The sequence below is a fragment of the Hanamia caeni genome (assembly GCF_003721595.1).
Taxonomy (GTDB): Bacteria; Bacteroidota; Bacteroidia; order Chitinophagales; family Chitinophagaceae; genus Ginsengibacter; species Ginsengibacter caeni.
In genome coordinates this window covers 1-230,686 of record NZ_RJJR01000004.1, presented here as the reverse complement: position 1 = coordinate 230,686, position 230,686 = coordinate 1, and the positions used below count along the sequence as shown (strand labels likewise).

General features: G+C 40.0%; 184 protein-coding genes and 5 tRNA genes (1 of these 189 cut by a window edge). 73 read left to right on the top strand and 116 right to left on the bottom strand.

Annotated elements, in window-relative coordinates:
* From EFY79_RS07000 to EFY79_RS06965, 8 genes are all read left to right on the top strand, one after another.
* Window positions 1–2,697 carry the 3' portion of an ATP-dependent helicase gene (locus EFY79_RS07000; RefSeq protein WP_123119962.1) on the top strand. It extends 456 nt beyond the left edge of the window, so the window shows 2,697 of its 3,153 coding nt (coding positions 457–3,153); its start codon lies beyond the left edge, outside the window; its stop codon occupies window positions 2,695–2,697.
* A gap of 62 nt (window positions 2,698–2,759) precedes the next feature.
* On the top strand, window positions 2,760–4,157 hold the full coding sequence (locus EFY79_RS06995) for an Ig-like domain-containing domain (protein ID WP_123119961.1): 1,398 nt from the start codon (window positions 2,760–2,762) through the stop codon (window positions 4,155–4,157).
* 91 nt (window positions 4,158–4,248) lie between these two features.
* Complete coding sequence (recR, locus tag EFY79_RS06990; RefSeq protein WP_123119960.1) at window positions 4,249–4,875, top strand: recombination mediator RecR; 627 nt, start codon at window positions 4,249–4,251, stop codon at window positions 4,873–4,875.
* A 69-nt stretch (window positions 4,876–4,944) separates the two neighbouring features.
* Window positions 4,945–6,027, top strand: coding sequence for a 4-hydroxythreonine-4-phosphate dehydrogenase PdxA (pdxA, locus tag EFY79_RS06985; RefSeq protein ID WP_123119959.1), 1,083 nt, complete (start codon window positions 4,945–4,947; stop codon window positions 6,025–6,027).
* 111 nt (window positions 6,028–6,138) lie between these two features.
* Window positions 6,139–7,263, top strand: a complete 1,125-nt coding sequence (locus tag EFY79_RS06980; protein ID WP_123119958.1) for an MraY family glycosyltransferase — start codon at window positions 6,139–6,141, stop codon at window positions 7,261–7,263.
* A 96-nt stretch (window positions 7,264–7,359) separates the two neighbouring features.
* Window positions 7,360–7,923 carry a ribosome recycling factor gene (gene frr / locus EFY79_RS06975; protein WP_123119957.1) on the top strand — a complete coding sequence of 188 codons (564 nt, stop codon included), beginning with the start codon at window positions 7,360–7,362 and terminating at the stop codon, window positions 7,921–7,923.
* 108 nt (window positions 7,924–8,031) lie between these two features.
* The gene (gene mscL / locus EFY79_RS06970; protein ID WP_123119956.1) at window positions 8,032–8,412 is read left to right on the top strand and encodes a large conductance mechanosensitive channel protein MscL; all 381 of its coding nucleotides are present in this window, start codon (window positions 8,032–8,034) and stop codon (window positions 8,410–8,412) included.
* 80 nt (window positions 8,413–8,492) lie between these two features.
* On the top strand, window positions 8,493–9,278 hold the full coding sequence (locus EFY79_RS06965; protein WP_123119955.1) for a segregation and condensation protein A: 786 nt from the start codon (window positions 8,493–8,495) through the stop codon (window positions 9,276–9,278).
* A gap of 66 nt (window positions 9,279–9,344) precedes the next feature.
* On the opposite strand, the gene EFY79_RS06960 is transcribed toward EFY79_RS06965, so the two are convergent.
* Complete coding sequence (locus EFY79_RS06960; protein ID WP_123119954.1) at window positions 9,345–11,312, bottom strand: glycoside hydrolase family 97 protein; 1,968 nt, start codon at window positions 11,310–11,312, stop codon at window positions 9,345–9,347.
* Between the two features lie 317 nt (window positions 11,313–11,629).
* Between EFY79_RS06960 and EFY79_RS06955 the strand changes: the two genes are divergently transcribed.
* Both EFY79_RS06955 and EFY79_RS06950 read left to right on the top strand, forming a co-directional pair.
* Entirely contained in the window at window positions 11,630–11,869 is a 240-nt protein-coding gene (locus EFY79_RS06955; protein ID WP_123119953.1) for a hypothetical protein, read from the top strand.
* Between the two features lie 28 nt (window positions 11,870–11,897).
* Window positions 11,898–12,137, top strand: a complete 240-nt coding sequence (locus EFY79_RS06950; RefSeq protein ID WP_123119952.1) for a hypothetical protein — start codon at window positions 11,898–11,900, stop codon at window positions 12,135–12,137.
* On the opposite strand, the gene EFY79_RS06945 is transcribed toward EFY79_RS06950, so the two are convergent.
* Window positions 12,117–14,120, bottom strand: a complete 2,004-nt coding sequence (locus tag EFY79_RS06945; protein WP_123120062.1) for a T9SS type B sorting domain-containing protein — start codon at window positions 14,118–14,120, stop codon at window positions 12,117–12,119. The genes EFY79_RS06950 and EFY79_RS06945 overlap by 21 nt on opposite strands.
* Window positions 14,121–14,398: 278 nt before the next feature.
* Between EFY79_RS06945 and EFY79_RS06940 the strand changes: the two genes are divergently transcribed.
* Together EFY79_RS06940 and EFY79_RS06935 are read left to right on the top strand one after the other, a co-directional pair.
* Entirely contained in the window at window positions 14,399–15,655 is a 1,257-nt protein-coding gene (locus tag EFY79_RS06940) for a hydantoinase/carbamoylase family amidase (RefSeq protein WP_123119951.1), read from the top strand.
* A 170-nt stretch (window positions 15,656–15,825) separates the two neighbouring features.
* On the top strand, window positions 15,826–16,329 hold the full coding sequence (locus EFY79_RS06935; RefSeq protein WP_123119950.1) for a 2-oxo-4-hydroxy-4-carboxy-5-ureidoimidazoline decarboxylase: 504 nt from the start codon (window positions 15,826–15,828) through the stop codon (window positions 16,327–16,329).
* A gap of 47 nt (window positions 16,330–16,376) precedes the next feature.
* Here EFY79_RS06935 and bglX read toward each other — a convergent pair whose 3' ends face one another.
* The 10 genes from bglX to EFY79_RS06885 all read right to left on the bottom strand — a co-directional run bounded on the left by bglX (window position 16,377) and on the right by EFY79_RS06885 (window position 27,261).
* Window positions 16,377–18,659 (bottom strand): beta-glucosidase BglX, encoded by a 2,283-nt coding sequence (gene bglX / locus EFY79_RS06930; RefSeq protein ID WP_199727473.1) that lies wholly within the window; start codon window positions 18,657–18,659, stop codon window positions 16,377–16,379.
* A 4-nt stretch (window positions 18,660–18,663) separates the two neighbouring features.
* Complete coding sequence (locus tag EFY79_RS06925) at window positions 18,664–19,344, bottom strand: SGNH/GDSL hydrolase family protein (RefSeq protein ID WP_123119948.1); 681 nt, start codon at window positions 19,342–19,344, stop codon at window positions 18,664–18,666.
* Between the two features lie 157 nt (window positions 19,345–19,501).
* Entirely contained in the window at window positions 19,502–19,780 is a 279-nt protein-coding gene (locus EFY79_RS06920) for a hypothetical protein (RefSeq protein ID WP_123119947.1), read from the bottom strand.
* Window positions 19,781–20,011: 231 nt separating this feature from the next.
* Complete coding sequence (locus EFY79_RS06915) at window positions 20,012–20,839, bottom strand: energy transducer TonB (protein ID WP_123119946.1); 828 nt, start codon at window positions 20,837–20,839, stop codon at window positions 20,012–20,014.
* A gap of 33 nt (window positions 20,840–20,872) precedes the next feature.
* Entirely contained in the window at window positions 20,873–21,400 is a 528-nt protein-coding gene (locus tag EFY79_RS06910; RefSeq protein ID WP_123119945.1) for an ExbD/TolR family protein, read from the bottom strand.
* Between the two features lie 42 nt (window positions 21,401–21,442).
* On the bottom strand, window positions 21,443–22,102 hold the full coding sequence (locus EFY79_RS06905; RefSeq protein ID WP_123119944.1) for an ExbD/TolR family protein: 660 nt from the start codon (window positions 22,100–22,102) through the stop codon (window positions 21,443–21,445).
* Between the two features lie 52 nt (window positions 22,103–22,154).
* Window positions 22,155–23,018 carry a MotA/TolQ/ExbB proton channel family protein gene (locus tag EFY79_RS06900; RefSeq protein ID WP_123119943.1) on the bottom strand — a complete coding sequence of 288 codons (864 nt, stop codon included), beginning with the start codon at window positions 23,016–23,018 and terminating at the stop codon, window positions 22,155–22,157.
* Window positions 23,019–23,307: 289 nt separating this feature from the next.
* On the bottom strand, window positions 23,308–24,582 hold the full coding sequence (locus EFY79_RS06895; protein ID WP_123119942.1) for an ABC transporter permease: 1,275 nt from the start codon (window positions 24,580–24,582) through the stop codon (window positions 23,308–23,310).
* A gap of 153 nt (window positions 24,583–24,735) precedes the next feature.
* Entirely contained in the window at window positions 24,736–26,694 is a 1,959-nt protein-coding gene (locus tag EFY79_RS06890; RefSeq protein ID WP_123119941.1) for a M1 family metallopeptidase, read from the bottom strand.
* A 126-nt stretch (window positions 26,695–26,820) separates the two neighbouring features.
* On the bottom strand, window positions 26,821–27,261 hold the full coding sequence (locus EFY79_RS06885) for a hypothetical protein (RefSeq protein WP_123119940.1): 441 nt from the start codon (window positions 27,259–27,261) through the stop codon (window positions 26,821–26,823).
* Between the two features lie 333 nt (window positions 27,262–27,594).
* Here EFY79_RS06885 and EFY79_RS06880 point away from each other — a divergent pair, with 333 nt between their 5' ends.
* The 7 genes from EFY79_RS06880 (at window position 27,595) to EFY79_RS06850 (ending at window position 34,801) form a co-directional block, all read left to right on the top strand.
* Window positions 27,595–28,548: an ATP-grasp domain-containing protein gene (locus EFY79_RS06880; RefSeq protein ID WP_123119939.1), complete on the top strand. Its 954-nt coding sequence runs from the start codon at window positions 27,595–27,597 to the stop codon at window positions 28,546–28,548.
* A 153-nt stretch (window positions 28,549–28,701) separates the two neighbouring features.
* On the top strand, window positions 28,702–29,814 hold the full coding sequence (locus tag EFY79_RS06875) for a carboxylate-amine ligase (RefSeq protein WP_123119938.1): 1,113 nt from the start codon (window positions 28,702–28,704) through the stop codon (window positions 29,812–29,814).
* 97 nt (window positions 29,815–29,911) lie between these two features.
* Window positions 29,912–31,018 carry a lipid-A-disaccharide synthase gene (lpxB, locus tag EFY79_RS06870; protein ID WP_123120061.1) on the top strand — a complete coding sequence of 369 codons (1,107 nt, stop codon included), beginning with the start codon at window positions 29,912–29,914 and terminating at the stop codon, window positions 31,016–31,018.
* 145 nt (window positions 31,019–31,163) lie between these two features.
* The gene (locus EFY79_RS06865; RefSeq protein ID WP_123119937.1) at window positions 31,164–31,880 is read left to right on the top strand and encodes a pirin family protein; all 717 of its coding nucleotides are present in this window, start codon (window positions 31,164–31,166) and stop codon (window positions 31,878–31,880) included.
* Window positions 31,881–31,905: 25 nt separating this feature from the next.
* Entirely contained in the window at window positions 31,906–32,262 is a 357-nt protein-coding gene (locus tag EFY79_RS06860; protein ID WP_123119936.1) for a hypothetical protein, read from the top strand.
* 162 nt (window positions 32,263–32,424) lie between these two features.
* Window positions 32,425–32,498: transfer RNA gene (locus EFY79_RS06855), tRNA-His, on the top strand.
* A 170-nt stretch (window positions 32,499–32,668) separates the two neighbouring features.
* The gene (locus EFY79_RS06850; RefSeq protein WP_158605168.1) at window positions 32,669–34,801 is read left to right on the top strand and encodes a carboxy terminal-processing peptidase; all 2,133 of its coding nucleotides are present in this window, start codon (window positions 32,669–32,671) and stop codon (window positions 34,799–34,801) included.
* 104 nt (window positions 34,802–34,905) lie between these two features.
* On the opposite strand, the gene EFY79_RS06845 is transcribed toward EFY79_RS06850, so the two are convergent.
* The 5 genes from EFY79_RS06845 to EFY79_RS06825 form a co-directional block, all read right to left on the bottom strand.
* Window positions 34,906–34,978: transfer RNA gene (locus EFY79_RS06845), tRNA-Ala, on the bottom strand.
* Between the two features lie 74 nt (window positions 34,979–35,052).
* Window positions 35,053–36,378 carry a citrate (Si)-synthase, eukaryotic gene (locus EFY79_RS06840; protein WP_123119934.1) on the bottom strand — a complete coding sequence of 442 codons (1,326 nt, stop codon included), beginning with the start codon at window positions 36,376–36,378 and terminating at the stop codon, window positions 35,053–35,055.
* Window positions 36,379–36,489: 111 nt separating this feature from the next.
* Window positions 36,490–37,581, bottom strand: coding sequence for an LptF/LptG family permease (locus tag EFY79_RS06835; RefSeq protein ID WP_123119933.1), 1,092 nt, complete (start codon window positions 37,579–37,581; stop codon window positions 36,490–36,492).
* 153 nt (window positions 37,582–37,734) lie between these two features.
* A complete protein-coding gene (locus tag EFY79_RS06830) occupies window positions 37,735–38,073 on the bottom strand; it encodes an MmcQ/YjbR family DNA-binding protein (RefSeq protein ID WP_123120060.1) in 339 nt (112 codons plus the stop codon).
* Window positions 38,074–38,171: 98 nt separating this feature from the next.
* Window positions 38,172–40,976 (bottom strand): M16 family metallopeptidase, encoded by a 2,805-nt coding sequence (locus EFY79_RS06825; protein WP_123119932.1) that lies wholly within the window; start codon window positions 40,974–40,976, stop codon window positions 38,172–38,174.
* A gap of 167 nt (window positions 40,977–41,143) precedes the next feature.
* Here EFY79_RS06825 and gltX point away from each other — a divergent pair, with 167 nt between their 5' ends.
* From gltX to EFY79_RS06790, 7 genes are all read left to right on the top strand, one after another.
* Window positions 41,144–42,667 carry a glutamate--tRNA ligase gene (gltX, locus tag EFY79_RS06820; protein ID WP_123119931.1) on the top strand — a complete coding sequence of 508 codons (1,524 nt, stop codon included), beginning with the start codon at window positions 41,144–41,146 and terminating at the stop codon, window positions 42,665–42,667.
* A gap of 89 nt (window positions 42,668–42,756) precedes the next feature.
* Window positions 42,757–45,147 carry a glycoside hydrolase family 31 protein gene (locus EFY79_RS06815; RefSeq protein WP_199727472.1) on the top strand — a complete coding sequence of 797 codons (2,391 nt, stop codon included), beginning with the start codon at window positions 42,757–42,759 and terminating at the stop codon, window positions 45,145–45,147.
* 40 nt (window positions 45,148–45,187) lie between these two features.
* A complete protein-coding gene (locus EFY79_RS06810) occupies window positions 45,188–45,955 on the top strand; it encodes an enoyl-CoA hydratase-related protein (protein WP_123119929.1) in 768 nt (255 codons plus the stop codon).
* 73 nt (window positions 45,956–46,028) lie between these two features.
* Window positions 46,029–46,310 carry a type II toxin-antitoxin system RelE/ParE family toxin gene (locus tag EFY79_RS06805; protein WP_123119928.1) on the top strand — a complete coding sequence of 94 codons (282 nt, stop codon included), beginning with the start codon at window positions 46,029–46,031 and terminating at the stop codon, window positions 46,308–46,310.
* Between the two features lie 11 nt (window positions 46,311–46,321).
* Window positions 46,322–46,606 (top strand): HigA family addiction module antitoxin, encoded by a 285-nt coding sequence (locus tag EFY79_RS06800; RefSeq protein ID WP_199727471.1) that lies wholly within the window; start codon window positions 46,322–46,324, stop codon window positions 46,604–46,606.
* Between the two features lie 232 nt (window positions 46,607–46,838).
* The gene (fumC, locus tag EFY79_RS06795; RefSeq protein ID WP_123119926.1) at window positions 46,839–48,245 is read left to right on the top strand and encodes a class II fumarate hydratase; all 1,407 of its coding nucleotides are present in this window, start codon (window positions 46,839–46,841) and stop codon (window positions 48,243–48,245) included.
* A 463-nt stretch (window positions 48,246–48,708) separates the two neighbouring features.
* Window positions 48,709–50,988 (top strand): T9SS type A sorting domain-containing protein, encoded by a 2,280-nt coding sequence (locus EFY79_RS06790; protein WP_123119925.1) that lies wholly within the window; start codon window positions 48,709–48,711, stop codon window positions 50,986–50,988.
* 68 nt (window positions 50,989–51,056) lie between these two features.
* Here EFY79_RS06790 and EFY79_RS06785 read toward each other — a convergent pair whose 3' ends face one another.
* The 9 genes from EFY79_RS06785 to EFY79_RS06745 all read right to left on the bottom strand — a co-directional run bounded on the left by EFY79_RS06785 (window position 51,057) and on the right by EFY79_RS06745 (window position 60,910).
* Complete coding sequence (locus EFY79_RS06785; RefSeq protein ID WP_123119924.1) at window positions 51,057–51,527, bottom strand: hypothetical protein; 471 nt, start codon at window positions 51,525–51,527, stop codon at window positions 51,057–51,059.
* Window positions 51,528–51,554: 27 nt separating this feature from the next.
* Window positions 51,555–52,220, bottom strand: a complete 666-nt coding sequence (locus tag EFY79_RS06780; protein WP_123119923.1) for a lipoprotein signal peptidase — start codon at window positions 52,218–52,220, stop codon at window positions 51,555–51,557.
* Between the two features lie 57 nt (window positions 52,221–52,277).
* The gene (locus EFY79_RS06775) at window positions 52,278–52,940 is read right to left on the bottom strand and encodes a lipoprotein signal peptidase (RefSeq protein WP_123119922.1); all 663 of its coding nucleotides are present in this window, start codon (window positions 52,938–52,940) and stop codon (window positions 52,278–52,280) included.
* A gap of 23 nt (window positions 52,941–52,963) precedes the next feature.
* Entirely contained in the window at window positions 52,964–55,471 is a 2,508-nt protein-coding gene (locus EFY79_RS06770; protein ID WP_123119921.1) for a bifunctional UDP-N-acetylmuramoyl-tripeptide:D-alanyl-D-alanine ligase/alanine racemase, read from the bottom strand.
* Window positions 55,468–56,391 (bottom strand): TerC/Alx family metal homeostasis membrane protein, encoded by a 924-nt coding sequence (locus EFY79_RS06765; protein WP_123119920.1) that lies wholly within the window; start codon window positions 56,389–56,391, stop codon window positions 55,468–55,470. The genes EFY79_RS06770 and EFY79_RS06765 overlap by 4 nt, the downstream gene beginning before the upstream one ends.
* Before the next feature lie 191 nt (window positions 56,392–56,582).
* Window positions 56,583–58,277 carry a gliding motility-associated ABC transporter substrate-binding protein GldG gene (gene gldG, locus EFY79_RS06760; protein WP_123119919.1) on the bottom strand — a complete coding sequence of 565 codons (1,695 nt, stop codon included), beginning with the start codon at window positions 58,275–58,277 and terminating at the stop codon, window positions 56,583–56,585.
* A 10-nt stretch (window positions 58,278–58,287) separates the two neighbouring features.
* On the bottom strand, window positions 58,288–59,010 hold the full coding sequence (locus EFY79_RS06755; protein ID WP_123119918.1) for an ABC transporter permease subunit: 723 nt from the start codon (window positions 59,008–59,010) through the stop codon (window positions 58,288–58,290).
* Window positions 59,011–59,351: 341 nt separating this feature from the next.
* Entirely contained in the window at window positions 59,352–59,681 is a 330-nt protein-coding gene (locus EFY79_RS06750; RefSeq protein ID WP_123119917.1) for a HesB/IscA family protein, read from the bottom strand.
* Window positions 59,682–59,761: 80 nt separating this feature from the next.
* Window positions 59,762–60,910, bottom strand: coding sequence for a cysteine desulfurase family protein (locus EFY79_RS06745; RefSeq protein WP_123120059.1), 1,149 nt, complete (start codon window positions 60,908–60,910; stop codon window positions 59,762–59,764).
* A gap of 184 nt (window positions 60,911–61,094) precedes the next feature.
* Here EFY79_RS06745 and EFY79_RS06740 point away from each other — a divergent pair, with 184 nt between their 5' ends.
* Both EFY79_RS06740 and EFY79_RS06735 read left to right on the top strand, forming a co-directional pair.
* Window positions 61,095–61,574, top strand: a complete 480-nt coding sequence (locus tag EFY79_RS06740) for an NUDIX domain-containing protein (protein WP_123119916.1) — start codon at window positions 61,095–61,097, stop codon at window positions 61,572–61,574.
* Window positions 61,575–61,670: 96 nt separating this feature from the next.
* Window positions 61,671–62,390 carry an NUDIX hydrolase gene (locus EFY79_RS06735; RefSeq protein WP_123119915.1) on the top strand — a complete coding sequence of 240 codons (720 nt, stop codon included), beginning with the start codon at window positions 61,671–61,673 and terminating at the stop codon, window positions 62,388–62,390.
* Between the two features lie 18 nt (window positions 62,391–62,408).
* Here the strand turns inward: EFY79_RS06735 and EFY79_RS06730 are convergent, their stop codons facing one another.
* Window positions 62,409–62,891 (bottom strand): hypothetical protein, encoded by a 483-nt coding sequence (locus tag EFY79_RS06730; RefSeq protein WP_148041869.1) that lies wholly within the window; start codon window positions 62,889–62,891, stop codon window positions 62,409–62,411.
* Window positions 62,892–63,433: 542 nt separating this feature from the next.
* Between EFY79_RS06730 and EFY79_RS06725 the strand changes: the two genes are divergently transcribed.
* On the top strand, window positions 63,434–63,889 hold the full coding sequence (locus EFY79_RS06725; protein ID WP_158605167.1) for a nucleoside deaminase: 456 nt from the start codon (window positions 63,434–63,436) through the stop codon (window positions 63,887–63,889).
* Between the two features lie 84 nt (window positions 63,890–63,973).
* Here EFY79_RS06725 and EFY79_RS06720 read toward each other — a convergent pair whose 3' ends face one another.
* Window positions 63,974–65,059, bottom strand: a complete 1,086-nt coding sequence (locus EFY79_RS06720; RefSeq protein WP_148041868.1) for a ScyD/ScyE family protein — start codon at window positions 65,057–65,059, stop codon at window positions 63,974–63,976.
* A 343-nt stretch (window positions 65,060–65,402) separates the two neighbouring features.
* On the opposite strand from EFY79_RS06720, the gene EFY79_RS06715 reads away from it, so the two are divergent.
* On the top strand, window positions 65,403–65,873 hold the full coding sequence (locus EFY79_RS06715; protein WP_123119911.1) for a hypothetical protein: 471 nt from the start codon (window positions 65,403–65,405) through the stop codon (window positions 65,871–65,873).
* Between the two features lie 74 nt (window positions 65,874–65,947).
* Here the strand turns inward: EFY79_RS06715 and EFY79_RS06710 are convergent.
* Window positions 65,948–66,018: transfer RNA gene (locus EFY79_RS06710), tRNA-Gln, on the bottom strand.
* A 239-nt stretch (window positions 66,019–66,257) separates the two neighbouring features.
* On the opposite strand from EFY79_RS06710, the gene EFY79_RS06705 reads away from it, so the two are divergent.
* On the top strand, window positions 66,258–67,205 hold the full coding sequence (locus EFY79_RS06705; protein WP_123119910.1) for a sugar phosphate isomerase/epimerase family protein: 948 nt from the start codon (window positions 66,258–66,260) through the stop codon (window positions 67,203–67,205).
* Between the two features lie 91 nt (window positions 67,206–67,296).
* Here EFY79_RS06705 and tyrS read toward each other — a convergent pair whose 3' ends face one another.
* Window positions 67,297–68,580 carry a tyrosine--tRNA ligase gene (tyrS, locus tag EFY79_RS06700; protein ID WP_123119909.1) on the bottom strand — a complete coding sequence of 428 codons (1,284 nt, stop codon included), beginning with the start codon at window positions 68,578–68,580 and terminating at the stop codon, window positions 67,297–67,299.
* 200 nt (window positions 68,581–68,780) lie between these two features.
* Between tyrS and EFY79_RS06695 the strand changes: the two genes are divergently transcribed.
* The 3 genes from EFY79_RS06695 to EFY79_RS06685 all read left to right on the top strand — a co-directional run bounded on the left by EFY79_RS06695 (window position 68,781) and on the right by EFY79_RS06685 (window position 76,057).
* Complete coding sequence (locus EFY79_RS06695; protein ID WP_123119908.1) at window positions 68,781–69,884, top strand: putative type IX sorting system protein PorV2; 1,104 nt, start codon at window positions 68,781–68,783, stop codon at window positions 69,882–69,884.
* 18 nt (window positions 69,885–69,902) lie between these two features.
* On the top strand, window positions 69,903–74,969 hold the full coding sequence (porU2, locus tag EFY79_RS06690; protein WP_123119907.1) for a putative type IX secretion system sortase PorU2: 5,067 nt from the start codon (window positions 69,903–69,905) through the stop codon (window positions 74,967–74,969).
* Window positions 74,970–75,061: 92 nt separating this feature from the next.
* Window positions 75,062–76,057: a YpdA family putative bacillithiol disulfide reductase gene (locus EFY79_RS06685; protein WP_123119906.1), complete on the top strand. Its 996-nt coding sequence runs from the start codon at window positions 75,062–75,064 to the stop codon at window positions 76,055–76,057.
* Here the strand turns inward: EFY79_RS06685 and EFY79_RS06680 are convergent.
* On the bottom strand, window positions 76,054–76,347 hold the full coding sequence (locus tag EFY79_RS06680; RefSeq protein WP_148041867.1) for a hypothetical protein: 294 nt from the start codon (window positions 76,345–76,347) through the stop codon (window positions 76,054–76,056). The genes EFY79_RS06685 and EFY79_RS06680 overlap by 4 nt on opposite strands.
* Window positions 76,348–76,421: 74 nt before the next feature.
* Complete coding sequence (locus EFY79_RS06675; RefSeq protein ID WP_123119904.1) at window positions 76,422–78,812, bottom strand: alpha-ketoacid dehydrogenase subunit alpha/beta; 2,391 nt, start codon at window positions 78,810–78,812, stop codon at window positions 76,422–76,424.
* Window positions 78,813–78,925: 113 nt separating this feature from the next.
* Here EFY79_RS06675 and EFY79_RS06670 point away from each other — a divergent pair, with 113 nt between their 5' ends.
* Both EFY79_RS06670 and EFY79_RS06665 read left to right on the top strand, forming a co-directional pair.
* On the top strand, window positions 78,926–79,429 hold the full coding sequence (locus EFY79_RS06670) for a DUF1573 domain-containing protein (RefSeq protein ID WP_123119903.1): 504 nt from the start codon (window positions 78,926–78,928) through the stop codon (window positions 79,427–79,429).
* Between the two features lie 22 nt (window positions 79,430–79,451).
* A complete protein-coding gene (locus EFY79_RS06665) occupies window positions 79,452–79,901 on the top strand; it encodes a DUF1573 domain-containing protein (RefSeq protein WP_123119902.1) in 450 nt (149 codons plus the stop codon).
* Between the two features lie 946 nt (window positions 79,902–80,847).
* On the opposite strand, the gene EFY79_RS06660 is transcribed toward EFY79_RS06665, so the two are convergent.
* Entirely contained in the window at window positions 80,848–82,545 is a 1,698-nt protein-coding gene (locus EFY79_RS06660) for a chloride channel protein (protein ID WP_199727470.1), read from the bottom strand.
* A 211-nt stretch (window positions 82,546–82,756) separates the two neighbouring features.
* The gene (locus tag EFY79_RS06655; protein WP_123119900.1) at window positions 82,757–84,400 is read right to left on the bottom strand and encodes an ATP-binding protein; all 1,644 of its coding nucleotides are present in this window, start codon (window positions 84,398–84,400) and stop codon (window positions 82,757–82,759) included.
* Window positions 84,401–84,546: 146 nt separating this feature from the next.
* On the opposite strand from EFY79_RS06655, the gene EFY79_RS06650 reads away from it, so the two are divergent.
* Both EFY79_RS06650 and EFY79_RS06645 read left to right on the top strand, forming a co-directional pair.
* Window positions 84,547–85,794, top strand: a complete 1,248-nt coding sequence (locus EFY79_RS06650; protein ID WP_123119899.1) for an arsenic transporter — start codon at window positions 84,547–84,549, stop codon at window positions 85,792–85,794.
* A gap of 176 nt (window positions 85,795–85,970) precedes the next feature.
* Complete coding sequence (locus EFY79_RS06645; RefSeq protein WP_123119898.1) at window positions 85,971–87,599, top strand: N-6 DNA methylase; 1,629 nt, start codon at window positions 85,971–85,973, stop codon at window positions 87,597–87,599.
* Window positions 87,600–87,715: 116 nt separating this feature from the next.
* Here the strand turns inward: EFY79_RS06645 and EFY79_RS06640 are convergent, their stop codons facing one another.
* The gene (locus tag EFY79_RS06640) at window positions 87,716–88,354 is read right to left on the bottom strand and encodes a hypothetical protein (RefSeq protein WP_148041866.1); all 639 of its coding nucleotides are present in this window, start codon (window positions 88,352–88,354) and stop codon (window positions 87,716–87,718) included.
* Window positions 88,355–88,546: 192 nt separating this feature from the next.
* On the bottom strand, window positions 88,547–90,535 hold the full coding sequence (locus EFY79_RS06635) for an ATP-binding protein (protein ID WP_123119896.1): 1,989 nt from the start codon (window positions 90,533–90,535) through the stop codon (window positions 88,547–88,549).
* A 195-nt stretch (window positions 90,536–90,730) separates the two neighbouring features.
* Between EFY79_RS06635 and EFY79_RS06630 the strand changes: the two genes are divergently transcribed.
* Both EFY79_RS06630 and EFY79_RS06625 read left to right on the top strand, forming a co-directional pair.
* Window positions 90,731–91,297, top strand: coding sequence for a YeeE/YedE family protein (locus tag EFY79_RS06630; protein WP_199727469.1), 567 nt, complete (start codon window positions 90,731–90,733; stop codon window positions 91,295–91,297).
* 40 nt (window positions 91,298–91,337) lie between these two features.
* Window positions 91,338–91,751 carry a YeeE/YedE family protein gene (locus EFY79_RS06625; protein WP_123119895.1) on the top strand — a complete coding sequence of 138 codons (414 nt, stop codon included), beginning with the start codon at window positions 91,338–91,340 and terminating at the stop codon, window positions 91,749–91,751.
* 45 nt (window positions 91,752–91,796) lie between these two features.
* On the opposite strand, the gene der is transcribed toward EFY79_RS06625, so the two are convergent.
* The 8 genes from der to EFY79_RS06585 all read right to left on the bottom strand — a co-directional run bounded on the left by der (window position 91,797) and on the right by EFY79_RS06585 (window position 100,647).
* Window positions 91,797–93,101: a ribosome biogenesis GTPase Der gene (der, locus tag EFY79_RS06620; protein ID WP_123119894.1), complete on the bottom strand. Its 1,305-nt coding sequence runs from the start codon at window positions 93,099–93,101 to the stop codon at window positions 91,797–91,799.
* A gap of 189 nt (window positions 93,102–93,290) precedes the next feature.
* Entirely contained in the window at window positions 93,291–94,583 is a 1,293-nt protein-coding gene (gene aroA / locus EFY79_RS06615) for a 3-phosphoshikimate 1-carboxyvinyltransferase (protein ID WP_123119893.1), read from the bottom strand.
* 21 nt (window positions 94,584–94,604) lie between these two features.
* Window positions 94,605–95,633 (bottom strand): 3-dehydroquinate synthase, encoded by a 1,029-nt coding sequence (aroB, locus tag EFY79_RS06610; RefSeq protein ID WP_123119892.1) that lies wholly within the window; start codon window positions 95,631–95,633, stop codon window positions 94,605–94,607.
* A 3-nt stretch (window positions 95,634–95,636) separates the two neighbouring features.
* Window positions 95,637–96,728: a chorismate mutase gene (locus EFY79_RS06605; protein WP_233577940.1), complete on the bottom strand. Its 1,092-nt coding sequence runs from the start codon at window positions 96,726–96,728 to the stop codon at window positions 95,637–95,639.
* Between the two features lie 45 nt (window positions 96,729–96,773).
* Window positions 96,774–97,622: a prephenate dehydrogenase gene (locus tag EFY79_RS06600; RefSeq protein WP_123119891.1), complete on the bottom strand. Its 849-nt coding sequence runs from the start codon at window positions 97,620–97,622 to the stop codon at window positions 96,774–96,776.
* 13 nt (window positions 97,623–97,635) lie between these two features.
* Entirely contained in the window at window positions 97,636–98,817 is a 1,182-nt protein-coding gene (locus EFY79_RS06595) for a pyridoxal phosphate-dependent aminotransferase (RefSeq protein ID WP_123119890.1), read from the bottom strand.
* Complete coding sequence (locus EFY79_RS06590) at window positions 98,817–99,692, bottom strand: prephenate dehydratase (protein WP_233577939.1); 876 nt, start codon at window positions 99,690–99,692, stop codon at window positions 98,817–98,819. The genes EFY79_RS06595 and EFY79_RS06590 overlap by 1 nt, the downstream gene beginning before the upstream one ends.
* Window positions 99,693–100,041: 349 nt before the next feature.
* Complete coding sequence (locus EFY79_RS06585; RefSeq protein WP_123119888.1) at window positions 100,042–100,647, bottom strand: DNA-3-methyladenine glycosylase; 606 nt, start codon at window positions 100,645–100,647, stop codon at window positions 100,042–100,044.
* Window positions 100,648–100,715: 68 nt separating this feature from the next.
* Here EFY79_RS06585 and EFY79_RS06580 point away from each other — a divergent pair, with 68 nt between their 5' ends.
* Window positions 100,716–101,405, top strand: coding sequence for an SAM-dependent methyltransferase (locus EFY79_RS06580; protein WP_123119887.1), 690 nt, complete (start codon window positions 100,716–100,718; stop codon window positions 101,403–101,405).
* Between the two features lie 198 nt (window positions 101,406–101,603).
* On the opposite strand, the gene EFY79_RS06575 is transcribed toward EFY79_RS06580, so the two are convergent.
* A complete protein-coding gene (locus EFY79_RS06575; RefSeq protein ID WP_123119886.1) occupies window positions 101,604–102,254 on the bottom strand; it encodes a hypothetical protein in 651 nt (216 codons plus the stop codon).
* 305 nt (window positions 102,255–102,559) lie between these two features.
* Between EFY79_RS06575 and EFY79_RS06570 the strand changes: the two genes are divergently transcribed.
* Entirely contained in the window at window positions 102,560–103,456 is an 897-nt protein-coding gene (locus EFY79_RS06570) for an AraC family transcriptional regulator (RefSeq protein ID WP_123119885.1), read from the top strand.
* A gap of 9 nt (window positions 103,457–103,465) precedes the next feature.
* On the opposite strand, the gene EFY79_RS06565 is transcribed toward EFY79_RS06570, so the two are convergent.
* Window positions 103,466–104,773: a DUF3748 domain-containing protein gene (locus tag EFY79_RS06565; protein WP_123120056.1), complete on the bottom strand. Its 1,308-nt coding sequence runs from the start codon at window positions 104,771–104,773 to the stop codon at window positions 103,466–103,468.
* A 102-nt stretch (window positions 104,774–104,875) separates the two neighbouring features.
* Entirely contained in the window at window positions 104,876–105,817 is a 942-nt protein-coding gene (locus EFY79_RS06560) for a dihydrodipicolinate synthase family protein (RefSeq protein ID WP_123119884.1), read from the bottom strand.
* Between the two features lie 407 nt (window positions 105,818–106,224).
* Between EFY79_RS06560 and EFY79_RS06555 the strand changes: the two genes are divergently transcribed.
* Both EFY79_RS06555 and EFY79_RS06550 read left to right on the top strand, forming a co-directional pair.
* Window positions 106,225–107,259 (top strand): sialidase family protein, encoded by a 1,035-nt coding sequence (locus EFY79_RS06555; RefSeq protein WP_199727468.1) that lies wholly within the window; start codon window positions 106,225–106,227, stop codon window positions 107,257–107,259.
* Window positions 107,260–107,315: 56 nt separating this feature from the next.
* On the top strand, window positions 107,316–108,806 hold the full coding sequence (locus tag EFY79_RS06550; RefSeq protein WP_123119882.1) for a sodium:solute symporter: 1,491 nt from the start codon (window positions 107,316–107,318) through the stop codon (window positions 108,804–108,806).
* A gap of 225 nt (window positions 108,807–109,031) precedes the next feature.
* Here the strand turns inward: EFY79_RS06550 and EFY79_RS06545 are convergent, their stop codons facing one another.
* The 12 genes from EFY79_RS06545 to EFY79_RS06490 all read right to left on the bottom strand — a co-directional run bounded on the left by EFY79_RS06545 (window position 109,032) and on the right by EFY79_RS06490 (window position 133,842).
* Window positions 109,032–110,387: a PhoPQ-activated pathogenicity-related family protein gene (locus tag EFY79_RS06545; protein WP_123119881.1), complete on the bottom strand. Its 1,356-nt coding sequence runs from the start codon at window positions 110,385–110,387 to the stop codon at window positions 109,032–109,034.
* Between the two features lie 109 nt (window positions 110,388–110,496).
* Window positions 110,497–111,774, bottom strand: coding sequence for a hypothetical protein (locus EFY79_RS06540; RefSeq protein ID WP_199727467.1), 1,278 nt, complete (start codon window positions 111,772–111,774; stop codon window positions 110,497–110,499).
* A gap of 115 nt (window positions 111,775–111,889) precedes the next feature.
* Window positions 111,890–113,587 carry a SusD/RagB family nutrient-binding outer membrane lipoprotein gene (locus EFY79_RS06535; RefSeq protein WP_123120054.1) on the bottom strand — a complete coding sequence of 566 codons (1,698 nt, stop codon included), beginning with the start codon at window positions 113,585–113,587 and terminating at the stop codon, window positions 111,890–111,892.
* A 19-nt stretch (window positions 113,588–113,606) separates the two neighbouring features.
* Window positions 113,607–117,116: a SusC/RagA family TonB-linked outer membrane protein gene (locus tag EFY79_RS06530; protein ID WP_199727466.1), complete on the bottom strand. Its 3,510-nt coding sequence runs from the start codon at window positions 117,114–117,116 to the stop codon at window positions 113,607–113,609.
* A gap of 32 nt (window positions 117,117–117,148) precedes the next feature.
* Window positions 117,149–117,694, bottom strand: a complete 546-nt coding sequence (locus EFY79_RS06525) for a hypothetical protein (RefSeq protein WP_123119880.1) — start codon at window positions 117,692–117,694, stop codon at window positions 117,149–117,151.
* Between the two features lie 114 nt (window positions 117,695–117,808).
* Window positions 117,809–118,663, bottom strand: coding sequence for a glycerophosphodiester phosphodiesterase family protein (locus EFY79_RS06520; RefSeq protein WP_158605166.1), 855 nt, complete (start codon window positions 118,661–118,663; stop codon window positions 117,809–117,811).
* 314 nt (window positions 118,664–118,977) lie between these two features.
* Complete coding sequence (locus EFY79_RS06515; protein ID WP_123120052.1) at window positions 118,978–122,010, bottom strand: PVC-type heme-binding CxxCH protein; 3,033 nt, start codon at window positions 122,008–122,010, stop codon at window positions 118,978–118,980.
* Between the two features lie 13 nt (window positions 122,011–122,023).
* A complete protein-coding gene (locus EFY79_RS06510) occupies window positions 122,024–124,336 on the bottom strand; it encodes a hypothetical protein (protein WP_123119878.1) in 2,313 nt (770 codons plus the stop codon).
* 3 nt (window positions 124,337–124,339) lie between these two features.
* Window positions 124,340–126,133 (bottom strand): purple acid phosphatase family protein, encoded by a 1,794-nt coding sequence (locus tag EFY79_RS06505; RefSeq protein ID WP_123119877.1) that lies wholly within the window; start codon window positions 126,131–126,133, stop codon window positions 124,340–124,342.
* 72 nt (window positions 126,134–126,205) lie between these two features.
* On the bottom strand, window positions 126,206–128,416 hold the full coding sequence (locus EFY79_RS06500) for a ligand-binding sensor domain-containing protein (RefSeq protein ID WP_123119876.1): 2,211 nt from the start codon (window positions 128,414–128,416) through the stop codon (window positions 126,206–126,208).
* A gap of 276 nt (window positions 128,417–128,692) precedes the next feature.
* Window positions 128,693–130,327, bottom strand: a complete 1,635-nt coding sequence (locus EFY79_RS06495) for a SusD/RagB family nutrient-binding outer membrane lipoprotein (protein ID WP_123119875.1) — start codon at window positions 130,325–130,327, stop codon at window positions 128,693–128,695.
* 23 nt (window positions 130,328–130,350) lie between these two features.
* Entirely contained in the window at window positions 130,351–133,842 is a 3,492-nt protein-coding gene (locus EFY79_RS06490) for a SusC/RagA family TonB-linked outer membrane protein (RefSeq protein WP_123119874.1), read from the bottom strand.
* Between EFY79_RS06490 and EFY79_RS21395 the strand changes: the two genes are divergently transcribed.
* The gene (locus EFY79_RS21395) at window positions 133,841–134,011 is read left to right on the top strand and encodes a hypothetical protein (RefSeq protein ID WP_158605165.1); all 171 of its coding nucleotides are present in this window, start codon (window positions 133,841–133,843) and stop codon (window positions 134,009–134,011) included. The two genes, EFY79_RS06490 and EFY79_RS21395, sit on opposite strands and share 2 nt — an antisense overlap.
* Before the next feature lie 118 nt (window positions 134,012–134,129).
* On the opposite strand, the gene EFY79_RS06485 is transcribed toward EFY79_RS21395, so the two are convergent.
* Window positions 134,130–134,201, bottom strand: a tRNA-Arg gene (locus EFY79_RS06485).
* Between the two features lie 106 nt (window positions 134,202–134,307).
* Here EFY79_RS06485 and EFY79_RS06480 point away from each other — a divergent pair.
* A complete protein-coding gene (locus EFY79_RS06480; RefSeq protein WP_123119873.1) occupies window positions 134,308–135,372 on the top strand; it encodes an NADH:flavin oxidoreductase/NADH oxidase in 1,065 nt (354 codons plus the stop codon).
* A 45-nt stretch (window positions 135,373–135,417) separates the two neighbouring features.
* On the opposite strand, the gene EFY79_RS06475 is transcribed toward EFY79_RS06480, so the two are convergent.
* Window positions 135,418–135,897 carry a YMGG-like glycine zipper-containing protein gene (locus EFY79_RS06475; RefSeq protein ID WP_199727465.1) on the bottom strand — a complete coding sequence of 160 codons (480 nt, stop codon included), beginning with the start codon at window positions 135,895–135,897 and terminating at the stop codon, window positions 135,418–135,420.
* Between the two features lie 151 nt (window positions 135,898–136,048).
* Entirely contained in the window at window positions 136,049–136,651 is a 603-nt protein-coding gene (locus EFY79_RS06470) for a glycine zipper 2TM domain-containing protein (protein ID WP_123119871.1), read from the bottom strand.
* Window positions 136,652–136,966: 315 nt separating this feature from the next.
* Here EFY79_RS06470 and EFY79_RS06465 point away from each other — a divergent pair, with 315 nt between their 5' ends.
* On the top strand, window positions 136,967–137,515 hold the full coding sequence (locus EFY79_RS06465) for a Dps family protein (RefSeq protein WP_123119870.1): 549 nt from the start codon (window positions 136,967–136,969) through the stop codon (window positions 137,513–137,515).
* A gap of 200 nt (window positions 137,516–137,715) precedes the next feature.
* Here the strand turns inward: EFY79_RS06465 and EFY79_RS06455 are convergent, their stop codons facing one another.
* From EFY79_RS06455 to EFY79_RS06435, 5 genes are all read right to left on the bottom strand, one after another.
* Window positions 137,716–138,069, bottom strand: a complete 354-nt coding sequence (locus tag EFY79_RS06455) for a hypothetical protein (protein WP_123119868.1) — start codon at window positions 138,067–138,069, stop codon at window positions 137,716–137,718.
* 46 nt (window positions 138,070–138,115) lie between these two features.
* Entirely contained in the window at window positions 138,116–141,448 is a 3,333-nt protein-coding gene (gene secA, locus EFY79_RS06450) for a preprotein translocase subunit SecA (protein WP_123119867.1), read from the bottom strand.
* 139 nt (window positions 141,449–141,587) lie between these two features.
* Window positions 141,588–141,914 (bottom strand): Rieske (2Fe-2S) protein, encoded by a 327-nt coding sequence (locus EFY79_RS06445; protein WP_123119866.1) that lies wholly within the window; start codon window positions 141,912–141,914, stop codon window positions 141,588–141,590.
* Window positions 141,914–143,104 carry a GTPase HflX gene (hflX, locus tag EFY79_RS06440; protein WP_123119865.1) on the bottom strand — a complete coding sequence of 397 codons (1,191 nt, stop codon included), beginning with the start codon at window positions 143,102–143,104 and terminating at the stop codon, window positions 141,914–141,916. The genes EFY79_RS06445 and hflX overlap by 1 nt, the downstream gene beginning before the upstream one ends.
* A 113-nt stretch (window positions 143,105–143,217) precedes the next feature.
* Window positions 143,218–143,952 carry an outer membrane beta-barrel protein gene (locus EFY79_RS06435; protein WP_158605164.1) on the bottom strand — a complete coding sequence of 245 codons (735 nt, stop codon included), beginning with the start codon at window positions 143,950–143,952 and terminating at the stop codon, window positions 143,218–143,220.
* 99 nt (window positions 143,953–144,051) lie between these two features.
* On the opposite strand from EFY79_RS06435, the gene gldC reads away from it, so the two are divergent.
* From gldC to murI, 12 genes are all read left to right on the top strand, one after another.
* Window positions 144,052–144,393: a gliding motility protein GldC gene (gene gldC, locus EFY79_RS06430; protein ID WP_123119863.1), complete on the top strand. Its 342-nt coding sequence runs from the start codon at window positions 144,052–144,054 to the stop codon at window positions 144,391–144,393.
* Window positions 144,394–144,440: 47 nt separating this feature from the next.
* Entirely contained in the window at window positions 144,441–144,902 is a 462-nt protein-coding gene (locus tag EFY79_RS06425; protein ID WP_123119862.1) for a GatB/YqeY domain-containing protein, read from the top strand.
* Window positions 144,903–144,935: 33 nt separating this feature from the next.
* On the top strand, window positions 144,936–145,475 hold the full coding sequence (locus tag EFY79_RS06420; protein ID WP_123119861.1) for a CvpA family protein: 540 nt from the start codon (window positions 144,936–144,938) through the stop codon (window positions 145,473–145,475).
* Between the two features lie 91 nt (window positions 145,476–145,566).
* A complete protein-coding gene (locus tag EFY79_RS06415; protein ID WP_123119860.1) occupies window positions 145,567–146,346 on the top strand; it encodes an alpha/beta fold hydrolase in 780 nt (259 codons plus the stop codon).
* A gap of 53 nt (window positions 146,347–146,399) precedes the next feature.
* Window positions 146,400–147,062, top strand: a complete 663-nt coding sequence (locus tag EFY79_RS06410) for a CBS domain-containing protein (RefSeq protein ID WP_123119859.1) — start codon at window positions 146,400–146,402, stop codon at window positions 147,060–147,062.
* 143 nt (window positions 147,063–147,205) lie between these two features.
* Complete coding sequence (locus EFY79_RS06405; RefSeq protein ID WP_123119858.1) at window positions 147,206–148,081, top strand: NAD kinase; 876 nt, start codon at window positions 147,206–147,208, stop codon at window positions 148,079–148,081.
* Window positions 148,082–148,154: 73 nt separating this feature from the next.
* Window positions 148,155–148,997, top strand: coding sequence for a type IX secretion system protein PorG (porG, locus tag EFY79_RS06400; protein ID WP_123120051.1), 843 nt, complete (start codon window positions 148,155–148,157; stop codon window positions 148,995–148,997).
* 84 nt (window positions 148,998–149,081) lie between these two features.
* Window positions 149,082–149,819 (top strand): isoprenyl transferase, encoded by a 738-nt coding sequence (locus EFY79_RS06395; protein ID WP_123120050.1) that lies wholly within the window; start codon window positions 149,082–149,084, stop codon window positions 149,817–149,819.
* 102 nt (window positions 149,820–149,921) lie between these two features.
* A complete protein-coding gene (locus tag EFY79_RS06390; protein WP_123119857.1) occupies window positions 149,922–152,744 on the top strand; it encodes a BamA/OMP85 family outer membrane protein in 2,823 nt (940 codons plus the stop codon).
* A 108-nt stretch (window positions 152,745–152,852) separates the two neighbouring features.
* A complete protein-coding gene (locus EFY79_RS06385; protein ID WP_123120049.1) occupies window positions 152,853–153,365 on the top strand; it encodes an OmpH family outer membrane protein in 513 nt (170 codons plus the stop codon).
* Window positions 153,366–153,440: 75 nt separating this feature from the next.
* The gene (locus tag EFY79_RS06380; RefSeq protein ID WP_123119856.1) at window positions 153,441–153,977 is read left to right on the top strand and encodes an OmpH family outer membrane protein; all 537 of its coding nucleotides are present in this window, start codon (window positions 153,441–153,443) and stop codon (window positions 153,975–153,977) included.
* A gap of 63 nt (window positions 153,978–154,040) precedes the next feature.
* Entirely contained in the window at window positions 154,041–154,862 is an 822-nt protein-coding gene (murI, locus tag EFY79_RS06375) for a glutamate racemase (RefSeq protein WP_123119855.1), read from the top strand.
* A 15-nt stretch (window positions 154,863–154,877) separates the two neighbouring features.
* Here the strand turns inward: murI and EFY79_RS06370 are convergent, their stop codons facing one another.
* Together EFY79_RS06370 and EFY79_RS06365 are read right to left on the bottom strand one after the other, a co-directional pair.
* Entirely contained in the window at window positions 154,878–155,987 is a 1,110-nt protein-coding gene (locus EFY79_RS06370; protein ID WP_123119854.1) for a PA0069 family radical SAM protein, read from the bottom strand.
* Window positions 155,988–156,039: 52 nt separating this feature from the next.
* Window positions 156,040–156,678 (bottom strand): 2'-5' RNA ligase family protein, encoded by a 639-nt coding sequence (locus tag EFY79_RS06365; RefSeq protein WP_123120048.1) that lies wholly within the window; start codon window positions 156,676–156,678, stop codon window positions 156,040–156,042.
* A gap of 71 nt (window positions 156,679–156,749) precedes the next feature.
* On the opposite strand from EFY79_RS06365, the gene EFY79_RS06360 reads away from it, so the two are divergent.
* The 5 genes from EFY79_RS06360 to rnpA all read left to right on the top strand — a co-directional run bounded on the left by EFY79_RS06360 (window position 156,750) and on the right by rnpA (window position 161,321).
* Window positions 156,750–157,184 (top strand): LexA family protein, encoded by a 435-nt coding sequence (locus EFY79_RS06360; RefSeq protein ID WP_123119853.1) that lies wholly within the window; start codon window positions 156,750–156,752, stop codon window positions 157,182–157,184.
* 24 nt (window positions 157,185–157,208) lie between these two features.
* On the top strand, window positions 157,209–158,489 hold the full coding sequence (locus tag EFY79_RS06355; RefSeq protein WP_123119852.1) for a Y-family DNA polymerase: 1,281 nt from the start codon (window positions 157,209–157,211) through the stop codon (window positions 158,487–158,489).
* A 393-nt stretch (window positions 158,490–158,882) separates the two neighbouring features.
* Entirely contained in the window at window positions 158,883–160,436 is a 1,554-nt protein-coding gene (locus EFY79_RS06350) for a hypothetical protein (protein ID WP_123120047.1), read from the top strand.
* A 231-nt stretch (window positions 160,437–160,667) separates the two neighbouring features.
* The gene (rpmH, locus tag EFY79_RS06345; protein ID WP_123119851.1) at window positions 160,668–160,835 is read left to right on the top strand and encodes a 50S ribosomal protein L34; all 168 of its coding nucleotides are present in this window, start codon (window positions 160,668–160,670) and stop codon (window positions 160,833–160,835) included.
* A gap of 96 nt (window positions 160,836–160,931) precedes the next feature.
* A complete protein-coding gene (gene rnpA, locus EFY79_RS06340) occupies window positions 160,932–161,321 on the top strand; it encodes a ribonuclease P protein component (protein WP_123119850.1) in 390 nt (129 codons plus the stop codon).
* A 40-nt stretch (window positions 161,322–161,361) separates the two neighbouring features.
* On the opposite strand, the gene EFY79_RS06335 is transcribed toward rnpA, so the two are convergent.
* From EFY79_RS06335 to EFY79_RS06320, 4 genes are all read right to left on the bottom strand, one after another.
* On the bottom strand, window positions 161,362–162,126 hold the full coding sequence (locus EFY79_RS06335) for a YoaK family protein (protein ID WP_123119849.1): 765 nt from the start codon (window positions 162,124–162,126) through the stop codon (window positions 161,362–161,364).
* 27 nt (window positions 162,127–162,153) lie between these two features.
* Window positions 162,154–163,383: an MFS transporter gene (locus EFY79_RS06330; protein WP_123119848.1), complete on the bottom strand. Its 1,230-nt coding sequence runs from the start codon at window positions 163,381–163,383 to the stop codon at window positions 162,154–162,156.
* A 78-nt stretch (window positions 163,384–163,461) separates the two neighbouring features.
* Window positions 163,462–163,647, bottom strand: coding sequence for a hypothetical protein (locus EFY79_RS06325; protein ID WP_123119847.1), 186 nt, complete (start codon window positions 163,645–163,647; stop codon window positions 163,462–163,464).
* A gap of 51 nt (window positions 163,648–163,698) precedes the next feature.
* Window positions 163,699–164,544, bottom strand: coding sequence for an MBL fold metallo-hydrolase (locus tag EFY79_RS06320; RefSeq protein ID WP_123119846.1), 846 nt, complete (start codon window positions 164,542–164,544; stop codon window positions 163,699–163,701).
* A 115-nt stretch (window positions 164,545–164,659) separates the two neighbouring features.
* Between EFY79_RS06320 and EFY79_RS06315 the strand changes: the two genes are divergently transcribed.
* A complete protein-coding gene (locus EFY79_RS06315) occupies window positions 164,660–165,274 on the top strand; it encodes a hydrolase (RefSeq protein ID WP_123120046.1) in 615 nt (204 codons plus the stop codon).
* Window positions 165,275–165,349: 75 nt separating this feature from the next.
* Here EFY79_RS06315 and EFY79_RS22010 read toward each other — a convergent pair whose 3' ends face one another.
* The 4 genes from EFY79_RS22010 to trmB form a co-directional block, all read right to left on the bottom strand.
* Window positions 165,350–165,523, bottom strand: a complete 174-nt coding sequence (locus EFY79_RS22010) for a PIN domain-containing protein (protein ID WP_394338868.1) — start codon at window positions 165,521–165,523, stop codon at window positions 165,350–165,352.
* Entirely contained in the window at window positions 165,457–165,765 is a 309-nt protein-coding gene (locus tag EFY79_RS06305) for a PIN domain-containing protein (RefSeq protein ID WP_123119845.1), read from the bottom strand. Before EFY79_RS06305 ends, EFY79_RS22010 begins: the two co-directional genes overlap by 67 nt.
* 5 nt (window positions 165,766–165,770) lie before the next feature.
* On the bottom strand, window positions 165,771–166,004 hold the full coding sequence (locus EFY79_RS06300; RefSeq protein ID WP_123119844.1) for a hypothetical protein: 234 nt from the start codon (window positions 166,002–166,004) through the stop codon (window positions 165,771–165,773).
* 259 nt (window positions 166,005–166,263) lie between these two features.
* Window positions 166,264–166,968, bottom strand: a complete 705-nt coding sequence (gene trmB, locus EFY79_RS06295) for a tRNA (guanosine(46)-N7)-methyltransferase TrmB (protein WP_123119843.1) — start codon at window positions 166,966–166,968, stop codon at window positions 166,264–166,266.
* Between the two features lie 145 nt (window positions 166,969–167,113).
* On the opposite strand from trmB, the gene EFY79_RS06290 reads away from it, so the two are divergent.
* A complete protein-coding gene (locus EFY79_RS06290; protein WP_123119842.1) occupies window positions 167,114–167,779 on the top strand; it encodes a DsbA family protein in 666 nt (221 codons plus the stop codon).
* A gap of 78 nt (window positions 167,780–167,857) precedes the next feature.
* Here the strand turns inward: EFY79_RS06290 and EFY79_RS06285 are convergent, their stop codons facing one another.
* Window positions 167,858–168,529, bottom strand: a complete 672-nt coding sequence (locus tag EFY79_RS06285) for an MgtC/SapB family protein (RefSeq protein WP_123119841.1) — start codon at window positions 168,527–168,529, stop codon at window positions 167,858–167,860.
* A gap of 64 nt (window positions 168,530–168,593) precedes the next feature.
* Window positions 168,594–171,986 carry a transcription-repair coupling factor gene (gene mfd / locus EFY79_RS06280; RefSeq protein ID WP_123119840.1) on the bottom strand — a complete coding sequence of 1,131 codons (3,393 nt, stop codon included), beginning with the start codon at window positions 171,984–171,986 and terminating at the stop codon, window positions 168,594–168,596.
* Between the two features lie 263 nt (window positions 171,987–172,249).
* On the opposite strand from mfd, the gene EFY79_RS06275 reads away from it, so the two are divergent.
* The 5 genes from EFY79_RS06275 (at window position 172,250) to EFY79_RS06255 (ending at window position 175,468) form a co-directional block, all read left to right on the top strand.
* A complete protein-coding gene (locus EFY79_RS06275; RefSeq protein ID WP_123119839.1) occupies window positions 172,250–172,813 on the top strand; it encodes a hypothetical protein in 564 nt (187 codons plus the stop codon).
* 10 nt (window positions 172,814–172,823) lie between these two features.
* The gene (locus EFY79_RS06270) at window positions 172,824–173,762 is read left to right on the top strand and encodes an outer membrane beta-barrel protein (RefSeq protein ID WP_123119838.1); all 939 of its coding nucleotides are present in this window, start codon (window positions 172,824–172,826) and stop codon (window positions 173,760–173,762) included.
* Window positions 173,763–173,787: 25 nt separating this feature from the next.
* Window positions 173,788–174,417 (top strand): hypothetical protein, encoded by a 630-nt coding sequence (locus EFY79_RS06265; protein WP_123119837.1) that lies wholly within the window; start codon window positions 173,788–173,790, stop codon window positions 174,415–174,417.
* Between the two features lie 78 nt (window positions 174,418–174,495).
* Window positions 174,496–175,245 carry a ferredoxin--NADP reductase gene (locus EFY79_RS06260; protein WP_123119836.1) on the top strand — a complete coding sequence of 250 codons (750 nt, stop codon included), beginning with the start codon at window positions 174,496–174,498 and terminating at the stop codon, window positions 175,243–175,245.
* A gap of 22 nt (window positions 175,246–175,267) precedes the next feature.
* Window positions 175,268–175,468, top strand: a complete 201-nt coding sequence (locus EFY79_RS06255; protein WP_123119835.1) for a hypothetical protein — start codon at window positions 175,268–175,270, stop codon at window positions 175,466–175,468.
* A 26-nt stretch (window positions 175,469–175,494) separates the two neighbouring features.
* On the opposite strand, the gene EFY79_RS06250 is transcribed toward EFY79_RS06255, so the two are convergent.
* The 34 genes from EFY79_RS06250 to EFY79_RS06085 all read right to left on the bottom strand — a co-directional run bounded on the left by EFY79_RS06250 (window position 175,495) and on the right by EFY79_RS06085 (window position 224,334).
* The gene (locus EFY79_RS06250) at window positions 175,495–176,025 is read right to left on the bottom strand and encodes a hypothetical protein (protein WP_148041865.1); all 531 of its coding nucleotides are present in this window, start codon (window positions 176,023–176,025) and stop codon (window positions 175,495–175,497) included.
* Between the two features lie 47 nt (window positions 176,026–176,072).
* Window positions 176,073–177,536 carry a glycine--tRNA ligase gene (locus EFY79_RS06245; protein ID WP_123119833.1) on the bottom strand — a complete coding sequence of 488 codons (1,464 nt, stop codon included), beginning with the start codon at window positions 177,534–177,536 and terminating at the stop codon, window positions 176,073–176,075.
* 180 nt (window positions 177,537–177,716) lie between these two features.
* A complete protein-coding gene (locus EFY79_RS06240; protein WP_123119832.1) occupies window positions 177,717–179,471 on the bottom strand; it encodes an FAD-dependent oxidoreductase in 1,755 nt (584 codons plus the stop codon).
* 59 nt (window positions 179,472–179,530) lie between these two features.
* Window positions 179,531–180,325 (bottom strand): glycoside hydrolase family 16 protein, encoded by a 795-nt coding sequence (locus EFY79_RS06235; protein ID WP_123119831.1) that lies wholly within the window; start codon window positions 180,323–180,325, stop codon window positions 179,531–179,533.
* Between the two features lie 183 nt (window positions 180,326–180,508).
* Entirely contained in the window at window positions 180,509–180,961 is a 453-nt protein-coding gene (locus tag EFY79_RS06230; protein WP_123119830.1) for a YhcH/YjgK/YiaL family protein, read from the bottom strand.
* Between the two features lie 45 nt (window positions 180,962–181,006).
* The gene (locus EFY79_RS06225) at window positions 181,007–182,305 is read right to left on the bottom strand and encodes an MFS transporter (RefSeq protein ID WP_123119829.1); all 1,299 of its coding nucleotides are present in this window, start codon (window positions 182,303–182,305) and stop codon (window positions 181,007–181,009) included.
* 63 nt (window positions 182,306–182,368) lie between these two features.
* On the bottom strand, window positions 182,369–183,295 hold the full coding sequence (locus EFY79_RS06220; protein WP_123119828.1) for an RraA family protein: 927 nt from the start codon (window positions 183,293–183,295) through the stop codon (window positions 182,369–182,371).
* An 83-nt stretch (window positions 183,296–183,378) separates the two neighbouring features.
* The gene (locus tag EFY79_RS06215) at window positions 183,379–185,178 is read right to left on the bottom strand and encodes an amidohydrolase/deacetylase family metallohydrolase (RefSeq protein WP_158605163.1); all 1,800 of its coding nucleotides are present in this window, start codon (window positions 185,176–185,178) and stop codon (window positions 183,379–183,381) included.
* A 48-nt stretch (window positions 185,179–185,226) separates the two neighbouring features.
* The gene (locus EFY79_RS06210) at window positions 185,227–186,453 is read right to left on the bottom strand and encodes an aminotransferase class V-fold PLP-dependent enzyme (protein ID WP_123119827.1); all 1,227 of its coding nucleotides are present in this window, start codon (window positions 186,451–186,453) and stop codon (window positions 185,227–185,229) included.
* A gap of 168 nt (window positions 186,454–186,621) precedes the next feature.
* Window positions 186,622–187,830 carry a selenocysteine synthase gene (locus EFY79_RS06205; protein ID WP_123119826.1) on the bottom strand — a complete coding sequence of 403 codons (1,209 nt, stop codon included), beginning with the start codon at window positions 187,828–187,830 and terminating at the stop codon, window positions 186,622–186,624.
* Window positions 187,831–187,863: 33 nt separating this feature from the next.
* Window positions 187,864–188,328: a RidA family protein gene (locus EFY79_RS06200; protein ID WP_123119825.1), complete on the bottom strand. Its 465-nt coding sequence runs from the start codon at window positions 188,326–188,328 to the stop codon at window positions 187,864–187,866.
* 142 nt (window positions 188,329–188,470) lie between these two features.
* On the bottom strand, window positions 188,471–189,568 hold the full coding sequence (locus EFY79_RS06195) for a carbohydrate-binding family 9-like protein (protein WP_158605162.1): 1,098 nt from the start codon (window positions 189,566–189,568) through the stop codon (window positions 188,471–188,473).
* 45 nt (window positions 189,569–189,613) lie between these two features.
* The gene (locus EFY79_RS06190) at window positions 189,614–191,356 is read right to left on the bottom strand and encodes a PQQ-dependent sugar dehydrogenase (protein ID WP_233577938.1); all 1,743 of its coding nucleotides are present in this window, start codon (window positions 191,354–191,356) and stop codon (window positions 189,614–189,616) included.
* 30 nt (window positions 191,357–191,386) lie between these two features.
* On the bottom strand, window positions 191,387–192,649 hold the full coding sequence (locus EFY79_RS06185; protein WP_123119822.1) for an amidohydrolase/deacetylase family metallohydrolase: 1,263 nt from the start codon (window positions 192,647–192,649) through the stop codon (window positions 191,387–191,389).
* A gap of 49 nt (window positions 192,650–192,698) precedes the next feature.
* Window positions 192,699–193,934, bottom strand: a complete 1,236-nt coding sequence (locus EFY79_RS06180) for a selenocysteine synthase (RefSeq protein WP_199727464.1) — start codon at window positions 193,932–193,934, stop codon at window positions 192,699–192,701.
* Window positions 193,935–193,969: 35 nt separating this feature from the next.
* On the bottom strand, window positions 193,970–194,818 hold the full coding sequence (locus tag EFY79_RS06175) for an SMP-30/gluconolactonase/LRE family protein (protein WP_233577937.1): 849 nt from the start codon (window positions 194,816–194,818) through the stop codon (window positions 193,970–193,972).
* 314 nt (window positions 194,819–195,132) lie between these two features.
* Window positions 195,133–196,758 carry an aminotransferase class V-fold PLP-dependent enzyme gene (locus tag EFY79_RS06170; protein ID WP_123119819.1) on the bottom strand — a complete coding sequence of 542 codons (1,626 nt, stop codon included), beginning with the start codon at window positions 196,756–196,758 and terminating at the stop codon, window positions 195,133–195,135.
* Between the two features lie 182 nt (window positions 196,759–196,940).
* Window positions 196,941–198,476: a SusD/RagB family nutrient-binding outer membrane lipoprotein gene (locus EFY79_RS06165; RefSeq protein WP_123119818.1), complete on the bottom strand. Its 1,536-nt coding sequence runs from the start codon at window positions 198,474–198,476 to the stop codon at window positions 196,941–196,943.
* Between the two features lie 19 nt (window positions 198,477–198,495).
* Window positions 198,496–201,957: a SusC/RagA family TonB-linked outer membrane protein gene (locus tag EFY79_RS06160; protein ID WP_123119817.1), complete on the bottom strand. Its 3,462-nt coding sequence runs from the start codon at window positions 201,955–201,957 to the stop codon at window positions 198,496–198,498.
* Between the two features lie 569 nt (window positions 201,958–202,526).
* Window positions 202,527–203,456 (bottom strand): RraA family protein, encoded by a 930-nt coding sequence (locus EFY79_RS06155; RefSeq protein WP_123119816.1) that lies wholly within the window; start codon window positions 203,454–203,456, stop codon window positions 202,527–202,529.
* Window positions 203,457–203,700: 244 nt separating this feature from the next.
* A complete protein-coding gene (locus EFY79_RS06150; protein ID WP_123119815.1) occupies window positions 203,701–205,191 on the bottom strand; it encodes a mandelate racemase/muconate lactonizing enzyme family protein in 1,491 nt (496 codons plus the stop codon).
* A 76-nt stretch (window positions 205,192–205,267) separates the two neighbouring features.
* Window positions 205,268–206,104 (bottom strand): fumarylacetoacetate hydrolase family protein, encoded by an 837-nt coding sequence (locus tag EFY79_RS06145; protein ID WP_123119814.1) that lies wholly within the window; start codon window positions 206,102–206,104, stop codon window positions 205,268–205,270.
* A gap of 60 nt (window positions 206,105–206,164) precedes the next feature.
* Window positions 206,165–207,445, bottom strand: coding sequence for a mandelate racemase/muconate lactonizing enzyme family protein (locus EFY79_RS06140; protein WP_199727463.1), 1,281 nt, complete (start codon window positions 207,443–207,445; stop codon window positions 206,165–206,167).
* Window positions 207,446–207,478: 33 nt separating this feature from the next.
* Window positions 207,479–208,393, bottom strand: coding sequence for an RraA family protein (locus tag EFY79_RS06135; protein WP_233577936.1), 915 nt, complete (start codon window positions 208,391–208,393; stop codon window positions 207,479–207,481).
* Window positions 208,394–208,462: 69 nt separating this feature from the next.
* Window positions 208,463–209,599: a bile acid:sodium symporter family protein gene (locus EFY79_RS06130; RefSeq protein ID WP_123119812.1), complete on the bottom strand. Its 1,137-nt coding sequence runs from the start codon at window positions 209,597–209,599 to the stop codon at window positions 208,463–208,465.
* A gap of 109 nt (window positions 209,600–209,708) precedes the next feature.
* Window positions 209,709–211,232 carry a SusD/RagB family nutrient-binding outer membrane lipoprotein gene (locus EFY79_RS06125; RefSeq protein ID WP_123119811.1) on the bottom strand — a complete coding sequence of 508 codons (1,524 nt, stop codon included), beginning with the start codon at window positions 211,230–211,232 and terminating at the stop codon, window positions 209,709–209,711.
* 12 nt (window positions 211,233–211,244) lie between these two features.
* Complete coding sequence (locus EFY79_RS06120; protein ID WP_158605161.1) at window positions 211,245–214,682, bottom strand: SusC/RagA family TonB-linked outer membrane protein; 3,438 nt, start codon at window positions 214,680–214,682, stop codon at window positions 211,245–211,247.
* A gap of 192 nt (window positions 214,683–214,874) precedes the next feature.
* Window positions 214,875–216,068, bottom strand: coding sequence for a FecR family protein (locus tag EFY79_RS06115; protein WP_123119809.1), 1,194 nt, complete (start codon window positions 216,066–216,068; stop codon window positions 214,875–214,877).
* A 77-nt stretch (window positions 216,069–216,145) separates the two neighbouring features.
* Entirely contained in the window at window positions 216,146–216,727 is a 582-nt protein-coding gene (locus EFY79_RS06110; RefSeq protein ID WP_148041864.1) for an RNA polymerase sigma factor, read from the bottom strand.
* 515 nt (window positions 216,728–217,242) lie between these two features.
* Window positions 217,243–219,432 (bottom strand): c-type cytochrome, encoded by a 2,190-nt coding sequence (locus tag EFY79_RS06105; RefSeq protein WP_123119807.1) that lies wholly within the window; start codon window positions 219,430–219,432, stop codon window positions 217,243–217,245.
* 300 nt (window positions 219,433–219,732) lie between these two features.
* Window positions 219,733–220,914, bottom strand: coding sequence for a FecR family protein (locus EFY79_RS06100; protein ID WP_158605160.1), 1,182 nt, complete (start codon window positions 220,912–220,914; stop codon window positions 219,733–219,735).
* Window positions 220,915–221,044: 130 nt separating this feature from the next.
* Window positions 221,045–221,986 carry an RraA family protein gene (locus EFY79_RS06095; RefSeq protein WP_123119805.1) on the bottom strand — a complete coding sequence of 314 codons (942 nt, stop codon included), beginning with the start codon at window positions 221,984–221,986 and terminating at the stop codon, window positions 221,045–221,047.
* Window positions 221,987–222,077: 91 nt separating this feature from the next.
* A complete protein-coding gene (locus EFY79_RS06090; protein ID WP_233577935.1) occupies window positions 222,078–223,550 on the bottom strand; it encodes a mandelate racemase/muconate lactonizing enzyme family protein in 1,473 nt (490 codons plus the stop codon).
* 175 nt (window positions 223,551–223,725) lie between these two features.
* On the bottom strand, window positions 223,726–224,334 hold the full coding sequence (locus EFY79_RS06085) for an RNA polymerase sigma factor (RefSeq protein WP_123119804.1): 609 nt from the start codon (window positions 224,332–224,334) through the stop codon (window positions 223,726–223,728).
* A 345-nt stretch (window positions 224,335–224,679) separates the two neighbouring features.
* Between EFY79_RS06085 and EFY79_RS06080 the strand changes: the two genes are divergently transcribed.
* Window positions 224,680–224,753: transfer RNA gene (locus EFY79_RS06080), tRNA-Met, on the top strand.
* 139 nt (window positions 224,754–224,892) lie between these two features.
* Here the strand turns inward: EFY79_RS06080 and EFY79_RS06075 are convergent.
* Window positions 224,893–227,082 carry a S9 family peptidase gene (locus EFY79_RS06075; protein ID WP_123119803.1) on the bottom strand — a complete coding sequence of 730 codons (2,190 nt, stop codon included), beginning with the start codon at window positions 227,080–227,082 and terminating at the stop codon, window positions 224,893–224,895.
* Window positions 227,083–227,157: 75 nt separating this feature from the next.
* On the opposite strand from EFY79_RS06075, the gene EFY79_RS06070 reads away from it, so the two are divergent.
* Complete coding sequence (locus EFY79_RS06070) at window positions 227,158–227,541, top strand: RNA-binding S4 domain-containing protein (protein WP_123119802.1); 384 nt, start codon at window positions 227,158–227,160, stop codon at window positions 227,539–227,541.
* A 35-nt stretch (window positions 227,542–227,576) separates the two neighbouring features.
* Here EFY79_RS06070 and EFY79_RS06065 read toward each other — a convergent pair whose 3' ends face one another.
* Both EFY79_RS06065 and EFY79_RS06060 read right to left on the bottom strand, forming a co-directional pair.
* Window positions 227,577–228,890 carry a M16 family metallopeptidase gene (locus EFY79_RS06065; RefSeq protein ID WP_123119801.1) on the bottom strand — a complete coding sequence of 438 codons (1,314 nt, stop codon included), beginning with the start codon at window positions 228,888–228,890 and terminating at the stop codon, window positions 227,577–227,579.
* 21 nt (window positions 228,891–228,911) lie between these two features.
* Window positions 228,912–230,276, bottom strand: a complete 1,365-nt coding sequence (locus EFY79_RS06060) for a M16 family metallopeptidase (protein ID WP_123119800.1) — start codon at window positions 230,274–230,276, stop codon at window positions 228,912–228,914.
* Between the last annotated feature and the right edge of the window lie 410 nt (window positions 230,277–230,686).

Below are 230,686 nucleotides of genomic sequence, written 5' to 3'. Positions count from 1 at the left end.
TTTGAAATACACAATCTTCAGAATTTATTTTCAGCAATGAAAAGAGAAGGCTGGACGCCGGAATATATTGTTGAAAGAATTGATGTTTACCTGGAAAGAATTAAAGATGAAGATAAATTTAAATACAAAAGACCTTCTGTAAAATCGGGCGTTAAAGCAGGCGATTACAAGCCTGAATATTTTAATGAAGTAGAGAAAATGAAAAAGTTATGCTCGGCGGTAAATGAGTTCAATAATTTCCAAAACCTGATGAAGCAAAAAAATTTGTATGACTTTGATGATATGATTAATTGGGTTATCACGGCATTTAAAGAAAATAAAAACCTGTTGGCAGATTACCAGGAAAGATTTCAATATATTTTGGTGGATGAATACCAGGATACAAGCGGAACGCAGAATGAGATTGTACAATTGCTTATTGAATTTTGGGATGAGCCGAATGTTTTTGTAGTGGGCGATGATGATCAAAGCATTTATCGTTTCCAGGGAGCGAATGTGGAAAATATGGAAAACTTTGCGGGTAGCTATGAAGGGCTTTTAAAAATTGTGCTTACGAATAATTACCGGTCTACAAAGCCAATTCTTGATGTTTCAAAATCATTAATTGATAGGAATGTGGAAAGATTGATCCATAAATTTCCCGGCCTCACCAAAGAACTAAAATGTTCAAGAGAAGAATTGCAAAAATTGATTGATCGCCCGGCAATTATCGAATACAACACGGTTAAAGATGAGATGGCAGACGTGACCAATAGGGTTGAAAAGCTGATTAGCGGCGGAACAGAGCCAGGAAAAATCGCAGTGATTTACAAAGAAAATAGCTACGGCGAACTATTGATGAAATATTTCAGGTTGAAAAATATTCCCTATTATTCAAAAAAAAGCATCAATATTCTGGATGAGCCTTTTGCAAAAAAAATAATCCAGATAATGCAATATCTCGCTGCCGAGCATGACATTCCTTTTGGCGGCGGCGAGCTTCTTTTCGAAATTTTACATTTTGATTTTTATAAAATTCCACCAATAGAAATTGCTAAGCTAGCTGTGGAAGTAAACAAAAAAAATTACAGCGGCCAGCCTACTTCTCTGAGAAAATTATTGTATGAAAAAGCGAACACAATTGCCAAAGACCTTTTTGATACCGGCATCGATGAGAGATTAAAAAAGTTCAGCAAAACATTTGAGCAATTAATTGCAGACGTTTCTAATGTGCCCCTGCAAACGCTTTTTGAAAAAATAATTTCAGATGCAGGAATACTTTCTTACATCATGAAAAGCAAAGACAAGATCAGGCTTTTGCAAATCCTTACCGGCTTATTTGATTATATAAAAGATGAAACATCAAGAAATCAGGCTCTTGATTTGAAGGGGCTTCTCGAAGCAATTGAGCTGATGAAAAAAGAAAAGCTGCCGCTGCCGTTGATTCAATTTTCAGGCAACAGCTCGGGCGTAAATTTATTAACTGCGCATGGCTCAAAAGGACTGGAGTTTGAATATGTTTTTATCATAGGAATGAATGCGCATTTATGGGAGAAAAAAAGAACCGGCAATAATGGATATTCGCTGCCTGATACTTTGTTTTCTTCGCTTCCCTCTGGAAGTACGGAAGAAGAATTGAGAAGACTATTTTATGTAGCGATTACACGAGCTGAGAAAACTTTGACAATCTCTTTCACCAAATTAAAACCCGATGGGAAAGATGCGGAGCACTCTATGTTTGTGGCAGAAATTGTCGAAGGGAATGATTTGAAAATCGAAAATATAAAAATGCCTGAGGAAGAATTGATGGATTTTGAAATATTGAATTATGTTCAACAGGCGCCTGAACTTGATAAAAGCGAAGACGATTTTATTTCTTCTATCCTGGAAAAATATGTGATGAATGTAACTTCTTTAAATAATTACCTGGATTGCCCGCTTGGCTTTTATTATAAAAATCTTATCCGCATTCCGGCAGGAAAATCAGAGACGCTTGAATTTGGAAGCGCTATACATTTTGCATTGCAAAAATTATTTGAAGAAATGCAAAAAAGTGCCGAACAAAAATTTCCTCCGAAAGAAAGAATGTTTGAACATTTTAACTGGTATTTAAAAAGGCATCGTGAAAATTTTACACCAGAATCTTTTAAAAGAAGAATGGAGCAGGGCGAAATTGTTTTGGGCGATTATTATGATGAATATATTTCTTCGTGCAACAAAATTGTAGCGGTTGAAAGAAATATCAAAAATGTGGTAAACGGAATTCCCATCAAAGGAAAAATTGATAAAATGGAATTCAACGGAAAAGAAGTGAACGTGGTGGATTACAAAACCGGCGATGTGAACAGTGCTTATACAAAGAAAAAATTATTGGCGCCAAATCCTGATAATCCAATTGGTGGCGATTATTGGCGGCAAGCCGTTTTTTACAAAATACTCGTTGACAATATGGACGGAAAGGACTGGAAGGTGGTGAGCACCGAATTTGATTTTGTAGAACCTGACAAATCAAAAGGATTTCAGAAAAGAAAAATATTTATCGAACCTTCGGATATAACAACAGTAAAGCAACAATTAACCGATGTTTGGAATAAGATACAAGCCCGGGATTTTTATACAGGCTGCGGGAAAGAAGATTGCACGTGGTGCAATTTTGTAAAAGACAATGAAATCCATATCGCGCTTCATGATATCATTGAAGAAGAGCAGGAGATTTAATTTTAATTTAGGAAGTTGAAAAGTCTATATCCATTCAAAGCGTTTAAGTTTGCTTTTCCAAAATGAAGATTTATAATTCCATAATATTTTTAGCGGCTGCGGCATTTTGTTATTTTCTTTCTGTATTAAGCACCGGCTGTGCACAGATTGGAATGCCTACGGGCGGGCCAAGAGACAGCACTCCACCGGTATTATTGGATGCAACACCTCCGAATAATACTATCCATTTTAAAGGAAAAAATATTGTTTTAACCTTTGATGAATACGTGCATTTGCAGGATTTGCAAAAGAATTTATTGGTAGCGCCGGAGCCAAAAATTATCCCAAATATTACTTCCAAATTAAAAACGATTTCTATTAAAATACGGGATACGCTTCAGCCAAATACTACCTATAGTTTTCAGTTTGGCAATTCGATACAGGACATCAACGAAAATAATCCTTACCACGATTTTACGTATGTTCTTTCCACTGGCTCTTATATAGATTCGCTTACCTTAAACGGTAATGTAATTATTGCGCAAACAGGAAAACCTGACAGCACTTTAATTGCGATGCTGTATAATAATCTTGGTGATTCAGCGGTGTACAAAGAGAAACCGAGATATGTAGCAAGATTGGATTCATCAGGAAATTTTCATTTCAAAAATCTTGCGTCAGGCACCTATCATTTATTTGCTTTGAAAGATGAAAGCGGCCAAAAGATGTATAATAATCCATCTCAACTTTTTGCATTTGCAGACAGCGCTATTCATATTCCGGAAGATAAGGCCCCGGAAAAATTGTATGCTTATGCAGAAGAAATAAGCCAAAAACCGGTAAAAAGCACACCAGCTCCCTCAAAAAAAGGACAAGAGAAAGTTTTAAAATATACAATCTCCGCGGCAGGCGGCACGCAGGATCTGCTTTCGCCACTTACGATTACATTTCCCGTGCCCTTAAAAACATTTGATTCAACAAAAATCCGTTTAACGGATACATTGTTCCATCCTGTTGCTGCTACAATTTTTATCGACACCAATCTATCAAAAGTTTTTGTCGCAACCAACTGGCAGGAAGATACCCAGTACGATTTAATAATTGAAAAAGACTTTGCTACAGACACTTTAGGCGATGCACTGTCAAAAGCTGATACGCTTCGTTTTAAAACGAAACGCAGCAATGAATACGGAAGCATCAAATTAAATTTCAAAAATCTTGATAAATTTATTCACCCGGTATTGCAGGTAGTAAAAGATGCCAAAGTGGTGGATTCTTTTAAATTAACGGCGCCAACTTTCAGCAAAAAATTATTTGAGCCGGGTGAATACGACTTGAGGATATTGAATGATACGAATGACAACGGTACCTGGGATCCGGGAAACTATCAATTGAGAAAACAACCTGAAATTGTAACCCCAATCCCTAAAAAGCTTAATATCAGGGCAGATTGGGATAATGAAATGGACTTAATTCTTTAGGCCACAATCTTCAAAATAAAAATTCAATTTATTTATTGATTCACTGTCTTTTTCACAAGCTATTCAAAGTCGTAATTCTTAATTTTGCAGAATGATCTTTTCCTCCACTTTATTAGAAAACGCTGTAAATGAATTTGCAAAATTACCAGGAATAGGTAAAAAGACCGCTTTGCGTCTTGTTCTTCATCTTTTAAAAAAGGAAGTAAGTGATGTAAAAAGCTTTAGCGATGTCATTTTAAAAATGCGCGAAGAAATCCATTTTTGTTCCCGATGCAAAAATATTTCGGATAAGGAATATTGCAATATTTGCGACAATCGCGGAAGGCAGCAACAATTAATATGCGTGGTAGAAAGCATCCGTGATGTAATTGCTATCGAAAGCACCCAGCAATACAACGGGTTGTATCATGTGCTTGGCGGCATTATTTCTCCATTAGATGGCATTGGGCCGGATCAACTCGAAATTGAATCGCTGATAAGCCGGGTGGATACTGAAAAAACCGAAGAGCTGGTTTTTGCATTAAGCCCAAACATCCAGGGTGACACTACCATTTACTACATCAGTAAAAAATTAAAAGATTCCACCGTAAAAATCACCACGATTGCGCGGGGCATTTCTTTTGGCGGCGAATTAGAATATGCTGACGAGATGACCCTTGCAAGAAGCATTTCAAACCGCATGCCTGTTGATAGCTATGTCGGAAATAATAAATGGTAATCTGATCGCATTAATTCAGGTAATAAATTCAATATTTATTACCTTGCCTTTCCATCCAAAGCAAATAGATTGAGCAATAGTCAAACAGAAAACAAGCCGGTAATTGGATTTTCCACAGGAGACCTCAACGGTATCGGAATAGAATTAATAATCAAAACCCTTGCTGATAGCCGGATGCTGGAGTTTTTTACTCCCGTTATTTTTGCGAGCAATAAGGTCATCAATTTTTATCGCAAAAGTATTCCTGAAATCAATTTCAACTTCGCCTCCCTCAAGGATTTCAGCAAATTAAATCCAAAGCAAATCAATATTTATAATTGCTGGGAAGAAGAAGTTGCCATCAACCCCGGTGAATTAAATGAAGCCGGCGGACGATATGCAATAAAAAGCCTGAAGGCTTCCACCGATGCATTAAAAAACGGAATCATTGATGCGCTGGTAACGGCTCCCATTCATAAAAAAAACGTTCATTCTGCTGATTTTCCCTATACGGGGCATACGCCTTTCTTTAAAGATTTTTTTCAGCAACAGGATGTGGTGATGATTTTGGCAGCCGGAAATTTCAGGGTAGGTCTGGTCACCGAACATGTTGCATTGAAAGATGTAGCCTCGCTTATAACAAAAGAAAGTATTTTAAGTAAAATCAATATTCTACACGCTTCATTGAGACGGGATTTTAATATTGAAAAACCTAAAATAGGCGTTTTGGCTTTAAATCCACATGCTGGAGACGATGGTTTAATAGGATCAGAAGAGATGGAAATTATAAGGCCTGCAGTGTTGGATGCAAAACACTATAATATGATTGTGTCTGGCCCGTTTAGCGCGGATGCCTTTTTTGCACGCAATTATCAAAACAGGTTTGATGCTGTTTTAGCCATGTATCACGACCAGGGATTAATCCCATTGAAGTCGCTGGCTTTTGGAGAAGGAATTAATTTTACTGCGGGGTTGCCCTATATACGGACCAGCCCTGACCACGGAACTGCATTTGATATCGCAGGCAAAAACAAGGCAGACTGCTCCTCTTTCACTGCAGCTACCTTTGCCGCTTTAGACTTTATAAAAAGCAGGTCGTATTTTGATGAGATCCATAGCAATCCTCTAAAAAAACTAAGTAGCCAATTTGTAGCTGGCAGTCCTGATGAATAACTATAATCAAGTGGAATAAAATATCAATGATATTTTTTCGTTATGAAAAATAATGATATTTTGTTCTTCATTTGAACAAAATATAAATTTGTTTAGGATTAAAATCATTGCATGGAAAATATCATTTTTAGTTGTGCCCTCGCATTTTTAATTACCTTATTCTCCATACCGGTTATTATCGAGGTTGCAAAAGATAAAAAGTTATTTGATGTGCCTGGTGGTAGAAAAGTTCATAAAGTAGTCATTCCAACTTTAGGTGGTTTAGGCATTTTTGCAGGATTTATTATTGGTACTCTCCTGGGAGTTCCTGCCTCTGATAGTTCCGTTCTTCAATATTTTGCCGCAGCCATTATGATTATCTTTTTTATGGGTATAAAAGATGATATTTTAATTTTAACAGCTACTAAAAAGTTTGTGGGACAATTAATAGCTGCAGGCGTTATCATTAAATTTGGTGGCATCGAAATAAACAATTTTTATGGATTGTTAGGTGTTCATGAAATTCCTCACACGGCTTCATTTTTAATTTCTCTTTTTGCGATAGTGGTCATTACCAATTCTTTCAACCTCATTGACGGAGTGGATGGCCTGGCGGGAAGCCTGGGCCTTCTTACTTCAATTATATTTGGCCTTTATTTTTATTTATCTGGCGAACTTCTTTATGCGGTAATTGCCTGGTCACTCGCCGGAAGCCTTGCTGGCTTCTTAATCTATAATTTCAGCCCTGCTAAAATTTTTATGGGCGATACGGGCTCCCTGCTTATTGGCCTCGTCAATTCAATTTTGGTTATTAAATTTATAAATATTGCATCTAACCCTGGTGGTGCTATCCCGCTGCCATCCGCACCAGCGCTTGGCTTTTCAATTTTGGTAATTCCATTATTCGATACGTTGAGGGTAGTAAGCGTAAGAATCATTCATCGCCGTTCCCCATTCTGGCCCGACAGAAACCACATTCACCATTTTCTATTAGACATGGGACTAAGCCATAAAGCGATTGCGCTTCTTTTGCCAACTACTAACCTTTTGCTGGTGTTAATGGCTTATATACTGCGTTTTGAAGGCTCGTTGGTTGTATTTACTGCTTTAGCCGGCACTTCTATTGTATCGGTGGCTCTGATTAAATACAACAAACCCAGGCAAAAAATTATGGTTACCAATGGCCATCTTCATGAAGAGCCGGTTTTAGGCACTCACAAAATTCTTACTATCACTGAGCCGCTTGAACAGAATTAGAGGTTCACATTCCTTTTTCATTCCATTTACCTAAATTTGTAGCTTTTAAAAAAATAGCTGGTTTGGCTTTATATTTATCAAAACAAAATTTGGGAAATGTCAGAAGAGACTTTAAATATAATTAATGATGCTGTAGTTTCAATGAAAAAAGCGACTGAGCATTTTGAAAGTGAATTAACCAAAATAAGGGCGGGCAAAGCAAATCCCACCATGCTTGATGGTATCACAGTGGATTATTACGGCACACCTACTGCCATTAACCAGGTGGGCAATTTAAGCGCGATAGACGCACGCACGCTTACCATTCAACCCTGGGAAAAAAATATGTTGCAACCGATAGAGCGTGCTATTATTGCGGCCAACATTGGAATTAATCCGCAAAATGACGGCAATATCATACGGCTGTTTCTTCCACCACTGACTGAGGAAAGAAGAAAGGAATTTGTAAAAAGAAGTAATGCAGAAGGCGAGCAGGCCAAAATTGCGATCCGGAATATCCGCCGCGATGCAATTGAACAGGTGAAAAAGGCTCAGAAAGAAGGCCTTAGCGAAGACAAGGCAAAAGAAGCCGAAGCCGAAATACAGAACATAACCAATACTCATATCATTTTAATAGAAAAACATTTGGCTGCCAAAGAGAAAGAAATCATGTCTGTTTGATAACTTATTTTTTTGAACAAATAATACCTTTTACTAATAAATAAAGTATTACATTTAATCATGCAATCTTTTTGTGCTAATCAATTCTAAACCTAAAAATTTAATCATATGAGTTTTGTTAAGGATTTTAAAGCATTCGCCTTAAAAGGAAATGTGATGGATTTAGCCGTAGCAGTTATTATTGGAGCTGCCTTTAGCGCTATTGTTTCTTCATTAGTGAAGGATATTATCACGCCTCTTATTTTAACTCCGGCATTAAATGCTGTTGGAGCAAAAAACATCGCTGAGCTAAAGTGGGGAGAAGTAACCTACGGAAGCTTTCTGGCTGCGGTAATCAATTTTATCGTTATTGCTTTCGTGATATTTCTGTTGATTCGCTTTATCGCCAGTTTCCAGAAAAAAGCCGCTGATGAGCCAGCGCCTCCGCCGGTATCTACCACTGACAAATTGCTGGAAGAAATTAGAGATGAACTCAAAAAAAGACAATGATTATTCAATAAATTTGCAATCCCGGTGAGCTTTTCACCGGGATTTTTTTTATCTTGAAAAAAACCAGGTATTAATTAGTGATGAACACAGAAACTTACCAGATAAAATTACCGCAATTTGAGGGACCGTTTGATCTGCTCTTATTCTTTATTGAACGGGATGAATTGGATATTTATAATATTCCGATTTCAAAAATTACCAACGATTTCCTTAATTATATTCATGAAAGCGAAAGCTTAAATATTGAACTGAGCAGCGAATTTATTTTATTCATAAGTACGCTCATGCGCATTAAGGCTAAAATGCTGATTCCGCGTAAAGAGTTGGATGAACAGGGAAACGAAATTGACCCAAGGCAGGAATTAGTGGATAAAATACTGGAGTATAGAAAATTTAAAGAAGCCTCTCAAAAAATGAGCGAGATGGAGGCACTGAGGATGCTAATGGCCAGGCGCGGCAACATAAGAGAAGAACTTTCACTGATAGGCGAACAGGCTGGAGAGGGAACAGAGATACAAACTGTAACGCTGTTTAAATTAATGAAAGCTTTTGAAAAAGTAGCTCAAAGGTTGTTAGATAAAAGGAACCGGCCGGTACACACCGTGATCAGTTACAACTACACCATGGAAGGCACGCGCAAATACATGCTCGATTTAATTAAAACAGAAAAATCCATTTCCTTTGAAAAAATATTTGATGTCTGCGACGATCGTATCCACGCTATTTTTCTTTTTCTGAATATCCTTGAGCTGGTTCAGCAAAATTTTATGAATATTATTACAGGAAATGGCACAAATAATTTTATCATCGAATATAACGAGAACCATCCTGCTGAAAATCCGGAGGATTTAAAAAGCGAATTCTAATATCTACCTAAAGAATAAAAAATAATTATCCGCTTTTTGTTGCTTTACTGATTCTCGGATCCATCCTTACCTTTCTATCCGCGCAGCCCATCCTCCGCCCGGAGCTAAATGGATTTTTAATGAATCATTTTTAGTGATGGTAGTTTTAATTTCCTTATAATCCGCGCCGTTTCTATCGGCGTTTACTCCATCCCGGAAATAAGTGATGTGGAAAGATCCTTCAGGCAGAAATGAAAAGTTAACAACCACGTCGCGGGCATTCCAGTCCGTCATGGCTCCCACAAAATAAATTTCGCCTTTTCTTCTCCCTAAAACTACGTAATTACCGACTTTGCCATCAAGAGGAATTGTTTCATCCCAGGTGGTAGGCACACTTTTTATAAAATCCAATGACTCTTTTTCTTTTTCATAAGTTGTAGGATTATCGGCCAGCATTTGCAAAGGAGCGTCAAAAACAATATACATTGCTATCTGCTGGCAACGTGTGCCAAGGCTCATCGGATTATCGTTTATTGGAGCGAAGTCTCTTTTTTGCGCATTTCGCATGGCTCCAGGCGTATAATCCAGCGGGCCGGCAAACATCCGGATGAAAGGAATGGTAACTGCCATTTCTGGTGTAGTCATTGAATCTGTCCACTTATCCTGTTCCAGCCCGGGAACACCTTCATAGTTTATCACGTTAGGATAGGTCCGCATAAGGCCTGCGGGTTTATGAGCTCCATGGTAGTCGACCAACAAATGATGAGCGGCTGCGGCTTTAGCGCACCTCCAGTAAAAATTAACCACCGCCTGGTCATCGCGATTCATAAAATCTACCTTAATTCCCTTTATGCCCCATTGTTCAAATAAATTCATTGCTTCTTCCATCTGATTATCCAGCGTGCGCCATACACACCAAAGTATTACGCCTACATTTTTTTCCTTTCCATAGTCGGCAATTGCCTTAACATCCACATCAGGCACGCGTTCAGTCATATTGCCTAACTTATACCATCCTTCATCCATGATAATGTAGGGAATATGGTTTTCAGCCGCGAAATCAATATAGTATTTGTAAGTCTGCGTATTTACCCCTGCTCGAAAATCAACGCCGGTCACATTCCAGTGATTCCACCAGTCCCACGCCACCTGGCCTGGTTTTATCCAGTCTGTATTTTTAAGCTCATTGGGCTTGCCCAATTTATAAACGATATCATTATTCAGTAAATCGCGATCGTTGTTGGCTACGGCAAATATGCGCCACGGAAAGCTACGCCGCCCACTCGTCCTGGAAATGTAATCATAAGTGCTGGCCGGTACAAAAATACGGTCCCAACCTCCCCGGCCGGGCTTGTTTTCTTTCTCCGATTTAACAACCGGAGGAAATATTGAATGCAAATGATCATTGGTATTTCCTGCGAAATATAAACCGGGATAATCGTACAAATCACTCTCGGTAATAAGCAACTTTTGGGTATCGTCAATGGAAAGTAAAAAAGGCAACTGAGCCGTTTTTTCATTATCTATTTTATTAATGGCCGACTTTTCATACATGTGTTCGTAGCTGTTCATCCAGCGGTCCGCAAAGGCAAACCACCCCTCAGTATCTCCCGGAATGGAAATATCGCATATTTCATTGTTTACTGTAATACTATCTGGGATAGATGTTTCAAAGCGGTAAGCGAAAGCATCATCATAAAGCCTGAAAACCACTGAAAAATGATCTTTGTAAGTCAGAGTTAACTGGTTGTATTCATCTTTTATCGAAGAATTTTTTATCGCCACTACCGGCTTGATAAGCGTATTGAATTTCTGTTTTTGGGCTTTTAGCACTTTAGACTTTCTCCCCGGCAGCGTTTTATCCGACAGAACCAAGCCGGCATTAAGTGAATTGATTAAAGGCTTATTATTTTTTAAAACCGTAATATGTAGCAGGCTATCGGTTGTAACGTTAATTTTCAATATGTCTCCTGGCGAGCTTAAAGAATACTGCTGCGCTTTCAATGGAGAATTGAGTGATAAGAGGAATAACAAATAGAATATCAGTTTTTTCATCGCAATACATGTTTAAAATAAATGGTGCAATTATACACAACTTTTTTCTTTCATATAGAATATCAATTGTGGTAAGGCAAATAAGCCAAGAGCTCTGTTATATGAAATGCAGGCTATTGTGAACAGCAAAATGCCACTTTTCCGCTTCCAAAAAGGAAGTTATAGAGAAATTTTAAAGAAATCCGCAAACCAATCAATCGCAATTTAAACCGTTCATATATGAATTATGCATGTTAATGTACTATGTTTTGCATAGTACTTATCTTCAACTATATCTTTGTTATGTAATTAAATAAAAAAAAGTAAAACAAAATAAAATGAAAACAGAAATAAGCAACTACTCAGGAACAGTTCTTGAAATTGTAAATCAAATTGGATATTCCCTGAAAGTACTGATTATCGGTCTATTTATTCCTTTCGCCTTTGTATTTGGCATTACTTATAAAAGGCACGACAACACAGCCTTAAAAAGCACAAATATTACGAAGGAAAATCCCGAAAATCACCTTGTCAATACTGTGTATCTCAATAAAGATTACTCCATAAGAAACAGTTAAGCCCATTCAAACTTAAAAAAAAACAAAAATGAAAAAAATAGTAAAGAATTATTCCGCACAGATAACTGAATATTCAAAGCATTTCGTCTTTTCGCTCGGTGTTTTAATGACCGGATTGTTTATCCCTGCGTCGTTAGTTTTTGGAATCACTTATGACAGGCCAGTTCAGAACGAGGAGAGAAAAGCCACCATTTACCAACAGGATGATATTATTTCAGGGCAAACGATTAGCTGGCCATTGCAAAATTTATCTTACCAGGATAGTTGACCCCTTCATGAAAACTGGCTTGCCGGTGTCGCGAAGTACATATTTTAATGTCCAGACGAAAGCTCCGGCATCCTGGGGTTCGCCTTTGAAAGTGCCATCCCACTTCCTGGTCCAGTCATGCGTTTCAAACAGTAACTGGCCCGCCCGGTTGTACACTCTGAAGGTAAGTTTGCCTGCTTTATACGCATTTAAGGGATATAAATAGTCATTGAGGCCATCGCCATTTGGAGTGAAAGCACTTGGTACCGCTATATAGCAACTTTTAAGCGCGCGAATATTATTAACAGCGGTGTCATAACAGCCAAGGTCGTTTTGAACAATCAATGAAACCGGGTAATCATGTTCTGCCAGTAAGACCGGATATTTTTGAGGGCCAGGATTTTTATTTTCGCTGATGTTTCCATTCTGGAAATTCCAGTAATAAGAAACTATATTCCCGACGCTGGTGTTTTTAAAAATTGCAGAATCTTCAGGGCACAAAATATTATTGGTTTCAAACGAAGCTTTAAGCTCATTGTCCAATACAATTTCACTTCTTACCGTATCATTGCAAAATCCGTTTGAAACGCTTAAAATAATTTGTTTTTTTCCGAAGGAATCAAAATAGGAAACAGGATTTTGCAATGAGCTTGTTCCGTTATAATCGAATTGCCAAAACCATTGGTTGATTTGATTTTTTCCGGCATTTGTAAAATACACAGTATCATAATCGCAGCCTTTTTTTATTGAATAAGAAAAGGCCGCGGAAACCGTATCTTTTATTAAAAAACTTAATGAAGATCCGGGTGGAGTTTCCTGCGCACATTCATCTACCAGGGTGTTTCCATCATTTCCTTCTTTCAAAATAATTTTGTACAAACCTCCATTTACAATCGGGCCGGAAAGGTTTATGTTGATAATTTTTGTCATCCCATTCGTACAATTTCCACTTGCGCTTACCACATTAACCGGCGAAGGCCCCTGCACGATGAAATCGCTGCCATCTGTTGATATGGAATTACAGGAAATATTTTTTTTAAAAACCAATTGTAAACTTTGAGGTGCACAGGTAACAGGAGTCAGGCTGTCCATCTGTGTAGGAGCCAGTGGGATAATTTGTAAAGGCAGTGAATTTCCGACCGGTATATTGGTACCGCAGTTATCCAGCAGCGTATTGCCATCCGAACCTTTTTTTATACTGAGTGTATAATTTCCCGGAGGCAATGGTTTGTCTAATTTTATAACCAATGAATCCATATCAAATGCATCACAAAAAGATTGGGCGTTAACAACTTTTGCAACTGCAGGAATAATCTCAAAATCGCTTCCGTTACTGGCAAGACTGCTGCATTTCATCTTCTTATTTGTTTTAATAAAAATATTGGTAGCGTCGCATGAGCTGCTTAAGCTTTGCAATGCTGGTGCAATGGTATCCGTAATACTTGCGGTGCCTCCGCCAAAACTTAATTGATACCCGTCCTGGCCGGGTTTGTATTTGGTAAAATGACTTACCAATAAAAGATATTGATGATTTACATGCAAAGTGGGCATCGAACTGAAGGTTGGATATGTTGGACCGGCACAGTTGTTTAACTTTTGGCCTGCAGGTGAGGCGCCTGTGAGGCCGGTATTGCCAGACCAATTGCAGGATACAAACAACCTCGGATTTGTATAAATTTCATTTGGATCATGGCCAGTAACGTCGAACAACTGCCAGTCATAATCATCTGATAAATCAACGGGCGTTATTAAAAAACCCAATGTTCCCGCTTTAAAGCAGGTAAACTTATACCAAAAAGGATTTGTATCCGTCAGGCTGTCTGTCGTAGAACAAGGCCCAGGCACCGACCTTCCGCCACAGTAAGGAACTGTTGTTTGGGAAAAAATACTGGTTCCGCATACAGGAAAGGCCGTGGAGGGCGTTTGGCCGAGCGTTGTACACGTTTGCCCATTAGCAATTTGAATAAAATGAAAACAAAGAAAAAAGAAAAAAATAATTTTCACAGCAATACTTATAAAAAGCAAAAATATCCTTTCGTTTCAATGCTATTTAATTTTTAAAAAGAATATGATTTTTTTAAGAGTTTTTAGTACGAAGTCTACAGTAAACGAAAAAATATTGTGGATTTTAATTCTGCGGTTTTTACATACTCCTGCGAAGAGTCCAGAAACGAATGAGTTTAAAGCCGGGAAGATGCTGAGGTCTTATAAAAATTCGTTTACTTCGCGCAGAGAAAATTAAAGCAAGTTCACTTTATTTTAAAAATATTGCTTAATTAAATATGAAAAACTTTCAGGACCGGGCTTTTACTATCCAGCATAGAATAAATGAACTTTCGGGCGAAAACCAGGCCTCGCCACTGTTTGGCTCACAATCGTTTATAGAATACAGCCAGAAAATAGCAGGCTGGATGAGTGCTGCAGGCCTTAAAACCTCTGCAGACAATATCGGAAACATCCGGGGAAAACTAACAAACAACCAGGCTGATGCCAAAACCTTTCTGATAGGTTCCCATTTTGATAAAGACCCTTACGAAAATAAAAATGATGGCATGCTGGGAATTCTCATGGGTCTTGACATCATTGAAAATATAAAGCAAAAGAACATACAACTGCCTTTTAATATTGAACTGATTGCTTTTGCAGAAGAAGAAGGCACGAGATTTAATTACACCAACCTGGGCAGCAAGGTGGTAGCCGGCAATTTTGAAAATAAATTGCTGAGGCTTGAAGACAAAGAGAATCATCTTTTGTCTGAAGTATTAGGTTCTCTTCATCTTGATTATGAAAAAATTAAAGAGGATTTTATTCCTGCTGAAGAAATCCTGGGATATTTTGAAATCCATTCAGAACCCGGATTTACACTTTTTGAGGCGGATGTGCCGGTTGGCGTGGTAGATTCGATGTATGGACAAAAAAGAATTGAAATCATTTTCAGTGGAAAAGATGGCCATGCCGGCACATTAGCGATGCATGAAAGGAACGATGCACTGGCTGCCGCAGCAAAGTTTATCCTACAGGTAGAAAAATATGCAAAGCGCGAAAAGAAAAATCTGCGGGCAACCATTGGCAAAATAAATGTGACCCATCCCCTGTCTAATAAAATTGCCGGCAAAGTAAGCTGTTCATTGGATATCCGCAGCGACGATGACGAGGTACTGTCGACAGCCTACGAAAACATTTATTTTTTATGCGAAAAAACATGTGACAAAAGGAATATTTATTTTGAATGGAAGCTAATACAGGAGTCAGATCCGGTAGTATTGAATAAAAAGCTACGCAAGCTGTTGGAAGAATCTGTAAAAGAAAAAAATATACAATTGATTTCTTTTGAAAGCGGCGCCATTTATGACGCTGCCAATATAGCTAAGATAGCGCCCGCGGCTATGCTATTTGTAAAATCCATCAAGGATAGTAACCACCAACCTACAGAAGATTTAGAAAAAAACAATATTGCAAAAGCATTGGAAATAAGCGAACTTTTCATTCAAAAAGTAATTGCTTTTCCCGAAAAATCTTTCAGAAAAAAAGATAAGTAGTTTACCGAATTTTAAGGCTCATATTTCTTTTTGAAAGAGGTAAATTAAAAAAAACGAATTGGCGCTATGCGCTGTTAATCACTCAAAATTTCCTGCATAAGATTTATCGCAGTCAAGGGAATTATTTACTATTTTTATTTTGTAAAATCATTTAAAAGACAAAATATTCAATGACAATAGCTGATTTTGACCACCTTGACGTGGCTGGTAGGAGAAGGCTTCTTAAACAATGTTGTAATTCGGATGTGTGGGTAAAAAAAATGTTAGCAATTTTTCCTATACAGAATCTCGTGGACTTACTGGAGTATGCAGAAGAAGAATGGTACGAATGCAATCCTGCGGAATGGCTGGAAGCCTTTCAAAGCCATATCAGAATTGGTGACATTGGGTCTATTGAAAACAATATCACAATTAACGCTGACTGGGTTAAAAATGAACAGGCAGTTTTTTTCAAAGCTTCACCTGATATTTTAAGAGATCTTGAAAAGAAAAATAATGAGTATGAAGAGGTGTTCGGCTATAATTTCGTAGTATATACCAAAGGAAAATCAATAGAAAATATCTTATCAGAATTATCTGAAAGGATAAAAAACGATCCCCACGATGAATTAATTATTGCCGCAGGCGAACAGAATAAAATAACCCAGTCAAGGCTGCAGTTGTTATTTAGCTAAACAAAAATTTGCAATATTTCTTTGTTTACTATGATAATAAAGAGATTTTATTTTAGCTTAAAATCTGCTTCTTTTACATCTGCACTATTGGTACCGATAAATAATGTAAAGTCTCCCGGTTCTGCAACGTACTTTAAATCGCTGTTGTAAAATTTCAAATCGTTTACCGATAAAGTAAAAGACACTTTCTGCGTTTCTCCAGGCTCGAGCGTTATTTGCTTAAATCCCTTTAATTCCTTTACCGGACGGGCAATACTTCCGACCATCTGCCGGGTGTACATTTGAACAGTTTCTTTTCCTTTACGAGTACCGGTATTGGTTACATTGACCGAGGCAGTAATTTTTCCTCCACTTTGAAGAATGGAATTATCCAAAGAAATATTGCTATAAGAAAAAGTGGTATAGCTCAAGCCAAAACCGAATGGATACAAAGGTGAATTAAGCACATCAAGATAATCTGATTTAAATTTAGGACTATCACCCGGATGGTAAGGCCTGCCTGTGTTTAAATGGTTATAGTAGATGGGAATCTGCCCAACATTTCTCGGGAAAGTTGCTGTAATTTTTCCCGAAGGGTTATACTCTCCAAAAAGAACATCCGCCACCGCATTTCCAGCTTCTGTACCACCAAACCATGTATCAAGAATAGCTGGTACGTGTTCATCTTCCCATGTTAAAGTCATTGGCCTTCCATTCATTAACACCAACACAACCGGCTTGCCGGTTTTCACCAACGCCTTTAATAAATTTTGCTGGTCCGGCTGTAAGCCTATATGGCTCATACTGGAAGATTCACCCGTCATGTCAGCAGCTTCACCAAGCACAGCCACAACTACGTCAGCTTTATTAGCAGTTTCAACCGCTTCATTCAGCATCTCATCAGGAGATTTTGAGTCCACATCAATTTCAGTTCCAAAAACATTTACTCTTTCTATCAGCATCGTATCATCGCTGATGTTGGCGCCTTTTGCATATAAAATCTTTACCTCATTGCCAGCTACGTTTTTAATACCCTGCATGATGGTGACACTTTTTTCAGGATCGCCGGAAACGCTCCATGTACCCAGCATATTTCTTTTATTATCTGCCAGCGGTCCTATCAGCGCAATCGTTCCGCTCTTCTTTAGTGGCAATATCTTGTTTTCATTTTTTAATAATACAAAGCTTCGTTCTGCAATCTCTCTTGCGGCTTGTAAATTTGAATCACTCATCAACTCAGATTTAGCCTTTTCGTCATTGCAATAGCGGTAAGGGTCGTCAAATAAGCCGAGCTTGTATTTGGCTTCCAGCACTTTTCTGCAAGCGTCTTCTATTTTTTGAAGACTTACTTTTCCTTCCTGTAATGATTTTTTTAATGTGCTTAAAAATCCTTCACTAACCATATCCATATCCATCCCGGCGTTTAAAGATTTCGCGGAAACAGCCTGAAGATCGCCGAACCCATGATTAATCATTTCACTAATGGAGGTATAATCAGACACAATCAATCCCCTGAATCCCCACTGCTTGCGCAGCACATCGGTCAATAAAAACCGGTTGGCGCTTGCTGGAATTCCATCCACTGTATTAAAAGAAGTCATCACACTTCCGACGCCGGCATCAACGGCAGCTTTATAAGGGGGAAGATATTCATTATACATCCTCACTTTACTCATGTCTACGGTATTGTAATCGCGGCCTGCTTCAGCAGCACCATACAAAGCATAGTGTTTTACGCAGGCCATCACCGTTGAATCTTTTGACAGGTCATCTCCCTGGTAGCCTTCTACCATCGCTTTGGCAATTTGTGAGCCCAGGAAAGGATCTTCCCCCGAACCTTCTGCAATTCTGCCCCAGCGAGGGTCGCGCGCTATATCTACCATTGGCGAGTAAACCCAGTTCAGACCATCTGCCGTAGCTTCGTTTGCGGCAATACGCGCACTTCTTTTAATCAGGGAAGTATCCCAACTCGCAGATAAGCCTAATGGAATGGGGAAAATAGTTCGGTGGCCATGAATCACATCCAGACCAAAAATCAAAGGAATGTGCAGGCGTGAATTTTTCACTGCTATTTCCTGCGCCCGGCGAATCTTGTCCGGACCCGTAATTCCAAATAAGCCTCCTACTTGTCCATTACGGATTTTTGTATCTACATCTTCGCTCACAACCGCTCCCGTGACAGCACCTCCGGGTGTTACCAAATTGAGCTGTCCAATTTTTTCATCAAGCGTCATTTTTTTCATCAAAGCACTGATGAAATTGTCCATTTTTGTTTGACCGGAACTTTGGCCCTCCACAGTAAACGAACAAATAAGCAATATTCCTATTGCAAAAGATTGCAGGCTTCGCATAATGTCATTTATTTTTTAATAAATATGGTTCAATGATCTTTTGCCAAATGGCATATCCTTTTGGATTCATGTGCAAACCATCACTAAGAAAAATATCATTTCGCGGCTTTCCATTTGCGTCCAGCATGGGATGAAAAACATCTATGAATGACGCATTTTTTTGATCTTTCAGGAAATGCTCAATTAATGAGTTTGCTTTTGCCATTTCGGGGATTAATTTCTCCCTGCTCAGGCTTGGCTTTATCGAAACAAAAGCGATGTTAGTTTTGGGAAGATTTTTCCTGATCAAATAAAAGAGGCTTTTGAAGCGGTTCACAACCGAGTCCGGCGTTATTTTATTTGAAGAAGCTAAATCATTATCCCCTTCATAAATAAGTATTTGCCTTGGATGATATGGCAAAACAATTTTATCGAAATAATATATGGCGTCAGGAAAGGAAGAACCGCCAAATCCACGGTTTATAATTTGGTAACCAGGGAAATAATCCTGCACATCGGTCCATTTTCTAAAGGAAGAACTCCCGAGAAAAAGTATAGCGTTTTTAGGTGGAAAATTAACGATGTCATCTTTTTTGAATTGTTGAATCTCAGAATAGAACGGCGCTTGCTGCGCTTCAGCAATACTAAAAGATAAAAAAAAGAAAATAACCAAATTAAAAGTCCTGGGGAAAGTAAATATTTTCATTTATTTTTTTTTTAGTTTAGATTCCTTCAATCAATGAAAATTTTACTCTCAAATAGTTAGCTATTTTAGATTCAAATTTTACACATGAAGTTGCAAAAGCAAATAAAGATTTGAAATGAAAGGTAAAAAATAGCGCGGAATATCAGGCAACATCTTTTTATGAGGTTTTACTCTTCTCTTCTTTTTTAAGCACTTTTTTCTCTAAATCAGCAACAAATTGTTTACCGCTATCTGTTACGAATATGCACAAAACTTTTTTCTCATTAACTACGTCCATCCTTGTTCCAATGAGCCCCCGTTTGTATAAGCCGGCCAATGAAGACTTCATTTCTTCCGGCAAACATGGAATTTTCTCCCCATATACAGTTTCCTTTTCCAGGCATTCTTTTAATTTTTCAATCATTCTTTTTGTTGGAGGACGGGGGTTGATATGCATTTTTTGAAATTTAACTTTGATAACGATCCAATTTTTATATGCAACAATAAAAGAGTGTGCCGAAAATTGTACGCCTTCAAAAGTATTTTAGAGCAGGTTTGAGACAGATATTCCAACTGAAGCCCGAACCTATGAGTAATCTCTCCATCATATATGGATACATATATCAATAAAAAAAACCGCCTCAGATTTGAGGCGGTTGAAAAAAATTAAATATAAATATAAATTTGTTTACTGGTCGGGGTTCTGCAAAGTAACAGGTTGCAAACGATATGCATTTACCTGGCGTCCGTTTTGCTGAGCCGGAATCCATTTTGGACCATTCCGAATTGCGTTTACGGCTACTTCTGCAAGTTTAGTTCCTTTCATGGTGGTAGCCTGCACATCACTTACTGTGCCTGTTTTATCCACAATAAATCTAACTACGCAGGTTCCATAATCGCTTTCTGAGAACTCATCAACCCTGGCAGTGATAGCACGGCTTACATATCTGCTCCAGGCCTGAAGGCCACCTGGAAATTGAGCTTCAATTTCAACCTTTGTAAAGACTTTATCAGGATCTTCTTTCTTTTCAACCGGGGCGGCCACCACATTTGTTCCCTTAATATCAGTGGGTGGAGCAACTATACCCAAATCTTTTGTTCCCTCAACAGTCTTCACGTCCACTTTAGCTTCTTCAATCTGTTTCACTTCTGGTGGCGGCTTAATCACTTCCTCATCCTTTACCACTTTAGGCGGCGTAAATTTAATGGTAGCTACCGGTGGTGGTGGTGGTACTTTTGGAGGAGGTGGTGGTGGTGGAGGAGGTGGTTCGTCAGGTTTTATTTTCTGTAATGTTGCATCAGTGGTATGAACCTGGACAACATTTTCATCTGATTTTAGCTTATTCGCTATTGCAGATCCGATAAGGAAAAGCAAAATAATTACCACTGTTCCTACCAAAGCATAGGTAATTCTTTTGTTGTAGGTCTTTCGAAGATCGTAGGCCCCATATTCCTTATTCCTTCCATCAAAAATGATGTCGAGAATATCTGCTTTTAATATTTGATTACGTTCCATTTTTTAATAATTTATTTTATCTGTTGGTATTTGTCATTTAATACCACTTGCCGCTTCTGTTTGTTGAATTTTACTATACTCATCCGCCGTTGGATCTACCATCGCATACCTGGGGATATCATTTATATCCATTTCATCCAGTATATCAACAGCATTTTTGTAAGTAGCATCTTTGTCAGGCTTGATAATAATAAACAAGTCATTAGCCGGCGTAGATAGTTTCTTTTTTAAGATAATATCCCGTACATTTTTGTAACCTGTAGTCTGCATGGTGGCAGGATCATTACCATAATAATAATAAATCACATTTTGCTTTCCTAACAAGAGTGTCAAGGATCCGGATTCTTTAACCTTTGTATCCAGGTTAGGATCTTTGGTATCTTTAGGCATGTTTAGGTTCATGGAGGTTGGCTGTGATACCGTAGTTGTAAAGATAAAAAACGTTATCAGCAAAAATCCAAGGTCCACCATAGGAGTAAGGTCAACGCGGGTAGATTGTTTTTTACTCTTCTTGACGCCCGGTCCCTTCTTACTACTCTCTTTTACTTCCATTTCTGCCATAGTAATAAATTTTTATGTTTTAAAATATTTTTCCGGTTAAGTCTATTCTGATTTTTTGCCTGTTCTTTGTTCTTCAAGATTTTTCTTGTACAGTTCACTTCCCTCCGGAATAGACTCAGCGCTAGTCACCAGGTTATATTTATAAATATCATTCTTCTTAAACGCATTTAGCACGTTTTCAAAAGTTTCATATTTTGATGCGTCATCACCTTTAATAAGATAATTCAACGTTTCACCCATTCGCGCATTGACAGCCGCAGAAATCCAGGACGTCAATTCATTATTAGCGCTATCAACCGGAATTCCGGGCAAATTGGCCCCTTTAATTTGTTCAGGTTTTAACTGATCAAACTGGTTTAACTGGCTGATTGGTGTTGCTACGAACTGTGCGTTGAGAAAATTTGCTTTGTCCTGCGCAGAAAAACTGATATTCCTTTCTTTCCCTAATTCATCCAAAACATCGGCCTTAATTTTAGGATCGATCGCTAAGAAAACTTTATTGTCTTTGCTGATAGTCACAGTTAAAAAATCTTTCTGAGGTGCTACTTTGTTGGATACTGATGTAGGAGTGACCACTTCAATAACATCTGGTGGCTTAAACTTTGCGGCCAATATAAAGAAGGTTAATAATAAAAACGCAACGTCACACATTGGCGTCATATCCACGCTTGTACTGCCACGTTTTATTTTTGCTCTTGCCATGAGTTTTTGATTTAATAATTATAAGATTCAAACTTTCAAAAATTCCACAAAATTATTTGTATAATGAAGCGAAACTTTGTGTCAATGTAAAGCCTGATTCATCAATTCCATACGTGATGGCATCGATTTTTGTAGTAAAAATGTTATAAGTAACAATCGCAAATGCCGAAGTACCGATTCCCAAAGCCGTGTTATACAAAGCTTCTGCAATACCAATAGACAAAGTACGCGCAGCATCGCCACCTCCAGATTCACCCAGGGCACCGAACGCACGAATCATCCCAACAACCGTTCCCAACAATCCAATCAATGTAGACACAGATGCCAAAGTAGACAGGAATACAAGATTTTTTTCCAGCATTGGCAATTCCAGAGCAGTGGCTTCTTCAATTTCCTTTTGGATAGCCAACACTTTTTGATCAGTATCTAACTCCGTATCGGTAATCATTTGTTTGTATTTGCGAAGGCCGGCCTTCATTACATTACCAACTGAACCTTTTTGCTTATCGCATTCTGCAATAGCGGCATCTACTTTTTTATCAGCAAGGAAAAACTGCACTTTCCTGATGAACTCGGCATTTGAAATTTTACCGGAAGCTTTCGAAACGGTCAGGGATCTTTCAATAACAAATGTTAACACAATCAGGAAACAGCCGATAAGAATCGGTACAATAATTCCACCTTCATACATTCTTGGAAAATCGCCCTTAGGACCAAGTTGGTTAGGCCAGAAACCACCATTGGGATCAGGTTGTGTAAAGTTGCTATCCGCACCGATAACAAATCGCCAGATAACATATCCGGCTATAATACATATAATAGGAGCTAATAATGAAATAATATTATTTGATTTTTTAGCCTGCACCGAAGTGGTAGCGTTTACTGGTGCGTTTGCAGGAGTCTTTAAATCTGCCATGTTGGTTTAATTTTTAAATGTTTAAGTTTTATTGATTTTGTGAAAGTATTTGATTATGCAATTGTAAAGAAAAAAGGATTAGAAATCTCATTTACGTTAAAAAAATTTTGTAGAGGAGCACAAGTTAATAAAATATTTGAAAGTTACTTAACTGCTATTCGTTTTTTAAAAAATAAATGCAGACTTAGCTCACAGAGGAATTTTTGTAAAGCCAGGCGGCAACCTCATTTCGAATAAATAACTATACCTTTTTAATAAACAAGAAACTCAAAAAATATTTGCATTTGTATTATTCATACCGAAGAGCGACAATCGGATCCAGTCGTGCGGCCTTAAGCGCCGGATAAAGCCCTGCAAAAAGTCCTACTGCTGAACATACCACTATCCCTATAATTACCCAACCCCATGGAACTACAAATCCTGTATGCAGAAATAATCCAACCACGTTTCCTACTATCACCCCTAAAATAATTCCTAAAACAGCGCCAATAAGGCTGATAAAAATAGATTCAAATAAAAACTGTGCTTTTATATTTTTTCTTTTCCCCCCTACCGCTTTTATCAATCCTATTTCGCGGGTGCGCTCACTTACGGCTACCAGCATAATATTCATAAGGCCAATGGCGGCGCCAATCAGGGTTATCAATCCAATAAAAGCCGCGGCGGTAGTAATTGAACCCAAAGCACTTTTGAATACTTCAGCAATGCTGTCACTTTTATCTATGTAAAAATTATTTTCTTCATCAATTGCCAGTTTTCTTATTGGCCTGAAAGTTCCCTTGGCTTCAGCAATGGCGGCATCCATCTGGTTAATATTATTTACCATCACACCGATGTTATAAGACAATCCATCTGTTGGAAAAAGGCGCCTGATATTATTGTAAGATGTCAACACGATATTATCCGCGTTAAAAAATGCGCTTGAGCCTTTGTCTTTTAAAACCCCAATCACCCGGTATTTGATTCCATCTGACTTGATGGTTTGATCAAGCGCTTTTAAGGTGTTTTCCCCATACAATTTTTGAGCTACACTGTTTCCAAGAATACAAACACTTCTTCCACTTTCTACATCCAGCGTATTCAGATTTCTGCCTCCTGCTAGTGTGTAGCCATTTTGAAGAAGATAATTTTCATCACCTCCAATCATTGAATTATTAGGATTGGTTTTCACTTTTGTGTTCATTACAATAATACTTTGCGGTCCCGGCAATGAGATGCTCACTCTTGCCGGAAAGGAATACTGGCGCTTAAACATCCTTGCTTCCTGGTAGGTAATGATTTTCCGTTCATTGGATTTTTTGGTTTTCAGATTTCGGGTATTCGTTTTCTTTACTTCCCTGTTACCGCCCATTCGTATCTGAAAATCACGATACCTGATACTGAAAGAATTAGCGCCCATGGTTGCAAAATTTTCAGTAAGGCTTTGGTTCATTGAGGCAATGGCAGTGATAATCCCTATGAGCGCCATTATGCCAAAAGCTATGATAGCCACTGTGATGCCTGTACGAAGTTTGTTGCTTCGGATGGTGCGAAAAGCAAGCGATAAGGAATCTTTTAATTTCATGCAGGAATCAGGTTAAAAAAATTCTTAGATAAATAGACAGTGAAGTTACAATTTCAGCGCAAATTCAAATTACCACTCCTGTAGTAAAAAGCAAAACAAAAAACTGCTTATTTGTTGTTTTACTATTCTTTAAAGAAAATGAAAAACAATCCTTTATTGAGACTGCCATTTGTTATTTTTCCTGTCAATATCGGGAAGCACCTCCCCAGGATCCAATACTACGGATTTAATTTTTGAAGTAGTATTACACTTAAAAGTCCAGTCGGCGCCTCTTTGCCATACGTTTACGGGTAAATTCAACAATTGGGTATTGCCGTTCTCTTCTGTAATTTTCACCGTAACAGGAAGGGCCATTTTTTGGAGGTTGATAATCGTAATCAATGCGCCTTCGGCAGGTTTATCGTTTACATATTGAACATCTTTCACGGCCTGGTCCAGTTTCCATGTTTCATAAAACCATTCTTTCCAAAACCAGTTTAGGTTTTCGCCGGCAGCATCATTCATCGTCCGGAAAAAATCTATAGGTTGAGGATGTTTAAAAGCCCATCTGTTGATATAGGTTTTAAAAGCAAAATCAAACCTGTCAGCACCAATTACAGAATTCCTCAAAACATTCAAAGCTACTGCCGTCTTGGAATAATATTGGCCATAATCGCCGAGGCTCATAGATTCCGGCGGGGTCATCAGCGGATCTTTGGCAAGCTTCATAACTCTCGCCATTCTTAAAATGGTGGTATTAGTAGTATCGCCATATTCCCCCTTATTAAAAGCATTAGATGCATACCCGTTTATAAAAGTATTTAAACCTTCATCCATCCACATATAGCTTCTTTCATCTGAGCCTACAATCATAGGAAACCAATTGTGGCCAATTTCGTGAGTTACATCATGCCACAGGCTTGCCTTCCCGATTTTATAGCTGCAAAATACGATTCCGGGATATTCCATACCCAAAGCCACACCAGCTACTACAACCGCCGAATTCCACGGATATTCAAAATAATCTTTTGAGTAGAATTCAATACTTTGTTTCAGGTATTGCGTACTTCTCCCGTATTTATCATATCCCTCGCTCTCAACAGGATACACCGCCATTGCGATTCCTTTTCTTCCCGAAGGAAAATTAACCCGTGCAGCATCCCATATAAACGCCTTAGACGCCGTCCACGAAACATCGCGGGTATTATGCATTTTAAAATGCCAGGTAAGCATTCCTTTTTGGGTGGGCCTTGTGGAGCGCAACCCGACTTCATCTTCTTTCACAATTAAAACGGTGCTATCGCTGTGTCGGGCTTCATTTAATCTTTTTATTTGCACCGGCGTCAATACTTCGGCAGGATTTTGCAATTCGCCGGAACCAGCAACAATCATATCTGCCGGAACAGTAACATAATAATCGAAATCGCCATACTCGCAATAAAATTCTCCCAAACCCATATACGGCAAAGTGTTCCAGCCGCTCACCGCATCAAATACACACATTCGCGGATACCATTGCGCCAGTTGATAAATAGCCCCGTTTTTGGTATAAAGTCTCCCCATTCTGTCAGCCCCGTATTCAGGAATCGAAAACCAATAATTTATCTTGATATTAATTTTATCGCCATGGGGTTTAACCGCAAAAGGTAACCGAAGCTGCATCCGGGTATCGGTAATTACGGGTTCGATTTTATAAGACTTTCCTTTATAAATTATCGAAACTGTACCAATATGATAGCCCCCTTTTTTATACCCTTTTACATCAAACCTGTCGCCGGAAACCAAAGTGGTAGCCGCTCCGCGCGAATCCGGTTCAAATAAATTCTGATCGAGCTGTAACCATAAATATTTTAATTCATCGGGGCTGTTATTGGTGTAATTAATAGTAACATCGCCTTTTAAAACCGTATCTTTTTCATCCAGCGTAGCGTGAATATTATAACTCGCTACGTTTTGCCAGTACCTGGGACCCGGCGCGCCATTTGCACTGCGGAACTCAGTTCCGGGCTGCATTAAGAAGGTTGGATCAAAAACTTCATTTTTATTATATAGAGACGAATCCTGCGCAGCCAAGGACGGAGAAAGAATAATTCCTGCTGCGAGATAAAAAACCAAAGAAGTAAGCCTTTTCATGTATTTTTTTGAGATAAAAATAATGGTTTAAATTATTATGCGTCAAAACCAGCTATATAGCTTGTCCAATACACTTTGCGAATTATCGCAAATAAAAATCTACAAAATTTGTTCGTTTACTGTCGATTACCTTTCATTACCCTCCAATACTGACAATGCGGTAAGGGTGTAAATAATATGCGCAAGTACCAAATGCTGATAGAATTTATAAAAATGAATTTTTGGAGGATTTGGATGAAGTGAAAAGGCCAGTCTCCAGGCTATTAAACCCGCCACGCCATTAGCCGCGCCGATAAACACCTGGTTTGATAAATCGTATGGCGATTGCAACTTCCGAATCATTCTTTTAGATAGATAAGCAAATAAAATCCCGGTGCAGGCGTGCAACATCCAGCCAGCCGTTTTTGAAAATGACTTTTCAGTTTCAGGAAATGCCCTACTTATCATTTTGGTAAGCAAAACCGGCTCTCTGAAATCTTTACTTTTTTTGTCTGAAAGGAAATAACTGAAAGCCGTCATGGCGGCGGTTCCTGCTATTGCCCCGGTCAGAATATTTTTTGCTTCCATTCTGTTTTTTGTAAAAAGCGGTAAAAAGTATGCCAGATAAACGATGAGCCAGCACCATCGTACTCAGGCATTTTAGGATAAATTTAGATTCGCCGTAAAAAAAAGATAGGCCAGCTTCAAAAAGAGCAACAGAGCTTAATTTGTGGAAGCCCGGGACGGAAGCCCGGTAAGATCGCGACTTAATAGAATAAATTTTCGCTTAAAATAAGTGGACGCGCTCTTTTTTTTTGAGAGGCCTTTTTTGTGGCCCATTAGCGACGGTTATAAAATTCATTATATTAGCAATATAATCTTCCCCTCTTCATGAAATTAATTTCAAACTAAAAATATTGTATGAAAAAAATCGGGATCCTGTTTGGCCGCGAAAGAAGCTTTCCTGAAGCGTTTGTTAAGAGAGTTAATGAAAAAAATGTTGACGGCATTATCGCCGAACCGGTGCGCATCGATAAAATTGTGCAGGGTGAACCGAGTGGCTATGATGTAATAATCGACCGCATTTCCCAGGATGTTCCGTTCTACAGAGCTTATCTTAAGAATGCCGCTATATGCGGAACAGCAGTTATCAATAACCCTTTTTGGTGGAGCGCAGATGAAAAGTTTTTTAATAACAGCCTTGCCACAAAAATTGATGTGCCGGTTCCAAAAACGGTATTGATTCCGTCCAGTTCATTACCAGCCGAAACGGTTGACATTTCATTTTCAAACCTGGCTTATCCGCTCGATTGGGAATCGATTTTTAATTACATTGGTTTTCCGGCATACATGAAACCACATGCGGGCGGAGGATGGAAAAGCGTCTACAAAGTTACCAGTATTGATGATTTTTTTACGAAGCATGGAGAAACCGGCGAGCTCGTAATGATGTTGCAGGAAGAAATTGTTTTTGATGAATACTATCGTTGCTATTGTATTGGCGGCAAAGACGTACATATTATGTCGTATGAACCGCGGAATCCCCATCATCTTCGGTATACCGCCGATTTTAAGCCGGATGCCGAGAAGCTTGAACAGATGAAAGGAATTGTATTAAAGCTCTGCAAATATCTTGGATATGATTTTAATACGGTTGAGTTCGCATTAAGAGATGGCGTGCCTTACGCGATTGATTTTTGCAATCCCGCACCGGATGCCGAACTTACCAGTGTGGGTGAAGCCAACTTTAATTGGGTGGTTGAAGCTGCCGCCAATTTTGCCATTGAAAAAGCCCAATCGCACCGGGACGGAAAGGATAATCTTACCTGGGGCGAATATGTTGAAAGGGCAGTTAAAGGCAAAGATTTAATGTGAAAATGTGAAAATGTGAAAATGTGAAAATCTGAAATTTGAATAATTCAACTAACAAACGCAGTAAAGACCCTTTCATAACTCATAACTCATAACTCATAACTCATAATTCATAACTCATAACTCATAACTCACCAAGCAACTAATTACCAAAAAATGGCTTCTATTTCTTATAAACATTTTACAATCGGCATTGAAGAAGAATATATGGTGATAGACCCCGAAACAAGAGAATTAAAAAGCCATGAACAAAAAATTGTACAGGAAGGCGAAAAGATTATAAAAGATAAGGTTAAAGCCGAAATGCACCAGGCTGTAGTGGAAGTGGGCACTGATATTTGCCAAAATATCGACGAAGCATTTCTTGACGTTTCAAACCTGAGAAAAACGATTAGCATGATTGCGGGCGATTTGGGTTTGGCCGTTGGCGCGTCGGGTACCCATCCATTCAGCCATTGGGAAAGGCAGTTAATAACTGACCATGTACGTTACAGCGAAATCGTTAAAGAGTTGCAGGAGGCAGCAAGAAGTAATTTAATTTTTGGCTTGCACGTTCATATTGGAATGGAGAACCGTGAAATGGCAATACATATCGCCAATTCCGCCCGCTATTTTTTGCCCCACATTTTTGCCCTCAGCACCAACTCGCCTTTTTGGGAGGGAAGATCAACCGGCTACAAATCCTACAGAACAAAAATTTTCGACAAATTTCCCCGCACAGGCATCCCCGACTTTTTTGATACGATTGAGGCTTATGACAATTACGTAAAAATTTTAGTAAAAACCAATTGCATCGACAACGCTAAAAAAATCTGGTGGGATCTGAGAGTTCACCCGTTTTTTAATACTGTTGAATTCAGAATCTGCGACGTGCCGCTCACGGTTTACGAAACCATAACCATAGCCGCCTTATTCCAGGCCATTTGCGCAAAGCTCTACAAATTGCGCATGCAAAATCTTAATTTTATTTCTTATCCACGCATGCTTATCAATGAAAATAAATGGCGCGCCAGCCGCTATGGTATCGAAGGAAGCATGATTGATTTTGGTAAAGAAATCGAAGTAAATACACGCATACTTATTTATGAATTGCTGGATTTTATTGATGATGTCACTTCACCTTTAGGAATCAGAAATACCATTGGCTACGTTCACAAAATACTTGACGAAGGCACAGGCGCCGACCGTCAGTTAAAGGTTTTTGAAGAAACGCTGAGCACACCGGCAGTAGTAGATTATATCCAATCACAATTTTTGTCGGGGTTATAGTAAACAAAGAAATAAGCACAATTTTTATTTAGAGGAATGGCAAACCAGCAAGTTCGCCGGGTATTGGTTTTCAAATTGAATCGTACATTGCATGGGCATGAAATATTATATCATAGCCGGCGAAGCATCCGGCGATCTTCATGGAAGCAATCTCATCAAAGAAATTAAAAAGCTGGATGCCGGCGCCCGTGTTCGTGCATGGGGCGGAGATAAAATGAAAGCTGCCGGAGCTGAATTGGTAAAGCATTATAAAGACCTCGCTTTTATGGGATTTGCTGAAGTTTTAAAAAACCTTCCGGCCATCCTTAAAAACATTTCTTTTTGTAAAAATGATATTTCAAATTTCCAGCCGGAGGTAATTATTTTTATTGATTATCCTGGCTTTAATCTGCGCATAGCAAAATGGGCAAAGGCAAAAAAATATAAAACTGTTTTTTATATTTCGCCCCAGGTGTGGGCATGGAAAGAAAGCCGCGTAAAGGCCATCCGACGCGATATTGACAAGATGCTCGTCATTCTTCCCTTTGAAAAAGAGTTTTATCAAAAATGGAATTTTGAAGTGGAGTATGTGGGGCATCCATTAGCGAATGTGATAGATAATTTCAAAAAAAATCATCCCGAAATAAAGCCATCCGGCAAAACGATTGCCTTGCTGCCCGGAAGCCGCAAACAGGAAATACAAACCAAACTTCCATTGATGCTTAAAGCCTCTGAAAACTTTCAGGAATACGATTTTGTAATTGCAAAAGCCCCTTCAATTGAAGATGATTTTTACTTAAACTTTTTAAAAAATCATAACAATGTAAAAACGGCTTCCAACCAGACGTATTCTTTATTAATGAGCGCCACGGCTGCTCTTGTCACTTCAGGAACGGCCACTCTGGAAACTGCTTTATTTGGCGTACCGGAAATCGTTTGTTATAAAGCGAGCAACATTTCTTATCAAATTGCCAAACGGCTGATAAAACTGAAATTCATTTCCCTGGTTAACTTAATCATGGATAAGGAAGTGGTTAAAGAATTGATTCAACATGACCTGACCCCGGAAAATATTACTGCTGAATTAAGAAAAATTCTAACAGATAGCGCCACACTGCAAAGGATGAAACACGATTATTCTGTTCTCGCCGGGTTATTATCTGAAGGAGGAAATGCTTCCAAAAATGCCGCTGAAATCATATTTCATTTTGTAAGCGGGGAATAAAAAAAATACCCAAACGGTTACACTTCCGCGAAATCTCTTAATCAAAGTCAATGTTTATTCTTATCTTATATCATTGTAAAAAATGAAGAAGGGAGGCAACTTTGTGTTATCAAAAAAAATTAAATAACCAGTAAATCAATAAAAAATGGCAAAAACTATTCTTCACAAAGCCAATACCCGCGGCCATGCCGATCATGGATGGCTGAACAGTTATCATACTTTCAGTTTTGCGAATTATCACAATCCTGAAAGAATTCATTTTGGCGCTTTGCGGGTTTTAAATGATGATACCGTAAGTGCTGCAAAAGGGTTTGGCACTCATCCGCACGAGAATATGGAAATCATTTCTATTCCGCTGGAAGGCGATTTGGAACACAAAGACAGCATGGGCAACACTACAACAATTAAGCAAGGTGATATCCAGGTGATGAGCGCTGGCTCTGGCGTACAGCACAGCGAATACAATAAAAATAAAGATGTGCCCGTAAAATTTTTACAAATCTGGGTGTTCCCGAACAAAAAAAATGTAACGCCCCGGTATGGCCAGGTTTCGTTAAATGAAGAAGACAGGCACAATAAATTGCAGCAAATCATATCGCCCAACCAAAATGACGGAGGTTTGTGGATTTATCAAAATGCATGGTTTCATTTGGGTAAATTTGACAAAGGCTTCAGTACCGATTACCAGTTTAAAAATGAAAAAAATGGATTGTATATTTTTGTTTTGAAAGGGGGCATACTGGTAAATAACGAAATCCTGAACACACGCGATGGATATGGCATCTGGGAGACAGACAAAGTAAATATTAAAGCTGAAAGCGACGCGGAATTTTTATTAATGGAAGTTCCGATGATTTTTTAAACCTATAATTGAAAAAGAAAACAATATGGAAAAAATTCAGATTTTGACTGTAGGGCGCGACCCTGTATTGCTACAAAAACTGTCCAGATTCATAAATGAAAACGCCGGATGGGAAAGCACTGCCACCATTGATGACGAAACAGCTATCGAGCTATTTCACCTGCGCAGTTTTGATATAGTGATATTGCTGAAAGATGTAGCGGCTGAATCAGTTAAAAAGCTCACTTCCCTTTTTTCGCATCAAAAGCCTGAACTAATCGTTTTTGACAACATCGGCGATTCTACGCAAATCCTGGAAGATACGATTAACAAAGCCTTGCAGAACTCCAAACCGGCAGTGAATATAGTAGATGATGCTTTTAAAGACAGCAATAAAGAATAAGCAACAGTAAATAAATAAAAAGCGGGTTTTTTAATTTTGGATTCAATTAAAAACCCCGTTCTTTTTTTAAAAGAGTAAGAATAAAGGTTTTCATACGGCAATTTTAAAACCTTCTTTTTTTTAGATTGAATTTTTATTTTAATTTTGCTGTCCTTCAAAACGGTGGTTGTAGCTCAGTTGGTTAGAGCATCAGATTGTGATTCTGAGGGTCGTGGGTTCGAGCCCCATCATCCACCCAAAAAAAACCCGCTGCCAGGTGGGTTTTTTCGTTAGTATAATCGCAATAAATGTTTTCAAAATACCGTCTATACTTTTGCAAAAACCTTTGTTAATTCAAACATTTAAATTTAAAGTACAAATTTAATCTTTGTTACTTTTACGTATGAACCCAATAATCAGTTTTATTATGAGCAAAAAATTTATCCCGGTCCTTATTCTTCTAATCCTGGCCGGCTTATTTATAGGGTATGGTGTGAAAGGCAAAAGCGATGCAGATCCCAGAACAAAATATGAAAAGATTCTCCATAATGTAGGCATTGTGCTGGAACAAGGGCATTACAGCCCCAAAAAAATTGATGATAAATTTTCGCAGGAAGTTTTGAAAAAATTTGTAAGCGATCTTGATCCCGATAAATACATTTTTCTTCAGCAGGATATTGATGGGTTTAAAAAGTATGAAAACCGCATTGATGATGAAATTCATGGAGCGCCCTTGCAATCTTTCGATGCGATAAGCAAGGTTTACCTTAAAAGGATAGATGAAGTTTCAGCTTCATACCAGGAAATTTTAAAGCATCCGTTTGATTTTAAGAAAGACGAGTCATTACAAACCAACGCCGATAAAAGAACATTTCCAAAAACGGTGGAAGAACGCAGTGATTATGGAAGAAAGCGCCTGAAATATTTTGTATTGGTAAGATATGTTGATTTGCAGGAACAAAGGGATTCGGCCACTGATAAAAAAGAAGCTGCAAAGGCAGACTCCACCTTGCAGCGCGAGGCTGTGGAAGTTGTATCAAAGCAAATGAAAAGGTATTTTGAAACGCTCAAAAATCATAACTCTTCGGACGACCTATTCAGCAGTTTTGTAAATGCAATTACCAGCACAATGGATCCACACACCACTTATTTTGCGCCGGTAGATAAAAGAACATTTGATGAAATGTTAAGTGGCACTTTTTACGGAATAGGTGCCCAGCTCATGGAAAAAGATGGAAAGATTACCATTTCAAGTCTGATTACCGGAATGCCGGCATGGAAGACCAACGAAATCACACCCGGCGATGAAATAATAAAAGTTGGCGAAGGAGACGCAGCCCCTGTTGACGTGACAGGCTATGCGGTAACCGATGCGGTGAAGTTAATCCGTGGCGAAAAGGAAGGCTCCATAGTAAAGCTTACGCTTAAAAAAGCAGATGGTTCGGTTAAAGTGGTGCCTATAGCCAGGGGCAAAATTTCTTTGGACGATACATTTGCAAGAAGCGCGGTGATTAATAATAACGGCCATAAAATCGGTTACATCTATTTGCCGGAATTCTATGCAAATTTTGATGATCCTTCCGGAAGGCGCGCTGCCACAGATGTAGCAAAAGAAGTGCAAAAATTAAAGGATGCCCATGTTGAAGGAATTATTATGGACCTGAGGGGAAATGGGGGCGGTTCATTGCAGGATGTGGTAGACATGGTAGGATTATTTGTGAAAGGAGGCCCGGTAGTGCAGGTAAAAGGCAGGGATGGCGAGCCAAGCGTATTATCAGATAGAGCAAAAGAAGTGTTGTATTCAGGGCCGCTCGCTGTAATGGTAGATGAGCTTAGCGCTTCTGCTTCGGAAATATTTGCCGCCGCCATCCAGGATTATCATCGTGGCATTATTATAGGAAGTTCGACCTATGGAAAAGGTACGGTTCAACGAAACGTTTCGCTTGATCCCCAGGCAGAAAATCCTTTTTTTAGCCACCCTGCTGAAGGCTTGGGCGATGTGAAGCTAACCTTTAAAAAATTCTACCGCATAAACGGTGGCACCACACAACTAAAAGGCGTTACTCCTGACATTTTAATTCCTGACCGCCTTGAAAATGCAAAACTCCGTGAAAAAGACAACCCCGATGCGCTGGCATGGGATCAGATTCCGAAAGCGCAGTATACACTCTGGAATCCCGGATACAGCTACTCTTCAGTAATTGCAAGCGTAAATAATGACATCAGCAACAATATCGATTTTAAAGAAATTCAAAAGCAGGTAAACCTGCTTGATAGTTACCAGGATGAACCCACTCCTTTGAATATCGATAAATACAAGCAAATGCAACAGAATATCCGTGAGGCTGCAAAAAAATTAGACAAATATTCAAAATCGCCTACCCTTTTGAAGGTGACTACACTTGCTCCTGATTCTCTTGCGATGCAAGGCGATACTGCAAAGATTAGCAAGCAGGAAACTTTTCTTAAAACAATCAGCAATGACTTGTATATAGATGAAACAGTAAAAACCCTGGAAAAAGTGATAGGAGAAAAGCAGCTCGCAGAAGCAAGCAAATAACATTTTTAAAGATTATATAAAAAACCGGTGCTGGCCACCGGTTTTTTTATGTCTTCAAACTGCAATAAAAATGTTGCTTATTTATTGCTTTACTATTTAAAAGGTGGAGGATATCGGACTCGAACCGATCACCTCAAACATGCCATGCTTGCGCTCTACCAGATGAGCTAATCCCCCAAAAAAAAGAACTGTTTAAAAATTTTTATGGCCGCAAATATAATCAGCAAAACAATGAAATAAAATTCTTTTTATTAATCGCCCCAGATTTCTTCTTTGCCCTCGAGCCACGCTTTTACCAAACGGTTGGAAACCGATTTCGGCCTTTCGAGCGGATACCCTAATGCCCTGTCCCAGCAAAGACTTGCCAATACGCCGAGCGATCTTGCAACACCAAAGAGAACTGTATAAAATTCATATTCTACCATACCATAATGCACCAATAAAGCCCCGCTGTGTGCATCCACATTCGGCCATGGATTCTTTATTTTGGCGATGGATTGTAAAATAGGCGGCACTGTTTCATAAATATTCCAAACGGTTTGCACCAATTTATCATCCGGCATATGTTTCTTTCCAAATTGCATCTGTGCTTCAAACCGCGGATCCGTTTTTCTCAAAACTGCATGCCCGTAACCCGGAACCACCTTTCCCTCAGATAAGGTTTTTCTCACATAAGCTTCTATCTGCTCCTTATTGGGAAGATCACTGCCAATTTCTTTTTGCATTTCAAAAATCCATTTGATGACTTCCTGGTTGGCAAGGCCGTGCAGCGGGCCGGCTAAACCGTTCATTCCTGCGGCAAATGCAAGATATGGGTCGCTTAAAGCAGAACCCACAAGGTGAGTAGTATGAGCCGAAACATTTCCGCCCTCATGGTCGGAGTGAATCGTCATGTAAAGCCGCATCAATTCATGAAAACCTTCATCTTCGTAGCCAAGCATGTGCGCAAAGTTTCCTGCCCAATCCAATAAACCATTTGGCTGAATATGCTTTCCACCCTTATACTTACGACGATAAATATACGCAGCAATGCGGGGCAGCCGGGCAATTAAATCCATTGCATCATCAAATACGGGAAGCCAGTAATCCTGTTTGCTCATGCCCTCGGCATATTTTTTGGCAAAATGGCTTTCCGTTTGAAGGGCCATTATCCCAACAACAAATTGGGTCATGGGGTGCGCAGTTTCAGGCAATGCTTCAATTGTATCGAGTACGTAATTGGGAACATGGCTGCGGCGTTGCCACAAATTACTCATGTTCTGAACATCCTCTTCTGTTGGCAATTCACCTACCAGCATCAGATAAAATATACCTTCAGGCAAAGGTTCTGAGCCGCCTTCGGCCTTTGGAAGCTTTTCTTTAAGTTCCGGAATTGAATAGCCTCTAAACCGGATTCCATCATAGGAATCAAGCAACGATGTTTCGGTAACAAGCCCGGTAATGCCACGCATTCCCTGGTAAATCTGTGATAATTTCACCTCACCAATAATCCTGTCTCCGTGATTTTTTACAATGTCTTTTACTTCTGCAGAAACAATATCTGCCTTGTCTTTAAATTTATTTTGAATCGTAGGCATAAAAATTAATTGGAATTATTATTCTTTGAAAAAATTCAAGTGCGATAAAGTTAACGCCCGGATAGGTTTTTAACAAAAGAAAATGTTGAACGTCAAACGATTCTCATTCTTTTAACTGGATGCGCGCTTGTATAAATACCATGCAAGCCCGCCAAATACCACATTTGGCAACCATGCAGCCACTATCGGACTAAAATTTCCTTTTAGCGCAAAAACTGAAGCAAACCTTCCTACCAAAATATAAATGACGCATATCAAAAATCCAATGGCAAGATGGAATCCGCTTCCGCCCCTTATTTTTTTGGACGAAACACATGCGCCAATAATCGTTAAGATAAAAACTGACACAGGCACGGCATTCCGGTTATTTTTCTCAAGCAGCAGTTCGTTCACATCGCCTGAGCCGCGCATTTTTTCTAGTTGGATAAAGTGGTTTAATTCCGGCGTTGTCATTTTATCTTTCATGTAATCATCTCTGCGCAAATCCCGGGGCTTAAAATTAAAATTCATTTGCATGGTGGCCGAATCTATTATGGTCTGATGCAAACCATTTATCTTTCTGATCACCACATTGTTCAGCATCCATTTATTGGTTCCTGTATCCCACTTTATTGACAGCGCTCTCAGGTTGTATACAAGATTAGTTTTGTCAAACCGCTGGATAAAAAAATTACTTCCCGTTTTGCTGGTAGTATCGTAGTAACGGATACCCGCATACGAAAAAGAGTCCAGCTTAAAATATTTGTTGCTAAGGGTGGAGGTATTTACATAACCTCCATAATTGTAATCTATATATTTCGCATTAAAATTCGCCCATTTTTCATTAGCCGGCGGAAGCGCATATTGGTTGGCCCACCAAAGAAAGGCGGTAAAGATAGCACCTGCCAACATGTAAGGCCTGAGCAATCTTCCAAAACTGATGCCTGTGCTTAACATGGCGATTATCTCCGATTTATTAGCAAGGGAAGAAGTAAAAAATATAACTGAAATAAAGATGAACAGCGGGAAAAGCATAGCCTCGATATGAGGAAGAAAACCAAAATAATATTGTACGATAATTTCTTTATAAGAGAGGCCTGTCTTTGCAAAATCATCGGTTTTTTCACTTAAATCGACAATTACAACAATAAAAGTTAGCGCGATGAGACAAAAGAAAAAAGTGACAAAAAATTTTTTGATGATATACCAGTCTAATAATTTCATGCTGCGCTTAAAATAAAAACTTTAGTTGCCAAAAGTAAATTAAAAAAGCAGAGTAATCCGTATATCACAGGCCAGCAGCCTGATTTATGAAATTTTTAAAAAGATAGTAAACGAACTTTTAAAACGAATTTATATTTTGTTGAAGGCTGCAAATCATTTTTTCTTTTTTGAAGAAACGCCTGCCACAAGCTGGTGCGAATCTTTTATAAACTCACACAATGTTTTTCGCGGTATTTCGCCATCTACAATTATGGTGTTCCAATGTTTTTTATTCATGTGATAGCCCGGTAAAACGGATGAATATTGTTCGCGCAATTCAACAGCCCTGTCAGGATTGCATTTTACATTGAATTGCAAGGGCACTGAAGACAAAGAAACCAACAGGAAAATCTTATTCTTTGTTTTGAACACCAGCGTGTCTTCGCCAAAGGGAAAACTTTCTTCTACCTCCTGTAGCGACAATGCAAAGTTTCGCAGCTCTTCAATATTCATAAAAAAAATAAAGTCATAAGTTGTAAGTAATAAGTTATAAGTTGCAAAACACAAGCAGCAGCCTCGCAAATCATCTAAATAATTTAATAATTCAATAATCAATTTCCCTTTTCCGGCCTCAAAATTCCGGTTACGACATTCTTCGTAGTCAATAATAATTTTGCGGCTTCCTGTATATCTTTAGGCGTTAACGCATTCACATATTTATCGTAATGTATAAAATAATCAGGGTTACCGCCCGGAAAATAGAAATGCTGCAATTCTGAAAGCCAAATATTGTTTTCCTTAATGTTCACTTTGTGTTGTTCTTCCCACTGTTTCTTCACTTTGTCAAGGTTTTCCTTTGATGGGCCATTCTTTATAATATCCTGGATTTCCGCAGTTGCAGCCCGTAACAGAGTGTCTACTTTTTCCGGCCCTGTGGGCAATGTCAGGAAAAAAGAATAATTTGAATAAGGAATTTTTTCAAACTGCACCTGTGTACCTCCGCCATAAATTGCCTTGAGTTTTTCTCTCAACTCTTCATCAATGCGAATATTTAAAATTTCACTAATCGCTTCTGCTTTTAAATTGAGTTCATCAGAATAAGGAATTTCGCCGCTATACACCCGGAAAATCATCGCCTTGGGTTCTTTGCCTTTATACACATTCACATTCACTTCACCGCTGGCGATTCTTACTTTGTTATCCACGTAATTAAATGCCTTCTTCACGGAAGGCAGGCTGGCAATATATTTTTCGAGGAGTGGCTTTAGCGAATCTGCAGAAATGCTTCCCACAAAAGTAAAATGCATGCCATATTCATTTTGAAAATTCTCTTTATACATCTGCATAATTCTGTCAAGATTCAATGCATCAAAATATCCCGGTTTCGGAACCGCTATAGGCGCCAGCGGATTATCATTGTACATAGCTTTGAACAAAGTATCAATAAACACCGCTTGCGGATTAGCGCTAAGAAAAGCAAGCTGGGCCTTGTTTTTTTGAATAAATGACCGGAACAAGGCAGTATCGGTTCTGGGTGCGGTGGCATAGAGATACACCAATTGCATCATCGCTTCTGCATCTTTTATCGAGCTACTTCCACTAAAGCCGGTTGTTACCTGGGACATAGCCGGATGAACACTCACTGTTTTCCCGCTCAGCGCTTTTTTTAAATCAAGTGGAGAAAAATTTCCAACGCCCATGCTGCTTATTACCGACATCATGTATTCAGCATTGTATTTATCGGCAAGCCCATAATTGTTTTTGCCACCCGGCCTCACTGCACTCATCAGCAGTTGGTCATTTTTAAAATCAGTATGTTTAAAAGTGACTGTGATGCCGTTGCTCAATGTAAAATCTGTTGTTCCTAAAAGTGAATTCGCTTTTGTATTTACAATTTTTCCGGCTTTGGGAATTTCAGTTAATAAAGAAGATTGCACGGCTTTTTCTTCGTAGGGTTTTAAATCCATTTTTTGAACTTCATCAGCAACAGCAAGAATTTCAGCATCAGTCGGAAGGCTGCTGCTGTCTTTGGTTTGCGGCCCTGAAAGGGCAATAAATTTATTTGAGTTTTGGCTGAGTATGTTGATTACTGCATTTACATCATTCACCGTAATGCCCGGTAATAATTCTTTATAATATTTTAATTCGTTTGTAATGCCGGGAATGGGTTCTTTGGTTAAAAAGTTACGAATGTATTCTTCTGCATAATTCGCCGATTCAGTTTTGTTTTTTTCATTGAATGCTCTTTCAATATAATTGAGCATATCTGCTTTGGACCGTTTAAGCTCTTCTTCAGTGAAGCCAAATTTTTTCACTCTTGCAATTTCCTGCTCGAATGCTTTCAATCCTGTGAGGCTATCGCTGTTGCCTGTGCCGATATATCCTGTGAAAGATTCATAGCCCCGCGCTTCAGAGTTGAAGCCACAGGCAGCATACACGAAAGGAGGATTTTCTTTCTGGGTAAGTTCGCGCAATCTTTGATTGAGCAAATCAGAAAAAATATTCTTTATCAATTCATTCTTATAATCGCCTAATGTAACAACAGGTTTAATCTTGTATGGCGAATAATATACCCTGTACATGTAGCTTGTCGCTTCTTTATCGGTAATCACTTCAGCTACACTTTTTTTATAAGGCGGCACCTCGGGATGAATTCTTGCTCTTTCATTTTGAGGATTTGTATTCGGGCCAAAATATTTTTTAACCAGCGCTTCTGCCCTGGAAGGCTCAATATCACCCACAACAATCACTGCCATTAAATTTGGCCGGTACCAATCTTTATAAAAACTTCTGAGCGCCTCGTAAGGCGCATGCTCAACTATACTGTCAATGCCGATGGGAAGCCGCTTTGCATATAGTGAACCGGCAAATAGCAATGGAAAAATTTTTCGGTCAATCCTGTCCTGTGCGCCTTTTCCTAAACGGCTTTCTTCCAAAACAATCGGACGTTCGCCATCAATATCCGAATCGTTATCCGTAACATTATGCGCCCAGTCGTCTAATATCTGGAAACCCTTTTCAATATTGCCGGGCTTGTCAGTGGGTATGGGAAGAATATAAACTGTTTCATCAAAACTTGTGTACGCATTCAAATCACTTCCAAATCCCACCCCGATAGATTGAAGAAAAGAAATGATTTCATTCTTCCTGAAATTTTTGGTTCCGTTAAAAGCCATGTGTTCGCTCAAATGCGCGAGGCCTTGCTGATTATCGTTTTCAAGAATAGAGCCCGCATTTACCACAAGGCGCAATTCCACTTTCTGGTCAGGCTTTTCATTTTGGCGGATGTAATAGGTGAGTCCGTTACTCAGCTTCCCGATTTTCACGTGTGGGTCAACCGGTAGCGTATCATTGAGATTAGGCTGTGCTAAAACGGAAGAAGAAAGGAATAAAAATAAGAGCGTAAATAATTTCATATATCAACAATTGATAAGAACAAATATAATAAACAAAAATACGGGCATGCGATAAGCAACCTTGTTTGCGGTACAGTTTATAAAAACTTTAAGTCAGAATACAAATCCATGTGATTTGTCCTTTTACTGTCCGGAATGTGATTAAGCCAATCAATTATCTTTGCAGGATGAGTAAAATAAGAGTAAGATTTGCCCCAAGCCCTACCGGCGGATTGCACCTCGGAGGCGTACGCACAGCGTTATACAATTATTTATTCGCCAAACAGCACAATGGCGATTTTATCCTTCGCATAGAAGATACCGATCAAACGCGCTATGTTGAAGGAGCGGAACAATACATCATAAATTGCCTGAAGTGGTGCCATATTCTTCCCGATGAAGGGCCTCATCATCCCGGTGAATACGGGCCTTACCGCCAAAGCGAAAGAAAAAATATTTACAAAGAATATGCAGACCAGTTGGTAAAATCAGGGCATGCCTATTATGCTTTTGATACACCGGAAGAAGTAGAAAAGCTTCGTGAGAAATTAAAAGCGCAAGGCAAATTCAATGTGCAATATGATTATCAAAACCGGTTGAATATGCGCAATTCGCTGGTTTTGCCCAAGGAAGAAACTGAATCGCTTTTAAAAATAAATTTTCCGCATGTGGTAAGAATTAAAATGCCGCGAAATGAATACGTGCATTTTAAAGACATGATCAGGGGCGATATTGAGATGCCAACCGATGGCGTGGATGATAAAGTTTTATTGAAAGCAGATGGAATGCCAACGTACCATTTAGCCGTAGTGGTGGATGATTATTTAATGAAAATAACACACGCATTCCGCGGCGAAGAATGGCTGCCTAGCGCCCCGGTGCATGTGCTGTTATGGAAATACTTTGGGTGGGAAAAAGACATGCCACAATATGCGCATCTGCCCCTGATATTAAAACCTGATGGCAACGGCAAATTAAGTAAACGCGATGGTGAACGACTGGGCTTTCCTGTGTTTGCCATGGAATGGAACGACCCCAAAGCCGGTGTGGTGAAGGGCTTTAAGGAATTAGGATTTATGCACGAAGCATTTATCAATATGCTCGCGCTGTTAGGCTGGAACGACGGTACCGAGCAGGAAATATTTTCGTTGGAAGAAATGACAGAAAAGTTTTCAATGGACAGAGTGCATGAACACGGCGCAAAATTTGATTTTGAAAAAGCCAAATGGTTCAATCATGAATGGATAAAAAAATCCAGCGTTGCCAGGTTAAAAGAAGATGTAAAAAAAATATTTGAACAACATAACATCCCAATTGAAGACGAAAAAAAATTTGAAAAAATAATCGAACTCATCAAAGACCGTTGCACGTTGTTAAATGATTTCGTGGAGCAGGGAAGTTTCTTTTTTATTGCCCCGCAGAAAATTGACACAGCATCTATCCTTCAAAAGTGGAACGAAAATAAAAACCAGTTTTTTGTTGAATTGATAAGGTTGTTTTCATTATTACAAAGCTGGGAACCGGGCGAAGTAGAACATACTTTTAAAGAACTTGCGGCAGCGGCCAAATTAAAACCCGGAGAATTAATGGGCGCATTCAGGCTGATGCTTGTTGGCGGCAAATTCGGGCCGGGTGTTTTTGAAATCTCATCTGTACTTGGACAGCAGGAAACAATAAACAGGATTACGCATGCCTTATCTTCTTTACAATAAACCAGCAATCTAACCAGGCTGAAACTTCAATTGCTGTTGTATCTTTCAGGCTGAACATCTATTTTGATTTCTAATACAAAATTTTTATAGTGGCAAAATTTTTATTCAAAACTTTTTCATCCCTGTTATTTTTAATTGCAGTGGTAAACCAAGGTGCGGCTCAAACACACTCCAGCCAATTGGTTAATCAGCCGATAGACATCAGCCCTGATTTTCACAATTTTAAAAATGCGTATTTCCTCGCCGACAGCCTTACTTCATTCGACCCAAATACCATGAGTGGCAACGTTGAATGGCAACGGAACCATTATGTGCGCCGCATGGCATTTAACAATGAGCTGGCGGCTTTGCAACCTTATCAAAACAATATTTTTCCTGCGTCGGAATACCAGCAGGATCCGGTGCTTCCTTTCAGCATTCAGTTCGTTTCCCCGCGCACAATTCGTTTAAGAATGAACACCGGCCTTGTAGTAAAAGATGAGAAAGATACTTTGATGTTTGTAAAGGAACCTGCTACCGATAAATCATGGAAGTATACGAAAATTGAAGGCGGATATGTTTACACCAGCGCCTTCGGTTCTGTAACTATTCGTGAACATCCGTGGCACATAGAGATAAGAGATGCAAAAGGAAAGTTGCTTACAGAAACTTTTCACGCAAAAGATAACAGCGCCAGCTATACTCCTATCCTGCCCTTCTCTTTTGTGCAAAGGTTTGCAGATATGTCAAGAAGCATAGCCGCTTCATTTACCGCTGCTCCGGAAGAAAAAATCTTTGGCTGTGGAGAATCTTTTACCCAACTTAACAAGCATGGGCAAAAGGTTGTTTTATGCACTTTCGATGCAAACGGTGTGCAAACTCCCGAGATGTATAAGCCCATCCCATTTTTTATGAGCAGCAATGGTTATGGAATGTTTATGCATACCAGCACACCCATCACGTGCGACTTTGGCCAGGCCTATAATGGCGTAAACACTTTGATGATCGGCGACGACCAGTTAGACTTATTTATTTTCCTTGGTGATCCAAAAGAAATTTTAAATGAATACACTAACATCACCGGCAAATCGCCCATGCCGCCTTTGTGGAGCTTTGGTTTCTGGATGAGCCGCATTACTTATTCGTCTGAAGCAGAAGTGAGAGATGTAGCTGCCAAGCTGCGCGAAAATAAAGTGCCGGCTGATGTAATTCATTTGGATGTTGGTTGGTTTCAAACTGACTGGCGTTCGGATTTTCAGTTTTCAAAAGACCGGTTTAAAGACCCGAAGAAAATGATTAGTGATTTAGGAAAAGATGGGTTTCATATTTCATTGTGGCAGCTTCCTTATTTTGTTCCGAAAAACCGTTTGTTCCCTGAGATTGTGAAGAAAAGATTGTATGTAAAAGATGAGAAAGGCAATTTACCTTATGATGATGCTATCGTCGATTTTTCTAATCCGCAGGCAGTAAATTGGTACCAGATGCATATTGATTCTTTGCTAAAAATGGGCGTAGGAGCTATCAAAGTCGACTTTGGAGAAGCCGCACCCGAATTTGGAATGTATGCATCAGGAAGAACCGGCTTTTATGAACACAATTTGTATCCGTTGCGGTATAATAAAGCGATTGCGGACATTACCAAAAAAGTAACCGGTGAAAATATTATCTGGGCGCGTTCAGCATGGGCGGGAAGCCAGCGCTACCCAATCCATTGGGGCGGCGATGCAGAAAATACTTCTTCTGCTATGCTCGCAACTTTGCGTGGCGGATTGTCATTTGGTTTATCCGGATTTGCGTTCTGGAGCCACGACATCGGGGGATTTGTTTTGAAATCTCCTGAAGATTTATATCGTCGATGGACACCGTTTGGTTTTCTTACTTCTCACACAAGAGCGCACGGCGCACCGCCAAAAGAACCGTGGGCTTATGGAAAAACTTTTCTGGATGAATTTCGCCTGAGTGATAACATGAAATATGAACTGATGCCTTACGTGTATGCACAGGCCAAACAATGTACTGAACTTGGATTACCAATGGTTCGTGCTTTGTTTGTAGAATATCCGAAAGATGCCGGTTCATGGTTAATAGAAAATGAATATTTATTTGGTTCCGATATTTTGGTAGCGCCGTTTTTCCAGGACAGCACTTATGAAAGAGATGTTTATTTACCCAAAGGCAGCTGGATCAATTATCAAAGTGGTGAAGTGTATAACGGAGGATGGCATCACATAAAAGGTGGCAAAATCCCGGCGGTAATTTTGGTGCGGGATGGCGCTGTGATTCCGAAAGTGAAACTGGCACAATCCACCAAAGATATTGACTGGAAAAATATAGAGCTGTTAGTTTTTAATTCAGGAAAAACTCAATCCACAGGTTATGTCTGCCTTCCTTCGGATAACATTTTACGGGCACTTTCTGTAGCAGAAAAAAATGGAAAATATTTGTTGGAAGATGATCCTTTGCAAGGCATCGTAAACTGGAAGATTCACAGCTATAAATGAACGTAACGTCCTGGCGGATGTTCAAAAAAAAAAATTTGATATGAATTTTACAACCATAAAAACTGACCTGGAGGAAAACATCCTCACACTTACCATCAACCGGCCTGATAAGTTAAATGCATTAAATCAAACCGTGCTGGATGAGGTGGATGCTGCGATGGACCAGGCTTACAGTGATAAAAATATAAAAGCAGTTATCATTACGGGCGCCGGAGAAAAAGCTTTTGTTGCCGGCGCTGATATTTCTGAATTCGTTTCAGTTCCCGATTCAGAAGGCGCTATGTTATCAAAGAAAGGACAGGATATTTTTTTTAAAATAGAAAATTGCCCTAAGCCTGTAATTGCCGCAGTCAACGGTTTTGCGCTGGGTGGCGGCTGTGAATTAGCAATGTCATGCCATTTCAGGTTGGCAAGCCCTAATGCAAAATTCGGCCAGCCGGAAGTGAATCTAGGATTGATACCCGGCTATGGCGGCACACAGCGCCTTACTATGTTGGTAGGCAAGGGGAAAGCCATGGAACTGATGATGACCGGCAATATGATTACTGCGGATGAAGCAAAATCCTTAGGCCTTGTGAATTATGTGGAATCTGCTGAAAATTTAATTTCCAAAACAAGAGAAATATTAAAAACCATTCTTTCAAAATCGCCCATCGCCATTGCCAAAGTAATTGAAGCCGTAAATTTTTATTTCAAAAAAGAAGGTTTTCAAGAAGAAGCAAAATTGTTCGGAGAAGTGTTTATGAGTGAAGACAAAAAGGAAGGAACGACTGCTTTTTTAGAAAAAAGAAAACCGATTTTTAAATGAATAATTTGAAATTGATTTTACTCAAGTTTCAAAAATAACTTGTAACCTTACAGGTTACAATGTATATTTGCAAATGATAGTTTCAATTGTTCATAAAGGATTAAAACAACTTTGGCTTAAAAATGATCCTTCAAGGTTGCCCGCTGAACAAGTAGATAAAATAAGACGTATACTGGAAGCATTAGATTCCGCTTCAACACTGGCTCCTTTGAAGGCGATTCCAGGATATAAATTACATCAACTTACCGGTAAACTGAAGGGATATTGGTCAGTGTGGGTAACTGGAAATTATCGAATTACCTTCCGCTTTGAACATGAAAATGTTCATGTGGTAGACTATCAGGATTATCACTAAAAATTAATATAATGAATCGTCGAATGAAGCCTGTTCATCCCGGAGAAATTCTTCGGGAAGATATTTTAAAGGAAATGAATTTAACAATTACGGTTGCCGCCCAGGGACTTGGCGTTAGTCGAAAGCACCTTTCCGCAATACTAAATGAGCAAGTTTCTATAACAGCAGAAATGGCGGTAAGACTGGAACAGGCCTTCGGCGTAGAGGCTGGGTTCTGGCTTGACCTTCAAAAAAAATATGATATCTGGAAAGTGCAGAAAGAAGGTAAAATTCATGTAGCCCGAATCAGAGCGTAAGAAAATTTTTAAAAAAGAAGCTAAAGTATTTCAGAAGTTAAAAAAAGGAAGCCGGTTTTAAATAACAAGACTTTTTCAGGTAAAAAAATACATTGATTTATTGCTTTGCTGCCGCAATCATTTTAGTCAAAAGTATTTTTATTCTATTTCACCACTGATTTACTATTTCACATTTTCCTTCTTTCATTGGTACATTTGCATGAACCAATAAATCTTTTAATTGAAATAAACTATGGATTACAGAATAGAAAAAGATACGATGGGGGAAGTAAAGGTGCCCGTTGATGCCTATTACGGCGCTCAAACCGAAAGAAGCATTGAAAATTTTAAGATAGCGCAGGACATCAATAAAATGCCCAAAGAAATTATTCGTGCATTTGCTTATTTAAAAAAAGCCGCGGCCATCACAAATTTTGATGCCGGCGTTTTACCAAAAGAAAAATTGGATTTAATCAGTAAAGTTTGTGATGAAATTTTGACAGGCAAATTAGAAAAAGAATTCCCTCTTGTTGTATGGCAGACGGGAAGCGGCACGCAGAGTAATATGAACGTAAACGAAGTAATTGCCTATCGTGGCCATGTTCTGAATGGTGGCAGCCTTTCTGACAAACAAAAAGTGTTGCATCCAAATGATGATGTGAATAAATCGCAATCAAGCAACGACACTTTTCCTACGGCGATGCACATTGCGGCGTATAAAATTTTGCACGACCTTACCATACCTGCTTTGGAAAATCTGAAAGATACGCTCTCCCAAAAATCAAAGGATTTTATGCATATCGTCAAAATTGGTCGCACGCATTTTATGGATGCCACTCCCCTAACGCTCGGTCAGGAATTTTCAGGGTATGCTTCTCAACTTGATCATGGCATTAAGGCCATTAAAAACACCTTGCCGCATCTGAGCGAGTTGGCGCTGGGTGGCACGGCAGTAGGCACCGGTATCAATACACCGCCGGATTATGCAGTGAATGTAGCAGAAACAATTGCAGAACTTACAGGCCTTCCCTTTATCACCGCAACTAATAAATTCGAATCGCTGGCATCGCATGATGCTATTGTAGAAGCACATGGCGCGTTAAAAACCATTGCAGTGAGCCTCATGAAAATTGCCAACGATATCAGGATGCTTTCTTCAGGACCAAGAAGCGGCATCGGGGAGATCAGCATTCCTGAAAATGAGCCCGGTTCTTCCATTATGCCCGGAAAAGTAAATCCTACACAGTGTGAGGCCGTTACCATGATTGCTGCGCAGGTAATGGGCAATGATGTGGCAATCAGCGTAGGCGGCGCCAATGGCCAGTTTGAACTGAACGTGTTTAAACCCATGATCATCTATAATTTTCTTCACAGTGCCCGGCTGATTGGAGACGGTTGCAACAGCTTTAATGAAAATTGCGCTAAAGGAATTGAACCCATAAAAGAAAATATTAAAAAGCATGTAGACAATTCCTTAATGCTTGTTACCGCGCTGAACACCAAAATCGGGTATTATAAAGCTGCAGAAATCGCACAAAAGGCACATAAAGAAAATACTACCTTAAAAGAAATGGCCGTAAAGCTGGGATATGTTACCCCCGAACAATTTGATGAATGGGTAAATCCTGCAAATATGGTAGGAACTTTACCTTCCAAATAAAAAATTAAGAAGACTGCTACCAATGACTGATAGCAGTCTTCCTTTTTAGAAGACACCAATACCATCGGAAAAAAAAATTCGCTTTATTTCCTGCTTTACTACTAAAAAGTTTTTAACTAATCACCAATTTTTCTGAATAAATATTGACGAGGTAAGCTTGTATAGTTTGAAAATATATACACCCGGATTGGAGAAATGATGAAATCACGTTTTATATCCAACACCCCAATCTTCCCGAAAAATTAAATTCCAGGATTCTTCCTTTGCAAGCATTGTTTTGGGATGACATATCGCACGAAGCATACCTCTTTTTGCCATCGGATGAAAATGATTATTTAGAATTCATGTACTAAAAAAATATCTTCTTCTCATGCGTAGTTTACATGTCCAAAATAAAAGCAAGCTTAAAATCGTTATCCTTAATTGAGGCTTTAAAATTTCAATTGGACGAAAAAAATTCTGTATGGGAAATAATTTTACTCCTTCTCAAACGCATATTCAAGTTGTTCCCTCGGTGGCATGGTGGTTCAGAAATGCAGAAGCATTTCAGGCTTTTTGTTTGTTCACTGTTGCTTTAATGCTGTTTGCTTTGCCTGAATCAACAAAAGGCCAGGCAGTGACAATGAGCTATAGTTACGAAAACCTCACCCGGAATAACGGTGGCGGCACTTTGGAAAAAGGGGATATTATCGAGGTGCATGCGCTAATGCTGGTGAAGACCAAAACAGCGAACAACGTATATTATATTGATACCATTCGCGATGGAGCAAAGTTCGTAAGTGGTTCTTTAAAAATAGTAACCAACGAAGGCCTCACCTACTACGGTCCATATACTGATGGCTCCAATGATGATGAAGGCGTTTACGATGGTTCGTACGGTGGTGTTTCCAGGGTGCGTGTAAATATAGGCGCGAATCCAGGCAAAGCCAAAAGCGGATCAAACCTGACTTCAACTTCAGGTGGAGGAAGTATAGTACCGGGAACCTATAAGCCCAAATTTTATGGCGGAACATTATTAATGGTTGCGTACCAGCTTGAGGTGACCGCTAATTTTGGAGATACGCTTTATCTTACCGGTAATTATTATTTTGATACATCCGGTGCTCTAAGATCCTACCATTTTGCATATCCCGGAATTAAGGTCATTAAAAACTCAGGCCTTTGTGAAAATTTTTCAAGCGCCAGCTTTACAGCAGATAGTTCGTTTGGTAGCGGAAACATACAGGATAGAGCGACACCGGCAATAGTTCCCGGTTACAACAAAGTTACTTTTTCTGCCAATCAGCCCCAGGATGGCAATTATTCAATCGCTAATAATACAAGCCCTACTCAAAAAACGGTAAATACGGGGCCGCCTACAGGAAATTCTGACCGTGTTTTTGGCGTGTGGGATATCATCGGAGATCATACAGGCTCAACCAATCTGAATGCCGGAAACGCACCAACCGCCAAAAACGCAACAGGCGGCTACATGCTCGTTGTCAATGCTGCATTTTCAACAGGCGAAGCATTCAGGCAAACCATTTCAGGCCTTTGTCCGAATACGAATTACGAGTTCTCCGCCTGGGTACGTAATATTTGTGGCTATTGCGGCATTGACGCTGACAGCAAGTCCACGAATCAGCCGGGCGTTTTGCCCAACCTGACTTTTGCTGTGAACGATATAGATTATTATACTTCAGGCGATATTCCCTGGGATGGCAATTGGAAAAAACGGGGCTTCATGTATAAAACCGGCCCGAATGAAACCAGTTTTACCATTTCTATCAGGAATAATGCTGCCGGCGGTGGCGGTAATGACTGGGTATTGGACGATATTAAATTGGTGACTTGCTATCCCAATCTGATCATGAATCCGAGTGACACCGCATCAGCTTGTGCCGGATGGCCGATTACCTTAAGCGATACGGTAAAAAGCTACTTTAATAATTATACTCATTACCGGTGGGAAACCAGTAATGACGGCATAAATTGGATACCGGCCAACTCAGGAGGAACAAGAACACCAGCATTAATAAATGGTTTATTTGTGTATTATGTGGATACGGTGATCAAACCCGCTAAAGCGGATAGCGGCACGTATTTCAGGGTAAAAGTAGCTACCACGTCAGACAACTTAAATGATGACAAATGCGCCGTGGATAAGAGCCAGCGAATCTTCCTGAAGGTGTACAGCACGGCGTGCCCTTTGCTCGATGTAACTATCTTAAATTTCTACGGGTCACTTTCCAACAACAAAACCGCACTTCAATGGTCTGCTCAAAATGAAGGCGAGCTACAAAAATACATTGTTCAAAAAAGTTCAGATGGAATTCATTTTGCTGATATTGGCGAAGAGACAGCAAAGAATGGAACCGGCAACAAAAATTATAATTTTAATGACCCTGATGAAATTTTTAATACCGCTTATTACCGGTTAAAACTTCTAAGTTCCACCAACAATGAAATAAAATATTCAAAGATCATTTCATTGTTCAATAAGAATACTCCTTTCAAAATTTTTACCGTCAATCCTTTTAGCAATTCCGTAAAAATGGATGTTTTTGTTCCTTCCCAGGGGAATATTGAATTTAATCTTTGCGACATGTATGGTCACATTGTAAAAAAGAAAACCATGACATTGAACAAAGGAAATTCAAACATATCCATTGATGATGTAAGTAGCTTACCACCGGGATTATATATCCTCAGAGCTTTATTTAACGGCGTTGTGGTTCAATACAAACTGGTTAAAATCAATTAATGCAGTAAAAGAACAAATCTGAATGATTTATATTTTACAGGCAGGGGTTTTGAAAAAAAATCTCTTTATTAATAAGTTGAAAATTTTCCATTGGTAATTTGAACCGGGTTCGATGTGCTATCATAAACGAGCCCAGAGAATGTTCCCTGAATATGGGTAGAATCAGAAGCCATTAAATTCACAATAAACTCCCCGGTAGATTCATTGGCATAATAGATTGTTTTATTTGGCAATGAATAAGAGAAATTGCTTTCAAATTTTGAAGTAGAATAATTTCCGGGAGGAAAGGAACTGCCGAATAGCTTAATTTGGAACTGTTGGGTACCATTAGCAGAGGTGCCGAGGATGTACATCACATTCGAACCAATGCCCGAGGTGCTGTAGACATTATTAAGATAGCCGGAATAATTAACGCCACCCTTCGTAAATTGCCAGCCTCCCAACACGGGCCTTGTTTTTTCAGAACTATATTCTTTTGCGCAGGAAGAAACCGCCAGGCTAATTACGAACATCCAAAATAAATATTTAGCAAATTTCATGGTATAAAATTATAAGGAAATACGGAATTAAGAAACGGGTATTTCTTCATTGATTAATTTTTCTGTTTTCACGGCCGCATTGCGATTCGGGCTTCCAAAAAATTTCTTTTGAAATACAAAGATTGCAATGATGCCCGCAGAAATGGAAGCATCTGCTATATTAAAAATCGGGCTAAAAAAAGTAAATGGCTCGCCGCCCCAAAATGGAAACCATGAAGGGAAGCGCGAATCAATAATCGGAAAATACAACATATCCACCACCTTGCCGTGCAAAAACCCTGCATAGCCATGAGCCGGGAAAATATGAGCAATGTTAGAAGGAAAAGCAGTGCTGTCTTCGAATATTAAGCCATAAAACATACTGTCAATTAAATTGCCCAGCGCTCCTGCAAATACCAGGGCTACGCAAAATATAAAAGCCGGATGGAATTTCCTTTCAATAATTTTTCTGATATAAAAAATGCCGAAGATGACTGCCGCCAGGCGAAACAGCGTTAAGGCCATTTTTCCGAACTCGCCGCCAAATTTCCAGCCATAGGCCATTCCTTCATTTTCGATAAAATAAATCCTGAACCAGCGGCCCATTACCAAAGTAGATTCGCCAAGATGATAATGTGTTTTTACGTAAATTTTAAGAGCCTGGTCGGCGGCAACAATTAATAAGATTATCAGAAAAACAGTTCTCTTTTTCACTCAGAAATTTTAGTGGGCAAAGATAATAAAATTGAGCTTCAGGGCGGATCTGATACGTTAATTATTAGCCAATGGAAGCGGTTCTTCCTGCTCATTTTTTTTTGAATCATCGCCGAAAAAACGCCTGCGAAAAATGATAATTCCAATGACGCCCACGGATACTGAAGCATCAGCAATATTGAAAATGTAATTAAAAAATGAAAAGGGTTTGCCGCCCCATATTGGAAACCATGTAGGGAAATGTGTGTCGATAAGGGGGAAATAAAGCATGTCTACCACATTGCCATGCAAAAAAGTACCATAGCCTTTGCCGGTAAAAATTCCGGATATTTGATCTGATGTAAAACTGCTTTTATCAAAAATCATCCCGTAGAAAAGGCTATCTATTAAGTTTCCCAAAGCGCCTGCAAAAATCAGCGAAACCAATACGATATATCCCGGATGCAATTTTTGTTCAATAATTTTTTTCAAATAAAAAATACCAAATATCACCGCTCCTAATCTGAAAAGTGTGAGCGCTAATTTTCCTATTCCTCCACCAAATTGCCAGCCATAAGCCATTCCTTCATTTTCGATAAAATATAATTGAAACCAGTGGCCCAGCACCGTTCTTGATTCACCGGGATGAAAATGGGTTTTTATATAAATTTTTAATACCTGGTCTGCAATGAGAATTGCGCAGATGATAAAAACAATATGCCTTTTTTTCAGATGCAACATTTTATAGCGCTTTAATTTTTCTTTTATTCTTCATAATAAATCCTTTTAACCCGTTGCGAAATACTGGTCATGATTTCATATGGTATAGTTCCGGCCCAGTCAGCCAGCGTTTTTAATGAAAGCGATTCACCAAAAACCAGCACTTCTTCGCCCTCTTTTACTTCTTTTATTTCCGTAACATCCAGCATCGTCATATCCATACAAATATTTCCTATCGTTGAAACCGCCAAGTTATTAATCATCATTTTACCCACGCCATTTCCAAACCTTCGTGAATAGCCATCGGCGTAGCCAATTCCGGCCACTGCTATCACGCTGTCATTTTTTACTTTAACCTTATGTCCATAACCAACCGTTTCGCCTGCCCTGATTGTTTTTATCTGCGAAATTGTGGTTACCAGAGTAGAGACATTTTTAAGGCTACTTTGCATTTCCGGGCTTGAATCAAATCCATGAATGCCAATGCCGAGCCTAACCATATCCAACTGGAATTCAGGATGCCGGCTAATGCCCGCTGTATTGTCGATATGTGTCTCAAAACGATAATCCAAAGACTTTTCAAGCTCCCGGCAACACCTCGTAAACGTGTTAAACTGCTCAATCGTAAATGCATCTTCTGCCGGATCGTCGCTGGCAGCAAAATGCGAAAAGACGGTTTTTATTTTGATAAAATGATTATGTTTCAGGAAATCTGCAAGCGCCCCGATTTCATTTTCCAAAAACCCCAGGCGGTGCATTCCGGAATCAATTTTCAGATGAACAGGATATTTTTCGATGTCAGCCTTTTTTAAAAAATCTGAGAATTGATTCAGCAGACCAAACGAAAATATTTCAGGTTCTAAATTGAAATTTATCAACGCATCAAACGTGCTTTCATCAGTGTTCATCACCATTATTGGCAAAGTGATTCCGGCATTTCTTAATTCGATGCCTTCATCTGCATAGGCCACGGCCAGGTAATCCACTTTATTAAATTCAAGCACCGAAGCGATTTCATAACTACCGCTGCCATAGCCGAAAGCTTTTACCATTACCATCATTTTGGTGGTGGGTTTTAGCCTGTTCCTGTATTGTCTAAGATTATAAGCGATGGCCGTCAGGTTAATGGAGAGTATTGTCTGGTGCACCTTTTGCTCAAGAAGATGGCTGATTCTTTCAAACCCAAACTGGCGTGCGCCTTTAATGAGAATGGTTTCATCATGAAACGACGATAAAAAAATATTCTTTAAAAAATCACCGGTTGTTTTAAAAAAGCTTCTGCTTGCTATTACCGAAAACGCTTGCTGATGAGAAAAAATATCCCTTCCAATTCCTATAAATTTGTTTACATTTTTTTGCTGCAGCAGTGAAGCAACTTCCTGGTATAATTGGCCGGGCTTAATGCCAGATTGCATAATGTCAGAAAGAATTACCGTGCGGCCCGGATGTTGCTTTTGTTGTTCCAAAAAATCAAGCGCTATCCGGAGCGAGCTAAGATCGTTGCTATAGCTGTCATTAATTAAGTGACACCGGTTAATGCCTGATTTAAGTTCGAGCCTCATCTCAATCGGGTAAAGCGACCAAAAGCGCTCCCGAAGCGCCTTCGTGTTTTTATTCAGAATGAACAACATACACCAGCAATTAATTGCATTTTCGATGGAAGCATCGTCAGTAAAAGGAATTTTAATTCGAAATTTTGTTCCGTTATAATCAGCGACGATTTCCGAAAAAGAATTTGTTTTTTTTATTGAGATGATTTTTAAAATATCATCAGTGCTCGTTCCCCATGAAAATAACTGGATCTGATTATTTTTTTTCTGAAAAAAATGCATCTCCTTCAAAAGCCTCTGATCGCCCGATGGGAAAACCACGAATTCAGCATTTTTAAAAAGCAATAATTTTTCCCTGATCTTTTGTTGAATATTTTTAAATCCTTCATCGTGAGCATTGCCAATGTTGGTAAAAATCCCGATTTGCGGTTTAATGATTTCCTCAAGATTTTTCATTTCTCCGGGTTGGGAAATGCCCGCTTCAAAAATGGCAAGATTATCCGCCGTGCTGATGTTTAAAACACTCAGAGGGACGCCTATCTGAGAGTTAAAGCTTTTCGGGCTTCTTATAATAGTGTAGTCTTTTTCCAACAGTTGATTGAGCCATTCTTTTACGATTGTTTTTCCGTTACTTCCCGTCAATCCAATCACAGCCAGGTTTTCGTTTGAAAATTGCCTGCGGTGGAAGGCAGCCAAATGTTGTAGCGCACTCACCGCGTTCTTTACCAGGAGAATATTGGCACCAGCAAAGTTAGCTGGATCAATATTTTCGTTATCCGTTACGAGGTTGCGCACGCCTTTTTGGAAAACATTTTCTAAAAATAAATTTGCGTCACCCGACTTGCTTTTGACCGCAAAAAAAACTGTTTCGGAAGGATAGGAAATTTTTCGCGAATCAAGCGAAACATACGAAAGCACAGAAAACAAATCATTTTTGCTTATCCATTTTGCCTTACAAACTTTTGCAATTTCCTGGATGGTATAATGAATTGAAGCTGTCAATGTTTTTGTCTGTTTTTATAAATAGAAAATAAAACGGATCCGCCAAGGCAAAGGATAATGACAGCAAGAGAAACAGCAATATGCAATTTGATTCCGAAATATTCTATCAGCATTTTTGTTCCGATAAAAATAAGAATGATTGCGATGCCTTCTTTTAAATATTTAAACTTATCGAAAGAATTTTTTAAAAGAAAAAACAGTGATCGCAATCCCAAAACTGCAAAAATATTTGAAGTATAAATCACCATTTTGTTTTGAGTTATTGCAAACACCGCCGGAATAGAATCGAAAGCAAAAACAAGATCCGTAGCGGCGAGCATTACCATTACCACAAAAAGAAGCGTGTAATATTTTTTGCCATTTATTCTTTGTGTAAATTTTCCACTCGTGTGATCATGTGAAATCGGCAGAACCTTATTAAGTACTTTATAAACTGCATTTTCTTTGGGATCAAATTCAGCTTCAGAATCTACCACAAACATTTTAATGCCTGTATAAATCAGCAAAGCGCCGAAGATATAGAGTATCCAATGAAATTTAATAACGAGCGAGATGCCGATAGTAATAAATACAATGCGCAGCACAATGGCTATTAGAATTCCCAAAAGCAGCACACGGTTAATATGCCTGCCTGGAATTTTGAAATACGCGAATATAAGTATGAACACAAAAATATTATCGATGCTCAATCCCCATTCCATAAGATAGGCGCTGATATATTCGAGACTTGCCTGCTGGCCATCTTCAAACCAAACAAAAACGAAAAACGAAAGTCCTAATATAACCCAAAAGGCTGTTTGGTAAAAGGCCTGTTTTATTGAAATTGATTTTCCTTTTTTACTGAAAAGCCCGAGGTCTATAACAACAGCAACCACTAATACAATGATGAAAATAAGATAAGTCCATGCTGTCGCTGTCATAATTCCTGTTGTCTTTTACTTAAGGTAGAAAATGTAAAGTACGGAAATAAAAAAAACTGAAAATGGTGATTGAGCCAAAAATTGTTGGCAGCAAAGCATTTTTGCTTCACGATTTCTTTACCAGAGATTTACAAAAAGCAAAATAAAAAACGCATTTATTTGTTTGTTCACTGTGAAATATTTTCTATTCTTCACACCGTATATTTTCTTTTTCGTATTGCCTGGTAAACCAAACCAAAAATTATAATAAGAAGTACAGGCAACACAATGTTCAACAATTCCCACAAACCGCGCTGTTCAGTTGTTTTTTTAGGATCGAGCAGGCGCAGCTTGTAATCTTTTGATTTGGCCTCGGCCAGGCCCGCATCGTTCACCAGATATTCCATACAATTAATTACAAACTGGCGATTGGCAAACTGGTATTCGTATTGGGTGCCAACAGTGTAAGGATTCACGCCCATTGGCAACAATTGATTTTTGTAAGAACCGTTGAGCACAATATCTCCATCGGCCACAATTATCATTTTATTGTTCTCAATATTTTCACTGCGGAAAGGCACTCCATATAAATTTAAAGAATCCATCTGCTGACGGCTGATTCGGTTTTTATAAAGTGAAGAAAACTTTCCTTCCAGCAAAACACCTGCTATTAAGCCACTTTTATTAAAAGCGGCATCCTCCGGTGCATTCCGGTTTTCAGCGCCGCTGATAAGGGCAGGCGTCTCAATCGTCCGTGAGTTGGAAGAGGATTTTAATAAAATAGTTTTCGTAATACCCGGCGCGCTTACCGTGTCGATTGTATTGACAAATTTTCCTTCCACCAGGCCAAGGTTTTTATTGATTACACTATTTTGAGGCGACTCAAAAAGAGGGAAATAATTCCAATGTAAAAATTCAAATTGATCTTTCCCATTTACACTAAAGGGTAAAAAGTCGCATTGAAGATCCATTAAAAGATCAGGATTAACCCGGGTCCCATATTTAAAAAGCAAATCCTGTAGATTTAAATTCCTGTCGTAAGCTATCACTTCATTTTTTAACTGAAGACTATCTGCTTCAGCGTTCAGGCGATCAACAAAAAATAATAATTTTCCACCGCGCATTACATACTGGTCAATTTTTAATTTTTCTTCTTCAGAAAAAGACAAAGAAGGCTTTACGATTAGCAGCAGCTTAAATGTATCCGGAATCACCGCTTCTTTTTGCAAATCCATCATGAAAAGTTGGTAATTCTTCTTCAATACATTTTCAACCAAATCATATGTTTCAGGGCCGATTGGTTCGCCGTTTCCTACAGCATAAGCTACCAGCGGCTTTTGTGGATTTGAAATTTTTTCTATGCCGCTGGCGAAATTATATTCCAACAATGCTTCGGCGCTGTTAAGTTCCGGAGCCGTAATAAATTTATTGGAACCTGGGTATAAATTTACAGGCTGCAATTTGCCCTGGTAGCTGATTAAGGCTGCCGGATAAATATATTGCGATTGCTCTCCTTCTTTGAGCTGCACTTTTAAATTGATGGGCACAAGCCCGAGCGAGGCAAGTGAATCGCCAAAGGATTTTTCCGTTCCCGGAATTTTTTCATCTGCCGATATCAGTTTATAATGAATGTTCCCATTAGAATATTCCTGGAATTCCTGCAATGTTTCCTGCGCAGAAACAGATAATTTTTTAAAGCCGGCAGGAATATCGCCTCTTAAAAAAATATAAATCTCCATCTTTTGATTGATGGTTCGCAGCAATGCCTTAACAGGCTGTGAAATGGAAAAGCGTTTTTCATTGGTCAGATCGATTCTCTCGTGAAAAACTGAGGCGATATAGTTTATTAAAACCACAGCAATAATAAGGATAAGCCACCACCATTTTTTATTTGTAAGAGGTTTCATTATCGGCGGCTTATTTTTTAATTAAAATTTTCTGGGTTGAAAAAAGAAATAAAAATATCACGCTTACAAAATAGACGATATCTCTTGTATCCAGCACTCCGCGGCTTATACTCTGGTAATGAAAATCAATGCCAATCATTTCTATATAATAATCTGCGTTTCCCGAAAAAACAGGAAGTTTACTGATGGCGCTAAATCCAAAATATAAAACGATGCAGGCAAATGCGCTCAATAAAAATGCGATAACCGCATTAGAAGTAAGGCCCGAGCACCATAGCGTAATGGCTGCAAAAACTGATGCCAGGAAAAATAAACCAATATAGCTGCCGGTGATGGCGCCGCTATCAATTCCGCCGGAGGAGGAAAGAGAATGAATAGTAATTATATATAAAAAAGTAGGAATTAAAGCGATTACGATGACAGCAAGTATTGCTACATATTTCCCCCCAACAATTTGCCATTTGGTAAGCGGGCTGGTCTTTAGTGTTTCAAAAGTTCCCGATTTAAATTCATCAGCAAAGCTTCGCATGCCCAGGGCAGGAATTAAAAAGATAAATACCCAGGGGGCCAAATCAAAAAATGAGCTGAGCGTTGCATACCCAAAATCAAAAATATTGCTATCCTTTAATACAAAAAGATAGATAGCATTCACCAATAAAAATAAAATAATAGTAATATACCCTGTCAGGCTACTGAAAAACTGGTAAAATTCCTTTTTAGCAATTGATATCATTCTTATAAACCTGCAATATAAGCGAAGAAAAATAATTAATATTTCCGGCTAAAAGTGCCTTCAAAAAAAAAATTAAAAAAATTTTCAGAAATTTAAGTTAATAGTGCAGCGTTTTAACAAACTTGTTTGTCTCTTTATTGTTAATGTATTGCTTGATTATTTTTTTATTGTTTTCATTCAAAAATTTCCATTAAGTTTTTTTGTTATTATTGTTTGAAAAGCAATCTTTCCAATGTTTTTTAAAAAATATTGGTATCAAAACGAACTGGAATTTTTGCCAAAACGAAATAAAAAAAATCCCTGTGCAACGGGGATTTTTTCATTTAATTTATATTCTAAACTTATACGCTAAAACTCTCACCACAGGCACAACTGCGGCTGGCATTGGGGTTATTAAAATAAAAACCTTTTCCATTAAGCCCATCACTAAATTCAAGAGTAGTATTCACGAGGTATAAAAAACTTTTGAGATCTGTAACTATTTTAATTCCTTTATCTTCAAACTCCTGGTCTTTTGGTTTCAATTCATTTTCAAAATCCATTTTATAGCTCAAACCCGAGCAACCGCCACTTTGCACGCTAACCCGTAAAAAAAATTCAGCAGGAGAAAGATTTTTTTCTTCCATAAGGTTAATTACCCTTTCTTTTGCTTTGTCGCTTATAAAAATCATAAAAGATTCGTTTTAAACATCAAAATTTATCTTGCAAAAATACGCATCCCTTTGCCAAATTTCTACAATCAGCGCTACATTTAACAACCACCAACGGTCAACTGTTGAAATTGCTGAATGGTGAAATCAATCTCTTCTTCAGTAGTAAATCTTCCTAACGCAAACCGTAAGCTAGAAAAGGCGGCTTCATCGGTTAATCCCATTGCTTTTAAAACAAAAGATGGACTTGTCGAGGCGGATGTACAAGCAGAACCTGAGCTTAATGCTATCTGGTGGCTGAATTTTTTCATGATGGCGGCATTATCCGTGTTTTCAAAACTAAGATTGGTAGTATTTGGTAATCTGTGTAACCTGCTTCCATTTACAGATGTTCCCTTAATATTTAATAGCTCTTGCTCTAGCTTGTCGCGCAAATCCGAAATTCTTTGAGTCTCGGCTTTCATGCCCACTTTGCATAGCTCGCAAGCCATTCCTAAACCTGCAATTCCCGGCACATTTAAGGTTCCGCTACGCATGCCCCTTTCATGACCTCCGCCATCTATCTGAGCCACCATTCGCACTTTTGGATTTTTTCTCCGTACATACAAAGCGCCAACTCCTTTTGGGCCATACATTTTATGGGCAGAAAAAGCCATCACATCAATATTATCTTTAATAACATCAACCGGAATTTTACCTACAGCCTGGGTTGCATCACTGAAAAAGAGAATTCTATTTTCTTTTGCGACAGCGCTGATATCCCCGACGGGCTGTATCACCCCGGTTTCATTATTAGCATACATAATAGCAATTAAAATAGTTTCAGGTCTTATATTTTTTTCTAATTCATTTGTATCAATCAGTCCTTCACTATTTACATCAAGGTAAGTAACTTCCGCGCCAAGTTTTTCCAAATGCTTACAGGTATCAAGAACGGCCTTGTGCTCGGTTTTTGCCGTGATGATATGATTTCCTTTTGCGGCATGCATCTCGTAGATACCTTTTAACACCAGGTTGTCAGACTCTGTTGCACCTGACGTGAAAATTATTTCCGAAGGCTCGGCATTTATTAATCCGGCCACCTGCTCTCTTGCAATCTTAACCGCCTCTTCGGCTTGCCATCCAAACACATGGCTGTGGCTGGCAGCATTTCCAAAATATCGCGTAAAAAATGGAATCATTTTTTCCAGCACCCGCTCATCCACCGGCGTAGTAGCATTATTATCAAGATAAATAGGGAAATGGAGCATTTGATTTTTAAACAAAAGTACTTGAAAGGCCTTGAGTGTTTTTCAATAAAAAATTCAATTGGATTAAATTTGAAGTGATTTTTTCCGCGAGCAATTATTTTTATAAAAAATTTCAAGGCCGACGTGGTAGCAATATAAAAATCCACGCTATTTATTCGTTTACTATTAAAGCACAATTTTTAAGATGAAACTGAGTGCAGGCTTTCTTTTTTACAGGATAAAAAATAATATCCCTGAATATTTTTTAGTACATCCGGGCGGGCCGTTTTGGCAAAAAAAGGATACCGGTGCGTGGTCGATACCTAAAGGTGAAATTGAAAAAGAAGAAAATCCTTTTGTGGCTGCAAAGCGTGAGATAGCAGAAGAAACCGGAATTGAAATTACCATTCCGCCAGAAAATTTTATACAATTAAAAGAGGTGATGCAAAATCCTGGCAAAAAAGTGATTGCCTGGGCGGCTGAAACTGATTTTAATTTTGATAAAATAAAGAGCAATTCGTTTGACATGGAATGGCCTCCCAAATCCGGAAAAATCCAATCCTTTGCCGAGGTGGATAAAGGAGAATGGTTTTCGTTTGAAGAGGCAAGAAAGAAAATTTTAGCAGGCCAGGCGCCTTTGCTTGAAGAATTAGCCGAGAAAATAAAATTATCAATTAAGAAATAGGCCGGCGTTCTATAAATTTTATGACTTATTTAAAATCATCCTTTTAGATTCTATAAATTTGACAATTATAATTTTTTATTTCATTAAAAATAAAATATGACTCATTACCCGGGACAAAAACATTACCTGGTAGCTGTGGATGTAATTATTTTCGGCTTTGACGGGGAGCACCTGAAACTTTTACTGATAAAAAGAGGCTTCCAGCCCAAAAGAGGTGAATGGAGCCTGATGGGTGGTTTCGTTCAATCCACCGAAAGCCTGGACGAAGCGGCCAAAAGAATACTTCACCAGCTAACAGGATTGTATGGGGTGTACCTGGAGCAACTGCAAACATTCGGCCACCCTGACCGCGACCCGATTGAACGGACTTTTAGTGTGACCTATTTTGCGCTTATTGATATTCATAAATACCAGCGCCAGATAAGTACTCAATATAATGCAGGGTGGTTTTCTTTCAATAATGCACCCAACCTTATTTTTGACCATACACAAATGGTGAAGCTTGCCCGAACCAATTTACGATATAAGGCTTCTCTTCACCCTATATTATTTGAATTGCTGCCTGAAAAATTTACGATGCCGCAATTGCATGATTTGTACGAAGACGTATATGCGGCCACATTTGACAAAAGGAATTTTAGCCGCAAAGTGCTTTCTACCGGGCTTTTAGTTAAACAAAAAGACAAGGATAAATCATCTTCAAAAAAAGGAGCCTTTTATTACAAACTGAACAAAAAAAATTACATCACCAATTTTCACGCCTTCCTTAATTTCATTCCAAACCCTGACCATCTGATTCAAAATCCACATCAATAGTAGCTGATTTGAATTATCTTAAAAATTTGCCTGTCCATCAACGCCGGCAATAGTGGCATTAATTTTTTGGCTGCTTTTTACTTTAATATAAAAATGACGGCCTTGCGCGGTCATCTGGCCCCGCAAGTATAAAAATGAATTATTATTTTGTAATGCTCCAGCACCGGAATATCTTCCTACACCAACAGAGCCATATTGAAAACCAATGGGTCCGTCGGGAATAAGAGGATTGTCAAATTTCATGCGGATATTAATATCAAAGGCTGGCCGGTAATTTTTGGAGCCAAAGGTATAAGTGGTAATAAAAAATCCGGCGGAATCAACGGTTTGTTGAAAACCGGTTAAAAATATTTTGGTGCGGTTTTCCTTATCAATAATAATCGTACCTGTGAACACCGAATCCGGATTTGAGACGGCAAACTGCTTTTCATTTTCCTGGATTTGTTGGGCGCTTGCTGCTAATGAGCCGAATCCAAATAAAAGCAACATTAAAAATTTCATTTTCATAAAATTTATTTTTGAACGGATAGTATAAAGCTATGATAAATATTTGCCCGCGCAAGCAATGCAGAAAATTGCTGTAATAAAAAAGCAACATTTGACATTTTGATTATCAATGTTGCTTAAAGAAAAAACTAAGATGGCTTTTCGCATTATCGCCTACATAAAATGAGTTATTGAGAAAACAAAAGAAGCAATGGCAGCGCTTGAAATAAAAGCCAGTCCTGCAACTTCAGCTCTTGTAAATGTAAATATGTGTTTCATAACTTTACGTTTTAATGGTGATTGTTGCAGATATGACTTATAAATGTTTTTGAAGTTTAATGTAAACTAATCAGTAAGACTTTTTTAGTTTGAATTACAGCCAATTGAATTTTTTACAGACTACAGTAGAGCAATAAATTTTAAAGATTTTTATTTTCACAGCAGCATAACGGTGATGGATATACGAATAATTATGCGGGGTAAGGAAAATTTAAAACCAGGAAATAATAAGCCACAATAAAAAAGAATTCTAATTTTATACCAATAAAATAATGGCTATGGAAGACGATGAAAAATATATGAAACACTGCCTCCAGTTAGCTGAAGAAGCGCTGAAAAATGGGGACCCTCCTGTTGGCGCTATCCTGGTTCTTGGCGCAACAATATTAGGAGAAGGAGTGGAATCAGGGAAAAGTTCAGGTGATATCACCAACCACGCGGAGATTATCGCCATCAGGAATGCTATTACCAATGGATTTAGAAAAGATTTATTAAAAGCAAAATTATATACCACGCATGAGCCGTGTATGATGTGTTCGTATGTAATTCGTCATCATCATATTCCCGAAATTATTTTTGGAGTTTCTGTTAAATACACAGGAGGCTATACTTCTTCATTCAACATACTGGCTACAGAAAAAGTTCCTAAATGGGGTAAAAAGCCAACGGTAACGGGGGGCATTTGCAAAGAAGCCTGTGAGGCACTTAATAAAAAATTTAATCCCGCTGAATAAAAAATTCAGCATTTTTATATTTTAGAAAACAAAAGCAGGCCGCATTTCTACAACCTGCTTTTTCTTTTTGCAAGCCTTGTTATTTTAATAATAAGTTACTTTTAAAACAGAGCCGTCTCCAAGAGAGGTAACATACCATGTATAAGAATCCACCTGTTTGATCCCAACGGGTTGGTTCAGGCCTTGAGCAAGCACTTCGGAATCAGTTCCGTTTACCCAAATTAAAGCGCCGGAATTTGGAGCATACTCCGTAGCAAGACTGAATGAGGAGGCAAACTGAACCACTATATGTGTTGAAAAATGGCCTTCTGCCTGGTCAACAAGCATTGTGAAACCTTTTTGATAAACCGATACCTGCCCTGACATTGACACCCGGTAAACAATCGCCTGCCCGGAAGGAAAAGGGAAACCGGTTAAAGTAGTTACCAAAAAATCTTTGCCGTCAAACTTGATGGAAGTAGGCACAGGCTGAACAAACGGGCCTCCTATACCTGCCCCTCCATTAAATAACGGGTTTGGAATTGCAGGAATTTCGGCAAGAATTGAGTAATTGTTTGGCCCTTTGCGATGTACAATAGCATTAGCCCCCGCATCGCTGATATAGAGGTCCCCATCGGGGCCTTTGGTGAGATTATATGGATGCGAATCATTTTCCGGATTGTTTGGGGAAGGAATCGCTGAGATCACAGCAGCAACATTTTCGGATGGAAGACTCGTGGCGTCCATGGGTTTATCGCCAGGGTTCCAGTGCGAAACATTCGCCATATATAAGTGGTCGCCTGATAAAACGTATAGTGTATTTCCATCCAATAAAATGTGTACTGTACCCTGTAATTGATGTGAGTGAACATTTTGATAGGTTTCCAGATTTACGATTGCATCATACTGTTTGCCACTTTTAGTTATTACCACAACTTTCCCATTGTCGTTATGGGTTCCCAATTTAGGATCTGGCGGTGTACGGAATGAGCCACTTTCTGATACCCATATATTTCCGCGGTGATCCACATCAACGCCCATTGGCCCGGCAAGGCCCGTGGCCACGGTTTGTATTTCAAGCTTTGGCACATCATGTCCTTTGCTGCAACCTGCGAACATAATAAAAACCGCAGCTACAACCACTAACATCGGAATTTTCCGATTAAAACCATTCATTCTAAAATGTTTCATATTATTATATTTTATTGTGAAAATTTCTAAATAAAAAGGTATTACCCAAAATATCCGGGATGAAATATTAGCAAGAACAGCGTTGTAGATAGGTTTTATGAGAAAGAATTCAGGGCCGAAATTCAAATTTGCACGAACACAATATCCGGAAATTTGCCAGACCGTGAATTACTGGCAAAATTAACGGATTTAGAAATTGTTTTCTATTTTTTCTTAAAAAAAACCGGGTGATCCCGCGATTTTTTTTTAATAAATACGCAATGCAACTTCTTATCATTTAACCGCCAAGGGCTGGAAGCGCTAAGAAAGCTATTTTTGCAAAAATTATTTTAATAGTAATTGAATGTATCCTGAAGCTTTAGCTCTTCATTCTCTGGTTCGGTGGCTCGTGTTAATTAGCCTGCTCTTTGGTGTATACAGGGGTTTCAAAGGTTGGTTCGGAAATTATCCGTTTTCCCCGTTTGATAACGGGGTGAGAAAATGGGCTGCAATTATCGCGCAAATTCAGTTGGTAATCGGGATCACATTGTATTCCATAAGTCCACTGGTTCGTTATTTTCTTCATCATTTCAGAACGGCATTACCCGAAAGGGAAGTTCGTTTCTTCGGCATGGAGCATGCGGTGGTGATGGTAGCAGCAATAGTGGTTATCACAATTGGTTCAATAAAATCCAGGCGCAAAAAGACTTCCAGGGAAAAATATAAAACGATGGCGATCTGGTATTCTATTGGATTGTTAATGATACTTTCTTCAATGCCATTGCCATTTTCTCCACCCCCATTCGTAAGAAGGCCGTTTTTTAGAGCTTTCTGATGGTAAGAGCAACCTGACAATTGCAAAAAATCTAAAAAAAAGCCTTTCAAACACGCTGTTTAAAAGGCTTTCGGTTGTCCCACGAGGATTCGAACCTCGACAGACAGAATCAAAATCTGTTGTACTACCTTTATACTATGGGACAAAGGAGTGCAAAAGTAACCTTATTCAATAAAATTTCAAAGACAGAGGTTTAGATTTTTTACAGTAAACGGGCAAATATTTAAATATTAAATTTTCAAAAAAACGGATTCTTTCTTCCGGCTTTATTGTTAGTTAATAATTGAAATCCCTCCGCAAACATAGAAAGATGAAAAATCCGGTAGCAATAAAAACAAATATATTTGTCTTATAAAATTCAATCATTTAAAAATCTTCATTACCATGCATAATAATTTTGAATCCGGTTACAATCGCTCGCGCCGTTCTTTTTTACAAAAAAGTTCTGTGGCTGCATTAGGAATGCTTTTGGCACGTCCTGCGTCGTGGGCTCAATCTTTTAATTTTTTAAAAAATCCTGATTCAAAATTCTTTGGGGTTCAAATAGGCGTAATTACCTATTCGTACCGAAGTATGCCTCATGATGTAAATCAACTTTTAAAATACATTGTAGACAGCGGCATCAGCGCTATCGAACTAATGGGAGATTCCGTAGAGCAATATGCCGGCAAGCCTGCAGACAAAGATAAAGTGGCCGCATGGCGCGCTACTGTTCCAATGGATAAATTTGAAGAGATAAAAAAAATGTATAAAAAGGCCGGAGTAAGCATTTATGCTTTTAAACCGGACGCTTTGGGCACAAAAAATTCAGATGCAGAAATTGAATACGCCCTGAGAGCAGCCAAGGCACTTGGCGCCAATGCTGTTACCGTGGAGCTTCCCAGGGATCCCGCACAATCAGAGCGATTGGGAAAGCTGGCAGCCAAACACAAAATTTATATCGGTTACCATGCTCACACACAGGCAACTGATACCGCATGGGATACAGCTTTGAGCCAATCTCCCTACAACTCAATGAATCTTGATTGCGGCCATTATATTGCTGCAGGCGGAAATAATACAAAAGAATCTTTACTGGAATTGATTAAATCACGGCACGACAGAATCACTTCTTTGCATATTAAGGATAGAAAAACCAAAGAGAACGGCGGCGACAACTTGCCCTGGGGAGAAGGCGATACCCCAATTAAAGAAATCCTCAACCTGCTTAAAGAAAAAAAATATAAAATTCCGGCCAGCATCGAACTGGAATATAAAATTCCTGAGGGTTCAGATGCGGTGAAAGAGGTAAAAAAATGTTTGGATTTTGCGAAGCACGCTTTAGGCGCGTAAGCAAAAACAGCATGATGAGCCAACGCTCTAACAGAGCTGAAAGTCAGGCGTGATGAAGAAACAAGAAATTGGGTAGCATTTAATTGCTAAATCAAACCACCTTTAATAAATAATAATTTTTCTTCCCTTTTTGAATCAGCAAGTATTTATTGTTCAGAAGGCGGCCTGCATTTAATTTTTCATCTATAGCTTCTACCTTTTCTTTATTGACAAAAATGCCCCCACCGGCAAGCATTTTTTTTGCTTCGCCTTTGCTCGGCAATATTTTTGTTTCCGCTAAAAGCGTAACCAAATCAATTTCTTGCAATCTTGATTTTTCCAATTCTACTGTAGGCACTCCTTCCATCACCTGAAGCAACTGTTCCTCATTGAGCTGTTTTAAAATTTCAGCAGTGTCGTTATTAAATAAGATAGAAGAAGCTTTTACGGCAAATTCATAATCCTGGCGCGAATGAACAAAACAAGTCAACTCTTCGGCCAGCTTTTTCTGCAATATACGCTGGTGTTCATTGCCTTTATGTTGCGCTGCGAGTTCTGAAATTTCCTTTTCCGTCAGGAAGGTAAACACTTTTAAAAACCGTTCTGCGTCAGCATCGGCGGTATTCAACCAAAACTGGTAAAAGGTGTAAGGCGAAGTTTTAGAGGCATCAAGCCAGATATTTCCTTTTTCTGATTTGCCAAATTTGCTGCCATCGGATTTGGTCAGCAAAGGGCAGGTAAATGCAAACGCTTCGCCACCTGCCTTTCTGCGAATAAATTCGGTGCCGGTAGTGATATTTCCCCACTGATCACTTCCGCCAAACTGAAGCTTGCAGTTTTTATGCTGATAAAGCCAGTAAAAATCATAACCCTGAATTAACTGATAGGTAAATTCGGTAAAGCTCATTCCATTATCCCCCTCAAGCCGCTTCTTTACGCTATCTTTCGCCATCATATAATTAACGGAAATAAATTTTCCCGCATCGCGGATGAAATCCAAAAAAGTGATGTCCTGGAACCAGTCGAAATTATTTACCAATTCCGCTGCATTAGGCACATCCGAGTTGAAATTAAGAAAATGCGATAATTGTTGCTTGACTGCCGCCACATTCTTATCAAGCACTTCTTTGCTTAATAAATTACGCTCTTCACTTTTGCCTGACGGATCGCCGACCATGCCGGTGGCGCCACCCACGAGTGCTATAGGCTTATGTCCGAATTTTTGCAAATGCACCAATACCACAATAGGTATAAGGCTTCCTATATGAAGGCTGTCTGCTGTAGGATCAAAACCAACATACGCAGTAACCGGCTCTTTAGTTAATTTCTCTTCAGTTCCCGGAATAATGTCCTGGATAAGGCCTCGCCATCTCAATTCTTCAATTAAATTTTTCATACTTTATATAAAAAGGAGTGCAAAAATAAAAAACCTTATGGCGGAAGCCTTAATTTTTGCATTTTAATTTTTAAGAAGAAAGAATGGGATAGTTTTACTTAATTTTATCCGTAGAAACCAGACTATGCAATATTAGGATAGTGATGTCCGTTTAATTTTTGCCCAAATTTGCACTTAAAATAAATACCTTACCATTCCCAATGAGAATTCCAACCTTAGTATCCATACTGTTGCTTGTACTGCTTCCTTGTTTGGGATTTACCCAATTCCGGAAATATTCCAATGAATTTTTAAATATCGGCGCAGGCGCCAGAGGGCTTGGCATGGGTGGGGCACAGGCTGCGTCAGTAAACGATGGAACCGCCGGCTACTGGAACCCTGCCGGACTTGTAAGCGTTCAGGATATGCCGAATATCAACCTGATGCACGCCAGCTATTTTGACAACATAGGTAAATACGATTATGCAAGTGTTGCTATTCCTGAAGTGGATAATAAAAGAGTAATCGGTTTTTCGTTGCTTCGTTTTGCAGTAGACGATATTCCGAATACACTGTTTCTTGTAGAACCCGATGGAAGCATTAATTATGGCAACATCACCACATTTTCTTCAGCAGACTATGCATTTCTTTTTTCCTATGCACAAAAAATCAGGGATGATGACGATTTGAAAATGAGTTTTGGCGCTAACGCAAAAGTGATTTACAGAAAAGTGGGCCATTTTGCCAATGCGTGGGGATTTGGTCTTGATGCGGGTTTTAAAATGCAAAAAGACAGATGGTCGCTTGGCATTGTAGCCAAAGACATTACCACCACGTTTAATGCGTGGTCTTTTCATTTTAATGAAAAAGAAAAGGAAGTTTTATACCTGACCGATAATGATATTCCTGTAAAATCGACTGAACTTACCGCCCCGCGCTTAACCATCGGCAATTCTTATAATTTCCGATTAGGTTCATCAGTTGACTTATTAGCCGAAGCCGACTTAGACTTCACATTTGATGGCAGACGAAACAATTTAATCAGCACCAACGGACTGAATATAGACCCCCACGCCGGAGTGGAAGCTTCCATAAAAAATGTATTTTTTGTAAGGGCGGGTATTTCCAACTTTCAGCAGGCACTGGCGGATGGAGATACCACCAACCAAAAAAAAGTATGGATATTTCAGCCAAGTCTTGGTGCGGGTTTCAAAATCAATAATATCCAGATTGATTATGCATTTACTAACCTGGCAAACCAATCCAATCCGCTGTATACTCATATATTTTCTTTAAAAATTGATTTGGGAAAAAAAGAAAACTAACGGCAATTAAATCAAAGTATGAAAAAGTTTCTCATCATAATTTTTGTATCAATCACAGGAATAGCGAATGCTCAAACCTTTTCCAACAGTTGGATCGACTATAGTAAAACCTATTACAAATTTAAAGTAGGCGCCAATGGGTTGTATCATATTAGCCAGGCCACACTTAATTCAATCGGATTAGGAAACACCCCCGCTGAACAATTCCAACTTTGGCGCAATGGGAAGCAGGTAACTATTTATACCACTTCATCCAATGGCCCGCTTGCAGAAGGCGGATATATTGAGTTTTGGGGAGTTATGAATGACGGCAAACCCGATACCAAATTATACCGCGTTGCAGATTTTCAATTATGTGATCAAACGAGCCTGCAAACAGATACCGCTTCCTACTTTTTAACCACCAGTGAACAAGGAAATAATGCAAGATTTTCTGACGTGCCTAATCCGGTTTCCTCAAACACGTTAGCTCCTGAGCCTTATTTTATGAATAAAAAGGCTAATTATTTCAAATCACAATTAAATCCCGGCTATGCTTCTGTTGTGGGCAGCTATGTGTACTCGTCTTCGTATGATATTGGAGAAGGCTGGACAAGCGCTGATATTTATCCTTCACGCCGTCTTCAGGCCAGCTTCAATAACAATAATATTTATACCGCTGGGCCGGGTTTTTCTTTAAAATTCGCGGCAGTAGGCAGCGCAGTCAATGACAGAAATGTAAGAGTAAAAATTTTTAATACAGTTGTGGACGAGCAACACATGCCTTATTTCACCTACATAAAGAAAGAATTGAAAAACCTGCCGATGAGTTATTTAACCGACCTAAATAACATCCAGGTATTTTTTGAAAACACTTCCACCGTTACCACGGATAGAATGGTGGTGGCTTTTGATGAAGTAACGTATCCAAGCAAATGGATATTCAATAATCAAACTAATTTTTATTTTGAATTACCCGCAACCGAAAAGGGAAATTATTTGGTTATCGACCAGTTTAAATATGGCTCTGCAGCGCCTGTTTTGCTTGATTTTACTGCCAACAAAAGATACACAGGCGATATAACCACGCCGGGAAAAGTAAAATTCGCTTTGCCGCCCTCAGCAGATACGGTGAGAAAATTTGTGTTGGTAAGCGAAGACCCTTCTGCAATTACCAACATTTCAAAACCTGAAAAACGCGAATTTGTAAATTATACTGCATCGGCTAACCAGGGGGATTATCTTATTATCACAAATCCGATTTTGTTTACAAGCTCGTCAGGAAGCAACTATGTGGATTTGTATAGTCAATACAGGCATTCGTCGCAGGGCGGTGGCTATAATACTAAAATCATTGACATTAACCAGTTAGAAGACCAATTTGGCTATGGAGTTAAAAAACACCCGTCTTCTATTAAAGATTTTATACAATATGCTACTAACACTTTTTCAATTAAGCCAAAATATGTTTTTCTGATAGGCAAAGGAATTGAATATGATCAGTACACAGTCAAACAAAGCAGCCAATATGCCGACAGGCTAAATCTTGTGCCCACATTTGGCGCTCCGGCTTCAGATGTACTATTAGTGTCACCGTATGGAAGCATAGTTCCTTCTGTTGGCGTCGGACGACTCTCAGCAATTACCGGTGATGAAGTTGCAAATTATCTTGAAAAGGTAAAGACGTATGAGCAGGCCTATAAGTCAACAAACCAGTCTCTTGCTGACAAGTTATGGATGAAAAAGGTGATTAATATCGTCGGAGGCAAGGATAGCTCAGATAATGATCTATTTGGCTACTACATGAACCTCTATAAAGATATTATTGAGGATACACTTTATGGAGCAAACGTAGAGACTTTTTCAAAATCATCGAGCGCCGCCGTACAATTAATAGCCAGCCAGCGCATCAGCGATTTATTTAAAAGCGGCATAAGTATGGTGAACTATTTTGGGCATTCTTCTTCTAACATTCTTGAATTTAATTTAAGCGATCCTTCAGAGTATGATAATGAAGGCAGGTATCCATTCTTTTTTGTAAGCGGCTGTACCGCGGGAAATAATTACATCTACGATTCTCTTCGGATTATCAATAATTCAAAATCTATCTCTGAAAATTTTGTATTGTCCAAACAACGCGGCAGTATTGGTTTTTTGGCGAGTTCACATCTTGGTATCCCGCCGTATTTAAACAATTACAACATTCAAATGTTTCACCAGTTAAGCGGTACAAATTATGGGAAACCCGTTGGCGATGATATCCGGAATACCATTGAAAAACTTGGCGGCAATAATCCTTCCCTTGATTTTTTCACCAGGATGCATCTGGAAGAAATGGCATTGCATGGCGATCCTTCTATCATCATCAATCCGCAGCCTAAACCGGATTATGTGGTTGAGGACCAAAACATCATCCTAAATCCGCAGTTTATTTCAGTATCTGAAAGTAATTTCACTTTAAAGGCAAGGGCATTTAATATTGGAAGAGCAATTGATGATTCTATTGTTTTTGAAGTAAAAAGGACTTATCCAAATGGCAATAGTGAAAGTATTTTAAAGAAAAAAATTAAAGCAATTTATTATTCTGATTCCATTGAAATTACGGTACCTATTATTTCAACCAGGGACAAAGGCCTTAATAAAATAACCGTAACAATAGATGCCACAAACAAAGTGGATGAGATGTCAGAAACCAATAATTCGGTTACCAAAGAGTTTTTTATTTATGAAGATGAGGCCCGGCCGATTTTTCCCGCTGACTTTGGAATAGTAACTAATGCAAATCAAAAATTATATGCTTCTACTTCCAATGCAGTGGCCACAGCAAAGGATTATGTGATGGAAATAGATACGACTTTGTTATTTAATTCTCCTTTTAAGATTTCAAAAACAGTGAATCAGCCAGGGGGAGCACTGGAGTTTGACCCAGGTTTGTCTTTTAACGACAATACAGTTTACTATTGGAGAGTAGCTGTTAAACCGGCTTCCGGCGTGGCTTCTGATTATCGTTGGAATGGCGCATCCTTTATTTATCTTGCCAACAGCACGGGTGGCGCTAACCAGTCTCATTATTACCAACAGCTTTATTCAGATACGCAGCACGTTCATCTCGACAGTTCCAGGCTATGGCATTTTGGGAAAGTCAACAATTTCCTGGAATCAAGGAATGGCGTTTTTCCCACTGCGTCCTCTGCAGGATCGGATTGTATTGCCGGAATCAATGGAGTGACCTTTTCTGCCGGCATTTGCCCGAATGGCACAAACAATGTCATCATTTTTAACGTCGTAAATAATGTAACTTTAAAAGCATGGAGCAACACACTTAATTTACCGGGGTTAAGCGGAAGCTTATCTACCTGCATCCCCGCAAGGCAACCAAATTTTGCCTATGATGTTTCCACTTCTTCGGGCAGAGTAGCAGCGATGAGATTTATGGATTCAATTCCGGATAACTTTTTTGTGTTTGTAAGAAATATCACCGGCCCTGATTCAACTGCTGACGTTTTTGCAAATAAGTGGCAGGCTGATACCAGCTTTTTGGGATCGGGCAATTCACTTTATCACAAACTAAAATCCCAGGGTTTTGTGCTGATTGATTCTTTTTACCGGCCAAGGGCTTTCTCTTTTATTTACCAAAAGAACAATCCTGAATTTGGTCCAGGCTTTGCATTTACCAAAGGAATTTCAGACGTGCTTGATTTCAGAAGGCCTTTTGTAACAACTGATACACTCGGCTTTATTACCTCCCCAAAATTTGGCCCTGCAGCCTCCTGGAAAGAAATGCACTGGAGAGGCAAAAGCCTTGATAATTCTCAAGGTGATAATCCTTCAGTTCAAATAATTGGTATTGATACTCTTGGTAATTCGACAACTCTTTTCAACGTTAATAAAGCGCAGCAGGATGTTGATATTTCATCGGTGAATGCCTCCAAATACCCTTACATCCAATTAAAAATGCGCAATGCTGACAGTTTGAATTTTACACCCTATCAACTTTCCTATTGGCGCTTAAATTACCAGGCGCCGCCTGAAGGAGCGCTGGCGCCGCAGGTTTATTTCAAATCGAAAGATACGCTTGAGCAGGGAGAGATTCTTCATTTTGGTATTGCGTTTAAAAATATCAGCCTGTATTCTTTTGACAGCATCAAAGTAAAACTGAATATTATTGATAACAACAATGTCACCCATGTGCTTAATGTACCCACTCAAAAGCCGCTGATAGCAGGTGACACGATCAAATTGAATTATGACATTGATACGAAAAATTTCCGCGGCTTAAACACCCTCTTTGTAAACTTTAATCCCGACAACGACCAGCCGGAGCTGAATTTGTTTAATAATTTCCTTTACCAGAATTTTTATGTAAAATATGACAATTACAATCCTACTATGGATGTCACATTTGATGGCGTACATATTTTGAATAAAGACATTGTGTCTGCTCGGCCGCACATCATAATTAAACTGAAAGATGAAAATAAATCCTTAGCACTGAACGATACCTCGCTTTTAAAAGTTCAAATTCAAAGTCCGGATGGCTCCATTCGCGCCTATCGGTTTGATAACAACACGATGAGATTTACACCCGCAAACCTGGCTACCGGGGAAAATACGGCTACAATAGACTTAACGCCCGAATTAAGCGGCGAGGATGCGGAATATGAGCTAATAGTATCTGGAAAGGATGTGGTTGGAAATGAGGCAGGAAGAATTGATTATCACATAGACTTCAGGGTGATCAGCAAACCGATGATTTCTAACATGATGAACTATCCGAATCCGTTTACTACTTCCACGGCGTTTGTTTTCACCATCACGGGCGCACAGGTGCCACAGAATATCCGGATTCAAATTCTGACCATCACAGGAAAAGTAATCAGGGAAATTACTCAAAATGAATTAGGGCCGCTGCATATCGGCAGAAATATCACAGATTTTAAATGGGATGGCACAGACATGTATGGGCAACCAGTGGCGAATGGTGTGTATTTATACAGGGTACTTACCAACTTAAACGGCCATTCGATGGATAAGTTTAAGGACGCTGATGACAATACTGATAAATTTTTCACCAAAGGCTATGGCAAAATGTATTTGATGAGGTAGGATAGATTTTTTCATTTTAAAAGCCACTTTTCCGGTGGCTTTTTTTTTGCCCAGTTGATAAAACAAAATTTTAATAAATAACTTCGTTTACTATGAAATCGAAAGAAAACGAACCTTATGATGTAGTCATAATAGGTGGAGGCCCGATTGGGCTGGCCTGTGGCATCAGGGCAAAAAAAGCCGGGCTTAAGTATGTAATATTGGAAAAAGGCGTGCTGGTAAATTCATTATACAATTATCCGGTAAACATGACTTTTTTCAGCACAAGCGAACGGTTGGAGATTGGCGGAGTGCCTTTTGTAAGCAACAATAACAAACCCACCCGCAGTGAAGCGTTGGAATATTACAGGAGGATTGTCACTTCGTTTGACCTCAATATCCATTTATTTGAAAAAGTGACTGCCGTTAAAAAATCGGGTAAAAATTTTAAAATACAAACTTCAAAAAGCGAATATAAAAGCCTGAACATAGTGATGGCAATGGGCTTTTACGACATTCCCTACCTGCTGGATGTGAAGGGTGAACAGCTTCCAAAAGTGAAACATTATTATGACGACCCGCACTATTATGCTTTTCAAAAAGTATTAGTGGTTGGCGCAGCCAATTCGGCCATTGATGCGGCACTGGAAACCTGGCGAAAAGGCGCTATAGTTACGATGGTAATAAGAGGCGATAAAATCAGCGACAGGGTAAAATATTGGGTGAAACCAGATATTGAAAACCGGATAAAAGAAGGGTCGATTAAGGCGTACTTTAATTCTGAAATAAAAGAAATAAGGGAACACGAAGTGGACATTCAAACTCCCGAAGGCACCGTTACCGTTGAAAATGACTGGTTGCTGGCCATGACGGGTTATAAGCCCAACCTGGAATTTTTGCAGCAAAGCGGTATTAAAATTTCTGAGGATGATGTTTGTAAACCCGATTATAATGAAAAAAATTATGAAACTAATGTAAAAGGTATTTACCTGGCCGGGGTAATGTGCGGAGGGCTAAATACGCACCGGCTTTTTATCGAAAATTCACGGGTGCATGCTCAAAAAATTATACAAGATATTGTGGCAAAAAGAAAGAAGGCAAAATCTTAGGATTTGTTGCTTCGTTCCCGTTGAATGATAGCATGATATTTTTTTTCATTATTTACATAGATAAAATGTGTGCAGAAAAAACCAATCAGCAATGCGGCGCCCATCAATAAGTAAATAAAATTTGGTCCACCTGTATTCCACAGGTTGGTAAAAAGCTTTAGCAAAAAAAACATAACTAAAAAAGAAACAACACTCCAGCCCATAGTAAATAGCAGGTAATATTTCCAACGCGGGCCACTTTTTTGGTCGCGCCATTGTTCCATAAAACGTCTTTCAGCATTTGTGATCATTCAAATATTAATTTTTTAATAGCCTGCGTTAGATTTTTAATTTCTGGCAGTAAAGCCGGAAATATTACTAATTTTTATTCTGCCATCATTTCCTGAGCGATGCTGATTATATCGTCTTCGTTAGGTTTGCTGAAATAATCCCCGTCGCTTCCGTAGGAAGGCCTGTGCTCTTTAGCTGTAAGTGTTCGTGGTGAAGTATCAAGCCATCGATATCCCCCCTGCTTTTCCATTACGTGATTAAACATGAAAGCCGAGGCGCCGCCGGGAACATCTTCATCCACAAAGAGAATCCGGTTTGTTTTCTTTAATGATTCCAGAATTTTATGCTGCAGATCGAAAGGCAACAAAGTTTGAACATCTATTACTTCGCAACTAATGCCCATTTTATCCAGTTTTTGTACTGCTTGCAGGATAATTCTCAATACAGAGCCATAAGAAACGATTGTTATATCTGTTCCTTCTTTTAGTATTTCCGGAATCCCCAGGGGTACTCTATAATCTAATAAATTCACTGGTAATTTTTCCTTTAGCCGGTATCCATTTAAACATTCAATAATTATGGCCGGGTCGTTGCTCATTAACAGGGTATTATACATACCCACTGCCTGCGTCATGTTTCTCGGCACACATACGAACATTCCGCGAAGTGAATTGATAATCATCCCCATCGGCGAACCGCTGTGCCAGATTCCTTCAAGCCTGTGGCCCCTGGTACGCACAATAAGCGGAACACTTTGCTGGCCTTTAGTCCTGTAATGGGTAGTGCAAACATCATCGCTAAGGGGTTCAAGGGCAAAAAGCAAATAATCAAGATATTGGATTTCTGCAATAGGCCTTAATCCCCGTAATGCGAGCCCTATTGCCTGCCCCATAATTGTAAGTTCCCTTATGCCTGTGTCAAAAATTCGTTCTTCCCCATATTTCGCCTGCAATCCGCTAAATCCCTGGTTCACATCCCCAATCCGGCCGATATCTTCTCCAAACGCGATTACCCTTTTATCAGTAGCAAACAAAGCATCAAAATATCTGTTCAATACTTCAAAACCATTTACGAGCTCTGCCTCCTGTGGGATAATCACGGGCACTTTTTCAACTTTCAATGCAGATTTTGGGCCTTCGTTGTAGAGGTAAGAATTGAATATCTCTTCATTTTTCTTTTTTAGCTTCTCATAAAAATCTTTTACTTCATTTATTGGGTCTGCAGGAGAGGCCGATTGAATTATAGAGGCAAGAGCAGTCATTACATCTCTTCGCAAAGGCTCACGCAGAGATGACAGTTCTTTAATCGCTTTGTGAACTTCCTGTTTATTTTGTGTCCGAACAGCATAGGTTTCCAGCAATTGCAAGGTTGCAGCAACTTCTTCTTTAATCGGCGAAATATATTTATTCCATGCGCTTTGGCGTGCTGCCTTTACAACGTGTTTAGCATTGTTTTCAATTTCATTCAATTCGTCATCATCAGCAAGTGAGTTGGCGATAATCCAATCGCGCATTTGTTTTTTTGCATCCCATTTTTTTTCCCATTCCAGCCGCTCCCGGCTTTTATAACGTTCGTGGCTGCCCGAAGTAGAATGTCCCTGGGGCTGTGTAAGCTCGTCGACATGAAACAAGGCGGGCACATGAGTTTCGCGGATATTCCGGATAGCTTCATCAAGAATTTCACACATTCCTGCATAGTCCCATCCCTTCAGTCTATATATATTAATACCGTTAGAATCGTCTTTTTTTTGCAATCCTGACATTGCCTTTGAAATGGAGCCTTTGGTGGTTTGGTATTCCTTTGGAACCGAAATTCCATAACCATCGTCCCAAACAAATACGGCAAGTGGCACCTGTAAAACGCCCGCGGCATTCATAGTTTCCCAAAAATGGCCTTCTGAGGTAGCAGCATCGCCAATAGTGCAAAAGCAAACTTCGTTTCCATTATGGCTCAAGTCAGTAAGGTCGCGAAGAATCTCCACATCTCTAAACACCTTCGAAGCAAAAGCAAGTCCGAGCGCACGGGGCATCTGGCCGGAAGTAGGCGCTATATCAGAAGAAATGTTTTTTTTGTTTGCCAGGTCTGCCCAATTTCCCTCCTCATCTACAAAGCGGGTTGCAAAATGAGAATTCATTTGCCTACCTGCGCTGAAGGGGTCATTGTTTAGATCCGGGTCGGCATATAGCTGCGCAAAAAACTGTTCTATAGTTGCCATTCCGCCTGCGAACATAAAAGTCTGATCCCTGTAGTAGCCAGCCCTGAAATCGCCGGGCATAAAATATTTTGCCATTGCCACCTGGGCTACTTCTTTGCCACCCCCGAAAATTCCAAATTTCGCTTTGCCTGTAAGCACCTCTTTCCTGCTTAGCAGGCTCGTTTCACGGCTTTCGCATACCACTCTATAATCCTTCAGCACTTCTTCCTTAAACTTTTCAAACGAAAGATTGTCCAGGATGGTTTCTTCAACGATTTGATTGGTATCCATACGCACAAAAGTATTAATAATGAATGATGAATGTTAAAAATCCTGAAACGCAGCCACAATTTGCAACCTTATATGGCGTTTTAGTATCTTTGAAACCGTATTATTGAAATAATATGAAAAAACTTTTTACACTTATTTGCCTGCTTGCTTTTGCCTTTGTTGTGAATGCTCAAACAAGTGATACTAAAGTAAGTAAAAAGGATAAAAATACCGCGACAAAATATCCCGCTGAAAATACTGAACCATCAGCGACTGCTGATAACCTGGTGCTGAGAGAAACAGAATTTGATTTTGGAAAAATACCCCAGGGAAAACCGGTAACACATATATTTGAATTTACCAATACCGGCACTACACCACTTGCTTTGGAAAACGTACAGGCAAGTTGTGGCTGTACCACTCCTGTCTGGAGTAAAGACACCGTCTATGCCGGTAATTCATCTCAAATTAATGTGGGTTATAATGCAGCCAATGAAGGGCCTTTCAATAAATCCATTACCATTTACTGGAACGGAGGCCAATCAAAACAAATAACTATAAAAGGAGAAGTATGGAAAACACCTGTTACGTCGGCTCCGCTCAATAATTCTTTGATCACCTTAAAAAACGAACAATAAAATATCTTAAACACACTTAATTATGAAAAAATTATTATTAGTTGCTCTGCTTTTTTCTTCAGTAAACTTGTTTGCACAAAAAAAGGCCGATGATATCGCCAAATTAAATACAGAAACCTTCGATTTTGGAAAGGTGAAACAGAATACCCCGCCCACTGCTACGATTACCGTAACCAATATTGGCAGTGAACCGTTAATTATTGAACAGGCAACTCCATCATGTGGTTGCACTGTATCTGATTACACCAAGGCTCCGATTGCTCCGGGAAAAACCGGGACTATCACTGCAACCTACAATGCAGCAGCCGTTGGGCCAATTAATAAAACGCTTACGGTAAAATTTGCCGGTGCTGATGATGTTAAATTCGTAAAATTAACCGGCGAAGTATTAACGCCTGATGCTTATGCAGCTTATGAATCTGCACATCCTGCAGCTAAAAAAGATAAAAAGCCCGCAAAAGCTAAATCTTAAATAACCTATTTCTTTTAATTGAACCCGGCCCTTCACTGAAAAATGAAGGGCTTTTTCATTTCAGTGAAATTAAAATCGAAGGAGTTTGCCGGTTTACTAAAAAAATATCTTGCTAAAAAAATAAGGGGTTTAAACATAATCATGTATATTTATCACCCAAAAAAATAAGACCCCCTGTAGAAACAGGGGGACTCTTTAACGTATTGCTTGATATGAGACTCTTAAATTAAATTCCAGGCTGATTCACAGCTTCTTGATTTTTTGTAAATATTTTCCTCTGCAAATTTACCTCTTCTTCTTTATCTTAATATTTAAGTTTGTGTTATAATTATTATACCATACTCCTCATTTTATTCACCAAAGCCTTTACACACAATTATTTGCCAGAGAAACAATAATGATGCCCAAGGAAATTTTTGGAATTCTTTTTTGAAAATATTTGCATTCTTCCGGGGCCTTCTTTATTTCAGATTAAAATTAAGAATAATTCAATAACATATTTGGTATTTTTTATTAAATAGCTGATTTAATTGATAAAAGGTAAACCGCCCTAAGCAATTTCCTTACTAAAGCCTGCCCAATCTTTACCCTGGCTGAATGAATCGCTTACCTGGCCATAGTTTGAAGTAAAAATCCCGGGAAAGAAGATTTGGAAAATGATAAGCAGTAATTAAAATTTATTGCTGATTCAAACACAAAAGTCAAGTCGCGTTTCCGTGCTTTCCGATTTTAAGAATGACGGGTATTCACTTTCATCATCTAAACAAAAGAAAAAATCTCCGGTTTACAAATTCCCCAAAATTGGTGAAAAATTTTCTCATTTATTTTCACTATAATTTTCTATTGGGAAATAAAGAGCGATAATTTACTTGTGTTGACAAATATATAAAATACGAATTGAGCTTATTTGTTGATTCACTAATAAGAAAGCTTTTAGAGCCACTGGCTACATAAGATTCTCCTGTCGCATCAAAATGTGCCGGTATTTATTAAAAATTCCGTTTTTAGTTACAAACCCAAGGTAAATATTGCCAGGCCCGGTAACAGGTAGAATTCGGGTGTCTTTACTATCCATAATCCGCATCACATCATACATAGATGTATTTACATTAATCACTTTATCGGGTGGCCGGGCAATGTCTTTAATCAGCCGGGTTCTGTCATCGGCGTTGGGGCTAACCAACAATTCTAAAAGGTGATCGCTATATAAAATGCCTGTTAGCACTCCTTCTTTATTCACTACCGGGAAAATGTTTCTGCTGGTATGAATAATATCTGTGCTCCTGCTCTCCGGAGTATCTTCAGGCCTTAACACTACAAAATCTCTTTCAATCAGGTATTTCAACTTTATTCTCCGCAAAATACCATGTTCTTTATTTTCCTGGCCTATCAGATCGCCTTTTGCAGCAAGCCCGTATGTATAAATCGAGTATTTTAAAATGCCTTTATTGATAAAGTAAGAAATAGCTGAAACTATCATTAACGGCACAAGGATAACATAGCCGCCCGTAATCTCTGCCGCCAGAAAAATACCTGTTAATGGAGCGTGCATCACCCCGCTTATGGAGGCCGCCATACCGGCTATTATAAAATTTGTAATATTAAGATGGGCAAATCCTGTCATGTTTATCCCAAAAGCAAAAGAAAATCCTACAAGACCACCCACTATTACACTAGGGCCAAACATGCCGCCGTTTCCTCCGCTCCCCATTGTGATTATGGAAGCAAAAGTTTTCCCGATAAAAGTTAAGATGGCAAAAAGTAAAAGCGCCCATGAAATTCCCTGGTAATCTGAAAAAATGCTGTTGCTAAGTAAAGAGGTATAATTTCCATCAAGCAATTTTTGAATATTAATATACCCTTCACCATATAATGCAGGCAGTAAAAATATCATAATACCCAGCGTAATGCCTCCGATAAAAACTTTATTATACCTGTTTTTTATTCTTCCAAAAAAATTTCCAAGACGGTAATTAAGGCGATTAAAATAAACAGAATAAAGACCAACGATAATACCCAATGCGATATAATACCAAAAAGCTTCTACAACCCAGCCGCCCCTTCCCACAAGCACGAAAAGCGGTTCCTTATAAATTAGCTGCGATATCACAGAAGAAAAAGCAGAGGCAATCAGCAAAGGTATCACTGCCGGAATCGAAAATTCAGGCATTACAACCTCAATGGCAAAAATCATCCCCGCCACCGGGCTATTAAATGCTCCGGAGATGCCAGCCGCCGCTCCACAGGCAAGCAGCAACGTTGTTTCCCTGTAATTCAATCCGAAAAACCGGCCAATGTTAGAACCGATTGCCGCGCCACTGGCCACTGCGGGCGCCTCAAGCCCTGCAGAACCACCAAGCCCTACCGTTAAAGCGCTGGTGATTACCTGGCTGTATATATTATGGAAATCAAGCTTACTTGAATTGTGAGAAATAGTGTAAATAATAGCTGTGATGCCATGCTGAAATTTAGACCTTCTGATGAAGGTGCGGATGTATAAAACCGTAAGCAAAATGCCTATCAACGGGAAAAAGAAATACAGGTAGAATTTATATTTCCAGTGAAAATCATTAATCAGAAAATTGGCTACATAGTGCGTTAATTCTTTTAAAACAGAAGAGGTAACACCACCAAGGATGCCCACTACAGACGCAGCCAGGATTAAAAATGTGGAATTAGAAATCCTTCGTTTACGCCATTGATTTATGGCTTCGATATACCTGAGGGCTTTTTCGTAGAATTTTACCTGCAGACAAAAATATTTAGATTAAAATATGAACGAAGATAAATACAAAAATACAAAGCCAAAGTTTCAGAATTCATTCCTCATCGACTATGAATAACTTAAAAAATAATTAAATATTACTGTCTATTTCAAACGAAAAAACGGATCCTTCTCCCTCTTTGCTTTCAAAAAAGATGCGTCCATGATGCCTTTTAATAATTTCAGATGATATATAAAGCCCCAAACCCATCCCGGGAAAAGTATAGCTGTTCTTTGCAGACACCCTGAAAAACCTTTTGAAAATGCCCGGTTGATCGTCATCAGGAATTCCGATTCCCTCATCTTTCACGCTTAGCTTTACCTTATTATCTGCGCAGGAAGTGCTGATGGTAATTTTGTCGCCGCCGGGGGAATATTTAATAGCATTGGAAATAAAGTTTACTAATACCTGCCCAATCCTGTTCCGGTCGCCTTTTATCGGATCGCAATCACTGAGGTTAAGTACGATTTGATGAGATTTGGTGATTCGCTGCATTTCTTCAGCAACTTCTTTAACCATTTCATTAAAATCAAACTTTTCATCATCATAAATAAGTTCTCCCTTATCAATTTTTGTAACATCCAGCATCTCCACGATAAGCAAGGTCAGTTTATCTATTTGCCGATCCATCTTTGCCAGCATCTCCGCGGCCCCGGGTATTTTTTCATCGGCAAAAGTTGACTGAAGAATTTGCGTATAGGCCTTCAGGCTCGTTACCGGGGTTTTTAGCTCATGGCTGGCAATGCTTATAAACTCATCCTTTTTATTATTGGCTTCAGTTTTTTGTTCAATGTCTCTTCTTACTTCCTCGTATAAGCGGGCATTATCAAGCGCAACGGCGATGCGGTTGCAAAAATCTTTGGCAAAATTGAAATCTTTTTCATCATAAGTATTATTCGGATTACATGAAAAAAAAGAAACTACGCCGGTTACTGTTTGCTTTACTTTCATAGGCACAATCATAACAGACGTAACAGCCAAATCCTTTAAAATTCTCTTGTATTCACGATCGACACCAGCATCATTCAAAATTTTTTCAGTCACTTCAGGAATGAGTTTCGGTTTTCCGCTTTTCAGTACGTACGCAACCAGGTTCTTATCATTATTGTCGACTATTATGGGATGTTTCTTTCTGTATTCTTCCGCCCATCTCATTCGCGCAGGATCAGAGTGAGCCATTTTTAACAGGTGGGCTTTTCCGTCGATTCCCAATTCGTTGATGACTACCCAGTCAGTAAAAGAAGGAATAAGGAATTTTATTATTTTACTCAGTGCTTCATCTGTGTTACGCGTGCCCGCCAATTCTTCGCCTGCGCGGTTCAAAAGCACCAAAAGCTTCTCGGATCTTTTTATTTCTGTAATATCCCTTGTGAAGCAACGGGAATGTACTAATTTTTTACCGTCAGAATAATAATTGCAACTAATCATCACCTCCTTTAATGATCCGTCTCCGCAAACCATCTTCGCTTGTTCGTTTTTTAGAAATCCTTCTTTTCTTAATCTTGAATAGAGTTCATCAAAAAAAACGGGATCGTGAAAGAATTTTTTCAGAGGCTGCCCTACATACTCCCGTTCGGCATAACCTAATAAATTTAGCTCAGCCTTGTTAGCAAAAGCAATAATACCTTCCTCATCTACGCTATGTATGCCTACCGGTGAATTTTCAATGAAACTTTGCAGGCTTTCACTTCCGAAAGAATTTCCGGGATCCGCTAACCCGGCTTCTAAATACATTATAGGATGAATTTTATTATAAAAATTGGTTCTAAAGTAAGTAAAGAAACGCAAAAACCCGCATATACCCTCATAAATTTAAAATCCGGCCCGCGCTACATGTTTGCCGGCTGTTATAAGGCCTAAGGATTTATCTTTGATTTAATATGAACGAAGCAAGTATCTGGGCTATTTCCCTGCTGACTTTCATCACTATAATAGCCCGGCCTTTTAAAATTAATGAGGCAATTTGGGCATTAACTGGCGCCTGCGCTTTGCTGATATTTGGTTTGGTTTTGCCTGCTGAAGCTTTAAAAGGAATTTTAAGTGGAACTGATGTTTATTTGTTTTTAACAGGAATGATGCTCCTGGCCGAAACCGCAAGAAAAGAAAAGTTATTTGACTGGCTGGCGATGGTTGCTATCAAAACATCGCGCGGCTCCTCAAAGAGGCTCTTTCTGTTGATATACCTTACAGCCGTATTGGTTACTATATTTCTTTCCAATGACGCTACGGCCGTCGTCCTTACACCGGCAGTGGCAGCAGCCACCCGCAAAGCCAATATTAAAAAGCCGCTTCCGTTTGTGCTTATTTGCGCCTTTGTTGCCAATGCAGCTTCCTTCACCTTACCAATTTCTAATCCTGCAAATCTTGTAATTTACCAGGGGCATCTTCCTTCATTAGAAAGTTGGATAGGCCAATACTGGCTTCCTTCTTTAGTGGCTGTGGTTTTCACCTTTTTTCTTTTAAAATTTACGCAAAAAAATAATTTAGAACCAAGCCTGTCGCTTGAAAATATAACTCCGAAACTTAGCAGCGGAGCCAAAACCTCTCTTGCAGGAATTATTTTTTCCTCGGTAGTGTTGCTGGTTTGTTCTGCGTTGGAAATACAGTTAGGATGGCCGACTTTTATTACAGGCATCCTTTTCTCAATAGCTGTCAGCCTTCGTTCTCCTATGAAAATGGTTTCCGTTTTAAAAGGAATTAGCTGGTCCATCCTGCCACTGGTTGCCTGCCTTTTCATAATTGTGGAAGCGCTGGCAAAGACAGGCCTCATCGAAAACATTTCCTCTTTTCTGCAAAATGAAGTGGCCAATTCTGAAACTAACGCTGTTTGGATAAGCGGGTTAACCAGCGGATACGGGGCAAATCTACTCAACAATTTACCTTCCGCGCTCATTCTTGGAGAAGTAACCGCTGTCAATCATTTTCCTGAAATCATCAGGAGGGCCATTTTAATAGGAACAGACCTGGGGCCTAACCTATCTGTAACAGGATCGCTTGCTACTATTTTATGGCTCGCAGTATTGCGCCGCGAAAAAATTGAAGTAACCGGCCTTCAATTTTTAAAACTGGGAACCGTGATTATGGGCGTTACCTTAATTGCTGTTATTGCCTGCTTATTTATCAGCTAAAAATAAAAAAACGCTTTTTTTTGCCGTTTACTGTGCCTTGGTTTTATAAGGAAACAGTTTGGGCGTGCCGTTAACCCTTTATTAATTTTCATTACCATTGTTAATTAGCGGCTACAAAATTGAGCAAATCAAAATCTTAGCAAAGTTTTTGCTAATATCGATTTGTCTTATCAGTTATGCTTACAGCCAATTTAAAAGAAACTATTAATCAGAAATGGAACAATTGCTGGCCTGCCAGTGAACTGCGGCCATTTGGGGTAATTGATCTCATCAGTTTTCTTTTTTTCATCAAAAGGGCTCAGGAATCGAAATTATTTGAGCATGCATTCCAAAACCCTGCGTTGGATAATTCTTTCTATTTCCGGCCGATCATTAATTTTTCGTGGAGCCAATTACAAAACAACGATGCAAAAGAAATTCATCAGCTTTTTACCAGGAAAAATGGATTGCTTCAGCTTGCAAATGAATACGCAAAAACAGGTGGCCCTTTAAGCGATTATTTTAAAACTCCCCTGCTGATTGAACCCACACCGAAACTACTTTCTATTAGCATTGATATCATCAATATTATAGAATCAGTCGAACAGCAAGAGAAAGAAGATATTTTTTCGTTCCTGCTTTCAAAATGCAATGAGGATAGTTTTCTTCCTGATACTATATTAAATTCAATAATCGGATTTGCTAAACCTGTACGAGGTGACGTTATTGTTGATCCGGCCGTGGGCAGCGGAAATTTGTTATTAAGGGCGATGCAAGTTGTTCAATCCATGCGGAAGTCAGATAAAGTTGTTGCCGCAAGCGGCTGCGATCCAAATGGGATCTATCTTCGGATTGCTGCCATGAACATGATAATTCACGGGGCAGACGACCACGTTATACATGCATATTCTTCAAAAAAAATATCAAATAAAAGCCCTTCGCTAATTCTATCCGCTTTGCGGGCTTCAGATACAGTTGAGTCTTCCGGTGAAACGTCTCAAACCGGAATAAATATTATGCATGATATTATCGAAAGCCTTGCTCCTCGCGGACGCGCGGTAGTGTTCGTTCAAAAAGAATATTTACAGAGCGATTTGCCGGCGCATATTATGACCCGCAAAAAATTAACAGACCAAAATTTTCTTGAAGCGGTAGTCGCAATTGATTCAAATTACCATGCTGCATTTACAGGCGGTGCTATTTTATTATTTTCAAAGAATAAAAACAAGTCTGCAAATGTCAGGTTTTACAAATTGGAAAACTCTAAAAATGAAACCGACAAAGAACAGGATAATCTGCAGCACGAAGGAATGATGCAAACATTAGAACAGTGGGACTCATATGAACACAGTTATTCCCTCAGCCCTGCCAACAGTTTTTCTATTGATATAAATTTTCTGAGAACTAATCATTATAATTTAAATTTTAATCACTATAAAATTGTAAATCAATTTCCGGCTACGACGCCCACATCCCCAAAACCTGTTGCTGACTTAAAAGAAATTGTTGTTAGTCAAAAGGACAATCCCGGGCAATTTTTTAAAAGCAGTTTACCGCTTCCGGCGAAAAAAAGGAAAAGAAAGATGGCGCCGCTTGTTCTGATTGTAATCATTTTGCTATGCGCTTCCATTGGGTTTTATTGGTTCATTTCGAAAAATAATAAAATTAATCTTTCCGGAAAATTTTTTCAGTCTCATGTAAATGTTTCATCGGGTAACAATGTGTCTAAAAGTAATCCGGAGATTCTTTCTGAAAATTCATCTGATCATCAGAAAAAAGAGGAAGAAGCAATACGGCCGGTAAAATCAAATAACATTTCCAGGTAACGAATACCTTGTGTCTTCCTGCAAAAATTTATTTTAAATTTCGTATATCCCTGACTGTTAGCTGTAACCTGGAATCAGAAAATAAAAAACTAAGGTATTTGTACTTTTACTATAATTTATCTGACCAGATTTCCCTGCACGTCCATAGCTGGCATTGGCTGCCCATCGCGGGGAATGTAAAATTTATGCCTTTCAATTATAATCCTGTTTTCATAAAGCTCAAAAATAAAAAGCCCTGAACGTAGAAAATTGGCTTTATCCAGCGTCAGAAAATTTTCCTTAATCTTTGACACCTCAAATAGAAATGCCCCATCAGCCCTGTAAAACCTGATGGAATATTTTTTGTGTGCGGCATCGGGCAGCGCGATGATCACATTATTGTCTTTACCCGTAAAAATGTGTGGGCTCGGAATAAAAAGATTGCGGTAGTTCCCCGGCCTTTCTGCAACAGCCGGCTTTTCAATTACGGGAATTGAAGTCAGGGTGTCTTTTCCCGGCCTGTGCGATTCCGTAAATATATAAGACCCGCCATGGAAGGAAATGAATAACCTGTAATATTGGTTAGGCGGAACGAAATCATTTGGATCCGCAAAGCCATTGATACCCGGGCTAACATCTAGAAGGCTCCCTATCGTTTTAAAATATTTTAAACTGTCCCACGACCTTTGAACACTGATGTTGGAAACGTTCGTAAATGGATTATTCCAGCTCACTAATACTTTATTTCCTAGTTGGGTTACAGTTATTTTTGGCAAAGTATCCTGCGCGAAAGTTATCTTTTGTACTGAAAAGACAAGAAGGAAAAGCAGGCAAAATTTATACATGGCAAAAAAGCGAAGCTATTAGTTTCTTAGAATTGCAAATATAATCTCTTGTTAAAGAAAATGGAATGGCGTCAACAGAGAGTTAACAAATTAATATTGCATAAGAATAAAAAAAAGCATTATTTATCCGTTTACTACATCTTCGTTTAAACCGGCAAAACTACTTAGTGGCAGCTCAAAATAAAATGTGCTTCCCTTGCCCGGTGTACTCTTCAAGCCAATTTTTCCGTTTTGTTTTTCTATTACCTGTTTACAAATAAACAACCCAAGGCCCAGCCCTGGAAACGTGTTCATATTTGGGCCAGATACGCGGTAAAAACGCTCAAATATTTTTTCCTGTTCTTCTGCCTCGATTCCTTTTCCAAAATCCTGCACAGAACAAATAACTTTTTCTTCAAGAGTTTCTATTGATAAAATTATTTTACTGCTTTTTGAAGCATATTTGTTTGCATTGCTAATCAGGTTGCTGATTACCTGGCGGATTCTTTCTTTGTCTGCATACACCGAAGCGGGGCGGCCGCTCCTGAAAATAATTTCCTGCGATTTACAAACGGGCTGCATATCAGAAACCACTTCAGATGCAAGGTCGTTGAGAATAAACAACTCATTATTAAATACCATTTGTTCATTTTCAATTTTAGAAGTATCCAGCAGGTCGTTAATGAGTGCAGTAAGTTTATTAATCTGGCCTTCCATGCGTTGCAGCATTGATTTGTGATGCTCATCCAAAAATTTATCTGCATCCATTAAGAGTAGTTGCGTATAGGCCTTGAGAGAAGTAACAGGCGTTTTAAGCTCATGGCTGGCAATACTAAAAAATTCGTCCCTGCGATACACGAGGGTTTCGGTATCGCGCTGAATTTTATCCTTTTGCCTGTTAAATTGCAGCAGGTCATTTTTCATTTTTTTGATAGAAATTCCCAAGATATCATGGTCGCTCCTGGGAGTTACTTTTACATCAAAATTTCCTTTGCCTATTTCATTGGCATTTTTTGCCAGTTCCAGGTTGTTTTTATCGATTTCAATTATACTTTTTGCGAGATTTCCAATAATGCCTTTTGGCATATTTTTCAAACGAATTCCGGTGGCGCCAATCGAAATTTTAGATGCCGCAAGTTTGATTTCGGTTAATAACTTATGAATATGATTGATGACGTACACGATAAATCCAACCACAATCAGGATAGCAAAAATCAGGAATGCAATCATTTTCTTTTCACTATTTCTTTCCTGATGGTAAATATTTTCCATTTTAATATTTGCACGTTGCCAAATCTCCTGCTGCTGCTTTCTAAGGCCCGACATTGAATTGGAAGATATTGCCCAAAAATTGCGCGACGAATAAGTACTGTCCAACTTTAATGTATTAAAAGTTCTGTAGAGATAATTCAGGGTTGCTTCGTAGTCAGGTGTTATTTTGAACTGGTTATACTTTTGAACTTCATCAGGCGGCGCTTTTAATAAGAATTCTTTTTCGTAGGTATTAAATAATTTGTAAGATCTGCTGGTTCCTGCCAGTGTTTGAAAAGTATTTGTTTGATTAAGCAACAAATTAAAAACATTGGTCCGGACAATTCCCAGGTAGGTAATCATGTCAGATAGCTTTTTTTGAGCTACAATTTCATTGTATACCGGCTTCAGAAACGAATTAGCCGGAATACTGGAGGTAAGTAAATTGAGCCTTACAATAGCATCTGTATAATATTCCGTTACCCCGTTCGGATTAATTTTGTTCGAATCAATCAGGCTCCTCACAGAGTCAAGCTTATCAAGAAAAGTATATTGCCGGAAATCCTTATAAGAAGGATCCTTGCTGATACTCAGAAGAAGCAGAATGGAATCCGTCTTTTTGCGGCGTTGTAATAAGGGTTGAATTCCTGAATCGCCAAGAAGAAAAAAGTAGCTGTATCGCCTTTCATTGGTTAGTTCGGCCACTAATCCCATAACTTTTTGCGATTGTTCAATGTGCTTGATATATGAACCAATCAAATCAACCTTTTGGGATTTTTCATGATAAATTATCAGGCTGAAATAAATTAAAAAGAGCACCGGAATGATGCCGAGCAAAAATAGTTTAGCGGTAAGTGATAAATTCCTGAAACGAACGATCATTTTCTGAAAAATAAGGACAATACGTGGTCAGTTTTCTTTAACTAGTTTTAAAAGCTGTAAATCAGATTGTATGAGCTAAGATAATGAATATCAAAATATAAAAAGGGCTGTAAGACACAATTTTCTATTTCGTTTTAAATAGAAAGTCTTGAACTGGCAACTTTTGAATAATTTTACAGGCTAAAAATTTTTGTTTTGACTATAATTGATTTTCTCCGTCAGCCATGGCCATGGTATATTGCCGGCCCCATCATCGGGTTATCTGTGCCTGCTCTGTTATTAATTGGCAATAAAAGGCTGGGCATTTCCAGCAGTTTAAGACACTTTTGCGCCATGTGTTTTCCCGGAAATGTTCCGTTTCTGAAATACAATTGGAAGGAACAAATCTGGAATATATATTTCGTAGCAGGACTATTTATCGGCGGTTTTATAGGAGGCGTTTTACTAAAATCACAAACGCCAATGCCACTTGCCGAATCGACGACAAAAATGCTTCGGCAGCAAGGCATCAAAAGTGTGAATCACCTTTTACCAGTGGAAATTTTTAGCTGGGCCAATATTTTAACCTGGCAGCACCTGTTAATTGTAATTGGCGGTGGTTTCCTTGTTGGCTTTGGAACACGCTATGGCGGAGGCTGCACCAGCGGCCATGGAATTTTTGGGCTATCGACATTGCAGCGGGCGTCACTCATTGCAGTGATTTCATTTTTTGCTACCGGCATCATTACTTCCAACTTTATTTTGCCATTGCTTCTTAAATAATATGTCTTATAGCAACTTTAAAAATGACTAACATATTCAAATGAAAAGAAATCTTTTATATCTTTTGACAGGAATTATTTTTGGCATCACGCTCATTAAAGCAGACGCTATTTCATGGTTCAGAATGCAGGAAATGTTTCATTTCCAGGGATTCCAGATGTATGGAATTTTTTTAACCGCCATACCAACCGGCGCGCTTTGTGTGTGGCTTATAAAAAAATTCAATATCAAAACTATCGATGGTGAGGAAGTGCTAATCCCCAAAAAGAAATTCAGTTATGGCACTGTTTTCGGCTCCATGATTTTTGGAATAGGCTGGGCTTTCACCGGCACATGCCCGGGGCCTATTTACGTCCAAATTGGAAGCGGTTTATCTATTGCCATTCTTACATTGCTGAGCGCATTGGCGGGAACATGGGTTTATAGCTATTTAAGACCCAAGCTGCCCTATTAAAAGGAAATAGATTTTAACCAGTAAACCCATAAATTTTGCCAATTCTTATTTCTTTCTGAAAAAAATACGTATAGGCACTCCCGTTAGTTCAAAATTTTCCCGCAATTGATTTTCCAGGTAATTTCTGTACGGCGTTTTTATGTCGTTGGGATAGTTGCAAAAAAAAGCAAAGGAAGGAACCACGGTAGGCAATTGCGTCACAAATTTTATCTTTACCGCATGCCCTCTCACCACCGGCGCATGATAAGACTCCATCGCTTTTTGCATCACCTCATTCAGTTTGGAAGTAGTAATTTTTTGCTGCCTGTTGTCATACACTTTCAATGCAGCTTCCATCGCCTGAAAGATGCGAAGCTTTTCGGTAGCAGAAATAAACAAAATCGGAACATCATTAAACGGAGCCAGCTTTTGTTTGAGCGTTTTTTCATAATCCCGCGCCGTATTGGTTTCTTTTTTCACCACATCCCACTTATTTACCAACACCACGATTCCTTTTCCTTTCTTGGCTGCAAGTGAAAATATATTCAAATCCTGGGCGGTAATTCCCTTTTCTGCATCCAACAGTAAAATGCAAACATCTGCCTCATCAACGGCACTAATAGCGCGTATTACAGAATAAAATTCCAAATCTTCACTTACCTTTTTTTTCCGCCGGATGCCGGCCGTATCTATAAGAATAAATTCTTTATTGAATAGATTGTACGTTGTGTGAATAGCATCCCTGGTGGTTCCTGCAATGTCGCTTACAATGGTCCTTTCCTGGCCTGTCAACGCATTGAGCAAAGAAGATTTGCCAACATTCGGCTGGCCGATAATCGCAAATTTAGGAATGGCCGATTTTTCTTCCTGCTTTTCTTCAGGTATCCTGTTACAAATTTCATCCAGCAGCTCGCCGGTACCTGAGCCACTAATGGACGAAAGGAAAAATATTTTTTCAAAACCAAGGCTATAAAATTCTGCAGCTTCAAGTTCGCGATTGTAATTGTCAACCTTATTTACTACCAGGTAAACGGGCTTCGGCGACCTGCGCAGCAATTCAGCCATCTGCTGATCCAGGTTTGTAACCCCTGTGGTTACATCCACCATAAAAATTATCGCATTCGATTCAGCAATGGCTATATGCACCTGCTTGCGGATTTCACGTTCAAAAATATCATCGCTGTCTGCTACAAAGCCGCCGGTATCAATAAGATTAAAAGATTTTCCGGCCCATTCCGCTACGCCATATTGCCGGTCGCGGGTGACGCCGCTCACATCATCAACAATAGATTTTCTTTCTTCCAGCATCCGGTTGAAGAATGTGCTTTTCCCTACATTAGGCCGCCCGGTGATGGCTACGGTATATGACATAATTTATGAAGATTGTAGATTAGAGGTTTAAAAAAGTTTGAAAATGTTACCAGCCCGGTAAATCACGATTTTATTTACAAAGGACGGAAAGTATTTTCATAAAAATTAATAATTGGCGGTGAGGGTCGGGCTAACTTTATGTTGAATAAAAATCTTTACTATTTATTTGTTTACTATGAAAACAAAAAACTACTGATTGCCTGCATGAGCTTTTTGAATGGAAGCAATATCCCTGTAAAAATCCGGATATGATTTTTTTACGGCTTCAGATCCTGATATATTAGTAATTCCTTTTGCACTAAGCCCGGCAACAGCCGTGGCCATAGCAATGCGATGGTCGTTGTGTGAAGATACTTCTGCGCCTTTCACAACGCCTCCGCCATGAACTATCATCACATCTCCATTCAACTCAATTTCCACGTTCATCTTTTTAAATTCGTCGCGCAGCGCTATAGCGCGGTTGCTTTCTTTATGTAATAATCTACTCACGCCTTTGATGGAAGTGTTGCCATTGCAATAAGAAGCAAGCGCTACAAGCGGCGGAAACAAATCAGGACAATGGGTAGCATCAAACTGGAAAGCTGTTAACTTTTTTCTCTTCACAAAAATTTCATCGTTTTTCAAAACAACTTCTGCACCGGAATCGTAAAGTGCTTTCATTATATCCTTATCTCCCTGCGACGAATTCATATCTACACCGGAAAGAGTAAGCTCTCCTGCAGTGGCGCCTGCCACCAGCAAAAAAGCAGCATTGCTCCAATCGCCTTCAACAGTATATCTCACGGTCGTTGACGGCGAGTCTTTACGCGGAGAAATGGTAAACACTTCGTAATTATTATTTTCAATATGGAATCCGAAATGTTTTAAAACTGAAACGGTTAAATCAATATAAGGCCGGCTTGATAAATTTTTTACGGTGATACTAACGGGAGCAGTACACGCTTTTGCAAAAGCAAATAATAACCCTGTCAAAAACTGCGAGCTCAAGGAGCCATCCACGGTAATATTTTTTGGCTGAAGTGGCCCACGCAGGGTAACTGGCAACATTCCGTTATTAGAATGCACTTCAACATCAAGCAACGGAAGGATTTCATCAAAAAAATTCATCGGTCTTTTTAAAATACTTCCTTCACCTGTGAACACAATATCAAAATTAAACAAGCCTGCGATGGGCGCAAACATTCGCATAGATAAACCGCTTTCACCCACATTCAGGATTACATTTTTTTTCTCGGCCACCGGCGAATGAAAAATAAAATCATTGGAAGCGATTACCAGTTCGTTGGTTAATTTATTTACGGTAGCGCCAAGCCGCGCAATAATATCGAGCGCAGCTTTTTCATCATTGCTATTTCCAAAGTTATCAATAACGGTTGTTCCCGGTGTGATGAGTGCAGCGGCACATGCACGTTGCATTGAACTTTTGGATGGAGGCGCTTTTAGATTTCCTGATACCGGTGAAGGATGTATAGATACGTTCATCGAATGTGTGAAAAATATAAATTATGAAAGATTAAAAAAGATTTCTTTAAGTTCTGACAGAGGAATTTTTTTTACTGAAGCCTTGCCAATTTCATTAAGCACAATGAAGTTCATGTCCTTACCGGATTTCTTTTTGTCGTGCAATAAAACCTGCCATGTTCTTTCTTTATCAACAGCGTATGAAACGGGCAATTGATAAAGAGAAAGTAATTGTTCTACTTCTTTTGTCGCAAATGCGGGAAAGCCGTTTATTTTTTCTGAAATAGCACAGGCAGCTATCATTCCAATGCTGATAGCGCTTCCATGCGGCAACCCGGCCGTATTTTCAATCGCATGGCCCAGCGTATGGCCAAAATTTAATAACTTTCTGTCGCCGGTTTCTCTTTCATCATTTGCAACAATATTGTATTTTATTTCAACATTTTTTTGAATGAGTGTTCCCGTATTATCGATAGAATCCCGAAAATAATCAAGCGTATTTTCTTTTAAAAAATCAAACATATTTCTATCCTTTATACAGGCATGTTTAATGATTTCAGCAAATCCATTTATCCATTCTTTTTTCGGAAGCGTTTCAAGAAAGGAATAGTCATACAATAAAAACCGCGGATGAGTAATGGTACCTACAAGATTTTTATAAACGCCCACATCCACACCATTTTTGCCACCAACGCTGGCGTCTACCATACCAAGAATGCTTGTGGGCACAAATCCAAATTGAACGCCGCGCATGTAAACAGAAGCTGCATATCCGGTTATATCCGTTACTACGCCACCTCCTATGCCTACAATAAACGTTTGCCTGTCGGCATGTAATTCTATCAACCGGTTGATAATTTCGTCAACCGTTTTTTGATTTTTAAACTTTTCCCCGGCTCTCAGAACGATGGTCTTCCAGCCGGCAAATTTTTCTGAGTGGTGTGAATAAATATTATCATCTGTAATTAAAACGGCTGATTCCTTATCTAACATTTCACCCAGCATGTTGAAATTACCACCGAAATAAACACGCACTTTTTTTTCGGAAAACTCAAATTGTTTTTCAGTCATCTTTTACTCCTGGTTCATGATTCTATTTTGATGGTTGATACTTTCCATGTGTACTGCATCAAAATATTTAGTGATAAAATCTTTGCTTAAATCAAGCTTTTCGCCTTTTACAAAAGCTTTTGCAAGAATTTCATTCCAGCGGTTAGTCTGTAAAATAGTAATGTTGTTTTCGCGCTTATATTCCCCTATTTTATTGGAAATTTTCATGCGCTGTCCCAGAAGCGCCATTATTTCGTCATCCACCTGGTTAATTTGCTCGCGCAATTTTGTGAGCGCATCCAAAAATTCTTTTTCGTCTGTATTTTCAAAACGCCATTTTAATTCTCCCAACATTTCCGCTAATCTTTCAGGAGTAATCTGTTGTTTGGCATCACTCCATGCTTTGTCAGGATCGATATGAGATTCTATCATCAATCCTCCGAAGTCAAGATCAATGCTTTTTTGTGAAATCGCCTGCAGGCCGGTACGGTTGCCACAGATATGAGAGGGGTCGCAAATAATAAGCATATCAGGAAACCTTCTTTTCATTTCAATTGGTAAATGCCACATCGGTGCATTCCGGAATTCAGTGTTACCATAGTTAGAAAAACCGCGGTGGATCATACCGATTTCCTTTACGCCCACTTTTTGCAGCCGCTCGATACCACCACTCCACAATTCAATGTCGGGGTTAATCGGATTTTTAATTAATACAGGAACGTCTACACCGCGCAAGGCATCGCAAACTTCCTGCACGCTGAACGGATTTACAGTAGTACGCGCGCCAATCCAGAGCAGATCCACATCAAATTGAAGAGCCATTTCTACGTGCTTTGCTGTAGCTACTTCCACTGCTATTGGCAGCCCGGAAACTTTTTTAGCATTTGCAAGCCATGGCAAACCTTTGACGCCGATGCCTTCAAACATCCCCGGCTTGGTTCTTGGCTTCCAGATCCCGGCGCGTAAAATATCTACTTTACCTGTATTTGCCAGCCTGGTTGCAGTTTCAATTACCTGCTCTTCGGTTTCAGCGCTGCAGGGCCCGCTTATGATTAATGGACGTTTATTCCACTTTTCCGTCATTATATCTTTCATTGTTTTTGTTTCTGTTTGCATGGTAAAATTAATTTTAAAAATTTTATGATGATTGACTAGATAGTTCTATTTTATAATCCTGGAAATTTTATTTGCATTTTGCATCAGCTCCTTGAGATATTCGTAATTTTCCTTCTCAAGACAGCTTTTAAATTTTCTTAGCTGGGAAATATGTTCATTTAAAACGTCGAGCACATTTTCCCGGTTCTGCATAAATATCGGTGCCCACATAGAAGGATTACTTTTAGCAAGCCGCACCGTACTTTCAAATCCACCGCCCGCCAATTCAAAAATGGCATCTTCTTCTTTTTCTTTTTCAAGAACGGTGTTGGCCAGCGCAAAAGAGGTAATATGTGAAATATGACTTACGTAAGCAGCATGAATGTCGTGGTTTTCCGCCTCCATATAAACGATATTCATTCCGAGCGTTTTATAAAGGCTTTCAATCTTCTCCGCTACTTCTTTGTCAGTTTTGTCCTTTTCACAAATTACACACGACCTGCCGCTAAACGCGCCCCGAACCGCCGATTCAGGCCCGCTGTATTCTGTTCCCCACATAGGATGCGTAGCCACGAATCTTTTTCTTAACGGATGATTGGCCAGCGCCTGGCATAACACATATTTCGTAGATCCGGCATCCGCCACAATTTGTTGAGGTGTGATTAAGTCCATTATCTGCAATGCAACCGCAACCGTTACATCCACCGGGATAGCCACATAAATAAAATCACTTTTTTTCACCGCTTCTTCCAGAGATAATGCCTCGTCGATGATACCAAGCTTTAAGGCCTTATCGGTGCTTTCCTTAGTTCTGCTGACTCCAATAATGTTCTTTGCCAATCCCTTTTCTTTCAGAGCCAGCGCTAAGGATCCGCTTATCAAACCTACACCTACTATAGTAACATTATCAAACATAAATACTATTCAATCAATTTTTTAAATTTTCAATCCTTTGTATGGCCTCATCTAATTTTTCTTCCTTTGAGCAAAGGCTAACCCGTATGTATTTTTCACCCGCGGTTCCAAAGATGCCCCCCGGAGTAATAAATACATTAGCGCCTGATAAAATCTCGTCGCTAAGCTCATAGCCGTTTTTATATTTTTTGGGTATAGCAGCCCACACAAAAAGACCGGCCTGGTCAGGATTATATGTGCATTGAAGCAAATCTAAAATCGAAAATACTTTGTTTCTTCTTTCTCTGTAAACTGCATTCACTGAATCGTACCATTCCTGCCCAAGCTCAAGCGCCTTTGCAGCCGCGAGTTGTAGCGGAAGGAACATGCCACTATCCATATTGCTTTTAAACCGTAACACTTCTTCTATCCTTTCTTTTGATCCACAAAGCATGCCTACGCGCCAACCCGCCATGTTGTGGCTTTTGCTGAATGAGTTTAATTCTATTACCACTTCCTTTGCCCCTTCAAGGCTTAATAAACTCATCGGGTGGTCGTTTAAAATAAAGCTGTAGGGATTATCATGGCAAATAAGAATGCGGTGTTTTTTGGCGAATGAAATTAAATCAACAAACATTTCCCGGGAGGGTAATTGCCCGGTAGGCATCTGAGGATAATTTACAAACATCAGCTTCACATTTTGCAAATCTTCCTTTTCCAGTTCATCAAAATCAGGGCGCCAGCTATTTTCTTCTTTCAAGGTATAAGACTTCACGTTGGCACCTGCAATGGTGGCCGCACTCTTATAAGTTGGATAGCCGGGATTTGGAATCAATACCACATCTCCGGGATTTATATAAGTCATACAAATATGCATGATACCTTCTTTACTTCCTATGAGCGGTAAAATTTCGGCGTCGGGCTTCAAATCCACATCATACCATCTTTTATACCATTTAGCTATAGCATTTCTTAGTACCGGACTACCCTTATAATTTTGGTAGCCGTGTTGATTGGGTTTGGCGGCCTCATCAGCAAGCGTTTTGATTACCGATGGATGCGGAGGAAGATCAGGGCTGCCAATGCCAAGATTAATAACGTCTTTGCCCGCCTTGTTCATTTCATCTATCTGCCTGAGCTTGGTAGAAAAGTAATATTCCTGAATACCGCTTAACCTGTCGGCTACAGGAATTACGTTTTTAGAATTCGCGTCCATTATTTACCATTATAAATTTGATTGGCAACCGCCTGCGGCCACGACCTTGGCGTTTTTCCATTTTTATAAATACCGTACACCTTAACTGCCGCGGTGAAGGGCCTTATGCTTTCAAGTACTGTATATAAATGTTCAATTTCCGTAAACTCGCAATCGGCGTGAAATGCATACTTCCAGTCACTTCCCGGAATCGGCATGGATTGCAATTTGCTGAGATTTACATCGCCGTCAGAAATTTTCGCCAGAACCTTCGCAAGACTACCTTTAGAATGATCTGTTTCGAATATGATGGAAGCCTTGTTGGCATTTTCCACGCCGGAACCGGAATCTTCCCTTTGCAGTGCCCAAAACCTCGTGTAATTATTTTTCTGAGTGTGGATATCGGGAGCGATGATATCCAGGTCAAAAAGTTCTGCTGCCAGATCGCCGGCAATAGCGGCTATGTGCCTGCACCGTTGCTCATGCACCATTTGCGCGCTGAGCGCCGTATCTTCAGTTTCAATCAATTTCCAATTGTTTTGTTCCAAAAAATCCATGCATTGCAAAAGCGCCATCGGATGAGAATGAACCTCGCGAATGTCGGATAATTCAACCCCGGGGTTAACCATCAGATGCTGATTGATTTGAAGATATACTTCACCAATAATTTTTAAATTGCTTTTTAGTAAAAGATTGTAGTTGGGGAGAATGCTTCCCGCGATGGAGTTTTCTATAGCCATCAATCCTCCATCGCTCTTGCTTTGATCACTTGCGATCTTAACTACATCCCTAAAAGTGGAGCAGCAAATTACTTCAACGTCCTCGCCAAAGAACTGGCGCGCGGCGGCCTGGTGAAAACTTCCTTCAAAGCCCTGTATGGCAATTTTTTTATTCATCTGAAGATATTCGGTCTTATAAACAAAAATCCCGGCCATTTTTGCCGGGATTCTCTATTGCTAATTTTTATTTTCATTTTTAACAAAAGCATCCCGGTCTGCGACTAAAATAGAAGCTAAAATAAAAGAATCCGGTATTTGCTTTTTCGAATGTCATTGCTGCGCAAAAGTAAGTGAGAAAATAATATCAACAAATTTATTTTTTATTTTTTCCCAAATAAATTTCAAGTACCTAATCGATTTGTCAGAAGAAATCTAAGCTTATCAGCAGTTTTAAAGATAATTTAAAATAAATTTTCCCTTGATCATGAAGCTATTTAGAGCGAATTCGCTTTTGAAAATAAACTAACTAAATATTCCTGCCACTAACATATCTGTTTCCTTTCACATAAAAACGATAAGGAAGCAGGCTATCCGGACCCGCACTTTCCACCCCGATTCTTTTACTGACGCCAACCTGGTTATCGCTGAAACGTATATTATCATCCAGCAAATAAATTTCATCATCCAAAAGAAACAGGCCTGAATGATGTTTAAAAATGCCAAGCGCTTTTCCTACATTTCCGGGGCCACGTGTAATGCTGGCGTCACTCTCGTTTTTTCCAGTGCGCGCGGCCATTGCCTTAATTCCTTCCAATGGTTCAATGCCTCTTATGAGAACCGCATCCGGTATTTCCTTTTCGTTTGTAACTATGTTGAGCATCTGGTGCAGGCCATAACAAACATAAACATAGGCAGTGCCAGCCGGTGAATACATGTGTTCATTTCGCGGAGTCCTTCTTCCTCCAAAGGAATGCGAAGCTTTATCGGTAATGGCTACATAAGCTTCTGTTTCTACAATCCTGCCCGAAGTAATATTTCCTGCAAACCGCGTTACCACTATTTTGCCCAATAACTCCCGGGCAATTTGTACAACATTCTTTCTTTGATAAAAAGACAACGGAACTTTTTTCATAATTTTCAAAACAATTTTACAAAGTAAAATGCTTTCTTTTTAAAAAGATTCAAGATAATTTACCGTAAATGATATACCTGATCCCTTCTTTTTTATCTGAAAATGCGGTTGAAACCATACCAGCCTATGTGATGGAAGCCGTAAAAAAATGCACGGAAATTTTTGCAGAAAACGAAAGAACCGCGCGGCGATTTTTAAAAGCGATGGACAAAGAAATTGTGATTGACGATTTTGAATGGCATACAATTCACAAAGCAGAAGAAGAACAAATTTCAATTTTCCGGGAAAGAATACGCGATAAAAAGAACATCGCGATTATCAGTGAAGCCGGATGTCCGGGAGTAGCCGATCCCGGCCAGGTTTTAATCGCTGAAGCGCAAAAGATGCATGAAGAAATAAAGCCCCTCGTAGGGCCAAATTCCATATTACTGGCTTTAATGGCAAGCGGTTTGAACGGGCAACAGTTTTCATTTGCCGGATATTTACCGATTGATAATGCGGCAAGAATAAAAAAGATAAAACAACTTGAAGCAGAATCTTTGCAAAAAAACTGTACGCAAATTTTTATTGAAACACCTTACAGGAATAACAAATTGCTCGAAACAATTTTAGCTCATGGCAATACATCTACGAGGCTTTGCATCGCGGCTGAAATCACCTCGACTGCCGAATTTATCAAAACCAAAACGATTGAGGACTGGAAAAAGGTAAAGTTAGATCTACATAAGAAGCCGGTTATTTTTTTATTGCAGGCGTAAGTCTTTTATTGGTTAATTAGTTTATGGTAAAATTCCAGTAAACAAATTTTTATTAAGAATTTTTATTTTGAAAATTATCGTCCCAATATTTCCAAAAAATACCAATTTTGCAGTAAACAAGCTTTTATCAGTAATTTTTATTTTCATTTTTATTGGCCTGACTTATTAACCAATAAACTAATAGACCAATAACTATTATTATCCCGGCATGCGGCTGATGTATTTTTCCATTTGCTTTACCTGGTCTGCAATCTGGGGGGTAGAAGGATTTAATTTTTTCACCTTTCTGAAATATTCTTTGGCGGCCCTGAATTCCCTCTTATTGATCATGATAGAACACAATTGAAGGTAAGCTGCTGCTTCATTTTCCTTATCAGGTAGCCCAGCCCGGATTGCCTGGCGGATGTAGTTTTCAGATTCCCTCATATTACCTTTTTGCATTGCCAGCATTCCCAATTGAAGCTTGTTGGCGCCTTCGGCTTCCTTCATAGGCATGCCCAATTTGAGGCTTTTTTTCATGTGGGCTTCGGCAGTATCAAAGTCCTGGTTGGCCATTGCAAGATTGCCCTTTAAAGTAAAATAAACGGAGCGAACAGGTTTTATGAGCAGGCCCGGAAACCAGATCGAATCAATCACTTTTTGAGCGCCCTCCATGTCTCCATTTTCCATAAAACCCTGGATGAGCCTCATCGGGCCAAACAAAAAATGGCCAATAATCAGGATGGCAGCTATTAAATATAACACAAATGAAGGCCAGAAACTGGCTTCGATATTTACTATTACCGCAAGAATTAAAAAAAGGATTCCAAGGTGCAGACGATATTTAATAACAACATTTAAAAATTTCATACTTAATTTATTTGACACAAAACCTGCATCATTTTATACAAAAAAACAAATGTCGAACATTTTCGCTGAAGACTTTCCTCTTTAACCAAAATTTACTTTTCATAATTTCAAAATTGCGTTTTCTTCAAACAGGAAAAATCAATTGGCAGCGAAAACGCCTGGCCATTTGCCGCAAAAAAAGAGTATTCTGAGTAAATGAAAATCTCTTAGATCTTATCCCGATTTTTTTATAAAAAGAATTCGTAGTTCCAATCTTTTCCCCTATTTTTAATTACGTATTTTGATAACTCTAATTATCTGCAATTATGAAACCTCATTTCCATAAAGTGCCGTCACAATTAGAATCTTCCTTTAGTATTCGCCGTGATACCTCGTTTGGATCGTTATGGCATTATCATCCCGAGTTGGAACTACACTACCTGATTAAAGGACAAGGTGTTCGGTTTATTGGTGATAACATCAGCAATTTTTCTGATGGCGAAATAGTTTTGCTCGGAGAAAATGTGCCACACAAATGGCATTGCCGGCAGGAGCCAAATCAAAGTAACAACCATCCGGGTGTGGAAGCCATCGTACTCCACTTTTCGTCAAATTTTATGGGAGATGAAATGCTATCCTTGCCTGAAGCACGGCACCTGCCTATGCTATACGAAAAGGCAAAAAGAGGAATGGTAATAGTAAATGAAGCGCGTGAAAAACTGATTCCGCTGATTGAATCCGCTTCAAAAGCTGAAAACCTTGACCGGCTGATCGCCTTATTATCAATTTTGCAGGTTTTGTCAGAAACAAAAGAATATTACCAGGTAACGAGGGAACAAAGCTTTTATCAATCTGATAAATACGAAACCGAAAGATTAAATATCGTATACAGCTATACCATGGCCAATTATTCGCAGCACATCACGCTCGATAAAATCGCCAGTATAAGCAATCTTACCGCAACCTCCTTTTGCCGTTATTTTAAACTAATGACCAACAAAACATATTATGATTTTTTAACTGAAATCCGCATCAATCATGCGTGCTATTTTCTTATTGAAGATAAACTTAGCATTGAGCAAATAGCTGATAAATGCGGATTTTATAATATTTCCAATTTTTACAGGCAGTTTAAAAAAGTGATTCGAATGACGCCCCTGACTTATAAAAGGGAGTATCTTATGACAGAAAAAATGGCCGATACGGCTGCTGTATACCAGTAAAAAGAAATTCTATCTTTTAAGAGAATTCAATTTTATTACAAAAATCTGAAGGAATAATTTTCCTGTTGTTTTATCTTTTACATATTTATTAAAGGCAAGCATAAAGCCGTCGTTTGACCATACAACTGATCCGGTTAGTTTTTCTTGATTAGAGATTGGTGGAGTCAGCCGTTGAGATTTGCCGGTAGAAAGTTCTGTAACGAATACGCTGTTATCGGCAAGATAAGCAAAGTACTTTCCGTCAGGGCTAAAATTAAAAGGCCCCTGGATTGAGGAATTATTAAAGGAAAACTGCTTTATATCTCCCCCATTCGGCGACACGCCAAATAATTGCACAATACCTTTATCATCTTTGCCTAAGAATGCAATAAGACTGCCATCAGGTGTGCTTCTTAGCCAATGTCTCGGGCCCTGAATGCCATTGTAAGTGTAGGTTATCCTTCGCTGGTGCACTCCTGCCGGCACATTTGGACGCGAAGCAATGCCGCCTTCCAGGGGTTTACCGGATTTTGGTTTTGTTACATCTTCAGGAAGATCTGCCACAAAAACTTCGGACTTTTTTGATCCATCATTGTTCACTACTTCGCCCTGGAAAGCAATGGCCCTGTGCTGCCATTTTCCATCTTTTTTTTGATAACCCTTAGACCCAATCCACCCTTCATCAAAAGCGCGGTCAATTTCGTCACTTCCCGGTTTGGGATTTTCTGTAACTTCAGCAACGACTACCGCAAACATCTTTCCGCTATTGTTTTCCAGTAATGGGTCTTCAGCCACATGTACGGGATGGCCAGGCACCATGATACCAACCGTTCGAAGGTCTTTTACAGAGGAATCTTTTTTTTCCAGTTGTTGCAGTATATAATCATTATAGGTAAAGCTGATCCACTTTCCATCAGCGCTCCAGTTATGCGCATGCGTTCCACCGCGTAAGGCGCCAGGAGTAAATGGCGGAGTAATATCCCTTGCGTCCATAAAAATCGGGTGAAGTGGTTTTGCAACATCAATTGCCACCCCCGTGCGCCGGGTAAAATCATAAGGGTTCTTTTCATCAGAATTTCTGATACCATGAATAAAAATGATACGGTTTGCTGCAGGAGAAAAAGTGGCCGCGCCCACCCCTGGCCCATATTGTGTTTGATGTGTGGTATGATAAAGTTCGCGGATTTCACCTGTTTCCACATTTACCATTGAAATATTTCCGGTAGATGAGATCAGGGAATCATAATTGCGCCCATCGTAAACTATCCACTGATCATCTGGTGAAAAACATTCCATATTGTGTATGGTATGCCCATTTGGATCGTGAGTGAGTTGCATAACACGCACATTTTTTACAATGATTTGGGGTTGGCTAAAAGCCTGCATAAAAGATATCGCTGGTAAGAAAATTATCCAATATTTAATATCCATCATTTTGTGTCAGACTTTGCTAAGCTCATAACCTAATTCACGTTTCAGATGTTGATATTCTTCAAACAGGCTATCTACTTTCTCTTTCACATCAGAGGTAAAGGCTTCGGTAGGAGTTCTTGTGAAGGTATTAATGTGGATTCCCCGCTTTTGGAGATAATATTTAGCCACCAACGGATATGCGTGGTGAATAACTTCCATGTGGCCCGTTAAAAATTCCTGCACTTTGGTTACATTTCCATTTGCATGAATGTCGTTAAAATGGTCGCATAACCAGGCAATCAATTCAGGAAAAAAATTACCCTGGATACAGGAAAGCCCTGCGGCCCCGGCTTCCAAAGATGCCACCGCATTTACAGCGTACGCATCATATAAACCAAATGAGGGAATATCGTGTGTTGACTGTATTTTACTTTTGATTTGATCAATGTCGAGGCACGTATCTTTATGGTAAATTATTCTACCTGTAGCAGTAAATTTTTCAAGTTGTTGCGCACTCAACACCCTTTTATAGGGCTCCGGACACTCATAAAAGCCGAGAGGGATATTTTCTGTCAGCCTGAACAGCTCAAATATTCGCTGATCAAAAACCTCATCGCTTTCGTTTTCTTCAGCTACAAGGCTCGTTACAATGATTACCGCATTAACGCCTGTATCATAAATCCGGCGAACAAAGGCTGCTTGCTCTTCAATAGTTTCACCAAAATTACCAACTGCTACTACGGGTACTCTTCCATCCGCTATTTTCAATGTTTGATTAACGATTTGCAATCTTTCGTCTGCCGACAATTGATACATTTCGCTGGATTGGCAATTGGCAAAAAGCCCTTTAGCGCCGGCTTGAATATATAATTCTGTTAATTTGCCAAGGCCATCAAAATCAATTTCTCCATTCTCTTTAAAGGGAGTCAGCATCACGGGGATAAACTTACGGGGTACCTTATCTTTCATGAGGAAAAATTTTTGTGGTTTTAAGTTATTCTAATCAATTTGGAAGAAATATGTTACAGTTCATAAGCTCTTTTTGCCTTTCCTTAAGGCCGCGATTTACGCTATTGCTACAAAAGTAAAGCACTATGCAGAGCGCTCTTTAACGTATATTATCCATCAATTGTATCATCTTGTCATAAGTGTGGTAAAAATTCATGGAGCTAAAAAAATGCAGTATTTTTCAGAAGTTTATAGTGGGCTGTATGGCGATAGACGTTATATGAATTTCATTGTTTTTTAAATAATTCGTTTAAATTTTATCCATTTTTTATATGAGAAAGTCATTTGTGCATAAGGGAGTAATTTTTATTCTTATTATTTTGTTTGTTCAATTCAACTCTTTTTCAAAACCGTCAATTCCATTTTTCATGAATGGTATTCACCTGTCGGATACGCTTCCACTGAAAGGATTTCTTTTTGGAGACGATGAGCCCTATCCTGAATGTCACGCATCCACTATAATTCATTTAAAAAACGGAGAATTTATTGCGGCCTGGTTTGGGGGAACAAAAGAAAAGGATGATGATGTTGGCATCTGGATGACAAAAGGAAAACCTGGCAACTGGTCAAAAACATTTGAGGTAGCTAAAATTAATAATACGCCACATTGGAACCCGGTATTGTTCCAGGCGCCCGGCGGAAAAATTTATTTATTCTTCAAAGTAGGCAAAGAAATTCCTCAATGGGAAACCTGGGTAAAAACTTCAGATGATGAGGGCGAAACCTGGTCAGATGCTAAAGAACTGGTTAAGGGCGACCATGGTGGGCGTGGACCGGTAAGAAATAAGATTTTAGTACTTTCTGACGGAACCTGGCTTGCCGGCGCGTCAAACGAACAAGGAATGTGGAATGCTTTTTTTGACCGCAGTAATGACCAGGGAAAAACCTGGACTGCCACGCCATATCTCAGCATTGACCGAAATAAAATAAAAGGCAAAGGAATTATACAGCCCACCCTTTGGGAATCTTCTCCCGGGCACGTTCATGCATTGTTAAGAAGCAGCTCAGGAATCATCTGCCGCAGTGATTCTAAAGATTATGGCAAAACCTGGTCTCCCGTTTACAAAACTTCTTTACCCAATCCCAATAGCGGAATTGATGTGGCTAAATTAAGCGATGGAACGCTGGTATTGGCTTATAATCCTACTACGCACGACTGGGGCTCAAGGGGCAGACTCTCACTTGCTGTTTCTTTTGATAATGGTAAAAGCTGGCCTAAAAAAATTGATTTGGAAAATGGCAAAAAAGACGATGAATATTCCTATCCGGCAATCATAAGCTTTAATGATTCTGTTGCTGTCACTTATACTTATAACCGGAGAAAGATTGCTTACTGGATGGCCACCAAAGATTGGATAATGCACAATGCAGTTCCGATGGAGAATCAGCCAGCAGAGCCATAACGCAAGATTGAAAACCCAAAATTAAGTTCAAGCTTTAAACTTTATCTTAACTTCTTATGAGACTTATTGACATCATTGTTTTTATTGTTTATCTGGTTGGAATCACTATTTACGGAAGTTCTTTTTTCAAAAAAAACAGGACTTCAGATTCCTATTCATTAGGAAGCAGCAACATTCCAGCATGGGTGATTTCAATGTCTATTTTTGCCACTTTTGTAAGCAGCATCAGTTTTCTTGCGTTGCCCGGAAATGCGTATCTCTCCAATTGGAATGCATTTGTATTCAGCCTGTCCATTCCTGTTTCGCTTACAATTGCGGTAAAATATTTTGTTCCTTTATATAGAAAAATAAACAGTCCTTCAGCCTATACTTTTTTAGAAACCCGGTTCGGCCCCTGGGCGCGCATCTATGTTTCATCCTGCTATCTGCTAACCCAGATAATGAGAGTAGGCACTATTCTATACCTATTGGCTCTTACGCTAAATGCTGTAGTCGGCTGGGATATTGTAACTATCATTGTGGTTACCGGACTCACTGTAACCCTCTATTCTTTGTTGGGTGGTTTTGAAGCTGTAGTTTGGACAGATGCTATCCAGGGAATTATTCTGATTGGCGGTGCGCTGGCCACCCTCGTTTATATCTTTTTTGCGATGCCTGAAGGCCCTGGCCAGGTGTTTTCAATTGCGGCAAAAAATAATAAGTTTGATCTCGGTAGTTTTGGGGTAAGCCTTTCGGAGCCTACTTTTTGGGTGGTGCTGGTTTATGGCATCTTCATCAATCTTCAAAACTATGGAATCGACCAAAACTACGTACAACGATACATGGCTTCCAAAACGGAGAAGGAAGCCAAAAAATCGGCATTCTGGGGCGGCATGATATATGTTCCGGTATCTTTAGTCTTCATTTTTATCGGCACGGCATTGTATTCATTTTATCATTCCGGGGCAGCAACTTTACCGGAAGATTTGTTAGGAAAATCTGATAGAATTTTCCCTTATTTTATTGTAAATCAATTGCCGGCGGGATTAACCGGATTATTGATTGCTTCCGTATTTGCGGCCGGTATGAGCACCATATCAACGGGATTTAACAGTTCGGCCACTGTTTTTCTTACGGATTATTATAGGCGGTTTAGCACGAAGCCGGTTTCTGAGAAGAAGGCATTGCGTATTTTATATCTTTCTTCACTCATTATAAGCATCCTCGGGATGGGCGTAGCAGTGGCGATGATTAATGTTAAAAGTGCCCTCGATGCCTGGTGGCAATTAGCTTCAATTTTTAGTGGCGGAATGTTAGGCATTTTTCTCCTTGCAGCTTTTTCCAGGGTTACTAAATCAGCTCATGCACTGGCAGGAACCATAGCAGGCATACTCGTCATCCTTTGGATGAGCCTTTCGCCGCTGATATGGGGCGACGACACGCTGGCTACCCGTTTCCACAGTTTTTTAACGATCGTATTTGCCACAGCCACTATATTCTTTATAGGATTTTTCAGCGCTGTTCTTTTTCAAAAAAATAAGAGCAAAATAAGATTAACGAAAGTCTGAAACTATTAACTCTGAACTCGCTGTCTCTAAATTTCTGTTTTAAAAATGCAGTAAAGCAATAAATATTGCCATTTTATATTTTGGAATTTTGTTTTGGACTAGCAACGCAAAATACCATCAAATAAGGATTCAAAAAAGTGGGATTATTTATCGGACTTGACAGTAAACCAATAGATAATCCCACTTTTTTTCCGATAAAGAATACAGAAGTCCTGTAGGAAATTATTATAAAATTTTGCTTTTATCCACCATAAATGCCCTCGTGCTGATGGTATAGGTTCCGCCATTGGCATCTTTGTAGGTAAGATCTACATAAAAAGCACGAAAACCTTTCGCCGGAAACTTCTCGGTTACCTGTATTTTGGGCTGATGGCTGATATGAAGATCTTTACTCAGCCATATTTCGTTGCGGAAATCCTTATCATCAGAATCAGCGTACCAAATCTTAACATCTGATAAAATATTTTTTGAAGCCTCTACTGTAATTTGTACCCCGTTTTTACTTTGGGAAGTTTGCCATTTGCAAAGTGGGTATTCAGCCTTTCGCATCGTAATGCCAAAAAATGCGCTCAGTGCTTCAAAGGCGGATTCGCCATCCCCCAAATCATGGCCTGCATTGGGCACATAATGTATCATGTTGTAACCGGGGATGTTTTTTAAATAATTTTTTACATTGTCTATCACCCAATACGGGTCGTTTGTTCCCATAAATAACATTTTCGGCATGCTAAGTTTTTGCCTATAGGAATAGGGGTCTATCATTGCTATCAAATCCTGTCCATCTTCGGTACCCATGCCTTGCACTATACCGAGCTTTACATAATCTTCAATCTCAATACTGTATTCTCCATAGGCATCTAACTGGTGCTTCAGGTTTACAGGCATATTTAAAATATCAATAACCATAGGCCCGATAGCCTGTACCCGTGGATCGCTGGCGCCCGTAAGCCAGGTAGTCCATCCCCGCTTGGAAGCGCCGGAGATGACAAATCTTTTCAAGGGATGATTCAGATTTGTTTTTGAAAATTCCTGCACCGCATCCATTGCTTTTACCGCACTTTTTACCATCGGAAAAAGCAGTGGCCATGTATAATCATGATCTTCTTTAAACTGGTGAAGCGTATATGAGATAAGTGCATCTTCCGTTAAATCGCCATACAACGGCTGGTTAGGTACCTGTCGGATGATGGCCACGATTGCTTTATTTTTTGCAGATACCGAGGCAAACATCTGCGCTAGTTTATCATCACTTTTTTTCCAGTTGGGTTGCTCATCTTTATTTGAACCACCGGTGATAAACAATAAGGCCCCATCGTATTTATTTTCTTTTGGGGAAAGAATGGTTAGCTGGTGACGCCAGGTATATTTTCTCCATTTTTGGGAAGTTAAAAGCAGGTCGTACCCTTTTACTCCATTGAATTCAAATGAATCTTTTACTTCCCAATGATACATGGGTTCGGGTCTTTGCAGGTAATGCTGCAGGGCTGTAGCTGGCGTGATTGAATCCTGCGCAACCGCCGTATAAACGAAAAAAACAGGAAAACATAAAACGAGTGCGAATGACGTAAATAATTTTTTCATTTGAATTTGATTTTAGTATTAAATGTATTCTTTTATCATGTCCAATTTGTGAAGGAAAAATGGTTTTATAATTCCGATGGTGGTGCACTCTATTATGCTGATAGTACGTTCATTCTTTTTGGGGTGAAGGGGAAGTTTGTAACCAATGTAAAACTTCGTTGAGGTAGATATCGCCTGTGAGCGGGCCTAAGCTGGTCCGGCAAATGTAATCGTATCTTTTAAAGCTGTTAAAATCTACCTTGTCAAGAATGTAGCCAAAAGCATCATTTGTAAGCCCGAACAGGAATGGCTGCTTGGTGTGCATGTGGCGTTTTACGTAATATCCGATATTCGGTAAAGCCTCTCCGGGAACAGTAAGAACCTGCGCTGTCCCTATATTTAAAAGATTGAGCCTCGTAACTACAGAATCTGACCCCACCGATTTATAGGCAAGAGGAGAATGTTCTAAAATAAATTTCATTTCTTCATTTTCTACAGGAAATGTAATTGTCCGGCTTGCGCAATAAAGGTCGGGGTCGTTTTGTACAGGAGCATCGGAAATAATCCTTAAAGCTTCATCTGCTAACAAATACCCAATACGGACACATTCATTCCAGTCATTGGCTTCCTTTCCGCCAGGCAATCGATTGTCTGCTGTAACCATTCCTCCCTGAGCGCTGTTCATAAAAATAGCCACTCCGCCACCTTTTTCTGCAATTCTATCGTATAACGGCCCACATAGATCAGGGCTCAAAATATCGCGCGATGAGCCTATGATTTCAGGATGGATTGCATAATTAATCAAAGTGGAGATGGGTTTACCCTTATTACTACCTGAACTTGAGATTACCTGCAACACACTGCAGCGTGGATCATAAAGTTCGGGAGCATAATAATTATAAGCAATTTTTCCTTTGGCTTCTCCTATCGCGGTTTTCAAATAGGCAGCCTGCAGATTGGTAGCAGCTTCATTGACCGCATCGGCTATTTGATGTACACACCAGTCGAGGTATTTTAAATCTACAGAAGATTTACCGTTTCTGTCAGGAAATCCATAAGCATCCGGAGCGCTGTGCGTGTGGGTTGCGCCAATAAGAATATTCTCCGGCGGTATCCCTTTTATTAATTTCCTCGATTTATCTCCCAAAGCGGAAGGCCAACCTAAATTATCTACGCTTACAATTGCAATTGCAGTTGTGCCTTTTTGCAAAACAAGCGCCCGTACATACAGATTTCCTTTTTGAATATGCGCCGGATTGGGCGTGCCAACTCCTCCCGATACGGGCAATAAAGGATGGGGTGTTATAACGCGGACAGCCACCCCAGCCTTAAAAACCTGGGCCGGGGATGTGTCAGGCAGCAACAAAAAAAACAACACAAAACAAATGCAAACTCTTTGTAGGTTCACTGTCAAACCAGTTGGGAATAACGACGTTTTAAAATAAGATGTTTTACGATTACTTTTTGTTTTATGGCCCACGATTTTCAGTTTGTGATTGTTGGTTTATAAATTCAGCCAGGAATTACCATGGTTTCCCTGTGCCCTGCAAAACCCACATCTTTGTCCAGGGGCTGTTTTTATTTCCATCGGCTCCAAATCCTGAGTAATTGGTTACCTCCAGCTTATCAGCTGCGGCCTGTTCGTTTGCACTATTGAGATTTTGCTCAGATTTGGGATAATAGAACCTTAGCGGCAATTCGGGTGCAATCGTACGACCTTGAACACCATGCAAGGCAGGATAACCGGTTCTTCTGAAATCAAACCATGATTCCGTTGCGCTGGTCCAGTTTGCGATCCATTTTTGCTCTATAATTTGTTGTTGGGTATTATTAAAAACTACGCCCGGCTGCTGTATATAATCAGAATATGCGCTGCTTAATCCCCAGTTTTCCAAAGAGGACCTGATACCTGCATAATATTCATTTTCTGCGTCCGCTGAGGTCCATCCTTTAACGGCCCTGGCTTCTGCAATAATAAAATGCACTTCAGCAGCAGACATAAGGCGGGCTTTCAACAGTGGCCCTTTGGAATTGGAATATATGCTATTAACCCACGAAACGTGTGGATTGTGCGAGGCCTGGTTGAGGTCGGGACTTAGGTTATAAGCCTGCGGACCGGTAAGGGCTATGGGAAGCCCCACATATTCAGGATCCTGGTTAATGTCATTTACTGTAAGGTTACGACTGGAAAGTATATCAGGAGAAATGTACCGGACTTTCCTGCTTTCTCCGTTTACTACGGTATCGGTGGTATAATCAGAGCCGGGAGGAAGATCGTCAATAACCTTTAAAAATACCTGGACTTTATTGGCAAAAATTCCGATACGCGGGTCATTCAGACTCTCAAGAGCCGTCACAAAAGTGTTACACATTTTGATTCTTCGATACTCACTGCTGTCGCCGTTGAAAGTGGTATTATTTGGCCAGGAATCATCATTGCTGTCTCCTGCAAAAGACATTGCAGCATCATCAGCGGCAGAGGTAATGATCGGATAGTCCGTTGGATTATTTACAATCATTTCAATACCTGCTTTGGCCTCATCAGGTAATTTTCCGGAAATTCTCATGTAATATCGCAATGCAAGAGAATTAGCCAATTTGCGCCATTTAGCCGCGTTGCCATTGTAATACAAATCTGCACCTCCCGGATTGACTGAATATTCATTCGCAGGTTTTGAAAGCAGTTGGTTTGCGGTCTTCAAATCATTCAAAATACCTTCATAAATTGATTTTTGATCATCGTATTTCGGAAAAGTTTTGTCCTGGCCACCTTCATCCCCCTGTAAGGCAGCACTGTAGGGCACATCCCCATACAAATCTGTGAGAAGGCCAAACATCATTGATTTCATAACAAGCGTAATGCCCTGCAACAAGTCATCTTTTGATTCCACCGCTTTATCATATACAAATTGATTATTCCGTAAAATACTGTAATACTGATCCCATGGATTGTCTCCTCCCCAATCGTAATTATTATGCGCTGAGCCCCAGCCATCTTTTTGGGTATATTGCATCACGCCCGCAATATCTCCATAGCCAAGGCCCACAAAAGTTTTCCCCGCTTCCGACAGTACAGTAGATAGTACAAGATTCGGATTGGTTGTTTTCGGATCAGCGCCATTTGGGTTTTCATTTAATGTCTCCAAATGCTTGACGCAGGAAAAAGCGAAGGCGCAAAGAAAAATATATAATACGATATGAAACTTATTAATTGACTTCATAACCATTGATTTTAATTTTTTAAAAAGTGACATTTAACCTGACACCGATGGGAATTACCCAGGGCATTACATTGTATCTTTCTATTCCCTGTTTAAACTGGATTCCGCCTCCCTGAAAATCGGCACTGGGCTGGTAGGCGTTTTCAGGATCCACGCCTATGCCAGCCGCCGTCCATAAAATAATATTGCGACTATACACAGAAAGCGTAGCATTTTGAATTCTCAATGAATTGGCTAACCCGGCAGGAATGCCATAAGAAAACGAGATTTCACGAAGCTTCAGATAAGATGCAGAAAATAATTCCGGCTCGGTAAAGTCCCATGGATTGGAAGCCGCGTAAGGCACCGGCAAAGTCACATTAGGATTGGAAGGATCAACACCCAGAACATTTTCTCCCAGGTTTTCAATATACCCGGTGGGATTTCCATTCGCATCAAACCCTGAGGCGTATACGCCCGGAATAATTAATCCGCCATAAGGCAATTTAATACCGCTAAATTCAAATGGGAAACTTCTGTGTTCAGGCGTGGGCCATCCCACCCTCGGAAAATGATTACCATTTACAATAATCAGATCTTTAGCATGGGCCACCAAATAATCACGCAGCTCTTTGCCGGTCATACTTCCGGCATCAAAAAATTGTTTTAGCTGAAGAGAAGCCCTGCCATCTTCCATTCCATACCTGTAGGTTTGCGATACAAACTGCCCACCATTTCTCCAGTCGAATGACATGTTAAGGCTCCAGTTTTTCCAACTGATAGAGGTTTGCAGGCCCATAATAAATTTCGGATTGAAATTGCCAATCTTATTTTTGGTATTATGAGCGTCTATAGCTGACCATTTTGCACCTCCATCAGCAAATTCCAATAACGGATAACCATAGTAAGGAGAAGACTTATCCGTTACCGTTCTCAACTTCGGTCCGTAAATATCTCCTACGTCCTCACCTACGTAAGTCCAGGCGCCACCTTTTGCATCTTCCCAAAAAGTGAAATAAGGCATTTCATTCGCAAGCTTTATGATGCGCGTACGGTTCCTGGTGAGGTTTGCGTTGATATCCCACCTGAAGTTGCTGGTTTGTACGGGCGTTCCTCCCACTGTGAATTCAAAACCGCGGCTTCTTACCAGGCCCGCATTGATATTTTTTGAAGTATAGCCGGATGAAGGAGGAAGCTGGGTAGTGAAGATTTGGTTTTTATTTTCAAGAATGTAATAAGTAGCGGATAAATTAAACCTGTTTTTAAATAACGTGATGTCCAAGCCGCCTTCATAAGAAGTGGCAATTTCAGGCTTCAGATCCGGGTTGAGTAAAGTACCTGAAGTGGATAGCCTTGGGATATTTCCCCAGGTGCCCGCATTAGATAATACACTTAACAACTGGTACGGCGACGCATCATTACCCACCTGCGCTATGCCGCCGCGCAACTTGATAAGATTAATATTTGGTGAGGTGAGGCCTGCTATTTTATTCATCAATAAGCTTAAAGATGCGGATGGGTAAAAATATGGCTCAACATTAGGCAAAGTGCTGGACCAGTCATTGCGGCCTGTAACATCTAAATAAATTTCGTCCAGAAAGCCCAGCGAGGCTGTTCCGTAAACACTATTTGTTCCTTTCTGAAAAGAAAAATTACTAAAATCAAGCGACGCCGGTAAGATATTCTGAATGGTATACACATTAGGAACAATAAGGCCAGTGCCGGATTTGGTAGCATTCCTGATCGAACTGTTTTTCTGATACCTGATATTTCCTCCTGCAGAAACAGACAAATTAAATTTGTTGAGATCCTTCTTATACGTGGCCAGAAAATCTGCGTTGCTTTCAAAAGATTTGAGGTTAATTAAACCATAAGCGCCGCGGGGATCTTCCGTATAGCTGGTAGGTATTTTAAATTCCCTTTGTTCTGTATAGGTATCTAAACCATAGCGGAACATCATGCTGAATTGCGGAGTAATTTGCCAATCAGCTTTTACATTGCCATATAGCCTGTCCCTGACAAAGCTGTTCTTAACTTCATGAGCCAGGAAATAAGGGTTGTTGTATTCACCATTATATTGGGTTCGTTGCTGAAGGCCCACCTGGCCCGGCATCCAATAATCTTTCAGGTCATTTATGTCAATGTGAGGGGATACTGAATACGCCCATTGGAGTGGGTTTGTTCCCCTTTCACCCGCAGGGCGGCTATTTGAATTATTGCGGCTTAAATTGATATTAGTGCTGATTCGTAGTTTTTGATACACCTTTACAGAAGTGCTGAGATCAAGTGAATTTCTGAACAAATCTGAATTTGGGATTACACCTTTATTCGTCATGTTTGAATAGGAAATCCGATAATTAACTGCATCCGAACTATTGGCAACTGAAACGCTGTTGTTGGTAGTAATTCCTGTTTGCACGAAATCTTTTACATTATCAGGGTGTGACACCAAAGGCAACGGAACACGTTTACCATTTTCATCGAGCGGGCTGTTCCATTGCACCGCCATGTATCCCTTGTCTAATTCACCGCCGTAAGTTCCGCCCACATCTTCCTGGATAAGTCCTCCAAACGGATCAGTTAATATATTGCCCGTCAAATCTGAAGGAATGGCAGAAAATTGTCCTGATCCATATTTGGTTTGCCATTCTAAAAATTTATAGGGCTTATCGAAAACGGTGCTGGAAGTAACAGAAACTGTAAGCTTATTGACGCCTCTTCCGTTTTTTGTAGTAATCAAAACCACACCATTTCCCGCACGCGATCCGTATAAAGCCGCAGCGCTTGGGCCTTTCAAAACAGTTACACTCGCCACATCGTCAGGGTTGATGCTGGAGATGGCATTACCAAAATCCACCCGGTTATCGCTTCCAACTGCAGATACATTATTAAGTGTATTTGCAATGGGTACGCCATCCACCACAAATAGTGGCTGATTATCACTGCTCAACGAATTCGCACCACGAATAATCATGCTTACAGATGACCCGGGGCCGCCAGTCTGGTTGATCGTAACGCCGGAAACTTTCCCTGCCAGCGAATTCAAAACATTTTCCTGCGCCACGCGGTTAATGTCCTTTCCATCTACTTCTCCAATTGAATATCCGAGTGATTTCTTCTCTCTTGAGATACCCAGCGCAGTGACCACTACATTAGAAAGCTCCTGGCTGGAAGTTTTCAAAATGACATTTACCGCGGTTCTCCCCTCCAGGGCGACTTCGGTAGCTTCGTAGCCAATATAACTCACCGTTAGAATTGCGTTCGGCTTTGAAACCCTGATCGAAAAACTTCCATCCTCTTTAGAGGTAGTGGCATTATTGGTTCCTTTTTCCCTGATGGTGGCGCCACTCAATGGCCCGTTTTCATCAGATACCATTCCATTAATGATAACATCCGCAGGCTGATTTCCCGGTTTGATATCGCTGTCGTTGAAAACAGGCGCGGCGTTTTTGTGCGATCCACTTGTATTTTTCCCGCCGACGGCAACTGAAAACACGAGGCAGAAAACGGCCAGCGGAAGTAGTTTTGCAATTTTATAATTAGATTTCATAAACTTCATTTTGAAGGGGTAATAAAAAATTATCACGGTTGTTTTTCTAAAATAAGTCCCAGCGGCGCTGCTCCGAGGCCGGGAAATTCGACGGTGAGCGAAAGATTTAACTCATTGCTTGAAATACTGTTGATCCAGTGAGGGTCTTTGTCACCACTGGCCGAAATCAGCTCCACGACAGCATCATAAATAGTAAGATCCCAGGTGCCACTATTGCCTGCAACCGGTAAAATCAGATCCGTGCAACCGGTAATTTTATAAGTGCCATCAGCATTAAAAGAATAAATATTATCCGCGGTGCAGGTGATGGCTGCAGCAATTTCAGGGCTTCCGAGTGCCTGCCCGATGAGCGGCGCAAGCGCTATCATACTTGTGCCGGCTTTAATTTTCTGGCCTGCAATTTTTACATCCACTGCAATAACCAGGTCTTTTTGTTTCCAATTGCCGGTAACCCATTCACGGTTCTTATTTTTAAATTTTGCATTTTCGTCGCCCGTTGTATCCTTCTTACAGGATGCAAAAAGAAATATAGACAGCATCAGCAACGCAAACTTTGGCACGAGGCGCTTTTTTTCCATGATTGTTAATTTAAGAGTTTATGATAACAGCATTAGCACTGAGATTGTCCGTTAAAAACATACATTTGTCAGTAAAGCAATTTTTACTATGATTTTTTATTTTGGCTTTTATAATCATCTTAATTTTTTAGTGTTTAAATATTTGATTAGTTGCTCAGGATGATCAGTCTGCAATCCATCTACTCCCAAACTGAGCGCATGATCCCATTTGGCAGGATTTTCATCCCTGCTTTGAACATCCAGCCATAACTGAATTTTATGATCATGAAGAATATGAATGAGAGCAGTATCGTGTGCATTGTCTACCACGTCAACCGGCGTTTTCCTGAGGAAATCCTGTATGTCAGAAGCGGTGCCATTTTCGGGAAGGCTCGTCATCAGTGGCATCGTGGGGGCAACTTTCTTCCATTGGCCATATTGCTCTTTTTTGTTTAAATAAACCACTACATTGTGCTGCATCCCGGCCTGCCTGATTAAATCATAGGTTTTAGCCGCATCCGCGTCTTTGAAATCAAGATATATGTTGATTTTGCCTTTACATACAGCCAGTACACTTTCAAAGGTTGGAATAAAATAGGTTTTGGTGTCTGCCGGCATCACGGGCGCTATTTTCAAATTTTGTACCTCATCAAAATTTAAATTTCGAATGAGCGCATCTGTCCCAGTCATCTTTTTAACTGATTCATCATGAAGAACCACCAATTTACCGTCCCTGGTAGTTCTCAGATCTACTTCTACATAATCAGCACCTTCTGCAATAGCATTTTCATAAGCAGCCAGGGTATTTTCAGGCACCTGTAAATGGCTGCCGCGGTGCGCTATAATTTTTATTTTATGTTGCGTTTTTGGTAATCTGTCACAAGGGCTGAAGCTATTTTGTAGCAAATAAAAATCAATAGTATCTGCGTACGAAACCCGTCCACCAGAGAGGCAAAGAAAGGCTAATATGGTAATTGTAAATTTTTTCATAAGCAACGGGAATTTCATAATGAATATTCCGGGACTGGCCGTTAAAAACCAGCAAGCTAATACGTTGTTTTAATTTATTTAAGTCAGTAAGGATATTGGTAAATAAAAGAAAAAAATTACCCTGAATTCCTCTTCAAGGCACATTTAATTACTTCTTCTAACGAATTTAAACAAATTTTATTTAGTAGCTATGGCAGATATTATCATTAGAATGTAGCATATTATCAAAAGAAAAGAACGTGCAACTTTTACCTTGTCGTTTTCAGGGACATCGTTTAGCTATTGCGAGAGAGATTGGCTCCGCCCAGGATGGTTTAATTTCCCTGCTTTATAAAGGCTATTAAATCAGCCATTTGTTGCTTATTTATTCTTTTTTCAAAATCGCCTGGCATAGGTGAAATGTCCAAAGTTTTTAATGACCGGATGTCTTTTCTTGCAATCGTTGATTTGACGCCTCCCTGCCGATTCAGCACGATAGCATTAGAGGTTTCTGACACAATAATTCCCTGGAACATAGAGCCATCATTGAGCACTACGTTCCATAAATCGTAGCCGTGTGAAATTGACTGGTTCGGATCCAGGATATTAATCATAATGCTCTCCGGCAGCCAGCCTTGTACCGTTCCGAGATCCGGCCCAAACTCAACGCCCGTTTTGCCCCGCACTTTATGGCAAACAAGACAGTTTGCCACATACACCGTACGGCCTTTAGCGGCATCGCCTTTCAATTTTAGAGCTGCCTCATATTTCTTTATCACCGGGCTGCGGTCTTCTTTCTTTTGGGTTAAGAGCGACCGCGCAATCTCTTTCAACGAATCAGGAATATCTCTCATTAGAATTACAGTGACCGGCCACCCTAACTCTGACTTTGTAATATTTCCTTTCGAAATATTTTCTAATAACAGAGAAAGACGGGCAACAGAAAAAGGCTCGGCGATGAAGGTATTAAGCGCAGCTTCTCTCGTACGCGGAGACAAGCCGGGCCATTTTTGCAACAGGAATTCTGACACCATCGTTCCGGGAATCTTGTTTAAGGCTCGAACAGCAGCTAACTGAATATCTATCGGGATATCCGGAACAATCAAACTTTTTAAAAAATCTGCGTGGGCTTCCGGATTTTGAATAGCCATTAAATTTATCGCTTCAGTTCTTTTTTCCACGGAATTATTGTGGTTTCCAGCTATTTTTTGAGCTTCATTTATAACAGTTGCTTGTATCGGATTGCCAGCGTTTACGATCTGTTCAAGCAGTTGCCGGGCACTTTTTCGGATGCTTACATCGGGATGCGTGAGGCAAACATTGATTAATAATTTCTTTTCATTGGTGAAGCCTTCGGGAAGCGTTTTCCTGCTTTTAACCCCATCTGCCAGCCCTTCCAGCAAAGGGGCTTTCCAGCTCTTTGCAATTCCCGGTGAAGGCTCAATGGCTCTGACTAAAAATGAGTGGATCGCCTTTTCGTCTTTTCCGGCGCCTATTATAGTTCCAAGCCGTGTTACAAGCGATGCATACGCCGGATTTGCCGGTTCATATTTTTTTAATAGCGTTTCAAGCAGTGTGGCGCTTTGCGAGGAGGCGCTCAGGGCGGCAATTTGCACCCATTTATCATTCATGTCCTTAAATAAAATTTCCCGGGACGCCCTTCCTGCTTCGGGTGTGTTCAGTGAGCCGAGCGTGCAAATTAATTGATACCTCACCTTCGCATTTTCATCATTCTTCAGCGCAATTAATTTCGGAATAAGGGAGGGCCACTCTTCCAGGTGAAGTTCTGCAAGTTTTATAGCATTTTCCCGGATACCGGGTTGCGCATCACTCAAAGCCTGCGAAACCAATTCTTCTGATAATTGATTCATGCCTTGCAAAGTCCACAAAGCGTGCAAACGTCCTAAGGCTGAAAATTTATTTTGAGCCATCTGAACCAGCGCGGGAATGGTTTGGCTGTCGTTTCTGTCAAGAAGCAACCGCTGCGCATTGCTCCGCCACCAAATATTAGGATTGGAAAGCATTTGCACCAACTGTAGACTACCCGAATCTTCTAAATTAATTTTAAAAGGATGATTAGCAGCAGATACATTAGTGGCGCTGATCCGGTAGATCCGGCCCTTATCTCTTCCGTTGTATAACTTTCCGGATTCAATCGCTTCCTTCGACATCCATTCTGGATGCTCAATAATCTCGCGATAATAATCTACTACATACAAAGCGCCATCAGGCCCTATATACATATTTACCGGACGAAACCACCCATCTGTTGAAGCCAAAAATTCCTGGTGTTCCAAAACGCGGCTCGCCGTGAAAGTTGCCCCTTGATCGCTTAGGCGGTCAGCATGAATAATATTACTCACAGGTTCACAAACAAACGAAATATTGTTATTGAATTTTGCAGGAAATGCGCCACCCTGATAATAAGTAATTCCGCAGGCGGAAGTAATCACGCCTACATCCGTGAGTAACTGATGCTCCGGATTTTTTGTAATCGGGTACACATCGCATGCATCTCCGTGGTCGGAAACGGATTGCATCGCATCGCCAACTACCTGGTCGGGATTGCGCTTCAGGTATTGATTGGCGATTACTTCCTGGTAAATATGATTGGAATTATTTACCAAAAAATGATGGCCCCATTCATCAAAAGTTTGCCCGAACTGTGTAGAACCTGATGTCTCTTCCAAGGCGTAACTACCGGGACGGAAGCGAACAATGTGACCCTGCGCATTTACGGGCAACCGCGCTCCATCTGGATTATCGGGGTAGTAAATATCCCGGCCCGGATCACCAAACACGTTTTGATAGGTCTCAGATTCTTCAACGCCTTCATGGGCAAGATATATCCAATTGTCAAGGCCAAATACGGGCCGGTTTACGAGATATTGAGGATTGGTGAGTGCAAACCCCGTGAGCATTACTTTTTTTATATCCGCCTTCCCGTCTCCGTTGCTATCTTCAAAATAGTACACATTTGGCGGATCGGTCACAAGGATTCCTTTTTCCCAGCGCATTACGCCGGTTGGCAGCACAAGGCTATCCGCAAAAACAGTACGCGAATCCATCTTCCCATCTCCATCTGTATCTTTCAGTAAGATTACCTTTCCTGAATTACTCAGATCGAGAGGGTAGCCATGCATTTCCACCACATATATCTGGCCTTTTTCATCAATCGTCATATCCACCGGATCTGAAATAAGCGGCTCAGAAGCGATTAATTCTATTTTAAACCCGGGAGGTAATTGAAAAGAAGAAAGTGCTTTTTCTGCAACAACGCTTCCTGATGAGGATCGGGAGTTGCAGCCCACAACATACACAGTAAAAGCACAAATAAGCAAATAAAAAAATCCGGATAAATTTTTCATTTTAAAATAATTGTCAATACAATTTGGGTATTGCCGGGCCATCGTAGGGAGCGGCTCCATCGTTTTTCTTTTGCAAATTTATATTCCCGGGCAGTTTCAATGGCTTTTCCTCTTCAGTAATAAACCCATGGTATCTTGCCATCCAATAGTTCATGATAAACTGTGATGGATTGCGGTTCACATTTCCACCGGAACCTCCATCCAGTTTTGTAGTTCGCTCTCCGAAAGAAATCTCGCGTGGTGATACAGCCCTTATTGCACCTGCATAAGAGGTATATCCGGGTTCAGCATATAGATCATTCCTGGATGAATTATTGAAATCATAATCTGTACAATCAAGCACTTCTTCACGCATCGACTTTATTGCCTGGGGTAATTCACAGTCATTGCCTGTAAGTGCGCCATAGGTAAAATTAAACCATGGATCATGTTCCATTCGCAATACTTCCCACGAACGCGCCAGGCTGCGCAGGTAAAAAGTTCTTAAGAGGGGATCAGTATCATAACGCAACAGTGTAAAATAACTTTGGAACGCAAGGTCGTCGTCCCACGGAGCAATGACAGAAGGAGGAAATGTATTTTTCTGACGAAGAGTATTTTCCGGATAGCGCCATTGAATTAATTGCCGGTAGGCAGCTTTATATTTTTCCTTCCCTGTGATGGCAAATGCTGACCGCGCATAGGAAAGCGCTTCCAAACCATTTAGGCCCCTGTCATTATATCCATAAGCTCTCAAAAGATATTCAGGATTCCACCTTCCCCAGCGCGTAGGTTTGCCGTCCATATCCTTTAGCATCCAGCCATTTTGAATGACGTAGGAAGCTATCCTGTCGATATGCTCTTTTGCCATTTCCTTTTCCTTGCCTTCGGCTACGAGGTCATAAAATATTGAGACCGCGAAAAAATGAGCTGTTACTTCATCGCTTGATGCATCACTTTTCCAAAACCATTTTCCATCTTTGGAAGGATACCATTTTGCCGGTAAGCCGCCAGAACCCTGGGCGCTCTTTTCATCCTTATCCGCTGTTGTCCATACAGCGCGGGCAAATAAACCATCAATTGGTGCAATTCGTTCAAGCCATAAAAGCGCTTTGAAAGATTCGACAGCTTTCTTTTTTGCCTCCGGGTCATGGGTCACTGCATATTTGAAACACATGGCGGCCAGGTAAGGAGCAGTATTGCCTCCGTCATTATCGCTGATCTCACGAATCCATTCCCCGTTCTTTTTATACAATGTATGGATAAAACCAATCCGTTTTTGCCCCCAATCAGCAATGTGTTTTTCGTAATAATCAGATTTTTCTTTTAAGGTAAATGGTATGTACCTTATAACTCCTATGCCTTTATCCGTAGCAATATAAACCGTACTATCGCCTGTGGCAATGCCATTCACCTTATTATCCGGCAGCCACATTTTTCCGGCAAAATAATGCCAGTCGCGGGGAAGCATTCTTACTGCTCCGTTGGAAGTGCCAATCCATACATCATCCGCAAATCCTTTGGTGATGCAGCTTGTATTTTCAACAGGCAACCCTTTTTGTCCATTGATGGAGGTGAGCGCAGCCCCTCTCAATTCACCAATTCCCCGGTCAGTAGTGATATATACACGATTGCCCATGCAAAGCATGTCCCGGGTATTTTTTGAGGGCAGCGAACCCCAATCCACCGGCTCCTGGTTTACCTGTACCCCATCAAACGAAACCAATTGGCCGGGGCGAAGCGCATATATTGTTCCACTGTAGGAGACAATTCTATCAATCGGCCCGAGACGCACAGGCTCTGCATGCACCTGGCTTCCATCTTCCATCATTACCGTAATGTCGCTGGAATTATAGCCTGTGGCAGGTTTGGTGCTTATCAATTGGCCATTAATAATTTTAAAAATTTCTTCCCTTGTAGCAGCATACATCTCCCCGTTGTGAACACATACATCTTCAAACTCACTGTCATCCACTTTTTTCCAATCCTCATTTTCCAGTTTAAAAAGACCGGCAGAGCCCAGTGCCCACAGGCCTTTCGCTACTTTGATTCTTTTAATGTTTTTGGGTGAATTATTCACTGGAATCAATTTTCCCTCGTCAACCAAAAATATTTTCCCTTCCATTACCGCATAGCAATGAACTTCGTAGAAGGCTATTGCCGTAACCGGCTTTTCTGTAATAATTTTTGCCGGTACTTCCTGCAGGTATACTTCATCTTTTTGTGGAGTCAGATGTTGGTTAATTGTGGTAAAATTCTGAGCTGCAGAAGGTGTACTCCATACAAGAAGCAGGAAGGCAGATACCAGCCCTTGAAACCAATTGTTATGAACGCAATTTTTAGCCATGGTTTATTTTTGGATGGCAAATGAATCAATCACTTTATTATCAGAATTTATTGCGCTAAAACTCAATTTATTTCCTTCAATCTTTACATACTGGTAAAGATCTCCATTAAAATTACGCACTACAGTGTAAGGCTCTTCCCGGCGCTTTTCAGGCTTTGTTGGTATACCGACCGACTCCACGTAGACGGTACCTTGCCGGTACGACGAAACTACTTTTCCAGCTTTCATAGGCTTGGTACGCATATAATAATGGATATGCCCGTTCATTACCATATCCACGTGATATTTGTCAAACAGCGGAATCCAGGCCGCCTGTATATCGGGATAAGACTCCTCCCAGTTGTACGGCGCAAAATGAAACATGGCAAATTTCCAGGTGGCATCGGTAGTTTTAAGCTGCTCTTCAATCCAGGTTTTTTGTGTATCAATGGGAGCCGTGGATTCAATCATCAGGAAAAGTGCATTCTTATACCGGAATGAATACGTATGCTCCGGATGAACGCCGGCAGGTGCATTTTTGGGATAACTGAACAAATCCCTGTACATCTTTGCGCCTAAGCCCTGGCGGGTGTCGTGATTTCCTAACACAGTCATCAAAGGCTTTCGCGAAATTATTTTCCTGGTAAAATGAAAAAGATCATCCCAATGATCGCGGTGCAAACCTTCACTCACCATATCACCCGCTATGGAATAAAATGCCGCTTCCGGATGAGATTTGTTGGCCTGGTTAAATAATTTTTCGATAGATGGGGAATGATGCGTATCGCCGGTCCAGATAAAAGAAAATGAATCGTCATTGGCCGGAGTGGAAAATGAATATTCTTCCGACCAGGTTGTTGCCGGAACAATTTGATATTCATAAGTAGTTCCAGGCTTCAAATTCGCCAGGTGAGCAGTAAACCGGTAGATGTATCTATCGTTCATCAGGTTGCGGTCTTCCATCCGGTATTTTTCTGCAGCAACTGTTTGAATCGTTTCGGTGCCTTTTTCCCTGAAATTAATTTTCCCCGACTGAACTGTAGTGTCCGTGCGCCATTGTATATCTATGGTGGTGGCAGGATCCGCGCTCCAGGTCAGCATTACCTGGTCCGGATTAGGCGAGGATGGAAAGCTTGTTTTTCTAAAAGCGCCCACAAGATGTGATTCTGTTCCGCGGCCCCTGATAGTAGTGAGTAATTTCTGGCCTTTCATATCTTCAGGAACATTTCTCAAAACCAATTCTGTCCAGTCGTGATAGGTAAAAGCACTGTCAGACAATGTGCCTACATACTGATTTTCGGGGAAAAAATTGGTTAATTGAAGGGGATCATTTTTATTAACAGGCGCTACCGAAACAAAATAATGCAGCATATAATCTTCAAAACCATTTATGCCTAAACCCACATGACCTGCTTCAAATTTTTTTTGCCAAACTTCATAAGTTATTTGTTCATTGCTCATTGTTTTATCTGTTTTGACAAACCCGGAAGGTATCAGCCAAAAAGGAATGATCTTCTGTTCTTCACTGCGCATAATAGAAACTATTACCGGCACATTTACATCAAACATCCAATACCTGGTAGCCAGTATTTCTTTGTCATTCTCATTGAACAAAGCCAAAGCCTGGTCATTGGTAAGTGAATCTAACTGCTGTTCGCTCATTGTTTGGTAAAGGTGCGTGACAGTACGATCCATTACATCTTTTACACTTTCACTCGCCGTAGTTTTAACTGTACACGAATTAATTCCCGTTATAACAAACAGGAAAATCATTGCAATGGAAGCCGGAATGTTTTTGATGTCCGTTTGTGATTTCATTTATCAATTGGCGTTTGTGGGCAAAATAGAAACCTTGCTTATTTGTTCTTTTACTGGTTTCAAAAAGGTAATTCATTTGATTGGCGCGCTAATCACTTTCAGATAGCGGCCCATCCAATATGGCAACAGCCATATATCGCCCGCACTGTATTCAGACCGGCCATCATTGCCGCCGTCAAGATCAAACCGGTTGGCATTATGGCGCGCAATGCGTAATTCATCCGGAGGCAGCACCTCTTTAATAGTTTGCCTTCTGAAATTTGGTTCGATAAATTCAATATCCTTTCTTTGGCTGTTTTTTTCAGTCCAGTTTATCAAATCGAGCGGATATTTTTGGAGATACCAGATAGCTTCGTTCAAATCAAAATTTTTGGTACCGGTCAGGGCCGTCATAATATTCCACAAGCCTTCTTTTTCGGGCCGCTCAATTTGCCAATGGTCAAGAATGGCTTTCTTGAAATCTGCTTTCAGCGTATCATTAAATGCATAGCGATATAAGCCCCAGTATCCGCAGAAATACATTTCATCATCCGAATGGTTCCAGCCCTCAGATAAATCTTTACTGAGTTCATCTGCGTCGGCGGGTGCATGACCTATATCTTTCATTGGCTGCATCAGATTTTTTAAATATCCATGTTCGTTCATTAAGTAAAAGGCGGCCTTTTTGTATTTTTCTTTTTTGGTAAAATGGTAAGCCGTCTGAAGCATCGCTATGATATTGCTTGAATTGATTTTACGGTCACCTACATTTTCCGGGCGGGCATTTACATACTCAGGGTTCCACCGGCCCCAGCGCGTTGGCTTGCCATCCCAGTCTATTAAGTAAAAATCATTTTTAACAATGGTTGACATCAGCGTGTCTATGAGCATCACCGCTTTTTGACGCAAGTCTTTATCATCCACCAATTCCGCAATCACACCAAAAGCAAAAATATGGCCGATGGCTTCATCGCTGCTCGTGGTCGATTTCCAGTCCCACTCAGGGTCTTCGGCCCTGCGCCACGCCTCATCATCAAATTTATATCCGCGCCTTTCAAAAGATCGCGATGGGAATCCGGGCACTGGGTTGATGGTATAAAGCCGCTCCATCGCCTCAAGCGATTCTTTTAAATTTTGCAATGCATAGGGTGATTTCGTAACTGCATAATTAAAAGCTTCTCCAGCCAGGTACATGGAGGTCCACAGGCCATCGTTATCCGAATCTTCCATGCTGCCTGTAGTTACGTCCCCATTTTTCATATTGACAACAGTAGCATTAAAGCCGAGACGGATATGCCTTTCGCGAACCTGCTTTTCAAAAAAAGCCGCCTTATCATGCAATGTCATTTCTTTGAAATAAATCTGTCCCAGGCCTTTTGTAGTAAGCACGAGCACCGAATTTTCAGGGCCTTTTGCAATGCTGATAACTGAGTCTGATGGAATCCATCTTTTGGAAGCATAATATTTGTATTTCCCATCTTTTCGAAGCTGCATGGCGCCCCACGTTGACCCAAACCAGAGCGTACTGTCGATGTAGGCAATAGCAGTTATTTCAGGCCATGGCATCTTCTTTAGAATATCTCCGGTTTGCTTTTTTGTTTTGCCATCAATTTTAAAATAGCCATCCGTAGTGCCCACGAACAGCATTCCGTTTGCCGGCTCAATACAGGTTAAATTATCGCCCTTATAAATTGAACGCAGTTGATTATTTGTTGGTGAAAAAAAGCTGACCGACTCATCGCTCAAAATCCAAAATACCTTGTTGGATTTGTCAAATTTGATATCCTTAATTTTTTCTCCAGAAAGACTGCCTTCCCATAATTGCCTGGAATCTTTCAAAAGGACGAGTTTGCTGCCATCAGAAATAAGAAAAGTAAAATTATCGCCGCCGGCAAAAATGTTAGCGCCGGGTAAGGAGTGCTTCGAAAATAATTTTCCGGCCCATGCATTGCTGAGAACAGCCTGGTTGTCGATATAAACAAGCTGGTCCTGATAGGTTGCGATTCCGGCAATTTTCTTATCCGAAGTTTGCTTATCCTGTTCGTCTTTAACAAGAGCGCCGGGAAAGAGAAACTGGCCGGCGCGCGGGCGCAATAATCCTTTTGAAGAAAGCAACTGGATGTAGCCGTTTCTGTCAGAAACCACTTTTAATAACTGGCCATCGCCGTCGTTGCTCAAATACTTAATGCTGTAATCCTGTATAAAAGGCTTGTCTTTATGTTGAGGAATTTGCGATTGCGAAATAACCGATAACGATGTGAAAATAACTAAGAGAAAAACCGATTTCCGTTTTTTGATAAGCATTGAAAAAGTTTAAGGCTATTAGTAATGTGTAATAATAATTATGCGGCATGCAAACAGGGATGGAATTGAATGAATATCAATTCCTTCCCCGTTGCAAGTATTTATAATACAGTAAACCTGCCTTTAAGCTGTTTTTTTATTTTGCAAAATGATGCCTTTTGAAACATTTTGCGCCAAACACTCCGGGAGTGAATAGCAACTCACCACCCCGAAAAGTATTTTTATTTATTGAAAACATCCTCATTCAATAAGGATGTTTCCAAATCTATTTCAACATTACCAGGGTTCACTCGTGCCCTGGATTACCCATGGTTTAGACCAGGCGCTGTTTGCACCCTGGGGATTTGAAAAATTAGTTACTTCAAGGTCTTTTAATGCTTTTTCCACGTTGGCTGCATTCAGATTCAGTTCCTCGCTTGAATAAATAAACCTTACCGGCAGCTTTTTCCTTTTGGCAAAAGGCCCTGCCTGTAAGTCAGGATAGCCTGTACGGCGATAATCAAACCACGCTTCTTCGGAGGCAGTCCAACTGGCAATCCACTTCTGCGTCATAATTTGTTCCAATGTTCCATTAAATTTCACCATCGGGCCATCTATGTAAGTTGCATAATCATCCCCTACTCCCCAGGTATCCATAGAAGCTTTTACTGCATTTTCATAATAGGTTTTAGCATCTGCGCCTACTGACCATCCTTTTAAAGCCGCTTCTGCTAAAATAAAATTGACTTCAGCTACAGATTGCAACCTTGCTTTTAGCAAAGGCCCACTCGCTTCTTTATAAATATCGTTAAGAAACGATACATGGGGATTGTTTGATAATTGGCCTGGTGTAGGGTTCAAATTATAAAATGAAGGTTCGCTGCCGATGCTTGGCGGAATGCCTACATACTCCGGATCCGTATCTACCAACGTGTTTGCCGGAATAGCATCATGATGAATATAGCGCACGCCATCAATTATGACGTCGGGACTAGGGCTTTTGGTATCACTGATTACGATAGGAATTTCCACTTTAGCAGCCCAAACGCCCAGTCTTGGGTCATTGTAAGATTCTAAAGTATTTACAAAAGTGGCGCACATTTTTATCCGCCTGAAATTGCTTCCGTTGGTTCCGTCAAATTTCAGGTTATCAGGCCATGAATTGTCGGCGTTATTTCCTATAAAATCCATGGTGGCATCGTCATCAGTAGTTTTGAAATAAATACCTGAAGCTACTACATCCTGAACACCGGCTTTTGCCACATCCGGTAATTTTGAAGAAATTCTCATATAATAACGGAGCAAAAGGGAATTGGCAAATTTTTGCCATTTGGCCGCATTGCCGTTATAATACACATCCCAGCTTCCTGAGCCCTGGTTGCCTTTTTCCAACAAGCCACTTGCAGTTTTTAAATCGCTGATAATCCCTGTATAAATATCCTGCTGTGCATCATAGGCTGGCAAAAGATTTTCCTGGCCGCCTTTGTTACCGTTCAGCGCCATTGAATAAGGCGCATCTCCCCACAGATCAGTAATCAATCCGAACAGGAAAGATTTCATTGTTAGCGAAACGCCCTTGATAAAATCATTCCCTTCTTCCTGGGCCCGGTTATAAGCCACCTGGTTATTTCTCAATAAGCCATAATAGTTGTCCCAACTTTGGTCCGACCAGTCATAATCATTGTTCCCGCTTGACCAGGCATCTTTTTGTGTTTGTTGCATCACGCCGGGAAAGGGTTCATCAAAGCCTATCTGCAAATAGCTTTTTGCAGTTCCCGTTAAAACGCCCGTCATTAAAAAAGTCGGGTTCACTTTATCGGGGGTCGTTCCGTTAGGATTGATATTTATTTCAGTAAGCTTTTTACACGAAAAGATAGAAAGTATGAATAATAACAAGCTAACTTTTATTACCCGGTTTATTATCGTTTTCATAATAATTATTTTAAATTTTAATATTAAAAGTTTAGCGATAGTTTAATTCCAATTGGCAACACCCAGGGCAAGGTGTTATTAAACTCTACTCCATGTTCAAAGCCGGTTCCTGAAGGTTGGAAAGCCCGCTCAGGATCTATTCCTATTTTGGCCTTGGTCCATAAAATAATATCGCGGCTGAAAACAGAAACCACTGCATGCTGAAGCCCGATTCTTTGCGACAGACTATTTGGAATTGCATAGCTCAGTGACACCTCTCTTAACTTGATAAAAGATGCATCAAAAAGAGCTGCTTTTGTAAAGCTCCAGGGATAGTTGTCCTGGTACCTGATATATTTAGTATCGGGCCCGCCAAGATTTTCCTTGTAACCAATAAAGTTTCCATCAGCATCAGTTTCTTCAATTACTCCGGGATTAAAAACGCCATCATGAAGAGTGATTCCTCCTTCGGTATGTTCAAATCCGCCCAGTGCCAGTGTAGGTCCGCCCACCACATGAATTCCCTTGATGTATTTATCTGCATTATCCATAAGGTATTGGGGAAGGTTGGCCTGTGGTCCAAAATATTTTATCGTATTATCGAGGAAACGTTGCGAATGCAAGTCCGATTCGGTGTAGCGGTAGGTTTGGGAGATAAAATCACCGCCATTCCTCCAGTCGAAGCTGGCGGTAAGTGTAAATCCCTTATAGGACAATGAAGTCTGAAGCCCCATTGAAAATTTGGGATTAAAATTGCCGATTTTTACTGCATCTGTGAGGCCACCGCCATAGTCCTGCCAGCTACCGTCTTCATCGAGAATAGGATAGCCATAATATTTTGAACTTTTATCATCTACCGTCACCAGTTTGCGATCGTAAATATCACCGATCGCCTGCCCTACATACGTCCAGGCACCGCCTTTAGCTTCTTTCCAAAGTACAAAGTGGTCCATCCCTTCAGTTAGTTCTTCTATGATGGTTTTGTTTTTAGAAAAATTAATGTTGACATCCCATTGCAATTTTGAACTGGCGGCAGTAGGCGTTAATCCCAACATCAATTCCACACCTTCGCTTCTTACCAGGCCTGCATTAATCAATTTAGCACCATAGCCCGAGGATTGCGGAAGATTGATGGGCAATATCTGGTTTTTATTGTCGCTTCTATAAATGGTTCCTTTTAATCTCAAACGATTGTTCAGGAAGGCCAGGTCTGCTCCATATTCGTAAGAGGTGGCAATTTCGGGCTTCAATTGAGGATTCAGCAGAGTTCCGGGAATTATCAGGCTGGTTTCATCACCCCATGCTCCTCCGTTTTGTGTAACAGGGCTCAGGCTGTAAGGATTGGTATCTTTACCAACCTGTGCTGCGCCTGCCCTTATTTTAAACAGATTTACATACGAAGGCATTTGTAATACCTGATTCAGAAGAATGCTTACAGAGGCAGAAGGATAAAAATAAGACCTGTTTTCAACCGGTAGTGTGCTCGACCAATCGTTTCGTGCGGTTAAATCTACGTAAGCCATATTTTTATATCCAACAGACGCCAGCCCGTACACACTATAAATGGCTTTTTGAAACGAATAGTTAGAAAAAACCAGTGAGGATGGCAACACATTGGAGAAATTATACAATCCGGGAACTACAAGCCCACCGCTATTGGTGCTGTTTTGAAAGTCTGTTCCCCTTTGATACATAATATTTCCCCCGGCAGATACATTAAAATCCCAATCGCTTAGTCTTTTATTGTAAGTAGCCAACACGTCAGAGTTTCGTTCAGAATGAAATATCTCGTCAATTCCAAATACGCCATTGGGGTTTCTGGATTGGCTTTTCGCAATATGTGTTTCTCGGTGTTCGGAATACATATCAAGGCCATATCTTGCCATAACACTGAATTCAGGAGTAATTTGCCAGGTAGCTTTTATATTACCGTATCCCCTGTTTCGTGAAAAACTATTGATTGCTTCATAAGCCAGGAACCACGGGTTATCAAAATCGCCCGGTGCAATTGATTTTTGCTGAACGCCCTCCTGGCCCGGCATCCAGTAATCCCTTAAATCCATTATGTTAACCGAGGGATTTAAATAAGATAGCGCATCCATTGGGTTGGTGCCCCTGCTGCCTGCCGGTCTGTTGTTAGAATTATTTCTTACAAAATTGATATCTGCATCAATCGTGAAGTTTTTGGTGAGACGATAAGATGTAGCAAGATTTAAAGCATTTCTATATAAGTCGGTATTAGGCAAAATTCCCCTGTTGCTCATATTGGTATATGACAGCCGGTAGGAACCTTTGTCATTTGCGTTTGCCACCGCGATGCCATTCGTGGAGGTAATTCCTGTGCGCATAAAATTTTTGGAATTATCAGGGTAAGAAACCAATGGTATAGCAACAGGGTCACCATTTGCATCCAGCGGGCTGTTCCATTGTACAGCATTGTAACCTTTATCTAATTCCGGGCCGACCCATGCCGAAGAGCCGGTATTAATTACAAGAGGATTACCTGGTAACGAATTAGTAGGATGGTTATCCGGAGTATAAGGACGCTCCCCGGGGCCAAATTGACTGGTTAACAGCGGGAGATATTTGTAAGGCCTGTCAAATACGGTGCTTGAAGTGATTGATATTCCCAAACCTTTACTTTTTTTCCCATCTTTGGTAGTAATCAGCACCACGCCATTTCCCGCTCTTGAGCCATATAAGGCAGCGGCGCTCGGCCCTTTTAAGATAGTTACGCTCGCGATATCTTCAGGGTTTAAATCGGAAATTGCATTTCCATAATCCACGGGATTTCTGTCGCCGAATCCTCCAACGTTATTTAAAGTATTGGCAATCGGGGTTCCGTCTACCACAAATAATGGCTGGTTATCGCCATTCAGGGAAGTAGTGCCCCGAATCACCATGCTTACTGATGAGCCAGCGCCGCCCGTGGAACTTATAGCTACTCCCGGAACTTTTCCTGATAAGCCGGTCAATACATTTTCATGATTGACCTCTGTAAGCTCTTCCCCCGAAACCTGGGCTACAGAATATCCCAAAGATCTTTCTTCCCGCTTTATTCCCAGGGCGGTAACCACCACTGCATCCAGAGAAGATGCATCAGGCGTTAAAGTTACATCTATATGGGTCCTGCCACTTACTGCTACCGTTACGGTTTTATATCCAACAAAACTGAATCTCAATTGCGCATCCGGTTGCACTGATAATGAATAGGCCCCGTTATTATCGGTGCTAACACCCGCGGTTTGCCCTTGTACCAACACGGAAACACCTACCATCGGGTTCCCTTTCTCATCCCTTACGATTCCTGTAACGCGGATATCACTTATATCCGCCGGTGCCAAATTTGTAATTGAAAACCCAGGAGTTTTTGAATGTACTATTTTATTGTTGCCCTTATTATCGTCCGCATAGCTCCGCGAGGGCAAATGAATACTGGCGAAAAAAATTACTAAGGGAATAAATTTCCAACTTAATAAAAACCGGACATCTTTTTTTGCATTAAAAATTGGATGCAAGGAAAATAATTTTTTCATGATGGCACATTTTAATAATACAGTAAATAAGAAGGACAGGAATTTAAAGCAATCGTTAATCTCGAAATACAAGGCTAATCTTACAACAAAAATAGAAGATAAAAATGTTCACTTTATATTCATTGTTGCCTATTTATTGTACCATCTTATCATAAGTGTCGGCACATGATTGACCATCTTTATAGATAATGAAGAATTGTGGCTAAAATAAAAAAGTAAACTAAAACTGCCTTTACTGTAACACATTATCACAGAGTCTGGGGAATGCAATTCAGAAGCAGCAGATGTAGCCCGGACAAGAATCGAACTTGTATCTAGAGTTTAGGAAACTCCTATTCTATCCATTGAACTACCGGGCCGTTAATCCGTTTTAAAAACTCTTAAGCCGGATGCCAGAAAGTGGGCAAATTTAATGGAATTTTTTGTAAGAAAAATTAGGTCAGAAATTTGCTGACAAGAATAATCATGGCCTTACTTTTTGAACCTATCACGATACGAAATATTACTTTTAAGAACCGGCTCATTGTTTCCCCTATGTGTCAATATTCCAGCATAGATGGTTTTGCGGACGAATGGCACCTTGTACATCTTGGTTCAAGGGCTATTGGCGGCGCGGGTTTGATTTTTACAGAGGCTGCAGCCGTGACCGCTGAAGGCAGAATTTCCCCAGATGACCTCGGTATCTGGAAAAATGAGCATATTACCTTCCTCAAAAAAATTACCGGTTTTATAAAACAGCACGGCGCAATTGCCGGAATACAACTCGCTCATGCAGGAAGAAAAGCCAGTACGCCCAGCCCGTGGAAAGGGAAAACACCATTAACAAGGGAAGCCGGAGGTTGGCAAACCATTGCTCCCAGCAACTTACCATTTAAAGATTATCCTTTACCAAGGGAAATGTCAGTTAACGATATAAAAAAATTAATAAATGATTTTACCGATGCGGCTCAGCGGGCTGTGGAAGCGGGTTTCGATGTTTTCGAAATCCATGCGGCCCACGGCTATCTCATCAATGAATTTTTATCGCCCTTAAGCAACCACAGGACTGATGAATATGGCGGAACTTTTTATAACCGCAGCAGGTTGCTTTTAGAAATAGTGCAGGCAATAAGAAATGTAATCGGTGAAGAACCGCCACTTTTTGTTCGAATCTCCTGCACGGAATGGGTTGAGGGAGGCTGGGATATCAATGATTCAGTAGAACTCGCTAAAATTTTAAAAGAACAGACCGTGGATGTTATAGATTGTTCCAGCGGCGGCAATTCTCCACAGCAAAAAATTAATGTTGGCCCGCTCTACCAGGTTCCCTTTTCAGAAGAAATCAAAAAAGAAACTGGCATTTTAACCGCTGCGGTAGGTATGATTACTGATGCCCTTCAATGCGAAGATATTCTAATGCAACAAAAGGCTGATTTCATAGTAATGGCGCGGCAGTTTTTACGCGAGCCTTATTTTCCGCTGCACGCCGCCAAAGAGTTAGGGGTTGATGTACCATGGCCTGTCCAATATCAAAGAGCCAAAATAAAATAAAAAGCCCTCCGTTGAAGGAAGGCTCATAAATTACCATAATTCTATTTACTTTTTTTCGTCCTTAACTCTTCCATCTTTTTTATCTTTTTCATGCCCTATTATATATCCGCCTGCGGCACCCACGGCTGCGCCGATAGCTGCTCCCGTGCCTTTATGGTGTTTTGAAATGATTGCTCCGCCAACTGCGCCGGTCGCGCCGCCAATTACAGCGCCTTGCGCGCCTTTGCTCCAGCCTTTCTGTTTATCAGCCTCAGGAGCGGTTGATGAATTTTGTTCATTTTTTGCCTGCACGGCTTTATTTTCTTCATTTAATTTTTTTGTTTGCCCTTCATTGGCCTGGGAATTTTTTGGATAGTACGGATAGCTTCCCGCATTTGCCTTTAATGAATCAGTAGTCGAACTATTATTGTAAACAGTAGAATCATTTAAGAGCTGGATATTTCTTTTCGTGTCATCATGATTTTTGCAAGCCATGAAAAACAACAGGGAAAAGATGGGCAAACTCAATTTCTTTAAGACTTTCATAATCTCTTTTTTGGTTATGTAAAGAATTTAGAGAAAACAATGCCAGAATTGATGGCGAATAAGTAAATTTTGTTAAACACCGACGCGAATCAGCAAAAATTCAATAAAAAAAACAGCCCCGGTGAGAGCTGTTTATTTTGCGTTTTTTATATTATTCAATCATAAACCGGTTATCTTTTTTGTCCATTTTTTTACCGATAATATATCCACCGGCTGCTCCGGCAATGCCGCCAACAACTGCACCTAAGCCTTTTTTCTTGCTAATAACCGCTCCGCCAACTGCACCTGCCACACCGCCAATGATGGCGCCCTGCGCCGCTTTGCTCATCCCCTTCTTTTGCACCTCTTCATCATTTTTAGCCGATGCAGTTTCTGAAGGTGATGTAGAAGAATCATTGCTACCGCCGGTGTTTTGAGTAGACGGCGTTGTTGTAGGAGAAGTTGAAACCGGCTCCTGAGCTTCGGTATCCTGGACAGGATCATCACGCTTAACAGCCTTTCTTACATTTCCTGTTTGTGGGGCGGGCCTTTCGATTACGATGGTTCTTACAATGGTTTTTACAGGAGGCTTTTCATTGACTTTTTCCCGTACCGGCGCTGCTTCAGCAACTGAATTGGTGTCAGTAAGGATGTTATTGGTGTATGCGCCTGCATCCGGCAATAGTTGTATATCACGCTGGCTGTCTTTTGCAGGATCACTATTGCAGGCGGCAAAACTTACGGCAATAAAAATAAGTAGTAATAAATTTTTCATGGTTGTTGATTTTGAAAATGAATAAACTTTTTTAAACTGTTGTTTGAATAGAGTTTAAATTCTTGTAAGGGTTTAAATTTTTTCCGGACGTTTAAAAACTTTTAACAAACATGATATCAGCCAAGGTTTCTAGCAAATACAGGTTTTGCAATCATTCAACGCTTAGTTTTAAAAAATAATAGCTAAACCGCAAGCCACGTTTATTCTAATCAGTAAAGCGACAAATAACCCGTTTTTTACTTTACTAATCCGAAAGGCTGGCACCCCGTTTGTGATAGAGAAACTTTATTAACTTTTGAATAAAAAAAAATAATTATGGTAAAGCAAGCTGATAAAAATCATGAGCCTAAAGAAAAAATTTCTACAGAAAACCAGGACAATCTGAATACAGGAATTTCAAAAGAAAATAGCAAAAAAGTGGCCGAAGCGCTTAATAAAGTGTTGGCTGATGAATTTGTGCTTTATACAAAAACACTAAACTTCCATTGGAATATAGAAGGCCGCGATTTTCATGCTTTACATTTATTTCTTGATGAGCAATACAATCAATTACAGACAATCATTGACTCCGTTGCTGAAAGAATCAGGAAAGTGGGACATTTTGCTACCGGAAGCATGAAAGAATTTTTGGGGAATACTTCATTAAAGGAACATTCCGGTGCCGCCTCTGTTTCGGAAACTATGCTGGAACAATTGGTATCAGACCATGATGCTATCATCAGAAAAACAAGAAAATTAATTGATGAATTTGAAGAAAAATATGATGATGCCGGAAGTTCGGATTTCATTACAGGAATCATGAAGGAGCATGAAAAGATGGCCTGGATGTTAAGGGCCAGCGTTCCTAACCAGGGTACAAAATAAAAAACAACTTTTTTTATTTTTTCACTATGGGGAAAAACGAATCAACAAGTATTGATCGGGAAATACCGCTCCCTTCAATTTTCTTCAATAGCAGTCTTCCCGACTGCTATTTTTTTAAATATTTCGATCAGAATCCTAATAGATTTGAATTTAATGGAAATTTTAAGCGATTAAATTGGCGAATTTTTTGGGAACGCGGTTTACCGGACAATTAAATCGGGAACCACCAATTCATTTCCCGAATACACGGTAAGCTTTATCGTATTTGTGGTATTCGGGATTTCAAAGGGCACATCCAAAATACATTTGCCCCCGGGCACCAGGCTGTTAATGCGGATTTCACTTCCGGGAGGAATATCTGCAAAAGGAACTTCGCCGTTTTCCCAATTAGAAGTCAAACTCCAGTTGCCATTTCCTGTAAAAGTATAAATTTTGGGAAGGTTCAAAATTCGCTTGACAGATTTTGCGGAATCCATCTCACCTGCATTCTTTAGCTGGCACAATGCAGGTGCGCTCAACAGAAATAGAAGAATAACAACAGGAATCTTTTTCATGGCAGCAACTTAATAAACCTAAAAATAAACGAAATTTTGATACCATCTAATTTTCACCCTTGCCATGGCAATTTTTGTATTTTTTGCCACTTCCACAAGGGCAGGGATCATTTCTACCTACTTTGGGGCCTACTCTTATGGGCTCCTGTTTTATATTTTCAGACGGATCTATATAATCATTTTCCTGAGAAACGTATTCGGGCCCCGCTCCGGCTCCCGCAAATTCTGCTTTTCTCTGACGCAGTTTGCTCATGTCAGTCCTTTTTCTTCGCTCTTCTGTTATGCGCGTTTCCTGGTTTTGTTCGGCGGGAATGCTGCAATGGGCAAGAAAACTAACGATGTCTTTATTAACCTGGTCGTCCATTTGTTTAAATGCGCCGAAGGCTTCAATTTTATAAATTACCAACGGATCTTTTTGTTCATACCCGGCAGTTTGAACACTTTGCCTTAAATCATCCATTGCACGAAGATGTTCTTTCCATGCATCATCAATCAATGCGAGCGTTATGTTGCGTTCCAAAGCGTTGGTAAGCTCAGCACCGTTGGTTTCAATAGTTTTATCGAGGTTGGCAATCGCCTGCATGCCTTTTTTCCCATCTGTAAAAGGAACTGCCACGTTAACAATGTGTGGTCCCTGTTCCCTCCGGATATTTTTCAACACAGGAAGCGTTTGTGCATTTATTGCCTTATTCTTTTCATTGTATCGATCTTTGGCCTCATAATATAATTTGTTAGCAAGCGTCTGAACGTCTTCTTTGTCAAGTTCTTCACGGGTTATGGAGGTATCAATTCCAAAATTCATGATTGCTGCCAGCTTAAATTCTTCATGGTTATCAATTTCTTTAAAAGAATTGATGATGCCCTCCGCAACCGAATAAAAAGCGTTATCAAGGTCAAGCGCCAATCTTTCTCCAAACAAGGCATGGTTTCTTTTTCCGTAAATCACCGTCCGTTGTTTATTCATCACGTCGTCATATTCCAGCAATCGTTTCCTGATACCAAAGTTATTTTCTTCCACTTTTTTCTGCGCCCTTTCAATACTGTTGGAAATCATTTTGTGCTGGATCACTTCCCCTTCTTTATATCCCATCCTGTCCATCAGCGCGGCAATTTTTTCGCTTCCAAACATGCGCATCAAATCATCTTCAAGAGATACAAAAAATTTAGACGAACCCGGATCACCCTGCCTTCCGGAACGGCCCCGCAACTGCCTGTCGACGCGCCGGCTCTCATGCCTTTCTGTTCCTAAAATAGCCAGTCCGCCCGCTTCTTTTACGCCGGGGCCAAGTTTAATATCTGTTCCGCGGCCTGCCATGTTGGTAGCAATCGTAACGGCGCCGGCTAATCCTGCTTCTGCAACTACCTGGGCTTCCTTCGCATGCTGTTTTGCATTTAATACATTGTGCGCAATCCCCATTTGCTTCATCATGCGGCTCAGCAATTCACTTACCTCTACAGAGGTAGTGCCGACAAGGATAGGCCTTCCGGCAGCGGTCATTTTTTCTACCTCGTCAATAACCGCTTTATATTTTTCACGCTTGGTTTTAAAAACCAAATCCTGTGCATCATCTCTTATTACAGGTACATTGGTTGGGATTGAAACCACATCCAGTTTGTAAATATCCCAAAATTCTGCAGCTTCTGTTTCTGCGGTTCCGGTCATGCCCGCCAGCTTGTGGTACATCCTGAAATAATTCTGCAGGGTGATGGTAGCATAGGTTTGCGTGGCACTTTCGATTTTTACATTTTCCTTTGCTTCTATTGCCTGGTGCAAGCCATCTGAGTAACGACGCCCTTCCATAATACGGCCGGTTTGTTCGTCAACGATTTTAACCTGCCCGTCAATTACCACATATTCCACGTCGTTTTCAAAAAGTGTATAGGCTTTTAAAAGTTGCGTGACTGTATGAATCCGTTCTGCTTTAACAGAATAATCGCTCAATAAAGTTTCCTTTCTTTCGAGTTTCGCTTCGGGTGTAGCATCGCTTTTTTCAATTTCTGCCAGCTTTACGCCAATATCGGGTAAAATAAAAAATTCAGGATCCTCTCCTGATTTGGTAATTAAAGCAATGCCCTTGTCGGTCAACTGCACCTGGTTGTTTTTTTCATCTATTACGAAATACAGCTCCTCATCTACGATGTGCATATTTTTTTCCTGGTCAGACAAGTAATAATTCTCCGTTTTTTGAAGTTTTACTTTCATGCCGGGCTCACTTAAGTATTTTATAAGCGCATTATTTTTCGGTAGTCCACGGTGAGCCCGATACAAGGAAAGACCTCCATCTTTAGGATCATCATTTCCCTCGCTTATTTTTTTCTTTGCGTCAATTAAAAAGTTGCTGGTTACTTTTCTCTGCGCTTCCACAATTTTTTCAACCCTTGGTTTAAGTTGATCAAATTCCTGGTTATCGCCCCGTGGAATTGGACCGGAGATAATCAAAGGTGTTCTGGCATCATCAATCAACACACTATCAACCTCATCCACCATAGCAAAATGGTGCTTGCCCTGCACCATTTCTTCAGGGGAATGCACCATGTTATCACGCAGGTAATCAAAGCCAAATTCATTGTTGGTTCCATATACCACATCTCGTCCGTACGCTTTCCTTCTTTCTTCGCTGTTTGGCTGATGCTTGTCAATGCAATCCACTGTCAGGCCGAGCCATTCCAGCAAAGTTCCGTTCCATTCGCTATCACGACGGGCCAGGTAATCGTTCACAGTTACGATATGAACGCCGAGGCCAGCCAAAGCATTCAGATACGCGGGCAGTACAGATACTAATGTTTTACCTTCACCGGTGGCCATTTCAGCAATTTTTCCCTGGTGCAGAACTATTCCCCCTATTAACTGTACATCATAAGGAACCATGTTCCAAACGATTTCATTTCCGCCCGCTGTCCAGGTATTTTGATAAATTGACTTATCCCCTTCAATGCGCAGGTATTTTTTAGTTTGAGCAAGGGTTTTGTCAAGCTCTGTAGCTGTAGCTACTAATTCAGTATTTTCCTTAAAGCGACGCGAAGTTTCTTTCACCACCGCGAACGCTTCCGGCAGGATTTCAAAGAGCACCTCCTCCAGTTTTTTATCACGATCCTTCGTCATATCATCTATGTGGCGATAAATTGCATCCCTGCCTGATATATCCGCAGAATCTAATTTTTCAGCTTCAGCTTTCTGAGATTCTATCTGGTTATCAGTATCTTTCAGGTATTCCTTTATCCTTGCACGGAATTCAATTGTCTTTCCACGCAATTCGTCATTGGACAAAGATTTATATTCCTCAAAAAAAGCATTGATCTTTTCTACAAGAGGGCTGATTTTCTTTACGTCTTTTTCACTTTTATTGCCACCAAATAATAGGGAGAGTAGCCCGGCCATATATCTATGAATTATTTATTTAAAAAGGTAAATTGTTGTTGTCAATTTTGATGCAGCAAATCATTCGAAGCCAAAATGACAGCTTGCAAAGGTACTAAATTGTGCTTTTTATTGATGAGCCAAGCGATATTTATCATTATTATAACCTGAGGAAGAGCCCTTCTGCAGTTTGCTCTATGGTATAGATTTTTAAAAAATACCCTTCTCCATCAGCATCTCTTCCCGAGTTTATTGAAAACCGGTAACCATGAACAGGACATATTACATTTCCTTTTTGATCCAAAGCGCCTTCAGAAAGATCGCCGCCGGCATGAGGGCACCTGGCGGAAAAGGCTCTTAATTCAGCGCCTGATTTGGCAATACAAATTTTCTTCTGTCCTGCCATTATCGTTGCAATTTTATTTTCTGCAAATGATAATTCATCAATAGTCCCTGCAATTTTTACCCGCTTAGTGTCGTTTTCCATCAATAAAAAAATTCTGCCTTGTAGGGATATTTTTGCTGATATAAATTACGAACCTGGTTCAAAACTATTTGTCTCAACTCTTTAATGTTCGTTTTTTCGGTTGCTGAAATAAAAACACAATTGCCATTCGTTTGGGCTTTCCATCTTTCTTTCAGCTCGTACAGAAGCTGCTCTTTTACCTCTTCAGGCAGCCATTGATCAAACGTATTTTTTTCATATTGATCCATTTTGTTGAACACAGTGATTAGTGGTTTATCAAAGCTTTTGAGTTCCTGCAGCGTTTTATTTACTACGGCTATTTGCTCCTCATATTTTGGGTGCGAAATGTCTACTACATGCAGCAAAACATCCGCCTCACGCACTTCATCGAGCGTACTTTTAAAACTTTCGATAAGATGATGGGGCAATTTCCTGATAAAGCCGACTGTATCACTCAACAAAAAAGGAGTGTGGCCCAAAACCACTTTCCGCGTGGTAGTATCAAGTGTAGCAAACAATTTATTTTCAGCAAAAACGTCGCTCTTACTGAGCAAATTCATTATAGTTGACTTGCCCACATTGGTGTAGCCTACCAGCGCCACCCTTATAAATTCACCGCGATCTTTTCTTTGGGTGAACGATTGTTTGTCAATTGCCTCCAATCTTTTGCGCAGCAAACTTATCTTGTCTTTTACAATTCTTCGGTCGGTTTCAATTTCGGTTTCACCAGGCCCGCGGCTCCCGATTCCTGCACCTTGCCTTTCGAGGTGTTTCCACATCCCTTTCAGGCGGGGCAAAATATATTGATATTGCGCCAGCTCAACCTGCACTTTTGCCTGGGCTGTTTGAGCGCGGGAAGCAAAAATGTCAAGGATTAAATCACTTCTGTCGATAACGGCTATATTGAGCTCTTTTTCAATATTAGATATCTGTGACCCGGTAAGCTCATCATCAAAGATTACAATATCTGTTTTTTTTTGAAGGGTAAAGTCTTTTATTTCCTGCAACTTTCCCTTGCCGACAAAAGTACGGCTGTCAGGATGATCCAGCTTTTGGATAAATTTTTTAATCGTTACCGCTCCGGCAGTTTCTGCCAGGAATTCCAATTCTTCCAGGTATTCGTTTACCTCCTGTTCCTGCTGACCTCTTTGAATAACCGCTACAAGAACCACGTTGATTAAATCGGTATAATTTATTTTTTTTTCTATCAAAAGAAAATTTTTTTGAACAACAAAAATAGTCTATCCTGTTTTTAAATACATTTTCAGAAAAGACAGGAAGAAGATAAGGAATAAAATAAAAATTGGGGTTATTTGTTTATTTACTACAGTCCGCTGATAGTAAGGCCAACCTGGTATAGTTTGATAGCCGGGCCTGCCCCGTCTTTTAAAAACCTGTTGAGCTGGTATGAACCAAACAGCGAAAATACGCCGTAACCTACCCTTGCCGTAGCCATAAAATGAGTGCCGTTAATAAACCGCTTGCTGCTTTCTTTCTCGGTATATGAATTAAGGGCAGTGCCTGCAGAGCTTAATAAAGTTTTCCCTTTAGTATGAACGTTTAAAAGTGTGCCCGCCTTCAATCCTACAGCGGCTTTGAAGCTTTTGTTGGGTTCAGCCGGCCTGGAAGTGAAGCGGAATTCAAGAGGAACTTCCAAGAAAGTAGAGGCTAATTTGTATTTCTTAAAATGATTAGCTGAATCAAGCGGGGTAAAAGGCAGCAAACCGGGCGCGGCCTTCAGATCCACATTCATTTTTTTAAAATAAATATTGCTGGTGCTGATGCCAAGCCCAATGCCAAGGCTCATTTTAGGTGAATTTTTAAATGGCTTATTTAACATCACGTAGGCATTAAATCCTCTTGAAAGGCCTTTTTGATGGCTGCTGATGCTATCCGGCATTCCTGACCAATGGTCACTGGATAATTGCAGCATAAAATGGTCGCCTGCGCGGCTTTTAAAATCGATCTTATTGCTTTTTGTAGCAGAGTGCGTAGTATCCTGCGCAAAACCAAGAAAAAAAAACAAAGAGCCAATTACTACAAAAACAATTTTTTTCATACGCATAATTAAGTTGGCAAATGTATTTGTTACATGGTTAAAGAAAGGTTAAATACAAGTGGGTATTCATAAGCAATAGTATTAAATTTGCAGCCACTTATGACAGAATCAAATATCAACATCAATGTGGGGCTGGACGAGGGAAAGGTGCCTCAGAATATTACCTGGAGCGCCTCCTCCAGCACAGCAGAAGAACCTCAATATGCCAAGGCCATGTTCTTAGCATTTTGGGATGCGATAGACAAAAGCGCCCTGAGAATTGACTTATGGACAAAAGATATGATGACCGATGAAATGGCAGATTTTTTTTACCAGGTGCTCTTTACGATGGGCGATACTTTCCAAAGAGCCACAGGACGAAAAGACCTTTCGGAAGAATTAAAAAAGTTTGCCACCGACTTTCACAAAAAATATGTTGATAAAGAAAATGCTGTTCAGTAAACGAATGTTTATTGTGTTTTTTTATTTCATTAATTAATTCACTTACTATGTCTTTAGAAGAAAAAGTAATGGCAGATTTGAAAACTGCTATGTTAGCCAAAGATGAGAAAGCATTACGCGGCCTGAGGGCCATTAAATCCGCCATCATTAATGCCAAAACGGCTGAAGGCGCCGGGGGGAAAATTAAAGAAGAAGATGAGACCAAATTATTGCAAAAGCTGGTAAAACAAAGAAAAGACTCCCTGGAAATTTTTGAAAAACAAAACAGGAAAGATTTGGCTTCTAAAGAAAGAGAAGAGATTGAAGTAATCGAAAAATTTTTACCCAAACAATTGGACGAGTCTGAGTTAAGAAGCATCATTTCACAAATAGTAAACGACTCGGGAGCTTCCACGCCTGCGGATATGGGAAAAGTGATGGGCCTGGCCAACAAACAACTGGCCGGAAAAGCAGACGGCAAAACCATCGCTGGTATTGTAAAGGAAATACTGTCCGGGACGGCAGGCTAAAAGCAAAAGGCTAAAAGCTAAAAGCTTCAAAATATGATAATAGATTCTGCATTTTTGATAATCATGGCAGTTGCTGTTTTCAGGGGCTTTTCAAAAGGGTTCGTTGTTGGTATCTTTTCACTTTTTGCAGTAATTATCGGGTTGGCGGCAGCGCTAAAGCTTTCATCTGTTATAGCTCAGCATCTCGGGGATTCTTCCGGTATTACCGGCAAATGGATGCCTTTTGTTGCTTTTTCATTGGTTTTTCTGGTAGTCATTCTTTTAGTAAACCTTGGTGCGCGGCTTATCAAAAAAACAGTAAGCCTTGCCATGTTAGGCTGGCTCGACAGGCTGGCCGGAGTTTTACTTTATATAATAATCTATACAATTATTTTCAGTGTGCTCTTATTTTTTGCAGAAAAAATGATATTGTTAAACCCAGAGCAGGTAAAGGATTCAAAGGTTTATGACTTCGTGGCGCCATGGGGCCCCGCCGTGATAAATAACCTTGGAAAAATAATTCCGCCCTTCAAAGATATGTTTGCCCACCTTCAATCTTTCTTCCAAAACATAGCTGAAAAATTAGCAGCCTGAAAATCTTTATAAATATTATTACCTGTTTTTTTCAATAGAAACATTTATTTTAGCAATAATTAATAGGTATTAAAATTGCATCGAAAAATTCATGGAATATCAATTACATCAAGAAGGGAAGTTTAAATTTTTGGAAGAAGGAGAAGGTGAGCCGTTACTTTTATTGCATGGACTATTTGGGGCATTAAGTAATTTTTCACACCTGGTAGAATATTTCAGAAAAACACATAAAGTGATTGTTCCGATGCTGCCTCTTTTCGATTTGGATTTGTTGCATACCACCGTGGGCGGCCTTCAAAAATTTGTGAAAAGATTTGTAGAGCAAAGAAATTATGAGCATATTCATTTGCTGGGAAATTCGCTGGGAGGGCATGTAGCTCTTGTGTATGTATTAAAAAATCCGGAAAGAGTAAGGTCGCTGATTTTGACAGGCAGCTCCGGGCTATTTGAGAATGGCATGGGTGATAGTTATCCCAAAAGAGGGGATAAAGAATATATTCGTAAAAAGACGCAGCTTACTTTTTATGATCCTGCTATGGCGACCGACGAATTAGTGGATGAATGTTTTGAAATTACCAACAACCGGCTTAAAGTAATTAAAATTATCTCTTTGGCAAAATCCGCTATCCGCAATAATCTTGGAAGCGAATTAAACCAGATTAGTCAGCCGACCTGCCTCATCTGGGGAAATAATGATACTATCACTCCCCCGTTTGTGGCAAGAGAATTTAACAAACTCATCCCTAACAGCGAGCTTCACTTCATTGATAAGTGCGGCCATGCCCCAATGATGGAAGTGCCTGATGAATTCAACAGGATACTGAATGCCTTTCTTTCAAAATTAAAAATTCCTGCTGCAACGATTATCTAATTTATCTTGTCTTTTACAATGAAAGATAGCGGTAACATCTAAAATTGTAAGCTATGACTACGCTCCAACTTGCAGACAATATTTTCCCGGTAATGAAATTGAAGGATTCTGTTGAGACTACTTTACAGCTTATGAATGATCATAAAACTTCACATCTCCCGGTAGCAGCCGACGACAGGTTTTTAGGATTGATAAGCGAAGACGATTTAGAAGATGAAGCCAATAAAGACACCACGCTCGACGCTTACCAGGATAGCTTCAATACAGCCGCTATCAACGAAAGATTTCATTTTTTAAAAGCGGCTTCCGTGTTTAACTTGTATCATAGCAATGTAATACCTGTAGTAAATGACAGCAATGAATTGACCGGTACCATCTCCGCAAAGGCATTGCTGGCTGAAATGGCTAATTTTTGTGGAGCATCGGAATATGGCGCCATGGTAGTTTTAGATATCGAACGCAGCCGCTTTGCTATCTCTGAAATAAACTCCATCATTGAAAGCGATGGCGCAACTATTATGCATTTGAATGTTTCTCCGCATCCCGTGCCCGGTTTAATCCAGGTAACCATCCAGATAAACAAGAAAGAGATTGCCACCATCATTGCCACATTCGAAAGATATGATTATGCAGTGTCTTATTATTCCGGTGAAGAATTATTTGAAAACGAATTGAATGTGAATTACAACAATTTAATGAACTACCTGAATGTATAAATCCTAATCATTTAGAAGTAAAGCAACAAATAGATCCTTTTTTTATTTCTACTTAAATGTCCTTCTGACGTGTTAACTCAAAAGCGGTTACTTTTACAAAAAATTATTGAGGATTCAGTATTTTGAATCTAACATAAATCAAAATGCGAATAGCCATCTATAGCCGCGGGTTAGAATCAGCACAATTGGAAGGATTAAAAGTGCTCCTTACCGAATTTTCACACTATGATATTGAACCTGTTATTTTCCAGGATTTTTTCAACTTGTTTTACAGTTCCATCAACCTTAAAAATAAATATTCAACTTTCAATTGCTCGCAGGATCTTGATGAAACAGATTTTATGATCAGCCTTGGCGGCGATGGCACCTTGCTTGATGCGGTTACGTTTGTGGGAGATAAAGGCATTCCTATTCTCGGAATTAATTATGGCAGACTTGGGTTTTTGGCTAGTATTGGAAAGCATGAGATTGGTTCGGCGCTGGAAGCGCTAGTAAAAAGGACCTTTGTATTGGATAAAAGATCGTTGGTGCACCTTGATGCAAATATGCCCTTGTTTGGCGGCGTATGTTATGCGCTGAATGAATTTACGATTCATAAAAAGGATACCTCACCAATGATAAAAATCCATACCTATCTGAATGGAGAATTCCTAAACACCTATTGGTCTGATGGGCTTATCGTTGCCACACCCACTGGCTCTACAGGCTATTCATTAAGTTGCAACGGGCCTGTAGTATTTCCTGAAGCGGCCAGTTTTATTATTACGCCGGTTTCTCCTCACAACTTAAACATCAGGCCCCTGGTAATTCCGGATGATTCTATTATTTCATTTGAGGTAGAGGGAAGAACCGATGGCTTTTTATGTACGCTTGACAGCAGGCGTGAAATTGCCTCTAAAGACGTGCTGCTGGCTATACGCAAAGAAGTTTTCAGTATCAACCTGGTAAGATTAAACGAAACAAATTTTCTCCAAACCTTAAGAAACAAATTGTCGTGGGGACTTGATAAACGCAATTAAGAAATTTTAACGTTATAGGTTATCAATTACTTCTTATTTGTTATTTTTAGTTGTTTATTTTGTTCCGGAAATTATGAAAAAGCTTATCTTCTTTTTATTAACCACAATTGCCTTTTCCTTGCAGGGTTTTAGTCAGATGAATGAATATGTACAGGAAGGCGAATTTGGAATCACGGCCGGTGTTGCCCATTATTTTGGTGATTTAAACAACCGCTCAAGGATTAACCGCCCGAAGCTTGCAATCGGTGGATTTATAAGAAAACAATTTGGAAATTATTCTGCGGTAAGGCTTTCAGGGCATTTTGCCAGGTTGGGCTACAGTGATGTTTACAGTTCCAATGAATATGACCTGAGGAGAAACCTCAGTTTCAATACCAATATATTTGAACTGGCTTTACAGGGCGATTTCAACTTTTTTAAATTTAATCCTGCTGACCCTGACTATGCCTTTACCCCTTATGCCACACTGGGAATTGGCATTTTCAATTATAACCCTTATGCCTATTACAAAAATCAAAAGGTTTTTTTGAGGCCATTACACACAGAAGGGCAAACGTTTTATAAAAACAGGAAAGAATATGGAAGCATGGCATTATGCTTTCCTATCGGCTTTGGAGTGAAATATGCTCTTAACGACAGAATTAATGTATCATTTGAAATTACTCACCGCTTTACTACTACTGATTATTTAGATGATGTAAGTACGACCTATGTGGGTGCAGATAAATTTCCATCCACTTCCGGTGGAAAATCAATAGCGGGCATTATGCAGGACAGATCCTTTGAAGTAGGCACTCCTATTGGCATTGAAGGCCGGCAGCGTGGTTTTAGCAAGCAAAAAGATCAGTATACAATAGCCGAGGTTGGCATTTCTTTCAATATTACCTCTTACCGCTGCCCAACTGCTAATCCATAAAATATTTTTTAAGGAATTCTGATTCACAATTTCTTACTTTTGTTTGCCAGTTTAAAGGATACCTGGCTTCCCTTTTTCGAAAAGATGAGTTTAAAAGAAAAATTGATACCCGAAAGACTTCCGAGGCACATCGCTATTATTATGGATGGAAACGGCCGCTGGGCAAAAGAAAAAGGGAAAGACAGATTATTTGGCCACTATAACGGCGTGGAAAGCGTAAGAAATATTGTGGAAGGCTGTGCGGAATTGGGCATCGAATACCTGACTCTTTATGCTTTTAGTACTGAAAATTGGGACAGGCCCAAAGACGAAGTAACCGGCTTAATGGAATTATTGGTAAAAACAATTCGCAATGAAGTAGCCACCCTTAATAAAAATAATATCCGCCTTCATGTTATCGGCAATATAAGTTTGCTGCCCCAGGATGCTCACGAAGAGTTAGCTGAAGCCTGCGAAGAAACAAAAAATAATACCGGCCTTAACCTGGTAATGGCGCTAAGCTATAGCAGCAGGTGGGAAATTTTAAACACCGTAAAAAATATAGCGAATGAAGTAAAAAATGGTTCGCTAAAGCCGGGGGAAATCACAGAAGAAGTTTTTCAACAACATTTATGCACCGCGGGATTTCCGGATCCGGAATTAATGATCAGGACAAGCGGCGAATACAGGATTAGTAATTTCTTATTATACCAGCTTGCCTACTCAGAACTCTATTTTACCGAAACTTTATGGCCCGATTTCAGGAAAGAAAATCTTTATACCGCCTTGTTAGATTATCAAATGCGCGAAAGAAGATTTGGCAAAATCAGCGAACAGTTATGACTAACCCGCTTTCCTCCTACGTTGAGCCTTTCAAATGCTAACTGATTTAACAAAAACTTTTAATAATTGAAATTATCTTGCCGCCCTATTAAAATCGATTTAATGCACACGATCTACAAGATCTTCTTCTTGATAGCTATCTTTTTTACTGCCAGAAATACAGCTTACACCCAGGTTACACAAGATTCTCTTCCCCGCGCAACTCAAAATAAAGACTCTATTCCTTCTGTTAAAGATTCTGTTTCTTCTGTTTCATCTACAAAAGATACAGTGCCAAGTTCGGTAAATGTGGAACTCGAAAATATTTTTAATGCTAAAGCTCCAAAACAATACACAATATCGCATATCACCGTAACAGGCACTACTTTCGATCCTAATCTGATTATATCCATCTCCGGGCTCACAGTTGGCGGAAAAGTAATCCTTCCGGGAAGTGATGATTTTGCCAATGCCATTACCAATTTATGGAAGCAGAATCTTGTGTCTGATGTTGAAATTTATCTTACTGATTTAAAGGGCAGCGATCTCTCTATCGAGATTCATGTAACTGACAGGCCGGTACTTTCCAACTTTAAATTCAAAGGAATTTCCAAAACAGAATCCGACGACCTCAGTAAAAAGCTCGATATTAAAAAAGGCAGGGTAACCAGGGTTACCGAAGGATTTAAAGTGTCTGCCATCACTACCATCAAAAAATTCTTTATCGACAAGGGTTTTAGAAATGTAGAGGTTACAATCAGTGAATCGAAAGATACCAAAGCCACTAATGCTGTGAATCTCCTTTTCATCGTAGACAAAAATGGCAAAGTAAGAATCAACAATATATTCTTTGCAGGCAATCATAAAGTACCTGATCTGAAACTTAAAAAACAGATGAAAGGCACGAAGGAAAAAAGCCGGTTGACTTTATTTCCGGGAACAGCTTATAATGTTTACGATTCTTCCAAAACCAACTACCTGCCCTTTAATCAATACATCCGGGAAAACGGGTTTTTGTTTCCATCCAAAACAAAAGAAGTTCTGGATCCATATGTGCGCTTTAAATTTTTAAGCTCTTCCAAGTTTAACGAGAAGAAATACGTGGAAGACAAAAATAAAATTCTGGACTATTACAATTCGCTTGGATACCGCGATGCAACCATTGTTGCTGACACTACTTATAATGACCATGGCGATTTGGATGTGGCCATAAAGCTAACCGAAGGCCCGCGGTATTATTTTGGCAATATCACGTGGAAAGGAAATACAAAATATCCGGATTCTATTTTGAATCTTATCCTTGGCATTAAAAAAGGAGATGTGTATAATGCCGAAACGCTTAATAAAAAACTGGGAGTTACGCCTTCGCCCGAAGGAGGAGATATTTCAAGCTTATACCAGGACGATGGCTATCTTTTTTTCCACGTTACTCCGGTAGAAACTGCAGTTTATAATGATACCATTGACCACGAAATCAGAATTGTAGAAGGGCCCCAGGCCACTATAGGCAAGATAGGCATCAGCGGAAATGACAAAACGAAAGAGTATGTTATCCGCAGGGAATTAAGGACTATTCCCGGTGAAAAATTCAGCCGTGAAAAGATAATCAGAACGCAACGTGAACTTTCGCAATTAGGATATTTTGATGCTGAAAAAATTTCTCCCGGTATCGTGCCCCATCCTGAAAACGGAACCGTTGATATTACCTGGAATGTAGTGGAAAAATCATCTGACCAGTTAGAACTTTCAGCAGGATTTGGTGGCGGCATCGGCCTCACAGGAACCCTTGGCGTTACGTTTAACAACTTTTCCATTTATAATATATTCAATAAAAAAGCATGGGATCCTTTGCCCGTGGGCGATGGCCAAAAGCTAAGCTTACGCGGCCAGAGTAATGGCCGGCAATTCCGTTCGTATAATTTTTCTTTCACTGAGCCGTGGCTGGGTGGCAAAAAAAGAAATCCGTTCTCAATCGGGTATTATGATACCAAGTACGCAAACGCTTATGACCCTTATACCGGTTATTATAATCGCGACTATGCAGATTCTTCTTATATAAAAAATACAGGCATCAGCGTGTCGCTTGGTAAACAATTGCGGTGGCCAGACGATTTCTTTTCATTGGTTTATCAGTTAAACTACCAGCGTTATAAACTTAAAAATTATAATATTTTTCCTGGTTTGTTAAACGGCGTTTCTAACAACATTAGCTTTAAAATTACTTTGGCAAGAAGTTCCGCCGGACCGAACCCAATTTTCCCCACCAGCGGATCTAATTTTATTTTAAGTACAGAATTGACGCCGCCCTATTCACTCTTCAGAAAAGGTGAGGAGCTAAGTAAAACTGACCAGTATAAATGGGTAGAATATCATAAAGAGCGGTTTACCGCCCAATGGTATGTTCCTATTGGCCAGGGTCGCGGAGAAAATAAAGACAAACAATTTATTTTATACGCCGCTGCGAAGTATGGATTTTTGGGCAGATACAATTCCGCAGCTCCGCTTTCTCCTTTTGGGCGTTTCCAGTTAGGGGATGCAGGCTTAAGCAACAACTATGGTTTGCTGGGCTATGATATTATAGCACACAGAGGCTATCCTGTTTATGATAATTCTAACCCAAAAGTTAACCCGGATCTGAGCCAAGCCAGAGACTTTTTTACTATATTCAATAAATATACATTGGAGATGAGGTATCCGTTCAGCACCAGCGCAAGTAGCACCATATACGGACTTGCGTTTTTTGAAGCTGCTAACGGCTGGTTTAGCTTTAAAGATTATAATCCGTTTAAATTGCGCAGATCTGTCGGGTTGGGTATGCGGTTTTATCTTCCCATGTTTGGCTTGCTGGGTTTTGATTATGGAATCGGGCTCGATAGGATAAACCCGGGCACCGGACTAAAAGGCGCCGCTAAATTTACCTTCATGCTTGGCCAGGAGCCTGAATAAATCAAACCAGCAATAAATTTCGCATCAAAAATAAAAGCATATTATTTGTCCGTTTACTGTACTTTGAATTCAAAAAACGGAAATAATTTTTTAAAGAATACCTATTGTATGAAAAAGTTACTTTTTATTGGAATATTTATTTTAGCTACTGGTTTAAGCAGCTTCGCCCAGCGCTATGCCGTCATTGACTCAAAATATATTCTCGACAAAATGCCTGAATATACTGAGGCCCAACAAAAGCTTGATCAATTCAGCAAAATGTGGCAGCAGGAAATAGATCAAAAATCAGCAGAACTGGATAAAATGTATAAAGACTATGACGCTGAAAAAGTAATGCTTAGCGATGATTTAAAGAAAAAACGCGAAGACGAAATTTTTAACAAAGAAAAAGCGCTCAGAGATCTTCAGCGTCAAAGATTTGGTTACCAGGGAGATCTTTTTAAGAAGAGGGAAGAATTAATAAAGCCTATACAGGATAAGATTTATAATGCTATTCAAAAATTAGCGGTCGCCAAATTATATGATTTCATTTTAGATAAAAGTGATGGAATTACTGTTATATTTGCCGACCCAAAACTGGACAAGAGCGATGATGTGCTGAAAGAATTGGGTGTTAAATAAATGTAAAACAAGATATCGCGTGCAGCCGAAAGTAAAATTTTAAACACTATATAAAAACAAACCACAAAAACAAAAATGAAAAAATTTCTAACGTTCCTTTTTATTTCCGCCGGAATATTCGGAATTTCAATGACGACTAACGCTCAAAAGATTGGATATATTAGCGCTGATGAAATTATTCAGTTAATGCCTGAAGCAGCTACTGTGCAAAGTCAACTTGATCAATACCAGCAATCTCTTTATCAGAATGCGCAGGAAAAGCAACAGGCCCTGAACGATGCCATTCAAAAATTTTTAAAAGATTCAGCCACGCTCAGCGCCAGCATGAAAGAAGTACGAAGAAATGATCTTCAGAAACAACAGCAGGAGCTTGCCGGTGAAAGCCAGAGAATCCAGGATCTGTTTGCACAAAAAAGACAGGAACTTTCAGCTCCTATTCAAAAGAAATTGCAGGATGCTATTGAAGCCGTAGCCAAAGAAAATAGCTACACTTATATTATGCCAAAAGAAGCTTTGATTGTAATGCCTCCGGGAAATGACATCGGTCCGTTGGTAATTAAAAAGCTGGGTTTAAAACAACCAGCCGCTACCGCAGCTCCAGCAAAGCCATAAATAATTAATATTTTTATTTTAAGAAGCCACCCAATTAAACGGGTGGCTTCTTACTTTTGACAAATGATGACAGCTCCGATTGGCGTTTTCGACTCAGGATATGGTGGACTGACCGTTTTGAAAGAAATAAAACATCGTCTCCCGGAATATGATTTTATTTACCTGGGCGATAATGCCAGAACGCCTTATGGCACACGCTCTTTCGAAACAGTTTATGAATACACGATCGAATGTGTGAAATGGCTTTTTTTAAAAGGCTGCCCGCTGATTATTCTTGCATGCAACACAGCCTCTGCAAAGGCATTAAGAACCATCCAGCTGAAATATCTTCCTGGTTATAATGCCCAAAAAAGAGTACTCGGAGTGATAAGGCCAACTGCTGAAATAATTGGCAATTATTCAAAAACGAAAAAAATCGGAGTGCTTGGAACGAAGGGTACTGTCAAGTCAGATTCTTATCCTATTGAAATAAAAAAGTTTTTTCCTCAAGCAGAAATTTTCCAGCATGCCTGCCCAATGTGGGTGCCTTTGGTAGAAAACAATGAATATGATTCTGAAGGCGCCGATTATTTTATCCAAAAAGATTTGAATAGTTTGCTTAACACCGATCCCGGAATAGACACCGTTCTATTGGCTTGCACGCATTATCCATTGTTATTAAATAAAATAAAAACCTATTTGCCCGCGGATTACCAGGTAATTTCCCAGGGCAAGATAGTGGCTGATAGCCTTGCAGACTATTTGGAACGCCATCCCGAAATAAAAGACAAATGCAGCAAAACCGGGCAACTGCAATTTTATACTACTGACTCAGCGCCTGACTTTGACCAACATTCCCAAATATTTTTTGGAACAAAGGTGAATTCACAGCATGTGGATTTGTAGAATACTTTCAAAGATTTAAAATAATTTCCCCTGCTCTCCCGGCCTTCTGAAATCGGTAGTATTCATTTCCCATCTGTCTTCATTCATGTGATAGAGTTTACCATATTTTTTATATTGCTGGCTGACCAGGTCGGCGATATTTCCTTCACCCCTCATGCGCAGGCCCCAGCGGGTATCGTTCACTTTTCCATTATGGCTTCCCTCTATCAAATGCCACACCTTATCAGCACGGTCAGGAAAATTTTTATACAACCAATCATGGAACAAAAATTTGATAGCGCCATTTAACCGTATAAAAGTGTATGCAGTAAATTTTGCCCCCGCATCACTTGCTTCCTTCATAATCCGTTGCATCTCATGTTCATTCAGCCCGGGAATCATCGGTCCCATCATCACGCCCATACGAATGCCGGCATTGCTCAATTCCTCAATTACTTTCAAACGTTGCAATGCCGTTGCCGTTCTCGGCTCCATTACTCTGCGTAATCCTTCATTGAAGGAGGTGATAGAAACCATCGCCGTTACCAAATTTTTTTCAGCCATTTCCTGCAAAATGTCTTTGTCTTTGATGATCCATGAATTTTTAGTAAGAATTCCGACCGGCTGATTAAACTTATTGCAAACCTCAAGCAGCCCTCGGGTTAATCTATACTTTTGTTCTGCCGGCTGATAACAATCCGTATTGCCACTTAACATGATCGGGTGCGATTCCCATTTTGAATTCATGAAAGTTTTTTGAAGCACCTGCGGTGCGTTTACTTTTACGATAATCTTTCTTTCAAAATCCAGCCCGGCGCTGTAGCCCCAGTATTCATGAACATTGCGCGCATAACAATAAATGCATCCATGCTCGCAACCTGCATAAGGATTCATGCTATACATCATTCCCAGGTCAGGACTTTCTACTTTGTTTACAATACTTTTTACCTGCTGTTCCAAATATTGCGTGGCTACGTTTCCATTGTCCCATTCATCAATTGCTTCAATTTCTTCTTTTACTTCCTGGTTTTTAAGAAAGCGGTTTGCTGTATTAAATTGTGCGCCGCGGCCTGATAAATATTCTTCACTTTCCTCGGGTTTTTGACGCGACACTTTGAAATGATCGTGTTTTAATTCTTTTTTCATCTTCTTTTGTCGTTTTACACGTAATGATTTTTTCTAAAAAAGCATCGGGTGTTTATGCAAATAATTCACCCTGTTTTGTGCCCGGTAAATTGATAAAATTGAATTGCATCACGTTTTGATATTTTCCTGGTATAATCTTCCCATCCGGTTGAATGGCCAGCGGTCTTCTCAAAAGAGACATACTTTCTGCGAAAAAATTGGCGGTGAAATGTTTATGTTGATATTCGTTCCAGCTCTGCTCATATTGCCATGGCAATAAGCTTCTTCCGACGGTAAGGCGAGGATTATCTATAAAATGTGGCTTTTTTTCTTTGTTCAAAGTCATTAACTGCCGTGCCGCTGTTAATTCCTTAACAAGATTTCGGATTTGTTGTTTTGATTCAATGTTTATAAATACGGTATGGCTGGGGAAACTTCCATAATCTTTCAAGCTCACTCTAAACGGACGATAACCCATTGCGATATTATCCAAACGATTTAGCAGCCGATTTTCTACCATTTTAAATTGTAAAAAGTTGACTAATGTAACATGTGGATAAGAATACTTTGCCTGTGGAATTTTAAACTTTCCGGAAAATTCTTCTTTAACCTGCAAAACTTTCGCATTTACATTTGTGTTCGGTTTTAATATTAACAAGTATTCGCAAAAAGGACAGCGGTATATACCCGCATGTAAGGATGGATGGTTCATAGATTTAAATTTTTGTATTAAAATATTTAGCATAAATTTACTAAAATTTTTAGTACAACAAATATTTTTTTATGGACGCCAATAAATTATACTATTCCGCTTACAGCGGCACCAAAAGATTTTCTCAGCAAAACATACACAGCACCAACGCAACTGGTTTTAGCGCGGCTGCTGATGATTATATGGAACGGGGTATTGATTTAAACGAAGAACTAATCAGGAACAAGCCGGCAACTTTTTTTATGCGTGTAAACAGCAATGTCATGAAAGAAGCTGGGATTTATAAAGAAGATGTCGTAGTGGTTGACCGCTCATTAAAAGCGGCTACCGGCAAGGTAATTATCGCTGTACTTAATGGTGAACTGCTTATTCGCCGGTTTGAGAAAAATAATAATAAGATAAGGCTGCTGGCCGATTCCAATAAACTGGCGCCGATAAATATTGATGCTACGTGTGAAGATTTTGCTATTTGGGGAGTGGTTACTTATGTAATTCATAAACCTTAAATCAGTAAATCATTTTTAAAAAACATGAAAGCGATCGTTGACTGCAACAGTTTTTATTGTTCCTGCGAAAGGGTTTTCCGGCCTGATCTTATTCAAAAGCCGGTAGTAGTGTTAAGCAACAATGATGGCTGCATCATTTCCAGGAGCGATGAAGCAAAAAAACTGGGTGTAGAAATGGCAGGCCCTTTTTTTATGGCCAAAGATATAATTGAGAAACACCAGGTAGCTACCTTTTCATCGAATTATAATTTATATGGCGATATGAGCTACCGGGTAATGGAAACTTTAAAAAAGCTTTGCGGCGAAAAAAATGTAGAAGTGTATTCGGTGGATGAGGCTTTTTTGGATGTGAGCATGGTTGACAAAAATTTTCTTAATGAACATGCCTTACACCTAAGAAAAACAGTGGAGCAGTGGACAGGAGTTTCCGTTTCTGTTGGCATTGCCCCTACAAAAACGCTGGCAAAAATTGCCAATCATCTTGCAAAAAAAAATAAAGCTGACACCAATTGTATTTATACGCTTCAAGATCAAAACCTGATAAAGAAAGTATTGAAGGAAACAAGTATCAGCGAACTCTGGGGCGTCGGAAGGGCCTATGCCCAAAAACTGGCCAATTGGGGAATCACTAACGCCTGGCAATTGAGTAACATGTCGGAAGAATGGGCGCGTACGCACATGGGCGGCGTAGTAGGAATAAGGCTTATCAAAGAATTAAGAGGAATACCTTGTATAGAATTGGGAAAAGAACTGGTAATAAAAAAAATGATAGCGACCACGCGTATGTTTGGCAAAAATGTCACAAAGCTTTCCGATATACAGGAAGCCGTTTCTACGTATACTTCCAGGGCGGCAGAAAAGCTCAGAAGGCAAAATTCCGTTGCCTCTGCCATCCAGGTATTTATGGTAGCCAAAGAGCAAAACCCTTCCGTAAATTTTAGTCATGGCGCTACCATAAGTGCGTATGCTACCTTGCCTGTAGCCACCTCTGTTACCAACGAATTAATTATCCCTGCTTTAAAGATGGTTACCCAACTTTATGAACCTGGCCGGGTTTATAAAAAAGCAGGTGTAATGCTCAGTGGTCTTGTCCCCGAAAATTGTATTCAAACTAATTTATTTCAACCTGCGGATTCCGCAAACAAGCGATTATTAATGAATACTTTGGATAACATCAATTTCAGCATGAGAGATGATGTGATAAAATTTGCTTCATCAGGAATTAATACAGATTGGAAAATGAGACGCGAATTCCGCTCGCCACGATATACCAGCCGCTGGAAAGAATTGGCAAAAGTGGATTGAATGATGAAATAAAAATAGGGAGAATTTGCCTGTTTACTGTATCCAATGAAACGCATTATACTTCCGGTAAAGTATTTTTGCTGCCTCATAAAATGTTTAAAAATATTTATTGGTTAAAAAAACAAGTCCCCCTGTAGAGAACAGGGGGGCTTTTTAACGTATTGCTTGATATGAGACTCTTAAATTAAATTTGCGCTGACATACAGCTTGAAGAAAAAATAGTGAAATTTGTCACCATTTCGGATAAGCCATTTTATTAACTTATTTCTGAAACAAATTTACAACGGATTCGCTTTTCAATATAATAAACTTAAAAGGCAAAATATTATTGCATAGACAACTTTTATTTTTCAAACTGTTTGCAGTTAAGCATTACAGCGAAAACACTTAATGATGCCCAATCAATTTTCAGACACCTTATTCCAGTTGGTACACTCTCTTGAAAAAGCAGAAAAAAGGCATTTTAAACTTTATATCAAAAGAAGTTCGTCCAAACAAGACCTTAAAATCATTCGCCTTTTTGATGCCATTGATAAACTGCCTGAATATGATGAAAAAGGTCTTTTAAAATCATTAAAAGATATTTCGAAATCACAACTGGCCAATTTGAAGGCGCATTTGCACAAACAATTGCTTGCCAGCCTGCGATTGCTTAAAACTAACGAAAACATTGACCTGAAGCTGAGTGAACACTTAGATAACGCCCGGCTTTTGTATAATAAAGGGTTGAAAATCCAAAGCTTGCATATTCTTGAAAAAGCTAAAGAAATGGCCCGAACTAACCAGAAAATGAATTTCCTGGTGCAGGCGGTTTCTTTGGAGAAAAAAATTGAAACGCTCCACATTACCCGGAGTTCGGTTGATAAAACTTTGCTCCTTGCCGAGGAATCGCTCCAGATTAGCGGCCATATTGACCGGGTAACCAAATTATCTAACCTGGCGTTGCTTCTTTATAGATGGTACATACAAAACGGGCATGCCCGTAACGTGGAAGATGAGAAAGACATCAGGGCTTTTTTCAAAGATAATTTGCCAGCCGATAGCCATGCTATTAATGGGTTTTACGAAAAATTATATTTATTTCAGAGCTATTGCTGGTATGCTTTTATAAGGCAGGATTTTTTGATGTATTACCGCTACAGCCAAAAATGGATAGGCCTCTATGATGAAAATAAAAATATGATTTCGGTAGAAACCGGCCATTACATCAAGGGCATGCATAACCTGCTGAACGCGCATTTTGATTTAAGAAATTTTAAAGCCTTTCAAAAAACACTCGACCAGTTTGAAGCTTTTGCGCAAACACCCGCAGCAAGGCAGCATGATAATTTCCGGACGCATACCTCCATCTACATCAACAGCGCACGCATCAACCAGTTTTTGATGAAGGGAGATTTTCGCGAGGGAATCAAAATTGTTCCGGAGGTAGAAGCGAAATTGAAAGAATACGAATTGTTTGTGGATATGCATCGCATACTGGTTTTCAATTATAAATTCGCATCGCTTTATTTTGGCGCCGGCGAATACACAAGGGCAATTGATTATTTGCACAAAATAATTAATGACAACCACCAGGGCCTGCGCAATGATTTGCAATGTTATGCACGGCTGATGCATTTGATTTCGCATTATGAAATTGGCAACGAGGAAATATTAGAATCCCTTATCAAATCCGTATATCGGTTTTTTGCAAGAATGAAAAATTTAACCATCGTGGAAGAAGCGATTTTTACTTTTTTGCGCCATTCCTTTAAGGTCAAATCATCGTTGTTAAAGCCTGAACTGGAGCAGTTTCTGAAAAAAATCAAACATCTTGAAAAAAACCGTTTTGAAACCCGTTCGTTTGCCTACCTGGATGTAATTTCATGGGTGGAAAGCAAGGTGTACGATAAACCTATGGAAGAAATAATTCATGAAAAATATATGAAAAGCCGCCACAGAAGGTAAGTCTTTCATCAAAAAATACTATGGTTCGCCTTATTCCAAACCTTTACCGCAGGAAAAAGCTTTTAAGGCTTACATCTCTGCCAATTTTGAAATAATTAGCAAATTATAATTACCAGTATCTAAAAAAGTTAAAATCTTTTATTACTTTTGCAGCCCTTTCACAACCAGCAGGGATGGTGCCCGGCTGATAATGACAGAAACAATTTTTACTAAAAGGAAAAACATTTAACAATGCCAGGGAAAAAACGTACTTACCAGCCGCATAAGCGCCGCCGCAAAAGCGTTCACGGTTTCAGGGAGCGGATGTCAACTGCTAATGGACGTAAGGTTTTGGCAAGCCGCAGAAGAAAAGGGCGCCATAAACTGACCGTATCTGATGAACACGGAAGCAAAAAATAAAAAAATAAAATCGATATTTATATAATTTTGATAGCCCCATTTTCAGGGGCTATTTTTTTATCTTTAATTATATTTTAAACCTAACAATCGTATCTTATTACATCCAGGGCCACTTTTAAAAGAAAGGAAAAATTAAAAAGCAGAAAAACGATTCAAAAGCTTTTTAACGAAGGCAAATCATTCTCCAATTTTCCGATAAAGGCAATTTATTTACCGGTGGAAAAGCAGGATTTCGCCTTAAAAGCAGGCTTTGCCGTGAGCAGTAAAAATTTTAAGAAGGCAGTGGAACGAAATCGTGTTAAAAGATTGATGCGCGAAAGCTATCGTGTGCAAAAAAATTATTTATCAGAACAATTAATTTCCACCGGCCAGCAACTCGTTGTTTTTTTTATCTATACTTCTAAAGAATTGCCCGATTACCACCAGGTTTTTCAACAAATGCAAATCGTCTTAGAGCGAATCGGGAAGGCCATTGCTGCAAAATAAGAAATTGCAGTATTTGCCGGTTTACTGAGATTGGCATCATTTATCCTTCTTCTACTTCGTTACTTTGCAGATGCGGATGGCCGGGTTGCTTTACCACGATGAGCAAAACACTAATCACCAGAATTAAGGGAAGAAGGGGTAAAAATCGCGGCCGGTGAAACTCCATCCACCCTGTAAAAACAGCGGTGCCTGCATAAGCCATAAAAACAATGACTTGCAATTCGATTCTTTGCTCTAAAGTTTTTGGGCTGGGCACCGCGGGATTGGCTCTTTTTACTTTTTTGTTGAATCCGCTTTTTATTCCTTTAACCATACTCATGCCTATTGATGTAATGGTACCGGTAAGAAACGTGGTGATGATGCCGGGAATATTTAAGTGCCGAATAGTAGCGCTTTGAATCCCCATAGCCAATCCCGCCAAAATAATGGATACATACAACGCAAAACCACTAATCATTTTGCCCTCAAAAAACCAAATATATACCAGTATAAAAACGATGGTGGTTTCTATAGATAGGCTAATTGTAATATAATTGGACCAACCCTTTTTCGTATTTTCCACGATATAAGCGCCCATTAACGCTCCTGAAAAAAAACCGGCAAGCGCTGCTATCTGGTGGAACGAGGAAGCCGCATTTCCCTGCCCGATGGAAAGCCCCAGCAATACTGTATTACCCGTCATGTTCGCTGTAAAAACATTGCCAAGGCGGTAGTAGCTCATCACGTCTACGCTGCCGGCCACACACGTAAGAAGTACCAGCATTATTTCGAACCATACTGAATTTTTGCGGTTACTATTTTTCATGAACTTACTGATTGGAATACATCATAATTAATGGCTGTGTGTGTTGTTCTTTGTCGTTCTCTTAAATGCAGGAATAAAAGCCACCAACGTAATCATTCCTATCAAACCTTCTACCAAAATAGTAAAAGGCGCACTGGTAAGGTGAGCCAGCAAACCTGTAACAAGGCTGCCGATTGGAAGCATGCCTCCAAAAGCCATTACATAATAGCTTATCACCCGGCCCCGCATATTTTCATCCACATTCGTTTGCAAGTATGTATTGGTGGATGCGATAAAAGTAAGCAAACCCGCTTCGCCTACCATAATAAGGATGAAGGAAACCGGCAGGTAAGTAATATAGGAAAACAAAACAAGGCTGACGCAAAGAAGCAGCCCCGCGCCAATAATTACTTTTAATAAATTCTTTCCCGGCCTTAATCGCGCTACGTAAATAGCGCCCATCAGCGCGCCCAGGCCTGAAATAATATTGAGCCAGCTAAAGGTGGTAACGTCGCCTTTAAAAATATTTTTTGCATAAATAGGAAGCAAGGTGGTGTAAGGCATTATCAAAAAACTCATAATAGCCATCAGCAGGATAGCATGCTTTAAACCCGGATGTTGCCTTAAATAAGTAAATCCCTGGCCAAGATTTTTCCAGATTTTTTCTGTGTGCTTAATTTTTGCAGGTATTTTAATTTTCATTAAAAACAGGGTGGTAATCACAGCGATAAAACTCAAAAAATTAATAAGAAAGCAAATGCCTGTGCCAACCGTACTTAACAAAATGCCTGCCACCGCGGGGCCTACCAGCCGGGCCAGCGTTACCATGGTAGAATTCAGCGCGATGGCATTTGGCAAATCATTATTATTTTGAACAAGCACGATCATCAGCGATTGCCGCGAGGGTGCATCAAAAGCATTAATAATACCGAGCATTACGCTTAAAGCAATAATGGTAACTATAGTATAATGATTGGAAAGTACCGCAAAAGCCAGTAAGCCGGCCTGCAGCATCGAAGCAAACTGTGTAACTAAAAGCGTTTTGTAGCGGCTGTGCCTGTCAACATAAGCGCCTGCATAAGGCGATAAAAACATCATGGGAATGCGGCTGGCAAAAGCAACCAGGCCTAACATAAAGGCGGAATGAGTCATTTCAAAAACCAGCCAACTCACGGCTATTCTCTGCATCCAGGTGCCTATCAAAGAAATAGACTGCCCTCCCATATACAATTGAAAATTCCGGTATTGCAGCGCCCTGAGTGAAGGAGGTAATTTCATGAAATCATATTAAAAAAATACGGCTGCCGGTTTAAAAACATGGGCGCCGAAACGGAAAAGATGGCTTACCTGTGTGATTTATGGATGGCCTTCTTTTCTTGCGAGCTCTCCTTCATCTAAATCGGATAGGTTGTCTAAATTTAATTCCGGATCTTTTTCAATATCTTCTTCCGCCTGCTCAAACGCTTCTTCAGCTCTTTTATGCTCGTCTGTTTTCTTTATTTCAGAATCTTTCTTATGGGGTGTATGGTCTTTATCTTCCATAATTTTTCAAAAATTTAGGTATGAAATTAAGCATTAAATATTGTGCCATTATTATGCAAACTCAAAGGAGAGCTGCGTAGAACAAGATTTTTTTATCATTGCATATGTCGCTATTTTATGCGGCAAACGATCAGCACAAATCCGGAAGACGCTGGTTTCATTGTAGCGCGAAGCAACAATGATTTGAACGCTATCGGCATGAGCGTCAAAAATTTTCTGCACCAGCTCCGGCGAGTTATTATTTTTTGAAAGATGTGATAAAAGCAGATGGCTCATGAAGGGTGGCCGGTGGTGGATAAAAATGTCCAGCGCTTCGTGATTGCTCAAATGGCCCATGCCTCCCGATATTCTTTTCTTAAGATGGAAAGGATAATTTCCTCTTTGCAACATCTCTTCATCATAATTCGCTTCCAGGAAAGCCGCATGGCATTGTTTGAAATAATGGATCACATTTTTACATGCTTTACCAATATCCGTAAATATCCCTACAGCTACTTTTTCGCACTCAACTACAAAACTGTATGGGTCTGCCGCATCATGAAACTTAGGAAAAGCTACCACGGACAGATTGCCGATAAATACCGGCTCATGCGCCACAAAAACCTTTATCAACGTTTGATCAAACACCAGCCTTCCGTTTTGCATGGTTGATTCAGTAATATAGACGGGTAAGCAATATTTTTTTACCAGGCCGCATAATCCATAAATATGGTCAGAATGTTCGTGCGAAATAAAAACTGCTTTGATGTTTTCCATCAGCAATCCAAGCCGTTTCATTCTTTTTTCTACTTCGCGGCATGAAATGCCCACATCTACCAAAACAGCTTCGGTTTCATTTCCTACATAATAGCAATTGCCGTTGCTTCCGGAGTTAAGAGAAGTAATAAATAAAGACATTGGAGCAAAGGAAAGAATTTTGAAGTTTAAAAATAAATTCTTTTCGAATTTCGACCAATTTTGCTTGTTTCTTGAAATGAATCAAAAAAATGCCACCTTTAAAAAAACGATTATTATGAGCCTCCTACTCAACAGGAACAAATTTGGAGATGTTGCCAACACAGGAAAAACGCTTTCAAAAGAAGAAGCAAACTTATTGCTGAAAGAATGGGTGTTGAATGACAAACTGCGCCTTCACATGCTACAGGTATCACACCTGATGAAATGCTGGGCCGCCGAAAAAGAAGGCCTCGGTGAAGAAGGGCAATGGCGCTGGGAAATGGCCGGACTACTGCACGATGCAGATTGGGACCAATGGCCCGGCGAGCATTGCAAAAAAATAATTGAAGAGCTGGAAAGAAGGAATGTTGACCCTGAAATCATTCATGCGATCGCTTCACACGGCCCGAATCATTTTGGTGTGGAACCTGAAACCCGCATGGATAAAATGTTGTACGCCTTTGATGAGTTATCAGGATTAATTCATGCTTATTCTTTAATGCGGCCCAACGGGTATGAAGGAATGGAATTAAAGGGCGTTAAAAAAAGATTGAAAGAAAAATCTTTTGCAGCCAATGTATCAAGAGAAGAAATTGCAGATGCCTGTTCCCGCGCAGGCGTGGAGTTGGAAACGCTTATTCCGTTTATAATAGAACACCAGGCAGGTGTATCGCTTAACGACTTGCAGTAAAGCAGATTTTAAGGAGAATTTTTATTATGATGGGCTTTAGTTTTTATAGAATTTTGTTTTAAAAAGCAGCAATAGTTATAATTTTTCTCTTTTCAATATCTCCAAAAATTCATCTGCGCTGATTATATTAACATTAGGAAATTCAAATTTCTTTGCTTCATTAAAGTGCGCATCATTAGTTACTATAAAGTCTGCCTTGCCGGCAACGGCTGCATCGAAAAATTTATTATCATCAGGATCGGTGACAATTGCGTTCCAATTGTAGAAGATACGCTGATAATTACATCGGGTGATTCAACGAAAGATTCTAATACCAGGTCAGCAATACCGGGAGCAGCATGCTCCATAAGAATTTCCTCATATTCGTGTAAAATATCTTCGGATACAACAACTTTATATACGCCTTCTATAAAGGCCTGCCATATTAATTTATACCGGCTACGTTTACCCAAAGCCACCAGCAAAACGTTTGAATCCAAAACAATCCTCATTGTGCCTATTTAGAAGATTTTGAGCGAAAATGCCCTTTGCTTAATTTTTCGTAGGTTTCTTCAGTAAAATTATTTTCTAATTCCCACCTGTCGGTAACATTTTCAATTTGTTTGGCCAATAGTTGTACGGCAAGCCTGCGCATTTGGCTAAAATCTTCCTCAGGCAGCGGCTTTTTTAATAAGCGAAGCATCAAAACCTGTTGTTCATTCAAATCGGGATTATTTAATTCTGTGTTCATAGTTTATTTTTTCTTTCTCAAAAATAGGCATTCTTTTACACTCATTTTCATAACAAAATGCCCTGTCTTAATTCAGTTCCCCTTTCATCTTCATCAATAAATTTAAACTGACTTTGCCCGGTTAAAAAAATAAAATCCGCGATATTTCTTCATTTACTACAAAAACAAATCAGCATAACTGGCATATATACACGAAAACTAATCTGTAGAAACTTTGCTAAGAGAATGAGTTGCAGTAAAGCTGGTTCCAAGGCGAATTTTATTTTGCAGGATATTTTTCAGAAAGAATCTTCTTAAGCTCCTCATCATTTTCCGGCAGCCTTTCCGGTAAGCAAAAACTGAGGTAAAAAATGCAATTGCTTTTGGCAATGTCCAGCTTTTCATAATGGGTTTTTATGGCCAACTCCTCAGTGAGCTTTTCCATTTTATACACATCGCCAATGTCTGCAATCACCTGCAGGCCGTAAAGCCGGATCACCAGTTTGGTAAATTCGTACAAATCCGGAGAGTCGGTTTTCAAATGAATCTTTGCGCCTGGTGTAACAATTTGCTGGTATAGTCTTAAAAATTTCGGATGCGTTAATCTTTTTTTCGCTTTCGAAATTCTCAATTGCGGATCAGGGAAGGTGATCCAGATTTCGTCCACCTCATTTGCAGAAAAATAATGGTTGATTTTATCGATCTGCGTTCTTAAAAAAGCCACATTATTCAACCCGTTTTGCAACGCAAATCTTGCGCCTGCCCACAGGCGGTTGCCTTTTACATCAACGCCGATGAAATTTTTTTGAGGATATAATTGAGCGAGCCCTGTAGTGTATTCGCCTTTGCCGCAGGCCAGTTCCAAAACGATTGGGTTTTCATTTCTAAAAAAAATATTCCATTTGCCTTTCATATCGGTAGGATATTCCAACACATTGGCAAAGGCTTTTATTTCCCCAAATCTTTGTAATTTCTTTTGAGCCATAATTGCAAATGTAATTGTAGCAATGTAAAAGGTGGTTGAATGCCATAAAAACTCCGGCGGTTTATAATCGGATAGCTCTTTTCAATTAGTTTCGTTATACTTTATTTGTTGAATTCCGGCAGGTTTATTGCCCAGTTTTAGTTATATGGCCAATTTAATATATTGTTACGATGCTTATTGCGGCTGGTGCTACGGCTTCAGCCAGGTAATGAAAAAAATTTATTCTGAATATAAAAATAAACTGGATTTTGAAGTGCTTTCAGGTGGAATGATTTTACCCGCACAACCTGTTTCCATCAGCGCTACGGCAAAATACACTGAAGAAAGCTATCCGCGCATAGAAGAAATTGCAGGAATTAAATTTGGCGAAGATTATCTATGGCATATTCGCCATCCTGAAATAAGCGACTGGTTCCCTCATTCAGAAAAACCGGCAATCGCCTTGTGCATTTTTAAAGAATACTATCCGCAACTGCAGGTAAGCTTTGCTGCTGATTTGCAGTATGCGCTTCATTTTGAAGGGCGTGATCTTACTGATGATGAAGCGTATCGTTTGCTTTTAGATAAATACAATATTCCCGAAGAAGAATTTTATGAGAAGCTGTATGATGAGGAATACAAAGAAAAGGCGCATTATGAATTTGCCTTGTGCAAACAATTAAACGTTACTGGTTTTCCCGCAGTATTTATTCAATTAACTGAGTCAAAATTTTATCTTGTAGCGCAGGGTTTCACTGATTTTGAAACCTTGCACGAACGGATAGAAAATGTTTTGAATGAGCCCGGCAATAATTATAGCCATACTGCCTGAGATAAAATAAAATATGGGATTATTTATGCCTTTACTGGTATGAACACATCAAATGAATAGAAAGTAAAGGCTATCACATTACTTATTCCACAAAATCTTTTTTATCGACCTGTCATTTTCAAATTCTTTGGTAATGAGCTCCAGCTTTTCCATATTCAAATTTTCAAACCGCAGTTGTATGATAAAACCTTCATCAGTTTTGTCAATGGAAAAGTTTGAAAAATTGATAAAATCAAAACTGCTCATTTTGTTCAAAATCAAATTGGGATTTGCAATTTCGGTGGTTTCAATCCGCAGGGTTCTTTTCGAAAATTTCTTTTTTATCCTGTTTTCCAAAGGCTGCAAAGCCCATAAAATAACGATAGCAAAAATAGTAGTAACTGCCGCGGCAAAATACATTCCGCCGCCCGTGGCCAAACCAATTGCTGCAACAGTCCACAACCCTGAAGCAGTAGTAAGTCCCCTGATTCTGCCCTGCTGAAGAAATAAGATGGTACCTGCACCGATAAACCCAATACCACTGATTACCTGCGCCGCCACCCTTGAGGGGTCAAGTTCTACATTTTTTGTGCCCAAAATATCAGCAAAGCCAAAAGAAGAAACCAGCATGATTAAGGCAGAACCAAGGCAAACCATCATGTGGGTACGCATGCCCGCCGTCCAGTCCTTCCTTTCACGCTCTAAGCCAATCAGGGCGCCAAAAACTGCCGCCAGAAAAAGACGAAATAATATTTCCTGCCACGTTACCATTTATTAGTTTTTATTTCATCTTTGCACATCTTTCTTACCAGTTACCGGATGAAAAAATATAAATTTAATTGTGTACTTCTTCTGCTAAATTTAATTGCATTTGTTGTAAGAACCTGTATAATCCGCTCATAGTTTTGATATCCTGGACCACCAAAATTCCATTTCTGCCCGACTGCTTCAATTTAGCTTTGTTGGTTTTGGTTTGTATAAAATTCAGGATTCCGCCAAAGGTTTGGCTGGTAAAATATGGCGATTCCGGGTTGGCAATAAAATAGCATTTCAATACCTGGCTTTTAAGAATCAATTTTTCGAACCCAAGCTCAAGCGCAATTTTACGGCACCGCACTGTAGTAAAAAGATCTTCCACTTCATGCGGCACAGGGCCAAAACGATCCGCCATTTCTTTATGCAGTGTTTGTAGTTCTTCTTCATTTTCACAATTATCAAGCCTTGAGTAAAGACTCAACCGTTCGGTTATATTTTCTACATAATTATCCGGAATCAGTATCTCCAGGTCGGTATCAATGGTGCAATCTGAAACAAAATCATCTTCTTTCCGGTTCTCTTCTTTGAACACTTCTTTAAACTCATTTCTTTTTAATTCACGAATCGCTTCATCCAGAATTTTTTGATACATATCAAACCCAATTTCAGCAATAAAGCCGCTTTGCTCACCTCCAAGCATATTTCCGGCCCCACGGATATCTAAATCGCGCATGGCAATCTGGAAGCCGCTTCCAAGGTCGCTGTATTGTTCTAACGTGGTTAATCTTTTGCGGCTGTCAGCAGTTAACGTGCTCATCGGAGGCGCCAGCAAATAGCAAAATGCTTTCTTATTGCTGCGCCCTACTCTGCCTCTTAGCTGGTGCAAATCACTGAGGCCAAAATGATGTGCATTATTTACGATGATGGTATTTACATTCGGAATATCAACGCCGCTTTCCACAATGTTGGTGCAAATTAATACATCATATTTATGATCGATAAAATCAAGAATCGTTTGTTCCAGTTTAGCGCCTTCCAACTGGCCATGTGCATAGGCAATATTTAAATCAGGACACAGGCCTTGCACCAGCGTTTTCATTTCCTGCAAACCGTGTACGCGGTTGTGAATAATAAAAACCTGTCCGCCTCTTTCTACTTCATAATAAATGGCATCCCTTATAAAATCCTGGTCAAAGACATGAACTTCTGTTTGAATAGGCTGCCTGTTTGGCGGTGCAGTATTGATGATACTGAGGTCGCGGGCGCCCATCAGGCTGAATTGCAAAGTTCTTGGAATTGGCGTCGCGGTTAATGTTAATGAATCTACTGTCGTCCGTAATTGTTTTAATTTCTCCTTCGCTGATACTCCAAATTTTTGTTCTTCGTCTATCACCATCAATCCCAAATCCTTAAACTTTACGTCTTTGCCAAGTAAAGCGTGTGTTCCGATGATAATATCAATTTTTCCCTCCTTTAGTTTTTCCAGCGTTTCCTTTTTTTCTTTTGACGACTTAAACCGGTTCAAATAATCCACCACAACAGGATAATCATGCAGCCGCTCGCTGAAAGTTTTAAAGTGCTGATAAGCCAAAATAGTAGTGGGCACTAAGATAGCTGCCTGCTTGCCATCAAGGTTGGTTTTAAACGCCGCACGGATAGCTACTTCAGTTTTTCCAAATCCGACATCGCCGCAAATCAGGCGATCCATCGGCGATTCTTTTTCCATGTCTGCTTTCACGTCGGCCACAGCTTTACTCTGGTCGGGTGTATCTTCAAACAGAAATGACGCTTCCAGTTCAGTCTGCATATAATTATCCCGGGAATGTGCAAAACCTTTATGGCTTTTTCGTTCCGCATACAATTTGATGAGATCGGTAGCAATATCTTTTACCTGCTTTTTGGTCTTATCTTTTAATTTGTTCCAAACGTCGCTGCCCAGTTTGTTCATCTTGGGAACCGTTCCTTCTTTTCCGCTGTATTTACTGATTTTATGGAGAGAAGAAATGTTTACATACAGAAGATCGCGGTCTTTATAAAGAATACGGACTGCCTCCTGCACTACGCCATTACTTTCAATCTTTTGCAAGCCACTGAAAATGCCCACGCCGTGATCGATATGTGTAACAAAATCCCCTGGCTGCAATTCGCGGAGCATTTTTAACGTGAGCGCTTTATTCTTGCTGAACGCCTGCTTAACGCGGTATTTATGATATCGTTGAAAAATTTGATGATCGGTATAGCATACAATTTTTAAATCGTTATCTACAAATCCCTCATGTATCGAAGCTGGTATCGGAACAAAATTTATTTCCGTGTTTTGATCACTAAAAATGGAATGTAATCTTTCCAGTTGCTTTGGATTTTCAGCAAAAATGAAAAGGTTGTATTTTTTTGCCTCGAATGATTTCAGGTTTTCAATCAGCAAATTAAAGCGGCGGTTAAATGCGGGCTGCTGTTGAACCGAAAAATGAATGGAATCATTTTTAGAAAAATAGTTGCTTTTTCCAAATTCAATAGTGTGGCGCCCCGCAATTTGCTTTTCCAAAACATTGGCATAAACAAAATCGCTTTCTGAAATATTTTTTATTTCATTCAAATCCACTTCTTCATTAGCCGTGCTTTTGGGTGGACTAGCGATAAATTCTTCAATCTCTTTCTGTTGCTGCTGAATTACCTGCTGAATAAAATCCCAATCTTCGGTCCACACGATGGTATTTTCGGGCAAGAAATTTAACAAAGAAACTTTTTCGCCGGCGCTAAACTGTGTTTCCACATTGGGTATAATATTTACCTCTTTTAATTTACGCTCGCTTAGCTGGGTTTCAGGATCGAAAAGACGGATGCTGTCAATCTCATCGCCAAATAATTCTATGCGGTAAGGCTTTTCGTTTCCGTAGGAGTAAATATCAAGAATGCCACCGCGCACCGCAAACTGGCCCGGCTCGTACACAAAATCAGCACGGCTGAAGCCATAATTAACAAAGCGGGCAAGCAGTTCATCAATCTTTATGGATTCGCCCTGCCTGAATGAAATGATATTTTCCGAAAGCGATTTTGACAAAACCACTTTTTCTGAAAGCGCTTCGCTATAGGTTATGAGAACTTTTTTATTTCCGCCACGGCTGAGTTTGGTTAAGGCTTCCGTTCTCAGCATCACGTGGCTGCTGTTTAGCTGCTGGAAGTTTTTCCTGGTTTTAAAAGAAGAAGGGAAATAAAAAATATCGAGCGCTCCCGTTAAGTTTTCGACCGTATTATGAAAATAAGCCGCTTCTTCTGCATCCCTTAATATTACGAGATGATTGAGCGATGATGCATTAAAATGATTAAATATTGCCGAAAAAACAAACTGGGAGGCGCTGCCGGCGAGGCCTGAAAGGTGTAAATGTTGTGGCCCGGGCAATACTATCCTGTCCGCAATTGAAAAAATGCGGGAATCATTGGAATACATATTCATCAGCACATCAAGATTCATCCTCTGCCTTTTCTAAACCCTGCAAAATTAATTCATGATTTTTAAATGATTACATGTGCTGCAGAATTCAACCATTTTATAACAACTTGTTGCCATTCTTAACCCGCTCATCGCAGTAAATCAGTAAATAATTCAAATTTTTATTCGGGAAGCCATCGGCTTGTATAGCATATCTTTGCTTCAGCTCTGGCCGGCATCAAGCCGATTATCGGTATTATTATTGATAGAAAAAAAAAGATTATCCTGACCCCCTTAAAACTACTATGAATAAAATATTTTACCCCTTACTTCTTCTTGTATCATTTTCATTTTTCAGTTGCACATCTGACCAGACTACCGTTCAGATAATCAGGTCTCCTTTACTTAAATTTAACCTTAGCCCTGGCAATTCGTGGAAGGCAGATGGCTATACGCTTACCCAACCGTCAAAAGTGGTGGAATATCCGCAGGATACTTCCCTTCCTGCGCAATTCTATGACCGGTATGTTTTGACGGGAAGCGGGAAAGATGATTCAGGCCACACGTATCAACTCACCATCAACTTTGACCTTGCTGATGGCCAGCAACTGGTGGGGTTATATAAATCAGATTATACGGTGGAAAGAGGCCTGGGGGGTGTGCAAATAGTGGACATGACGGATAAAAAAAATCTTGAAGTGTATAATCTTTGTGCAGAAGATTTGCAAAACGATATCCTGCAGATAGAAAAGCAAAAGCCCGACGAAAGGATTATAACCGGTAGCTTTCAAATGACCCTTTGCAATTCGCGGGATACTACGCAAAAGTTGAACATTTTAAACGGAATTATCAAAGATCTTAAATACTAAAAATTAAATAATGAAGTATTTTTTACCCCCAAAATATAAATCTTTCCTGTTTGTTTTTTTACTGGCCATATCGTTTGTAACAGAAAAAGCTTATGCCCAGGAAGATACAACGAGGATTCAAGCCCCACAGCCTGTGAAACATAATGCCGGTTTTGATGTGATTGTAAAAATGAATGGAGATATAGTTTATGGCCTTGTCAAAGAAGTGGCCCCTTATTATATTTCTTATCAAAGAACAGACATTCCCGATGGGCCGGTTTATACTATTCCCAGGTATGAAGTATATGTAATCAGTTATAGAAACCAGGTAAAAGATTATATTAACGGACGAGCGGCGCAGCCCGTACCGCAAGGGCAAATTCCACCGCGGCGTCATTATGAAAATGAGCAAAAAAGAAGCGCCAACCCGATCAGCTTCGACAATGGAAAAATAACGGTTGGCCTGGGTTTTTTAAGAAGCTTTTCAAAGTTGAAAAATAAAAGCGATTATTCCACTTCGGCAAGCTTTCCCACACTCACCTTTGGCTACGAAGTACCTTTTAATAGCAATGTGCAGTTGGGAATCCTGCTCGGTTTTGGCACTCATAATTTCTCGGACCAAAAATTCAGCACTTACGACAGTACCAATAATGATATCAGGATAAAAGAAAATATTTTCGGCTTATACGTATATGGCCGGTATTATTTTTTAGACCCAACGTCACAGCTACAACCGTATATTCTTTTGGGCCCGGGGATTACGAGCTCCAATTTGCATTCAGAAAATAAAATATCATTTACCAATGATAATACACAGACCATTTTGGTAAAATCAGGAACGCGCTCCACCGGAATTGGTATCATAGCAAGGGCAGGACTCGAATATTATCTGAACAAAGAATTCCAGGTATATTTTGACGCCGGCGTTGGCCTTTCCGCAATAAAGGTGGGCATTTCATACGCGTTATAAACAATGACCTCTTAAATTTTTTATTATGAAAAACACATTACTTTTCCTTTTTTGCATAGCAGCTTTTTCGGCAAAAGCTCAGAATAATTATAGAAATACCGGCGATCGGAATGATTCAAGAAGCAGCGGAATAGCTGTTTCGCTGGGAGCAGCCGCTAATTATTATTACGGGCCCGGCAATCAAAATTTTGATAAATACCAGAGCGACCGGCTGAACTGGCAAATCAACGGCATGCTGGGATTAACCATCGCCCGCAGCCAAAGCGGCCGTCGCACTATGATTGCCGGATTTGGAAGCTTTGGGATGAACAATGATGAAACCGTAAAACAGATTTTTGAAGATCAGAAATACATTACGACTGCAATCGATCAAAATTCTGCTAATAATGTATACAATATCGAAGGCGGCTTGTTGATTGGCGAAGTTTTTCGCGTAAGCACCGGCGTAGGGCAACAGATTTTTAATAAGCAAACGCTTGTATCTGATGATGGGGTTAATTTTGAAACCACTTATCTGAAATACAATTCCACCACCGTTGGGTTTAATTTTAATGTATCAGCCGTTTCCATCATTGTCAATTGTAATTTTCAGTATGGACAGGATTATACAAAAACGGTAATTGTTCCCTCGGCAGGATTAATGCTGCGGTTTTAATAAAGCGCCTGGCGGAAAAATACTTAGCTAATTAATTCTTTATGTAAAATAAGGTTTGTATTTTCCCAAAAAAAACAGATGGCACCACCAGTTTGGCGTACCGGCACTGTTGTTCGTATTGAAGATGAAACTTATAATACCAAAAGGTTTTTTATTAAAGTAGATGGAGAAACTTCTTTTGATTTTAAAGCAGGGCAGTTTGTTACGCTCGATCTTCCCATACATGAAAAGGCCAACAAAAGATGGCGGAGTTACTCTATAGCCAGTTGGCCTGATGGCAGCGCCGTTTTCGAATTGTTGATTGTGTTGCTTGAAGGCGGCCTCGGCACTACTTATTTATTTAATGAAATTAAAGTTGGTTCTCAGCTTACCTTGCGGGGTGCTCTTGGAATGTTTACCTTGCCAGAAGAGATAGACCGCGATCTTTTTTTTATATGCACCGGTACAGGCATCGCGCCTTTCAGAAGTATGCTCAACTATATTAAACTGCATAATGTACCACATCAGAATTTATACCTGCTTTTCGGATGCCGCACGCAAAAAGACCTTCTTTATTTTGAGGAAATGAAGGCCCTTGCAAAAGATTTGGAGGGATTTCATTTTATGCCTACGCTAAGCCGCGAGCCATGGGATGGCCACACCGGGTACGTTCACACACTGTACGAGGACATTTGTCGTAAAAATATCCAGGTTTGTGAAGAAATTCAACAAGTAAAGCCAGCTTATTTTTACCTATGCGGGTGGAAGTTTATGATTGACGATGCACGAAAAAAAATAAGTGATTTGGGCTACGATAGAAAAGCCATTCACCTGGAATCGTATGGCTAATTTATTTTGAAAAAATTATGTTATGAGAAATCCAAAAACAAGGCCCATCATTATTTCCCTGGTAATTATTGTTTTATCCTTCTATAACTTTTACAGGGAAGAAGGCTCGCAAAATATAAGAGCCGTTCAGATTGTAAGCCTCCTGGTTTGCGGAATGGCCATCGGGATATTTCTTAAAAGCGTTGTAGAATTTTTCCGGGATAAGAAAAAACAGCAGCAGTAGGGATTTCTTCTCAGCCTGAAAATTTTTTAAAAGTTATACCCTACGCTGGCTCCGCCGGAGGCCTGGACATTTCCGTTTCCTACCAATGGAGTAAACCCTATCCTCCAGGAAAAGCCACCGTTCACCGGCACGCGCCTGTACATAAAAGCTGCTGTACCATACAAATTGGGGCCTTTCTTGTCATAAAAATTAAAGATATCCAATTGTTTGCTTACATACGTGAAACCAAATCCAACTTCAAACGCATTTACAGAATTTGTTTGGCCAAATATATAGTTCAGTTGAACAGGAAGCGTAAGCGCAGTACTTCTTTTAAAAGTGTAATTCCCGTTCATATAATCGCTCTCATCGGCGGAAACAAATCCAAGGCCTACTCTTCCTCCAAATCCAAAGGGAGTCTTATTAAATCTTGAATCATAATTGGCCGAAAATAAAATGCCGGGGCCGCCTATCTCGGCATAAAAACTTTTATTGGTAATGACATGCGGTTCATTATCCTGGGCAAAACATGCAAGGGATGCTATTGCAAAGACAATTAGAATGGTAATTCTTTTCATAAAGGTTTTTTGTTTCAAGACACTCATTAATCAAAAAACGTTGCAATCTAACCTGTTATTTTATTTACAATAAAATCTTTTACTTCCGTCAACAGAATCCTTTGCTGCTTCATCGAATCTCTGTCGCGAACGGTAGCGGTGTTGTCTTCCTTAGTTTGATGATCGATGGTTACACAAAACGGAGTTCCGATGGCATCCATACGCCTGTAACGCTTGCCAATACTATCTTTCTCTTCATAAAAGGTATAAAAGCTTTGTTCGCATTCATGTAATAGCTCCCTGGCAATATCCGGTAAACCATCTTTTTTCACCAAAGGAAGAATGGCTAATTTGTAAGGGGCAATTTTTGGCGGAATGCGCAATACCACGCGGCTGTCTTCAGTTCCATCTTCTTTGATCCATTTTTCTTCTGCATACGCCATACTGATGATGGTTAAAAACAAGCGATCAAGGCCCACTGACGTTTCCACTACGTAAGGAATATAATTTCCATACGGCTTCCCTTCTTCATTGAGGTCGTTATCATAATACTGCAATTTCTTTTTGCTCAGCTCCTGGTGCGATTTCAAATCGAAATCAGTTCTTGAATGAATACCTTCCAGTTCTTTAAATCCAAAAGGAAATTCAAACTCAATATCCACTGCGGCATTTGCATAATGCGCAAGTTTTGTATGATCATGATAACGTAACTTTTCCGCGGGAAGCCCAAGGCTTTGGTGCCATTTTAATCTTTCTGCTTTCCAGTATTCGTACCATTGCATCTCTGTGCCGGGGCGAACGAAGAACTGCATTTCCATTTGCTCAAATTCGCGCATGCGAAAAATAAACTGCCTTGCTACAATTTCGTTTCTGAAAGCTTTACCGGTTTGGGCAATGCCAAATGGAATTTTCATTCTGCCGGTTTTCTGTACATTCAAAAAATTTACAAAAATGCCCTGGGCAGTTTCAGGCCGCAGGTAAATTTTATCAGACTCGCCGGAAACGCTGCCAAGTTGAGTATCAAACATCAGGTTGAACTGGCGAATGTCGGTCCAGTTGCTGGTTTCGCTTATGGAACAGGTTATTTCGTTTTCGTCAATTAATTTTTTCAATCCATCAAAATCGTCTTTGGCAAGCAGTTCGTCCATGGCTTTTAGCAAAGCAAATTCTTCTTCTTTCCTACCTTCCAGCGCCAGCTTTTCTGCGTGTGATTCTATCAGGTGATCTACGCGATACCGCTTTTTGCTGTCTTTATTATCAATCATCGGATCGCTGAAATTATCAACGTGGCCGCTGGCCTTCCATGTTAGCGGATGCATGAAAATTGCCGCATCAATCCCCACAATATTATCATGAAGTTGGGTCATGCTTTTCCACCAATAGTCACGAATGTTCTTTTTAAGCTGGGCGCCATTTTGCCCGTAATCGTACACTGCGCTTAATCCATCATATATTTCGCTGGATGGAAAAATATATCCATACTCTTTGCAATGCGCAATGATATCGCTGAAATTATTTAGTTCATTTGCCATAAGTTGGCAAAGATAAGAACAGAAGGAATTGTTATTTCATTGTTCACATTTCGTTTTCGCCTGAAACTAATATTGGCTTATTTAAATTCAAATGAAATGGCTATCGCGAAATGATTAAACAAAGAATTAATTCTAAAGTGTAGTAAACAAACTTTTAGGATGATTTTTTATTTCGCAAGTTCAACTAACAGGTTGAATGTTCCACCACATAGCCGCTTTTGGCCAATGAGTTTCTAATCCTTGTGACCGGATAAATTTTTGAAAGTCTCCGAGCAAATCTTTGTTTTCGCGCACCGCATGAGGCATTATCTTTTTATTTTTTGCGAAAGAAACGAGCATTCCTACGGCCTCGCCAATGCTCCACTCCACAGGGTGAAGGCGATAGCAGCCATTGGTAAGATGCGTGGTTCCGATATTTTTATTTGCAGGAAATAAATTTGTCATCCTGACCGGCAACAACGCTCCGAGTGGAATTTGAAAGGGCAACGAATCAAAATCAATGTAATTATTTCCTGAATTGGTGGGGTGCAAATCGATATGATAATAACCCGTGCCCACGCTGTCAAAAAAATCAGCAGCCACTTTGCCATCAGTTTTTCCTGCGACCATTTCACGGTTGGCTTTGCCGACGTGTTCTTCAAGGATGGTAAACACGGCTTTTATGCGCCTTGACTCGCGTATGTATGGATATTTGGCCATGCCGTCTTCTGTGCGATAAATGTCTCCACGCAAACGAAGCCCCGGCCAGCCTGCGCCTCCATCTCGGCGGGGCGCTTCAGTTTGCAACCAGTAAAACAGCGAAAGGCTTAACTGTTTTGAATTTTGGATATTCTTTTCAAATTCTTTATCTGAAACATCAATAAGATTCCCTGTCAAAAAATCGTTCTGTGGCCAGTTAACTATAGTCATGCCACCATTATACGTGCCAGCCGCAAAATTATCCGGGTTGATAATACGGCGATAATTAAAAAGATTAAGTACGCCATCTGTCGGCAAATTTACCGGGTTGAAGGCAAGAGATTTTGGCTGAAGTGTGGAAGGATTAGAATAGGAAAGGCTCAATAATTTCCCCGGCCACGGTGGGCTTACCTCAGGAATAAAATTTTTCCAATAATCATATTGGGCAGGTTTTTCAATTATTTGATTGCTTTCGGGAACATAATCCATTACCAGGCAATATGTATATGCCTGGATATTTTTCGCATCGGCTTTTTCAGGCGCATGCAATTCATTGGTTTCTTTCCGGGATTCTGCGCCGGTAACATATTCAGTTCCTGTAAGCGGAAGCAAATCGCCTAATTCAGTAGCATCAATAAATTGTGGCGCTTTTAAAATGATTTCCTTTAAACCGGTTGATGTATTTTTTGCTTTTAGTGCAACAACTTTATCGCCCGCTACCTCTGCACCGGTTATTTTGTGTTGCAAAAGAAGCGTGAGCTTACGCGAGCTAAGATAAGGCGCCATCATCGCATACATAACGGAGAGCGCTACACGAGGTTCAAAACATAATCGCGAAACCAATCCACTGCCGGGATTCAGGTATTTTGTTTTGCGGGCCGAATCCGTCAACGGATAATTTTTTACATAATATTCGCGCACAGCAGTTCTGAAATCACGATACATTTGGGTAGCGCCATGGGTTTCAATCCAGGGATGTTCATCCGGGCAGCTCAAACCCTGCTGCGTCAGTTGGCCGCCTATCCAATCCGTTTCTTCTGTAAGCACTACGGATAGCCCATTTCTCAAGGCTGCCATCGCTGCGGCGAAACCGCCGAGGCCCGCTCCGACAATAATTACATCTGCTTCATAAGTTCTTTCTTTGCTACCAAAGCTTTCAGTTACCATTTGCGAATAAACATCATTTGAAAAGGCTGTGCCCGATGCGAAGACGCCTCCCGCTAAAGTAATAAGCTCAATAAAATTTCTTCTTTTCATATTTGAAAAAACTTATTGCAGTTTCGAATAGCAACCGAAAACCAGAAATTAAAATTCCATTACCGGTTTCCTTTAAATTCATAAAATCTTACCCAATCTATTTCCATTTCTACCGGAAGGTCATCCGGATTCACTTTGCCTACCCATGAGCCGCCCAATTGCATATCCAGGAGAAGATAATATTTATGTTCGCTGAAAGGGAACTGCCCGTCTTTATCAGTCCTGATGCGGGGATAAGTAAATGTTTTTTGCCCATTGATAAAAAAAACGAGGCTATCAGGATATTTAGCAACCCCATACGTATTGAATTCGGAAGGATTAATTTTTCCGGTAGCGCCGGGTTTGGGATTTTTTATTTTGAGATTATGGGTATAATTTGAATGGACGGTCTGGTAAGCGATAGAATCAGAGTTCAGCCTTTCCATAATATCAATTTCACCGCCATTGGGCCAGCCTGCATTTTCGGGAAGCATCCAGAAAGCCGGCCATGCCCCGCGTGCGCCATTAAGCTTCGCTCTTATCTCTATCTTTCCAAAACCAAAAGAGACTTTACCTTTCGTAAAAAGGCCGCCGGTTAAGAATTGGGCGGTGTCATCAGGCAAATATTTATTTTTAAATCCTCTCAGGATGAGCTTTCCGTCGCGCATGTCGTAACATGAATCAACATCGCTCATATTCCTGTCCCAGTCGCTTTTTCCGCGCGGAATTTTTGACCATTTGGTTTCATCAAAAGAAGTTTGATTAAAATTTTCCTGCCATGACAACTTTTGACCGGACTGGGATAAATGATGGCTGCAGCTTAAGAAAATAACTGATAAAAATAAAATTATGACTGAAAATAATTTACCGCGCATTGTTACCATTTTATCAGAAAACAAGAAATATTTGAGTGTAAGCGGTTATCAATTTCTTTTGAAAAAAAATTAACACAAACCCTCCAGTAAACCATCTTTTAAGCCTGATTTATATTTTGTACAGATAATTTTTTTAAAATGAATCAAGCCAAAAATGAATTGCTGCTTTTAATGGATGCGCAATCAAATAGCAACTTTGATTACCATTTTCTTGATGTTTCCTTCGCCTATCATCGGTGCATGCACATCTTCCGGAAAAAAGATAGCAAACTGGCCATTGGTTAATTGAAAAAACATGTCGGGCGCATCACTATAAAATGTTACATCCTTGTCAGCGTTATAAGCATCTTTCGGCTGAGAGCACGATTGACGAGGTTTCCATCCGATTTCTTCATTTCCCTTTATACAAAGCTGGATGTCGATAAATTTATTATGGCATTCAAATTTGCTCAAAGACTCTTCACTGCTTTTTCCAGGTTTATCGGAAACAATCGCCTTTAAAATATTTTCTTCAATAACATAAGTGCCCGGCTCCAGGGTTTCTAAATTTTGGGATTGAATGTATTGAAAGGCTCTTTCGAAATATGGGTTTACACAAAAATATTTTGCAACATTCGTTAAACTGTCTATTATCATAATTTATTTATTGTCGGTTAAAAAGATGTGCATTATCAATCAGATTCATTTTGCCGGAACCATTATGCTTTCTTCTTGTAAATGTGTTGCAATTACAGATTTATGGGCATTTTTTAAAGCCATTATCGTAAGAATAGCAGCGAGAAATAAAGAGCCTGCCATAAAAATATAAGAAGCGCTGAAGCTGCCGGTAGCGCCGTTCAGGTAGCCTACGAGGTATGCGCCCAAAAAGGAACCCAAGGCGCCAAAACTGTTTATCAAAGCGATGGCGCCGCCTGAAACATTCTTTGGCAATACCTCAGTGATGATAGCGAAAAAAGGACCATACGGGGCATACATCGCGCCACCGGCAATGACAAGCAGGGTAAAGGAAAGCCAGAAATTACCGGGTCCGACAAGATACGAAGCATAAAAAGCGACGGCGCCTACCAAAAGAAAAGGCCAGATAAAATCCTTCCTGTTTAATGTTTTATCAGAAAAATGAGAAGTGGCTAACATGGCTACGATGGCAAGAATATAAGGAACTGCCGACAGCCACCCTGTAGTTTCAATATTCATATTTGGCGCTTCATTGATGATGGAAGGCAGCCACATTACAAATCCATACACGCCGATACTCCATAGCGCATACTGAAGGCACAACAGAATCACTATTTTCGACTTGAACGCTTCGCCGTAATTTTTTACGGGTTTGATGCTTTGTTGTTCCAGCGCCAATTGTTCTTCCACATCATTTTTTTGCGATTCAGAAAGCCATTTGGCGTCTTTCACTTTATCATTTACCAGGTACCACCAAAAAAATGCCCAAACGATTCCCGGTGCACCTTCAATAATAAACATCCATCGCCAGCCCAATGTGCCAACCAGGTGGCCTGAAAGAATAGACATCCAAAGAATAGTAACCGGGTTACCGAGGATAAGAAAGGTATTGGCTCTCGACCTTTCCGTTTTGGTAAACCAACGGGAAAGAAATATGAGCATGGCAGGCATTACCGCGCTTTCCACTACACCCAATAAAAAACGGATGGCAATTAATAAATCCACATTATGCACCATACCCGTCGCCATCGCCAAAGCACCCCACAAAATTAACGACCAGAATATCAGCTTTTTGGCGCTTTTATTGGCAGCATACAACGCTCCGGGAATTTGGAAAAAAAAGTAACCCAGAAAAAATAAGGAACCCAGCAAAGAAGACATGGCTGCGGTAATATTTAAATCTTCGGCCATGCCGCCGGCTAAGGCAAATCCAAAATTGGCCCTGTCCAGATAAGCAAGGCTGTAGGTAATAAAAACTATCGGAATCAGGCGATACCAGCGCTTTTTGGGTAATAATTTTGCCATAGCTTTTTTAAATAGTTTTGAGTTCTTGTTTTATATGAAGAATTAAAAATTGCAGCCAGCAGTTTACCAGGTACGCTGGCTCATCACTTTATCTAAATCAGCCCTGGTCATTTTGCCCAGTTCAGGATGCTTTTTGAGCCAATTCAGAAAATCAGTTTTAATCTGGTCAGTCCACTGGCTATCGATTTGCCCGGTGGAATATTGATTTGTTTTGACCATTTCAAACCCGAATTTATCTTTCAATGTCACGAATTCGGCAGTGCTGATGACCTGGTCGGCAAGATGGGCCGGAATAAAAAGCACGCCTTCGCGGTCGGCAATTACAAGGTCGCCAGGCATTACAATAGCCTGGCCAATCCGGATAGGCGTGTTCAACCCCATAAGCACCATGTTTTCAAGAAAGGAAGGATGAAAATCACGTACAAAAGCATTAAAGCCTTTGATTTCTGAAAGGCCTTCCAAATCACGTGCGGAGCCATTAAAAATCACCCCATTTCCTGATTTGCTGTAAATGGAATTGCCCAGGGTGCTGCCAATGAGTGTGCCTCCGGCAATCTTTCCAAAACCATCTGCCACATACACATCGCCTTTGGTAAGCACATCAATAGGCCACGAATTGGTATTCCCCTTTCTGCCTTGCGCCACTCCACGCTCTTTAATTTCCTTTTCCACATCTGGACGGGATGGTAAATACATGGCTGTAACTACCCTGCCAACCACTTTGATACTGTCGTTTACTGTTTTCCATCCGCCTTCAAACTGGTTGGTATAACCCAAATTTTTCAAAACGGTCCATGCATCATCAATGCCTATATTTTTGGCTCTTATTAATAAATCGTCAGCCACTTTTGGTCTTCCATCAGCAAAACGATCCCCTTTCCATTGCGAAGTAAGAAATATCAATTCATCTTTGGGAATGGTTTGTCCCATCATAATTCCCGATGAAAAAATGCATACGATAAATAACCAAACAGGTCTATAAATTCTCATTCTAAAACTTTATTTTGACAGTAAACAAATAAATAGTCCCAATTTTTATTCTCTAAAATATTTTACTAACTCATCCAAAAAATTTATGGAACCCTCACTTTAATCACAATTTTTTTCACCACATCACTTCCCGGCACTTTAATGGCTGGACGGTGCATTTCCTGGGGAGAGAAAATAAAAAAGGTGGAAGGATCCGCTTCAAAATATTCGCCGCCTTCATTGGTAAAGTTCATGTTGTCGGTGGTATTAGTATAAGGAACAATAACATTTCCCCGGATGTCCGCGCTGGGCGCTACTCCCATTAATGCTTTTCCTTTTATGATGTATTGAATATCATTAAAATTCCGATGGGCTTCCCACTTTACGTCTTCTTTCTTTTTGGTAGGCCCCTGGGATACGGTTGCGATTACATTGCCTGAATCAATAACATACACACCGGGTTTTAACTGAGCCAAATCTTTGGTTTTTAAAAAGGTGAATGCCTCATCCCACCATTGATTATTTTTACGATACTGTTTGAAAAATTCTTCCTGATTAATGCTCTTGTTCGGTATTAAATTTAACCCATTGCCTGAAGGGATAGTATTGAACCATTCGGTGAAATTATTGCTGGGATTAACGTTTACAGGAAAATTTCTGCGGGGAGCGACAATAGGATTGGCAATACCATTCAGATCATATACGATTCTTCCATCTCTTATGGTCATCTGGCACTCCAGCTTCTTATCTGTCTCCAACTTACGGCCGGTGTAATCAAACAAGCCAAATTTTCCATCCCTCAAAGTAAGAATGGCTACATCTGCACCTGAGCCAACAGACAAATTCCCGAGCTCTTCACGATTAATTTCTTTAGCAGGATTCCAGGTGCTTTGGGTGATTACCGATTTCAGGTCCTCACCCATAGCCAGAAATTTAGACATCGTGGTAAGCATGCCTTTCATGGCCGCATTCATGCTTCCCACATGTAGATCGGTACTGATGGAATTAGGATAAAACCCGTCCTTAATTGCCGGAATGGCCTGTGAATAAGCAAAGCTGATGCCGCCATATCCGACATCGAAAATGATTCCTTTTTTGCGCGCTTCCCACACAAACGGTTTTACCTTATTGGTAGTAGTATCCACTATAAACTCACGGCTGTTTAACTGGGCGAAACAATGCGTAAAAATATCTCCGGGGCGAAGATGATTCAAAAACAATTCTTCAATAGGCAGAGGAGGGTTACTTCCTCCAAAGTCAACCATTACGGGAATGCCACCTGCAAGGTTTCCGGCAAGCACCGCCCTGTCAGTTGGTGCCCAGTCGTACCCTTCATAATGCGCCAGTTTAAAGCCCACGATATAATTTTTATACTGCCGCGCCACCAGGGCAGACATTTTGGGATCCATATCATTTTCGTTCTGCTCATATCCGCCACGCATACCCTCGCCTACTATGTTTAAAAAAGCAAGCACTCTAGTTTGTGATACGTCAATGGTCTGTTCTTTGAAAGTTGGAAATGTGCGCCAGCCTGAGCTTCCGGCATCTACCACTGTCGTGACGCCATTGCGGAAGGTAAAGCCATCGGGCTGAATAGCCAGGTTTCCATTTTCGTACTGGTGGTTAGGCTCAGTCCCCCAAAAATCATGAGTATGGATATCTATCAAACCTGGGGTAACATACATCCCTTCGGCATTCACTACCTGCAGGGCACTTGCAGGATTGATATTTTTAGCCACCATTTTAATTTTCCCACTGTCAATCGCCACATCCATTACCTCGTCAATGTTATTTTTAGGATCAATCACATGTCCACCTTTGATAACGATACTATAGTTTTGAGAAAATGACCTTTGAAATGTAAAAGCGCCGAGTACCATTAAAAGCAGTAATGTTTTTTTCATAATCTGTTTTAGTTTTACGATTAAGATATTGTTTGTTATTGTTGTGTTCTAAATAGCCTGTTGAAGGATTTCTTTAACCCTGTTGGCAACCACCTCTACCTGGTCGGGCCTTAATAAAACCACACCTACATTCAGCACTTTGTTTCCATCTTTATTGCCCACATTTGCCACAATGCTGGGCGTACCTTTTTGAAGAGCGGATTGCACATCATTGGCGGTCATCTTCACTACCTCCTGGTCCCAGGTAAGGTATAAAGAAGGAAAAGCATTTGCGGGGCCGGGATTCACATTCGTTTCCCCTTTCACACTTTTCACCTGCTCTGCTTTTTTCCTAATCCTTTCGATGCGGCTAAGCCAGTCATTCCATTCTTTCTTATGGTCGCGTTCCAGGTAAGATTTGAGCGCAGCATACATACCAAAAATTTCTTCCTTGTTCACCTTCATCGGCCTTCCTATCGGCGCCTCATGAGGACTATGGTTTAATTTTGCCGCTTCAATCAAATCCTTTCTGCCAAATAATAATCCCGCGCTTTGCGGCCCTCTTATCATTTTACCGCCGGAAAAAGTTACCATATCAAACCCCATTTTCTGGTACTTAAACAGGTTTTCTACAGGAGGCACATCAGCCGCCGCGTCAATAAATGAAGGAATGTTGTGCTTTTTGCATAAGGCTACAAAATCTTCGCGCGAAACGCTTGAATTGCCCGCCGCATTAAAGAATAGCGCCATCACTGTATTATTATTAAAAGCTTTTTCCATTTCATCGGGGCCTTCTATCTCAATAATTTTTGCTCCGCAGGTGGTGATAGCCTGGTCAAAAAGATAACGGTGGCTTTTTTGCATAATCACTTCCGGCCTGGCGCCTGGCCAATTCGGAATTATTTTGATTTTTTCTGCATCTTTGCCCGTAATACAGGCCGCGGTTCCTAACAAAAGCGCGCAGGCCGCACCGGAAGTAACCATCGCTGCTTCCACCTGTAACATTTCGGCCATTTTTGCACCTACTTTATCCTGCAGCTCATACATATTGGCAAAATCATGACTGGTAGAATTGATGGCTTCCATTACTTCGGGCATCATCAGCGAACCAGACAAAAAAGTCATGGTAACGCCCGCATTGATGACCCTGGTAACGCCTAATTCATCAAATAAATCCCGTTTGACTTTTTTGCTTTTTGGCGCCGACCATGCCTTTTCTGCGGTTAACAAATTACCCATCATAGCGCCTGACAGCGGTAACAAGCCCAGGCCCTTGATAACTTCTCTACGTTTCATAATTGATTGTTGAAATTGATAATTGATTATTGATTATTGTGCTTAAGGCGAAATGCTTAAGGCTAAATGCTTAAAGCCAAATGCTTAAAGCCAAATGCCTTCTGCCTTCTGCCTTCGGCTTTCTGCTTTCGGCTTTCTGCCTTGCGCTTCTTCCCTTGTGCCTCCATCTTACACGGAAGCTTTTTTTAATTCCTCCTTAATTCGCCCTGCCACAATTTTAACCTGTTCAGGCCTCATCATCCAGGGAGAGACTGTAATAGAATTTTTTCCTCCACCGTAGGCTTCAATAGAAGGATTCCCGTTTCGTAATGCTTCCAGTAAGCCAGCTCCTGTGAGATGAATTTTATCAGTATCCCACAAAATATCGAGCGTCGGCGTGTGATCTGCAATAGGAGGAACATACGATTTTGTGGTAACTCCGTTCACTGATTCGGCAGCTTTTGCAATAGTAGCCACACGGTTTTCCCAATCTTTCCATTCCTTATCATGATCCTGCTTCAAATACCTGTCAATGGCTACATACATGCCGATAATCTCTTCCTTATTCACCTTCATGCCGCGGCCAATAGTGGCGGCATTCGGCGAAGCACTTAACCGCGCTGCTGCAATTATATCTTTTTTGCCCATCAATACACCTGCACTTTGAGGCCCGCGGATAGCCTTGCCACCAGAAAGGGCTACATAGCTAAATCCCATGTCATTAAAAGCCCAAAGGTTAGAAACCGGAGGAACATTCGCAGCCATATCTATTGAGGCAGGCAGATTGTGTTTTCTTGCCAATGCCAGCCATTCTTCATGCATGATAGTTCCTTCCACAGCGCCACTTCCGAGAAAATGCATGGACGCGGTATTTTCATTCACTGCGCGATCTACATCGTCAGGCGTTTCTACCCATACCAGTTTTACACCACAATTGGTTAATGCCTGGTTGTAATGTATCTGGTGTTTTTTTTGAATAATTACTTCAGATTTCATTCCTGTGCCGGAAAGATGGGGAAGCTGTTGCGCCTTTTTCGGATCCAGGCCGGTAAGGATGCCGGCCATACCAAGAGACAAAGCGGAAAAAGCGCCGGACGTAACCATTGCTGCTTCTGCATGCGTCATCGACGCGATTTTTTCACCCACCTTATCCTGCAATTCTTCCAGCATGCAAAAATCCTTTGAGGTACTGTTGATTGCATCCAGAACGTAATCGTGCATCAGCGAGCCTGACATAAAAGTGATGGTACCTCTCGCATTGATAAAGGTTCGCACACCTAATTCTTTGAAAAGATCCTGCTTAGGCAGCGGATTTTTTGCAAAAGAAGATTTTGAGCTAAAGATACCTCCTGAAAAAGGAATCAATGACACAGCTTTGATGAGGTCTCTGCGTTTCATTTTTCGCTTTTAATGATGGTTTTAAAAAGAAAATCAGATATAGGCAATACAATCCATCTCAACCAGGGAATCGCCGGGAACACCGCCTTTTGCTACGGCTACCGTGGTTCGAACAGGGGGCTTTTTGCCGAAGCGGCCTTTAAATACCTCGTTCATGCCCTGGTAATCCTGTATATCATTTAAAAACACAGAAACCTTCAGCACTTTTTCCATAGATGAGCCTGCTTTTTTTAAGACGTTTTCCATTCCCTGCAGTACAATTTCTGTATGAGCTTTTATTTCAAATGGCGCTACATGTGCTCCTACTCCTGAAATATAGATTAGATCGCCATGACGGGTAAAACTGGAAAATAATGGCACGTCCTGGAAGTTGGTAATATCTCCGACTTCTTTTTCTTCAGCGGTGATTGACTTTGCTTTTGCGGCAAGCCCAAAGCCTGCTACGGCGGTTATGGAAGCTAATAATTTTTTAATAGCTGATCTTCTTTGTGTTTGCATACATTGATTTTTTAGGTTTACAAAAAGTTGAATTTTAAAAATAAAAATTTAGGTTATTTATTGGTTTACCATAAAATAAAAATCTTTGCTCTTTGCCTGCCTACCGGACAGGAAGGTTCGTTTACTATACCATAAGGAGTCATTATTTTTTATTAAAATGAACTTCGCCTTCATCATCTAAAATCATCATTTGTTTTGAAAATGGTAAAAATATTTCCAGTAAAAATTGCTTTTCATCAGCATACATCCTGACACCTCGTTTTTGTTTTTTTGTTCCGGATTCTTTTCTAAATAACTTATCCAATTGTTTGAGACGGGAGGCATACTTGCCATTTTCTCTCAAAAATTGTTGCTGCAGATAATAATATTTCCACGCCTGCAGTTTCAATTTTTCATCCGCAGCCGATAGAACTTTTTTGTTGGAAACCGAATCTGAAAACAATACATAACCCCATCGTTCGGGCATATGCAGGTTTATAATTCCCTGCGGCGACCATACATCATATCGTTCGCTAACTACTCTTCCCTGCTCATTCTTTTTGCGGTAATATTTTCCATCCGATGTATCAAGCTGCCATTGCACCCTTGAAAAGTTCATACGCCAAATTGTGCCATTTGATGGATTCTTACTTCCATTCATCATGACCGACCTGAAAGGTACGGCTAATTCTATACTCCAACCCTTGTCTTTGTCTGAAGGATTATTTATAGTTCCGCTCAGATGCACTGCTTTTTGCAATCCATTGATATCCCAACTGGTTAATCCGGCACCGCCGTTCCTGTATGGCCGTGGTAAAAACAAGTCCCATGTAGTTCCAAAGGCGTTTATCTGAAATTCCACATAGTTGTAAGTTCCGCCGTCTGGCGCAATAAACATTTCCAAAGCATTATCCTGGAACACGGGGCTATCGGTTTTGGTAATGGATGCCCACAAATCATGCTCGGTAATATCTGCATAGACATATAAAAAATTATCGTCCCAAAGCATTTTACATTTGGTCTGGTGTTTTTCATCCGGCGCGTGGCCAGTGGAAATATCAGAAAAAACCGGCGTCCACCGAGCTTGTGCCCAGGCCTTCTCGTCGCCTTTTCCATCAATCATTATTTTTTCTGAAGTTTTGAAGACGGTGTATTGCATAGGAATGGTCAACAGCCTTTGCAAATCGGCCGCAGAATACTGTGCATACGATTGGAAACAAAAGGAATTAGTTATCACCATCATTATAAATAATTTGACCATCCTCATTTTTATTCTCAACCTTTTTGAAAGAATAGCAATACCATCTTACTTTTTTGTCATCAGCTTGCGCGCTTTTGCCACATCTTCCGGCGACACAGCGCTTGCGTTATTATTAAAATTTTGCCTGATGTATGTTACTATCTCTGCTATTGTTTCATCCGGCAAAAGATTCAGGCTGGGCATTTTGTTGTTGTAGGTTTTTCCTTTCACATAATATTCGCCTTCGAGGCCGTTCAAAACAATACCTATGGGAACCATTTTATTGCCAACCACCCATTCTGATCCGCTCAAAGGCGGGAAACGGTCGTTGCCCATTCCATCGCGCTGATGGCAAATGGCACAGTACGTATTGTATAATCTTCCGGCCTTGTTTACATTGTCTTTGTCCAGGTTATCTGCAATTTCATCCGGCGTTTTAATATTGGGCGCTTCCTTTTTTAGCTTGTCCATTTTTGCCAGCTGTGCGTCACCAAACTTCTTTTTATCGCCTTTATACAAAACCCGCCAGATTTTCCCTTTTTCCGAATCGGAGATATAGAGCGAACCATCCGGGCCCATAGAAAGGCCCATTGGCCTGTACTCCGCATCGCTTGTATTATGGACCGTATCCACGCCGGCAAATCCGTTGGCAAATACTTCCCACGGGCCGGAAGGCAACCCATCTTTCATGGGTACAAATCCGATAAAATATCCACTCTGGGGATAGGGCGCGCTGCTGGTAGAACCGTGAAACGCTATGAAGGCGCCATTTTTATAGCGCCCAGGAAACTGATCACCGGTATAAAATAATAAATCATTAGGTGCAAAATGACCCGGGAATCCTACAATAGGCTGTGTATATTCTGAGCCTTTTCCTTCATTTTTCCCGTCGCCGCCATATTCGGGATTCAGAAAAAGCTTTCCTTTTAAATGATTGTAATAATAATAAGGCCAGCCTGCATTTGCTCCCTCTTTCAACAAAAGAAATTCTTCAGAAGGGAGCACTGCTCCGTCCCATTCCGAAAAATATTTGGGCCATTGGGCGTGCAGGTAATCTCGTCCATGCATCACGGAATATAAATTATCCGACTGGTTATTCCACTCAAGCGCCACAATGCTCCGAAGCCCGGTGGCAAACTTTTGGCCATCCTTTTGAAATTGGTTGGGCTTATTGGCATCAAAACGCCAGATCCCTCCTCTTAATTCAAGGATGGGGCACGGATCCATTCCCGGTGAAAAGGGTGTTCTATCCTGCAACTGACAGCAATCTGATGGCGCACCAAAGGGAATGTACATATTGCCTTTCTTGTCAAAAGCGATCGGTTTGGTATCGTGCTGGCGGGGAGGCTGTGTATCGGTAAGCATCAATTCTATTTCACTTGTGGGTATCAGTTTTCCCGGGGTTAATTTCTGCCTGAATACCCGGGTAACCGAACTGAAATAAAGATAGCCATTGTGAATTCTCATTTCTGTACCATAGCTGCTTTTATCCAAATACTCATCAAAATAAGCGATGCTATCTGCCTTTCCATCATTATCAAGGTCCCTTAATGCGGCATTGCCGCCTTTCTCATTAGGAAACCTCAGCTTAACATAAATATCTCCGTTTGAATTTACGGCGAGATGCCTTGCTGCCCCTTTCAGGCTATCTACCACCACCACGGCTTCAAAACCTTCCGGCAAGATAAGTCCGCCGTTATCTGGGTCGCCGGCCGGGGAATTGGACTTTTTGCAATGAAAAGAACATGCTATCAGCAGTAAGTAAATACAAAATTTCATGCGCCCTATTCTCATATTATTACGTCTCATGATTACATCAGAATTGGATAAAACTTGAGCTTATTCAGAATTTTTAATTACCTGTGGTTCGGCTATGCCATTTAAATCGTACACAATATTGCCGGCCCGGATCGTCACCGCACATTCAAACCTTTGATCTCCTTTTATTTTATAACCGTTTCTATCCCAAAACCCGAATTTGCCTTTGCGGAGATTTAAAACAGCAATGTCAGCCACGGCGCCCACAGAAAGATTTCCTAGCTCTTCACGCTTTATTTCCACAGCCGGATGCCATGTGCTGGCGGCAACCACCTCTTTCAAATCCATTCCCATCGCCAAAAACATCGACATGAGGTTTAACATGTCTTTCATCGACGCGTTCATGCTTCCGGAATGGAAATCAGTGCTGATGGAATTTGGATAAAATCCGGCTTTGAGCGCAGGAATGGCCTGCCTGAAGTCAAAGCTCGCTCCGCCAAAACCCACATCGAAAAATATTCCTTTTTGCTGCGCTTCCAACACAAAAGGCTTTAACTTTCCCGTGCTTTCATCTATAACCGGGTCTCTTCTTTTTAACTCGGTAAACACATGGGTATAAATATCGCCCGGCCGAAGGTGATCAAAAAATAATTCTTTAATTGACAAGGGAGGATGGCTGTCGTCTCCGCCAAAATCGACCATCACTGGTTTATCAGTTAATTTACCGGCTTTTACGGCGCTATCCACAGCTATCCAGTTTGCCGGTTCAAAATGTGCTACTTTAAAGCCTACAATATAATCTTTATACTGGTTGGCTACATAGGCGGCCATATCAGGACTCATGTCTTCAATATTCTGCTCATAGGCGCCTCCTCTCATTCCTGCTCCTACAATATTTAGAAAAGCAAGCACCCGTGTTTCCGAACGGTCAATGGTTTGCTCTTTAAAAAGCGGAAAAGTTCGCCAGCCTGAGCTTCCTGCATCCACAACGGTGGTAACGCCTGTCCGAAACGTGAAACCATCAGGAGATATGGCGCTGGGTGCATCCATTAAATATTGATCGGCATGGTTGCCGTGAAAATCGTGAGTATGGATATCAATCAGTCCGGGAGTAACCAGCAAATCTTTGGCGTTGATAACCTGTTTTGCATCTTTAGCATTTATATTTTTAGCGAGCAGTTCAATTTTGCCATCTTTAATAGCAACATCCATAACGCCATCGATATTGTTTTTTGGATCAATTACGTGACCACCCTTTATCACAATACTGTATACCTGGGCATTGGTTTTACCGGCATTTGGAAACAATAAATACGCAAAAATTAAGAAGCAAAATTTTATCATAGCATTTACGTTAAATGAGCATTTTTTTTAGAACAGTTTAATGAAACCGTTAAGCTGAAGCTTGTAGAAGTTCCTGTTGAATTCTTTTGGCCACTATCTTATGCTCTCCTTTCTTTAGCATGAAAACAGTAAGACTTATATTGTTATCCGGTTCGCCCCATGAAATCACTTCAATAGAAGGATCGCCATTGCGCAATTTTTCACCTAACTGCTTCTGATCCAGATGCACAATGTTTTTGTCCCAGGTAATCGTGAGCTTTGGTGTGTGGTTAGCGATTGGCGGCACTGTTATTTCGGTAGTAACTCCTTTTACTTTCTTTACAGCATCATTGATGTAACCAATATTATCTTCCCACATCTTCCATTCTTTGTCATGATCTTCATTAATGTATTTATCCAAAGCCGCGTACATGCCCAGCATTTCTTCTTTGTTTACCTTCATTCCTCTTCCGATTGTAACGCCGTTAGGTGAATCATTCAGACGGGCGCCGGCGATGATTTCTTTTTTTCCCATAAGAACGCCCGTGCTTTGCGGGCCGCGAATGGCTTTTCCACCTGACAACGCCACGAAACTAAAACCCAAATCGTTGTATTTCCATAAATTAGAAACCGGCGGCACATCTGCTGCTATGTCTATTGTAGCAGGCAGATTGTATTTTTTGGCCAATTCCAACCATTCATCGTGCATGATCTTTCCTTCAAGGGCATTGCAATTCAAAAAATGCATCGATGCGGTTTTTTCATTTACTGCCCTGGCCACATCTTCAGCAGTTTCTACTGGAATTATTGTCACACCTGTGTTGTGCAGGGCCTGTTCATAGCCATCAAAATGGCCTTTCTGCAAAAGCACTTCAGATTTCATCCCCGCTTCCTGTAACCGGTGAGGCAATCTTTTGATTTTCTCAGCATCAGTTCCCGTCAAAATACCGGCCATTCCCAGTGTTAAGGCTGAAAATGCACCCGCTGTTACCATCGCGGCTTCAGCGTGTACCATTTGAGCGATTTTTTCTCCTACTTTATCCTGCACTTCGTTTAGCATACAGAATTCTTTGGCGCTCTGATCAATAGCGTCCATTACTTCTTCATGCATCAGGGATGCGCTCATTGTGGTGTAAGTGCCTGCAGCATTAATAAAGGTTCGTATTCCTAATTCTTTCACCAGGTTACGTCCCTTGCCTGCAGGTTTAGACGTACCCGCTATTGATTGCAGCGGAATAGCATTTCCCAATAGAGTTCCTCCTAACGGAAGAAGCGACAGGCCTTTGATGAGATCTCTGCGTTTCATAATTTATAGTTTGATACTTTTATAGTTCTACTATTTTAATTTTTCGTTTTCCATTCCTTGCCCGGGCTTTCAGCGCGAAAACTTTCCAGGTTACCCCTGTCCATTAAAGTTACATACACTGTTCGCCCTCCTTCTCCGCCGAAGGCCACATTAGTGGGCTTTTTACCAGTCAGTTGAATTTCCCTCAATAGCTTTCCCGATGGTGAAATTTTTGCGATAACTCCTTTCCCGATTCGGGCCACATACAAGTTGCCTTCTGCATCACAACGCATACCGTCTGTACTATAATCGGGAAATTCAATTAATAATTTCTTGTTTTTGACCTGTCCTTTTTTTGATAAAGAATACCGGAATATTTTTCGGCCCGCACCCACATACAGTATGTTTTCATCAGGGCTTAGTTCGATGCCATTTGCTGTTCCGTCAATACTATCTAATAATAGGGCCATCCTGTTTTTATTTACCCTCCAAATGCGTCCCGAATTTTCTTTGAAATTGGGATCGCTTGCATACACCCTGTCTTTACTGTCTATTGCCAAATCATTTGGCTGCGTCATTCGCGGCTCATGCATGTAAACACTTATATTTTTCGTCATCATGTCCACCTTAAGCACATTATGCATTTTGTAATCAGCAATAAGCATATCACCCTTCGAATCAAAGCGGATTCCATTTCCTATGCTTCCCTCCGGCAGTTCAATAAAAATGCTTGCTTCTCCGGAAGGCGTCACTTTTCCAATTGTACCCTGGTGATCAAAATTAACGGCATACACATTTCCTGATTTATCTACAGCCGGCCCTTCCACGCCATGCGTAAAGCTGTTGGGTAATGTAAATTCAGAGGATTGATACAACTCGTCGTTCGATGTATTTTGCGCACTCAAAGTGAATTGGAAAGGAAATAAAAATAAAGCCAAACAAAATGCAGAGAAGATTGATTTAGGTTTTGCACAAAAGAAATTGATTTGGCAGTTTCTTAAAGGTGACTTAACAATAATGTAATTTTTAAAAACACAAAATGTCCAATTGCTCATTTTTATTTCCGGATGCTTTAAAATGGTTCTGTAAATTATTGTTTATTTCTAATCATTCCCAATAATTCACTTAAATTAATGCTTTCAAGTCTCTCACGATCTCTTTACTTATTTTTTGATTCCTCCAGTCTTTAGGCGAACCTGTTCCGCGCCTGGTATCAAGCTTATCCACGATAGCTATCCCTTGGTGAATAAACATGCCGGGTTGCTTTCCAATCTGCCAGGCCATATTCACTTAGGCTAACACGGCCTCCCATATTACCATTATCATTAACATTTCCACTAAACGAAAAATTTAGCCGGGAACCATTAAGTGTGTAAGAGCTCTGTATAAAAATACTCTTCCCATATAATGTTCCCGATAACTCCCGATCGCCATAACTTGCAAAGTGAGTACCTTTCAGTTCATTATTATTTTGTTTAAAAACAAATTTTTGGTGATCAATTTCCGCAGCAAACTTCATCTCCAAATCCCACTCTCCATCAATATTGAACGAAGGTTTACCGCTTAGCTTAGGTATTACCGGCGGATGTGAAAACACTTCAAAAACCCTGTCAGCAATTATCTTTTCTTCTCCATCATTTAATTGTGAAGAATTGATTTCAATGTTTGGATTCAAGTTGGGAGGAAATGGCAAGAAACTGCCCATTCCACTGACTGCCACTCTGGGATTGCTGTCCCAAAGAATATGCTCAACATCATATCCTGTGAGGTCTATTATTGAAGTGTTCCATGTTACGCGTAACGAGGGACTCGGATTCGAAAGCTGTTCGGGCGGTGGCTGATGAATTTCTGATGTAACTCCCCGGACCGACTTCAGCCGATTAGCGATATAATTCAGTCTCGCTGTCCAAATTTTAGTTTCTTCATAATGATCCCGTTTTCTCCACGTTTCCACTGCGGCCAACATCCCGAGAATTTCTTCGCGTCCGACTTTATATCCACGGCCATATCCATGATGAGGAGAACTTGTTACCCATGCAGCCTTGATCAAATTTTTTCTGCCAATTAACAAGCCTGCGCATTGTGGCCCGCCTAAATATTTTCCTCCGCTATATGCTACTAAGTCAGCACCATGGCTTATATGGGGATTAGGTAAAGGAAGCCCTTCCGCAGCGGCATCTACGAGTATTGGAACTCCGATTGGCTTAACTACTGACGATATTTCTTTCGTTGAAAGCGGGCCATTCATAGAATTTGAACCCGCTAATACAAGTATCATAGCCGTTTGAGGTCCTAAAGCAGATTCAAGTTGAGCCCGGCTTTCTACGGTGACCATCTTCACTCCTGTTCCCCTTATCGCGGATTCATAGGCGGTCCAGGAATATTTAGGAATAATCACCTCATTTTTCATTCCGGAAAGATCAGGAAGCTGCCAAAGTCTGTCCGGATTACCACCAGTCAAAATTCCGGTAGTTGCCATAATTAATGCGCCGGTGGCACCAGTAGTTACGATTGCTGATTCTGCACCGGTAAGTTGACCTATACGCTGACCTACAGCATCCATTAATTCATCGATTTCTACATACTCACGCGTTGCTTCACGCATGGCTTGTTCTACTTCTGGTAACATTCTACATCCTCCTATGATGGTAATAGTGCCGCGTCCATTTATCACCGGCCTAACACCAAGCGATTCATAAATACTTTCTCTTCCTTTTTCTTTAGCGTATTTCTCCAATGGCATTTTCATACTATGGTTTGCTGCCAATAGAGATGGGAATCCGCTCCCTGTAACCCCTGCTAATGGAACAAAACTTAAATTTTTAATTAATTCTCTGCGTTTCATAACCTATTATTTGCCAAGAGAGAGCGTTTCACCATTTTAATTTTTTCGTTTTCTTTTCCCTGCCTACCTTACCTTGTATGTCAAAATACATTTTAGTGTTAAATATGCCTTTACTGCGCATTATTCCACTTTTTTTATAAAAGGGCCTGATTTGGCTAATCCATCTGTTTCCCTCCTGAAACTTACTTATCCCACCATACCCTCGTCAATAAATTATCTCCGTTCAATTCTGCAAAACCTTGTCGTTGCAGCGCTTCAACATAATTATCATGATTAGTTAAATTTTCTGATTCAGGTATAGAAAACCGGCGGAACATTTTGCCTCCGGTCACGTTTCCCGGATAATTAACGGGAGTTAGCACCGGATAGCCGGTTCTCCGCCAGTTTGAATAAACTTCATAATCGTTTCCAAACAAAGACACCCATTTTTGTGTCGAAATTTGTTCTAATTGCTGCTCAAAAGTACCGGCGGAATTGTAAGGATTTAGCGATTTATACTCATTAATCTGGTTTTCAGTAATGACACCTGAAATATTACCAGCAGTAGGATATAATGCCCATTGCGTCATTCCGGCTTCCACGCCTTTGTCATAAGCTTGTTCGGCAGTCAGGCTGCTGGTCCAACCCCTCAAAGCCGCTTCTGCTAATAATAAATAAGCTTCTGAAGGACCCAATATGATAATGGGAGCAGCTACATTTATTATTAACGGTGACGGTTCAGAATACGTATCGAAATCGGTGGGTTTAGTGTTGAGGCTTCCACTCACCATTCCGCGCTGGATATTAAATGAATTATCTGCGGTATAACCTGTTGAAGTTGGCACCCAAACAACTGAAATTACTCCTAAACGGGGATCTTTTGTGCTTTTTAGATAATCTATAAATGTTGCAGCGTATTTTCCTCCTTCTACATTATCTCCACCGGGACTGATATAGTTGCCATCCAGCATAGCGCGAACCTGGGGGTTTTGAGCGCCGGCAACATTTGCATAAGATATCTTCGCGATATCTGCATCAGAAGAAATTAGTCCGCCAGCTATTGCTTTTTGAACCCATGTCTTTGACATGTCAGGATCTACGTTGGTTAAGCGCATTGCTAACCTGAGCATCAGCGTATATGCGAATTTTTTCCACCTCGCTACATCTCCCTTGTAAAACAGGTCTGCGTTCCCAAATGAAGGCTTCGAAGGATCCAAAGCGCTTGCAGCAGCATCCAGCTTATTCAGCATATCTGTATAGATGTCTTTTTGCGTATCGTACTTAGGCTGTAGATTCCCTTTGCCTTTTAATGCCTCTGAATAAGGTATATCGCCGGCTACATCTGTCAATTGATGAAACTCATATACTTTCAAAATTTGCACTAAAGCATTTTTGTTCACATCATCGGGCCCCTGCAGAAGCGCTTCCAACTGACTTAGCCTGTTCAATTTTGAAACGTAAAAACTGTCAAATGGCGCCACTGTTCCATTAAAGCTATAGAACTTGTCTCCTACGGCAGGTACTTCTTTGTAAGTTGAAAAATATTGCATTCCTTCAGCCAGGACTGAATAATTAAAAGCAGGGGTTGCCAAAATTGCACCCGTAAATAAGTAGTCGGGCACTGCCGTTTCAGTAGCGTTCGGATTTTTATTTAAATCTGTAAGGCTTGCTTTATTACAAGAGGAAATAAGAATTATGCTGACTGAAAACAGTAATAACTTTAAAAATTTTACTTTCATGATAAGTCGTTTAATATCTTTAGAATATAATATTTAAGTTTAATCCTATGTTGCGGGTTCTTGGCTCGCCAGTACCTGAAGTACCAGTAATATTGCTAACTGTTTGTTCAAATTCAGGATCAAGGCCGGCATCTTTTACTCTTTTGTCCCGGTAGATAATGGCCAGGTTACGCGCAACAAGGCTTATAGATGCGGATTGCAGAGGAACAAATTTTATTTTTTGTACGGGCAAATCATAACTTAAAATCAAACTTCTCAATTTTACAAAATCTGTTTTGAACACATTTACACTGCCTGAATAATTATTTCCTCTGTTGTTATAGTAGGTATCCAACTGTTCTACCGGCCATAATTTGCTGAAAGGGTTTCCATCCTGATCAACGCCTGTAAGTTGTAACCCGCCTTCACGGCCTGGCAAAGTTTCTTTTGTGAGCCCAAACCGGGATGCATATTGCCACAGATTACTATATCCCACTGCGCCAAATTTGGCATCCAACAAAATGTTCAATGAAAATTTTTTATAATGAAAATCGTTTGTCAACCCCATCAGGTATGGAGGATTGGCAACGCCAAGGTTAGCTCTAACACTGGCTTCATAACCACTCGTTTTATTGTACACCTGTACACCTTTTGCATCTTTCAGGAAAACCAATCCCTGCATGGTACCATAAGGTAATCCCACCTGGGAAACAATGGTAACTCCGCCTGAAATACCGCTTCCGATGGTGAGTGTGGTAAGGCCCGGGGCCAGGCTAATGATATCATTCCGGTTCCATGCCATGTTATAACTTACATTCCACCTAAAGTTTTGCCGGACGATAGGAGTGCCGGTTAATAAAATTTCTATCCCGTGATTTCTCAATGTTCCGACATTCTGGTCACCAGCCAAATATCCGGAAGCATTGGAAATATCAGGACGAAGTATGTTGTTTGTTGTTAGCCTGTTATAATAAGTGGCATCAATTCCCAGGCGATTTTGAAACAATCTCAATTCAAAGCCACCCTCTGAAGTTGTCACTGTCAATGGTCTTAGCGATGGATTGGGAAGTCTGTTAGGCGCATTTAATACCGGAACTCCATTAAATCCCCCGGTAGTTAATGAATACGTTTGATTAATAGCATAAGGGTCAACGGTGGCATTTCCTACCTGTGCCCATGAGCCCCTGATTTTTAGAAAGCTGATGGATTTAGGAAGAGAAAAAGCATCCGACAGAATAGCGCTTGCGCCTACTGAAGGATAAAAAATTCCGTTATTTCCAGGATTTAACGTTGAAAACCAGTCCTGCCGGCCAGTGACAGACAAATAAATTATTTTTTTAAAATCAATATCTGCCGAAGCAAATAATGAATTAGTGCCAAAATGAGTTTCTGCGCGGGAAGGCGCATCCAGGGTAGAGAGATTTGTATAGCTGATAAAATCCGGCAAAATAAATTCCCTGCCGGTAATTTGTCCAAAGATCGCATTGTTGCGTTCCCTGTTGGCCCCTACAAAAGCGCTCACATCAAAATTTTTCAAAAAGGATGTACTATAATTTATGGTAGCGCGTAAAGTCGTGACATCATTTTGGGACTGGTAAGAATTATAATATCCTTTGGGAGTAAATGCAGATCCTATAGGCACATAATTGTACCTGTCAGTGAAGATAAAATCTTTTGCTACTGTTCCTTTAATAAACAAATCCTTAGTAAAATTGATCTGCACGCTTCCTGAACCAATGAACCGGTTTCTCTTATCATCATTTCCTGTTTTATTAACCACAAACCACGGATTTGGTGCGGCCGGCACCGGATTCCATTCAATTTCTTTTCCGGTTTCTTTATCGTATCCGGGCTTTAAGGACCTTATATCTACTGTATTTCCTAACAAATAGGTTGCCCAGCTTGGGTTTAATTCTGCATAGCCGACATTAGGTCTGTTGTGGCCTTTTTCATAATTATATTGAGCGTTGCCCTCAATAGTTATAAAATCATTTTTACCTAAATTAGAAACAAGGCTCAGGTTAGAAGTTTTTCTATCAAAAGTCGAGTTAGGGGTTTGGGCTTTTGAATTTAAATCCGATAAAGAAAACCTGAAATTAAGCGCTCTGGTTCCTCCAAAGAAGGCAATTGTGTTAGTAAAATCACTTGAAGGCTGATAGAAATTATTGATATTATCTTTCACGTGCACAGCCTTATATGGACGCATTACTCCATCAAACTGTATTACGGATGATCCATCTATTTTTGCTCCATAAGATAACCGGCCTGCACTAAGCGCAGCGGCCTGTGTAGCTGGTTTCACTCCATCGTTCCCTGAGCCATACTCATATTGATAGTTAGGATAAGTAGCCGGCGTTCCAATCATCAGGTTTGTATTATAACTTACACCAATTCCTTTCTGAGCTCTTCCTGACTTAGTGGTAATAAGGATAACGCCGTTAGCTGCCTGGCTCCCATACAAAGCAGCAGCAGCGCCGCTTTTTAAAACGGTTATCGACTCAATATCATCCGGATTAATACTTGAAATTCCATCACCAACATCATAATTGAATCCGGTGCTGCTTGCAGAGGCACCGCCATTTCCATTATAAATTGGCGAGCCATTTACCACATACAGCGGTTGATTATTAGCATTTGGATTAATGGCGCCCACTCCACGAATAACTACACGACTTGAACCGCCGGGACCTGAAGCAATCTGTGTTGCATCTACTCCGGCAATTTTGCCTGTAAGAGCACTGGCTACATTATTTTCCCTGGCTTCTGTAAATTCAGAACCTTTCACTTCTGCGGCTGCATACACCAATCCGCGCTTTAATTTTTTAACACCCAGGGCAGTAACTACTACCTCATTCAGTGAATTATCAATCCTGTTTAATTTGACATTCAGGTTTTGTCGTGTGCCCACCTGGATTTCCTGTTTATCGTAGCCTGTATAGGAAAATACCAGAATAGTGGCTGTAGTGGGGACACTAATTGTAAAGTTTCCGCCGGCATCTGTAGTAACTCCCGTACGGCTACCCTTTATGGTAACACTTGCGCCTGGAAGCGGATTACCATTTTCATCCTGGACGTTACCGTGCACTTCTATGGGAGGCGGAGCCTCGATAAGAGTGGTTTGCACGGGTTGGAAAGGCTCCTTTGCAGGTTGAATTACAACAGTGTTCCTTACGATAGAATACGTGAGATGCTGACCATTGAGACAGATTGATAAGGCCTGGGTAAGGGTGGCATCTTTAATTGAAACATCAACAGGAGCTCTGTTGTTTATTAAAGCTTTATCATAGAAAAATAAATAGCCGGTTTGGCGCTCAATCATCTTAAAGACCTCCGTTAAGCGGACATTCTCTTTGATAATTGTAATCTTCTGGGCGTCGCTTTTGGCATTGACCTTGAAAGTAAAAAACAACAATAATACAATTGTTAGTTTCATAATCATCCATGCTTTGGGTTTTAAAGATTTGGTATCCCTTTTATTTTGGCTACCTACAGCTAAAATCATGATTTTGATTTTTGGTTATAATATTTGTTTTCAACGACCTTTTTAGCCTTCTCCAGCAGTGCAGCGAACATTGCTGGTTTTGTTTTTAAACGCTACCCGGCTATAATAGCAATACAGTTTATTTCTAAGAGTTCTCGTTCATTCCTATAAGTAAAGTAAAGCAGGAAATAATCATTTTTTTTATTTTATCCCCGAGCGGCAACGCCTTTAATTATTTTTACACTGCCTTCCGGTAAGCTGTTGCGAATTGAATTTTCATCCTGGTATGCGTTCAAAAAAGGAATACTTACGATCGACATAGCAATCAAATAAATACGCTAATCTCTAAATACTCTAATCTCGACACAGGCATTAATCGGTTGAAAGTTACAATACGTTATTAGCATAAGAGTCTTGCTTATGCATGTCTGGGGGAGTTTAAAAAGTCTTTTTTAAAAAAAATATTTCCCGATGCTGATTACTTTTTAGGATTTCAATCCTTCCTGCATGGCAAACAATGACTTAAGAATTTTCAGTAGATTTTTATCACTTTATCCGGCCACTTAGCATTGCCGGCTTAAAAGAATTTTTTAACGTCCTTCTTTCGAAAGATAATCCTCTATCTCGTTGGAAGTAACGGTAAGTTTCTTAGGATACTTCGCAATCCATGCTCTGAATTCGTTTTTAATCGTATCCGACCACTCGCCATGAATTTGTCCTGAGGGATATTTTCCCTGCTGAAGAAGAACCCTCTCGAATTCATCGCGTAAAGCAGTCATTTCAGAAGCTGAGACCAGCCCATCAATAAGGAAGGCGGGTACAAAAGCAACCCCATATTCATTGGCAAAAACCACATCGCCGGGAAACACTGTAACCTCTCCAATCCTGATAGGTGAATTAATCGCTGTAGGCGTCATATCTTTAATATATGATGGATCGTGGCCCTTTACCCAGGCATTAAATCCTTTTGTATCTTTTAATTCCTGCATATCCCTGACAGAACCATAAAAAATAACTCCCCTGCCGGTTTTACCATAAATGGCATTTCCCAGACTTGATCCTATCAGCGTCCCGTCCTTGATTTTGCCATAACCGTCGGCAACATAAACATCGCCTTTCGTTAAAATATCAATTGGCCAAATATTAATTCCGCCTTTCTGAGATCTGCCTTCCAACTTTCCATGCACTTTTACTATGCTGTCCAAATCAGGTCGTGAGGGCATGAACTGAGCCGTAACAACTCTTCCCACCATCGTTTCACCTGGTTTAAGAATGATCCAATCTTTTGCCACCTGGTTGTGATACCCCTTCCTCATCAGGTATCCCCATATTTGCTCAAGAGTACAGTTTTTTAATCTCTCAAGAGTTACATCGGATACTTTAGGCCTTCCATCATTAAAGCGCTCCCCTTCCCAACCAGAGGTTAGTTCTTTCACATAGTCTGCAGAAGCCCCTATTTCCTGAGCATTCGTAAAAATGTTAGATGATAAAAAAATGGCGATAATTAAAATTCGTTTCATCGTTATGGATTTTACTATTTTCTGTCTTTTTAATTTGTCCGTTTTTGCTGGTTATTTGTAACCATTATTTATCAATGAGCCGTTGATTCATCAATAAAAATGAACGCGGCCTTCCGCCAAGCTTGACCGAGCGAATTATAATTGCCAGCTTCCTAACTCTTCCAGTAAACGGGCAAAAAGTTGAGATTTTTATTCTATAGAAATTATGGAAACAAGAATATCTTTTCATCAGGTTTCCTTTTCCCTAACTAAAGATTCTATCGTGAGACATTCTTTTATCCCATTCTGTAGTAGGAGCAAAAAAGGTTTTATCTTTTGGACTTAAATGTTTTTTGACTTCCTCTTCATTAAGCTCAATTCCTAAACCCGGCGCTGTAAGGGGAAGGTTGGCAAACCCTTTTGTTATCAACTGCCTTCCATCAGTTGTTTTAACCAACCCTTCCCACCAGGGCAGATCAATTGAATGGTGTTCCAATGCTAAAAAGTTTTGGGTAGCAGCAGCACAATGTACATTTGCCATAAATGAGACCGGGGTTCCGGCCTGGTGCATTGCCATCGCTATTCCGTGTTCTTCGGCATAGTCTCCGATCCTTTTCGTTTCTAACAAGCCTCCTGAACTCGCCAGGTCAGGATGGACTATATCGGTTGCATGAATATCTATCAATGGTCTAAAATCTTTCAAAAGATAAATATCTTCGCCGGTAATGGTAGGCGTTTCCAGGGCTTCCGTTATTGTTTTCCATTGCTCCGGATAATCCCATGGAACAATATCTTCCATCCAGGCCAGCCTGTATTTTTCCAGGGCCTTTCCTAAACGTATTCCGTTATTTAAATCAAAATGACCATAATGATCGGATGAAAGAGGTATGTCATAACCTACCATGCCCCGCACGTGATCTACCAGTTTGGCCATCTCGTCCAAGCCTTTATCAGTAATTTGTATTTGCGTAAACGGATGTCTCGCATTTGCGAGAGACATATAATCGCCGCTCCATTGATTGAGATTACCATTGTTCTGCCAGAATTTCTGATTAACGAGAGTCCCCGGAATTTTTGCAATTTCATTGATCCCCACATCCATCTTAAGCCAGGTGTATCCCTGTTCCTCAATCCGGAATTTTACCAGTTTGAGCTGTTCCTCAGGTGAATTAGATTCCGGAGTATCTGCATACAATCTTATTTTATCGCGATACCTGCCACCAAGTAATTGCCACGCAGGCACATTATATGCCTTGCCACATAAATCCCATAATGCCATCTCTACTCCACAAACTCCTCCAGCCTGCCTTGCCGGCCCCCCAAATTGTTTGATAATCTTAAAAATCATCTCCACATTGCAAGGATTTAATCCTAAGATACGGCTCTTTAGCATTAAGGCGTAACGCGGATCCGCCCCATCCCTTACTTCTCCGAGACCATAAATACCCTGGTTTGTATCGATTCGAATTATCGCTGTACCGCCGAGAACGGTAGTCAATGCATAGCGTAAATCGGTTATCTTTAAATCGGATGGAGCGGATGCCCTTGAAACTTTTGATGTAGTGCGAGCAATAGTGTCCCCAATGTTTAGCCCCATCATCCCGGCTAATGTTATACCTCCGATTGCCGTTTTCCTCAAAAAGTTCCTTCTATCGGTGGCTGTGGAAGGATTCTCCATCTCAGTTTGATTTCTTAAGACCTCCTGACTTTCGAGTTCTTTATTTTTTTCTGCAATTTTTTTAATAATTTCTTTCATTTTAATTGATTTATTTTAATGTTATCGCCCGTTTAATACTTTCACCAATCAGATTTTTTTTTGTGAGTTATATATCTTACTTAACTGTGTTAATGAGGGTCCCGATGGGTTCAATAGTGATGTGAATCTCATCATCCTTTTTGAGGGTAAAGTCGCTGGAAGGTACAATCCCGGTACCCGTCATTAACAGGCAGCCATGAGGGAACGATAATTCACGATACAAATACGATACGAGATCTTCAAACTTGCGTTTAATCTGGTCTATCGCTATTTTTCCTTCAAAGGCGACGTTTTCATCTCTGAGGATTTGCATCTGGATAATTGTATCTTTTGAAAGTGGTTGCTCCGGCACATAAATACAAGGCCCAAGGGCAGCACTTCCGTCATAAATTTTAGCCTGAGGAAGATACATTGGATTTTCTCCCTCAATACTTCTCGAACTCATGTCATTGCCTATTGTATAGCCAACTATTTTACCTGAGGTCGTAATCATCAATGTTAATTCTGGTTCCGGCACATCCCAGGATGAATCTTTTCGGATGCTTACCTTTCCTCCGGGGTCAACAGTTCGGTACGCGGTACCTTTAAAAAAAATTTCAGGTCTGTCAGCCTCATATACACGAGCATAAAAGTCACTTCCACCAGCATTTTTAGATTCCTCCTGCCTGCCTACCTTACTTCTCAGATAAGTAACCCCACATGCCCATATTTCCTGGCCCTGTATAGGTGCCTTCATTTCCGTTTGGAGGATTTCTCTTCCTTCCGATACCGCAACAAGATTTTTCGTGGCATTTTCTAACTTTAAGTACAAATTATCGTCATTTACATAACTGTCCCAATCCTCGCCCTCCAATAAAAAATACTGGTCTTTATTTTCAATAATGATACCACGGGCCGTTTTAAATAATTTCATTTCGTTTTTATTAAAAGATGAAAAATTGCAACATTGATATTAAAAAATATAAGCTGGTAATTAAGCAAAGAAAGGTACACCCGGGGTAGCATATTTTTTTAATCCTTCCTCATTGATTTCCACCCCAATACCAGGTTTATCGGAAACGGTTAAAAAACCATTCTCAATAAATGGCTTATCATAGGTTACTATTTCCTTCCACCTGGGTTCAGTATCACTTAAGGTCTGCCATTCCATTACTTGAAAGTTTGGTACGCTCGCACAAACATGAGCAGTTGCCATTGCTCCTAAAAATGACCCAACCATATGTGGGGAGAAGGGAACATAATAAAGGTTAGCAAGATTCGCAATACGTTGTCCTTCGCCCAATCCCCCACATTTTTGAAGATCAGGCATGACTATATCTACACCCGCTTCAGACAAGAGCCTGGTATATCCATAAGCGAGATAGATATTTTCACCCGCGCATATAGGCGTACTGGATTCTTGTGCAATTGTTTTATATACCTCGAGATTATCAGCAGGTACCGGTTCTTCCAACCACATTAAATTTAACGGCTCCATCATTTTTGCTACCTTCCTTCCTGTTGTAGCATCATAACGGCCGTGCATATCTACACAAATATCTGCATGAGGGCCTATTGCTTTTCTTACCGCGGCTATAGCGTCATACATACGTTCTAATTCCGCATTGCTGGCTGTCCAATTAAAATGATCATATTTATTAGGATCGTTAGCCTGGTCGATGTCAAATTTAACAGCAGTGTAGCCTCTCTTAACGGCATCGGAAGCAGCCTTAGCATAGTCACTGGGGACCGGACGATTTACTGTATATAGTTCGGTATCGCAATAAACCCGGCATTTATCCCTGAATTTGCCTCCTAATAGCTGGTAAACCGGCAATCCAAGCGCTTTACCTGTCAAATCCCATAATGCGGCCTCTATTGCACTGAGTACAGCAACATACATTCCGGATTGAGCACCTCCAAAAAAGTTTGCTTTACGCAACTGTTCTGCGATGCGATTTGGGTTTAATGGATTTTGACCTTTTAGTCTTTGACCGATTTGTTTAACCACAAAATAAGTTCCGGAGACAGCATCAACTCCTTCCCCCGAACCCCAAATTCCCTGGTTCGTATAAATTTTTACGAAAAGTCCACCGCCGGAATAAGCACACTTAACATCAGTTATCCTTAAATTGGATGGTGCAGAAAGCTTTGGAACCCGATTGACAGCTTTTTTATAACCTTCACCAAAAGCTATTGGTGCCAGGGGCAACATTGCAGCGGCTAAAGCTGATTTAGTCAGGAATGATCTCCTGGAGCTTTTTGAACTTGTCATCTTACTTCTTTTGTATGTATTTTGTTAGATTTTTTACCAGGTTCTTTCTTTTAGAATTTCCTGTATTTGTTCTTTCGGTATTGGAAGTTCATTAATGTGATCATTGAGCCATTTGGAAAAATCTTTTTCGATATCATCTGTCCAGCGGGCATCTATCTGTCCGGCGCTGTATTTACCTTCTCTTAAACGGAGGTGGCCGAAAGCATCCCTTAATCGAACAATTTCTGAAGTCTTTACAACCTTTTCCGCCAGTTGAGGCGGAATAAAGCTTACGATACCTTGTTTTCCTAAAACGATATCTCCCGGCATCACAGTTACCTGGCGAATCCGTGTAGGTTGGTTGATACCCACAATCATTGTATTTAGATCGCCTGGTGGATTATGATAAGAGGGGTCATAGCTGGAATAATAGGAAGTAAAACCGCCTATTTCTTTTAAGCCTTCAATATCCCTTAATGCGCCATTATATACGATACCATTTCCGGTCTTAGCGTAAATGGCATTACCGACGTTGTCGCCAATAGTTGGACCATTTTTGTGAGCATCAAACTGATCTGCCACATATACATCGCCCTTTACCAATAAATCAACCGGCCAGGAATTTTGACCTCGCTTGCCCTGTTTTTTTCCACGTGCATCTATCGCTCCCCATACATCAGGACGTCCAGGCATAAAAGTAGCGGTAACGGCCCTACCCACTAATACACTATCGGGGTTAATTTGTTGCCAGCCTTCTGCCACCTGGTATCCATAACCTGCGTTTTTCATAACTGCCCATGCTTCTTCCTGGCTCACGTTCTTCATACGCTTGAGAATATCGTCAGGTACTTTGGGCCGGCCATCCGGAAACCTTTCTCCTTTCCATTCAGGCGTTAAAAAAATAAGTTCTTCTTTGCTTATTTGCTGAGCCTTAGTTGCTTCATAAAATGAAGACAACATAAAAATCATGAAAATTAATTTTAACCGAAACATATTTTACTGTTTATTGTTGTTTTACTGTTTAATGATGATCAAAAATTATAAGACTTCAAGACTGGTTCTTTTTTCTTTTTCTTCTTCAGTCAGGTCTTCTTCCGGTAAACGATTGTACCACCAGCTGGAAAGCGATGAGCCAGTAATATTCATCATAGGCCCGAAAACGGCTGATGCCACCCCTACGGTTGCCATCTTACCCATAGTTAATGCAAGCCCCGAAGCAAGGCCGGCATTTTGCATTCCCACTTCGAGCGCAATCGCCCGACAATCGCGCTCCTGGAATCTAAATAAGCGTCCAGACCAATATCCAAAAAAGTATCCTGCTACATTATGAATAAATGTAGCTACTATCAATAACGCACCAACCTTCAAAAGGCTATCTCTCCCCGCTGCTGTCATTACCGTAAGAATCAGGGCAATTCCCGCCATTGATACAATCGGCATCGCTTTATCCAACCACTTTATCTTTCCATGAAGCAAATGATTGAATACAAGCCCTCCCACCACTGGAATAATCACGATTTTAGTAATGTCCCATACCATTTCCCAAAAATGAACTTCCACAAAGTCTCCCGCAAATACACCCATCAGAAAAGGAGTTAGAAAGGGAGCCAGTAAAGTGGATATAGTTGTTATGGACACAGATAGCGCCAGGTTAGCCCTTGCCAGGTATGACATTACGTTAGAAGCCAAACCACTAGGACAGCAACCTACCAGAATTATCCCGGCTGCAATCTCACTGGGAAAATGAAACAGGCTTGTAATAGCAAATGCTATCAACGGCATGATTGTATAGTGACAACCTACGCCGATCAAGATCTTCTTGGGCATCCGGAGTACCGTGGCAAAATCTTTAAGGCTTAACTCCGTGCCCATTCCAAACATTATAATCTGAAGTAAAGGAACGATGAGCCCCGATAGCTTAAAATTGCCGATACTTACAAAATTTTTAGGATAATACATTGCAAGACTTACCACCGCAAGAATAACAACGGTGTATGATAACCCTCTTAAAACTTTATTCCCCCTAAAAGCTATCGCAATACTGGTAAAAAATAACATTAGTAACCAACCTCCATAATTATTCGCATCCATCTCCACACTAATAATGTAAGCGATCAGGAAAAGGGCTGCCAGCAGGTAAAATAAGATATATATTTTATTCTTTGAATCGGCCATTAAGTATAGTAAAGATTAATTTTAAGAAAGAGCAAAGAAGTACAGGCAGCACTCCAGGTTGCTTCCGCCTGTATTCTTAAATTTGTTTATAGTACTACCAGGAAACCTATCATTTATCCCACCAAATCCGAGTTTCCATTTTATCTTCCCCCTGGCGGGCAATTGCTTCATTTACATTGGCTGAATTGGCTGATATTTCGGAAATAGGATACGTTAATCTCCTAATAAAAGTACCAGCAGGAATAGCTCCCGGATAGGGATTAGGGACTAAAACAGGGGAGCCACTTCTTCTAAAATTCGCCCAAGCTTCAGGACCGTTTAAAAAGGATGCGATCCAATATTGCGTATTAATTTGTTCCAATGCCGTAGATGTATTAAGAGGATTTTCGTCAAGATAGGACTGAATAGCCGATTGTGATATAGCGGAGGCTTCATCAAATTCTGCCATTTGTTCCATGTGTGCTTTTACCCCTGCATTATAATAATCCTCCGCAGTTCCGGCAGTAATCCAGCCCCTCTGCCGCGCTTCCGCAAGCAATAATTCAGTTTGGGCAGCAGTAACAAAAAAGCCGGGAGATGTTAGTTTGCTTATTCTTCGGCGGTCAACCTGGCTATAATCATAGAAACTGGCTAATCCATCAGCCTGAACAGAAGGCTGTATACTTGCATTGTCCTTACCCATAGGCATACCAATTTGAATTGAAGGATCGGTAGATGCGATTGAGGAAGTCTGAGCAAGACCAGATGTAGCACCTACGTATCGAACAGCAATCGAAGCGAGACGAGGATCCTGCGTATTTTTTAATTGGTCAACAAAAGGTTTAGCAAGGTAAATATTGGCGGCTTCAGTTCCGTTTAACATAGTTCCTATAGGCAATTGATAATTTTCATCATGCCGCATAAAGGCGTTATCAGCATTTGAGGTTATTACTCCCCCTGCAAAAGCTGCCTTAGCGGTTTCTTCTGCTTTTGCCTCGTCCACTTTACTAAGCCTCATTCCGGCTCTTAGTAAAAGAGAATAGCCAAATTTTGTCCATTGATCAATGTTGCCGCCATATAATATTTCGCCGGTTTCTACTTTACCTGTATTGTTTAATGCTGCAGTTGCTTCTTTCAGCTCTTTAATAATGTCTGTGTATATTACCTGTTGGGCGTCATATGCAGGTAAAAAATCCTGATCTATATATCCAAGGCCCCCTTTCGTATACGGGATATCACCATACGTGTCTGTCAACACCATAAAAGCGTATGCCTGAAGTATCCGTGCCATATTTTGCAAATTGCTTCTTTCAGGCACTTCCTTTGTATGCTCAATAACATCCCTTGTATTGCGAATTACGTTTTGATAATAGCCTTCCCATAGGGTTCCATATGGGTAGCTCTTATTATCCTGGTTAAAATTTGCACCGGCCAATACGCCCCCGTTTGGCGAAATAACTTGCTGGACGATTCCCATTTCATAGGTTAAAGTGATGGTTGGAAATGATGTATTGATTATCGCTGTATTCAATTGGAAAACAGGATCAATCGACGTTGGATTCGTTTTATTCACGTTCAAATCACTCAGGTTTTTATCGCAGGATGAAATGAAAATCATAAAACATACCATGCTATAGCTAAATATTTTTTTCATTAGTCTTACAAATTAAAATTTTACATTAAGGTTAAATCCCAATCCTCTTGTTGTCGGTAGCCCTGTTGACTCCATTCCTACCAAATTATCAGAACTGTACCCGAAGGTTTCCGGATCAATATTGTCAATCCATTTTTTCAGGATCAACACATTGTTCGCAACGAAATTTAATTTGATGCCTTTGATTGGCCATTTTTCAGGAACCATCTTGGTAAAGTCGTAACCCAGCGATATCTGGCGAAGCTTCCAAAAGCCGCCGTTGTAAATTACGGGTTCAACAATTGCCTGAGACCTTAAATGCTCCCAGTAACTTTGAACCGGCGCCACCACGGTATTCACTCCTCCGGCATCATTTACACCTTTTCCCACCACTCCTCCTTCGCGGCCTTCGAGTGTCATTTTATGAAGCCCGTGGCGGATCGCGTTAAAATTAGTTCCCGACAATATTTTATTTCCAAGTTTATAATCTATGAGGATGGATAAATTCACACCTTTATAATTAAAGCTATTCAGGAAACCGCCGATCCACTTTGGCAGAGCACTTCCGAAATTAACGAGATCACTGGTCTTTTCAGGGATGCCATTAGCAGCAAATACCATGTTTCCTTTAGCATCTCTTTTATATCCAAATCCTGCTATTTGGCCCATTTCCATTCCTACAATCTGCCTTAGTTCTCCATTAAAAACATGAGTGCCCACTGTGATTCTTTCGCCCGCCACATCTGTCAATAAACTTAGAACCTTTGTCTTATTATAGGAAGCATTGGCTGTAAATTCCCAGGTGAAATTTTTAGACCGTACGGGTGAAATATTCAGCAATCCTTCAATGCCGACATTACGGCTTTGACCGCTATTGATGCGGGAGTTCACGAACCCTGAAGCCGTGGATACCTGGGCTTGTACAATCTGGTCACTGGTTATCTTGCGATATGCAGCAAGGTCAAGGCCTACCCTGTTATTAAAAAGCTTCAGCTCAAGTCCAACTTCCGCTTCGGAAATATGCATAGGCCTGAGGTTTGCATTTGGGACAGTGGTTGTGTTTGGCCCGCCTGCAGGCTGCGCCACTCCTGCGGGATTATTAATCAAATTAGAATTGGTCGAATAGTATAAAACACCAGCGTAGGGCGGAACATCTGTATCACTTCCTACTTCAGCATACGCAAGCCTAAGCTTTCCGGATGACAGCCAGCTAAGTGAACTTAATGATTCTGAAAAAACATAACTGGCAGAGACCGAAGGGTACAAGATGCTCATATTTGCAGGAGACAGCGTCGAGAACCAATCATTTCTAACAGTACCATTTAAATAAATAAAGCGTTTATAAGAAAGCTCTGCAGAACCATAGAGCGAGTTTACGCCCCTGGTCTGTAAATCATAAAGAGGATCTTTCGCCCTTCCATTTTGCACTGTATATAAATCTCTTACCACAAAATCTGTTACTTGTACACTGTTTAAGTCCGACCGTCTGCGCATTTGATTACCCCCAACTGATAAGTTGGCACCAAAATCGCCAAAATCCCGATTTGCCGTAACGAGGAAATCTGCATTCGTTTCCCTGAATCTCCTGGTTTCCTGGGTGTAAACACCATTAACGAAACCAGCAGGCGCCGGCGCTCTTGAGGCGTGCCCTGTAGGGAAATTATTATAATCCTGATCGCGAGACCAGTAATCCTGGCCAAAACGACCCTGGATTGACAGCCAACTCAATAAATCATACTTAACTGAGATATTACCAAATATCCGGTCTCTGCGAATGTTTTGGAACTGTTCCGCAAGCACCCAATAAGGATTAGTCCGGTTTTTAAATCTTGAATAAACATATTCATTGCCATTCGCATCGTATTTGTTTTCATCCAGCACCGACAGAGGCATTGAGTTAGCCATATTATAGATACTTGTTGGTATGGAATTATCCTGGTTGGCTATGTTCGGTGGATTCTTATTCACTTCGTTCGAATAATTTACATTGCCGGAGAAACTGAATTTACTATTAAGGTTATAGATAAAGCCCAGGTTCATTGTTTTCCTATTGAACGAATTGTTTGGCATTATACCTTTGCTGCTCAGATCTCCTAAAGATAAATGCAAACCACCCTTCTCTCCCCCGCTTTCAAGTGTTACGGTATTGGTTAGATTCTGCCCATGTCGGAAAAATTTTTCAATTATATGACGTTGAGGCACATAAGGTACAACGACATTATCAAATAAAACCTGCGTCATTCCGGGCTCAAATTTTTCACCAAATGACCATTGACCTGAAGTAGGGTTTGGCGTTGTTGGTCGAACGCCATTTTCCCCCTGCCCATAAACATATTGGTAATCTGTATAATCCAGTGGTTTTTCGTTAGTATAATTGACATTATAGGTTACGCCAATCCCTTTACCCTTGCCTCTAGTCTTCGTTGTAATCATAATAACCCCGTCTTTCGCACGTGATCCGTATAAAGCAGCAGCCGCTGCACCCTTTAGAACCGTCATAGTTTCAATATCATCCGGGTTTATACTATTTAGTCCATCACCTCCGTCAGAAGTATTTCCACCTCCTCTTACAGCGATTGAATTATCGCTACCAGAGGAATTCGGATTGGTGCCAAAATTGGTATTGTCAATAGGGATACCATTAATGACAATCAATGGGTTATTTTGTCCGGAAATGGAAGATTGCCCGCGAATACGGATTTTTGAAGTGCCGGCAGGGCCTGTTCCCAGGCCGGAAATATTAACACCCGCAATTTTACCTTCCAACGCATCCATCATGTTAGGGGAACGATTTACCGTAACTTCATCAGCGTTTACCGTAGTGGTTGCATATCCCAGGCTGCGGGCCTGCCTGCTAATACCCAACGCAGTTACTACTACCTCGTTCAAGCCTGTCACAGTGCTCTCCAACACCACGTTCACCTCAGACTGCTGCTCAACTTTTACTTTCCTCGTTTCGTAACCCACACTGGAGAATTCCAATACAATATTCTTATTATCATGAGCCATAATAATAAATTGTCCATCACTATTCGTCGTTGTCCCTACTTTAGTACCCACTATCAACACCGATACATTCTGCAATGGTTCGCCCTGCTGATTTACCACCCTACCGTGGATTTCAATAGGCGGCGGGATTATCTCCATTACATTAATTGCAGTTAATTTATTATCAGTTTTTTCTTCAGGTCGTACCACTACCGTCTTACCAATAATCACATAAGTAAGCCGCTTCCCTTTCAAACATGCTTCAAGCGCATTTTTCAATGACACATTCCGCACGTTTACAGTCACATTGCCGGCGTCCTTCAATGTTTCATAATTTGAGACAAAATCATAACCACTTTGCTTTTGTATTTTCTGAAAAACTTTTTGCAATGGCGCATTGCTTTCTGAAAGCGAGATTTGGGAATATCCCTTTGCGCTCACCTGCATGCATGCTGCAAATAATATGATGGCAATCAGCTTCATAGTCTTCAGCGTTTGTTTTGATACTTTTGGCAAGCGCCAACAGTAATAATGAACTTTCAAATTCATAACTTTGATTGGTTTAGGTTGATGAAATAGTAATCTTCAGCGATTTATTATAAAGGTTGGCCTGAACTTCCCCGGGTAGTGGTGCAAACACTCCCCGGTTTTTTGTGCAGGTAACTTTAAAAAAATTTAAGACGATTCCGACATTACAATTATTTTATTTTTTTCTACTCTAAATTTTATACCCCCCGCAGCCTCCAATATTTTCAATACCTGAGATACATTCACATTTTTTGAAATGGCTCCCCAAAAATGCTGGTTGATTTTTCCCTGGTATTCAACATCCACATTATACCAGCGCGATACCTGGCGCATGATAGTGTAGATATCTGTATTTTTGTCAAACATAAATTTACCATCCTTCCATGCCATCACTCCGTTCATGTCCACGTCATTTAATATTTTAATCCCGCTATTCCCATCATTATTAATTCGTGCTTGCTGGCCGGGTTTTAACAATCCTGAAATTGTTCCCTGGGTGACACTCACAGAACCCTCCAGCAAAGTGATTTGTTCAGTAGATTCATCATCATAAGTATTTACATTAAAATGGGTTCCTAAAACTTTTACCGTTGCGTCATTATGTTGCACAAGAAATGGCATCATGGAATTATGCGCCACTTCAAAATAAGCTTCACCGGTCATTTTTACTTTTCTTTCCTTACCTGTAAATACTGTGGGGTAGGTCAGGCTTGACCCTACATTGATCCAAACCCGTGTACCATCTGAAAGCGTAAGATTCAATGGCCTGCTTCCCCGGGGTACACTAAGCGTATTATAAGTAACTTTTCCTGCGGGCGTTCCCATATAACTAATACCTCCAATACCTTGTTTTGTAATCTTTACATTCCCCTGCACTGCCAGGATCCCATTTCCAGTGCTGTCTAATTCTATCTTTGTACCATCAGCAAGAGTTAGCACTGCTTTGGTACCTAAAGGAGCGGCTACGTCATTCACTTTTTCTACGGATGTAGCAACCGGGTGATTTGAGTGGGGAGCCAGGTAGTAATAAACGCCCGCTGTTAAGCCAATAAAAATCGCCGCTGCTGCGGTCAATTTTAACCATCGCATTTGCCTCACTTTTGGTCGAAGTGAAACAATCTTTGACTGAATCACACTCGAATATATTTCATCCCATTTTACATAAGAAAGATCTTCTGCTGATTTATTTTCATTCCAAATACCGAGCACATAATTTTTTAATTCAGAATCTTCTTTTGCCTCAAGTATCCATTCCATAAGTTCATTCTCCTCCATAGGAGTTGCCCTTTTTGAAATATAGGTATCTAATAAATAATGAATTCTCTCTTTAGTTAATGACATCAGGTATGAAGTAGCAAACGTGTATCAGGACAGATGCAGTAACGGAGCATTTGTACTAGTCGGAATAAAACTATTTTTTAGGTGAACCAAAAAATTATCAGAAAAGTAGCTTCAGAACTCCGTAAAAAAGCGCGGATGAATTTAAGAGCTTCGGCGAGATGGTTTTTAACTGTATTAGGAGAGATATGTAATCGGAGGGCAACATCTTCCCTGCTGAGTCCTTCCTGTCTGCTAAGTCTGAATACCAATTTTTGTTGCGGCGGAAGTTTTTCAAATGCTTCGGAAATCAGTTCATTGCTTTCATGAGCCAGCACCATCTCTTCGGTAGTATTTACTGAAGCATGTATTGGGGATGCTTCTTCCAACAATTTTTTTTCATGCGCAACTTTTCGATAATGATGATATACCCTTCTATAAACAGCCGTAAAAAAATAAGCGGATGGATTTTCAATATCTGCCAGGCTTTCACGCTTGTTCCAAATATTCATGAAAGTATCCTGAACTATATCCTTCGTTACTTCGTCACAACCAGTCATCTTTAGCGCTACCGCATAAAAGCGTTCTTTGTAGAGATCGAATAATTGCCTGAATGCGCGCTCATCGCCGGCGGCAATCATTTTAAGCAATACTTTTTCATTATCTAATGGATGATCAAGCAAAAGGAAAAATTTAGAAGATGTCCCATCCCATACTTCGAAATTATTGAAAAATAATAACCTAATCACAATTATCGCTTCTAACCGGCAATTAACAAAAGGGAAATATTTTTTTGACTGGCTTTTTGTTATGCAATCAGACAGTTTGTAGTAAACGAGCTTATTTTGGATATTTCTATTTCGGGCTGTATTATTTTACGGTGCTGAAACCGGGTAAACTTATTCCATAATATCGGCATCCCTGGCATAGCGATTTTGAATTTCAGTTATATTCCCTAAATAATAATGCGAGTTAATAAAAACCAAAAGGCCAACAGATCAAAAAATCATTGACGATTTGATTGCTTGATTATGAGAAGTAAATTGTTATTGTACAAAGCCAAATTCCCTATGCTGACCTCAGGAGCTTATAAATTGAAAGTGGCAATTCTCCCCGTTGAGGAATAAGTTTTATAATTCTTCTTTCTTTTTTATAGAACCTATTTTTTGAATTAAATATTTACTTTAATAACTATTTTTTAGGGCAAAGCAAAACTCATAACAGAACCGCCCTCATTTTCTTTATTCCCTGATACTGACACAGCGATGAACTGCTTTCCATTGTACATATAAGTACTTGGATTTGAAGTGGCCATGCCCGGAAGTATAATTTGCCACAAAAGATTACCAGTTTTCTTATCAAAAGCCAGTAATTTTTTATCTCTCATCCCACCCAAAAACACAAGTCCGCCTGAAGTTACGATGGGGCCTGTCATACTTTGAGAACCGGTTATAGGACCATCTTCTTTTTGTAATTTCTCTATATTTCCTACCGGTATCTTCCATTCATATTCACCTGTGTTCAAATTGATTGCGTTTAACGTGCCCCACGGAGGCTTAATACCAGGATTCCCGTCCCTGTCTTTAAAGGAACGATAGGCGGTTACATTTAAATATCTTGCTGCACTATCCTCTATATTTCCCTCTTTTTTGGCATTTTTAACAGCAAGTTCATTTCTTTGGATCTCAAGTAAATTGTCATCGGTGGCAGATGACGATTTATTTTTATTTTCATATAAATAGGCAATAATCGCTTCTTCTTCCCTTTTTTTTAAGATATCTGCAAAGGAAGGCATCCTCCCCCCACCATGCCTTATTTTGTTCAAAATACTTTCTTTGTTTTTTCTTTCCGATATTTTAACTAATGACGGATTTTGTAATCCGTTACCATTCCTGTCTACTCCATGGCAACCAGCACAATATGTCATATAAAGTTTCCTGCCTTTTTCGTAATCAGACAGCCCCTGCAAATTTTTATTATTTCGATCAATTTTTTGGAGTAAGGATATTTCAGGAGATTCATTTGATTTCACATATATAATATTTGTGTATGGGTCATAAGCCGCTCCTCCCCATTCTGCTCCGCCCACAGTTGCAGGAAGGCTCAATGTTCCTTGTATTGATGGTGGAGTAAATAAACCTTCATATCTCAGGTTATTAAATTGTTTGAGCAGGGAATCATGAACTTCAGGAGAAAAATCACTCAAATCCTCTTTCGTCATGAACTGACGTGCAAAAGGCTTTGGTTTTGACGGAAATGGCTGAGTAGGCCACGCCTCTTCACCGGGAACATCTGAAGGCGGTACAGGCTTTTCTTCAATTGGAAAAATCGGCTCTCCTGTCTCACGGTTTAATAGATAAAGAAACCCAACTTTCGATACCTGGGCTACAGCATCAATTTTTTTTCCATTTCTCTCAATCGTTACAAGATTGGGAGGAGCAGGTAAGTCGTAGTCCCATAAATCATGATGCACTGTTTGATAATACCACTTCAATTTCCCTGTCTTTGCATCAAGAGCTATTACACAATTTCCAAATAAATTCTTTCCTTTACGATCTGCACCATAAGAGTCATAGGTGGGTGAACCGGTAGCAAGATATACAATACCACGGTTTTTATCCAGGCTCATCCCTCCCCAGTCATTAGCCCCTCCTACATATTTCCAAGCATCTTTAGGCCATGTTTCATAACCGACTTCACCAGGTAAAGGGATGGTATGAAATGTCCATTCTAACTTGCCGGTTCTGATATTATATGCTCTCTCATACCCTGGTTCAGCCCCATATAATTCGGAGACTTCAGTACCTAAGATCAACAAATCTTCAAAAACAATTCCAGGCGATGTGGGTACAATAGAGATTACTTTCGGATCGCCACGCATACCTTCGTTCAAATTAACTTTCCCGTTTTCACCAAATTTAGTAATGGGGGTTCCATTCATAGCATTCAACGCAAAAAGATGATTTCCTGCCGTAAATAAAATCCTTTTATCATTTCCATCTTCCCAGAACGCAACTCCTCTGTTTACGCCACCTCCTGATCCTCCGTTAAAAGGATCAAAAGCCCATATTCTTTTTCCTGTGCCGGCATTAATCGCGTAAACCCGGTGTCGTGCAGAGGTGATATACATAATGCTATCCACGACAATAGGATTACATTCACTTCTTTCGGAACGAGCACCTTCAATAGTATCGTTTGGATAAAATGTCCACGCCAACTTTAGTAGTTGAACATTCTCTTTATTAATTTGTGTCAAACTAGAATAGCTAGCGCTTGTTGCATCGCCTTTATAAACACTCCAGCTAGCGAATCCATTATTATTATCGTCATGACATCCAAAAAAAATGACAAGCAAAAGTATGCGGATGCACCTTTTAATGTGATTCATTATGCTAATTTATTTATAATTGATTTTGGAAAAATTAAGCTATATTCTCACACACTTTCTAATAACTATTTGATCAGTTCTTACTTAAGTAAGCTTCTCACATAAGAAACCAATTTAGGATTACCGGCTTGTGCTTTAATTTGTGGAGGTAGTTTTTTTAAATACCAATTCACCTTATAAGTAGAAGATTGCTGACTTTTTATTTATTAATTTGTTACCAGGCCATGTAACAATAAGTTGCAGTTTCTTACATTTAGACAAGTACAGTAAAGCAGCAAAAAGGTTGAATTCTTATTTTATTTACTGAACAATTATTTTCCTTCCCTCTACCTTAAATTTCACACTACTTAGTTCCAGGATTTTCAATACATCCGACAGTTGAGCATCCCTGCTTATTTTGCCTACAAAACTTCTTTCTGGCACATTGCCTTCATAAACAATCTCCATATTATACCACCTGCTAATCTCAAGCATAATAGTTTTAATATTTGCTCCATCAAATTGGAATAATCCATTCTTCCAGGCTACTACTTCATCCATATCCGCCCTATTAATTTTCAAATCATTATTATTGTCATCTAATATACCCTGCTGGCCCGGTTTCAACAATCCGGAGACACTGCCTCTTTTTATTTTAACACTGCCTTCCAGCAAACTGGTCTTTATCGAATTCTCATCAGCATACGCGTTTATATTAAAATGAGTTCCCAAAACTTCCACCTGCATACCGTTTACATTTACATGGAATGGCTTTTCTTTATTTTTGGCTACTTCAAAATAAGCTTCGCCAGTCAGCTCTACGTTCCGCTCTTTTCCTATAAAAGCGGTCGGGAAACGCAGAGATGATGAAGCATTAAGCCAAACCTTGCTTCCATCGGGCAAAACCACCTGGTATTGTCCTCCACGCGGAGTAGTAAGCGTATTATATGTTACCGGCATAGCGCCATTTGCATGCATTTTTCCATCATAAACCAACATGCCATTCTGTTTGCTGATGATGGCGCTTCCCTGCTGAATCTTTCCATTTTGTATACTGTCAAGAACGATAGCTGTACCATCAGCCATTATCAAACGTGCATGATTACCACCGGGAACTATTGCCTCAGCCTTTTTAGATGGCAAGAGCAATGCTGTTGTTTTTTGATTATTAGTTCTATTTTCCGCTCCATAAAAAATTCCGGAAATAATTAAAATTAGAACTACCGCCGCGGCAAAACGTATCCAGGGCTTTAAAACAAACTTGTTTTTCTCCGACAGAATTACTTTTGCTTTGTCACTTTCTAAAATCTTTTGCACAATTGAAAGTGAAACATTCTCATCCATTTTGGCTTCAGCATGGCTATTACGGATAGCTTTTTCTACCAATTTTTTGACTTCACCTTCATTGCGGCTATCGTTTATTAAGGCCATCAATTCTTTCTCTTCCTCTTCAGAACATTTATGATTGACATAGCATTCGAATAAATACTCTAATCTCGACACAGGCATAAATTGATTGATAGTTACTGATTAAATGCAGCCAGAAGCATTACGCTATTAGTATAAGAGGCTTCGTTATACAGGTTTGGGGGAGTCTAAAAAAATATTTGTTAAAAAATATTCCTGATGCTTATTATTTATCCTTCTTTTGCGCCTCCAAATAATCGTTCAGTTCTTTCCTGGTCATCGGTAATTTGGTGTCAGGATAATTTTTAAGCCAGTCAGAAAAATCGTCTTCTATTGATTTTGTCCATTTACTGTCAATTTCGCCGGGAGTATATTTTTTTTCACGCAACCGTTGAAATCCGAATTCGTCGTGCAGGTGAATCACCTCGCCGGAGAGTACCAAATCATTTACCAAATAGGCTGGAATAAAAATAGTTCCGTATTTGTTGGCCAGTACCACATCGCCGGGCAGTACAATGGCCCTGCCGATGCGAATGGGGAAATTAATAGAGCTCAGCATTTCCTGTTGAAGGTAGGAAGGATCCTGACCACGTGTCCACGCATTAAAACCTTCAATTTCATTTAAACCTCCTTCATCCCTTACTGAGCCATAAAAAATGACGCCATTGTGTGAGTTGGCGTAGATAGCATTTCCTAAATTGGAACCTATTAGCGTGCCATCTATAATTCTGTCATAGCCATCCGCCACATACACGTCGCCGGGTTTTAAAATATCAATAGGCCACGAATTGGTGCCGCCCGAGCTATCGCGGCCTTCAGACAATCCGGCTGTCCTGATTACTTTTTTAAAATCCGGGCGTTCAGGCATGTATTGAGCGGTAACCACGCGCCCCGTCATCGGGCTATCGACGTGAAGAATTTTCCAATCTGCCTCAAACTGGTTTTCAAATCCATGACCTCTTAAATAACCCCAGGCTTCTTCCATCGCCACTTTTTTTAACCGGTGCAAAATAGCATCCGAAACTTTGGGGCGGCCATCCTCGAAACGCGGGCCTTTCCATTGTGAAGTCAACGCTTTAATGTATTCGGCGGAGGCGCCTACTTGCTGCGCCTTTGAAGAATTAAAAAATAAAAACAAAAAAGGGATTGCAATAAAAATTTTTTTCATAAATATTTGATTTAAACAAATTGGTTGCTTATGATTTCTCTTCTTCCTTTTCCGGAAATTTTGAATGGTAAATCGAAAAAAAAGATGCTCATTAGCTGTATGTCCTGTCCCATGAGCGAAGTGTATCCCATTCAGGCGTTGGTTCAAAAAAGCCGCCTCCTTTTATCAAATGCTGTTTTACGACCTCATCGTTTAATTCTACGCCCAGGCCCGGTTTTTCAGGAACCTGCACATATCCTTTATTAATAATAGGTTTGCTTACGCCTTTCACCAGGTCGTCCCAGTAAGGATAGTAGATGCCATTATCTTCCAACGCAAGAAAATTTTGAGTAGCTGCGGCTACGTGTACGCTTGCCATGTAAGAGATTGGCGTGGCATAATGATGAAGCGCCATAGCGATGCCATTATCTTCGGCATAATCGCCAATTTTTTTGGTTTCTAAAATTCCGCCTGAAGAGTTAATATCAGGATGAATAATATCTACTGCGTGATTATCAATGAGGGGTTTAAAATCGCTGAGCAGGTAGCAATCTTCGCCGGTAAGCGTAGGCGTGGTTGTAGAATCAGTAATCTGTTTCCATTGTTGTGTATAAAACCAGGGAATTAAATCTTCCATCCATGCAAGGTCAAACGGCTCCATGGCCTTGGTTAACTTAATTGCTTCATTTACGCCTATGTGCCCCCAATGATCGGTACACAACGGCACATCAAAGCCTACCGCAGAGCGCACATCCGCTGCAAATTGTGTTAGATAAGCAATTCCTTTGGGCGTTATTTGAACAGCAGTAAACGGATGTTTTGTTTGCGCGAAACTCGTAGAACCATTATCTCCCCACTGGTTCATACCACCTTTCTGCTTTTCCCAAAAATCGGCATTCACCAAAGCATTAGGGACATCCTTAAGCAATTCTATACCCATATCCATCTTCAGCCACGTGAAGCCCATGTTCAGGCGTTCTTTCATCTTTTTTGCGTAGCCGTCAGGCGTTTTTTCAGTAGCGGTAGTATCGCAATATATTCTCACCTGGTCGCGGTATTTTCCGCCCAAACACTGATAAACCGGGATATTATACACCTTCCCGATAATGTCCCACAAAGCCATTTCGACTGCACAAACGCCTCCGGCCTGCCGGCTCGGCCCGCCAAACTGCTTAATTTTTTTAAAGATCATTTCAACATTACAGGGATTCATCCCCAGTATCCTGCTTTTTAATTCCAATGCGTATCGCTTGTCTGCTCCGTCTCTTACATCGCCCAGGCCATACACGCCCTGGTTGGTATATATTTTAAGAATAGGGCAAATTTCAAAGTCTGCAATACGCATGTCGATGATCTTCAGATCAGATGGCGCAGAATACCGGTTTATTTTCTGAGTGGTATAATCCAGCGTTTTTTCAATCGGGGCAAAAGAAAACGCTCCCAAAGAGAGGCCACCGATCGCGGCTTTTTTCAAAAAACTGCGACGATCATCTTTTACTATTTCATGCGACAATTGCTCAGCCGGTTCCATCACCGGCCCCGGATTTTGCATTTTTGAAAATAACCCTTTGGTAGCTTTCTTCATGAATTAAAATTTATAGTATGGATGATATTTCTTTATGTATAAATTGATTTCAAATTTTAGCAGGGTATATTCCTAACACACATTATTCTAACCGTGTAATAAAAAATATTTCCCGGTTATAAAAAGCCATTCTAAAGAAATGCAGAATTTATAATTAGGGATTTTACTCATAATGTCAGGCAGTGAAATAAAAAAGATAAACAGGAATTAAAAGCATCATATCCAGATTAAGCGTGCAATACGACCTGATATTTTTCATCGCTTCCGCAAGATGAGACTTAATGGTCTCCGGTTTTAAATTTAAAACATACGCCGCTTCATCCCTCTTTAATCCATGCTCTTTTATTAAACTATACACCTCTTTTTGTTTTCGGGGAAGCCGCGTGACGGCTTCGTGCAATACAGATGAATATTCTTTATTGATAAGATAATCCTCTATATTGTCATTCGACGCCATCTTACTATCTTCAGTAAGAAGCATGGTTTCGTAGCTTTTGGCTATCTGCTTCAGCGTTTTGTAAACCCGGTTCCTGGTAATCACAGAAAGGTAAGCGCTAAAATTTTGTATTCGCGATAAATCTTTCCTTTTCATCCAGATTTTTAAGAAAACATCTTCAACGATTTCTTCTGACAAAGTAGAAGAACGCGTTAGCCGTAAAGCAATGCTGTAAAGTTTGTTTTGATAATGTGCAAACAGTTCTTTGAAAGCCATTTCATCTCCCTCTGAAACAAGAAGCAGGATTTCAATCTCATTGTATTTTTTATCTGTAATCAAATCAAGCAAGACAATAAGTAACAAATTAATTTAGAAACCGAAGTTAGCTAAAAAAGATATTCACGAATGAAAAATTATAACGGTTTATTTTTTAAAATGCAGCAGATTGTTCCGGCATTTGATTTAAAATAATTTTAGCGTCTATTTATTGCTTTACTGGCAAATAGCTCTAAGAATCAGCTAAACACAAATGAAAATGACAGATTTTGCATTGAATTTTTTATGCAATGTATTATCTTCGCCGCCCAAAAAGTCGGGGTAGCTCAGCTGGTTAGAGCATCGGAGTCATATCCGCCAACGTCGGACGGCAGTTCAAGTCCGCTTCCCCGATAAAAATGTTCTTTAAAATAAAATGTCGGGGTAGCTCAGCTGGTTAGAGCATCGGATTCATAACCCGAAGGTCGGCGGTTCAAGTCCGCTCCCCGATACTTTTCATTTTGCCTTTAGACTTTTTCGCAAGTCAGATTACTATTTTAGTTTTAGAATTCGTGTAATCCTTTTTACAGTAAACCGATAAATAAGCAAATTTTTATTTTCAAACTAATCTTTTTTGAAAAAAAATATAACTCATTTAGCACCCGGAGGGCAATATTTTTTTAAATAGTCGGTATATAAAGTGGACAAATGAATTCTTGTGCCTTCGCCCTCTGATATGGAGTGCGTGCGGTTAGGATAAGGCATAAATTGAAATTGCTTATTGTATTTTATTAGTTCATTCAGCAAGGCTTCGGCATTATCATACTGAACATTATCATCGCCTGTGCCATGGATAAAGAGCAAATTTCCCTGTAAATTTTTTGCATAATGAATAGCAGACCCTAAAATATAATTTTCCTTATTTTCGGGTATCAGGCCCATGTATCTTTCTTCATAAATGTTATCATAATATAAGAGATTGGTTACTGCCGCTATTGCTATCCCGGTTTTATAAATTTCAGGATATTGAAACATCAAATTTAAAGTAGAAGAACCACCGCCACTCCAGCCCCAAACTGCCACGCGTTCTTTGTCAAACCAGGGTTTTTCCAATATTTTTTTTGCGGCCATGGCCTGGTCGTGAATATTTAACCGTCCGATCTGTCCATAAATAGCCTTGCGCCACGCAGCGCCCCTGAGCGACGGCGTTCCCCGGTTGTCTACTGATATCTGGAAATAGCCGTCTTTGCTCATATCGCCCTGGTATAAAAAGTTATTCTGAGCGCCAAATCTATCGCCTACAGTCGATGAGGCGGGTTCGCCATATACATAAAAAACTACAGGATATTTTTTAGTGGAATCAAAATTCTCAGGATATGCCATCCAGCCGTCTAAAGTGATACTATCTTCAATGATTACTTTAAAATATTTTACATTACTCTGCTCATCTACTTTTAAATTATTAGCAATACTTCTCTGCGGATCCAGGGGTTTTCCATCCGGTAAAGAAATCCATTCCGATGAAGGATATGTTTGATAATTGGAAAACCAATGAACAGCAAATTTTGCAGAGGGAGAAATATTATAATCATGCGTGCCTGTCTCACTCGATGGCGATAGTAGTTGCAATTTGCCTGAGCCGTCCAGCTTTGTGCGGTATAAATATAACTGGGTGGCATTATCAGGAGAAGCCATGAAATAAACAAACCCATTTTTTTCATCGATACATTTTATGTTATCAATATCGTAATCTCCTTTGGTAACAAGCGTTTCTTTGCCCTGCCGGTTTACAATATAAATGTGACGCCAGCCATCTTTTTCTGTTACCCACAAAAAATCCTTGCCGTTATTTAGCCAATCCCACCCAGTAGGATCATCATCATTCCACCTGGATTTTATGTCGATAAAAGCAGTGTCATCTTCTGTATAAAAATTATTGGCTGCGCCGGTGTTTACGTCACAAAAAAATAATTTGCTTTCGTTTTGCTTCCTGTTCAATTGCTGTAAAACTACCTGTGATGAGTTGTCGGCCCATTCCATGCGGGGAATATAATGCTCCTGGGGATCGCCCGGAACTTTCATCCATTTGATATTGTCATCAGCGATATTTGCCACACCAATACGCACGGGGCTGGGCGGCTGGCCTACTTTAGGGTATTCAACAGGTATTACGATGGAATAAACCGAATCGGTAGTGTTCAACATATAATAATCGCGCGTTTTTCTTCCATCCACCTGCCAGAAAGCAATTTTTTTGCTATCAGGGCTCCAGCGAAATCCATCACGGCAACCGAATTCTTCTTCATATACCCAGTCAAAAGTTCCGTTGATGAATTTTCGTGTACCGTCTACCGTTAGTGCCTTTATTTTATGAGTGGCGAGATTTTCAACGTATAAATTGTGCCCGCTTACATAAGCTGCATTTTTGCCATCGGGAGATATTTTTGCAAACATCAGTGATTGCGAAGGAAGCGATTTTCCCAACTGGAAAAGCTTGTTGGCAGCCACATCCAAAATCCAGTAATCTCCGCGCGTATGATATCTCCAAACTTTGGCTGTGTTGGTAAATATGAGCAACTGCTTATAGTCTGAAGAAAAACTGTAAATATTGAATTGCAAAGGGTGTGTTTCACCTGCAGGAATAAGTTGTTTACGATCCACGAGCGTGGTTAGTTCGCCACTTTTGATATCTGTTTTTATAATGCTGCCATCTCTTACAATCAAAGTGCTGTTTCCATCTTCAGTCCAGTATACCTGTTTTGGTCTGAATTGAGAGAAGGCTGTAAGGTTGCCGATTATAAAAACAATGACAAATAAAATTCTAAGTGGGTTTCGGTTCATAGATTCATTTTTGGGTAAAAATAAGAAAACAGAATTAGCCGTTTAGGTGTTTAACATAAAAAGATACATTTGTGTATGGCTGAAAAAGAAAAAATAAGAATTGATAAATTTCTTTGGTCTATACGAATTTTTAAAACCCGTAGCCTGGCTGCTGAGGCTTGTGCAACTGGAAAAGTAAGAAGCAATGGCGTTACTGTAAAACCGGCTAAAACAGTAGGCGTAGGCGATCAATATGAAATAAAAACCAGTTCTAAAAAATGGAAAATTGAAGTTACCTCCTTAATACATAACCGTGTCGGTTATGAGGAAGCCATTAAACATTACGTTGATCTTTCCCCCAAAGAAGAAACAGATAAAACGCAGGTGAGCGCATTTGTTTTTAATACAGGCAAAAGGCAAAGCAAACAAGGAAGACCTACCAAAAAAGAAAAACGAAGGCTGGATGATTTTTTACAATAAAAGTCGATAATAAAGAACAGTCTGAAAGTTTGATCTTAATTTACTTTCATATTAAAGGCATCCTTTGCCTCATCAGCTGCTTTTTCATCACCCAGATAATTCCAGTTGATCCCTTTAATGTACTTTTTGAACACGTTGGTCATATCGGCGGGCGTTGTTTTTTGAATCTTATCTACAAATTCTTCATCCATTTTCCAGTTGCCTAATATTTCACTTTTTCCCAAAGCAGCAGCCATTTTATCAGTACTTTCTTCTTTCATATAGTTTGTTGTAATAAAAAGATTTTTGGTGTCAGTAAGTTCTTTTTGAGAAAATCCTTTTCTTATTATCCGGTTGAGTTCATTCACCATTACCTCCACTGAAGCTTTCGGATCTGTGGTGCTTACATACATATAATCGTAGGGCATTTGCTGAAGTACAGACATTGCATGAGGAGCATAGGATAAATTTCTTTTCGTTCTTATTTCAGTAAAAAGATTTTCACTAAAAGCGCTGACTGCAAGGCGGTTTACTGCAAAATCACCTGATGTAAATAAGGGCGCATTTACTACTCCGATAATATAGTTTGTTGCCAATTTGCGTGGCTCAGAATTTAAACTGTTCGAGATTATTTCAGGAGTGTGATAAGTAGAAGCAGTATAAGTTTTAGAGGGAATACCCCCAAATGCGTTCTTGATTTTCTTGGTAATTTCTTCTTTACTTATTTTACCCACTACCACGATGAACATGCGGTTTTTATTCAACAGCGTATTATAATAATAGTCTTTTATTTCTTTTGCAGAAAGATTGGTCACCGTATTTACTTCACCAGTAGCATCAATAACATACGGTGTATTTTTAAAAGTAGTGGCTACCGCCATTTTAAGTATTTTACTATCAGGATCCGCATCAGCATTTTTTATTCCTGAAATTACTTTCTGTTTCAAAAGATCGAAATCTTTTTCGTCATACAGCGGATTTTTTACAGCAGCCTCAAGCAAACTCCAGCCTTCATTAAAATACTTTTTTATGCAGTTAACACTAATGACACCATAATCATAGGTAGAAGATCCATAAACATTGATACCAAATTGATCAGCCTTATTTTTAAAAGCATCTTTGGAGAACAATTTTGTACCGCATTCAGGTGCACCTGCAAGCGCAAGATTTTCAATGCCTGCTTTTTCAGGGCTGTAATTTGTAACACCGCCCCTGTAATAAACACTTACGTTGATAATGTCTTTTACTGTTGGTTTCATGATAACCGTAATACTATCAACCTGGAATTTCTGAGCTGCGTTCTGCGCACTAACTGTTTGAGATATCATCAGCAGGACAGCTGATAAAAATGAAAAAACAAAATTTTTCATAACTATTTTTTTAAAATTGTATTAATCTGCTTTGAAGAAGGTTGCAGGTTGCAATTGCCGATCCATTTGTGGATTCACCAGCAAACCGACGCAATAAGGCTTGTCTTTAATATACTTGCGTACATATTTTTGAATATCCGCACGTGTCACTTGCTGTACGTTTTTGATGTAATTGAAATAATAATCGAGTGACGCAGAGCACCACCAAAAAGAGACAGTATGCACATAATTAGAAGTAATTTCTTTACCCCTTACGTCATTTATTTCCAACTGCCGTTTAGCCGTTGCTAATTGCTCATCAGTAAAATAATCGTCATTATCCATTATATTTATCTGATGCTTTATTTCTTCAAAACATGCTTTCGCCTTCGCAGGATTACATATTGCTGTCAAAGAAATCGGGCCTACATGTTTTTGAGTAAAATAGTTAAGTCCAACTTGTAAAGCTAGGCCGGATTCTGAAAGTGCCTTATTAAATTTAGATGAATTCTGACTTAGTATAAATGAAAATACATCAGCTGCATAAGTAGCTTTTAGATCGTTGCGTGTATCGGGGCCCATCCAGTTAAACAAAATCAACGGAACTTTTATATTTTCCGATTGTACAATAAAATAATCTTTTTTTTCCAGGGGCTTAAACTCTGGAATCGGAAACTTTTGAAAAGGATCAAAACCGGAAGGTTTCCAACTTCCCATTATTTTTCCTACCTGGTTAAAAACGTCCTCGTGTGATACATCGCCCGCTACGGTTAATAGAGAGTTATTGGGCCAGTAATATTTGTTTTTAATTGTTTCCATCTTAGCAGGAGTAGCTGTAAGAATCACTTGATGATTACCAATCACATTTTTTCTACTATAAAGATCGCCCCACAAATGATGGTTCATAGTATCTATTAATGCAAAATAAGGATTGGACTCTTGCCGTTGAAACTCCGCATCCACCACTACATTTTCCTTTTTCATTTCGCTGGTATCGAATTTTGGATACTGAATGGCTGAATTCATAAACTGTAATCCTTTTGTCAAATTAAATTTAGGAAGTGTGAAGAAATAATTAACTATTTCAGTGTTGGTAGTCGCGTTTGCAGCAATACCTAATTCCTTCATTCTATCCAAAAAAGCTTCCTCACTGGGATAATCTTTATTGGCCTTAAAAAACATGTGTTCGTACAAATGGCTTAATCCGTTAAACTCAGGTGACTCAGTGAAGGAACCATTTTTAGTAGCAATTTCTATGGTTGCAAGTGGAACGCTATGGTCTTCAATTACTAATACTTGCAGACCATTCGGTAGTGTTTTCAGAAAAAAGTTGGAGGGAAGTGAACTTTGTGAATAACTGGTGCCCACAAAGAGAACCATCAGCAGAAAAAGAAGTTTTTTTTGCATAAACGTGATTTAATAAAATAAGACGCAGTTCACAGTGTTTATAAAAGCTTTTTGAGATGTTAAAACTCTGGCAAAAAATGACTGATGTTAATACCAGTTATAGATTGTAGCTCTAAAATAAACCTATTGTAAATTACAAACCAAATTTTTTTATTCTCCTCCATTATTATGGGAGGCGGTAGGATAAAGCATTTAAAGGCACGATTCTATGTTTGTTAGCGTCTCGGGGCGATAAAGTTTGATGGTAGATTTCATTTTGTTTCATCCAACATTACATCAACCCTTCCCCCAAAGAAACAGATAAAACGCAGGTGAGCGCATTTGTTTTTAATACAGGCAAAAGGCAAAGCAAACAAGGAAGACCTACCAAAAAAGAAAAACGAAGGCTGGATGATTTTTTACAATAAAAT

What these genes read in the sequence shown, in the direction of transcription:
- EFY79_RS06995 (WP_123119961.1), top strand. Translation starts at nt 2,760, where the DNA reads ATGAAGATTTATAATTCCATAATATTTTTAGCGGCTGCGGCATTTTGT.
- recR (WP_123119960.1), top strand. Translation starts at nt 4,249, where the DNA reads ATGATCTTTTCCTCCACTTTATTAGAAAACGCTGTAAATGAATTTGCA.
- EFY79_RS06980 (WP_123119958.1), top strand. Translation starts at nt 6,139, where the DNA reads ATGGAAAATATCATTTTTAGTTGTGCCCTCGCATTTTTAATTACCTTA.
- frr (WP_123119957.1), top strand. Translation starts at nt 7,360, where the DNA reads ATGTCAGAAGAGACTTTAAATATAATTAATGATGCTGTAGTTTCAATG.
- mscL (WP_123119956.1), top strand. Translation starts at nt 8,032, where the DNA reads ATGAGTTTTGTTAAGGATTTTAAAGCATTCGCCTTAAAAGGAAATGTG.
- EFY79_RS06965 (WP_123119955.1), top strand. Translation starts at nt 8,493, where the DNA reads ATGAACACAGAAACTTACCAGATAAAATTACCGCAATTTGAGGGACCG.
- EFY79_RS06960 (WP_123119954.1), bottom strand. Translation starts at nt 11,312, where the DNA reads ATGAAAAAACTGATATTCTATTTGTTATTCCTCTTATCACTCAATTCT.
- EFY79_RS06955 (WP_123119953.1), top strand. Translation starts at nt 11,630, where the DNA reads ATGAAAACAGAAATAAGCAACTACTCAGGAACAGTTCTTGAAATTGTA.
- EFY79_RS06950 (WP_123119952.1), top strand. Translation starts at nt 11,898, where the DNA reads ATGAAAAAAATAGTAAAGAATTATTCCGCACAGATAACTGAATATTCA.
- EFY79_RS06940 (WP_123119951.1), top strand. Translation starts at nt 14,399, where the DNA reads ATGAAAAACTTTCAGGACCGGGCTTTTACTATCCAGCATAGAATAAAT.
- EFY79_RS06935 (WP_123119950.1), top strand. Translation starts at nt 15,826, where the DNA reads ATGACAATAGCTGATTTTGACCACCTTGACGTGGCTGGTAGGAGAAGG.
- bglX (WP_199727473.1), bottom strand. Translation starts at nt 18,659, where the DNA reads ATGCGAAGCCTGCAATCTTTTGCAATAGGAATATTGCTTATTTGTTCG.
- EFY79_RS06925 (WP_123119948.1), bottom strand. Translation starts at nt 19,344, where the DNA reads ATGAAAATATTTACTTTCCCCAGGACTTTTAATTTGGTTATTTTCTTT.
- EFY79_RS06920 (WP_123119947.1), bottom strand. Translation starts at nt 19,780, where the DNA reads ATGCATATCAACCCCCGTCCTCCAACAAAAAGAATGATTGAAAAATTA.
- EFY79_RS06915 (WP_123119946.1), bottom strand. Translation starts at nt 20,839, where the DNA reads ATGGAACGTAATCAAATATTAAAAGCAGATATTCTCGACATCATTTTT.
- EFY79_RS06910 (WP_123119945.1), bottom strand. Translation starts at nt 21,400, where the DNA reads ATGGCAGAAATGGAAGTAAAAGAGAGTAGTAAGAAGGGACCGGGCGTC.
- EFY79_RS06905 (WP_123119944.1), bottom strand. Translation starts at nt 22,102, where the DNA reads ATGGCAAGAGCAAAAATAAAACGTGGCAGTACAAGCGTGGATATGACG.
- EFY79_RS06900 (WP_123119943.1), bottom strand. Translation starts at nt 23,018, where the DNA reads ATGGCAGATTTAAAGACTCCTGCAAACGCACCAGTAAACGCTACCACT.
- EFY79_RS06895 (WP_123119942.1), bottom strand. Translation starts at nt 24,582, where the DNA reads ATGAAATTAAAAGATTCCTTATCGCTTGCTTTTCGCACCATCCGAAGC.
- EFY79_RS06890 (WP_123119941.1), bottom strand. Translation starts at nt 26,694, where the DNA reads ATGAAAAGGCTTACTTCTTTGGTTTTTTATCTCGCAGCAGGAATTATT.
- EFY79_RS06885 (WP_123119940.1), bottom strand. Translation starts at nt 27,261, where the DNA reads ATGGAAGCAAAAAATATTCTGACCGGGGCAATAGCAGGAACCGCCGCC.
- EFY79_RS06880 (WP_123119939.1), top strand. Translation starts at nt 27,595, where the DNA reads ATGAAAAAAATCGGGATCCTGTTTGGCCGCGAAAGAAGCTTTCCTGAA.
- EFY79_RS06875 (WP_123119938.1), top strand. Translation starts at nt 28,702, where the DNA reads ATGGCTTCTATTTCTTATAAACATTTTACAATCGGCATTGAAGAAGAA.
- lpxB (WP_123120061.1), top strand. Translation starts at nt 29,912, where the DNA reads ATGAAATATTATATCATAGCCGGCGAAGCATCCGGCGATCTTCATGGA.
- EFY79_RS06865 (WP_123119937.1), top strand. Translation starts at nt 31,164, where the DNA reads ATGGCAAAAACTATTCTTCACAAAGCCAATACCCGCGGCCATGCCGAT.
- EFY79_RS06860 (WP_123119936.1), top strand. Translation starts at nt 31,906, where the DNA reads ATGGAAAAAATTCAGATTTTGACTGTAGGGCGCGACCCTGTATTGCTA.
- EFY79_RS06850 (WP_158605168.1), top strand. Translation starts at nt 32,669, where the DNA reads ATGAGCAAAAAATTTATCCCGGTCCTTATTCTTCTAATCCTGGCCGGC.
- EFY79_RS06840 (WP_123119934.1), bottom strand. Translation starts at nt 36,378, where the DNA reads ATGCCTACGATTCAAAATAAATTTAAAGACAAGGCAGATATTGTTTCT.
- EFY79_RS06835 (WP_123119933.1), bottom strand. Translation starts at nt 37,581, where the DNA reads ATGAAATTATTAGACTGGTATATCATCAAAAAATTTTTTGTCACTTTT.
- EFY79_RS06830 (WP_123120060.1), bottom strand. Translation starts at nt 38,073, where the DNA reads ATGAATATTGAAGAGCTGCGAAACTTTGCATTGTCGCTACAGGAGGTA.
- EFY79_RS06825 (WP_123119932.1), bottom strand. Translation starts at nt 40,976, where the DNA reads ATGAAATTATTTACGCTCTTATTTTTATTCCTTTCTTCTTCCGTTTTA.
- gltX (WP_123119931.1), top strand. Translation starts at nt 41,144, where the DNA reads ATGAGTAAAATAAGAGTAAGATTTGCCCCAAGCCCTACCGGCGGATTG.
- EFY79_RS06810 (WP_123119929.1), top strand. Translation starts at nt 45,188, where the DNA reads ATGAATTTTACAACCATAAAAACTGACCTGGAGGAAAACATCCTCACA.
- EFY79_RS06805 (WP_123119928.1), top strand. Translation starts at nt 46,029, where the DNA reads ATGATAGTTTCAATTGTTCATAAAGGATTAAAACAACTTTGGCTTAAA.
- EFY79_RS06800 (WP_199727471.1), top strand. Translation starts at nt 46,322, where the DNA reads ATGAATCGTCGAATGAAGCCTGTTCATCCCGGAGAAATTCTTCGGGAA.
- fumC (WP_123119926.1), top strand. Translation starts at nt 46,839, where the DNA reads ATGGATTACAGAATAGAAAAAGATACGATGGGGGAAGTAAAGGTGCCC.
- EFY79_RS06790 (WP_123119925.1), top strand. Translation starts at nt 48,709, where the DNA reads ATGGGAAATAATTTTACTCCTTCTCAAACGCATATTCAAGTTGTTCCC.
- EFY79_RS06785 (WP_123119924.1), bottom strand. Translation starts at nt 51,527, where the DNA reads ATGAAATTTGCTAAATATTTATTTTGGATGTTCGTAATTAGCCTGGCG.
- EFY79_RS06775 (WP_123119922.1), bottom strand. Translation starts at nt 52,940, where the DNA reads ATGTTGCATCTGAAAAAAAGGCATATTGTTTTTATCATCTGCGCAATT.
- EFY79_RS06765 (WP_123119920.1), bottom strand. Translation starts at nt 56,391, where the DNA reads ATGACAGCGACAGCATGGACTTATCTTATTTTCATCATTGTATTAGTG.
- gldG (WP_123119919.1), bottom strand. Translation starts at nt 58,277, where the DNA reads ATGAAACCTCTTACAAATAAAAAATGGTGGTGGCTTATCCTTATTATT.
- EFY79_RS06755 (WP_123119918.1), bottom strand. Translation starts at nt 59,010, where the DNA reads ATGATATCAATTGCTAAAAAGGAATTTTACCAGTTTTTCAGTAGCCTG.
- EFY79_RS06750 (WP_123119917.1), bottom strand. Translation starts at nt 59,681, where the DNA reads ATGATTTTTATAAGCGACAAAGCAAAAGAAAGGGTAATTAACCTTATG.
- EFY79_RS06745 (WP_123120059.1), bottom strand. Translation starts at nt 60,910, where the DNA reads ATGCTCCATTTCCCTATTTATCTTGATAATAATGCTACTACGCCGGTG.
- EFY79_RS06740 (WP_123119916.1), top strand. Translation starts at nt 61,095, where the DNA reads ATGAAACTGAGTGCAGGCTTTCTTTTTTACAGGATAAAAAATAATATC.
- EFY79_RS06735 (WP_123119915.1), top strand. Translation starts at nt 61,671, where the DNA reads ATGACTCATTACCCGGGACAAAAACATTACCTGGTAGCTGTGGATGTA.
- EFY79_RS06730 (WP_148041869.1), bottom strand. Translation starts at nt 62,891, where the DNA reads ATGAAATTTTTAATGTTGCTTTTATTTGGATTCGGCTCATTAGCAGCA.
- EFY79_RS06725 (WP_158605167.1), top strand. Translation starts at nt 63,434, where the DNA reads ATGGAAGACGATGAAAAATATATGAAACACTGCCTCCAGTTAGCTGAA.
- EFY79_RS06720 (WP_148041868.1), bottom strand. Translation starts at nt 65,059, where the DNA reads ATGAAACATTTTAGAATGAATGGTTTTAATCGGAAAATTCCGATGTTA.
- EFY79_RS06715 (WP_123119911.1), top strand. Translation starts at nt 65,403, where the DNA reads ATGTATCCTGAAGCTTTAGCTCTTCATTCTCTGGTTCGGTGGCTCGTG.
- EFY79_RS06705 (WP_123119910.1), top strand. Translation starts at nt 66,258, where the DNA reads ATGCATAATAATTTTGAATCCGGTTACAATCGCTCGCGCCGTTCTTTT.
- tyrS (WP_123119909.1), bottom strand. Translation starts at nt 68,580, where the DNA reads ATGAAAAATTTAATTGAAGAATTGAGATGGCGAGGCCTTATCCAGGAC.
- EFY79_RS06695 (WP_123119908.1), top strand. Translation starts at nt 68,781, where the DNA reads ATGAGAATTCCAACCTTAGTATCCATACTGTTGCTTGTACTGCTTCCT.
- porU2 (WP_123119907.1), top strand. Translation starts at nt 69,903, where the DNA reads ATGAAAAAGTTTCTCATCATAATTTTTGTATCAATCACAGGAATAGCG.
- EFY79_RS06685 (WP_123119906.1), top strand. Translation starts at nt 75,062, where the DNA reads ATGAAATCGAAAGAAAACGAACCTTATGATGTAGTCATAATAGGTGGA.
- EFY79_RS06680 (WP_148041867.1), bottom strand. Translation starts at nt 76,347, where the DNA reads ATGATCACAAATGCTGAAAGACGTTTTATGGAACAATGGCGCGACCAA.
- EFY79_RS06675 (WP_123119904.1), bottom strand. Translation starts at nt 78,812, where the DNA reads ATGGATACCAATCAAATCGTTGAAGAAACCATCCTGGACAATCTTTCG.
- EFY79_RS06670 (WP_123119903.1), top strand. Translation starts at nt 78,926, where the DNA reads ATGAAAAAACTTTTTACACTTATTTGCCTGCTTGCTTTTGCCTTTGTT.
- EFY79_RS06665 (WP_123119902.1), top strand. Translation starts at nt 79,452, where the DNA reads ATGAAAAAATTATTATTAGTTGCTCTGCTTTTTTCTTCAGTAAACTTG.
- EFY79_RS06655 (WP_123119900.1), bottom strand. Translation starts at nt 84,400, where the DNA reads ATGTATTTAGAAGCCGGGTTAGCGGATCCCGGAAATTCTTTCGGAAGT.
- EFY79_RS06650 (WP_123119899.1), top strand. Translation starts at nt 84,547, where the DNA reads ATGAACGAAGCAAGTATCTGGGCTATTTCCCTGCTGACTTTCATCACT.
- EFY79_RS06645 (WP_123119898.1), top strand. Translation starts at nt 85,971, where the DNA reads ATGCTTACAGCCAATTTAAAAGAAACTATTAATCAGAAATGGAACAAT.
- EFY79_RS06635 (WP_123119896.1), bottom strand. Translation starts at nt 90,535, where the DNA reads ATGATCGTTCGTTTCAGGAATTTATCACTTACCGCTAAACTATTTTTG.
- EFY79_RS06625 (WP_123119895.1), top strand. Translation starts at nt 91,338, where the DNA reads ATGAAAAGAAATCTTTTATATCTTTTGACAGGAATTATTTTTGGCATC.
- der (WP_123119894.1), bottom strand. Translation starts at nt 93,101, where the DNA reads ATGTCATATACCGTAGCCATCACCGGGCGGCCTAATGTAGGGAAAAGC.
- aroA (WP_123119893.1), bottom strand. Translation starts at nt 94,583, where the DNA reads ATGAACGTATCTATACATCCTTCACCGGTATCAGGAAATCTAAAAGCG.
- aroB (WP_123119892.1), bottom strand. Translation starts at nt 95,633, where the DNA reads ATGACTGAAAAACAATTTGAGTTTTCCGAAAAAAAAGTGCGTGTTTAT.
- EFY79_RS06605 (WP_233577940.1), bottom strand. Translation starts at nt 96,728, where the DNA reads ATGCAAACAGAAACAAAAACAATGAAAGATATAATGACGGAAAAGTGG.
- EFY79_RS06600 (WP_123119891.1), bottom strand. Translation starts at nt 97,622, where the DNA reads ATGTTTGATAATGTTACTATAGTAGGTGTAGGTTTGATAAGCGGATCC.
- EFY79_RS06595 (WP_123119890.1), bottom strand. Translation starts at nt 98,817, where the DNA reads ATGGACGCGAATTCTAAAAACGTAATTCCTGTAGCCGACAGGTTAAGC.
- EFY79_RS06590 (WP_233577939.1), bottom strand. Translation starts at nt 99,692, where the DNA reads ATGAATAAAAAAATTGCCATACAGGGCTTTGAAGGAAGTTTTCACCAG.
- EFY79_RS06585 (WP_123119888.1), bottom strand. Translation starts at nt 100,647, where the DNA reads ATGAAAAAAGTTCCGTTGTCTTTTTATCAAAGAAAGAATGTTGTACAA.
- EFY79_RS06580 (WP_123119887.1), top strand. Translation starts at nt 100,716, where the DNA reads ATGATATACCTGATCCCTTCTTTTTTATCTGAAAATGCGGTTGAAACC.
- EFY79_RS06575 (WP_123119886.1), bottom strand. Translation starts at nt 102,254, where the DNA reads ATGAAATTTTTAAATGTTGTTATTAAATATCGTCTGCACCTTGGAATC.
- EFY79_RS06570 (WP_123119885.1), top strand. Translation starts at nt 102,560, where the DNA reads ATGAAACCTCATTTCCATAAAGTGCCGTCACAATTAGAATCTTCCTTT.
- EFY79_RS06565 (WP_123120056.1), bottom strand. Translation starts at nt 104,773, where the DNA reads ATGCAACTCACTCACGATCCAAATGGGCATACCATACACAATATGGAA.
- EFY79_RS06560 (WP_123119884.1), bottom strand. Translation starts at nt 105,817, where the DNA reads ATGAAAGATAAGGTACCCCGTAAGTTTATCCCCGTGATGCTGACTCCC.
- EFY79_RS06555 (WP_199727468.1), top strand. Translation starts at nt 106,225, where the DNA reads ATGAATGGTATTCACCTGTCGGATACGCTTCCACTGAAAGGATTTCTT.
- EFY79_RS06550 (WP_123119882.1), top strand. Translation starts at nt 107,316, where the DNA reads ATGAGACTTATTGACATCATTGTTTTTATTGTTTATCTGGTTGGAATC.
- EFY79_RS06545 (WP_123119881.1), bottom strand. Translation starts at nt 110,387, where the DNA reads ATGAAAAAATTATTTACGTCATTCGCACTCGTTTTATGTTTTCCTGTT.
- EFY79_RS06535 (WP_123120054.1), bottom strand. Translation starts at nt 113,587, where the DNA reads ATGAAGTCAATTAATAAGTTTCATATCGTATTATATATTTTTCTTTGC.
- EFY79_RS06530 (WP_199727466.1), bottom strand. Translation starts at nt 117,116, where the DNA reads ATGAAATCTAATTATAAAATTGCAAAACTACTTCCGCTGGCCGTTTTC.
- EFY79_RS06525 (WP_123119880.1), bottom strand. Translation starts at nt 117,694, where the DNA reads ATGGAAAAAAAGCGCCTCGTGCCAAAGTTTGCGTTGCTGATGCTGTCT.
- EFY79_RS06520 (WP_158605166.1), bottom strand. Translation starts at nt 118,663, where the DNA reads ATGAAAAAATTTACAATTACCATATTAGCCTTTCTTTGCCTCTCTGGT.
- EFY79_RS06515 (WP_123120052.1), bottom strand. Translation starts at nt 122,010, where the DNA reads ATGAAAAATTTATCCGGATTTTTTTATTTGCTTATTTGTGCTTTTACT.
- EFY79_RS06510 (WP_123119878.1), bottom strand. Translation starts at nt 124,336, where the DNA reads ATGGCTAAAAATTGCGTTCATAACAATTGGTTTCAAGGGCTGGTATCT.
- EFY79_RS06505 (WP_123119877.1), bottom strand. Translation starts at nt 126,133, where the DNA reads ATGAAATCACAAACGGACATCAAAAACATTCCGGCTTCCATTGCAATG.
- EFY79_RS06500 (WP_123119876.1), bottom strand. Translation starts at nt 128,416, where the DNA reads ATGCTTATCAAAAAACGGAAATCGGTTTTTCTCTTAGTTATTTTCACA.
- EFY79_RS06495 (WP_123119875.1), bottom strand. Translation starts at nt 130,327, where the DNA reads ATGAAAACGATAATAAACCGGGTAATAAAAGTTAGCTTGTTATTATTC.
- EFY79_RS21395 (WP_158605165.1), top strand. Translation starts at nt 133,841, where the DNA reads ATGATGGCACATTTTAATAATACAGTAAATAAGAAGGACAGGAATTTA.
- EFY79_RS06490 (WP_123119874.1), bottom strand. Translation starts at nt 133,842, where the DNA reads ATGAAAAAATTATTTTCCTTGCATCCAATTTTTAATGCAAAAAAAGAT.
- EFY79_RS06480 (WP_123119873.1), top strand. Translation starts at nt 134,308, where the DNA reads ATGGCCTTACTTTTTGAACCTATCACGATACGAAATATTACTTTTAAG.
- EFY79_RS06475 (WP_199727465.1), bottom strand. Translation starts at nt 135,897, where the DNA reads ATGAAAGTCTTAAAGAAATTGAGTTTGCCCATCTTTTCCCTGTTGTTT.
- EFY79_RS06470 (WP_123119871.1), bottom strand. Translation starts at nt 136,651, where the DNA reads ATGAAAAATTTATTACTACTTATTTTTATTGCCGTAAGTTTTGCCGCC.
- EFY79_RS06465 (WP_123119870.1), top strand. Translation starts at nt 136,967, where the DNA reads ATGGTAAAGCAAGCTGATAAAAATCATGAGCCTAAAGAAAAAATTTCT.
- EFY79_RS06455 (WP_123119868.1), bottom strand. Translation starts at nt 138,069, where the DNA reads ATGAAAAAGATTCCTGTTGTTATTCTTCTATTTCTGTTGAGCGCACCT.
- secA (WP_123119867.1), bottom strand. Translation starts at nt 141,448, where the DNA reads ATGGCCGGGCTACTCTCCCTATTATTTGGTGGCAATAAAAGTGAAAAA.
- EFY79_RS06445 (WP_123119866.1), bottom strand. Translation starts at nt 141,914, where the DNA reads ATGGAAAACGACACTAAGCGGGTAAAAATTGCAGGGACTATTGATGAA.
- EFY79_RS06435 (WP_158605164.1), bottom strand. Translation starts at nt 143,952, where the DNA reads ATGAAAAAAATTGTTTTTGTAGTAATTGGCTCTTTGTTTTTTTTTCTT.
- gldC (WP_123119863.1), top strand. Translation starts at nt 144,052, where the DNA reads ATGACAGAATCAAATATCAACATCAATGTGGGGCTGGACGAGGGAAAG.
- EFY79_RS06425 (WP_123119862.1), top strand. Translation starts at nt 144,441, where the DNA reads ATGTCTTTAGAAGAAAAAGTAATGGCAGATTTGAAAACTGCTATGTTA.
- EFY79_RS06420 (WP_123119861.1), top strand. Translation starts at nt 144,936, where the DNA reads ATGATAATAGATTCTGCATTTTTGATAATCATGGCAGTTGCTGTTTTC.
- EFY79_RS06415 (WP_123119860.1), top strand. Translation starts at nt 145,567, where the DNA reads ATGGAATATCAATTACATCAAGAAGGGAAGTTTAAATTTTTGGAAGAA.
- EFY79_RS06410 (WP_123119859.1), top strand. Translation starts at nt 146,400, where the DNA reads ATGACTACGCTCCAACTTGCAGACAATATTTTCCCGGTAATGAAATTG.
- EFY79_RS06405 (WP_123119858.1), top strand. Translation starts at nt 147,206, where the DNA reads ATGCGAATAGCCATCTATAGCCGCGGGTTAGAATCAGCACAATTGGAA.
- porG (WP_123120051.1), top strand. Translation starts at nt 148,155, where the DNA reads ATGAAAAAGCTTATCTTCTTTTTATTAACCACAATTGCCTTTTCCTTG.
- EFY79_RS06395 (WP_123120050.1), top strand. Translation starts at nt 149,082, where the DNA reads ATGAGTTTAAAAGAAAAATTGATACCCGAAAGACTTCCGAGGCACATC.
- EFY79_RS06390 (WP_123119857.1), top strand. Translation starts at nt 149,922, where the DNA reads ATGCACACGATCTACAAGATCTTCTTCTTGATAGCTATCTTTTTTACT.
- EFY79_RS06385 (WP_123120049.1), top strand. Translation starts at nt 152,853, where the DNA reads ATGAAAAAGTTACTTTTTATTGGAATATTTATTTTAGCTACTGGTTTA.
- EFY79_RS06380 (WP_123119856.1), top strand. Translation starts at nt 153,441, where the DNA reads ATGAAAAAATTTCTAACGTTCCTTTTTATTTCCGCCGGAATATTCGGA.
- murI (WP_123119855.1), top strand. Translation starts at nt 154,041, where the DNA reads ATGATGACAGCTCCGATTGGCGTTTTCGACTCAGGATATGGTGGACTG.
- EFY79_RS06370 (WP_123119854.1), bottom strand. Translation starts at nt 155,987, where the DNA reads ATGAAAAAAGAATTAAAACACGATCATTTCAAAGTGTCGCGTCAAAAA.
- EFY79_RS06365 (WP_123120048.1), bottom strand. Translation starts at nt 156,678, where the DNA reads ATGAACCATCCATCCTTACATGCGGGTATATACCGCTGTCCTTTTTGC.
- EFY79_RS06360 (WP_123119853.1), top strand. Translation starts at nt 156,750, where the DNA reads ATGGACGCCAATAAATTATACTATTCCGCTTACAGCGGCACCAAAAGA.
- EFY79_RS06355 (WP_123119852.1), top strand. Translation starts at nt 157,209, where the DNA reads ATGAAAGCGATCGTTGACTGCAACAGTTTTTATTGTTCCTGCGAAAGG.
- EFY79_RS06350 (WP_123120047.1), top strand. Translation starts at nt 158,883, where the DNA reads ATGCCCAATCAATTTTCAGACACCTTATTCCAGTTGGTACACTCTCTT.
- rpmH (WP_123119851.1), top strand. Translation starts at nt 160,668, where the DNA reads ATGCCAGGGAAAAAACGTACTTACCAGCCGCATAAGCGCCGCCGCAAA.
- EFY79_RS06335 (WP_123119849.1), bottom strand. Translation starts at nt 162,126, where the DNA reads ATGAAAAATAGTAACCGCAAAAATTCAGTATGGTTCGAAATAATGCTG.
- EFY79_RS06330 (WP_123119848.1), bottom strand. Translation starts at nt 163,383, where the DNA reads ATGAAATTACCTCCTTCACTCAGGGCGCTGCAATACCGGAATTTTCAA.
- EFY79_RS06325 (WP_123119847.1), bottom strand. Translation starts at nt 163,647, where the DNA reads ATGGAAGATAAAGACCATACACCCCATAAGAAAGATTCTGAAATAAAG.
- EFY79_RS06320 (WP_123119846.1), bottom strand. Translation starts at nt 164,544, where the DNA reads ATGTCTTTATTTATTACTTCTCTTAACTCCGGAAGCAACGGCAATTGC.
- EFY79_RS06315 (WP_123120046.1), top strand. Translation starts at nt 164,660, where the DNA reads ATGAGCCTCCTACTCAACAGGAACAAATTTGGAGATGTTGCCAACACA.
- EFY79_RS06305 (WP_123119845.1), bottom strand. Translation starts at nt 165,765, where the DNA reads ATGAGGATTGTTTTGGATTCAAACGTTTTGCTGGTGGCTTTGGGTAAA.
- EFY79_RS06300 (WP_123119844.1), bottom strand. Translation starts at nt 166,004, where the DNA reads ATGAACACAGAATTAAATAATCCCGATTTGAATGAACAACAGGTTTTG.
- trmB (WP_123119843.1), bottom strand. Translation starts at nt 166,968, where the DNA reads ATGGCTCAAAAGAAATTACAAAGATTTGGGGAAATAAAAGCCTTTGCC.
- EFY79_RS06290 (WP_123119842.1), top strand. Translation starts at nt 167,114, where the DNA reads ATGGCCAATTTAATATATTGTTACGATGCTTATTGCGGCTGGTGCTAC.
- EFY79_RS06285 (WP_123119841.1), bottom strand. Translation starts at nt 168,529, where the DNA reads ATGGTAACGTGGCAGGAAATATTATTTCGTCTTTTTCTGGCGGCAGTT.
- mfd (WP_123119840.1), bottom strand. Translation starts at nt 171,986, where the DNA reads ATGAATCTTGATGTGCTGATGAATATGTATTCCAATGATTCCCGCATT.
- EFY79_RS06275 (WP_123119839.1), top strand. Translation starts at nt 172,250, where the DNA reads ATGAATAAAATATTTTACCCCTTACTTCTTCTTGTATCATTTTCATTT.
- EFY79_RS06270 (WP_123119838.1), top strand. Translation starts at nt 172,824, where the DNA reads ATGAAGTATTTTTTACCCCCAAAATATAAATCTTTCCTGTTTGTTTTT.
- EFY79_RS06265 (WP_123119837.1), top strand. Translation starts at nt 173,788, where the DNA reads ATGAAAAACACATTACTTTTCCTTTTTTGCATAGCAGCTTTTTCGGCA.
- EFY79_RS06260 (WP_123119836.1), top strand. Translation starts at nt 174,496, where the DNA reads ATGGCACCACCAGTTTGGCGTACCGGCACTGTTGTTCGTATTGAAGAT.
- EFY79_RS06255 (WP_123119835.1), top strand. Translation starts at nt 175,268, where the DNA reads ATGAGAAATCCAAAAACAAGGCCCATCATTATTTCCCTGGTAATTATT.
- EFY79_RS06250 (WP_148041865.1), bottom strand. Translation starts at nt 176,025, where the DNA reads ATGAAAAGAATTACCATTCTAATTGTCTTTGCAATAGCATCCCTTGCA.
- EFY79_RS06245 (WP_123119833.1), bottom strand. Translation starts at nt 177,536, where the DNA reads ATGGCAAATGAACTAAATAATTTCAGCGATATCATTGCGCATTGCAAA.
- EFY79_RS06240 (WP_123119832.1), bottom strand. Translation starts at nt 179,471, where the DNA reads ATGAAAAGAAGAAATTTTATTGAGCTTATTACTTTAGCGGGAGGCGTC.
- EFY79_RS06235 (WP_123119831.1), bottom strand. Translation starts at nt 180,325, where the DNA reads ATGCGCGGTAAATTATTTTCAGTCATAATTTTATTTTTATCAGTTATT.
- EFY79_RS06230 (WP_123119830.1), bottom strand. Translation starts at nt 180,961, where the DNA reads ATGATAATAGACAGTTTAACGAATGTTGCAAAATATTTTTGTGTAAAC.
- EFY79_RS06225 (WP_123119829.1), bottom strand. Translation starts at nt 182,305, where the DNA reads ATGGCAAAATTATTACCCAAAAAGCGCTGGTATCGCCTGATTCCGATA.
- EFY79_RS06220 (WP_123119828.1), bottom strand. Translation starts at nt 183,295, where the DNA reads ATGAGAATTTATAGACCTGTTTGGTTATTTATCGTATGCATTTTTTCA.
- EFY79_RS06215 (WP_158605163.1), bottom strand. Translation starts at nt 185,178, where the DNA reads ATGAAAAAAACATTACTGCTTTTAATGGTACTCGGCGCTTTTACATTT.
- EFY79_RS06210 (WP_123119827.1), bottom strand. Translation starts at nt 186,453, where the DNA reads ATGAAACGTAGAGAAGTTATCAAGGGCCTGGGCTTGTTACCGCTGTCA.
- EFY79_RS06205 (WP_123119826.1), bottom strand. Translation starts at nt 187,830, where the DNA reads ATGAAACGCAGAGACCTCATCAAAGCTGTGTCATTGATTCCTTTTTCA.
- EFY79_RS06200 (WP_123119825.1), bottom strand. Translation starts at nt 188,328, where the DNA reads ATGCAAACACAAAGAAGATCAGCTATTAAAAAATTATTAGCTTCCATA.
- EFY79_RS06195 (WP_158605162.1), bottom strand. Translation starts at nt 189,568, where the DNA reads ATGGTCAAATTATTTATAATGATGGTGATAACTAATTCCTTTTGTTTC.
- EFY79_RS06190 (WP_233577938.1), bottom strand. Translation starts at nt 191,356, where the DNA reads ATGAGACGTAATAATATGAGAATAGGGCGCATGAAATTTTGTATTTAC.
- EFY79_RS06185 (WP_123119822.1), bottom strand. Translation starts at nt 192,649, where the DNA reads ATGATAAAATTTTGCTTCTTAATTTTTGCGTATTTATTGTTTCCAAAT.
- EFY79_RS06180 (WP_199727464.1), bottom strand. Translation starts at nt 193,934, where the DNA reads ATGAAACGCAGAGATCTCATCAAAGGCCTGTCGCTTCTTCCGTTAGGA.
- EFY79_RS06170 (WP_123119819.1), bottom strand. Translation starts at nt 196,758, where the DNA reads ATGAAACGCAGAGAATTAATTAAAAATTTAAGTTTTGTTCCATTAGCA.
- EFY79_RS06165 (WP_123119818.1), bottom strand. Translation starts at nt 198,476, where the DNA reads ATGAAAGTAAAATTTTTAAAGTTATTACTGTTTTCAGTCAGCATAATT.
- EFY79_RS06160 (WP_123119817.1), bottom strand. Translation starts at nt 201,957, where the DNA reads ATGATTTTAGCTGTAGGTAGCCAAAATAAAAGGGATACCAAATCTTTA.
- EFY79_RS06155 (WP_123119816.1), bottom strand. Translation starts at nt 203,456, where the DNA reads ATGAAACGAATTTTAATTATCGCCATTTTTTTATCATCTAACATTTTT.
- EFY79_RS06150 (WP_123119815.1), bottom strand. Translation starts at nt 205,191, where the DNA reads ATGAAAGAAATTATTAAAAAAATTGCAGAAAAAAATAAAGAACTCGAA.
- EFY79_RS06145 (WP_123119814.1), bottom strand. Translation starts at nt 206,104, where the DNA reads ATGAAATTATTTAAAACGGCCCGTGGTATCATTATTGAAAATAAAGAC.
- EFY79_RS06140 (WP_199727463.1), bottom strand. Translation starts at nt 207,445, where the DNA reads ATGACAAGTTCAAAAAGCTCCAGGAGATCATTCCTGACTAAATCAGCT.
- EFY79_RS06135 (WP_233577936.1), bottom strand. Translation starts at nt 208,393, where the DNA reads ATGATTTTTATGTTGTCTTCATTTTATGAAGCAACTAAGGCTCAGCAA.
- EFY79_RS06130 (WP_123119812.1), bottom strand. Translation starts at nt 209,599, where the DNA reads ATGGCCGATTCAAAGAATAAAATATATATCTTATTTTACCTGCTGGCA.
- EFY79_RS06125 (WP_123119811.1), bottom strand. Translation starts at nt 211,232, where the DNA reads ATGAAAAAAATATTTAGCTATAGCATGGTATGTTTTATGATTTTCATT.
- EFY79_RS06120 (WP_158605161.1), bottom strand. Translation starts at nt 214,682, where the DNA reads ATGAAGCTGATTGCCATCATATTATTTGCAGCATGCATGCAGGTGAGC.
- EFY79_RS06115 (WP_123119809.1), bottom strand. Translation starts at nt 216,068, where the DNA reads ATGTCATTAACTAAAGAGAGAATTCATTATTTATTAGATACCTATATT.
- EFY79_RS06105 (WP_123119807.1), bottom strand. Translation starts at nt 219,432, where the DNA reads ATGAATCACATTAAAAGGTGCATCCGCATACTTTTGCTTGTCATTTTT.
- EFY79_RS06095 (WP_123119805.1), bottom strand. Translation starts at nt 221,986, where the DNA reads ATGAAAAAAATTTTTATTGCAATCCCTTTTTTGTTTTTATTTTTTAAT.
- EFY79_RS06090 (WP_233577935.1), bottom strand. Translation starts at nt 223,550, where the DNA reads ATGAAGAAAGCTACCAAAGGGTTATTTTCAAAAATGCAAAATCCGGGG.
- EFY79_RS06075 (WP_123119803.1), bottom strand. Translation starts at nt 227,082, where the DNA reads ATGAACCGAAACCCACTTAGAATTTTATTTGTCATTGTTTTTATAATC.
- EFY79_RS06070 (WP_123119802.1), top strand. Translation starts at nt 227,158, where the DNA reads ATGGCTGAAAAAGAAAAAATAAGAATTGATAAATTTCTTTGGTCTATA.
- EFY79_RS06065 (WP_123119801.1), bottom strand. Translation starts at nt 228,890, where the DNA reads ATGAAAAATTTTGTTTTTTCATTTTTATCAGCTGTCCTGCTGATGATA.
- EFY79_RS06060 (WP_123119800.1), bottom strand. Translation starts at nt 230,276, where the DNA reads ATGCAAAAAAAACTTCTTTTTCTGCTGATGGTTCTCTTTGTGGGCACC.